The sequence below is a fragment of the Streptomyces flaveolus genome (genome assembly GCF_014648815.1).
GTDB classification, from domain to species: domain Bacteria; phylum Actinomycetota; class Actinomycetes; order Streptomycetales; family Streptomycetaceae; genus Streptomyces; species Streptomyces flaveolus.
The window spans coordinates 1-230686 of record NZ_BMRV01000010.1 but is presented as its reverse complement, the minus strand read 5'-3'; the positions used below and the strand labels follow the sequence as shown (position 1 = coordinate 230686).

General features: G+C 73.2%; 168 protein-coding genes and 3 pseudogenes (1 of these 171 cut by a window edge). 106 read left to right on the top strand and 65 right to left on the bottom strand.

All coding sequences use genetic code 11. The features are described 5' to 3' along the window. The 8 genes from IEZ05_RS23265 to IEZ05_RS23235 all read right to left on the bottom strand — a co-directional run. Window positions 1-666: the 5' portion of a phosphoadenylyl-sulfate reductase gene (locus tag IEZ05_RS23265; RefSeq protein ID WP_189232156.1), read on the bottom strand. The gene continues 45 nt to the left of window position 1, outside the view; 666 of the gene's 711 nt are visible here — the first part of the coding sequence; its start codon is at window positions 664-666; its stop codon lies beyond the left edge, outside the window. After that, window positions 663-842, bottom strand: coding sequence for a hypothetical protein (locus IEZ05_RS23260; RefSeq protein WP_189232155.1), 180 nt, complete (start codon window positions 840-842; stop codon window positions 663-665). The genes IEZ05_RS23265 and IEZ05_RS23260 overlap by 4 nt, the downstream gene beginning before the upstream one ends. Beyond that, complete coding sequence (gene sirA / locus IEZ05_RS23255) at window positions 839-2536, bottom strand: sulfite reductase SirA (RefSeq protein ID WP_189232154.1); 1698 nt, start codon at window positions 2534-2536, stop codon at window positions 839-841. Before sirA ends, IEZ05_RS23260 begins: the two co-directional genes overlap by 4 nt. A 127-nt stretch (window positions 2537-2663) precedes the next feature. Next, complete coding sequence (locus IEZ05_RS37105) at window positions 2664-2747, bottom strand: putative leader peptide (RefSeq protein ID WP_343234115.1); 84 nt, start codon at window positions 2745-2747, stop codon at window positions 2664-2666. Between the two features lie 127 nt (window positions 2748-2874). Beyond that, window positions 2875-3447 (bottom strand): GNAT family N-acetyltransferase, encoded by a 573-nt coding sequence (locus IEZ05_RS23250; RefSeq protein ID WP_189232153.1) that lies wholly within the window; start codon window positions 3445-3447, stop codon window positions 2875-2877. A 94-nt stretch (window positions 3448-3541) separates the two neighbouring features. After that, entirely contained in the window at window positions 3542-4840 is a 1299-nt protein-coding gene (locus tag IEZ05_RS23245; RefSeq protein ID WP_189232152.1) for a hypothetical protein, read from the bottom strand. Window positions 4841-5014: 174 nt separating this feature from the next. Further along, window positions 5015-6334, bottom strand: coding sequence for a GAF domain-containing protein (locus IEZ05_RS23240; RefSeq protein ID WP_189232151.1), 1320 nt, complete (start codon window positions 6332-6334; stop codon window positions 5015-5017). Window positions 6335-6654: 320 nt separating this feature from the next. Then, entirely contained in the window at window positions 6655-8289 is a 1635-nt protein-coding gene (locus IEZ05_RS23235) for an acyl-CoA dehydrogenase family protein (protein ID WP_189232150.1), read from the bottom strand. A gap of 99 nt (window positions 8290-8388) precedes the next feature. Between IEZ05_RS23235 and IEZ05_RS23230 the strand changes: the two genes are divergently transcribed. Both IEZ05_RS23230 and IEZ05_RS23225 read left to right on the top strand, forming a co-directional pair. After that, window positions 8389-9522, top strand: coding sequence for a YihY/virulence factor BrkB family protein (locus tag IEZ05_RS23230; RefSeq protein WP_189232149.1), 1134 nt, complete (start codon window positions 8389-8391; stop codon window positions 9520-9522). Window positions 9523-9796: 274 nt separating this feature from the next. Then, window positions 9797-10486, top strand: coding sequence for a helix-turn-helix transcriptional regulator (locus tag IEZ05_RS23225; protein WP_189232148.1), 690 nt, complete (start codon window positions 9797-9799; stop codon window positions 10484-10486). Here IEZ05_RS23225 and IEZ05_RS23220 read toward each other — a convergent pair. Further along, entirely contained in the window at window positions 10466-10870 is a 405-nt protein-coding gene (locus tag IEZ05_RS23220) for a VOC family protein (RefSeq protein ID WP_189232147.1), read from the bottom strand. The genes IEZ05_RS23225 and IEZ05_RS23220 overlap by 21 nt on opposite strands. Window positions 10871-10999: 129 nt before the next feature. On the opposite strand from IEZ05_RS23220, the gene IEZ05_RS23215 reads away from it, so the two are divergent. The 5 genes from IEZ05_RS23215 (at window position 11000) to IEZ05_RS23195 (ending at window position 16277) form a co-directional block, all read left to right on the top strand. Continuing rightward, window positions 11000-11326 (top strand): hypothetical protein, encoded by a 327-nt coding sequence (locus IEZ05_RS23215; protein WP_189232146.1) that lies wholly within the window; start codon window positions 11000-11002, stop codon window positions 11324-11326. Between the two features lie 82 nt (window positions 11327-11408). Next, entirely contained in the window at window positions 11409-12059 is a 651-nt protein-coding gene (locus IEZ05_RS23210; protein ID WP_189232145.1) for a hypothetical protein, read from the top strand. A 108-nt stretch (window positions 12060-12167) separates the two neighbouring features. After that, window positions 12168-12587 (top strand): YciI family protein, encoded by a 420-nt coding sequence (locus IEZ05_RS23205; protein WP_189232144.1) that lies wholly within the window; start codon window positions 12168-12170, stop codon window positions 12585-12587. Beyond that, window positions 12584-13723 carry an RNA polymerase sigma factor gene (locus IEZ05_RS23200; protein ID WP_189232143.1) on the top strand — a complete coding sequence of 380 codons (1140 nt, stop codon included), beginning with the start codon at window positions 12584-12586 and terminating at the stop codon, window positions 13721-13723. The genes IEZ05_RS23205 and IEZ05_RS23200 overlap by 4 nt, the downstream gene beginning before the upstream one ends. Before the next feature lie 1348 nt (window positions 13724-15071). Continuing rightward, window positions 15072-16277 (top strand): S8 family serine peptidase, encoded by a 1206-nt coding sequence (locus tag IEZ05_RS23195; RefSeq protein ID WP_189232142.1) that lies wholly within the window; start codon window positions 15072-15074, stop codon window positions 16275-16277. A 70-nt stretch (window positions 16278-16347) separates the two neighbouring features. Here IEZ05_RS23195 and eccCa read toward each other — a convergent pair whose 3' ends face one another. Continuing rightward, entirely contained in the window at window positions 16348-20241 is a 3894-nt protein-coding gene (gene eccCa, locus IEZ05_RS23190) for a type VII secretion protein EccCa (protein WP_189232141.1), read from the bottom strand. 370 nt (window positions 20242-20611) lie between these two features. Here eccCa and eccD point away from each other — a divergent pair, with 370 nt between their 5' ends. The 9 genes from eccD to IEZ05_RS23145 all read left to right on the top strand — a co-directional run bounded on the left by eccD (window position 20612) and on the right by IEZ05_RS23145 (window position 71290). Beyond that, window positions 20612-22009, top strand: coding sequence for a type VII secretion integral membrane protein EccD (gene eccD, locus IEZ05_RS23185; RefSeq protein ID WP_189232140.1), 1398 nt, complete (start codon window positions 20612-20614; stop codon window positions 22007-22009). Between the two features lie 53 nt (window positions 22010-22062). Beyond that, on the top strand, window positions 22063-23520 hold the full coding sequence (eccB, locus tag IEZ05_RS23180) for a type VII secretion protein EccB (RefSeq protein ID WP_189232139.1): 1458 nt from the start codon (window positions 22063-22065) through the stop codon (window positions 23518-23520). A gap of 108 nt (window positions 23521-23628) precedes the next feature. Beyond that, window positions 23629-23964 (top strand): hypothetical protein, encoded by a 336-nt coding sequence (locus tag IEZ05_RS23175; RefSeq protein ID WP_189232138.1) that lies wholly within the window; start codon window positions 23629-23631, stop codon window positions 23962-23964. 61 nt (window positions 23965-24025) lie between these two features. Further along, the gene (locus IEZ05_RS23170; RefSeq protein ID WP_189232137.1) at window positions 24026-24340 is read left to right on the top strand and encodes a WXG100 family type VII secretion target; all 315 of its coding nucleotides are present in this window, start codon (window positions 24026-24028) and stop codon (window positions 24338-24340) included. A 22-nt stretch (window positions 24341-24362) separates the two neighbouring features. Further along, entirely contained in the window at window positions 24363-24821 is a 459-nt protein-coding gene (locus IEZ05_RS23165) for a type VII secretion system-associated protein (protein ID WP_189232136.1), read from the top strand. 105 nt (window positions 24822-24926) lie between these two features. Then, on the top strand, window positions 24927-27998 hold the full coding sequence (locus tag IEZ05_RS23160; protein WP_189232135.1) for an AAWKG family protein: 3072 nt from the start codon (window positions 24927-24929) through the stop codon (window positions 27996-27998). Further along, window positions 27995-28450, top strand: a complete 456-nt coding sequence (locus tag IEZ05_RS23155) for a YbaB/EbfC family nucleoid-associated protein (protein ID WP_189232134.1) — start codon at window positions 27995-27997, stop codon at window positions 28448-28450. The genes IEZ05_RS23160 and IEZ05_RS23155 overlap by 4 nt, the downstream gene beginning before the upstream one ends. Before the next feature lie 179 nt (window positions 28451-28629). Further along, the gene (locus tag IEZ05_RS23150) at window positions 28630-28965 is read left to right on the top strand and encodes a hypothetical protein (RefSeq protein ID WP_189232133.1); all 336 of its coding nucleotides are present in this window, start codon (window positions 28630-28632) and stop codon (window positions 28963-28965) included. A gap of 106 nt (window positions 28966-29071) precedes the next feature. Further along, window positions 29072-71290: a scabin-related ADP-ribosyltransferase gene (locus IEZ05_RS23145; RefSeq protein WP_189232132.1), complete on the top strand. Its 42219-nt coding sequence runs from the start codon at window positions 29072-29074 to the stop codon at window positions 71288-71290. Between the two features lie 72 nt (window positions 71291-71362). On the opposite strand, the gene IEZ05_RS23140 is transcribed toward IEZ05_RS23145, so the two are convergent. Next, a complete protein-coding gene (locus IEZ05_RS23140; RefSeq protein ID WP_229869821.1) occupies window positions 71363-72169 on the bottom strand; it encodes a type VII secretion system-associated protein in 807 nt (268 codons plus the stop codon). Between the two features lie 221 nt (window positions 72170-72390). On the opposite strand from IEZ05_RS23140, the gene IEZ05_RS23135 reads away from it, so the two are divergent. The 3 genes from IEZ05_RS23135 to IEZ05_RS23125 all read left to right on the top strand — a co-directional run bounded on the left by IEZ05_RS23135 (window position 72391) and on the right by IEZ05_RS23125 (window position 81745). Continuing rightward, entirely contained in the window at window positions 72391-75756 is a 3366-nt protein-coding gene (locus tag IEZ05_RS23135) for a right-handed parallel beta-helix repeat-containing protein (RefSeq protein ID WP_189232131.1), read from the top strand. Then, complete coding sequence (locus IEZ05_RS23130; RefSeq protein WP_189232130.1) at window positions 75753-78611, top strand: hypothetical protein; 2859 nt, start codon at window positions 75753-75755, stop codon at window positions 78609-78611. The genes IEZ05_RS23135 and IEZ05_RS23130 overlap by 4 nt, the downstream gene beginning before the upstream one ends. A gap of 239 nt (window positions 78612-78850) precedes the next feature. After that, window positions 78851-81745: a helix-turn-helix transcriptional regulator gene (locus IEZ05_RS23125; RefSeq protein WP_189232129.1), complete on the top strand. Its 2895-nt coding sequence runs from the start codon at window positions 78851-78853 to the stop codon at window positions 81743-81745. Window positions 81746-81768: 23 nt separating this feature from the next. Here IEZ05_RS23125 and mmuM read toward each other — a convergent pair whose 3' ends face one another. Together mmuM and IEZ05_RS23115 are read right to left on the bottom strand one after the other, a co-directional pair. Further along, entirely contained in the window at window positions 81769-82668 is a 900-nt protein-coding gene (gene mmuM / locus IEZ05_RS23120) for a homocysteine S-methyltransferase (protein ID WP_189232128.1), read from the bottom strand. A 242-nt stretch (window positions 82669-82910) separates the two neighbouring features. Continuing rightward, window positions 82911-83447, bottom strand: coding sequence for a hypothetical protein (locus IEZ05_RS23115; RefSeq protein ID WP_229869820.1), 537 nt, complete (start codon window positions 83445-83447; stop codon window positions 82911-82913). A gap of 117 nt (window positions 83448-83564) precedes the next feature. Between IEZ05_RS23115 and IEZ05_RS23110 the strand changes: the two genes are divergently transcribed. The 3 genes from IEZ05_RS23110 to IEZ05_RS23100 are packed head-to-tail and all read left to right on the top strand — an operon-like array spanning window position 83565 to window position 85617. Next, window positions 83565-84035, top strand: coding sequence for a hypothetical protein (locus IEZ05_RS23110; RefSeq protein WP_189232126.1), 471 nt, complete (start codon window positions 83565-83567; stop codon window positions 84033-84035). Further along, window positions 84032-84778, top strand: a complete 747-nt coding sequence (locus IEZ05_RS23105; protein ID WP_189232125.1) for an isocitrate lyase/PEP mutase family protein — start codon at window positions 84032-84034, stop codon at window positions 84776-84778. The genes IEZ05_RS23110 and IEZ05_RS23105 overlap by 4 nt, the downstream gene beginning before the upstream one ends. Before the next feature lie 35 nt (window positions 84779-84813). Next, on the top strand, window positions 84814-85617 hold the full coding sequence (locus tag IEZ05_RS23100; RefSeq protein WP_189232124.1) for an SAM-dependent methyltransferase: 804 nt from the start codon (window positions 84814-84816) through the stop codon (window positions 85615-85617). Between the two features lie 18 nt (window positions 85618-85635). Here IEZ05_RS23100 and IEZ05_RS23095 read toward each other — a convergent pair whose 3' ends face one another. Continuing rightward, a complete protein-coding gene (locus tag IEZ05_RS23095; protein ID WP_189232123.1) occupies window positions 85636-86208 on the bottom strand; it encodes a TetR/AcrR family transcriptional regulator in 573 nt (190 codons plus the stop codon). Window positions 86209-86378: 170 nt separating this feature from the next. Here IEZ05_RS23095 and IEZ05_RS23090 point away from each other — a divergent pair, with 170 nt between their 5' ends. Then, window positions 86379-86828 carry a nitroreductase/quinone reductase family protein gene (locus IEZ05_RS23090; protein WP_229869819.1) on the top strand — a complete coding sequence of 150 codons (450 nt, stop codon included), beginning with the start codon at window positions 86379-86381 and terminating at the stop codon, window positions 86826-86828. Between the two features lie 15 nt (window positions 86829-86843). Here the strand turns inward: IEZ05_RS23090 and IEZ05_RS23085 are convergent, their stop codons facing one another. Further along, window positions 86844-88097, bottom strand: coding sequence for an FAD-binding protein (locus IEZ05_RS23085; protein WP_189232122.1), 1254 nt, complete (start codon window positions 88095-88097; stop codon window positions 86844-86846). A 278-nt stretch (window positions 88098-88375) separates the two neighbouring features. On the opposite strand from IEZ05_RS23085, the gene IEZ05_RS23080 reads away from it, so the two are divergent. The 5 genes from IEZ05_RS23080 to IEZ05_RS23060 all read left to right on the top strand — a co-directional run bounded on the left by IEZ05_RS23080 (window position 88376) and on the right by IEZ05_RS23060 (window position 94767). Next, entirely contained in the window at window positions 88376-89695 is a 1320-nt protein-coding gene (locus IEZ05_RS23080; protein WP_189232121.1) for a radical SAM protein, read from the top strand. Between the two features lie 213 nt (window positions 89696-89908). Continuing rightward, window positions 89909-91423, top strand: coding sequence for a cellulose-binding domain-containing protein (locus tag IEZ05_RS23075; RefSeq protein ID WP_189232120.1), 1515 nt, complete (start codon window positions 89909-89911; stop codon window positions 91421-91423). Window positions 91424-91672: 249 nt separating this feature from the next. Further along, window positions 91673-92773: a ribosome small subunit-dependent GTPase A gene (rsgA, locus tag IEZ05_RS23070; RefSeq protein ID WP_189232119.1), complete on the top strand. Its 1101-nt coding sequence runs from the start codon at window positions 91673-91675 to the stop codon at window positions 92771-92773. 84 nt (window positions 92774-92857) lie between these two features. After that, window positions 92858-94264 carry a bifunctional transcriptional activator/DNA repair enzyme AdaA gene (locus IEZ05_RS23065; protein ID WP_189232232.1) on the top strand — a complete coding sequence of 469 codons (1407 nt, stop codon included), beginning with the start codon at window positions 92858-92860 and terminating at the stop codon, window positions 94262-94264. Continuing rightward, complete coding sequence (locus tag IEZ05_RS23060) at window positions 94261-94767, top strand: methylated-DNA--[protein]-cysteine S-methyltransferase (RefSeq protein WP_189232118.1); 507 nt, start codon at window positions 94261-94263, stop codon at window positions 94765-94767. The genes IEZ05_RS23065 and IEZ05_RS23060 overlap by 4 nt, the downstream gene beginning before the upstream one ends. Here IEZ05_RS23060 and IEZ05_RS23055 read toward each other — a convergent pair. Both IEZ05_RS23055 and IEZ05_RS23050 read right to left on the bottom strand, forming a co-directional pair. Beyond that, the gene (locus IEZ05_RS23055; protein WP_189232117.1) at window positions 94764-95246 is read right to left on the bottom strand and encodes a DUF456 domain-containing protein; all 483 of its coding nucleotides are present in this window, start codon (window positions 95244-95246) and stop codon (window positions 94764-94766) included. The genes IEZ05_RS23060 and IEZ05_RS23055 overlap by 4 nt on opposite strands. A gap of 79 nt (window positions 95247-95325) precedes the next feature. Beyond that, complete coding sequence (locus IEZ05_RS23050; protein WP_189232231.1) at window positions 95326-96309, bottom strand: helix-turn-helix transcriptional regulator; 984 nt, start codon at window positions 96307-96309, stop codon at window positions 95326-95328. A 286-nt stretch (window positions 96310-96595) separates the two neighbouring features. Between IEZ05_RS23050 and IEZ05_RS23045 the strand changes: the two are divergent. The 3 genes and pseudogenes from IEZ05_RS23045 to IEZ05_RS23035 form a co-directional block, all read left to right on the top strand. Beyond that, window positions 96596-98434, top strand: a pseudogene (locus tag IEZ05_RS23045) (protein phosphatase 2C domain-containing protein); the annotation flags it as partial. A gap of 141 nt (window positions 98435-98575) precedes the next feature. After that, entirely contained in the window at window positions 98576-100318 is a 1743-nt protein-coding gene (locus tag IEZ05_RS23040; protein ID WP_189232115.1) for a pyruvate dehydrogenase, read from the top strand. Between the two features lie 175 nt (window positions 100319-100493). After that, a complete protein-coding gene (locus IEZ05_RS23035; RefSeq protein WP_189232114.1) occupies window positions 100494-100892 on the top strand; it encodes an ATP-binding protein in 399 nt (132 codons plus the stop codon). A 71-nt stretch (window positions 100893-100963) separates the two neighbouring features. On the opposite strand, the gene IEZ05_RS23030 is transcribed toward IEZ05_RS23035, so the two are convergent. Continuing rightward, a complete protein-coding gene (locus IEZ05_RS23030) occupies window positions 100964-102016 on the bottom strand; it encodes a DUF2637 domain-containing protein (RefSeq protein WP_189232113.1) in 1053 nt (350 codons plus the stop codon). A gap of 304 nt (window positions 102017-102320) precedes the next feature. Continuing rightward, window positions 102321-103166 carry a (2Fe-2S)-binding protein gene (locus IEZ05_RS23025; RefSeq protein ID WP_189232112.1) on the bottom strand — a complete coding sequence of 282 codons (846 nt, stop codon included), beginning with the start codon at window positions 103164-103166 and terminating at the stop codon, window positions 102321-102323. 169 nt (window positions 103167-103335) lie between these two features. On the opposite strand from IEZ05_RS23025, the gene IEZ05_RS23020 reads away from it, so the two are divergent. Beyond that, window positions 103336-104151 carry a GntR family transcriptional regulator gene (locus IEZ05_RS23020; protein WP_189232111.1) on the top strand — a complete coding sequence of 272 codons (816 nt, stop codon included), beginning with the start codon at window positions 103336-103338 and terminating at the stop codon, window positions 104149-104151. A 35-nt stretch (window positions 104152-104186) separates the two neighbouring features. Here the strand turns inward: IEZ05_RS23020 and secD are convergent, their stop codons facing one another. The 4 genes from secD to IEZ05_RS23000 all read right to left on the bottom strand — a co-directional run bounded on the left by secD (window position 104187) and on the right by IEZ05_RS23000 (window position 109307). Then, complete coding sequence (gene secD / locus IEZ05_RS23015) at window positions 104187-106553, bottom strand: protein translocase subunit SecD (RefSeq protein ID WP_189232110.1); 2367 nt, start codon at window positions 106551-106553, stop codon at window positions 104187-104189. A gap of 76 nt (window positions 106554-106629) precedes the next feature. Continuing rightward, window positions 106630-107031 carry a hypothetical protein gene (locus IEZ05_RS23010; RefSeq protein WP_189232109.1) on the bottom strand — a complete coding sequence of 134 codons (402 nt, stop codon included), beginning with the start codon at window positions 107029-107031 and terminating at the stop codon, window positions 106630-106632. A gap of 579 nt (window positions 107032-107610) precedes the next feature. Next, a complete protein-coding gene (locus IEZ05_RS23005) occupies window positions 107611-108345 on the bottom strand; it encodes a response regulator (RefSeq protein ID WP_189232108.1) in 735 nt (244 codons plus the stop codon). 2 nt (window positions 108346-108347) lie between these two features. Then, window positions 108348-109307, bottom strand: coding sequence for a HAMP domain-containing sensor histidine kinase (locus IEZ05_RS23000; RefSeq protein WP_189232107.1), 960 nt, complete (start codon window positions 109305-109307; stop codon window positions 108348-108350). Between the two features lie 331 nt (window positions 109308-109638). Between IEZ05_RS23000 and IEZ05_RS22995 the strand changes: the two genes are divergently transcribed. The 4 genes from IEZ05_RS22995 to IEZ05_RS22980 all read left to right on the top strand — a co-directional run bounded on the left by IEZ05_RS22995 (window position 109639) and on the right by IEZ05_RS22980 (window position 111969). Then, the gene (locus tag IEZ05_RS22995; RefSeq protein WP_189232106.1) at window positions 109639-109962 is read left to right on the top strand and encodes a TraR/DksA C4-type zinc finger protein; all 324 of its coding nucleotides are present in this window, start codon (window positions 109639-109641) and stop codon (window positions 109960-109962) included. 44 nt (window positions 109963-110006) lie between these two features. Then, the gene (locus IEZ05_RS22990; RefSeq protein ID WP_189232105.1) at window positions 110007-110375 is read left to right on the top strand and encodes a TraR/DksA family transcriptional regulator; all 369 of its coding nucleotides are present in this window, start codon (window positions 110007-110009) and stop codon (window positions 110373-110375) included. Next, window positions 110372-111208 carry a rod shape-determining protein gene (locus IEZ05_RS22985; protein WP_189232104.1) on the top strand — a complete coding sequence of 279 codons (837 nt, stop codon included), beginning with the start codon at window positions 110372-110374 and terminating at the stop codon, window positions 111206-111208. The genes IEZ05_RS22990 and IEZ05_RS22985 overlap by 4 nt, the downstream gene beginning before the upstream one ends. 125 nt (window positions 111209-111333) lie before the next feature. After that, window positions 111334-111969, top strand: a complete 636-nt coding sequence (locus tag IEZ05_RS22980; RefSeq protein WP_189232103.1) for an Rv1733c family protein — start codon at window positions 111334-111336, stop codon at window positions 111967-111969. 36 nt (window positions 111970-112005) lie between these two features. Here the strand turns inward: IEZ05_RS22980 and IEZ05_RS22975 are convergent, their stop codons facing one another. Beyond that, window positions 112006-112779 carry a hypothetical protein gene (locus tag IEZ05_RS22975; protein ID WP_229869818.1) on the bottom strand — a complete coding sequence of 258 codons (774 nt, stop codon included), beginning with the start codon at window positions 112777-112779 and terminating at the stop codon, window positions 112006-112008. 166 nt (window positions 112780-112945) lie between these two features. Continuing rightward, on the bottom strand, window positions 112946-114616 hold the full coding sequence (locus tag IEZ05_RS22970; RefSeq protein ID WP_189232101.1) for a PucR family transcriptional regulator: 1671 nt from the start codon (window positions 114614-114616) through the stop codon (window positions 112946-112948). Between the two features lie 365 nt (window positions 114617-114981). Between IEZ05_RS22970 and IEZ05_RS22965 the strand changes: the two genes are divergently transcribed. The 5 genes from IEZ05_RS22965 (at window position 114982) to IEZ05_RS22945 (ending at window position 121739) form a co-directional block, all read left to right on the top strand. Further along, the gene (locus IEZ05_RS22965; RefSeq protein WP_189232100.1) at window positions 114982-115872 is read left to right on the top strand and encodes an FAD binding domain-containing protein; all 891 of its coding nucleotides are present in this window, start codon (window positions 114982-114984) and stop codon (window positions 115870-115872) included. After that, complete coding sequence (locus tag IEZ05_RS22960; protein WP_189232099.1) at window positions 115872-116459, top strand: (2Fe-2S)-binding protein; 588 nt, start codon at window positions 115872-115874, stop codon at window positions 116457-116459. Before IEZ05_RS22965 ends, IEZ05_RS22960 begins: the two co-directional genes overlap by 1 nt. Before the next feature lie 2 nt (window positions 116460-116461). Continuing rightward, entirely contained in the window at window positions 116462-118846 is a 2385-nt protein-coding gene (locus tag IEZ05_RS22955; protein WP_189232098.1) for a xanthine dehydrogenase family protein molybdopterin-binding subunit, read from the top strand. Window positions 118847-119048: 202 nt separating this feature from the next. Then, window positions 119049-120506, top strand: a complete 1458-nt coding sequence (locus IEZ05_RS22950) for an NCS2 family permease (RefSeq protein WP_189232097.1) — start codon at window positions 119049-119051, stop codon at window positions 120504-120506. Window positions 120507-120557: 51 nt separating this feature from the next. Then, on the top strand, window positions 120558-121739 hold the full coding sequence (locus IEZ05_RS22945; RefSeq protein ID WP_189232096.1) for an XdhC family protein: 1182 nt from the start codon (window positions 120558-120560) through the stop codon (window positions 121737-121739). Here the strand turns inward: IEZ05_RS22945 and IEZ05_RS22940 are convergent. Together IEZ05_RS22940 and IEZ05_RS22935 are read right to left on the bottom strand one after the other, a co-directional pair. After that, on the bottom strand, window positions 121726-122166 hold the full coding sequence (locus IEZ05_RS22940) for an SRPBCC family protein (protein ID WP_189232095.1): 441 nt from the start codon (window positions 122164-122166) through the stop codon (window positions 121726-121728). The genes IEZ05_RS22945 and IEZ05_RS22940 overlap by 14 nt on opposite strands. A 61-nt stretch (window positions 122167-122227) precedes the next feature. Further along, complete coding sequence (locus tag IEZ05_RS22935) at window positions 122228-123016, bottom strand: polysaccharide deacetylase family protein (protein WP_229869817.1); 789 nt, start codon at window positions 123014-123016, stop codon at window positions 122228-122230. A 144-nt stretch (window positions 123017-123160) separates the two neighbouring features. Between IEZ05_RS22935 and IEZ05_RS22930 the strand changes: the two genes are divergently transcribed. The 12 genes and pseudogenes from IEZ05_RS22930 (at window position 123161) to IEZ05_RS22875 (ending at window position 136017) form a co-directional block, all read left to right on the top strand. Then, window positions 123161-124123 carry a UDP-glucuronic acid decarboxylase family protein gene (locus IEZ05_RS22930; RefSeq protein WP_189232229.1) on the top strand — a complete coding sequence of 321 codons (963 nt, stop codon included), beginning with the start codon at window positions 123161-123163 and terminating at the stop codon, window positions 124121-124123. Window positions 124124-124276: 153 nt separating this feature from the next. Then, the gene (locus IEZ05_RS22925) at window positions 124277-125917 is read left to right on the top strand and encodes a carbamoyltransferase family protein (protein WP_189232094.1); all 1641 of its coding nucleotides are present in this window, start codon (window positions 124277-124279) and stop codon (window positions 125915-125917) included. Further along, window positions 125914-126933 carry a glycosyltransferase gene (locus IEZ05_RS22920; RefSeq protein WP_229869816.1) on the top strand — a complete coding sequence of 340 codons (1020 nt, stop codon included), beginning with the start codon at window positions 125914-125916 and terminating at the stop codon, window positions 126931-126933. The genes IEZ05_RS22925 and IEZ05_RS22920 overlap by 4 nt, the downstream gene beginning before the upstream one ends. Further along, window positions 126930-127505: pseudogene (locus IEZ05_RS22915) on the top strand (D-glycero-alpha-D-manno-heptose-1,7-bisphosphate 7-phosphatase); the annotation flags it as partial. The gene IEZ05_RS22920 and the pseudogene IEZ05_RS22915, both read left to right, overlap by 4 nt. Window positions 127506-127822: 317 nt before the next feature. Beyond that, window positions 127823-128812 carry a glycosyltransferase family 9 protein gene (locus tag IEZ05_RS22910; protein ID WP_189232093.1) on the top strand — a complete coding sequence of 330 codons (990 nt, stop codon included), beginning with the start codon at window positions 127823-127825 and terminating at the stop codon, window positions 128810-128812. Continuing rightward, a complete protein-coding gene (locus IEZ05_RS22905; RefSeq protein ID WP_189232092.1) occupies window positions 128809-129759 on the top strand; it encodes a glycosyltransferase in 951 nt (316 codons plus the stop codon). Before IEZ05_RS22910 ends, IEZ05_RS22905 begins: the two co-directional genes overlap by 4 nt. Continuing rightward, complete coding sequence (locus tag IEZ05_RS22900) at window positions 129756-130973, top strand: glycosyltransferase (RefSeq protein ID WP_189232091.1); 1218 nt, start codon at window positions 129756-129758, stop codon at window positions 130971-130973. Before IEZ05_RS22905 ends, IEZ05_RS22900 begins: the two co-directional genes overlap by 4 nt. Further along, the gene (locus tag IEZ05_RS22895) at window positions 130973-131572 is read left to right on the top strand and encodes a D-sedoheptulose-7-phosphate isomerase (protein WP_189232090.1); all 600 of its coding nucleotides are present in this window, start codon (window positions 130973-130975) and stop codon (window positions 131570-131572) included. Before IEZ05_RS22900 ends, IEZ05_RS22895 begins: the two co-directional genes overlap by 1 nt. An 8-nt stretch (window positions 131573-131580) precedes the next feature. After that, a complete protein-coding gene (gene rfaE2, locus IEZ05_RS22890; protein WP_189232089.1) occupies window positions 131581-132951 on the top strand; it encodes a D-glycero-beta-D-manno-heptose 1-phosphate adenylyltransferase in 1371 nt (456 codons plus the stop codon). A 188-nt stretch (window positions 132952-133139) separates the two neighbouring features. Next, the gene (locus IEZ05_RS22885) at window positions 133140-134177 is read left to right on the top strand and encodes a glycosyltransferase family 9 protein (RefSeq protein ID WP_373298832.1); all 1038 of its coding nucleotides are present in this window, start codon (window positions 133140-133142) and stop codon (window positions 134175-134177) included. Continuing rightward, complete coding sequence (locus IEZ05_RS22880) at window positions 134174-135124, top strand: glycosyltransferase family 2 protein (protein WP_189232087.1); 951 nt, start codon at window positions 134174-134176, stop codon at window positions 135122-135124. The genes IEZ05_RS22885 and IEZ05_RS22880 overlap by 4 nt, the downstream gene beginning before the upstream one ends. Next, a complete protein-coding gene (locus tag IEZ05_RS22875; RefSeq protein ID WP_189232086.1) occupies window positions 135121-136017 on the top strand; it encodes a glycosyltransferase family 2 protein in 897 nt (298 codons plus the stop codon). Before IEZ05_RS22880 ends, IEZ05_RS22875 begins: the two co-directional genes overlap by 4 nt. A gap of 78 nt (window positions 136018-136095) precedes the next feature. Here IEZ05_RS22875 and IEZ05_RS22870 read toward each other — a convergent pair whose 3' ends face one another. The 4 genes from IEZ05_RS22870 to IEZ05_RS22855 form a co-directional block, all read right to left on the bottom strand. Next, window positions 136096-136404: a DUF3040 domain-containing protein gene (locus IEZ05_RS22870; RefSeq protein WP_189232085.1), complete on the bottom strand. Its 309-nt coding sequence runs from the start codon at window positions 136402-136404 to the stop codon at window positions 136096-136098. 56 nt (window positions 136405-136460) lie between these two features. Further along, entirely contained in the window at window positions 136461-137408 is a 948-nt protein-coding gene (locus tag IEZ05_RS22865) for a polysaccharide pyruvyl transferase family protein (RefSeq protein WP_229869815.1), read from the bottom strand. 54 nt (window positions 137409-137462) lie between these two features. After that, entirely contained in the window at window positions 137463-138191 is a 729-nt protein-coding gene (locus IEZ05_RS22860) for an MgtC/SapB family protein (protein ID WP_189232084.1), read from the bottom strand. Between the two features lie 75 nt (window positions 138192-138266). Further along, window positions 138267-138461: a hypothetical protein gene (locus tag IEZ05_RS22855; RefSeq protein ID WP_189232083.1), complete on the bottom strand. Its 195-nt coding sequence runs from the start codon at window positions 138459-138461 to the stop codon at window positions 138267-138269. Between the two features lie 42 nt (window positions 138462-138503). Here IEZ05_RS22855 and IEZ05_RS22850 point away from each other — a divergent pair, with 42 nt between their 5' ends. Beyond that, window positions 138504-139610: a winged helix DNA-binding domain-containing protein gene (locus IEZ05_RS22850; protein ID WP_189232082.1), complete on the top strand. Its 1107-nt coding sequence runs from the start codon at window positions 138504-138506 to the stop codon at window positions 139608-139610. Window positions 139611-139734: 124 nt separating this feature from the next. Here IEZ05_RS22850 and IEZ05_RS22845 read toward each other — a convergent pair whose 3' ends face one another. Next, the gene (locus IEZ05_RS22845) at window positions 139735-140523 is read right to left on the bottom strand and encodes a S1 family peptidase (protein ID WP_189232081.1); all 789 of its coding nucleotides are present in this window, start codon (window positions 140521-140523) and stop codon (window positions 139735-139737) included. Window positions 140524-140841: 318 nt separating this feature from the next. On the opposite strand from IEZ05_RS22845, the gene IEZ05_RS22840 reads away from it, so the two are divergent. Then, the gene (locus IEZ05_RS22840; RefSeq protein ID WP_189232080.1) at window positions 140842-141678 is read left to right on the top strand and encodes an alpha/beta fold hydrolase; all 837 of its coding nucleotides are present in this window, start codon (window positions 140842-140844) and stop codon (window positions 141676-141678) included. Window positions 141679-141920: 242 nt separating this feature from the next. Here the strand turns inward: IEZ05_RS22840 and IEZ05_RS22835 are convergent, their stop codons facing one another. Both IEZ05_RS22835 and IEZ05_RS22830 read right to left on the bottom strand, forming a co-directional pair. Next, complete coding sequence (locus tag IEZ05_RS22835) at window positions 141921-144731, bottom strand: helix-turn-helix transcriptional regulator (protein ID WP_189232079.1); 2811 nt, start codon at window positions 144729-144731, stop codon at window positions 141921-141923. A 375-nt stretch (window positions 144732-145106) separates the two neighbouring features. Then, window positions 145107-145943: a helix-turn-helix transcriptional regulator gene (locus IEZ05_RS22830; RefSeq protein ID WP_189232078.1), complete on the bottom strand. Its 837-nt coding sequence runs from the start codon at window positions 145941-145943 to the stop codon at window positions 145107-145109. 123 nt (window positions 145944-146066) lie between these two features. On the opposite strand from IEZ05_RS22830, the gene IEZ05_RS22825 reads away from it, so the two are divergent. Further along, on the top strand, window positions 146067-147740 hold the full coding sequence (locus IEZ05_RS22825) for an AMP-binding protein (RefSeq protein WP_189232077.1): 1674 nt from the start codon (window positions 146067-146069) through the stop codon (window positions 147738-147740). Further along, a complete protein-coding gene (locus IEZ05_RS22820; RefSeq protein WP_189232076.1) occupies window positions 147737-149344 on the top strand; it encodes an AMP-binding protein in 1608 nt (535 codons plus the stop codon). The genes IEZ05_RS22825 and IEZ05_RS22820 overlap by 4 nt, the downstream gene beginning before the upstream one ends. Window positions 149345-149362: 18 nt before the next feature. On the opposite strand, the gene IEZ05_RS22815 is transcribed toward IEZ05_RS22820, so the two are convergent. Then, complete coding sequence (locus tag IEZ05_RS22815; protein WP_189232075.1) at window positions 149363-150049, bottom strand: hypothetical protein; 687 nt, start codon at window positions 150047-150049, stop codon at window positions 149363-149365. A 185-nt stretch (window positions 150050-150234) separates the two neighbouring features. Here IEZ05_RS22815 and gcl point away from each other — a divergent pair, with 185 nt between their 5' ends. After that, a complete protein-coding gene (gcl, locus tag IEZ05_RS22810) occupies window positions 150235-152019 on the top strand; it encodes a glyoxylate carboligase (protein WP_189232074.1) in 1785 nt (594 codons plus the stop codon). A 94-nt stretch (window positions 152020-152113) separates the two neighbouring features. On the opposite strand, the gene IEZ05_RS22805 is transcribed toward gcl, so the two are convergent. The 5 genes from IEZ05_RS22805 to IEZ05_RS22785 form a co-directional block, all read right to left on the bottom strand. Next, on the bottom strand, window positions 152114-152755 hold the full coding sequence (locus IEZ05_RS22805; protein ID WP_189232073.1) for a TIGR04222 domain-containing membrane protein: 642 nt from the start codon (window positions 152753-152755) through the stop codon (window positions 152114-152116). Window positions 152756-152856: 101 nt separating this feature from the next. Then, window positions 152857-153102: a hypothetical protein gene (locus IEZ05_RS22800; RefSeq protein ID WP_189232072.1), complete on the bottom strand. Its 246-nt coding sequence runs from the start codon at window positions 153100-153102 to the stop codon at window positions 152857-152859. 562 nt (window positions 153103-153664) lie between these two features. Continuing rightward, window positions 153665-155128 (bottom strand): catalase, encoded by a 1464-nt coding sequence (locus IEZ05_RS22795; protein ID WP_189232071.1) that lies wholly within the window; start codon window positions 155126-155128, stop codon window positions 153665-153667. Between the two features lie 175 nt (window positions 155129-155303). After that, the gene (locus tag IEZ05_RS22790; RefSeq protein ID WP_189232070.1) at window positions 155304-156194 is read right to left on the bottom strand and encodes a 2-hydroxy-3-oxopropionate reductase; all 891 of its coding nucleotides are present in this window, start codon (window positions 156192-156194) and stop codon (window positions 155304-155306) included. A 32-nt stretch (window positions 156195-156226) separates the two neighbouring features. After that, window positions 156227-157066 (bottom strand): TIM barrel protein, encoded by an 840-nt coding sequence (locus IEZ05_RS22785; RefSeq protein ID WP_189232069.1) that lies wholly within the window; start codon window positions 157064-157066, stop codon window positions 156227-156229. 139 nt (window positions 157067-157205) lie between these two features. Here IEZ05_RS22785 and IEZ05_RS22780 point away from each other — a divergent pair, with 139 nt between their 5' ends. The 8 genes from IEZ05_RS22780 to IEZ05_RS22745 all read left to right on the top strand — a co-directional run bounded on the left by IEZ05_RS22780 (window position 157206) and on the right by IEZ05_RS22745 (window position 164423). After that, window positions 157206-157457: a hypothetical protein gene (locus tag IEZ05_RS22780; RefSeq protein WP_189232068.1), complete on the top strand. Its 252-nt coding sequence runs from the start codon at window positions 157206-157208 to the stop codon at window positions 157455-157457. After that, window positions 157454-157822 (top strand): helix-turn-helix domain-containing protein, encoded by a 369-nt coding sequence (locus IEZ05_RS22775; RefSeq protein WP_189232067.1) that lies wholly within the window; start codon window positions 157454-157456, stop codon window positions 157820-157822. The genes IEZ05_RS22780 and IEZ05_RS22775 overlap by 4 nt, the downstream gene beginning before the upstream one ends. 149 nt (window positions 157823-157971) lie before the next feature. After that, complete coding sequence (gene uraD, locus IEZ05_RS22770; protein ID WP_189232066.1) at window positions 157972-158478, top strand: 2-oxo-4-hydroxy-4-carboxy-5-ureidoimidazoline decarboxylase; 507 nt, start codon at window positions 157972-157974, stop codon at window positions 158476-158478. 43 nt (window positions 158479-158521) lie between these two features. Further along, a complete protein-coding gene (uraH, locus tag IEZ05_RS22765; RefSeq protein ID WP_189232065.1) occupies window positions 158522-158923 on the top strand; it encodes a hydroxyisourate hydrolase in 402 nt (133 codons plus the stop codon). A gap of 7 nt (window positions 158924-158930) precedes the next feature. Further along, the gene (gene pucL, locus IEZ05_RS22760) at window positions 158931-159866 is read left to right on the top strand and encodes a factor-independent urate hydroxylase (protein WP_189232064.1); all 936 of its coding nucleotides are present in this window, start codon (window positions 158931-158933) and stop codon (window positions 159864-159866) included. A gap of 64 nt (window positions 159867-159930) precedes the next feature. Then, entirely contained in the window at window positions 159931-161343 is a 1413-nt protein-coding gene (locus tag IEZ05_RS22755) for a nucleobase:cation symporter-2 family protein (protein ID WP_189232063.1), read from the top strand. 67 nt (window positions 161344-161410) lie between these two features. Next, window positions 161411-162799 carry an 8-oxoguanine deaminase gene (locus tag IEZ05_RS22750; protein ID WP_189232062.1) on the top strand — a complete coding sequence of 463 codons (1389 nt, stop codon included), beginning with the start codon at window positions 161411-161413 and terminating at the stop codon, window positions 162797-162799. A 235-nt stretch (window positions 162800-163034) separates the two neighbouring features. Then, window positions 163035-164423 (top strand): nucleobase:cation symporter-2 family protein, encoded by a 1389-nt coding sequence (locus IEZ05_RS22745; protein ID WP_189232061.1) that lies wholly within the window; start codon window positions 163035-163037, stop codon window positions 164421-164423. A 126-nt stretch (window positions 164424-164549) separates the two neighbouring features. Here the strand turns inward: IEZ05_RS22745 and IEZ05_RS22740 are convergent, their stop codons facing one another. The 5 genes from IEZ05_RS22740 to IEZ05_RS22720 all read right to left on the bottom strand — a co-directional run bounded on the left by IEZ05_RS22740 (window position 164550) and on the right by IEZ05_RS22720 (window position 168363). Next, entirely contained in the window at window positions 164550-164972 is a 423-nt protein-coding gene (locus IEZ05_RS22740; protein WP_189232060.1) for an acyl-CoA thioesterase, read from the bottom strand. A gap of 52 nt (window positions 164973-165024) precedes the next feature. Continuing rightward, window positions 165025-165672, bottom strand: a complete 648-nt coding sequence (locus IEZ05_RS22735) for a hypothetical protein (RefSeq protein ID WP_189232059.1) — start codon at window positions 165670-165672, stop codon at window positions 165025-165027. Window positions 165673-165720: 48 nt separating this feature from the next. Then, entirely contained in the window at window positions 165721-166320 is a 600-nt protein-coding gene (locus IEZ05_RS22730; RefSeq protein ID WP_189232058.1) for a histidine phosphatase family protein, read from the bottom strand. 59 nt (window positions 166321-166379) lie between these two features. Continuing rightward, window positions 166380-167057: a maltokinase N-terminal cap-like domain-containing protein gene (locus IEZ05_RS22725; protein WP_189232057.1), complete on the bottom strand. Its 678-nt coding sequence runs from the start codon at window positions 167055-167057 to the stop codon at window positions 166380-166382. 97 nt (window positions 167058-167154) lie between these two features. Continuing rightward, a complete protein-coding gene (locus IEZ05_RS22720; protein ID WP_189232056.1) occupies window positions 167155-168363 on the bottom strand; it encodes a pyridoxal phosphate-dependent aminotransferase in 1209 nt (402 codons plus the stop codon). A gap of 87 nt (window positions 168364-168450) precedes the next feature. Between IEZ05_RS22720 and IEZ05_RS22715 the strand changes: the two genes are divergently transcribed. Next, complete coding sequence (locus IEZ05_RS22715; RefSeq protein ID WP_189232055.1) at window positions 168451-169089, top strand: winged helix-turn-helix transcriptional regulator; 639 nt, start codon at window positions 168451-168453, stop codon at window positions 169087-169089. A gap of 42 nt (window positions 169090-169131) precedes the next feature. Here IEZ05_RS22715 and IEZ05_RS22710 read toward each other — a convergent pair whose 3' ends face one another. The 3 genes from IEZ05_RS22710 to IEZ05_RS22700 form a co-directional block, all read right to left on the bottom strand. Further along, on the bottom strand, window positions 169132-169932 hold the full coding sequence (locus IEZ05_RS22710; RefSeq protein ID WP_189232054.1) for a hypothetical protein: 801 nt from the start codon (window positions 169930-169932) through the stop codon (window positions 169132-169134). Next, complete coding sequence (locus IEZ05_RS22705) at window positions 169932-171206, bottom strand: vWA domain-containing protein (protein ID WP_189232053.1); 1275 nt, start codon at window positions 171204-171206, stop codon at window positions 169932-169934. The genes IEZ05_RS22710 and IEZ05_RS22705 overlap by 1 nt, the downstream gene beginning before the upstream one ends. Before the next feature lie 62 nt (window positions 171207-171268). After that, entirely contained in the window at window positions 171269-172768 is a 1500-nt protein-coding gene (locus tag IEZ05_RS22700; protein ID WP_189232052.1) for an IucA/IucC family protein, read from the bottom strand. 116 nt (window positions 172769-172884) lie between these two features. On the opposite strand from IEZ05_RS22700, the gene IEZ05_RS22695 reads away from it, so the two are divergent. The 4 genes from IEZ05_RS22695 to IEZ05_RS22680 all read left to right on the top strand — a co-directional run bounded on the left by IEZ05_RS22695 (window position 172885) and on the right by IEZ05_RS22680 (window position 177633). Next, the gene (locus IEZ05_RS22695) at window positions 172885-174423 is read left to right on the top strand and encodes an IucA/IucC family protein (RefSeq protein ID WP_189232051.1); all 1539 of its coding nucleotides are present in this window, start codon (window positions 172885-172887) and stop codon (window positions 174421-174423) included. 489 nt (window positions 174424-174912) lie between these two features. Further along, complete coding sequence (locus tag IEZ05_RS22690) at window positions 174913-176298, top strand: phenylacetate--CoA ligase family protein (RefSeq protein WP_189232050.1); 1386 nt, start codon at window positions 174913-174915, stop codon at window positions 176296-176298. After that, complete coding sequence (locus IEZ05_RS22685) at window positions 176295-177200, top strand: hypothetical protein (RefSeq protein ID WP_189232049.1); 906 nt, start codon at window positions 176295-176297, stop codon at window positions 177198-177200. Before IEZ05_RS22690 ends, IEZ05_RS22685 begins: the two co-directional genes overlap by 4 nt. Before the next feature lie 7 nt (window positions 177201-177207). Next, window positions 177208-177633: a YunG family protein gene (locus IEZ05_RS22680; RefSeq protein ID WP_189232048.1), complete on the top strand. Its 426-nt coding sequence runs from the start codon at window positions 177208-177210 to the stop codon at window positions 177631-177633. Here the strand turns inward: IEZ05_RS22680 and IEZ05_RS22675 are convergent. Further along, on the bottom strand, window positions 177600-179093 hold the full coding sequence (locus tag IEZ05_RS22675; RefSeq protein WP_189232047.1) for an extracellular catalytic domain type 1 short-chain-length polyhydroxyalkanoate depolymerase: 1494 nt from the start codon (window positions 179091-179093) through the stop codon (window positions 177600-177602). The two genes, IEZ05_RS22680 and IEZ05_RS22675, sit on opposite strands and share 34 nt — an antisense overlap. 221 nt (window positions 179094-179314) lie before the next feature. Here IEZ05_RS22675 and IEZ05_RS22670 point away from each other — a divergent pair, with 221 nt between their 5' ends. After that, entirely contained in the window at window positions 179315-180229 is a 915-nt protein-coding gene (locus IEZ05_RS22670) for a HipA family kinase (protein ID WP_189232046.1), read from the top strand. A 75-nt stretch (window positions 180230-180304) separates the two neighbouring features. Here the strand turns inward: IEZ05_RS22670 and aceB are convergent, their stop codons facing one another. Beyond that, complete coding sequence (aceB, locus tag IEZ05_RS22665; protein WP_189232045.1) at window positions 180305-181927, bottom strand: malate synthase A; 1623 nt, start codon at window positions 181925-181927, stop codon at window positions 180305-180307. A 185-nt stretch (window positions 181928-182112) separates the two neighbouring features. Then, window positions 182113-182712, bottom strand: coding sequence for a nucleotidyltransferase family protein (locus IEZ05_RS22660; RefSeq protein ID WP_189232044.1), 600 nt, complete (start codon window positions 182710-182712; stop codon window positions 182113-182115). Window positions 182713-182911: 199 nt separating this feature from the next. On the opposite strand from IEZ05_RS22660, the gene IEZ05_RS22655 reads away from it, so the two are divergent. Continuing rightward, window positions 182912-183226 carry a DUF5955 family protein gene (locus IEZ05_RS22655; RefSeq protein ID WP_189232043.1) on the top strand — a complete coding sequence of 105 codons (315 nt, stop codon included), beginning with the start codon at window positions 182912-182914 and terminating at the stop codon, window positions 183224-183226. 66 nt (window positions 183227-183292) lie between these two features. Here IEZ05_RS22655 and allR read toward each other — a convergent pair whose 3' ends face one another. After that, a complete protein-coding gene (allR, locus tag IEZ05_RS22650) occupies window positions 183293-184096 on the bottom strand; it encodes an allantoin degradation transcriptional regulator AllR (protein WP_189232042.1) in 804 nt (267 codons plus the stop codon). 303 nt (window positions 184097-184399) lie between these two features. On the opposite strand from allR, the gene allB reads away from it, so the two are divergent. Both allB and alc read left to right on the top strand, forming a co-directional pair. Next, complete coding sequence (allB, locus tag IEZ05_RS22645) at window positions 184400-185740, top strand: allantoinase AllB (RefSeq protein ID WP_189232041.1); 1341 nt, start codon at window positions 184400-184402, stop codon at window positions 185738-185740. Window positions 185741-185800: 60 nt separating this feature from the next. Next, a complete protein-coding gene (gene alc, locus IEZ05_RS22640; RefSeq protein WP_189232040.1) occupies window positions 185801-186931 on the top strand; it encodes an allantoicase in 1131 nt (376 codons plus the stop codon). 125 nt (window positions 186932-187056) lie between these two features. Here alc and IEZ05_RS22635 read toward each other — a convergent pair whose 3' ends face one another. Further along, window positions 187057-187821 (bottom strand): SDR family oxidoreductase, encoded by a 765-nt coding sequence (locus tag IEZ05_RS22635; protein WP_189232039.1) that lies wholly within the window; start codon window positions 187819-187821, stop codon window positions 187057-187059. 176 nt (window positions 187822-187997) lie between these two features. Between IEZ05_RS22635 and IEZ05_RS22630 the strand changes: the two genes are divergently transcribed. Further along, window positions 187998-188393, top strand: a complete 396-nt coding sequence (locus tag IEZ05_RS22630) for a ribonuclease domain-containing protein (protein ID WP_189232038.1) — start codon at window positions 187998-188000, stop codon at window positions 188391-188393. A gap of 44 nt (window positions 188394-188437) precedes the next feature. Here IEZ05_RS22630 and IEZ05_RS22625 read toward each other — a convergent pair whose 3' ends face one another. Further along, complete coding sequence (locus IEZ05_RS22625) at window positions 188438-188638, bottom strand: hypothetical protein (protein WP_189232037.1); 201 nt, start codon at window positions 188636-188638, stop codon at window positions 188438-188440. Window positions 188639-188817: 179 nt separating this feature from the next. Here IEZ05_RS22625 and IEZ05_RS22620 point away from each other — a divergent pair, with 179 nt between their 5' ends. Next, entirely contained in the window at window positions 188818-190068 is a 1251-nt protein-coding gene (locus IEZ05_RS22620) for a sensor histidine kinase (RefSeq protein ID WP_189232036.1), read from the top strand. Between the two features lie 106 nt (window positions 190069-190174). After that, the gene (locus IEZ05_RS22615; protein WP_189232035.1) at window positions 190175-190843 is read left to right on the top strand and encodes a response regulator transcription factor; all 669 of its coding nucleotides are present in this window, start codon (window positions 190175-190177) and stop codon (window positions 190841-190843) included. A 64-nt stretch (window positions 190844-190907) separates the two neighbouring features. Here the strand turns inward: IEZ05_RS22615 and IEZ05_RS22610 are convergent, their stop codons facing one another. After that, window positions 190908-191927: a Gfo/Idh/MocA family protein gene (locus tag IEZ05_RS22610; protein WP_189232034.1), complete on the bottom strand. Its 1020-nt coding sequence runs from the start codon at window positions 191925-191927 to the stop codon at window positions 190908-190910. A gap of 129 nt (window positions 191928-192056) precedes the next feature. Here IEZ05_RS22610 and IEZ05_RS22605 point away from each other — a divergent pair, with 129 nt between their 5' ends. From IEZ05_RS22605 to IEZ05_RS22570, 8 genes are all read left to right on the top strand, one after another. Beyond that, on the top strand, window positions 192057-192794 hold the full coding sequence (locus tag IEZ05_RS22605; RefSeq protein ID WP_189232226.1) for a GntR family transcriptional regulator: 738 nt from the start codon (window positions 192057-192059) through the stop codon (window positions 192792-192794). Window positions 192795-192966: 172 nt separating this feature from the next. Then, window positions 192967-193971 carry a sugar ABC transporter substrate-binding protein gene (locus IEZ05_RS22600; RefSeq protein WP_189232033.1) on the top strand — a complete coding sequence of 335 codons (1005 nt, stop codon included), beginning with the start codon at window positions 192967-192969 and terminating at the stop codon, window positions 193969-193971. Then, window positions 193968-195008, top strand: a complete 1041-nt coding sequence (locus IEZ05_RS22595; protein ID WP_189232032.1) for an ABC transporter permease — start codon at window positions 193968-193970, stop codon at window positions 195006-195008. The genes IEZ05_RS22600 and IEZ05_RS22595 overlap by 4 nt, the downstream gene beginning before the upstream one ends. Then, entirely contained in the window at window positions 195005-195796 is a 792-nt protein-coding gene (locus IEZ05_RS22590; protein WP_189232031.1) for an ATP-binding cassette domain-containing protein, read from the top strand. Before IEZ05_RS22595 ends, IEZ05_RS22590 begins: the two co-directional genes overlap by 4 nt. A 116-nt stretch (window positions 195797-195912) precedes the next feature. Continuing rightward, entirely contained in the window at window positions 195913-197061 is a 1149-nt protein-coding gene (locus IEZ05_RS22585) for an ROK family glucokinase (protein WP_189232030.1), read from the top strand. Continuing rightward, complete coding sequence (locus IEZ05_RS22580; RefSeq protein WP_373298839.1) at window positions 197052-197639, top strand: sugar kinase; 588 nt, start codon at window positions 197052-197054, stop codon at window positions 197637-197639. Before IEZ05_RS22585 ends, IEZ05_RS22580 begins: the two co-directional genes overlap by 10 nt. Window positions 197640-197719: 80 nt before the next feature. Further along, window positions 197720-200635, top strand: a complete 2916-nt coding sequence (locus IEZ05_RS22575) for a DEAD/DEAH box helicase (RefSeq protein ID WP_189232028.1) — start codon at window positions 197720-197722, stop codon at window positions 200633-200635. After that, a complete protein-coding gene (locus IEZ05_RS22570; protein ID WP_189232027.1) occupies window positions 200632-203124 on the top strand; it encodes an SWIM zinc finger family protein in 2493 nt (830 codons plus the stop codon). Before IEZ05_RS22575 ends, IEZ05_RS22570 begins: the two co-directional genes overlap by 4 nt. A 748-nt stretch (window positions 203125-203872) precedes the next feature. Here IEZ05_RS22570 and IEZ05_RS22565 read toward each other — a convergent pair. The 3 genes from IEZ05_RS22565 to IEZ05_RS22555 all read right to left on the bottom strand — a co-directional run bounded on the left by IEZ05_RS22565 (window position 203873) and on the right by IEZ05_RS22555 (window position 205174). Beyond that, the gene (locus IEZ05_RS22565; protein WP_229869814.1) at window positions 203873-204376 is read right to left on the bottom strand and encodes a DUF6098 family protein; all 504 of its coding nucleotides are present in this window, start codon (window positions 204374-204376) and stop codon (window positions 203873-203875) included. A 27-nt stretch (window positions 204377-204403) separates the two neighbouring features. Next, entirely contained in the window at window positions 204404-204631 is a 228-nt protein-coding gene (locus IEZ05_RS22560; RefSeq protein ID WP_189232026.1) for a DUF5133 domain-containing protein, read from the bottom strand. 126 nt (window positions 204632-204757) lie between these two features. Further along, on the bottom strand, window positions 204758-205174 hold the full coding sequence (locus IEZ05_RS22555; protein WP_189232025.1) for a CBS domain-containing protein: 417 nt from the start codon (window positions 205172-205174) through the stop codon (window positions 204758-204760). Between the two features lie 291 nt (window positions 205175-205465). Here IEZ05_RS22555 and IEZ05_RS22550 point away from each other — a divergent pair, with 291 nt between their 5' ends. Beyond that, window positions 205466-205810, top strand: coding sequence for an ANTAR domain-containing protein (locus IEZ05_RS22550; protein ID WP_189232024.1), 345 nt, complete (start codon window positions 205466-205468; stop codon window positions 205808-205810). A 35-nt stretch (window positions 205811-205845) separates the two neighbouring features. Here IEZ05_RS22550 and IEZ05_RS22545 read toward each other — a convergent pair whose 3' ends face one another. Beyond that, complete coding sequence (locus IEZ05_RS22545; protein ID WP_189232023.1) at window positions 205846-206331, bottom strand: ATP-binding protein; 486 nt, start codon at window positions 206329-206331, stop codon at window positions 205846-205848. 224 nt (window positions 206332-206555) lie between these two features. Between IEZ05_RS22545 and IEZ05_RS22540 the strand changes: the two genes are divergently transcribed. Beyond that, complete coding sequence (locus tag IEZ05_RS22540; protein ID WP_189232022.1) at window positions 206556-206945, top strand: STAS domain-containing protein; 390 nt, start codon at window positions 206556-206558, stop codon at window positions 206943-206945. Between the two features lie 61 nt (window positions 206946-207006). Here IEZ05_RS22540 and IEZ05_RS22535 read toward each other — a convergent pair whose 3' ends face one another. Further along, a complete protein-coding gene (locus IEZ05_RS22535) occupies window positions 207007-207879 on the bottom strand; it encodes an EamA family transporter (RefSeq protein ID WP_229869812.1) in 873 nt (290 codons plus the stop codon). 112 nt (window positions 207880-207991) lie between these two features. On the opposite strand from IEZ05_RS22535, the gene IEZ05_RS22530 reads away from it, so the two are divergent. Beyond that, the gene (locus IEZ05_RS22530; RefSeq protein ID WP_189232021.1) at window positions 207992-208903 is read left to right on the top strand and encodes a LysR family transcriptional regulator; all 912 of its coding nucleotides are present in this window, start codon (window positions 207992-207994) and stop codon (window positions 208901-208903) included. 336 nt (window positions 208904-209239) lie between these two features. Here the strand turns inward: IEZ05_RS22530 and IEZ05_RS22525 are convergent, their stop codons facing one another. Further along, the gene (locus IEZ05_RS22525) at window positions 209240-210514 is read right to left on the bottom strand and encodes a cytochrome P450 (RefSeq protein ID WP_189232020.1); all 1275 of its coding nucleotides are present in this window, start codon (window positions 210512-210514) and stop codon (window positions 209240-209242) included. Window positions 210515-210865: 351 nt separating this feature from the next. On the opposite strand from IEZ05_RS22525, the gene IEZ05_RS22520 reads away from it, so the two are divergent. The 7 genes and pseudogenes from IEZ05_RS22520 (at window position 210866) to IEZ05_RS22500 (ending at window position 215219) form a co-directional block, all read left to right on the top strand. Beyond that, the gene (locus tag IEZ05_RS22520) at window positions 210866-211069 is read left to right on the top strand and encodes a cold-shock protein (RefSeq protein ID WP_189232019.1); all 204 of its coding nucleotides are present in this window, start codon (window positions 210866-210868) and stop codon (window positions 211067-211069) included. Between the two features lie 566 nt (window positions 211070-211635). Further along, window positions 211636-211917, top strand: a complete 282-nt coding sequence (locus IEZ05_RS36835; RefSeq protein WP_268255217.1) for a hypothetical protein — start codon at window positions 211636-211638, stop codon at window positions 211915-211917. Continuing rightward, window positions 211914-212303, top strand: a complete 390-nt coding sequence (locus tag IEZ05_RS36830; RefSeq protein ID WP_268255216.1) for a site-specific integrase — start codon at window positions 211914-211916, stop codon at window positions 212301-212303. The genes IEZ05_RS36835 and IEZ05_RS36830 overlap by 4 nt, the downstream gene beginning before the upstream one ends. A gap of 391 nt (window positions 212304-212694) precedes the next feature. Then, entirely contained in the window at window positions 212695-213693 is a 999-nt protein-coding gene (locus IEZ05_RS36960; protein ID WP_373298838.1) for a PAS domain-containing protein, read from the top strand. Then, window positions 213597-214564: pseudogene (locus IEZ05_RS36955) on the top strand (SpoIIE family protein phosphatase); the annotation flags it as partial. The gene IEZ05_RS36960 and the pseudogene IEZ05_RS36955, both read left to right, overlap by 97 nt. Window positions 214565-214650: 86 nt before the next feature. After that, the gene (locus IEZ05_RS22505; RefSeq protein ID WP_189232018.1) at window positions 214651-214839 is read left to right on the top strand and encodes a hypothetical protein; all 189 of its coding nucleotides are present in this window, start codon (window positions 214651-214653) and stop codon (window positions 214837-214839) included. 53 nt (window positions 214840-214892) lie between these two features. Beyond that, window positions 214893-215219 (top strand): plasmid stabilization protein, encoded by a 327-nt coding sequence (locus IEZ05_RS22500; protein WP_189232017.1) that lies wholly within the window; start codon window positions 214893-214895, stop codon window positions 215217-215219. Window positions 215220-215444: 225 nt separating this feature from the next. On the opposite strand, the gene IEZ05_RS22495 is transcribed toward IEZ05_RS22500, so the two are convergent. Continuing rightward, window positions 215445-216632, bottom strand: a complete 1188-nt coding sequence (locus IEZ05_RS22495; RefSeq protein ID WP_189232224.1) for an amidohydrolase — start codon at window positions 216630-216632, stop codon at window positions 215445-215447. 204 nt (window positions 216633-216836) lie between these two features. Here IEZ05_RS22495 and IEZ05_RS22490 point away from each other — a divergent pair, with 204 nt between their 5' ends. The 3 genes from IEZ05_RS22490 (at window position 216837) to IEZ05_RS22480 (ending at window position 221610) form a co-directional block, all read left to right on the top strand. Next, entirely contained in the window at window positions 216837-218300 is a 1464-nt protein-coding gene (locus tag IEZ05_RS22490; RefSeq protein ID WP_189232016.1) for an aminotransferase class I/II-fold pyridoxal phosphate-dependent enzyme, read from the top strand. Window positions 218301-218626: 326 nt separating this feature from the next. Next, entirely contained in the window at window positions 218627-221122 is a 2496-nt protein-coding gene (locus IEZ05_RS22485) for a molybdopterin oxidoreductase family protein (protein ID WP_189232015.1), read from the top strand. After that, window positions 221119-221610: a hypothetical protein gene (locus IEZ05_RS22480; protein WP_189232014.1), complete on the top strand. Its 492-nt coding sequence runs from the start codon at window positions 221119-221121 to the stop codon at window positions 221608-221610. The genes IEZ05_RS22485 and IEZ05_RS22480 overlap by 4 nt, the downstream gene beginning before the upstream one ends. A 250-nt stretch (window positions 221611-221860) precedes the next feature. Here IEZ05_RS22480 and IEZ05_RS22475 read toward each other — a convergent pair whose 3' ends face one another. Continuing rightward, window positions 221861-222271, bottom strand: a complete 411-nt coding sequence (locus IEZ05_RS22475; RefSeq protein WP_189232013.1) for a four-helix bundle copper-binding protein — start codon at window positions 222269-222271, stop codon at window positions 221861-221863. A 37-nt stretch (window positions 222272-222308) separates the two neighbouring features. After that, the gene (locus IEZ05_RS22470) at window positions 222309-222725 is read right to left on the bottom strand and encodes a CBS domain-containing protein (RefSeq protein WP_189232012.1); all 417 of its coding nucleotides are present in this window, start codon (window positions 222723-222725) and stop codon (window positions 222309-222311) included. Window positions 222726-222931: 206 nt separating this feature from the next. On the opposite strand from IEZ05_RS22470, the gene IEZ05_RS22465 reads away from it, so the two are divergent. Further along, window positions 222932-223738, top strand: coding sequence for an SDR family NAD(P)-dependent oxidoreductase (locus IEZ05_RS22465; RefSeq protein WP_189232011.1), 807 nt, complete (start codon window positions 222932-222934; stop codon window positions 223736-223738). Between the two features lie 190 nt (window positions 223739-223928). Here IEZ05_RS22465 and IEZ05_RS22460 read toward each other — a convergent pair whose 3' ends face one another. Continuing rightward, on the bottom strand, window positions 223929-225209 hold the full coding sequence (locus IEZ05_RS22460) for a cytochrome P450 (RefSeq protein WP_189232010.1): 1281 nt from the start codon (window positions 225207-225209) through the stop codon (window positions 223929-223931). Window positions 225210-225703: 494 nt separating this feature from the next. On the opposite strand from IEZ05_RS22460, the gene IEZ05_RS37100 reads away from it, so the two are divergent. From IEZ05_RS37100 to IEZ05_RS22435, 6 genes are all read left to right on the top strand, one after another. Further along, window positions 225704-226000 (top strand): Arm DNA-binding domain-containing protein, encoded by a 297-nt coding sequence (locus IEZ05_RS37100; protein ID WP_373298837.1) that lies wholly within the window; start codon window positions 225704-225706, stop codon window positions 225998-226000. Beyond that, on the top strand, window positions 225982-226986 hold the full coding sequence (locus IEZ05_RS22455; RefSeq protein WP_229869811.1) for a tyrosine-type recombinase/integrase: 1005 nt from the start codon (window positions 225982-225984) through the stop codon (window positions 226984-226986). Before IEZ05_RS37100 ends, IEZ05_RS22455 begins: the two co-directional genes overlap by 19 nt. Further along, window positions 226965-228455 carry a bifunctional 3-oxoadipate enol-lactonase/4-carboxymuconolactone decarboxylase PcaDC gene (pcaDC, locus tag IEZ05_RS22450; RefSeq protein ID WP_457852745.1) on the top strand — a complete coding sequence of 497 codons (1491 nt, stop codon included), beginning with the start codon at window positions 226965-226967 and terminating at the stop codon, window positions 228453-228455. The genes IEZ05_RS22455 and pcaDC overlap by 22 nt, the downstream gene beginning before the upstream one ends. 50 nt (window positions 228456-228505) lie before the next feature. Next, complete coding sequence (locus tag IEZ05_RS22445) at window positions 228506-229141, top strand: MBL fold metallo-hydrolase (RefSeq protein ID WP_189232008.1); 636 nt, start codon at window positions 228506-228508, stop codon at window positions 229139-229141. A gap of 69 nt (window positions 229142-229210) precedes the next feature. After that, window positions 229211-229990 carry an exodeoxyribonuclease III gene (locus IEZ05_RS22440; RefSeq protein WP_189232007.1) on the top strand — a complete coding sequence of 260 codons (780 nt, stop codon included), beginning with the start codon at window positions 229211-229213 and terminating at the stop codon, window positions 229988-229990. Between the two features lie 84 nt (window positions 229991-230074). Beyond that, window positions 230075-230482 carry a DUF6278 family protein gene (locus tag IEZ05_RS22435; protein ID WP_189232006.1) on the top strand — a complete coding sequence of 136 codons (408 nt, stop codon included), beginning with the start codon at window positions 230075-230077 and terminating at the stop codon, window positions 230480-230482. Window positions 230483-230686 lie beyond the last annotated feature (204 nt).

Sequence of the window (230686 nt, the reverse complement as noted above, 5' to 3'; positions counted from 1 at the left end):
GCCGGCACGCGCGTCCTCGCCCTCCAGCACACGGCGGGTGCAGGGCGCACAGCCCACGGAGGCATAGCCGTCCATCAGCAACGGGTTGGTGAGGACTCCGTGCTCGGCGACGTACGTTTGCACATCTTCCTGTGACCACTTCGCGATGGGGGAGATCTTCACCTTCCGGCGCTTCTCGTCCCAACCGACCACGGGGGTGTTCGCCCGGGTCTCGGACTCGTCGCGGCGCAGGCCGGTCGCCCAGGCCTGGTAGCCCTTCAGGCCCTCCTCCAGCGGCTTGACCTTGCGCAGCGCGCAGCACAGGTCGGGGTCGCGGTCGTGCAGCCTCGGGCCGTACTCGGCGTCCTGCTCGGCGACCGTCTGCCGCGGGGTGAGCGTGATGACGTTCACGTCCATCACGGCCTCCACCGCGTCCCGGGTGCCGATGGTCTCCGGGAAGTGGTAGCCGGTGTCGAGGAACACCACGTCCACGCCGGGCAGGGCGCGGGAGGCGAGGTGGGCGACGACCGCGTCCTCCATGGACGAGGTCACGCAGAAGCGGTTGCCGAAGGTCTCCGCGGCCCACTGGAGGATCTCCAGTGCCGAGGCGTCCTCCAGCTCGCGGCCCGCCCGCTCGGCCAGCGCCTTCAGCTCGTCGGTCGTCCGCTCTTCCTGAGTGGCCGTCATATCGGTTCCCCTCCCGTGGAGTTGGGCTGAAGTCCGCGGGCGATCAGCCCGAGGAACTTCAGCTGGAATGCGCGGTTGCACGCCGCGCATTCCCAGGCGCCGTGACCTTCTTCGCTCGGGCGCAGGTCCTCGTCGCCGCAGTAGGGGCAGTAGAAGGGCGCGGCGCGCTCGCTCACGACAGCGCCTCCTCCGAGGCGCGGGCCGCCCAGGTGGCGAACCGCTCGCCGTCCTCGCGCTCGGCCTGGTAGCGCGTCAGCACGCGCTCCACGTAGTCCGGCAGCTCCTCCGCCGTCACCTTGAGGCCGCGCACCTTGCGGCCGAAGCCGGCCTCCAGGCCGAGCGCCCCGCCGAGGTGCACCTGGTAGCCCTCGACCTGCTCGCCCCGCTCGTTCAGGACCAGCTGGCCCTTGAGACCGATGTCCGCGGTCTGGATGCGGGCGCAGGCGTTCGGGCAGCCGTTGAGGTTGATGGTGATCGGCTCGTCGAACTCCGGCAGTCGGCGCTCCAGCTCGTCGATGAGCGAGGCGCCGCGCGCCTTGGTCTCGACGATGGCGAGCTTGCAGAACTCGATGCCGGTGCACGCCATGGTGCCGCGCCGGAACGAGGAGGGCCTGGCGCTGAGGTCCAGCGCCTCCAGGGACTCCACCAGGGAGTCGACCTGACCCTGCTCGACGTCGAGGATGATCATCTTCTGCTCGACGGTGGTGCGGACCCGGGCCGAGCCGTGCGCCTCCGCGAGGTCGGCGACCTTCGTCAGGGTGGTGCCGTCGACGCGGCCGACGCGCGGGGCGAAGCCGACGTAGTAGCGGCCGTCCTTCTGCCGGTGCACGCCGACGTGGTCGCGCCAGCGGCTCGCCGGCTCGGCGGGCGCCGGACCGTCGGTCAGCTTGCGCTTCAGGTACTCGTCCTCCAGCACCTGGCGGAACTTCTCCGCGCCCCAGTCGGCGACCAGGAACTTCAGCCGGGCGCGGTTGCGCAGGCGCCGGTAGCCGTAGTCGCGGAAGATCGAGATGACGCCCTCGTAGACGTCCGGCACGTCCTCGATCGGCACCCAGGCGTTCAGGCGCACACCCAGCTTGGGGTTGGTGGACAGGCCGCCGCCGACCCACAGGTCGAAGCCCGGCCCGTGCTCGGGGTGGTCGACGCCGACGAACGCCACGTCGTTGATCTCGTGCACGACGTCCTGCACCGGCGAGCCGGAGATCGCGGTCTTGAACTTGCGCGGCAGGTTCGAGTACGCCGGGTTGTTCAGGACCCGGCGCTTCATCTCCTCCAGCGCGGGCGTGCCGTCGATGATCTCGTCCTCGGCGATGCCCGCGACCGGGGAGCCGATCATCACGCGGGGCGTGTCGCCGCAGGCGGTGACGGTGGACAGGCCGACGCCCTCCAGCCGGTTCCAGATCTCGGGCACGTCCTCGATCCGGATCCAGTGGTACTGGACGTTCTGCCGGTCGGTGATGTCGGCCGTGCCGCGCGCGAACTCCTGCGAGATCTCACCGATGACGCGCAGCTGCGCGGTGGTCAGCGCGCCGCCGTCGATGCGCACGCGCAGCATGAAGTAGCTGTCGTCCAGCTCCTCGGGCTCCAGGATCGCGGTCTTGCCGCCGTCGATGCCCTGCCGGCGCTGGGTGTACAGACCCCACCAGCGCATGCGTCCGCGCAGGTCGCCGGGGTCGATGGAGTCGAATCCCCGCTTGGAGTAGATCGTCTCAATACGTGTCCGTACGTTGAGACCGTCGTCGTCCTTCTTGGTCTGCTCGTTGCCGTTGAGCGGGGTGAAATGACCCATAGCCCACTGACCCTCGCCACGGTGACGGCTCACCTTGCGGCGGGGAGTCGTGGCAGCAGGCTTCGGCGGGGTGGCGGCCATGGTTGACACGTCCTTCGGGACAGGCGGAATGCGGCTCTGACCTGCGCGCGCGGGCGCATGGGCATACGTGCGCGTCGTTGCGCGGGAGGAGGCGAATGCGAGAAATCCGGTGCTGCTGGAGGGGCTCTCAGCGCATCGGACAGATGGCGCTGGACATGCGGCCGAGGTCGACGTGCCGCCGACTCACCAAGGCAATTCCAGTTCCGGACATGACGGAAGCGTGGCACGGCGATCTGGACAGAGTCCAGCTTCGTCCAAAATGCGGACGCCCCTGTCTCGTCGGGTGAGACAGGGGTGTCGTGGGTCACAGGGACCGAAAACGGACGCTTCGGAGCAGGTCAGGACGGGAAGGCCCCGGGCCACGGACCCGGAGTCTTCACCTCCGGTTCCTCCTCGACCTTGGTGTCGAAGAGGCGGAAGCCGCGGCGCTGGTAGTTGTCCATCGCGAAGTCGCCGTCCTTGCTGCACGTGTGCAGCCACACCCGCTTGGTCGTGGCCAGCCCCGGCCAGCGGTCCGCGACGTCCCAGGCGCGGGCGGTCCCGTACGACAGCAGGTGCCCGCCGATGCGCCGGCCGCGGAAGGCCGGAATCAGGCCGAAGTACTCGATCTCCACGACACCGTCGTCCCCGGGCGTCAGCTCCACGTATCCGGCGGGGGTGCCCCGGTCGTAGGCCACCCAGGTCTCCACGCCGGGCCGCCCGAGGTGCTCCTGCCACCGCGCGTAACTCCAGCCCAGCCGGTCCGTCCAGCGGATGTCGCCGCCGACGGAGGCGTACAGGAAGCGGCTGAACTCGGGCGAGGGCACCTCGGAGCGGACGATCCGTACGTCCCCCTCCGGGGCGGCGGCCGGCAGCAGATCGGTCGGCGCGGTCTGCTCCAGGGACCAGGTGGTCACGGCGATGTTGGTCATGCCGGTCAGGGAATCATCCGGTCGCGAGATCTGTCGATCCCGGTTCCGCGCCCGCGCCCTCTGCCGGGGGCCCGCCGCCGCGGAACCGCCGGCGTCAGCCGAGCGCCTCGTCCACCGAGGTCAGCGGCAGCGCGAAGAGCATGCTGCCCGACTGGGACCAGAGCTCACCGGTCCCCGCCCAGTACGACAGGGAGCCCGGCGGCCCGCTCCAGCACTGGCGCGACCGGTCGGCACCGCACTCCGTGGCCCGCGCGCCCTCCGCGTCCTGCCGCCACAGCGTGCCGCGTCCGTCCTGGTCGCCGGCCGGCCTGGCCAGGTACCAGTCGTATCGTCCGGCCCCGGCCGGGCGGTGCGCCAGCACGCCCCGGACCTCGGAAGCGCCGGTCTCGTACCCGTCCCGCGCGTCCACGTGCCCGGCGGAGTCGGTGGCGGGCAGCCCGGCGTGGTCCGGGTCCGTGCCGAGCGCGTAGCGCCACAGGCGGGTGGGCCGGTCGGCCCCGGCGGGTACGTACTCGCTCGCCACCAGGCCGGCGGGGACCGTGCCGCGGTCCAGGGAGAGCGCGGCGGGCCGCGCGGCGTCCGGCGTGTCGGCGAGGCGGTAGGAGGCGACGGCGGGCAGCACGTACCGGTGGCCGTACGCCGCCCAGCCGCCGGGCACCCGGCCGACCGCGTCGGCGTCGGCGGTGGCGCGCTGGACGCGGTCCACGTCGTACACGTACAGCGCGTTGCGGTCCCCGGCGCCGGTGGTGACCAGCAGCTTGTCCTGGTACCAGACCATGCCGGAGACGGGGGAGGCGAGTGCCCGGTAGTCGCGTCCGCCGTCCACCGGGACGGCGAGCAGCGCCGAGGTGTAGCCGAGACGGCCGGGATCGTCGGCGTTCACGAACGAGACCCGGGCGAGTCCGCCCTGGGGCGTGCCGTCGTCGCGGCTCCAGGCGGACAGCACGACCCGGTGGGAGCCCCACAGTCCGTCCTCGTCGGCGTCCCCCGAGGTGGTGACCGCCCCCGGCCGCCAGCCCCGCGTGTCCTCGGCGTCCCAGCAGTAGGCGCGCGTGGCCGCGGGGGAGACCGGCAGCGCCTCGCGCTCCCCGGCCGTGCAGTCGGCGGCGTCGCGCAGGGTGTGGTCGGCGGAGCCGAGGACGGCGTCGACGCCCACCGGCTCGCCCATCGCGGCGGAGAGCCGGTCGAGCCAGGGCGCGGGCACCCGGTGCTCCGTCAGCCGCAGCGCGTCGGTCGCGGCGAGCGGCTTCAGTTCGCCGGGGTCGCCGGCGACCGTGGCCTGCGAGGCGCTGATCATCGTGGCGGCGCCGGTCAGCGCGAGGGCGGCCCCGGTCAGGGCCGCGCGCAACGCCCTGCCTCGACTGCGCCGGCGGTGTCTGCCGCGCTGCTTCATAGAACCTCCACGGGCCCCGATCCAACTGCGCCCGTCGTTCCGTGCGTTGACCGAGGAGCAGAGGGGGCGGTCCGTGGAGGATGCTACGGCAGGCGGAGGGGCCCGCGGAGCCGGACGCTGCAAATATGCGGTAACGAACCCCCTTTCGGGGGCCGTCCGTGGACCGGCCGCCGCTCAGGACGACGCTGCCCGGACCGGTGGCGGCGTCCGGCCCGGGCCCTGCTCCCGGCGCTCCGTCACCGCCGGCGCGGTCGAGTCGGGCAGCAGGTCGCGGGGGTCGTCCGGGAGGACCACCTCGACCTCGGCGTCGTCGCGGAACCGGTACGGCCGGTGTCGCAGATAGGCCCCGAGGTACCGCCGGACCCGGGACATCTCGGCGCGCACCGTCACCGTGCGCGCCGGGTCGCCGAAGACGTCCTCCGCCAGCTCCGCGGCGCTGCGGCCGGTGCGCTGGACGGCCAGCAGATACAGCAACTCGGCGTGCCGCGGGCTCAGTTCCCGCTCCCAGGGCCCCGCCCCGTCCAGCACCCGGACCGACCAGCGGCGCGGCTGCCCGAGGTCGAGGACGATCCGGGGGGCGCCGTGCGGCACCGGCTCCGCGGCGACCCGCACCAGCCAGCCCTCGGCCAGCGGCTCCACGACGCACGCCCCGAGCGCCGGAAGCCACCTCGGGCCCGTCGCCGGGGAACCGGGCAGCACCACCCGCTCCGCGTACGGCATCCCCGTCACCGCGGCCGTCCAGCCGTCCCGGTCCACCACCAGCGCCCGCCCGTCGAGCCGGGCCAGCACCGGCGCCGCCACCGCCCGCAGCCGCTCCAGCGACTGCGTGTGCAGTTCGCGCAGCCGGGCCTCGGCGAGCTTGGCCACCGAGTCGACCCAGGCGAGCGTGGCCGGATGCATCGTCTCCAGCGGCCCGCTCACGTCGACCACACCGAGCAGCCGGCCGCTGCGCGGATCGGTGATGGGCGCCCCGGCGCAGGTCCAGGTCGCCTGGGACCGCACGAAGTGCTCGGAGGCGAAGACCTGTACCGGCCGCCGGGTGACCGCCGGCGTGCCCACGCCGTTGGTGCCGACGACGTCCTCCCGCCAGTCCGCGCCGAGTTCGAAGCCGAGCCCGTCGGCCTTCCGCAGCACCGGCCTGCTGCCCTCCCGCCACAGCACCCGGCCCTCGTCGTCGGCGACCACCATGATGTGGTGGGCGACGTCCGCGACCGACAGCAGCCCCTCCCGCAGCACCGGCAGCACGTGCCGCAGCGGCGAGGCCTCCCGCCGCCGCTGCACCTCCTCCCGGGGCAGCAGCCCGGCGCGGAAGTCGTGGTCCGGGTCGACGCCGCTGCGCAGCATCCGCTCCCAGGACTGCTCGATGACCGGACGCGGCGCCGCCGGAGCGCGCCCGCCCGAGAGTCTGGCGGAGCGGACCTCGCTGAGCATCCGCGCCGCACGGGCCGTGTCGACGGCGGCGAACTGCGTCACGTCCCTCGGCGAGAGCGCCACTGGTCCTCGTCCTCCCGGAAGCAGGGCCGGCACGGGCGCCCGGGCGGCCGTGCCGGCGGCGAGCCCGTGATCGTCCCGGATGTTCGTCTCAATACTGACCGCTTCCCCATGGCGGACGGACACAGTCCGCACACAGTCGGCAGCAAGTTGCAACCCCTTGCAACCCTGGTGGACGGCCGTGCCGGTGTCCGAAACTTGTGCCACGCCGTCCCGAGCGGCGTACGCGGCCTGAACGGGCTCGTGTGGCGGGGGTGGTGCCGTGTCGGCGCAGCACCACCCCCGTGCCGCCCTCCGTGCGGCGGCAGGACCGCCGGACCGGATCAGGCCACCGGACGGGCCCGCTCCACGACCGACGCCAGATCCAGGGTCGGCGGCAGCGTGCCGAAGGCCGCACCCCCGTCGCCGCCCAGCCGCGAGGCGCAGAACGCGTCGGCCACCTCGGGCGGCGCGTACCGCACCAGCAGCGACCCCTGGAGCACCAGCGCCAGCCGTTCCACCAGCCGCCGTGCCCGCCCCTCGGCGGACTCCAGATCGGCGAGTTCCGTCAGCAGGCCCCGGATCGCCGCGTCCAGACGGTGATCGGCGCCCCGGGCGAGGCCCACCTCCGTCAGATACGCGTCCAGGGCCAGCGGCTCCCGCCCGAGCGCCCGCAGCACGTCCAGCGCCTGGACGTTGCCGGCGCCCTCCCAGATCGAGTTCAGCGGCGACTCGCGCACCAGCCGGGGCAGCCCGGACTCCTCGACGTACCCGTTGCCGCCCAGGCACTCGGCGGCCTCCACCGCCACCGGCGCACAGCGCTTGGTCACCCAGTACTTCGCCGCCGGCACCGCCAGCCTGAGCAGCGCCGTCTCCCGCTCGCCCCCGTCGTCGTACGCCGCCGCCAGCCGCAGCGCGAGCGTGGTGGCCGCCTCCGACTCGATCGCGAGGTCGGCCAGGACGTTGCGCATCAGCGGCTTGTCGATCAGCTTCCCGCCGAACGCCTCCCGGTGGGCGCAGTGGTGCACCGCCTGCGCGACGGCCTGCCGCATCAGTCCCGCCGAGCCCAGCACGCAGTCCAGCCGGGTCGCCGCCACCATGCCGATGATGGTGCGCACCCCGCGCCCCTCCTCGCCGACCCGGCGCGCCCAGGTCCCGGCGAACTCGACCTCGGCGGAGGCGTTGGACCGGTTGCCCAGCTTGTCCTTCAGCCGCTGGATCAGGAACACGTTGCGGGTGCCGTCCGCCAGCACGCGCGGCACCAGGAAGCAGGTGAGTCCGCCCGGGGCCTGCGCCAGCACCAGGAAGCCGTCGGACATGGGCGCCGAGCAGAACCACTTGTGCCCGGTCAGCTCGTACGTCCCGTCCTGAGCCAGCGGCCGCGCGGAGGTCGTGCCCGCCCGGACGTCGCTGCCGCCCTGCTTCTCCGTCATGCCCATCCCGAACAGCACGCCGGCCTTGAGGTGCGCCGGCCGCAGCTCACGGTCGTACACCCGCGAGGTCAGCCGCGGCTCCCACTCGGCGGCGAGGTCGGGGTCGGCGCGCAGGGCGGGTACCGCCGCGTGGGTCATCGACAGCGGACAGCCGTTGCCCGCCTCGGCCTGCGTCCACAGGAGGAACCCTGCGGCCCGCCGCACATGCCCGCCCGGCCGGGTCCAGGCCGCGGTGAGGCCGGCCGAGACGCCCTTGCCCAGCAGCCGGTGCCAGGCCGGGTGGAAGTCGACCTCGTCGACGCGGTGGCCGTAGCGGTCGTGCGTGCGCAGGACCGGCGGGTTCTCGTTCGCCTGCGCGCCCCACTCCAGCACCTGGGCGGAGCCGCAGCCGCGCCCGAGACCGGACAGTTCGCCCAGCGCCTCCTCGCGCAGCTCCGGTGCCAGATGCCGTTCGACCGCCGCCACGAGGGCCCGGTCGGTGGTGAAGACGTCGTAGCCGGCCAGCGGCGGGGCCTGGTTCGTCACGGTGTGGGTGCTGCCTGCCATGACGGCGAACCTACCGCGCCCGGGGACGGGGCGGGCTCCGCCGGCCTCCACGGCAGTCCGCGGATGAGTGCGGGCCCCCGCGGCGGATACCTTTAGGGCGTGCAGCCAGCAAGTGAATCTTCCGAACGGCCCTCGGGCCGGCTCCACCGTGCCCGGGTTCTCTACCGGAACGTCTCCAAACGCAGGACCGCCTGGCTGCTGCTCAAGGACACCGTCAACTCGTGCATGGAGTACCGCATCCTCGGGCTCGCCGCCGAGGCCGCGTTCTTCACGCTGCTGTCGGTGCCGCCGCTGCTGCTGAGCCTCCTCGGGCTGCTCGGCTACGTCGACTCCTGGATCGGCGCCGACACCACCGAGAGCCTGCGCACCAACATCCTGGACGCCTCGCGCGCGGTGCTCTCCGAGAAGGGCGTCAAGCAGATCACCGAGCCGATCCTGGACGACGTGATGAAGGGCGGCCGGCCCGACGTCATCTCCATCGGCTTCCTGTTCGCCCTGTGGTCCGGCTCCCGCGCGGTCAACGTCTTCATCGACACCATCACCGTGATGTACGGCCTCGACGGTGTCCGGGGGATCGTCAAGACCCGCCTGATGGCCTTCCTGCTGTTCATCGTGGCCCTGCTGATCGGGTCGATCGCGCTGCCGCTGATGGTGGCCGGACCGGACGCCGTGGTGCGGGTCGTGCCCTGGTCGACGACCGTCGTGCAGGTCCTGTACTGGCCGGTCGTGATCATCCTGTCGGTGGCCTTCCTGACCACGCTGTACCACGTGTCGGTGCCCGTGCGCTCCCCGTGGATCGAGGACGTGCCCGGCGCGCTGGTCGCCCTCGCGATGTGGGTGCTGGGCAGCTTCCTGCTGCGGATCTACCTCACCAGTACCGTCGAGGGCCCCACCATCTACGGCTCGCTCGCCGCGCCCGTGGCCGTGCTGCTGTGGATCGGTGTGTCCGCGTTCGCCGTGCTCGTCGGGGCGGCGGTCAACGCGGCCATCGACCGGGTCTGGCCGGCCGCCGCCACGGCCGCGGCCCGCGAGGCCAACGAGCGGCTGCGGCAGGCGCAGGTCGCCGAGTACGTGGCCCGGGCCGCCGCGAGCGGCGAGGCGGACCCCGACATGCCGTCCGAGTTCCCGGAACGCTGGTCCCGCTTCCTGCCGCCGGAGGACGTCACGGCCCGCCTGCGCACCCACGCGAAGCACACGCCTCCCACGGACCACAACAAGCCGGAGGCTTCGTAGCGGGACCGGTCCTCCGAGGGAAGGAGCCCCGGACGGGGCCGGGGCTCCTTCCCTCGCCGTCGCGGCCTCCCGGGCGAACGCCCCCGACGTCCCCGGCGCGCCATCTGCTGGACGCCGTCCGAGAGCTGGGTCAGCAGCCGGAGCCGCAAGCGCTCCGCGGCCGGCGCCGCCCCCACCAGCGCGCCAGGCCGGCTGGGGCACCGCGTTCGCCCCTGTCCACCGCCTTCGAGCGGGTGTACGGCGCCGGCCCGCAGAGCGGCGTAGCCTGGCGGGCGTGTACGCGGAACGTGCCTCCCGGCTGCCCGGCGCGGTGGTGTGGACCAACACGCCGACCGGCCCCGGCCCCGGACGTGTCCTGCCCGACGGCTGCATGGACCTGCTGTGGCACGACGGCCGACTGCTGGTCGCCGGCCCCGACACCCGCGCCCACGCCACCGACGGCGCGCCGGGCCGCTGGGCGGGCGTCCGCTTCTACCCCGGCACCGCCCCCGCCCTCCTCGGAGTCCCCGCGCACGAACTGCGGGACCGGCGCGTCGACCTCGCCGACCTCTGGCCGGCCACCGAGGCGCGGCGCCTGACCGCGCGGGTGAACGCGGCCTCCGACCCGGCGCGGGGCCTAGAGGAGGCGGCGCTGTCCCGGGCGGCCGGCAGCGGGCCCCCCGACCCGCTGCTGCGCCGGATCGTGGCCGCCCTCGACGCGGGCCGCCCGGTCGCCGCCACCGCCGACGAACTCGGCATCGGCGCACGCCGGCTGTACCGCCGCTCGCTGGCCGCCTTCGGCTACGGCCCCAAGACCCTGGCCCGCGTACTGCGGCTGCAACGCGCCCTCGCCCTGGCCCGGGGCGGCACGCCCCTCGCGGAGACGGCCGCCCGGGCCGGGTACGCGGACCAGGCACATCTGGCGCGGGACGTGCGGGAGCTGGCGGGTGTACCCCCGGTCGAGCTACTGGGACGCCGCGGGTAGCGCGGCGAACAGGTCGACGCCGTTGCCGTCCGGGTCGTGCACGACGGCGTACCGCTGCCCCCAGAAGGCGTCCCAGGGCCCCAGCTCACCGTGGTACCCGGCGCCGGTCAGCTCCTCGTACAGCGCGTCCACCTCCTCGGGCGCGTCGCACAGCAGCGCGAGCGACGCCCGCCCGCCGCCGGCCGGGGGCTGCCACCCGGTGTGGAAGGAGCGGACGGTCTCCTCGGTGTCGAGCAGCAGCCGGATCCCGCCCGGCAGTCCGGCCTCGGCGTGCGGCTGCTTCTCGGCACCCTCGGGGAAGGCGAAACCGAGCCGGCGGTAGAAGGTCACGGATGCGGCCATGTCGGAGACGACCAGGCCGATGGCGTTGAATCGTGCGGTCATGACGCCACCGTAGGCAGGACGGCGAGGGCCCGTCTTGAAGGAATCGGACACCGCGGCCGCCGGGCGAAGCAGCTCAGAAAGGCCTCAAGTTCCTTGATCCGCAAGATGGCTGGCGCCGACCATGGGGTCATGCTGGGACGCGGAAAGCAGGAATTCGACGTGCTGGTCCTGCGGGACTCGGACGTGATCGCCGCCGGCCTGCGCGAGGCGCTCGCCGAGGCGGCCCCGGAGCAACGGCCCGGGCTGGAGCGCGCCGCCGCCCTGGTGGAACGCGCGGCCGCCGTCCCCGACGCCGCCCTGCGCGCCCGCTGGGTCCACCAGCGCCTCGCCGCCGCCGGGTACGAGGGCCCGGCCGACTCCGTGCGGGCCGTCAAGGTCCTGCGTGAGTCGGCACCCGGCCTCAGCCTGCTGTCGGCCGTCCGGCTGTCCAAGGACGCGGCGGCGCACCGTCCCTGATCCGGACGCCGGGGTGCGCGGGCCTGGCCGCGGTGACCGGATGACGAGCCGCCGGGGAACGCCTGTGCGGCAGGATGGGCGCATGAACCGTCGCGCGCGCGTCCTGCCGCTGTTACTGCTGCCCCCGCTGCTGCTCACCGCCTGCGGTACGCAGAGGGCGGCCGACGGCCCGGTCGCCGCCGCGGCTCCCACCGAGGCCGCCCCGGCCGGGGCCGAGGAGCTCGAGAACCGGGCGCAGGCGCTGGGCATCGCCCCCGACCTGGTCTACGTCACCAGGGCGCCCGGTCTCACCCTGGCCCAGCAGTCCGTCGGCGTGCTCGGCGACGACGGCTTCTCCGCCACCTACCTGACCGGCTCGGGCGCCCTGGTCCGCCTCTCCGTCGAGCGGGGATCGATGACCGAGGACACCTGCCCGGGCCGGCCGGTCGGCGACAGCACCGGCGGACGGGCCACGTGCGAGCGCGACGCGGACGCCTGGTACCGCACCGGCGGCGGACAGCACGAGTACGCCCTGCCGAAGAACGGGCACGTGGTCCGGCTGTCCGCCGAGGCGGACGCCGTACCGCGCGAGGTCCTGAGCGAGGCCGCCGAAGCCGTCCACCGGCCCGACAATGCCGAGGCCGCGGCCACCCTGCCCTCGCCCCGGCCCGCCGCCGGCACCCCCGTGGAGCGCGGCGACCTGCCCCCGGTGGGCGACGGGGCACCCGACAACAGCGTGGACGTGGGCGGCTGAACACGGGCCGGAAAAAACTTCCGGCGCCGATGTCGAGAACCCGCGTCCGGCTCCGTCCCCGGGGTGAACGCGACCACAATGGGCCGCACAGCACCGAGGAGAGACACCATGGCCAAGTACCTGATGCTCAAGCACTACCGGGGCGCCCCGGCCGCGGTCAACAACGTCCCCATGGACCAGTGGACGCCACAGGAGATCTCCGCCCACATCCAGTACATGAACGACTTCGCGGCCCGGCTGGAGAAGACCGGCGAGTTCGTCGACGGGCAGGCGCTCGCCCCCGAGGGATCGTGGGTCCGCTACGACGGTGAGGGGCGCCCGCCGGTCACCGACGGCCCGTTCGCCGAGACCAAGGACCTCATCGCCGGCTGGATGGTGATCGACGTCGACAGCCACGAGCGCGCCGTCGAGCTGGCCGGGGAGCTGTCGGCAGCGCCCGGGGCCGGCGGGAAGCCGATCCACGAGTGGCTCGAACTGCGCCCCTTCCTGGCGGCGCCGCCCACCGTCCCGGAATGCCCTCACGGATGAACGAGGCACTCCTGCGGAGCCTCACACCGAGCGTCCTCGCCGTCCTCGTCCGCCGCGGAGCCGACTTCGCGGCGGCCGAGGACGCCGTGCAGGACGCGCTGGTCGAGGCGATCCGCGTCTGGCCGTCCGACCCTCCGCGGGACGCGAAGGGTTGGCTGGTCACCGTGGCCTGGCGCCGGTTCCTCGACGCGACCCGTTCGGACGCCGCCCGCCGCCGGCGCGAGGACCTCCTCGACGAGGAGCCGGCGCCGGGGCCGGCGCCCGCGGTGGACGACACCCTCCAGCTCTACTTCCTGTGCGCCCACCCGTCGCTGACGCCGGCGTCCGCGGTCGCGCTCACCCTGCGCGCCGTCGGCGGGCTGACCACCCGCCAGATCGCCCGGGCCTACCTGGTGCCCGAGGCGACCATGGCGCAGCGCATCAGCCGGGCCAAGCGCACCGTCTCCGGGGTGCGGTTCGACCGGCCCGGCGACGTCGCCACCGTGCTGCGCGTCCTCTATCTGGTCTTCAACGAGGGCTACTCCGGCGACGTGGACCTCGCCGCCGAGGCCATCCGGCTCACCCGGCAGCTCGCCGCCTCGATCGACCACCCGGAGGTGGCGGGGCTGCTCGCCCTCATGCTGCTCCACCACGCCCGGCGCGCCACCCGGACCGCGCCCGACGGCAGCCTGGTGGCGCTGGCGGAGCAGGACCGGTCCCGGTGGGACACCGCGGCCATCGCCGAGGGCGTCGAGATCCTCCAGGCGGCCCTCGCCCGCGACCGCCTCGGCGAGTTCCAGGCGCAGGCCGCCATCGCGGCGCTCCACGCCGACGCGCCCACCGCCGAGGAGACCGACTGGGTGCAGATCGTCGAGTGGTACGACGAGCTCGAGCGCCTGACGGACAGCCCGGTCGTCCGGCTCAACCGCGCGGTGGCCGTCGGCGAGGCCGACGGACCGCGGGCCGGCCTGGCGGCCCTCGCGGCGCTGGACGACTCACTGCCCCGGCACACCGCGGTGGCGGCGTACCTCCACGAGCGCGACGGCGACCCGGTGACGGCGGCACGGCTGTACGCCGAGGCGGCCCACAAGGCCCCCAACCTCGCCGAGCGCGACTACCTGACCCGCCGGGCCGCCCGCCTCAACACCGGCCGGTGACGCTCGGCGGCGGCTCCTCGCACACGGTGACGGCATGTACGCGGAACGCGCGTCCCGGCTGGCCGGCGCGACGACAGGGACCAACAACCCGGCGCAATCCGCCCCGGGCCGGGTCCTTCCCGACGGCTGCGGACCCGCTCCGGCACGACGGCCGCCTCCTCGTCGCCGACTCCGACAGCCGCGCCCGCCTCACCGAGGCCGGCTCGGGACCGTGGGCCGGCATCCGCTTCTTCCCCGGCACGGCCCCGACCCTGCTTCGGGGGTGACGGTCGCCGTACACCGGCACGCGACTTCGGAACACCCCCTCCATGTATGCCTCCGTGTGGAGCAGCCCCGGCAACACTTATTTCTCGTACGACGAGACTCCCGCGGGGCCCGGCACCGTTCGCCTACCCCATCGATGCACGGGCGTCGAGAATTTCTGTCAGCCTTGGGGAGAAGACGCTTCGGTGTGTATCCCCGTGGCTCCCCGGCAACCCGTACGCTTCCGATGCGTACGAGCGTGGGACGATCGCTGGAGAGCCGTTTCCAAAAGGGCGCGCTCTTCCATGGTGAGGGAGTTCCTCACTTTCTCGTTCTTGTACCAGCCGTTCAAGAGAGCGTGCGAACCCCCCAGCCCCAGGGAGTAGGACCACATGCTCTCGCCCGTACGCGTGTCGGACCAGCTTGCGGCCCATCTCAGCAGGTGGGCGACCTTCTGTTGATGGCTGTAGCGTGGAGGGTTCATCGTGTAAATCCCTTGGCTCAACTCTGTGTCCCGCGCAGCGGTGGCCGTGGAATACCGAATTGTGCATCCGGTTGGCCACGTGCACGCCGATGTGACACTTCTTCGCTGAAAAGCGGGAGTCGGGTTCTGTGTGTTCGCGATGTGCTCGCGTTTCCGGTCGTGTTCGCGCGGTCGATCTGCGAGGAGTCACCGGTGACTTCCCTCGGGGATTCGACATCGACTCCCCGAATGCCAAACGCTCGCCGCGCCGTCCCTTCGCGCCAGCAGAATAGGCATGTGGTGCAGGTCCGAGACAGACGGGTCCGAGCGTCCTCTGCCCTGACGGGCAACGTCGTTGCCTCCGGGGGCAACGCGTGACGGAGGCCGGTGCTGATTGTCGGCGGTCCGAGGGGTATTCCGTAATCCCCGCAGGTGCGCCGACGACGGCGATTTAGCCTTCCGGCGGAATGGTGACGGGTGTCGGGGGCGGATGACGTAGATCCGGCACTGCGAGATTTCAGTCGGGTGATCAGTCAAACCGGGTGGCGACGGCCTTGACCGTCTCCTGGCGATCCTCGAAGCATGGACGTCCGGGTCGAAGGCTGTCCCGTGATTCCTGGCGGGTGCGCATGAAAGGGAGTTATGAGGCACATCAGGAGAGCACCGAGGTCACGCGACGTCCCGAAGCGCACGGTCGCCCTGGCGGTGCTCCCGGTGGTGGCCGTGCTCGGCTGCCCGGCTGTCGCCGTCGCGGACAGCGTCCCCCCGACCGGGCCCGCCCTCTCGCTGCCGGTGGTGGTGCCCACGCTCGACGAGGGCGCGCCCTGCCGGCCGGCGTCGGACCGGGAGGCCAGGACGCCGCCCTGGACACAGGAGATGCTCGGCCTCTCCAGCGCGTGGCAGTTGTCCCGCGGGGCGGGGGTGCTGGTCGGCGTGGTGGACACCGGAGTCGGCGAGAGCGTTCCCGCGCTGGCCGGCCGGGTCTCCGCGGTGGGCGATGCCGGAAAGGACTGTGTCGGCCACGGCAGCTTCGTGGCGGGCCTCGCCGCGGCCGCGCCCCAGCCCGACACCGGCTTCACCGGCGTGGCGCCGCAGGCGGGGATCCTGGCGGTCCGGGGTACCGACGTACGGGGAGCCGCCACCCCCGACAGCGTGGCCCGCGGCATCCGGGAGGCCGTGGACGGCGGAGCCTCGGTCGTCACGGTCTCCCTGGCGCTCACCACGAACTCCGAGGCGCTGTCCGCAGCCGTCCGCCACGCGCGGAGCCGCGACGTGCTGGTGCTGGCAGCGGCGGCGCCGGACCGTACGCCGGACGGCGCCGGTTCGTCCTCCGGACCCTCGGCCTACTGGCCGGCCGCGGAAGAGGGTGTGCTGTCGGTGGCCGCGTTCGGCTCGGCCGGTGGCGAAGGGCCGGTTCCGGTCCCGCAGGCCGACCTGGCGGCCCCGGGGGTGGGGGTGGTCAGCGTGGGGCCGAGCGGGAGGGGGGCCTTCACGGGCAGCGGGAGTTCGTTCGCGGCCGGGGTCGTGGCGGGCACGGCGGCGCTGGTGCGCGGTTACCGGCCCGAACTCACGGCGGACCAGGTCGCGCGGAGACTGGTGGCGACGGCGTACCCGGCCCAGGTGCCGCGGGTCGATCCGTACGCCGCGGTGTCCGGTACGGTGCCGGACGCCCTGCCCCGGACGCGGACCGTCGCCGATCCGGCCGTCGTCCCGGCTACCCCGTCGGACGGTGGCGCCGTCGTCCGTGGCCGCTGGGCAGCCGTGGGCAGCGCGCTGCTCGTCTTCGTCCTGCTGGTGGGCGCGTGGGTCGTACCGCGGGGCCGGGCCAGGGGCTGGCGGGCCGGCTGAGCCCGGTCGGTGGGCGGCGCCGGGGCCGCCCGCCCTTCCGCCGACGGCCGTCCGTCCCGGCTCTCCCGGGTCAGCCGGCTTCCGGCACCTCCACCAGCGCGGTCTGGATGAGCGTCGTCTTGCGGCGCGCGATCCGCATGGCCCGGCCCGGCGGCAGCAGCTTCGGCCTGACGTTGTCGAGGAACGCGCCTTCGGACGGCGGGCAGGACAGCATCAGCGCCGTGCTGTTGACCTCCAGGATCCGGCGTACCAACGGCTCCGCGGTACCACGCATGGCGTGGGACGACGCGCGGGCGACCACGAAGTGCATGCCGACCTCGTAGCCGAGCGGCATGTGCGGCAGCAGCGGGTCGAACGGATTCTCCATGCCCCCGGAGACCATCTCGTGGTCGTCCACGAGGATGAACAGCCGTGGCCCCGACCACCAGTCGGCCAGCCGCATCCGGGACGGAGGCATGTCCTCCGGGGGCAGCCGCTCGGCGAACGCGTGCGCCGCACCGGCCACCAGCTCCCGCAACGCGTTGACCGAGACGGCGTGGCCCAGCCGGTACTCCTCCGGCACCGCCTCGACCAGGGTGCGCCGGTAGTCCACCACCAGGATGCGGGCCTCGTCGGGCGTGAAGCGCTCCACGATGGACTTGGCGATCAGCCGCAACAGGTTGGTCTTGCCGCTTTCGGTGTCGCCGAACGCGACGAGATGCGGACTCTCCATGAAGTCGTGCCAGATCGTCTGGAGTTCGTTCTCCTCCAGGCCCAGCGGCAGCCGGGTCCCGGCCGGCGAGGGCAGCGCGGACGCGTGCAGCAGGGTGGGCAGCATCCGTACCGCCGGCGCCCCGGGGCGGCCGCCCCAGCCCTCGGTGACGGCCGCGACCATGCCCTCCACACCGGCGGCCAGGTCGTCCGCGGACTCCACTCCGTCGATCCGGGGCAGCGCCGCCAGGTAGTGCAGCTTGGTCTGCGCGGTGAGCCCGCGACCGGGCGCGTCCCGGGGCACCGTATGGGCCTTGCGGATGTCGACGTCGGAGTCCGAGGGGTCGCCCATCCGCAACTCCAGCCGGGTGCCGGCCTGGTCCCGGACGGCCGCCGACAGCTCCATCCAGCGAGCGGTGGTGGTGATCAGGTGGATGCCGAAGTTCAGCCCGCGCTGGGCGAGCTTGTTGACCTCGTCGACCAGGTTGTCGAAGTCCTGGCGCACCGTGGCCCAGCCGTCGACGACCAGGAAGACGTCACCGAACGGCTCGTCCTGGAACTCCCCGGCGGCACGTCGCCGCCGGTAGGTGGCCATGGTGTCGATGCCCTGCTCCAGGAAGAAGCGCTCACGCCGGGAGAGCAGCGAGGCCACCTCGCTCACGGTGCGGCCCACCCGGTCCTCGTCCAACCGCCCGGTGACACCGCCCACATGGGGCAGCCCGGCAATGCTGGACAGCGTGCCACCACCGAAGTCCAGGCAGTAGAACTGCACTTCACGCGGGGTGTGGGTGAGCGCCAGGGAGGTGATCAGCGTACGGACCAGGGTGCTCTTGCCGCTCTGCGGTCCACCGGCGACCGCGACATGGCCGCCCGCGCCGGAGAGGTCCACCCACAGCAGGTCCCGCAGCTGTTCGAAGGGACGGTCGACGATGCCCACCGGCACGGTCAGCCGGCCGGCCTCCCCGGCGACGAGTCCGCGCTCCGGGTCCGGCTCCAGCGGGGGCAGCAACTGGTCCAGGCTGGACGGCAGATCGAGCGGGGGCAGCCACACCTGGTGCGCGGGGGGCCCGGAGTCCCGTAGCCTGTTCACCGCCAGGGCCATCAGCGTCTCCTGGGACTCCTCCTCCCGGACCTGATCGGGCTCCGACGTCTGCCGGGGCACGACCCAGCCCGTCCCCCAGGGGATGATCTGGCTCGCGGTCTGCGCGGCCGAAGCGGCCCGGCTGCGGTGCCGGTACGCCCCTGAGACGTACGCGGCCCGGAACCGGGTCAGCTCCTCGACGCCGCTCTTGAGGTAACCGTTGCCGGGCTCGGGCGGCAGCTGGTACGCGTCCGGGACGCCCAGGACCCCTCGGCTCTCCATCGCGGAGAAGGTCCGCAGCCCGATCCGGTACGACAGATGGCTCTCCAACTGGTGCACCCGGCCCTCGTCGAGGCGCTGGGACGCCAGCAGCAGATGGACCCCCAGGCTTCGGCCGAGTCGGCCGATCATGACGAACAGATCCATGAAGTCCCGGTGTGTGGCCAGGAGTTCGCTGAACTCGTCGACGACCACGACGAGGCTGGGCAGCGGCTCCAGCGGCGACCCGGCGGCGCGCGCACGCTCGTACTCCAGCGCCGAGACGAAGTTGCCGGCCTGCCGCAGCAGTTCCTGGCGCCGCATCAGCTCGCCGTGCAGCGCGTCCTGCATGCGGTCGACCAGGGAGGCCTGGTCGGCCAGGTTGGTGATCACGGCCGAGACGTGGGGGAGATGCTCCAGACCGAGGAAGGTCGCACCGCCCTTGAAGTCCACCAGCACGAAGTTCAGCCGGTCCGAGGGATGCGTCAGTGCCAGGGAGAGCACCAGCGTCCGCAGCAGTTCGCTCTTGCCGGAGCCGGTGGCGCCGATCAGCATCCCGTGCGGGCCCATGCCTCCCTGGGCCGACTCCTTGAGGTCCAGTTCCACCGGCGCCCCGCTGGCCGCCAGGCCGATCGGCACCCGCAGATGCTGGTTCGCGCCGCGTCGCCGCCACAGCGCGGGGGGTTCGTACCGGTGCAGGTCGTTGATCCCCAACAGGCCGGTGAGCTGGATGTCGGTGGCCAGCGGCTCGGCCGAATCCCCTCCGACCGTGCTGCGGAACGGTGAGAGCACCCGCGCCAACGCCATGGCCGCCGAGGGGCCGAGCCGGTCCGCGCGCCCGAGCGGGGTCGACTGCTCACGTCGATTGCGGTCGGTGCGGATCAGCTCCACGTCGCCGTTCTCCACCTGGAGCCGCAGCGTGGTGCGCCCGGGACGCCATCGCAACGCCCCGGAGAGGTCGACGACCAGGGCGTTGCGGTACCCGGTGCCTTCGAAGCGGTGACCGGAGGGCACGGTGCCGCCGTCCACCAGCACGACGACCAACGGCTCCTCTCGGCCGGGTGCGGCCGTCGGGTCGAAGGCCGGCCGTTCGGTGAACTCGTTCCCGATGACGTCCTCCAGCTCGCCCAGCGCGCCGGCGACCATCCTGGCCGGTCCGGCGCCGTCGTTGGACTGCGGATGGAGGCAGTGCGGCAGCCACTTGGCCCAGTCCCAGTCGCGCTGGGCCTCCTCGGACAGGCACAGCGCGATCCACAGGTCGTCCGGGCTGTGCAGCGTGGCGAGCTGGCCCACCACGGCTCGCGCCAGCTCCCGCACCTGCGTCTCGTCGCCGCGGACCAGCACCCGTGACCAGGCCCGCAGATAGACGGCGATGGGCTGGTCGGGGACGGTGGTATAGGCCCGGATGAAGCTGCGCAGAGCGTGCGCCGACAACGGTTCGAGATCCTCCACCGGGCGGGTGGAAACCGGCGCGAGCCGCAGTCCCAGATTCTGTTCACCGACGGCGATCCGCACCTCGCCGAAGTCCTCGTCGGTGGTGCGCCGCTCCCACAGCCGGCTGGTGCGCACCAGAGACGAAAGCGCGGCCGGGTGCGGGTGCCGCCAGGTCAGCGCCTCGCGCTGGGCCTCCACCGCCCGACGGATACGCCGTCGCACCTGCGAGAGGTACCGCAGATAGTCACGCCGCTGGCCGTTCATCTCCGTCTTGCGGTCACCACGCCGCTGCATCACCTGCCCGACAAGCATCATCACGGCGGAGCCGCCCATGGTGCCCATGGCGACGTAGGTCAACACCCCGCCGCCCGGCCGCAGGAACATCAGCATCATCGACATGGACATCATGGCCATCGGCATGAAGGTCCAGACGGCGGCCGCGTTGGGGGTCGCCTCCGCCATCGCGGGCGGTTCCTGGAGGCTGATCTCTCCCTCGGGCATGTCCGGACCTCGCCGGCGGGCCGGACGGCGGAAGAGCACCACACTCAACGGACGGTCTCCTAGCGGTGGGACTGCGGGCACCGGTGCCAGGGCGGTGCGCCTCGACTCCCCAGCATGGGTGCGCGCAGGGCCGACCTGCTGGATTCCGCGCGAAGATACGTCATTTCTACGAAAGGGCGGACGGGCTGCGGCAACTAGGGTGGCAGCCGTCCCCGGTTCTCCGTTCCTGCTTACCTCTTCCCCCTTCCCCCCTCCCCTTTCCTCCCGTTCCCCTTCCGCTTTCCGGCTTTCCCTGTCTGTCTCTTTTCCGTTCTCGTCGCCGTTCCCCCTTTCCGTTCCCCGTCCCCACTTCCGAGAGGCCCATCCGCTGATGACCGAGGGCGCGTTGGCGGGACTGTGCCGCCTGACCGTCAGGCTGCAGGACCGCGCCATAGACCTGGCGGTGCCGGTGGACATCCCCGTCGCGGACCTGCTGCCCGCGGTGCTCCAGTTCGCCGGCACCGAGGTCGAGGAGGCCGGCATCGAGCACGGGGGCTGGGTGCTGCAGCAGCTCGGCCGTCCACCGCTCGACGAGGAAGCCACCCTGGGCTCCGTCGAACTCCGCGACGGCGAGATCCTGTATCTGCGGCCCCGCGCCGAAGCCATGCCCGAAGCGCACTTCGACGACCTCATCGACGGCATCGCCACCGCCATGGACCGGCAGCGCGGGCAGTGGACGGAGCAGGCCACCCGGCGCCTGCTGCGCGGAATGACCGGCGCTCTGCTCGGCGCCGTCCTCGTCGCGCTCCTGCTGCCCGGCTGGGCGGCCACCGAACGCACCCTCGCGGCCGTGGCCTGTGCCGTCCTGCTCTACGCGGCGGCCGCCGCGGCGAGCCGTGCACTGGGCGACTCCGCGTCCGCCGCGCTCCTCGGCTGCTCGGCCGTGCCTTTCCTGGCGCTCGCCGGCTGGACGGTGCCGGGCGGGCCCACCAGCGGGCCGCTCGCGCTGGAGGCCTACGGATTCCGGCTGCTCTCGGCCGGTGCCGTGGCCACCGGCGCCGCCGTCCTGGCGCTCGTCCTCGTCGGCACCTTCCCGGAACTGTTCGCCGCCACCGCACTCTGCTGTGCCTTCGCGGCGGTGGCCGGTGCGTCGGCCGCCGGTTACGAGCTGCCGATGGCGCACGTCGCCGCGGTCATCTCCCTCCTCGCCGTCACCGTGGGCGCCTTCGTCCCGGTCATCGCCTTCCGGGCGGCGGGCATGCAGATGCGGCCGCTGCCCACCAACCCGCAGCAGTTGCAGGAGGGCATCGAGCCGTATCCCAGTGAGGAGATCACCACCCGGTCGGCCACCGCCTCGTCCTGGATGACCGCCCTCTACACCGCGGTCGGCGCGGTCTGCACGGTCAGCCTCGCCCTGTTGGCCCGTGAGGCGGGCCTCGCCGGGACGATCAACGGCGCGGTCCTCGCCCTGCTGCTGCTGTTGCACGGCAGGAACCTGGGCAGCACCCCGCAGCGACTGGCCGTCCTGCTGCCGGGCGTCTGCGGGGCGGTCCTGCTCGTGCTCGGCTGGGCCACCGCACAGCCGGGGGCCCGGGTCACCGTGTTCGTCGCGCTGGTCGTGGCGACCGCGGTGCTCGCCCTCGCCATCTGGCTGGTTCCCGGCCGGCGGATGGTGCCCTACTGGGGCCGCGCGGCGGAACTGCTGCACTCGATGGCGGCGATCGCCCTGCTGCCGCTGGTGCTGTGGACCCTGGGGGTCTACTCCAGGCTGCGGAACATGACCGGCTGAGCGGCAGGCCGACCGGACCCGCGTACACCGAAGACCGAGGATCGGAACGAACCGTGCAGTCCAAGCGCGACCAGGTCCAGGCACACATGTTCCTGATGAACCGGCTGACCTCCGGTCTGCTCCGGGCCAACCCCGACGGCCCGGAGAGCCCCGGAGGCCGCACTCACCGGGGGTTGTTCTACGGCCTGCTGGGCGGCCTGGTGGCATGCCTGGTGGCCGCACTCTGGGGGGTGGTGTCACCGGGCACGAAGACCTCCTGGAAGGAGGACGGAACCCTGGTCCTGGAGAAGGACACCGGGAACCGCTACCTCTACGTCGAGGGCCGGCTGCGCCCGGTGCAGAACTACGCGTCGGCCCGGCTGCTGCTCGGCGCCGACCTCAAGACGGCCTCCGTCTCCAGCAAGTCCACCGAACGCACCCCGCACGGCGCACCGGTGGGGATACCCGGCGCCCCCGACGACCTGCCGGACTCGGGGCAGCTCGCCGACGACGCCTGGCAGGTCTGCTCCGACCTGCGGGTCCAGGTGTCCGGGCAGACGTCGGTGAGCACGCAACTGGCGGTCGGGTCGGTCATGAAGGGAAAGCCGCTGCGGGACTCGCAGGCGCTGCTCATCGAGACACCGGCCCACACCCGCTATCTGGTGTGGCGCGGAACCCGGCTCCGCCTCGACCCGGACAGCGGGGCAGCCGCATCCCTCGGATACGGCTCCGTCCGGGCCCGCCCGGTGTCCGAGGCGTTTGTCGACGCACTGCCCGCCGGCCCGGACCTGGAAGCCCCCACGGTCGACGGTCGCGGCGAGCCCGGTCCCGACCTGGCGGGCAGGCCGACTCGCATCGGGCAACTGTTCACCCTCCGGCCCCCGGGCTCCGAACCCCAGTACCACGTGCTGCTCAAACAGGGTCTGGTCCGGCTGGGCGCCACCGAGACCGCGCTGGTGCTCGGCGACCCCCGTACCCGCGACCAGGCGTACGCCGGCAAGGACCCGCGGCCGCGCCCGCTGACCGGGGACGAAGCCCGCGGCCACCTCGCCACCGGTACGGCCTCCTCCGGGCTGCCGGACGTCCCGCCGCACGCCGTCGACGTACCGGTCGGGTCACAGGCGTGCGTCCAGGTGAAGCCGAGCGACGGCAAGGACCTGAAGGTGAGCGTGGCCGTGGTGTCGGGGGATCTTCCCGCGCAGGACGTGGCGCAACCCCCGGCGGAGCACGTCGCCGATGCGTGCCTGCCCGCGGACGTCATCGCCGTACGGCCCGGGAAGGGCGCTCTGATCCGCGCGCTGAGCAGCGCCGGAACCCAGATGGGCGACACCACTTACCTGGTGACCGACACGGGTGTGAAGTACCCCCTCGCCTCGGAAGAAGCCCTGGAGAGCCTCGGCTACACGGTCGCCGACGAACGCGGCCTTCCCGCGGTCGTGCTCGCCCTGCTGCCGACGGGGCCCGTACTCGACCCCGAGGCGGCAGCCGGGGCAGCGGCCGTCACCGTCCCGGACCTCTGCGGCGACGGCTGAGGAGGCGGGCGGCAGTGAAAGACCGTCACCTGACGTATGGATCGGCGCGCTGAAAAAAAGAATCGTTGGCATCAGGAACCGCGCGTGCAATGGACAAGGAGAAGAAAGATGGCAGGCAAGCTGAGGGGCGATTTCCTCCAGGACGCCAGGGTCCAGCAGGGCATGGCGGACGCGGCGGCCGAGATCAAGCGCATCGAGAACCAGGGCGCGCAGACCGCGGAGCACCTGGCCGCGTCCTACAAGGGCGCCGACGGTGCGGCGTACCACCAGCTCGTCCAGGGCTGGCTGGGCTACGTCAACAGGGTCGTCACCGGCATGAACACGATGGTGGACACCTCCAAGGCCGCCAGCAAGACCACCGCCGGCCTTCAGGAGGGCGCGGTCGACCTCATCCGTTCCACGAACGCCTCGCGCGCGTACGGCGCGCTCACCCCCAACTCCTGAGCCACAGCATCGGCCGCAACGACCCGCCCACCGCATCCCGCCCGTAACCAAGGAGGCACCCATGCCCGCCGACGGCCTCGTCTATGTCGACTACGCCGGTACCAGCGACGTCGCCGACACCCTGATCGCCTACAGCAAGGCGATCAACGGAGTGCTGGAGCAGCTGGAGAACAACGTCAAGAGCTGGCTGCCCTCGTCCGAGGGTGAGGCGGTGATCGCCTTCAGCAAGAAGGTCGACGAGTGGCAGAACCACGTCATCCAGGCGGTCGACTACGTCGTTCACGACGCCAAGCTGCTCGCCGAGATCACCTCGGGCTGGAACACCACGGACGGCAAGCTCAGCAGTCAGTGGCAGAACACCAGCCCGATCGGCTGAGCCCGCACCCACAGGAGGGGACATGCCGACCGAGGCCCAACTGACCACACTCGACTCCGCGGCGCTCCGGAAGTTCATCGAGGGTCCGCTGACCGAGTTCATCAACGACCTGGTCAAGGTGAGGAGCGACGACGGCAACACGCTCGCCGTACGCTCGGTCGCCCACGGCTACACCCAGCCCGACACCTTCTACCTGACCAAGCCCCTGGCGCTCGGGTACATGGGTGCGGACGACACGGTGCACGGCAACACCTTCAACAGCAAGACGCTGTCCTTCGCGGAGGCGTTGGACGGCATCCTGCAGGCGCAGAGCGACAGTGTGCTCCCGCACATCAAGGACGGCCTGCAGAAGGTGATCACGGAGTTCATGAAGCAGCAGGGCGGAAACCTGGAGTCCATCAAGGCGAGCGACTTCCTGGAGTACGTGAAGGTCGAGAGCGCGACCACCATCGACCCGACCAAGATCCCCGCGACCACCTGACGTCACTCACCGGACGCTCCGCGGTCGTGGACCGCGGAGCGACCGGCGCCGGGCCGGCCGGCAGTACCCGAAGCAGCACTTCACGAAGCATGGAGCCGACGCACGATGGCCGATGACGACTGGGGTCGTACCGTACGGATCCTGACGGGATACGAAGTGCCCGACCGGGCCACGCTCTTCGACGAACTGAAGGGCAGCGACGGCAAGACGCCGCTCCTCAACGTCACGATCGAGAACGTCGGGCTGAACGTCTCGCTCCGCGACCTCGGGCAGGTCGGCGCGGGAGCCGACGGACACGGGTTCGTGCTTCCGTACTACACGCCCCAGGGCAGCGGCCTCAACCTGCACAAGATCTCGATCGACTTCCTGTGGAACCCGGGCGAACGGCCGTCCCAGGGGCCGGGCAACCCCCTGGACAACTTCATCTTCGGCTCGCAGGTCATGCTGGAAGCGCTGGCCGGCCCGCCCTTCTCCACGCAGAAACTGGGATTCGGCGGCCTGTCCGTACCCGACAACGGGGCGGTCGTCCTCAAGACCTTCTCGGACATCGCCGCCGCCTTCGACCGGTCCGCGGAGTTCTTCGCGCAGCACGAAGCCGTCCTCAAGCAATGGCTCGACAGCTTCGGGAAGGACGACTCGCACTGGAAGGGGAACGCGGCCGGCGCCTTCCACGACCTCCTGGCCACGCTGCACCGGAACTACGGTGACTACAAGGAACAGTTGGTCCCGCCCGGGTTCTCGCCCAAGAACTTCGCGCTCCACCCGGTCCTCGGCAAGGGAGCCTCCGGAACCAAGCAGGGCGACACGCTCGTCGGAGCGGCCAACGACATCCACCAGGCCGCCTGGGAGCTGAGTCAGGCGTGGCACCAGTGGGCCGCCGACCCGGACTCCAACGCCATGGCCATCGCGGCGCGGCTGATCAGTGATGTCGCCCAGTGGGTCCAGGATTCCAACCTGTCCAAGACAGGGCTGCACAACCAGCCGTCGGGCGGCATGTGGAGCGGGCCCAGCGTGCCTCCGACCACGGTGGTGGCCATGCCCGGTTTCACGGCGGGCCATCCCACCTGGGGCGACCTGTCGAGCATCGACGCCTGGGCGAACCTCGGCAACCACGCAGTCTGGCGGTGGAATCAGAAGGTCCAGTCGCTGCTGGGAGACCCGGCGCGCACCCAGGTCAGCAACGTCAACAACGCCCTCATCCAGGCGTCCGAGGTGGTCGGCCAGGGGTTCAAGACCCTGAACACCACGTCGATCAGCACCTACCAGGGCAGCCAGAGCGGGACCGGCGGCCTGGACGACATCACCAAGAACCTCAACGATACCCTGGGCGACTTCTCGAAGAACCTGAACGAGGGCCTGGGCAGTGTGTCGGACAACCTCGGTGAGGGGCTCGGCAGCTTCTCGGACAATCTGAACGACAGCCTGGGCAGCATGTCCAACAACGTCGGTACCGGGCTCGGCGACTTCGCCAACAACCTCAACGAGACCCTCGGGAACGCCTCCGAGAACGTCGGCACGGGTCTGGGGAGTTTCTCGAACAACCTGAACGAGAGCCTCGGCGGTGTCTCCGACAGCCTCGGCACTGCCACCGACAACCTCGGTACCGGCATCGGCGACTTCTCGAACAACCTGAACGAGAGCCTCGGCGGTGTCTCCGACAGCCTAGGCAGCGTCACGGACAACCTCGGCACCGCCACCGACAACCTCGGCACCGGGATCGGCGACTTCTCGAACAACCTGAACGAGAGCCTCGGCGGTGTCTCCGACAGCCTCGGCACCGGGCTCGGGGACTTCTCCAACAACCTGAACGACAGTCTCGGCAACGTCTCCGACAACCTCGGCAGCGTCACGGACAACCTGGGCCAGGGCCTCGGTTCCCTCACCGACAACCTGGGCACCGGCCCGGGGAGCGTGGACGGCCTGACGGCCAACCCCGGGGACCCGACGGGCACCGGCCTCGGCATCGGCACGCCCCTCGTGCCGAACCTGCCGAACTACGCCTCCGGCACCGGACTCGGCACGGGCACCACCACCGTGCAGAACCCGGACGGCAGCACCACGACCACCTACCCGGACGGCCTGGTCACCACCACCGCCCCGGACGGGACCGTGTCGGTGCGCACCCCCGACGGGTCGACGATCGCCCTGAACCCCGGCGGGACCCCGACGCAACTGCCCGACGGAACCACCGTCAGCCTGGGGGCCGACGGTTCCCTGGTGACGCAGAACCCCGACGGCTCGACGGTCACGCACAGGCCCGACGGCTCCCTGATCACCCAGAACGCCGACGGCTCGGTGGTCACCACCAACCCCGACGGCTCGCAGTCCTTCGCCTCGCCCAACGGATCCGTCACCACCATCGGCACCGACGGCTCCGAGACCGTCGTCTCGCCCGACGGCACCGTCACCTACACCAGCCCGGACGGCGTCACCACGATCACCGCGCCGGACGGCAGCGTCACGACGTTCGGACCCGACGGCACCGCCACCACCGTCCACCCCAACGGCGTCACCACCACGCTCGGCAGCGACGGCGTCACGACCGCCACCGGGCCGAACGGCGAGACGATCACCGCCAACCCGGTTCCGGTCCTCAGCCAGGGCGACATCGGCGGATCGGTGCTCGACACGATGAACTCCCTCGGGACGATCGGGTCGAACCCGGGCGCCGGCACCACCCAGGCCGTCCAGACCCCCGCCTACGAGGAGGCCGGCTACGACACCTCCACCGACTTCCCGTCATACGGGTCCGACGGCGGACTGGGCCTCGACGACGGTTACGGCGGCTCCTACGGGGCCGGTCAGTCCGCCACCGGGGCCGGGATGCCCATGGGCCTGGGCGGGCTCGGTGGTCTCGGCGGCATGGGCGGCGTCAACGGAGCCCTCGGCGCGGACCGCATGCGTGACGCCATGGGCGATCCGGGCGCCACCACGACCGCCCGGCCCACCCAGGCGGCGACCGGTCACAGCGGCACCGGCGGCACACCGTACATGCCGCCGCCCTCCGGTCAGGGCGGCCAGAACACGGAGAGCAAGGACCGTGAGCGCGCCAACTGGATGGCCGAGGAAGAGGACGTCTGGGGCACCGAGGACACCGGCAACCCCGCCGTCATCGGCCGGCAGGAGCAGGTGGAGAACACGCAGCGCAACCAGTTCATGAGTGGGGAACAGAGATGACATCGATGGAGGACCGGGTGGCCCAGGCATGGGCGGACCTGGAGAAGGCCCAGACCGCGGCGGCCGAGGCGCAGGAGAAGCTGACCCGGTCGTCGGCCACCGCCACCTCCCGCGACCGCACCGTGGAGGCCACGGTCGGCGCACAGGGACAGCTGAGCGGGATACGTTTCCTGGACAACCGCTTCCAGTCCATGGCGGGGCCCCAGTTGGCGGCCTCCATCCTCGAAGCCGCCGAGAAGGCACGGGCCGACATGGCGGCCCGCGTGATGGACGTGTTCACGCCGCTGACCGAGCTGTCGGCGGGGTACTCCGACGTCCCCGGGGCGGCCACCGACTGGGAGGCGATCTTCGGCCAGGTGCTGGGCGGGGTCACCGGCAGCCGGCCCGCGACCGCCGACGACCAGCGCCTGCGCGACGAGATCGACGAGGACGACGAGCGGCCCGCCGGCTGAGGGCCGAAGACTACGTATCCGGTCCGTTCGTGGAACCACGCGTTCCCGTCATCTGACGTATGGCTCAGTCACCTGCCGGGCTTGATCCTTGAGATCCGGTGGGCCGACCTCCGGCGGCCACCACCCGCGTCGGCGGGCGTTCGTGTCACCACCCCACCTCGTCGAAAGGACGGTCCACCATGGCGAGCGGCAAGTTCACCTCCTCCACCGGCAATCTCGACACCGCGAGCAAAGTGATGGACACCATCACGAGCATGTGGAAGCGGACGAGCACGCAGCTCACCAGTGCGCTCGCCCGGTACGACGCGTGGCCCGGCACGCCCGGGGACCCCCTGGCCGACCAGATCCTCCCCGACTGGGACAGGACCACGGCAAGCGTCATCAAGGTCAGCAAGCAGTTGGGTGACGGCCTCACGTCGGTCGCTGACGGCATCAACGGGACGAGCGACGCGATCAAGAAGCAGCAGGGCATCACCGTGGACGAGATCAAGAGCGCCGGCTCCGGCCGCCATTAGTCGGTCTCGCGAGCACGGAGTCGAGAGTTGAGAGCTGATGCCTGAGCATGCCGGGGCCGAGCCGGGGGTGGGGGGCCTTCACGTCAGTAAAGAGATCTCCAACCTCATGTTCTTGCTGACGGGTTCGGAGTTTCCCACCGGGCAGGAGCGCACGGCGTTGGCGGCGTCGCGGGCGTTGGCGGGTGTGGCCGACAGCGTCGACGAACTGGTCGCGTACATCAATCGCGCGGTGCGGGACACGGCACCGAACTTCCCGGAGCGGGTGCGGGAACAGTTCGTGCGGTCGATGTCGGTGTTCACGGGGACGGGCGGCGGCGCCCAGCGGTATCTGGTCGAGTTCAGCGGCCAGTTGCGGGGGGTGGGCAAGGGGGTCCAGTCGACTGCTTCGGACATTCTGGAAACAAAGTGGGAGCTGATCGCCGAGCTGGTGCGGCTGCTGATCGAGCTGGCGATCCTGGCGGCCCTGGAGGTGTTCTTCCCGGGGTTCGCGGCGGCGAAGGCGGCGCTGCTGGCGCAGTCGCGGCTGCGGATTCTGGCGCGTCTGCTGCAACTGGTGCAGCGCGGGCGTGCGTTGTCGCTGTTGATGGCGGCCTTCCACGAGAGTGTGGATGAGGCGTTCCAGTCGTTGATGGTGCGGCTGGCCATGATGAAGTTCGCGCCGGCGGGGCTGCGGCCCGGGGGCGTGGACTGGAGCCGGATCGGTGAGTCGGCGCTGGTCGGCGGTTTGATGGGTGGCCTGTTCAAGCCGATCAACAGTGCGCTGGATCAGGGCAGGCGGTTCCTGCCGGGCGGGCTCGACGGGGTGTCTAAGGGGCTGGACAAGGGCCCGTCGGGGCTGCCCGGGTACCAGCCGGGGACGACGGGCGGTGTGAGTTCGCCCGGTTCGGCAGGTGGTGTGAGTGCGCCCGGTGGTGCCGGTGGTGTAGGCGCGCCGGGGACGGTGGGTGGTGCCGGGGGAGTGCCGGGCAGGGGTACGGCTGCGGCGCATCACACGTACGACTTCTTCAACGATGCGACGTCGGAGGGTCTGGCGGAGTCGTTGGCGGAGTCGGCGGCGGGGGTGCTGCTGGGGCGTGGTTTCAGTTTCAGCTGGGGTACGGCGTTGGGCGCCGGTATCAGTGCGATGTCGGAGCAGGTGCTGTTCGGTGGGGTGTCGCTCGCGGCGAACGCGTACCACCAGTGGAAGGGCACGACACCGACACTGACCTCCACGACCAACGGGCCGGGCGACCTGTTCGACCCGACGGCCACGTCCACGGGCACGGGCACGGGCGACGGTGTGAGCGGCGACGTCGGCGGCACTCAGGGTGGCATCGGTGCCGGACCCGGGTCCGGGACGGGTGTCACGGTGGCGGGGACGCCGGCGGGCGGCACCGGAACCGGAAGCGGCCGTATATCGACCACGAGTGCCCCCGTGACCGGTGACGGTACGGGGACGCCGGCGCCGCGGCTCGTGACCGAACCGGGCGCCTCGCCCGTGACGGACCCGTCGCGACCGGACCTGACCGGACCGGCGGACCTGACCGGACCGGTGGACCAGCCGAGGACCACGGACGGGTCCGGACCGACGGGCCAACTCGTGACGGAGAGTCTTCCCGGGGCAGGGGAGTCGTCGGCGCCTGTCGTCGGCGTGGGTCCGGCCGTCGGCGTGGGTCCGGCAACCGGCACGGTGCCGGGCGGCGCGACGGGCGACAGCCGCGTACGGGAGGCCGGTGGACCGCAGTCGGGCGATCCGCGGACCGCGACGGGCGAGCGGGAGGAAGCCCTCCGCGAGGAGATCACGACCCTGCCGGAGGGTCCGCCTGCACAGGCGCCCCCGGGCACGGGCGTGTCCGGCGTCCCGCCGCTGGGTACGGCGGCGACCCCCGCCGGGACGGCCGCGGCCCGTACGGCGGACTGGGTGCGGCAGGTGCTCGCGGCGGACGCGCCGACGACGGGTGCCGACCCCATGGCACAGGACCCCGCGCAGGCGTCCGTCGCGGAGACGGCCGGCGCCACCGCTGTCCCGGACGGCGTCCCGGCGGAGGAGGGAAGCGGTTCGCCGCTCGCTCCGGTGCTGTCCGTCCTCGGTCTGCAGCCCGGACAGGTGTCCTCGGCCGGCAACGGACTGCTGGGGGCCCTGCTCGGCACGGGACAGGACGCCGGCGTCCAAGGCGGAGCGGCGACGCCCCTGCCCGCGCAGGCGCAGGCGCCGGGGGTGCAGCGGCCGGAGCAGCTCGGGCAGCGGTTGGCTGACGCGCTGGCCGCCGAGCTGGACGGGCCCGCCGCGGAGGGGCGTCCGCTGTGGGACGCCGTGGACGAGCGTGCCCAGGCCGCTTGGACCCAGGGTCTGGTGGGCGGCGGGGTGCCGGCCCCGGCGCCGGGCGTATGGGGCGACGAGCAGCGCCGCGCCGTGGTCGGCGCGCTGCGCGAACCCCAGGCGGCAGCCCAGACGGCCGGCGCTGGCGCAACGGCGTCGGGAGACGGCACCTCCCGGCAGTCGGTACGGCAGCTGTCGTCCGACGCCCGCGACACGGCCACCGTGTCCGGTACCTCCTGGCAGGAGACCGCCAACGGCGCGACGCCCGGCGACGAGACGGGTTCCGAGACCGCGTCCGAGACCGGTACGAGCGGAGTCGACGACGACGCGTCCTCGGTGTCGAGCTATGTGAGCGACGACCTGTGGGACACCCGGAGCATCGCCACCGAGACCTCGGCGACGACCGAGAACGACGACTTCGCGGTGGCCGGGGCCGGCGGTGTGCCGGGCCGGGCCGCCGAGCGGACGCCGACGTTCTGGAACGACCTCAAGGCGGAGACCGACAGCACGCTGCGTGACCTCGGCGTCCAGCGCACCGTCGATGTCAAGGAAGTGCGGGAACGGTACCTCGCGCTGCCGCCCGAGGACCTCGCGCTCTCCCGCAACATGGGTGAGCTGGCCTTCCGGATCGCCGCGCAGATCGCCGTGCCCGGGGGGAGGCTCGGGCTGCCGGGCGGGGCGACGACCCTTGCCGACGACGTGCGGGAGACAGCCAACGTCCTGGCGGCGTCCGCGGCCGAGTTCCTGAGCCGGGACATCCCCGGCAAGGGCAAGAAGCGGGACAGGGCAAGGGAGGACCTGGAGGCCGCACTCGAACAGCATGTGCGCACGGAGTCCGACCTCGCGGAGGCGGTGACCGCGTTCGGCCCCTGGACCGACTACGTTCCCGGTTCCGAAGCGCCGGAGTCGGACACCAGCCGTGAGCGGTACGAGGCGGCCAGAGAAGCGGTCGAGCGGGCTCAGTTGCGTCACGAGCTCGCGGACCTCAGGCTGCAGACCGCGCTGGAGAGCGCGGAGCGGGAATGGGAGCTGGAGCGGCAGCGGACCGCTTCCGCGGTGGCGGACGTCTCCGAGGAATCCGGCGACGACTTGGCGGACGTGACCGCCGCCGCGCCGGGAACCTCCCATGCTGATCAGGCCGCAGCGGCCGTCCCGAAGGCCGGACGGTCCTCGGAGCCGGAGCCGGAGCCGGAGCCGGAGCCGGAGCCGGAGCCGGAGCCGGAGCCGCAGCCGCAGCCGCAGGCCGAACCGGAGCCGGTATCGGAGGAGCCGTCCGGCCCCGAGACCGAGTTGGTGGTGTCGGCGACCCCGTCGGCCCCGTCGACCGATGCGGAACCGGCCGCCGCGGCGCCCGTGTGGCGTGAGGTCGGCACGGGAGGCCGCGAAGGCAGGCCCTACCGCGTCCAGGCGCCGGGCGGCCTCATCGAGGTCGGGTCCGGCGACACGCGGCTGGCCCCGGACGGGTGGGTCGCGTACGGCAGCGACCTCCTCCACCTGGACAGCGGCATGGTGCTGGACGGCTCCGACGGCCGGCTGGTCCCGGTCCCGTCGGAGTTCCTGGAGTACCTGGCGGAGTTCTCCGCCGCACCGGCGCTGACGCTGAGCGTCGACGACCAGGGTCTGCTGTTCACGGGCGAGGGGAAGGGTGCCTCCCCCGTCAGGGTGGCGGTGGCGACCCAGGAGACCGCCGCCCCCGGCCCGGAGACCGCCGCCCCCGCCCCGCAGACCGCCGTACCCACCGACGCCGACGCCCAGGCGGACACCGGTGCAGGGACCGGCGTCGACGTCACGGAGGACGGCGCCCCGGCGCGGCGTCCGGACGTCACCGGCGAACAGGTCTCCGCCTGGGCCCGGAGCTGGGGCGTCCCCGAGCGGCGGGTCGACCTCGCACTGCGCCACCCCTGGTTCCGGCCGGCCGACCTGGACGCGCTCGCGCACACGCTCGCCCTTCCCGTGCGGGACCGCGCCCGGCTCCTCGACCTGACCGAGGAGATCGGACGCGTCCCGTCGGACATGCCCGCCCTGGCGGCGGAACTCGGCATGCACGATCCCGGAGACTTCTACCGGGTCGCCCTGGACCTGCGCACCGATCCCCGTCATCTGGCGACACTGTTCGGCGACCGCCTGCGGCAGCTCGGCCGTGGCATGGCCGAGGACGCCGGCCTTCTCGTCACCTCGGTCCGCCACACGCTGCGGACCACCTACCCCGAGGCCACCCATCCGCGCGAGCGGTCCTGGCTGCTCGGCGTGGCGGCCCACCACGGCATCCCGTGGCGCGCCTTCACCGACGGCGGCGTCCTCGGGTACCTGCACGACCACCGGCAGGCGCTCGGCCCGAACTCGGTGCCGTACGACTCACGGCCGGTGGCGGAGCTGCTGGAACGCGCACGCTGGGAACTCCCGCCGGTGTCCGCCGAGACCCTCGGACACACGCCCCGCGAGCTGGCCGAGCTGGCCCCCCGGCTGGGTACGTCCAAGCACAAGCTCACCGAGGCGGCCGGGTACTGGTGGTTCCGGCCCGAGGATGCGCTGCGGCTGCGCCGTTCGCTGGGCGTGTCCAGCGGCGACCGGCTGCTGGAACTGGTCAAGGCGAGCCGTCGCGTCCCCACGGACATCGAGGAACTCGCCCGGCAGCTGGGGGTCCCGGAGCCCAAGGACCTCTACCAGGTCGCACGCGACCTGAGGGCCGACCCCCGCGACCTGGTGACCCTGCTCGGCGACCGCCTGAGCGGGCTCGGCCGGCCCGCCGGGGACGGTCACACCGCGACCCCCGCCCTGCTGGCGACCGAGATCCGTGGCCTGCTGCGGGCCACGTACCCCGGCACGGCGGAGGATCCGCAGGCGACCGCCTGGCTGCTCAGGGTCGCCACGCACCACGGCGTGCCGTGGACCGACTTCGCGCACGGCGGAGTTCTCGCGCACCTGAACGAGCACCGCGAGATCGCCGTGCCCGGCACGACACCGTACGACTCCGAACTGGTCGGTGAACTGGTCCGGAACGCCCCCCGTCAGCTGGCTCCCGGACGCGTTCTCACCGCGCGGGAACTCGGCGGCTGGGCCACGCTGCTCGGCTCACCCGAGGCATGGGTCCGCCACATGGCCAGGCAGCCCTGGTTCGGCCTCGGCGCGGCGGCCCGCCTGCGGGGCCTGCTGGGTGTGCGCGACGGCAGCCGGCTCCTCCGGCTCGCCGACCGGATCGGGCGCGTCCCGATGGACATCCCGTACCTCGCGCGGCTGGTGGGGATGCGCGACCCCAAGGACCTGTACCGGCTGGCGCATCAGCTCGACGCCGACCCCCGCGACCTCGCCCGGCTGTTCCCCGACCGCCTGGCGGCACTCGGCCGCACCGCGGAGCAACGGCCGGACGCCCTGGCGGCAGAGGTCCGCCAGGCGCTGTCCAGCGGTTACCCGGAGGCCGGACAGGCGCCCGGCGGTTACGGCTGGCTGCTGCGGGTGGCGGCCCACCACGACGTGCCCTGGTCCGTCTTCACCAGCGTGGTCCTGCCGTCCCTGCGCGAGGCCCGCGACACGGTCGGCCCCGGCCGCGCCCGGCCCGACTCGCCGCAGGTGGCACTGCTGGTGCAGCCGCCCGCCTACTCCGACGTCACCGGGACGCCGGCCGCGCCGCAGGGGGGCACCGAGCTCCCGGTCATGTCCGACGCGCCCGCCGCACCCGCGACCGACGACGGCGGCTCGTCCCCGGAGGAACTGCCTGGCTACGTCGAGCCCGTTCGCCTCGCCCGCCGGGAGATCCGCGACTGGGCCAGGAGGTGGCAGGCGCCCGCGGGCTGGATAAGGCGCCTCGGCCGGTACAGCTGGTTCCGGCCGGAGGCCGTCGAGCAACTCCGTATGTCCCTGGGCCTCCAGGACGCCAGGCCGCTGTTGGGTCTGTCCGCCGTGATCGGACGTGTCCCGACCGAGATCCCGGCGATGGCACGCGAAGCCGGCATGCGGGATCCCCGAGACCTCTTCCATGTGGCCGCGGAGCTCTGGGTGGACCCACGGGACCTGATGACGCTCTTCCGGGACCGGCTGACAGGGCTCGGAGACGGCGCCGACGGCCAGCGGGAGGAACAGCGCGCTCAGTTGGTGACCCAGCTGCGCGACGCGCTGGGGGGCTGGGTCGCTCACGACAGGGAACCGGCCTGGCTTTACGCCATCGCGGCCGCGCACGGCGTGTCCGGAGCCGACATCCTCAACAGCCGTTTCGTCACCTTCATGCGGCACCGGAGGAACCTGCCGCTGCTGACCCCGGTCAACGCCGAACCCGTCGTCGAAGCCGTGGACGACTGGTGGCAGTCGGGTGAGCGTTCCGGCAGGACCCGGCGCGTGCCCGAGGCGGCGTGGGAGGCCAAAGCCCGTGGAGCCGCCGGTTCCACGACGATGGCCGCAGCCGACGCCGGGCCGGCCACGGCTCCCGTCACCTCCGCGAACACCCCGGCCGTCGCCGGCGCGGCCGGCCCGCGCCCGGTGGCCGACCCCGACCGCCCGGTGGCCGACCCCGAACGCCCGGTGCAGCAGCCGGACGAGCTGCGGCAGTGGATCGAGGCGCGCTTCGGTGCCGGCCGGCAGGAAGAGGCCCGGCCCCCCGCCGTGCCGTCGGCCGACGCCGGCACCGGACCGAGCCCGGAGGCCGAGCAGATGCTCCGGGTCCTCCAGCGGGAGCTGCCCGTGGGGTGGGACGGGCTGGTCCTCAGGGCGAGCGGGCTGCTGCGGCCCTTCCTCGGACCGCGGCCCATGACCGGCGGGGAGGACGAGGAGAGCCCGCAGGCCGGGGCGCTGCGGCGCGAGGCGCTGGTGCGGATCGCCTCGGCCCTGCACGTCGCGCCGGACCGGACGACGGAACTGCTGACCGAGGCGGGAGCCGGCCGGGACACGGGCCCCGTGCTGCCCCCTGGCGGCGCCCCGCCGCAGACCCGTACGGCCGCACCCCGGTTCGGCCGCGCCCAGGCCGTGGAGCTCGCGCGCGCCGCGGTGGGCGCGGACGCGGCCGCCGCGACCGCAGCGGGCCGGTTCGTCCGCAATCAGACGGCCGAGAACATGGCGGCGAACGACCTCGCCACCTGGTTCATGGAGCTGGTGACGCGGACCCGGGTGCCGAGCCCGTTCGAGCCGTCCGCCGGGCTGGTCAGAATGTTCGCCGCCATCCGCGTGGACCAGCGCAGGGCCGTCCAGCCGGACGTACTGCCGTATCTGCACGAGCGGCCCGACCTGGTGGCCGCGACCGTCGGCAACCCGCGTCTGCGGGCGGGGATGGTCACCCGCCCCGGACTGGCGGCCCTGCTGAGCGCGCACCCGAACCTCGCCAGGGAACTGGCGACCGTCGAGACGGACCCCCTGCTCGCCGATCACGCGGCGACCCTGGTGAAGTACCCGGAGACGGCCGCCGCGCTGGAGAACGACGCCGCGCTGCGGCGGCAGGCCGTCAGCGCCCTGGGTCTGGTCGACGTCCTCGGCGGAGACCTCACGCTCCTGCGCGCGGTCGGGAACAACCTGTGGCTGGAACTGGCCCTGACCGAGCTTCCGCAGCTGGCCGAGGTGGTACGGACGGCGGATGCCCCCCTGGCGGTCATCAGGGAGCTGACCCACCACGTCAACCTGCTCATGGCGATCCGCGCGAGCCGGCTGTACCCGGACGCCACCCCCGACGCCGCCCTGCTGAGCAGGGTGCTGGGGGACGCCGGCCTGATGCGGGCGATGAGCCGCCACCCCCAGCGGCTGGACACAGTCTTCCGGGTGCCGGGCCTCCTCGCGGCGGCCCTTGAGGACCCCGGTCTGCTGGCGGTGCTGGACGGTGATCCGGAGCTGGCGGACGTGCTGCCGGAGAGCCCGGAGCTGGCGCGCCGGCTCGCAAAGGCGCCGGACCTGCTGCGGGCCGCCTTCGGCAATCCCGCCCTGGCCGAGGCGCTGTCGTACGCCCCCCACCGGTTCGACGCCGGGCTCCCCGAGGGCGAACTGCGGGAACTGCTGCGGACCGCGGCTCCCCTGCCGCAGCCGGCACGGCGCGAACCGGGCGCACAGGCACGGCCCCTGCAGAAGCTGCTCGCCGATCCCCGAGTGCAGGCCGCGCTCCAGGGGCACAACGAGCTCGCCACGGAGCTGATGAAGGCCCCCGCCCTCGTCGGCGTCCTCCTGGCACACCCCGGCCTGCTGCACCGGCCGCACGAGTACCGCAGGCTGCTGGCGCCCGGCAACGCCGGCCTCCGCGCCCAGCTGGTCACCTCCGGCTCACCGCTGCTGGACGAAGGCGTCCTGCGGGCCGTGCTGCGCGCCCCCGCCCTCCCTGACACGATCGCCGAGGCCTTCGGCAGCGCCACCGTCGTGGCCGGTCCGGAGGACCCGCGGCGGCGGTACGGCACGATGATGGCCAAGCATGCCGCCGTACGCGAAATGGCTTACGCCGACAGCGGCTTCCGTGAGCTGCTGATCGCCCTCCCCACCTTGATCGACCGGATCGACGCGATCGTCGGCTTCGGCGACGCCCTGCGCCGCGAGGGGCGCCTGCCGGCGCTGGTCAACCGGGACCCGTTCGCCGTTCAGTTCCTCGACGAGAGCCCCGACGCCCTGCCGGCTCTGCTCGCGAACGATTCGGCACTGCTGGAGCTGGCACTGGTGGCCCGCCACGTGCCGGGCGCCCTGCGGCAGTTCCCCGATCACCTCGCCGACGTGACGCGGCACCCGCGCGTGCTGCGCGCCCTGGCCGCGCACCCGAACGACGTGGCCCTGGCCCCGCATTGGACGGTGCTGTTCGGGGACTCGGCGCTCCTGGAAGCCCTGGACAGCGAAGCGGGACTGACCCTGATCGGCGCGCTGGCGGCCGAGCCCGACCTGCTGACGGACGTACTCGGCCGGAACGGGGTCGTCGAGGAACTGAAGCGGCCGGCCGGGCTCGACCGGTACGCCGCGCTCAGCGGCACGCCCGAAGCACTCGCCGAGGCGGTGCGGCGTGAGGCGCCCAGCATCACCAGGAGCGGCATCCCCGTTCCGGCCGGGCTGGCCACTCTCGCCATGGCGGTCACCGCCCAGCCGGACGGTGTCGCCTCCGGGCAGGTCGACGAAGTGCTCGCGCGAGGCGGTCTGGACGCCTATCGCGATGCGGCCGGGGACGCCCTGCGGGCGCTGAGGGAGCGCCCCGAACTGAGGGAGGCCATCGGCCGCGAGTTCGGCGTCGTCCTGGCGATGCTGTCGAACCGCGAGATGACGCCGACCCTGCTGAAGCGGCCCGAGCTGATCGACTACCTGGCCGACCACACCACCGGCGCGCTGAAGGCGGTCTACGACCGTCCCCACTTCACCCGCGGCCTGCGCGAGAACGGCAGGCTCTACCTGCGGTTCATCAGCGAGCCATTCTTCGTCCGGTCCCTGGCCAGCCCCGCCGCCGACCCCTTCGCCGAAGCGCTCGGCCGGAACCGGGAGTTCATCCGCGTCCACGAACTGGGCCGGCCCCTGCCCGGGGCGCTGGGCGGCGACGGCGTCTTCGTCGTCTCGGCCAGCGAGGCCCTCTCCGCGGCCGTGGTGGACGACAAAGAGGTGGAGACCGGACTCGCCCGGAGCCCCGGACTGGTCAGCAAGCTCTTCGACCTGTTCGCCGACGAGGAGAACGGGGTGGTCACCGGCGACCGGTGGGAGAAGGCGGAGGCGGTGGCACGGCTGGTGGTGTCCAGCCCGGTGCTGCTGGGGGCACTCGCCGAGAATCCGGACCGGCTGGACGGGCTCGTCGGCTGGCCGGACGTCGTCCGGGTCCTGGCCGAGAACACCCAGACACTGAAGACCGTGAAGGACGCGGGCGACCTGCTGGACAACGAACGACTCGTCGCCCGTTTCCATCTGCGCCCCGAGCAGGCGGCGACCGTGCTGCGGACCCCGGGGCTCCTCCCCGTGGCGGGCAGGACACCCCGGCTGGTCGATGCGATGGCGGTGTCGGAGCATCTGGTGGGTCTGCTGCGACGCGACCCCGGCGTGCGCTCGCTGCTGCTGGACCAGCCCAGACTGATCGAGGACCTGGTGGCCGGCCCGGAACTGGCGCAGGCCCTCAGCGGTCTGCCGGGACTGGTGAAGGCCATGAGCGGCCGCCCGGCCGTCGCGGAACTGCTGCGGAAGGACCCCGGTCTGCTGGCGGTGGTCCGCGCCCGACGCGCGCTCGTCACCGACCTGGCCGAGGACACTCCGCTGTGGCGTGCCCTGACGGCGTCACCCGCGCTGGTCGACGTGGTGTCGCAGTCCGCCCGGGTGCTGCGGCACCTGCGCCGGCGCCCGGCGCTGGTCGAGGCACTGGCCTCCGGCTCACCCGCGCCCGCCGTCTCGGCGGCCCGACTCCGGGCGCTGCTGTCGGACGACGAGCTGACCGCCCTGCTGGACGGCCGGCCCCGGCTGGCGGAACTCGTGCTCTCCTCGTCGGAGCTGGCGGACCGGGCGACCGAGGACACCGGCTTCGTCGAGCGGATCCGGGGCCTGGCCCGCGACCGGGACGGCTTCGCGGCCCTCCTGCGAGAGCCGGGCACGCTGCTGGCGGAGCTGGACCGGCCGCGCCCGGACGCGCGGCCGGACCGGGCGGCGCCCGAACGCGAGGCCCGCGCCCACCGGGCCGACGCCCCGGCGGACTCCCGCCCCCGACGGACCACCGCGACCGCCCGTCCGGAGCGGGCGGCCACCGTGCCCGCGGCGCTCCGGCCGCTGGAACAGGGCGGACACGGTGAGGTGCTGGCCGCGCTGACCCGCGACAGCGAGGTCGTGAACCTGCTGGACGAGGCGGGTCTGCTGCGCCGGGTGGTGGCGTCGCCGGAGCTGGCGGCGCTGGTGGCGGGCTTCCCGGACCTGGCGGAGGAGTGGCAGTCGGCGCCGGGCCAAATGGAGGAGTTCCGGTTCGGCACGTTCCTGGAACGCGGCGGACCGAGCGGGAACTTCGAGCGGGACTTCGCGGCGTACGCGGACCATCTCGGATCCCTGGACGTGTCCCTGCACGGCGAGACCCGCGCATGGGTGCGCGCGGCCGTGGAACCGGTGTGGCGGACGGCCGAGTCGGCGCACCGCGAGGAGGTGGCCGCACAGCGGCGCGAACGGGAGGAGCGGCTGGACCGCTTCCGCGCGCACCTGCCGGGCACGTGGAAGCACAGCGGGAACATCCACTACGGCAACGGTCTGCGGGAGGCGTCGTTCACGGCGGCGCGGCACCGGGTGCTGGAGTCCCTGGCGTGGGGGAAAGCCGGCCCGCAGGAGCGGACGTTCGGTGTCAACCAGGCACTCCACGCCCATCTGGACAGCGGAAGCGGCGGCGCGTCCTTCGCCTACGTGCTGGCCGCGGACGGCCAGGTCGACCTGCTGGTCTACGGCCGCAGCACCTCCCGGTCGGACAACGACTACCGGTGGGGCGGCAACGGCAGTACCTACGTCGCCGGCCCGCTGCGCCTGGAGGCGGCCGAGGACGCCCCGCAGCTCCTCGCCTCCCAGCAACTGGTCCGGCAGCTGGAGAGCGACAGGACGGACGGCACGGCCACCGGCCCGGCCAAGCGCTCGAAGAAGGCGAAGGCGAAGGGCAAGGGGAAGGAGAAGGCCAAGGCGGCCGACAAGGCCGACGAAAGCCGGCCGGGCGTACCCGGCGAGCAGGGCGACACCGTCCCCGTACAGCAGCCGGACGAACTGGCCGGCTGGCTCCAGACCACGTTCGGCACCGGAACCCGGCCGGGGACGGCCCGTACGGACCTCGACCGGGACGGCCTCACCCCGCACGCCGCGGAGTTGCTCGCCGCGCTGAAGCGCGAGCTGCCCGGGGACTGGCGCGGGCTGATCGAGGAGGCGAGCGGCCTGCTGTGGCCGTTCGTCACCGGCCGGGCGACGGCCGGGGGGACCGGCGAGGCCGGCCGTGCGGGCCGTGCGGTGATCGTGGGGGACGACGACGCCGACCGTGGCGCCCGTGCGGCGCAGTACGAGGCCCAGGTGAGGATCGCCTCCGCCCTCCACGTCGACCCGCAGCGGACGAGGAAGCTGCTGGGCGACGCGAGCAGCGCCCTGGGCAGCGAGACGGCACGGCCCGGCGGCGCCCCCCGTGGCGGCCGTACGCAGTCGCATGCGGGCCCCGGGCCGTTGAGCGTCGTCGAGGTACGTCAGCTCGCCCGCGCCGCGGTCGACGCCGAGGTGGCGGAACTGAGCGCCGCCGGGAAGTACACACGCAACGCGGGCGTCGAGTCCCAGTCGGTCACCCAGCTGGCCTCCTGGTTCGGCGAGGCGGTGCGGCGGGCCCGGGCCCGCCGCACGTTCGAGCCCACCGCCGAGATGGCCAGGCTGTTCCTCGGCCTCGACGCGAGCCTGCGGGACGACGTCGAGCCCGACGTGCTGCTGTACCTGTCCGAACAGCCGGATCTGCTGCTGTTCCTGAGCGAGTCCCCCCGTCTGCGGACCGCCGTCCTCACCGAGCCCGGCTTCGCCCAGTTCCTGAACGCACACCCGAACCTGAGGCAGGAGCTGGCGGCCACCGACACCAACGCGCCACTCCACGAACACGCCTCGCAGCTCCTGCGGCACCGGGACGTCGCCGCCGCGATGGAGTCCGACGGCACTCTGCGCACCCGCGTCACGAAGCGGATCACCCTGATCGGAGCTCTCGACGGCAAGCTCCCGCTGATCCGGGGCATCGGGTCCGTGTGGCAGGTGACCGCCGCGGTGAGCGAGGTGCCGCAGCTGGCCGAGGCCCTGCGGACGTCCACCGCCCCCATGGCCGCGGTCCGGGTGCTCACGGACAACGCCAACCTCGTCATGGCGATCCGCAGGAACCCGCGGGCCCTTCCGGACGCCGCGCGGGTGCGGAGACTGCTGGAGGACACCGAGCTGGTCCGGGCGATGCACCGGTATCCGCAGCAACTGGTCACCGTGTTCCGGATACCGGAGCTGCTGGCCGCCGCGCAGGCGGACCCGGCGGTGCTCGGCGTGCTGGACGGTGACCCGGAACTGTCGGACGTACTGCCGGACAGCCCGGAGCTGGCGCGACGGCTGGCACGGTCGCCGGACCTGCTGCGGGCGGCCTACGCCAACCCGCGGCTGGCACGAGCGCTGTCGTACGCGCCGCGGCGCTTCGACGCCCACCTGGACGACGAGGCCGCACTGCGGGAACTCCTGCGCGACGCGGACGCGGAGGTGCCGGAGCGGCAGGACCCGGGGCCGCGGGCGAGGCCGGTGCGGCGGCTGCTGGCCGATCCGAAGATCCGGGCCGCGGTCGCCGGCGACACCGAGCTCGGCCGGGCACTGCTCGACCCGGACCTGGTCGCCGTGCTGCTGGACCACCCGGACCTGCTCGAAGCCCCGCACGAGTACCGCAGACTGCTGGGACCCGCCCACGCCGCGCTGCGCGCCCAGCTCAGGCCGGGCTCCCTGCTGCTGACCGAGGGCCTGCTGCGCACTCTGCTGCGCGCCCCGGACTCGCACGGCTCCCTCACCGAGTGGTTCTCCGTGGCCGGCACCGCCGCGGCGAGCGCGGACGACAGGCGGCGCGTCTACGCCGAGGCGCTGGAGCGCAACCCGGCGATGCGGGCCGCCGTCCGGGCCGATGCGGCCTTCCGTGAGCAACTCGTGCTGATGACCTCCTTCATGGGGGAACTCGAAGCCGTCGAAGGGCTGCCGCAGGCCCTGCGCACCGAAGGACGCCTGCACACGTTCCTGGAACGGGACTCCTTCGCCGTCGGGTTGCTCAGCCCGCCCGTGACGGCTCTGCCCGCGCTGCTGCGCGACGACTCGGCGCTGCTGCGACTGGCCCTGGCGAGCGAGAACGTGAGCGGGGCACTGCTGGAGAACCCGGAACTCATCGGCCACGCCACCGGCCACCCCCGGCTCCTGCACGCCCTGGCCGCCCACGAGAACAGGGTGACGCCGGCACCGCACTGGGCGAGGCTCTTCGCCGACCGGGCGGCACTCGCCGCCCTGGACAGCCCCGACGGCCTGGCACTGGTGAAGGTGCTGGCCTCCCACGCCGAGCTGCTGACGGACGCGCTCGCGCGGGACACGTTCCTCGACTCCCTCAAGGACACCGACCAGCTGCGCCGGCACCTGGAGCTCAGCCGGACGTCGGCGAAGGAGTTCGCCAAGGCGGTACGCGCCACGGGTGAGATCAGCATCACCAGGCACGGGATACCGGTGCCGGCCGGACCGGCCCGCCTCGCCGGTCTCGTCCTCGCATCACCGGACCAGGTCCCGGACTTCCTCGACCAGGTGCCGCCCGAGGAGCGTGAGCACTATCGCGAGGCCGCCCGGCAGACGCAGCACGCCCTCGACCAGCTTCCGAACCTCCGCACCGCCGTCCGCCGTGAGTTCGGCATCATCCTGGCGATGCTGCAGAACCCCGAGCTGCCTTCGACACTGCTGAAGCGGCCGGGCCTCGTCGAGCATCTCGCCGACCCCACCCGCGGCACCCTGCAGGCGCTCCACAAGCGTCCCCATCTCACCGCCGCCCTGCGCGACAACGGCAGGCTCTACCTGCACTTCCTCAACGAGCGCGCGCTGGTGAACGCCCTGGCCAGCCCGACGTACGACATGCTGGCCGACGACCTGGCCAGGAACCCCGAGTACGTCCGGACCTACGCACTCATCCTTCCGGGCACCCTGGCCGCCCCCTCGGGCCTCAACGTCATCCGGGCCAGCGCGGCCGTCAGCGCGGCCGTGGTGGACGACCCGGAGGTGGTCACGCTTCTCGCCGGCAGCCCCGGCCTGACGCAGAAGCTCTACGACCTGTTCTACGTCGGTGAGAAAGGCCTGATGGCCGAGGGCCCGGCGTGGGAGGCGGCCGAGTCCACCGCACGGGCCCTGGTCACGCACAAGGCGGTACTGCGGGCGCTGGCCGACCGTCCCGAGCTGATCGACGCGTTGGCGGCCTCGCCGGCGCTGTCCCGCGCGCTGGCTCAGAACCCGCGCGTGCCGCAGGGCCCGGGCGAGGCGGCCGAGCTGCTGGCGAACCAGGCCCTGCTGGACGCCCTGAACACCTCGCCGGAACAGGCCGCGGTACTCGTGGGGGACGCAGGCCTCCTGTCGCTGGCGATGCGGACGCCCGCCCTGGTCGAGGCGATGGCCGGGTCCGCGCCACTCGCCGCACTGCTGGGACGCGACGACGTGCGGGCGCTGCTCGCGGCGCAGCCCGAGGTGGCCGGGGACCTGGTGCGGACACCGGACCTGGCGAAGGCCCTCGGCGCTCTGCCGGGCCTGGCAGGGGCCCTGCGCGACCACCCCGCCGTGGCCGGGCGGCTGCGGGCCAACCCGGAGCTGCTCGCCCTGCTGCGGGCGCGGCGTCCGCTGGTGTCCGACCTCGCGGCGGACACCCCCCTGTGGCGGGCGCTCACCCGGGTCCCGGCGCTCTCCGAGGCGTTGGCCCAGTCGGGGCGGGTGCTGCGCCAGCTCCGCCGGCGCCGGACGCTGGCCGGCGTACTGGCGTCGGACACGGTGTCGGTGGAGATCTCCGGCGGGCAGCTGCAGGCGGTGCTCTCCGACGACCAGGTGGTGTCGGTGCTGGACGGCCGGCCCGCGCTGGCCGCACTGGTCCTCGGTTCACCGGAACTGGCCCAGCGCGTGCTGGAGACCCCTGATCTGGCCGACGGGGTGCGGGCGCTGGTCCGAGGCGACCGGCTGGGGGCGGTGCTCGCCGCCGGCCCGGGGGCACTGCTGGCCGAGCTGGAGCGGATGCGCTCGGTGCTGCCGGCGGCAGGGGCGGCAGAGCGCGCCACGGCGGGCGCAACCCGCGCGGAGCGGACCGTCCCCGGCAGCGGCTCGCCGGCCGCGGTCGCCCCGGGGACCGACGGCCCGGACCTGAAGGCGTGGGTGCGCCGGGTGCCGGGGCTCAGGGCGTTGGAGCGTCCGCATCCGGAGGTGCTGGCGGCGCTGGTGCGGGACGAGGAGGTCGTGGGCCTGCTGGACGAGGCGGGTCTGGTGGGCCGGGTGGTGGCGTCGCCGGAGCTGGCGGCGCTGGTGGCGGCTTATCCGGACCTGGCGGAGGAGTGGCAGTCGGCGCCGGGCCAAATGGAGGAGTTCCGGTTCGGCACGTTCCTGGCCCGTGGGGGACTGAGCTGGGACCTGGAGCGGGACTTCGCGGCGTACGTGGACCGTCTGGGCGGGCTGGACGTGTCGTTGCACGGGGATGCGCGCGGGTGGGTGCGGGGAGCGGTGGAGCCGGCGTGGCGGGCCGCGGAGGCGGCGCACCGCAGGTCGCAGGAGGCGGAGCGGGAGGCGCGTGAGGAGCGGTTGTCGGCGTTCCGGGCGCATCTGCCGGACACGTGGAAGCCCAGCGGGGTCGTCCATTACGGCAACGGTCTGCGGGAGGAGTCGTTCACGGCGGCCCAGCAGCGTGTGCTGGCCGGTCTCGCCGGGGGTGCCGTCGAGCCCCGGGAGCGGGTCTACGGCGTGAACCAGGCGCTGCACGCCCATCTGGACGGGGGCAGTGGCGGGGTGTCGTTCGCCTATGTGCTGGGCGGGGACGGCCGGGTCGACCTGCTGGTCTACGGGCTGAGCACCTCCCGGCCGGGCAATGGCTACCGGTGGCACGGCAACGGCGGTGCCCCCGCCGCTGGTGCGCTTCCTCTGGAGGCGGCCGAGGACGCCCCCCAGCTCACCGCCTCCCAGGAACGCGTCGCCGAGCTCGACCGCCGCCGGGCGCGGAGTACGGCCTCGGGCTCGGGCCGGACCACCGACGCCGGCCCGAAGCCGAAGCCGAAGTCCACGCGGAAGGGCGGCGGCCCAGCCCGGCAGGGCTCGGGCGTGCGCGGGGCGCCACCCGGTCCGGGGCAGACCGTACCGGGCCAGTCCGTACCGGGCCCGTCCGCGCTCACCGTGGACCAGGTGCGCTCGTCCCTCATCCGGTCCTGGCCGAACGTGGCGGGACGGGACTTCACCGGCCGCTGGGACACCCCCACGCTGTCGGCCCCGCCACGGACGTACCGGCTGCTGGAGGAGAGCGGCGGTCCGGCCGCCCCGGCCCCGGTCGGCGACCCCGGCACGGTGCCGTGGCCGTCCGCGCCCGCGCCGTACGTGGTGCACGCGGAGCTCGCTCCCGGCACTCGGGACCGCGTCCACGTTCTCGACGCGGCATCCGGTGAGGCGCGGCAGCTGACGTTCGCCGAGTTCGCCGCCGTGGTGGCCTCGGACCCGCAGTTGTGGGGGCAGGACGCCGCCGCCCCGGTGCTCGTGCTGGTGCCGGGCGCGCTCTTCCGTGACCTGGGGCTGCTGCGCGCGGTGCGCGACGCGGTGGGCCGGCAGGTGTGGGGACACACCGGGCGCGCCGTCCTTTTCTCCGACGGACCCCAGGGACGACTCGGTCTCGGCGTGCTCCGCGACGTCGTCCGGATCACCGGCCAGTGGATCACCCTGCCGCGCGACTCCGGACGGGCGGCACCGGTGCCGCCGGGCCGGACCGTCGCGGTGGACGGGGAAACGTTCGACGACGCCGACGTGCTGCTGAGGCCGTTCGCGGACGCCGACGGCCGGATGGCCGGGCACTGGTCGGTGCGACAGCAGACGTTCACGATCGGTCGTGAGGGGCGGCTCGGCGTCGTGGCGTCCGCCACGGAGTCCGCGCACACCGTCCTGCTTCCCGATGACAGGGGAATGGTCAGGGGCAGCGAGCCGGCCGTCTGGTCGGGGCTCGGCCCGTACCTGCTGGTCGGGCACGGCCAGCCCGGGGCGGTCAGGCTGCAGGTCGCCGACGGCCGTGAAGTCGTCTTCTCCGGAGACCAGGTGGGCGCCCTGCTGCGTCGGCGCAGGTCGTTCGTGGAACTGTTCCCCAACCGCCCGGTCGTCGCCCTGAACTGCTGGGCGGCCACCCCGGAGCCCCGTCAGGGCGTCACCTTCATCCAGGACCTGGCGCACGTCTCGTCGCGCATGGTCTTCGGCGCGACCAGTCGGGTCCTGCTCAGCAGCACGACCCCGTCCCATCCGGTCGGCCTGGTCGCCAATCCGGACGGGACCTGGGGCACCTGGCGGGTCGCCCTGCCCAACGCCCAGGCGGCGGCCCAGCTCGACGGGCTTGCCGCGAGCACGGGGCTGCTGGGGCCTGAGCGGCCGGTGACCTCGGACCACCGCATGCTCATGCTCCGGATCATGCGGGTGACCCGGGACCTGCAGACTCCCGGAGCGGCCGTCCAGCCTACGGTCCAGAGCGTCGCCGCCCTGGCCCGCCTGCACCGGGACGCCGCCTCCAGGGCGGGGGCCCAGGCCCCGGCGGCCTTCAGCAAGAGCTTCGTGGAACGCACGGTCCGGGCGGCCCATGGCTGGGGCGCCGAACGGGCGGTGACCCACGAGGACATCGTCCACCTGCTCGACAGGGTCGTCGCCGAGCGGCCGGCCACCCTGGAGGCGCTGGTCGGGTTCCTGCGGGCCGCTCCGCCGGCACCGGAGGACAGGCCGTTCCAGGGCGCCGCCCTCGGACCGGACGCCCTCGACTCCGGCCTGGTGCGACCGCCGGTCCCGGTCGCACCGACCGCTCCCGTCGCCTTCGTGGACGCCCTGCTGGGAAGTCAGCCGGCGGAGTTGCTGGAAACCCTGGAGTACCTGCCGGCGGGACAGCGGCGCTGGCTGGCCCGGGACGCCCGCTTCGTCGAAGGGCTCACCTCCGCCCTCACCGATGGCCGCCTCACGCGGTCGGACTTCGCCCGGGTCGCGGCACGGCTGCTGGTGGTCGTCCCGGACGGCGTCGCCCGGCCCGCCTCCGCGAGACGTGAGGCGTACGCCCTGGTGACCAGGGTGATGCGGGACGAGGACGTGGCCGCGACGCTGCTCACGGGCGGCGCGGCGGTCATGGTGCTGCCCGCGGACACGCCGTTGACCGCGCTCAGCGGCTTCCAGGGCTCCGGCAGCGGGTTCGACGAGCTCGGCCGCCGCTACGCGCAGTTGCGCGGGGCCACCAACGGGCAGCTCATCGCGGCCGTCCCCGAGGAGAACCTCCTCGGCGAGGTCACCACGGTGGCCGGCGCCGCGCCGCACATGGCCGACGGCTACTCCAGCGTCACCCACGAGCTGGCCCACCTCGTCCACGACGCGCTGCCGGAGGCGGACCGCACCCTGATCGACGAGGTGTGGCGGGCCAAGCGCGCCCTGGGCGGCGACGAACCGTGGCCCGACGGCATACGGCGCGACCGGTCCGGCCGGGAGGTGGACAACTACGCCTCGACCAGCCCCGACGAGTACTTCGCCCAGGTGACCAACACCTGGCTGGGAACCAACACCGGCACGGACGAGGCCACCGGCCGCCCCCGGGAGAACGGGGCCGCCTACGTGCACGGCAACCCCCGGGACCGGAAACTGCTGACCCTGCTGCGCCGGCTCTACGGCGAGAATCCCGGCGCGACGCACGACGCCCCGGCCAACCCGGTGGCGGCGACCGCCGCCGACAACGCCGTCTACGAGGCGTTCGGCGACGCCATGGAACTCACCGGGCAGGGGGAACGGCAGGTCTCCGGCCCGCCGGCCGGTACGGCACCCCTGCCGACGGCGGCGGGGGACACCACCGGCGGACTGCGCGGGGCGCCGCCGGTGAACGCGCCGCGCCGGGCCTACACCGACCCCGACGGCCTGCGCGCCTTCCTGGCGCACCACGCCGTCCCAGCGACCGGAGTGGCCTTCGACGAGAAGTCGAAGACTCCCGGCGAGGGACAGCAGCGCCACCTGAGGGCCTACGCGCAGCGCCTGGCCCACGAGTTGCGGGCCTGGCGGGAGCAGGGCGACGGAACGCTCCCCACGGTCGTCGTCACCGGCCACGGCAACGGGCGCAACGCGCAGGCGACGGGCCTTCAGCGCGCTCAGGCGGTCGCCGACGTGCTGGCCACGGCCCTTCCGCGGGAGGTCCGCGGCAGTGACGGTCCGCGCTTCCGGGTGGAGTCGGCGGCACGGGAACTCCCGGCGCGGGGACTGCTCGCCGGGAGCGAGGCGGAACGGCGCCGGTCCGCGGTGGTGCGGCTGGAACGTCCGGCGATCGTCTCGGCCGAGCCGGAGGAGGAAGCACCGGACACCGGCGCCTCGGACGTCGTGGAGTGGTTCGCGCGGCGGAACGTCGGGATCGAGGGGAGTGCCGGACATCTGGCGGCCCTGTCGAGTCCCGGGCAGCGGACCTACAGCCACCGGCCGGATCCCGCCTCGGCCGCCACACCGGTCGTCCCGGTGGACCTCGGCCGACTGCGCTCGGGCGGTGCGGGGCCGATCCGGTACCGGACGGACCGCAGCCTGCTGTTCCGGTGGGAGCGCAACCGCGGTTGGAGCACGTACCAGGACGTCTTCCGCGACGGACTCGCCCCGAGGAGCACGGACGTCCCGACGCTCGACGAGTACAAGAGCGCCAACACGCCCTCCGTCTGGGTCAGTACGACGCGTTCGGCGACCGCACAGTACCCCGAATGGGGCATGGACCTGCGCTACCTGATCGACGCGCCCGGTGGCGTGGACGTCCAGGCGACGCTGCCGGACTCCCCGCTCGCCGCGCTTGAGGAGGAGGTCGCCTTCCCGGGAGGCATCCGGCCCGAGTTCATCGTGGGTGTGGAGGTCGCCGAGGGCGTGGAGATGGACCCCGGCACCGGGGTCTACGCGTCCGAGGTGTACTTCGTCCCGAACCCCTTCTACGACCCTTCCGCGGCGGACCGGACGGGCACCGGACTGCGCGGCGCGCCGCCCGCACCGGGGGAGCTGCCCCGGACCGCCGGTGTGCCGTCGCTCGGGCAGGTGCGGTCGTCCGCCCTCACCTTCGGGGCGGAGCCGGTGGGCCGTGACTTCACGGACCAGTGGCAGGCGCCGCGGGTGGCCGAGATGCCGCCGGTCTACCGGATGCTGACGTGGACCGGCAACGAGGACGAGTACCACCCGGACGGAGCGCCGCTCGCTCTGCCGGCACTGCGCCGGGCGCCGTACCTGGTGCACGCGGATCTGGCGCCCGGCTCGGCGGACCGGATCAGGGTGCTCTCCCGTGAGTCGGGTGACGAACGACAGCTGACCTTCGGCCAGTTCGCCGAGCTGCTGGCCTCCGACCCGAATCTGACGCGGTTGGACCCGGACATACCGGTACTCGTGCTCGTGCCCGAGGGGCTGTCCGCGAACCTGAGTCTGCTGCGTGCGGTGCGGGACGCGCTGGGCCGCAGCGTCTGGGGGCACACCGGGCGCGCGATGCTGTACCAGGACGGGACGGACGGTCCGGTGCGCATCGGGGTGCCGGTCGAACGGGGCCGGATGACCGGCCAGTGGTTGACCCTGACCAGGGGTGTCGAGGAACCGGTGCCGGTGCCGGGGCCGATCACCTCCGTGGACGGCGAGGAATTCGCCCCGGAACAGCTGGTGCTACGGGCGCTCGCGGACGAGGAGGGCGGCTTCGCCGGGTACTGGTCCCTGCTGGAGGAGCAGTTCGCCGCCCGCTTCGAGGCCAACGTGCGGCCAGCCCTGCGGACCGAGGTGTTCGAACATGTGCCGATGCCCCTGGAGGGCGGTCTGGCCACGGGTGTCAGCAGCGTGCCCTGGGCGAGTCATGGCGCTCAGCTCTACACTCTGGTCGCCCACGGCCTGCCGGGTGTGGTCGGCCTGCACACCACGGACGGCCGGACGGTCCGGTTCTCCGGGGAACAGACAGGACGTCTGCTGCGACGACGTCGGTCTTTCATCGGCTCCCGCATGCAGTCCGCCGTCGAACGTCCTGTCGTCGGCCTCGTCTGCTTCGCTGCTGCGCCTCCGGAGGGCCCGGGCGAGACGGCCACCTTCATCCAGGACCTGGCGAACGTCTTGGACCAAGCGGTGTTCGGTGCGAACGCCAATGTCTTCGTCGCGGACGAGGCCCCGTGGCTCGGCGTGGGAGACGACCCGACGACCGGGGAGCACCGCACCTGGAAGCTCGCCCTACCCGAACCGCACGGTCCGGAACTGGACCAACTCGTCCATGCCAGCGGGCTGCTGCCCGCCCGGCAGCCCGTCTCGGCCGACGACCGCCGGAGCATGATCCAGGTGCTGCGCACGGACACCGACCTGCACGGCCTGTCGGCGAGGGACCCGCAGCGGCTGCGCCACCTGGCCCGCCTCGCGCGCCTGAACCGCGACGTCTCCCGGAGCCTCGGACGCTCCAGGCCGTTCGACGCCGCTCTGATCGAGGACCTGGTACGGCTCACAGGCGGTCGCCCTCGGCAGACCGACGCGGAGTTCCGCGCCCTGTTCGAGGCCCTGTACGCGGGGGACCGGGCGGCGCCGGCGTCCGTGCCCGCCGCCAGGTCCGCCGCGCCCAACCTCGGACGGCGGACCGGCGGGCAGCCGGACGCCGCCATCGCGGTGACGACGGGCGAGGCGGCGGCCGACCCCCCGGCCGTCCGGCCCGAGGACGCGGACGAGCTGCTGATCACCCTGCCCGGCATGACGGAACGCGCGCGGGCCGCACTGCTGATGACCCTCCCGTACGCGCAGCGGCGCTGGCTGGCCGCCCAGCGGTCTCTGGTGCTGGACCTCCGGGCGAAACTGTCGCCGCAGGAGTTCTCGCTGACCGCGGCACGGCTGATGGTCGACGTCCCGGCGGACGTCTCCCGCCCCGCCTCCGCACGTCAGGCAGCCGAACGGCAGCTGGCCCGGATGCTCCAGGACCCGGCCACCACCGTCCGGCTGCTGACCGGTGGCGCCCGGGTACTGGTGCTGCCGAAGGACGCACGGCTGACCGACACCTCGGCGTTCCGGCACTTCCCGCACGGGCCCGGCGAGCCGCACTCCGTCGACTGGAGCGAGATCCGGGGCGCCCACGAGGGCATGACCGCCGGGATCGGGGAGGAGAACCTGCTCGGTGAGCGGACCTCCGTCGGGCCCGAGGAGCACTACGCCGACGGCTACTCGTCGTTCACCCACGAGGTGGCGCATCTCCTGCACCACAACCTCGAGGAGAGCGACCGGCGGCTCATCACCCGGACCTACCAGGACCTCCTCGCCGAGGACGCCGAGGAGTCGGTCAGGGGCGTGCCCGTCGAACTCATGGTGCCGAGGTGGCCGGACGGCGTCCGGTACGCCCGGCGCCCCGGCTCCGAGGAAGGCGCCGATGTTCCGCAGAACTACTCCTCCCTCGACGAGCGGGAGTTCTTCGCCCAGCTGGCCAACTCCTATCTGGACACCAACCACGGCGACGACCCCCGGACGGGCGGGCCGCGCAACAACGGCCCCGCGTGGGTGCGGGAGAACGTCCCCGCGCTGGTTCCGCTCCTGGAACGGCTGTTCGGGGCGGCGCCCGCCGGACCGCGGGACGGCCGGGCGAACCCGGTGGCGGCGGTCCGGGCCGAGGACGCCATGTACAGCGGTCTCCGGGAGTTCCTGGTGGGGGTGGACGAGGCTCCCGCCGAGGCCGTGACGGTGGGCTCAGCGCGGGAACTGGCCGAGGCCGTCGAGCGGACCGTGCCGGGCTTCCTGGGACGCGAGGGCCTGTCGTCGGACCAGGCGGTGCGGAGCTGGCTCGCCAAGGAGGCCACGGCGGAGGACGTTCCCGAGGATGTGGAGGCGTTCTCCCCGGACACGGTGGTCTCCCTCTGGGAACTCAAGGCCGCAGGTGTGGCGCTGACCGCCAGCCTGCAGGCCCGGGCGACCCTGAGCGGCGGGCTCCCGGTGTCGTCCCTGACGCCCCTGGACCGGACGCGACTGGCGCTGTACTCAGGCGGTGAGTGGTCCCCCGACCTGGGACGGACGGCGGTCGCCGTGGCGACCAGGCTGCTGCGCCGCCCGGCCCTCGTACCCGCCGGCCCGGACACCGGTACGGCCCGGACGGCGCCGGCCCGGACCGTGCCCGCCGGGACCGGGCAGGCCCGGACGACGGCACCGCAGTCCCGCGACGCCGGTGCGACCGCCGACGGCCAGGGGTCCGGTCCCGCCGTACGGCTCGACCACGGCCGGTGGGCCCCCGCCGCGGCCCGGCCCGTGGCGCCCGTGGTGAGCACCGCCGGCGACGGGGAACCCCCGCTCGCCGGGCCGCGTGACGGCGGGGCGCGACCGCAGACCCCGGTCCAGGACCCCGCGGCCCCCGGCCCGGACAGCACTCCGCGTCCGCAGGACCCCGCCCGGCCCGAGGACGACGTGCGCCCCGGCGACGGTGACGTCCCGCCCCGCGACGGTGACGCGAGGCCCGGCGGCGGTGCGCCCAAGGGGGACGACAGCCCTGGTGACGGCCCCGGTGACGACGGCCCCGGCGACAGCGGCCCGGGCGGCGGCCGTGGCGACGGCGGCCCGGGCGACGGCGGCCCGGGCGACGGGGGAGCGGTGTCGTCACCGCCCGCTCCCGCGGCCGAACCACTGAACAAGGACCAGCGTCAGGACCTGGCCGACCAGGAGCTGGTCTTCGCCCCGCCCGCCTACGCGACGGACGCGGGCTTCCGGCAGGGCATCGGCGCCGAGAGCATGGAGCTGGTCAACCCGGACGTGCTGCGGATGCTGCGCATCCAGGTCGCCGACATGCTGCCGGACCGTCTGCGGGCACAGGCCGCACGGGCGCTCGACGAGCACCTGTCACCCGTGCGGCTGCCGCACAGCCTCCGCCAGGCGGCCGGGGACGCACTCGTCCTCCAGGTCGGCCGGGGCGGCGAGGCGTTCGAGCTGACGATCGGCCTCCGGCTCGGCGACTGGATCCAGGTGACCAACCCGCGCGGCGAACTGCTCCTGGACGAGGAGGACTTCGCGCACCTGCAGCGGCGGCCCGGCGTGTCGCGGGAGGTCAGGCCGCAACTCATCACGGACCGCCGTGCGACGACCGTGTCGGTGCGGTCCACCATGAACACGGTGGACCAGGAAGCCACCCTCTCCCAGGGACTGTCCGTCGTCGGAGGACTGCTCAGCTCCATCGGCAACGCCGTCCGCGGGGTGTGGTCGGGGCACGCCACGACCAGCACCACCACGGCCGGGGTGACGGCTCTCAGTTCCCGGGGCAGCAAGGGCACGTCCTATCGTGGGGTCGACTTCCTCACGGACGTGGGCCTCGCGGTCACCGTCCGACGCCCGGGAGCGAAGACCCAGCGGCGGCACGACGTGGTCGAGCACGCCCTTCTCGTCCGGTACAGCCGGGAGGTGACGAGATCGCTGCCGCGTTCCGAGGTCGGCACGTCCCATGCCACCTCCCAGGCGTGGGCCGGTCGGACGGGCGGACACGAGGCCTCCACGGCCGCGCTGCTGGCCGATCTGCCGGGGGACGTCATCGCCCTGGGCAGCGACTACGAACCCGACGACGAGGACTCCGGGTCCCGGGTCGGGGGCACCGGCCCCGCCAGCCGGTCCTCCGAGAGCGGCGAAGTCACGGTTCGCAGTGGCACCGAGGCCGGGAACAGCGAGGACGGCGAGGACCAGCCGTGGAGCCCGGACGACCTCCCTGTGGTCCCCGACCTGTCGCCCTGGGCGGTGACGATCCCCCGCCTGTCCCGGATCGAGGTGCTGTCCGGGGCGGGTGCGGTGCGCCGGGCCGTCTTCGAAGCGGTCGACCCCGCGCTGACGAGGCCGGGTTCGGAGTCCGCCGCCGAGCTGACCGCCTTCACCTCCGTCCAGAGCCTCCTCACCGGCCTGCACGACGCGGCCGGCGGCGCCTTCCAGTCACCGGTGGTCTTCGACGGCGGCACGCGCGACAGAGTCACCCTCCGCGCGGTGTTCGCCGACCCTGAGGTCGTCGTGGCGAGCGACCACTTCTCCCACATGGAGGTGGAGGACGCGTACGTCGCCTTCACGGGCACGGCGACCACCGGCCGGGACCGGCTGGATTTCGGCGACACCATCAGCGGCGCGCTGAACATCGGCGACTCCGCCCAGGTCAGGGCCGGCCTGACGGTCTCCGGAAACCGTACGGTGGGCTACACCCGGCCCGGTCAGAGCGTGGGCGCGGGGCTGGGGCAGAAGGTCAACCTCACCCATGAGGAGACCTCGCTGGTCCGGCTCGCCGGCCAGGTGACGGTCGAGTCGGCCCGGGGCAAGCGGTCGGCAGCGGCCGTGACGGTACAGCTGCGGGTGCTCACCGCGGACCTGCCGTTGCTGGGCGTCGCGCAGGCGCACGACGCACACGGCAACGGTCACGACCACGACAGCGAACGGCTGGCCCGGACGGCCGAGCGGCACCTGACCATTCCCGAGGTCTTCACCGACTGGCTGCCCGTGACGTTCTGGGTCGGTGACCTGGACGCCCCCGGACTGAACGACGTGCTGGACGACGCCCTGCGGCTGGTGCGCGCCAACTTCGACGGCTATCTGCCGCCCGTCTCGCTGCCGGTGGCCGCCGACATCGCCGACGCGAGTGACGACGAAGCCATGCGGCCGACCACCAAGGACGGTCTGGAGCAGTTCGGCAACCACACCAAACTCGTCGGCGCCCTGGGCCCGGAGGGCGTCCCCCAACTGCTGCACGCCATGGTCAACGGCGGTCACACCGTGGTGCTGACCAAGAGCACCCCGCGCGGGCCCGAGCAGGTCCTGGTGACCGTGCACGCGACCTTCGACCCCGCCGACTTCCGTTACCGGCGGAGCCTGCAGGGCGAGATGGAGACCTTCCAGCAGGCGTTCAACGACCTGACCGTGACGACGGACCGGTCGACCGTGGTGGGCCTGGGCGGTGACTTCTCCGCCGGGACCCGGCAGCCGCTGGGCGGCCTCTCCGGCCTCTGGGGCAACGTCACCGGCGGCCTCAACGCGACCCGCAGCTCCGTGGAACACAGCGGAGTCCTGGCGCGGCGCACCACCGGTCTCGTCCAGGAGTGGCTCGCCGAGTTCACCGGGTCCGTCACCTTCCGGGTGAGCGTGCGGCAGGACCTGCGCCCGGGCGCGGCGGCCCCCGGAGCGCAGGAGGATCCCGACACCGGGGCGGACACCGACGTGCTCCGGATGCCCGGAAGCTATCCGCTCCGTGACCTCACCGGCACCCTGCCGGTCTCCGTACCCGTACCCGTACCCGTACCCGAATCCGAATCCGGCGCGCAGCCACGCGTGCTGGACAGCGAACCCGTGACGGTGACGACCCGTCTGATAGCGCCCGAGGACCTCCTCCAGGAACGGGTCGGGGACGGCCGCACGGAGTGGGTGCCCAACGTCGAGACCGTCCAGGAACCCTCCGGCGGCGTGCGCAGGGCGGTCCGGGAGGCGATCGGCGGTGATCTGACCTGGCGGCCGGAGCCGGACGCCTGGGTGCCCCACGAGTCCCTGCACACCGTCGCGGTCGGCAGGGCGCTGTCGGCCGTCGAGGAGGCGCTGGCCGAACTCGGCGTCACCAGGCTGGACCCGACCGACCACGCCGCGCTGCGCGCCCTGCTGCACGGACTTCCGGCGCGGCTGCGCGACTTCCACGGCGCCCATCACCCCCTGTGGGAGCCGGCGAACTCGCTGGGACGCACCTGGTGGGGCGGCACCCAGCGGGTGTCGGTGAGCCTGCGGGCCACGATCGAGGAAGCGGCCTTCATCGGCGCCAGCGGCAACTCCTTCGTCTTCGGCGTCTCGGGCGAGACGGCCCGGGTGGGCCGGAGCACCACGGCGAGCAACCGCCAGCTGGCCGGAGGGGTCGGGACAGAGGCGATGTTCCGGGCGGGCAGCCGTGACTCCGTACGCCTCACCCCCGGCCTGCGCCTCGGCCGGGACACCCCGGCCACCCACTCCACCGAGCGCAGCGGCCGGGCCGACTCCATCGCCATCGCCGTGACCGACCACGTGCTGGCCCGGACCTCGGTCCGGCTGGACTTCCAGGTCACCCGGTGGACGGACACCCCGCTGCCGGTGACGGCGGAGAACGCCCTGCACACCGGCAGACACGCCCAGCGGAGCGTGTCACGGCAGCTGACCGTACCGGGAATCCTGCTCACGGCGGCCGACGAGGCGGTCCGGCTCGGGCTGCTGCCGCCGGACCATCCGCAGGCGTCCGCCGCACCCGGGCAGGAGGATGCCGAGTCCGAGCGGATCTACCCTCCGTCGAGCGTGCTGCGCAACGACGGCCTGGACCTGGCCTTCGCGCGCCAGGTCCCCGATCTGGGCCGGTTCGTGCGCGAGGAGGTCGCCCCCGTACTGGAGAGGGAGTTCGGCCGCTCGTACGCCGAGGCGGCCGCGGGTCCGCTGCGCCTGCTGTCGTCGCCGACCGGGACCGCGGCCCTGCTGCGGGCCCTGCTGACCGGCGTGACGATCGCGGTGCCGCACCGGACGCCGGTCGCCACCTCGATGATGGAGATCACCTTCCGAGCGAGTCTGGGGGAGCCGAGCCCGGCGGGCCCGACCGCGGCCCGTTTCTACGCCGACCGGGCGAACGTCCTGATCGAGACCGCGCACCGGGCGCTGCAGTCGGTGTCCACGCGGTCCGCACAGATCACCGGCACCCACACGGTCGCGACCACCTCGCCGTTCAACCTCAACCGTGACGCGATCACCACCGGCACCCTCGCGGGGACCACCACCGACCGGACCCGGCAGTCCCGCCGCGACGAGCACTGGGAAGTGGCTGTCCTGCGGCACAAGGGAATACCGCTCCTGCAGAGCGACCACGACCTGAACGTCGAGGTCACGGTGAAGCTCTCGTCGGCGCTGACGAGCGGACTCCCCGGTGCCGCGTCGCTGCTCGGACCCGTCGCCCCGGCGGCCGGGCCGGTCATGGGCCGCTCCCGCCGGCTGACCATCGGCCCCGAGGCGCTGCCGGGCCTCCGGCTGGCCTACCCCGGGGAGATCGCCGAGGCGGCGCCCACCTCCCCGGTCGAGCGCTCCTCCACGACGGAACACGCTCCCACGACGAAGCCGTTCGGTGTGCGCTTCGCCCCCGGCCTCCTGCGGGACGCGGTGCTCGGCAGCCTCGGCGACCTGCGCGGCCTGCGCGAGGCGGCCGAGTCCCTCTTCACGGGGCGGCACCCACTGGACGGCGTCTCCCCGGCGGCCAACTCCTGGCAGGGCGGGCTCTTCGCGGTCCGGAGCAGGATCGAGACGGTCTTCAGCGACGCCTACCTGAGCCAGTGGATCTGGCAGGCCCTCCAGGACGGCGTCGAACACCAGCTGACGATCCCCGGCGCCGCCTTCGACGTCACCGGCACGCTCAGGGTGACCGCCCACGCGACCGGTTTCCACCACTCCGACGTGGTCCTCGACTCCAGGGTCCGCAGAAGGATCCACCGCTCGGCGACCAAGGCGTGGGGCGACCGGGACGCCGCACGCGCCGTGCGGGCCACCGCGTCCGCCCGCATCACCCAGCAACTGGACGCGCCGACGGCCGGAACGCCGACGGCCGGAACGCACAACGTCTTCGAGGGCCTGGGCCTGGTCGGCCAGACCCAGGGCCGGCGGGGCGCCGAAACGTCGGGCGACCGGCTGATGGCGGAGAGCGGGGAGAAGGCGAGCGGCCTGGAGTTCGCCCGGCTGCACGCCGACGAGATCCAGTGGCACCTGGAGTGGCACGCGGAGAACGTCCTGCCGGTGGAGCACGGCACCCTGCCCGGACGGCTCCTCGACTTCATGCGCAGGCCGGTCCGGGACGTTGTGCACACCGTCACCGGCGAGGCGATGACCCTCTACGTGCCGCTCGACAAGCGGCAGCAGTTCCTCGATCTGCACCTGGCCGACGGGACGGACCGGTCGGAAGCGGACAGCGGCCGGCGGGCGTCGGCGGACGCCGAACTCCCGGACTCCGGGCCCGTCCCGCCCCGCACCCCGAGCCCGGCACGGCCGGCGACCGTGAGCGAGGCGACCGCTCCGGCGGCGGAGGCCGCCCGCGACGCGTCCGTCCCCGGCCCCCCGGCGGGCCCCGGCCCCCGCAGCGCCGCCCCGCACGCGATCCGTCTGCGCAGGCTCCGGCGGAACGGCCCGGACACCGCCGCCGGCGCCCCGGCGTCCGGCCCCGTCGCCCCCGACGCCGTACCGGGCACCCTCGCCGGCCCCTCCGAGCCGCTCGCACGCACCGGGGAGTCCGGGCAGACGGGGGAGACCGGACAGGCAGGGGACGTCCCCTCGGCCCCCGCCCCGCAGCACCCCTGGTACCTCGACCGCGGGGCCCTCGGCGAGATGACCGTGCACCGCGCCCCGCGGCAGGCCGACGTACCGGAGGAGCCGCTGCACGCGATCGCCGGCGCCGTGCCGGTACCGGAGCTCCGGGACGACATCCGTGCCGCCGTCCGCGCGATGCTGGGGACCACCGATCCGAAGGAGTGGAAGGAACTCCTCCTCAAGGGCCGGCTGCTGGTCAGCCGGGACAGGCTGGTGTGGATCCGGCCCGCCCTGCGCCAGGTGCGCCCCGAACCGGCGGCCGGGGAGCCGGAGCGGCCGGTGCGCGCGTACGAGGTCGGCTTCGCGTCGACCAAGGCGGGCGGCGCGTCGGAGCGGAGCCGCGGCGGGGGCTGGGACTCGAAGCTCTTCAGCGCCTTCAACCTCGCTTCCGCGGCGGCGTCCGCGGTCGTGCCCGGCTTGCCGTTCTTCGGGGGCGCGGTGTCGAGGACGAGCACCGCCGAATGGGGCCGCAACGTCATCAGCGGACGCAAGCTGTTCGTGGACGGCTCCAGCCGCTTCGACGCGGACCTGGGCTTCCGGGTGTACGTGGACGGCTTCGAGCACTCCTCGGCGGTGACCGTGCCCGTGGCCCTGGGCGTCTCCGTGCCCACCGCGTACACCGCGAGCCGTACCCTGCCGCCCGAGCCGCCGGCCCCGTCCCCGGTGGAGGACGGCGGGTCCGCCCGCCGGACCGCCCCGCCCCGGCCGATCCTCAACGCGCTCGACCCCGGCCCCGTGATCGCCGAACTCCAGCGGGAACTGCTGGCGGCCGGGCTGGACGCCGCGGCGGTCGCCGACGTCGTGCGCAGGACCCAGGTCCAGGTCAACGAGCAGAGCGCGCGCAACCGCACGCACTGGTGGATGACCACCGGTGACGTCGGCACCCGGATCACCGCGGCCGCCGCGACGGTACGGCGGGGGCCCGTCGCGCTCCGCGCCGCCCGCGCCGCGATGGACAGGGCGCTGCGGACCGGCGCGCAGGACGCCGGTCTGTCGCCGTCCCACGTCGAGGAGGTCGGCGGCCTGCTCCAGACGGCCGTCGAACGGGTCCACGCCACCCACGGGTTCCCCGGCGTCCAGGGTCTGCGCGACCGGGTGGGCCCCACTCTGCGAGCCGCCCTGGAGGGCCGTGGCCTGGCCCCGGAGACGGCCGGCCGGATCACCGACGCGGTCTGGGCCGCGGGCACGGCGGCGGCCGGCCGGCGGCCGGCCGCCCTCCCCCCATCGTTCTCCGGTCACCCCACGGTGCGGCTGAGCATCGCCTCCGCGCGGCTGGTCGGCGTCACGGCGGGCGTGAAGGTCCGCGACGACCTCGGCTCCGGCCGGTCCGCGGCGATCTCCCGGGACGTGGCGAGCTCGGCCGTCTACGGCATCGGCTTCAACATGTTCGGCCTCACCGACGGCTTCAGCAACGACTTCACCGACAGCGAGGCCACCGGGCTCGCGGTCGGGCAGAGCGGCCCGTCCTCCCGGAGCGGCAAGGGCGTCGCGCCCTTCCTCGGCCTGTCGTACCACCCGTCACGGTCCACCGGCATGTCGCTGGCGACGCAGGCGGTCAACCACTACGTGCTCAACGAGCAGGGGGACCACGCCCGCTACGACGTGTCGATGGAGCTGGAAGTCGACTTCGCCTCCACCAGCCACCCGGCGCTCGGGACCGTGCGGGGCCGCGTCGTCGGAGAGGTCGGCGTGCCCATGGGCGCCGACGGGCGGGGCGCCCGGCAGTTCGAGCAGTCGGTGGGCGTGGTCGTCCGGCGGGAGCAGCCGCTCGTACCGGTGCGCGAGCAGCCGAACGTCATGCGACTGCTCCGCCTCGCCGGCCTCCCGTCGCGGCCTCCCGAGGCCGCGCCCGCCCCCCGGCCGGCGGAACTGGACGAGCCGCTGCCGCCCCAGCCCGGCGAACCGCCGCACCTCGCCGCCCGCCGGGGTCCAGGCTTCGCCGTCCTGCTGTCGCTGCCCGGGGCCGAACAGGTCGTGGACCACTTCGGCACGCGGTTGCGGGCCCTCGCGGCGCGGCCGGGGACCGGACGCGTCGACTGGTCGTCGGTCGACCGGGAACTGAGCGTCTTCTTCGGCGTGCCGGCGCTCTCCACCGACCTGGCGCAGCTGATGCACGGCTACAGCCACGAGGTGACCCTGGGCGGCCGGAAGGTCCGGCTGGCCGTCCGCGCGCACCTGCGGGAACGGCTGGACAACCGCGAAGCGGCCGGCTCCATGACCCTGAACGCGCGGACGACGACCGGGCAGACCTTCACCAGTCACCGGGGCGTCCGCTGGACGGGGGAGGCGTCCCTGGGCGGCGGCGCCCGGGTGTCCCTGGGCGGTGTCATGCGGCTCCAGGCCGGCGGCATCCGCCTGCACGGCAGCCGTGGTCGCGGCGCCACCCAGAAGCTCACCGGCAACAACAAGCACTACAACCGCATGGAGACTTCCGGCCCCATCGACCGCAGCCTCTACCGGGTGATCTGGCAGGCCGGGATCGACGACACGACTGCCTACTTCGGCGAGGACGGGAGCACCACCGCCGAGATCGCGCTCTCCCGCGAGCACGTGCCCGCGGCGCCGGTGACCGCGGACGAGGTCGCCGCGATGCGCGACGGCACCGTCACCAGGGGGCCCCGGCCCGAGGACGGCTCGCCCCGGCTCGCCCTCCACCAGGCCGGAACCGCCGGCATGTACCCGGCGTTCGCCGCGATGCCGCAGCTGACCCGGCTGGTCGCGGAGCTCTACGCCGAGGTGAACCGTCTGCCGCGGGACTGGGCCGCGAACCCGGCGAACTGGCCGGCCGACCTGCTGGACCTGACCAGCCCGCGCTCCCTCGACGCCCACTTCGCGGAACTCGTCGGCGACGAGGGCTGGAAGGTGCTGCTGACCACCCGCCAGGGCCGGAAGCAGGAGGTACGGCTGCGCCTGCGGGTGCCCGAGCCCCGACGCCTCCCCGAGGCCGCCGACCGCGTGGAGATCGAGCACTACCTCCAGGCGAAGACCGCCGCCGGGGCCGAGCTGTCCCGGGAGTCGGGCGTCGGGGTCTCGGGCGGCGTGGGCCCGCAGGCGCGGCTCGGGGACGACCACGGCGGCGGGACGACCGGCAGGATCACCGCTCTCGCGGAGGCGGAGTTCGGCCGTTCCTGGTCCACCGGGCAGGGCACGGATTTCGGCAGCGTGGAGATCAGCCGGTCCACCTACGACGGCGCCTGGCGCATCCTGCTCGACGCCGACGTCGAGGCGGTCGCGGTGTCCTGGCGGGGCGGGGACCGCCGGCAGGCCGCGGGCTCCACGACCGCCGTCGGCGCCCTCGACCTGCTCCTCGCGCGGCGCAGGGCGGAGGACCTGGGACTGCTGCCGGCACCCCCGGACGAGGACCTGACTCCCCGCGCCTACCTGGACTCCGGCCTGCTCGCCACGGCCGCGCACCCCGAGGTGCTCAGGGCGGACGGCGTCCTGCCGAGCGTCCTCGACCGGCTGCGCCGGCGCGGGGTCCTGCGCGGCGGCGACGACGATCCGCACCGCGATCTGCTGAGGCGGCAGTTGCGGGCCTTCCTGTCGTCGGAGAACCTGCAGACCGAGTTCACCGGCCTGGTGGGCGGCAAGGACCGGTGGCGGGTGTTCCCGCTGGCGCGCTTCGGCGGCGGCACTGACTACCTGGTGGTCCGGGTCACCGTCAGCGAGGTGGAGCCCGCGCACAGCCACCGCCGGCGGCCCGAGGTCAGGCTCACCCTGCGCGGGGAGGGCGTGAGCGGCGACAGCACCGAGCAGTCCGTGTCGGCCCACGGCGGCGGCGGCGCGATCGTCCGGGCCCGGGTGGGCACCGGCGGTGCCTACGGCGGTCTGGGCATGGGCGCCTCGTACCGCACCGGCCGCAAGGAGACGCAGGAGAACAGCCGGACCGTCCTCGACATCCACCGGGGCTCCACCCGGGACTCCTCCGTGGAGTTCGAGCACCAGGTCCGGTTCCGGGTCGAGCTGGGCCAGACCTCGGAACTGCCCGAGTTCCTCGCGGCCGCCTCCCGGGGCCTGCGACGGACCGTCATGGGTGTGGGGTCGCTGCTCGGACGCGAGGCCGGGGCCGCACGGCTGTGGTACGGGAAGAAGCGGTGGGACTGGTACGACGACGGCTCGGCGCAGCAGGTCTGGGGCGCCGTCCGCCTGCTGGTGCCGGCCCACCTGACCACCGAGGCGTCCGCCGCCCTGGTGTCCCCGGTCGCCGCCCCGTCCCTCGGCGACGGACCGAGGTGGGACTCCGGGAACACCGCCGTCGCGCCGCTGCCCAAGGAGTTCCTCGACCAGTTCCACCCGTGGGACGTCCCGGCCGCCGCCGCCGTCCAGCGGTGGGCGAAGCTCGCCGCCCTCCCCTCCCGTACCGCACCGGACCTCGGCCGGGACCGGGTCTGGGAGGTGCCCGGCATCGACTTCACCACCCCGGAGGGGCAGAGCTACGAACTGCGCACCTCGGGCAACGTGCTGCGGCCCAGGATCGACCAGCTGCTGAACGGCACCTACCGCGTCCCGGTGGGCGACCGCGAGGTCACGGTCCGCTTCGTCCTCACCGGGGCCCGCGTCCTGGCGAAGGGCGCCGCCTTCAAGGCACGGCGCTACCAGCAGCACGACGACGCCCCCAAGAGGGCGGCCGGGCGCTTCGGCGGCTGGGAGTTCGAGTTCGGCCCGGAGGCCGGCGGCAGCACCGGCGAGCACCACGAGGACCACCTGGTGGAGCGGTTCCACGGGGAGTTCGAGACCGGCACGGGTGAGGAGCGCAGCGGCGAGATCAGCCAGGTCGACGAGAAGAACCAGGAGGCCAGCCGCAAGTTCGACTACTACAGCCTCGGCCTCGACGTGATCGTCCAGGGACCCGTCCGCACCCTGCGGGTGTCGGTGCCGGACGGTCTGGTCGGCATGCTGCCCGTCGACGCCGACGGGAACCTGGCCGGCGGACTGACGGACCTGCTGCCGGACCTGTTCGGCCCGGCGGCGGCCGAGGTGGCCGGGGAGGCCGGGGAGGCGGTCGGGGAGACCGGCGCGGCAGTGCCGGCCGAGGCTTCGGCCGCCGGGGCCGCCGAACCGGCCGAGGGACCCCCGGTCGAGTCCCTCATGCAGCGATCGCGGACGGTGTGGCACGAGGACCGCCGGCTCGCCGTCGCCCTGCCCGGCGTCACCGCCGCCGAACTGGGCATCGGCCCGGCCGCGATGGAGCGGCTGCCGGATCTCCTCCCGCCCGCGGCGGTCGTGGTCCTCGGGGCGCACGACGGCGACGGCCGGCTGACGGTGGACGGCCTGCCGGTGCGCACGGACGCGCTCGCCGCGCTGCTGAACGCCACCGTGCCGGGACTCTCCCCGTTGCTGATCGGCGCGGGCGCGGACCGCCACGCCGCGGAGCTCGCCGCGGCCCTCGGCACGCCCGTCCTCGCCAGCGCCCGCGGCCTGGCGCTGGACCCGGCCGCCGGCACGCTCGGCGAGGTCGCCCCGCCCGCAGCAGTCGACGCTCGGGAATCCGGCTTCCGGCTCTTCGACGCCGAACACCCGGACGGCGTGCCGGCCTTCGCCACCCGGAGCACCGACCCGTGGGAGGAGCCCGCGCGGAGCGGGCAGACCACGGACACGGCGGCGTCGGCCGCGGAGACCGTGGACACGGACGCGGCACCGTCCGGGGGGGCCAGCGACACGGCGACGCCGCCCGCGCCGGGAACGGAGACGTCCGAGCCGCGGCCGGCGGACCGGCCCGCCGCACTCGGACCGGTGTACGTCTCCCCGTGGGGAGAGCCCGTCGAAGTGGACCCTGCGGCCCGCACCATCGGCATCCCCCGGGCCGGTCTGCCGCACCTGCCCGAGGTGATCCGGACCCTGCGCCGGCTGGCGGAGGAGGCCGGTCACAGCGTGCCGCAGGCGCTGTGGGACGCCCTGCCGCAGCGCCTGCTGAGCAACTACCGCTACATGGTGCCGCCGACAGCGGACGCGGTGGACGGACTGATGGTCCCGCTCGGCGGCGTGGAGGCGCTGATCACCCTCGATCCCCAGGACCCGCGCGGGGTCCGTGAACCGGCCGGCCTGTACGACGGCCGTACGGCGCGCACGGCCGTCGACGGGACGCCCGGGACCGGGCCCGCGAACACGCCCGGCCGGGTCACCGAGCCGGGTGCCGGCCGCGGGACCCCGGGGCGCGGGAGCCGCCCCGGCGACCGTACGGTGCTGGAGACCATTCCCGAGGAGGGGCCGCTGGAGCTGGTGCCCGACGAGCCGGCCGACGGACGGTTCCGCGCCAACGAGGCCGTCAACTCCTCCTACCTGACGGGTGCGTTCGTCCGCTCCCACTCGGGCCCGACCGGCGCGACCCGGGGCGCGCTGACGATGTCGTACGGCATCGGCGTCGCCCCCGGGGTGTTCCAGGTGCTCCGCGCCGGACTCGGCGTCTCCGGAACGGCCAACGCCTCCCGGCGGTCGACCAACTGGGTCGGCGACGCCGAGGGCGGCCATGTGCTGTCGGCCAAGAGCGACTCCCGGATGATCGCCTACCGGGCCCGCTGGACGGTGCGCCTGCGCACCGCAGCGGACCGGGACTGGACCGATATCGAAGCCACCCGGGTGGAGACCGCGGACGACCGTCGGCTGCTGCTCTACCTGCCCGAGCACTACCTGGAGCAGGCTCCGCGGCAGGTCACCGCCGTCGGTACCGGCGGACTCGAACACCGGCTGCCCGCCATGTACCACGCGTCCGGTCTCACCGGCCTGCCCGTCCTGTTCGACCGGATCAGCGCGGCCGTGCGCGCCCAGGGGCTCGCGCTCCCGGTCGGCGGCGTGACCCGCCAGGAACTGCTCCAGAAACTGTGGAACCTCGAATCACACCTGGACGCGGCCCTCGACCCGGAGCGGGGCTACCCGTTCACGCTGCACGACGAGTACGGCAGACCGGCGGCGACCGTCCGCGTGCACACCAGGCGGCGCCCGGGGGCCGTCCGCGTGGGCACCACCAGCGACAAGGCCCCCATCGAGAACGTCCGTACGGCGATCGACGGCACCGGCGGCAGCCACACCCTCAGCAACTCCACCACGGTGAGTCTGCCGGTGGAACTCAACCTGGTCCCGACGCCGTTCCAGGACCCGGCACTGGGCCTCGGCATCAGCGGCAGCCTCGCACTGACCTGGTCCAACTCGGACACCGTCAGCGCCGGCCGGACCGGTCTGTGGGTCGTGGTGCCGCGCCACGTCGGTCCCACCAACGCGTACCTGCTGGAGTTCACCCACAGCGCCGTCTCGGCGGTCCGCGGCCACGAACCGGTCGGCACGCCCGAGGTGCCGGGCGAGGGCGTCGTACGGGTGCCGCAGCGCGAGGCCCTCCGGCACGGCCTGCCGGTGGACGAGGAAGCGCTGAGCGCCACCCCGGTCACGGCCGCCGACCGCGCGGCGGGCCGCGTACCGGAGCCGGCCGAGCGCACGGTGACCGTCCACGAGGGCCCGACCGGCCGCCTCGTGCGCTACGCGGCGGACCTGCTCCCGGGCACGGGGCGCCGGCCCGGCGACCCCGCGCACCTGGACGCCCCCGCCTTCGTCCGCGAGGGACGCGGCATCGGCATGGGTGTGGTCGAGGTCCGTGAGGAGACGGGGCGGCGGCTGTACGGGCAGACGGCGCGGGAACTGCGCCGGCTCGGCTTCCTGCCGCCCGACGCCACCGTGCCGCTCACCGGCGGCGGCCACTGGTGGGCGAACGCGCACGTCCGGGACGTCCAGGTGAAGAATGACGAGGCGCTCAGGAAGTTCTTCTCCTCACGCGGTCTCGACTCCTGGCACGACTCGCTGCACCAGGAACCCGGTATGCGGCTCGTCCTGGACCTTCCCCGGGGCGCCCTGGGGATCGACGCCGACCACGACGCCGTGCTGATCACCCTCCGGGCCCAGCCGTCCGAGGGCCTCGCGCCGCGTTTCGAGGGCACCACCGAGGACATGGCCGCGGTCAACCTCTCCATGGGCATGGACACCGCCGGCATGTCCAGCGGCGTCGCCCGCAAGCTGACGCTCGGCCTGAACTTCAAGGCGCGCCTGCACCAGCTCAAGGGCGCGTCGACCGGCGTGGAGGCCAGTGTCTCGGCCGGACGCAGCGACGGGGTGTCCTTCCTCGTGAACCACCCCGAACTGCTGGAACTCACCGGGCTGCTGCGGCGGTTCACCCTGTTCAGCGACTACACCGTCACCCTGGAACTGCAGCACAGCGGAGCCGCCGGGCGCGTCAGGCCGGGGGCCCGGGACCCGCAGCCGATCCGGCTGCTGCGCCAGGAAGCCATCGCCTACCTCCCTCCCATCGACGAACCGCCGGCACCCCCCGTCCCGTGGACGCGGCCCACCCCGGCCTCGGTCCTCGACCGCGCGGTGATCTTCCACGTGGACGCCTCCGGGCTGCACGGCGCGGCGGCGCGCGCGATGGGCGAGCTGGTCTCCGGGCCGCAGAGCGGGGCGGTGCAGGAACTGGCCTCCTTCACCGGCACCATGCAGATACGGTCGCACCTGAAGGCCGTCATGGGCCGCCGGTACACGACCGACCAGTTCTTCACCAGCGGCTTCTTCCGGGACTCCCACGGTGCGGTGGACATCAGCGGACAGATGGGGCCGTCGTCCTTCGCGGGCGTCACCCAGGACCCCTTCGTGCTGGGCGCCATCACGCTCTGGATGAGCCAGACCAACAGCAGCGCCAGCACCTCGCGCGGCATCAGGGCGGTACCGGCCGACCTGTCCGTCGGCGGCGCCACGCCGGACGGCGACGGCTCGCTCCAGGGCGGGGCCGACGCCTCCTGGAGCCGGCAGTGGAACCGGTCGGCCAGTTCGGGGCGGACCGGCGCCAAGGAGGAGATCAAGCTCAGCTTCACCCGGGCGTACCTCTTCCGCACCTCGGTGGACTACGAGGTGACCGGCCGCCTGGAGAAGCACGCCAAGCTCGTGCCGGACTCGTACGCCTCGCACAACGAGCGGGTAGCGGGCCGCACCATGCTCTACCTGCTCGCCGAACCCGAGGCGCTGGAGCAGTACGCCGCGGGCCACGTCCCGGTCGCCGACGAGCAGCTCGTCGACGTACTGAACCGCTGGTACGCCGGGCAGGTGCGGCTCAGCGGGGACACGGTCGCGGGCGTGCTGGCCCGCTGGGCCGGCCAGGTGCCGGACCCGCACGGCCCGAGGCCCCTCACCGCGGCGGACCAGGCGGCGGCGGACGCCCTGGACGAACTGACCGTGTCCCGCCCGGAGCTGGCCGCGCTGCTGGCACGCCTGCACGACAACGGCGCCCTGCCCGTGGCGGACCGGCAGATCCGCGCGGACTTCGGCGCCCGCTTCGGCCTGGAGCTGCGGGACCCCGAGGGCGGACTCTTCCCCGGCACCGGGCTTCCCGAATACCTGACCCGCCGCGACCCCGGCGGTCGCTTCCTGGGACACAGCGGCATCCACTCGGTCACGTTCGAACGGGGCTACGGGTCGGTCTACGACATCGTGCGGGAGCAGGTCGACCGGACCGCGCCGGGACTGCTGGCCGCGCAGAGCGATATGTGGACCGGGGACGGGCGGAGGATCGGGCGTGTCCAGGGTTCGGTGAACGCCCTGCAGGCGATGCTGACCGACCCCTCCTGGGAGGACCTGCTGTCCCCCAACGGCCAGACGGTCTACCTGGTCAACCCGATCGGCTGGCTGCTCGCCGACATCGTCAGGATCAACCTGAGGGCCACCCTGGACTCCGAACCGGAGGTGTTCGGCTTCCGGCCCCGCGCCGGTCTGGAGGTGTACGGCCACGGCTATGTGAGCACGGGCACCGGCACCTCCCGGGACACCGCCCTGGGGGTGAGCGCCGGCAAGTTCGGCGGGGGCGGGCCGAACAGCTCGGCCAGTGGCAGCCTCGCCGTGGGGGAGGCCCGCCACCAGGGTGTCAGCCAGGCCGGGACGGCCACCACCGAGCAGACCGTCTACAGCTGGAACGGGCTCTACCTGCTCCGTGCCGACCACACCGTCACCGTCGAGGTCACCCGGCTCGACATGGCGGGACGACCGCTGAACAACCTGCTGGCGGGCTGGTACCGCAACCTCGATCCCACCCGGTCCGCCCCCGCCGTCAACAGCGTCCGGGGCCGCATGGAGCTGCAGGTGCCGCGCGGCCTGGCCGAGTTCCGTCCGTCGAACGGCCGGAAGCCGGCCCACGACCCGCGACCGCTGCCCGCGCTGCCCGGTGACGCCTACATCACCGGCGCCCTGCTCGACGACGGACTGCCGGCCGCCCTCGAACTCATGACCAGGATGTTCGGCCCCCGGGCGGACGGGGCCCGGACCCGGACCAACGCCGGCATCCACCAGGTGATGAACCGTCAGCAGATCGTCGGCCATCTCGCCGAGGCGTCGGCGGGCCGGCGCTACCTGCTCACCGACATGCTGTTCGTACCGGGCGACCCGTCCCGGCACGCCAAGCTCTGGCTGACCGGAGACCTGTTCGACCTGGAGGTCGTCGGTCCGGTCGAGGGCACCGGAGCCGGCCGCTACACCAAGCACCAGAGCGGCACGACATCGAGCTCCGGCACCGACCACTGGCGCCCCACCGTGAGTACGGGTGTCTCCGGCTCGGGCACCCTTCACGTCCCCGACCCGGCGCAGTCGGCGCCGGGCCAGTCGCTCCCGCCGTCCACCGGCGGAGGCGACACGGGGGCGTCGCGGACCACCGGCAGCGGCACGGCGGACGCGGGCACCGAGAACTACCGGCGCGAGCAGCACATCAAGCAGCAGGGCCGGGTCTTCCTGATCGTGCTGCACGGCCGCTACCGGCTGGAGGCCGAACTCGTCGAGGAGGGCCCGCTGGGAGCGGGCTCCAGAACGCGGCTGCTGCGCAGCGACGCCTTCAGCGGCGATGTCTACGCGGAGCTCTACGAGCCGGAGGTCGAGGAACTCCTGGCCAGGCAGGCCGCGCAGCCCCTGCCGCGGGCCACGGAGGCGGACGCGGAGGCGGCCGGGGCGAAGCTGGCACGGGCGCCCCGGTACGACCTGGCCGACATCGTGGTGGCGGTGGCCGGCGACCCCGGGATCACCGCCGAGCGGCTGCACCAGTCGGTGGCCCGGCGGATCCGGTCCGCGTCCTGGGCCGCGGCCGCACAGGCGGCGGGGGCCAGGTCCCGTACGCCGTTCCGTCCGGCCCGGCCCCGGACGGACGGCTCGTTCGACGCGGTGGTGCTCACCCTGGACCGGGCCCGCCTGGCCGACCTGCCGCACCGGGCCGTGCTGAGGTGGGCGGTCGACACGCTGCGGGTGGACCTGGACGCGGCGCGGACCGCCGCCCCGGACCACCCGGCGCCAGAGGCCCTGGAGCGATACCGGCGAATGCTGGACGACGGCCGGGTCCCCCGGGAGTCCGGCCGCCCGCGGGATCAGTTCGTCGCCGACGTGGTCCGTGAGGTCGACGAGGCCCGACGGGGGCTGACCGGGGAGGGGGCGGCGCCGGCCCGCTTCCCGGACGCCGTCCCGGCCTCGGTGGAGGCCGTCGACCGCCTGGTCCAGGGCATCGCACACGAACTGGACGTCCCGGTCCGCGCCGAGATCCTCGAACCGGACGGCTCGGTCTCCCACCTCCGGCCGCTGCCCTCCGGGCGGGTCGAGCACGTCCGCGTGGTCGCCGTGACCGAGGGCGGCCCGGTGCCGTTCGAGGTGTTCGAGCACATCGAGGGCGATTCCGGCGCCGCCGACCCGGAGACCGCGGTGGTACCCACCTGGGCCTACGAAGAGGCCGCCACCCCGTACCTGTTGGCATCGCGCCCGGCGGCGGACGGCGGGCCGGCCGAATTCGACGAGACCGCCCTCGCCTCCCTGCTGGCGGACGGCTCCGCCCTCGCCGGCATCGGACGCGACAGCTCACTGGTGCTGCTGTCCGGCACGGCGGGTGAGGGCGACGGGGAACTGGCCCAGCGCATGGCCGACCTCACGGGCCGGCGGGTCTGGGCGTCCTCGCGGCCGGTGGGCCTCGACAGCGCCCGGGACGGTACGCCCCGGATCACCTACACGGACCGCCCGGACGCCCCCGGCGACGGCGATGACTGGGCGGTGCGGGAGCCGCGCCGCCCGGACCAGCGGCCGCGCGGGAGCGGGCCGCGCCACGGGGACGGGTGACGGGGCCCGGTTCCGGCCGGGTCCCCGGAGAAACGGGCCGCGCCGGGGGGAACGGCGGACGGCCCGCTCCGGTCAGGCCGAGGCGGTCGGACCCTCGTCCACGCCGGTGACGTCCTGCCTGCTCTCCGCCATAGCGGAGAGCAGGAACTCCGTCTCGACGAGCGCGGGGACCGGTCCGCCGGGGTTGAGGTACAGCTGGTGCCCCTCCGGAAGTCGCTCCAGCAGTCGGTCGACGGACAGCACCTCGGACGCCATCCGGCCGGCCGCGCTCAGGTGGGGCTGCGCGGTGTACACCGGAACGACCGGTGCGCCCTCCGGGGTCGCCGCGGTCACCGGGCTCCCGTCGGGGTGGACCAGCACGGCGACCTCGGCCGTGGCGAGCGCCCGGGCGAGATCCTCGCCCGGCCCGTACCGGGTGGCCGCGAGCTGCATCGCGGAGTCGACCGGATCGGTCGGCTCGGGCCAGCCGAGCATCACGGGGGAAGGGCGATACTCCGGGTTGTCGCGCCAGCCGACGATCTCGCCGTCCGCGTCGGACCGCCACTGCCCCATCACCGCCCAGTGCGGGGGCGTGTCCGGCCCGGACCAGCCCGGGTCGACCAGACCGAGCCAGTGGTCGGGAACCAGCCGGCCCGCCTCCCGGACGTTGTCCGGCGGCTCGGGCAGCTCGCCGTCGAACTCGTCTCCGTCGGTGCCCGCCCCGCCCGGAGCGCTCACGGCCGAGGCATCCTCCGCGGTCGATCCGGGCAGCGGTTCCCCGGGCGGCTGTTCCCCGGAGAGGGGCTCGGTGGCGGCGACCACGCCGGGCAAGGCCATGAAGACGTCGTCGGACGTTTCCGTCTGCACATGTCCGGATATTTCCGCGGCAGGTTCTTCCACGAGTTCTTCCCTATGCCGGTGAGCGGTTTCCGGCGGGACAGTAACCCGCCCGTAGGGCACACGACCTCGGCTAAGTAATCCATATGCGTCACGGCGCCCGGAAAATCAGTCACCTTTCAGTAGCCGCGCATATGGGCTCGGCGGACGGCACTGGTGATGATGTTGATCCGATGCCGCCCGCGTGGACGTCCGCGGGCGGCTCAGGCTAGGGAGGTCGGTTCGTGACGCGCCAGGTACTCACCGTTGACCAGAACGGGTCCGGTGGCTTCGCGTCGATCGGCGAGGCGCTGACGCGGGCCCGCTCGGGCGCGGTCATCAGCGTGCGTCCCGGCCGCTACGCCGAGAGCCTGGTCATCGGCACCCGGGTCACCCTGGTCGCGGACGGACCGCGCGGGAGCGTCGAGATCTGCCCGCGCCGCGACAGCGCCCTGACCCTGGCGGCCGACGGGGTGAGCCTGACCGACCTGCTGCTGCGCGGCGGCGAGAGCGACGTGCCCGTGGTGTTCGCCGCGCGCGGCCAGGTGGCGATGGACGGCTGCGAGGTGGTGGGCGGCGGCTGGGCCGCGGTGCTCAGCAGGGCCGGAGGATCGCTCGCCCTGCGACGCTGCCGGATCACCAACTCCGCGGGCGCGGGCGTGGTCGAGACCTCCTCGGTCGGCAGCGTCGTCGAGGACTGCGTCATCGAGCACCTGGGCACCTCGGCCCTCGTGGTCGGGGAGAACGGGCGGCTGACGGTCCGCAACTCCCGGCTGCGCGACGCGCGGGGCAACGGCCTGCTGGCCAACGGCGAGGCGCGCGGGGTGATGGAGGACTGCGAGATCTCCTCCACCGACAAGCCGGCGATCGCCCTGGAGGGCGCGAGCTCCTTCCAGGTGTCCCGCACCGAGGTGCACGGGGTCACCGTCGGCGCCTACGTGACCAGCAGTTCGCGGACGGTGCTGGAGGACGTCCGGGTCGGCGACAGCACCGGGCACGGCATCGTCGTGACCGGCGGCGCCGACCCGGCGCTGCGGCGCTGCTCCACCGACAGCACCCGGGGCAGCGGACTGCTGGTGCTGGGCCGTTCCCGGGGCACCTACGAGGACTGCACCTTCACCTCCGCCGCCCAGGCCGGCATCCGGGTCACCGAGTCCAGTTCCCCCGTGCTCACCGGCGTCCAGGTCCGGGACGCTCGGACGGTCGGGGTGCAGTTGACGGACGAGTCGGCCGCCGAGTTCGACCGCCTCGAAGTGGCGGACGCCAAGGGCGTGGCCGTCTCCATCCGCCTGGGTGCCAATCCCCTGCTGCGGCGGCTGCGGGTGGTGCGCAGCGGCGGCCACGGAGTCGAGGTCGCCGAGGACGGCCGCGGGCGGCTGGAGAACTGCGAGATCGACTCCGCCGGTGCGTCGGCGCTGCGGATCGAGGGGCACGGGAACCCGTTCGTGGGCGACTCCGCCCTGACCGGCGCCACCCGCGCGGGCGTGTCGGTGGGCGCCCGGGGACAGGGCTCCCTGCGGGACTGCACCGTCACCGGCAGCGGGACGGAGGGCATCTCGGTGGAGGACGGGGGCGACCTCTCCCTGGCTCGCGTCGAGGTGCGCGACTCCGGAGCCCACGGCATGCTCATCGCGGCCGGCGCCCGCGCCTCGCTCAACGGCTGCGAGTTCACCGGCAGCACCGGCGACGGCATCCGGATCGACACCGAGGAGCAGGTGACCGTCACCCATTGCTCGGTCCGGGACAACCGCGGAGCCGGCCTGCGGCACTCCCGCCCCGGCCCCCGGCTCGCCGTCGAGGCGCTGACCAGCAACGGGAACCGGGCCGCGGACACTTGGCAGGGCGCACCGCCGCCGGAGCCGGGCAGCTACGGCGCCACGGCCACGGACAAGGCGGCGACCGGCGCCGACGGCCGTCCGGCGGAACCGCAGGGCCCGCTGGCCGAACTCCAGGCACTGGTCGGACTCGACGGGGTCAAGAACCAGGTGACCACCCTGGTCAACCTCAACCAACTGGCCCAGCGGCGCGCCCGTCTCGGCATGCCCGCCCCTCCGATGAGCCGCCACCTGGTGTTCGCCGGCCCACCGGGAACGGGCAAGACCACGGTCGCGCGGCTGTACGGCAGCATCCTCGCCGAGCTCGGCTCACTGCGGTCGGGACACATCGTGGAGGTGGCGCGAGCGGACCTGGTGGCCCAGATCATCGGCGGCACGGCCATCAAGACCTCGGAGGTCTTCGAACGGGCGCTGGGCGGCGTGCTGTTCATCGACGAGGCGTACACGCTGCTGTCGGACAGCAAGGGATCCGGGGCCGACTTCGGACAGGAGGCCATCGACACCCTGGTCAAGCTCATGGAGGACCACCGCGACGACGTCGTCGTGATCGTGGCGGGCTACTCCAAGGAGATGGAGGGTTTCCTCTCCGCCAACCCCGGGCTCGCCTCCCGCTTCACCCGCACCATCGAGTTCGTCAACTACACGGTGGACGAACTCGTCACCATCGTCGAGACGATGTGCGCCGCGCACCGCTACGAGCTGGACCCGCTCACCCGCGAAGCGCTGGCGCTGCACTTCACCGCGATCCCGAGGGACGCCACCTTCGGCAACGGACGGGCCGCCCGGCGGGTGTTCGAGGAGATGGTCGACCGGCAGGCGTTCCGGCTCTCCACCCAGCAGGAGGTCGGCGAGTCCGACCTCACGCTGCTGCTGCCCGAGGACGTCGGCGAGGCCGAGGCCGCGAAGGTGCGCGGCGGCGCGGAGGAGAACGCCCCCGAGGACTCCGACGTCCTGGCCCAGCTGAACGGCATGGTCGGGCTGGCGGCTGTCAAGCACGAGGTCAACGGGCTGGTCAGCCTGCTCACCGCCACCCGTCAGCGCCAGGCCCTCGGCCTGCCCACCCCGAGCATCAGCCACCACGTGGTCTTCGCCGGCCCGCCCGGAACCGGCAAGACCACGGTGGCCCGCCTCTACGCCGACCTGCTGCGCTCCTTCGGCGTGCTGCCCAGGGGCCAGCTCGTCGAGGTGTCCCGGGCCGATCTCGTCGGCCGGTACATCGGGCACACCGCGCAGCTCACCGCCGAGGCCTTCGAACGGGCCCGCGGCGGTGTCCTGTTCATCGACGAGGCCTACGCCCTCACCCCCGAGAACTCACCGTCCGATTTCGGGCGGGAGGCCGTGGACACCCTGCTGAAGCTGATGGAGGACCACCGTGACGAGGTGGTGGTCATCGCCGCCGGCTACACCCACGAGATGCGGCGCTTCCTGGACTCCAACCCGGGCCTGGCCTCCCGCTTCTCCCGTCACATCCCCTTCTCCGACTACACCACCGACGAACTGGTCACCATCGTCCGGCGGAACGCCGAGAACGTCGGGTACTTCTGCACGCCGGAAACCCTGGAAGCGCTGCGCGGATACCTCGACGCACTGCCGCGCGACCGGTCCTTCGGCAACGCCCGACTGGCCCGCCAGCTCGTCGAGACGATGGTGACCCGTCAGGCCGGCCGGCTGCAGAGCGTCGTCGACCCCGGACTGGACGCGCTCACCCGGCTGCTCCCCGAGGACCTGCCGTTCGCCCCGGCACCGAGGGACCTCGGTCCGGTGGTGGCTGAGTGATCGGACGCGGGGGCCGCTTCCGGGGGCAGCGCGCGGGCCGCGCCTCGGCCCGCGACGTGTCGGTGACCCCCGATCCGGCCACCGACGACGGCAACGTCTTCCTCTTCCACCAGGACCCCGGGACGGCCGACCGCCTGGTCGAGGAGGCCCGCACCCTGAGGAACACCTCCTCCACCGAACTGACCCTGCTGGTCGGCGCGGTGCCGGAGACCTCGAAGCCTCTCTGGGAGCGGTTCGCGACGGTGCTCGGCGACGGCCGCCGGACGGGAATCCAACGGGTGCTGCTGGTGATGGCGGGTGCGGCACTCGAGCGGGGCGGCCGGCCCGCCGTCGCGGCCAGGATGCGCGACGAGTGGGAGATCGAGGTCGTCGCACCGGCGGGCCGGCCGCTGATGGTGCCCGGCGGACACCTGTTCGCCACCGAGGAACCCGACACGTCCGACGGCCCCGACGGGCTGGGCGGGCCCGCCTCCTGGTGGCGCTTCGCGCCGGGGGCCAAGCCGAGGCCGCTGGGCCCGCGCTACCCGGTGCCGCGCTGGCAGAACGCGCTGAACAGGCTGGACGCCGACCTCGCCCGAGGCCATCTGCTGGAGGAGATCCCGGCCGGGCTGCTGATCAGGAACGCGGGCGCCTCTTCCGCCGACGCGCAGGGCATCCGCCACTCGGTGCCGGTGGACGCCGACCGGCCCTGCGTCCTGGTGGGCACGCCCGGTGCGCCGGACGTCTCCGCCGAGGCACTCGCCACCGTCCTCGCCGCCCTGCCCGCTCCGGTCCGGCAGACCGTACGGCTCGTCCCGGGCGCCGGGGACGACCTGCTGCCCACGGCCCGGGCGACCGCCGACCTGCTCGGCGCCGCGACCGAGGTCACCACGGGGCTGCCCGTGCTGATGGAGGGAGACACCCCCGACGGTCAGGACCAGGTCGTGGTCATGGCTTCCGACGGCAACCCGGCCTGGCGACCCTACGTGGGGTCGGTGGTGTGCCCCCCGAACGACGGCGCGGGACCCCCCGGCCCCCGGCTCGGCCGGTGGCGGAGCCCGGTCGCCGGGCTGGAGCGGGAGACCGACGAAGGCGTACTGCGGTTCGAGGAGGGGTGGCGTCTCGCGGTCACCCGGGCCGGACTCTGGCTCGGTCCGGCGGGCTTCCCCCGGCCCCCGTTCTGGGAACGGCCCGTCCACGCCGACGTCGTCGCGATCGACCTCGACCTGCCCGGCCGGCACCTGGACGAGGCCGTGCGGTCCGCCCTCGACCGGCTGCTCGGCGCCCTGGAGAGCGCCAGCCGCCGCCGCGCCGAGATTCACGTACGCGGAGAGGTCGACGCCGAGGGCCTGAGCACACTGCGCCGGCTGGCCGTCCGTCACGGCGTCGCGGTGGTCACGCGGTCCGCGGACACCGCCCGGCCGGGAACCGAGGCCGGCGAGCTGTCCGTCGCCCCGGCAGGCCCGGAAGCCGCGGCGGCGCCGCCTGTCGCCCCGGCGCTGTGGGAGTATCAGCCCGGCCCGCTGCCGCACCGTTCTTCTGGGGATGCCGTGCCGTCGGCCGGAAGTGCGCAGGTCCCCGAGGAGCCCGCTCCGGGGCGCGAAACCCCCGCTGCCACCGTGGAGCGGCCGACGGCCCCCGCCCGGACACCGGGGTACGCGCTGGAGAGCGCCGGAGAGCCCGCCCTGGCACCGGCCGACGGCCCTTCCGCCGGGGACCGTCTCCTCGGTGCGCTCCCCGACCCGGCCGTCCCGGAACCCGGTGGCTCTTCCCCGGTCGCGGCGTCGGCGCCTGTCTCGGTTCCGGTCCCGGCGACCAGGGGAGCGGGGCCGTTCGCACCGCCGTCGCCGTCGCCGGAAGCGGAGTCCAGGTCGGCCGCACCGTCTCGGGTGCCCGCTGCCGTGACGAGTCCGCCCGCGGGCCCGCGGTCCGGAACCGACCCCGCGCCGGCCTCGCCCCCCGCCCCCGTACCCGGCGAGCGCACGGGGCCGCGCCAGGACGGCCCGGCCGCCGATCCCGGACCGCCCGTCCCCACGGCCCCGGCACCCGACACGGGCCACGGACGGCGGACAGCGGTCCCGTCCCCGCTGGGCTTCCCCGTCGCACCGACGTACCGGAGCACCCCGGCCGACCGCGAGGCCCTGCGCCGGCTCGTCGGGGCCCAGTGGGACCAGCACTCGGCCGCCCTGACCCGCGCCCTCTCCCGGCTCCCCGCGCTGCGGGTGCAGGCGCAGAAGGAGGACGCCAGGGCGGACCTGATCGCCGTACGCGCCTATCTCACCGTCGAGGACGGGCCGTTGAGCGACCAGTGGATCGAGCAGGGCTTCGCGGCCGGGGACCGCAGCGTTCTGCCCTCCGTCGCCTGCGCGGCGTCCGGGCTGCGGCGGCTGCCCTCGCACCGGGGCCCGGCGATCCGCAGCGCGGGACCCGACGGCCGGGCGGTCGACGGCCTGGAGCCCGGCCACGAGCTGTGCCGGGCCGGTCCGCTGAGCGCCCTGGTGCTGGACGGCGCGGCCCCCTCCGCGGCGACCGACCGCTACCTCATCTGGTCGGTGGTCGGCAGGCGCGTGCGTCCCTTGCTGGAGCAGCCCACGGAGCCGGACCACTCGGAGGAGATCATGTTCGGCCCCGCTACCCGGTTCCGAGTGCTGGGCGTGGAGGACGCGGGCGAGTCCCGGCTCGTACTGCTGCGGGAACTCGGACCGAACACACCTCCGGGCCGTCCGGGACGGGCTCCCGACAGCCAGGACGAGGCGATCGCCCTCCGTCTCCGCGAAGCCGCCCGAACCCTCGAGAGCGTCAGCCGCGTCGGCACGGAGTGGCCCCGACGCTGCACCGGCGCCCTGCTCCCGATGAACGGGGACGACCGCGCCTGATCGTCGCCGTGACCGCCATGTCGGGTATTCACCGTGTACTTGTGTGCACAGTGGGCCCTGACGTGGGGTGGTGCCTTCCGCGCAGCCGTCAAGCTGAGGATCCGAGGGCGTCGTCACCCCTGTGGGGGACGGGCGCTCGCGGGTCGTACCGATGGAGCGGTGAGGCTGGACCGGTCGACCGTGACGTCGTCGAGTCAGCTTTGGAGGGCGGTGCCGTGCGGAAACTCTCAGCCGTTGCGATGAAGCCCACGCACGAGAGATTCGTCGTGCGGGACGGACGGACCACGGAACCGGAGTTCCGCTGGCCGTTCGTCTCCGGCGAACCCGCCGAGGACGAGCGGGGCGGTGTGCCGCCGGCCGGCGAGCGACACCGGTGCGCGCTGTTCGGCCGTGACATCGAACTCGCCGCGCTCGACGGCCTGCTGGACGCCCTCCTCGTGGGCGGGGCCAGGCCGGTGCTTCTGCGCGGTCAATGCGGGGTGGGCAAGACCTCGCTTCTGGACGAGACCGCGACCCGGGCGAGGACGAAGGGCATCCGGGTGCTGCACGCCACGGGGGCGCAGTCGGAGGTGGGCCTTGCCTTCTCCGGCCTCCACCAACTGGTGCACGGCCTCCGCGACCTCTGCCTCAGCCTGCCGGCCGCCCAGCGGGACGCCCTCGACCGGGCGCTCGGCTTCACCCACGGCGCCCCGCCCGACCGGTTCACCGTCTCGGCGGCGACCCTGGCACTGCTCGGCCAGGTGGCGGAGAGCGGTCCGGTGCTGCTGATCGTGGACGACGCCCAGTGGATGGACCGGGCGAGCGTCGAGGTGCTCGAGTTCGTCGCACGCCGCCTCGGCCACCAGCGGATCGGCGTGCTGGCCGCGGTGCGCGCCGGCGAGGACAGCTTCCTGGACAGCGGCGGAAGTCCGGAAACCCTGGTGGAGCCGCTCGATGCCGCGGCAGCGGCTGCACTGCTGGAGGCCCGCCACCCCGGGCTGGCCCCGGCCACGCGGCAGCGGCTGCTGTCGGAAGCCGCCGGCAATCCGCTGGCGCTGCTGGAGCTTCCGGCACTCCTCAGCGAGGACCAGCTGTCCGGCCGCGCGGAACTGCCCTCCTGGCTGCCCCTGAACGAACGGCTGGTGGCCCTGTTCGCCGCCCGGGTCGAGGACCTTCCCGACGAGACCAAGGACCTCCTGCTCCTCGCCGCCTTCGAGAGCACCGGCAATGTGCGTACCATCTGGTCCGCCGCCCAGGGCGGGTGGGCAGACATCGACGCCGCCCTGGTGCCCGGGGAACGCGCGGGTCTCGTCAGCGTCGACGCACACGGTGGCCGACTGGTCTTCCGCCACCCCCTGGTCCGGTCCGCGATCGTCCAAGCGGTCCCTCCCGACCAACGCCGAGCCGCGCACCGGGCCCTGGCGGAGGCGCTCGACGCCGACCCCGAGCTGCAGGTCCGACACCTGATCGCGGCCTCCCTGGGCCCGAACGAGGGAACGGCACTCGCTCTGGAGAGCGCGGCCGAGCACGCGTCCCGGCACGACGCCCCGGTGATCGCCATGACCGCGCTGCGACACGCCGCGGAACTGAGCGTCAAGGCCGAGGACCGCTCCCGTCGGCTTGCCCGGGCGGCCCTGCTCGCCGCCCGGGCCGGCCGGGCGGAGGACGCCGCGGAGATGCTGGAGTCCGCACACCGGGAGGGCGCGAACCCCGAGGACGCGGCACGTGCCACGCTGGCGCACGCCTATCGCACCATCGAGCACGACGGCGACATGAGGGCCACGCACCAGGTGCTCGCCCGGGCGCTGGACGAGCTGACCGACTGGGAGCAGCGGGAGCCCGGCCGCCGCCCGGCCGACGACCTCGCCGACGAACTCCTGCAACTCCTCGTGCTGACGGCCGCGCACAGCGGCAGCGCCGAATTGTGGGAGCCGCTGGCCGCCCGGATGTCCGGGGCGTCGGACTTCACCAGGTGGTGCTTCGACGCCCTGGGTGACCCGGCACACAACGCCCACACCCTCCGACGGCGCTTCGACGACATCTCGGACGCGCTCGTCCGGGACTCCGACTGCCTGCGCCTGCTGCAGTTGTCGCTCGTCGCCGCGGACCTCGGCATCCCCTCGGGACACCGGATCGTGGAGCGCCGCACGCCCGACCGTTCGCGTGACGGCGGCACGCTCACCGGATGGGCCACCGAGACGGCCCTCAGGGGTGTGGAAGCCTTCCACGCCGGCCGGTGGGACGCGGTGGAGTCGACGGTCCAGGAGGCGCTGGCCTGGTCCCAGGAGCTGGGTCTGCGGATGTGCGCGGTCCGGATGAAGAGCCTGCTGGCCCTGGTCCACGGCGCCCGGGGAGAGACGGAGAGCCTGGAGCCGATCGCCGAGGAGCTGAGGGGCCGGGTGGCTTCCCAGGGCCTGGGAAGGGCTCAGCGACTGCTCTGGCACGCGCGGGGCTTGGCGGCACTGGCGCACGGGGACCACGACCGTGCCTTCTCCCATCTCGTCCGCATCACTCCGGCGGGCGCCTTCCGGCCCTACGCCCCGCAGGCGGTGACCTCCGTGATGGATCTGGTCGAGGCGGCCGTGGGGTCGGGCAGGACGAAGGAGGCCCGCGCGCACGTGGCGGCGGCCCGGGAAGCGCGTCTGGCCGAGATCTCCCCCGCGAACGCCCTGCTGGTCGCCGGCTCCGAGGCCCTGGCCGCTCCGGCCGAGACGGCCGGGCCGGTCTTCGAAGCGGCCCTGTCGCTGCCCGAGGCGGAACAACGACCGTTCGAACGCGCCCGCCTGCAGCTGGCGTACGGGCGGGTGCTGCGCTCGCACGGCAGCACCGACCTGGCCAAGGAGCACCTGAGTGCCGCGCAGGAGACGCTGGAGTGGCTCGGCGCGCGGCCGTGGGCCGAGCGCGCTCGCGCCGAGCTGGAGGCCGCGGGCGTCGCGTCCGACTCCGCGGAGGAGGCCGGACCGGTGGGCCTGACCGCCCAGGAGCTGCAGATAGCGAGGCTCGCGGCGACCGGCCTGAGCAACAAGCAGATCGCCTCGCAGCTGTTCCTCTCGCACCGCACGGTGAGCACGCACCTGTACAACCTGTTTCCCAAGCTCAAGATCACGTCACGGGCCGCGCTGCGGGACGCCCTGAGGCAGGCCGGACTCAATTGAGCAACCGCCGGGTGTGCCCGGCCTCACAGGTTCCGCGCGATGCTCCCCACCGCCTCCGGTCCCACCCGGCAGCACCCCCCGATCAGACGCGCCCCGGTGTCCCGCCACGCCCGTACGCGGTCCGGTGTGAAGGTGGAGCGGCCGGTCCAGCCGCGGGCGGCGGCGTCCCAGGACTCGCCGCTGTTGGGGTAGACGACGACGGGCTTGCCGGTGACCCGGGCGGCCGTCCCGGCCGCGCCCGCCACGTCCTGCGGGGCACAGCAGTTCACGCCCACCGCGACCACCTCCTCCGCGTCCGCCACCAGCGCGAACGCCTCCTCCAGCGGCTGCCCGGCGCGGGTGCGGTCGCCGTCGACGGTGTACGACAGCCAGACCGGCACGCCCAGTCCGCGCACCGCCCGCAGCAGCGCCGCGGCCTCGTCGGCGTCGGGGACGGTCTCCAGCGCGAGGACGTCCGGCCGGGCGGCGGCCAGCACCTCCAGGCGGGGCCGGTGGAAGCGCTCCAGCTCCGCGACCGAGAGGCCGTAGCGGCCCCGGTACTCGGAGCCGTCCGCGAGCATCGCCCCGTACGGTCCGGCGGAGGCCGCCACCCACAGCCGGCGGTCCGTGCGCGCGCGGCGGGCCGCCTCCCGGGCCAGCTCCACGCTCAGGGACATGAGCTCGGCGGCGCGTCGGCGGTCCGCCCCGCGCCGGGCGAAGCCCTCGAAGGTGGCCTGGTAGCTCGCGGTGATCGCCACGTCCGCGCCCGCCGCGAAGTAGGCGAGGTGCGCCCGGGTGATCGCCTCGGGGTCCTCGGCGAGCAACCGGGCCGACCACAGGTCGTCGCTCAGGTCGTGGCCCGCCGACTCCAGCTGGTTGGACATGCCGCCGTCGAGCACGAGGGGGCGGCCGGAGCCGAGGACGTCGGCGAAGTCGCTGGTCATGGCACGAGGTTAGCCAGCCCGGGGGGCACCCGCCGGGAGCGTGGTCCGTCCGGGAGGTCCTGGGCGTCCTGGCGGTGTACGCCGTCACCGGCAACCCGTCGACGCGGTGAAGGAGAAGGAGAAGGAGAAGGAGGCGCTCACGAAGGTCCGCGGCGTCACGGCGGCGGTGCTGGGGTACGCATGGGTGGTCCGGCGCACCGGGCACCGGTCCCGAGGTGACGCGCGGGCTCGTGGCTCGCGGCTCAGCCCTGCAGGCGGCGGCGCATCTGCGTCAGGCGGCGGTCGTAGTGGACGTGCCACCAGACCATCCACGCCATGGAGGCGACCGCGGCCGCCAGCATCCAGCCGCCCGCGACCACCGCACCGGAGGCGAACCACAGGGCCGCGGTGCCGAAGAAGATCACGGCGAGGAGGGGGAGCGCCCACCAGCGGTGGCGCCGCAGCCGCTGCCGCCGGGAGTCGACCAGCGCCGCCATGGCCCGACGTTGCCCGGGCTCCTCGGGCGGCGGCCCGCCCTTGAGGATCTGCCGTTCCATGGCGGGCACGTCGTCCGGATCGGTACCGGTGGCGCGGGCGTCGTGGCGCCGGCGCCGGCGTACCAGCCACACGACGTAGCAGCTCATCAGCGTGGCGCTCACGAGAGCCGGCAGCCACCCCGAGAATCCGTTGAAGGCCATGCGGGTCACGACACCGATGGCCAGGACCATCAGACCGATCACCCATAACTTGTCCTGCCACCGCCGCGCGGGGCGGCCGTCCTGTCGCTCGGTGCTTGCCATGTCCACCTTCCGGCCGGTCGAGGAAGCCGATGACTCCGGGTGACCGTCCGGGTACCCGCCCGAAGGCCCGGGACACTTCGGCGGGGACCGAAGCAACGGGACCGTAGCGTCGGGGACATGAGCGACCCGAACACCGTCACCGCGACCGTCACGCCCGCCGACGCCGTCACCGGCATGGTCGACCACGTCCTCGCCCTGGCCGCCACCTGGACCGGCTGGGACGGGGAACCGGCCCACGTCGACGACCGGATCTACACCCCGCACAAGGCCGTCCGGCGCGTCGCCGACCACCTGATCGACCATCTCGCCGAGCTGGAGGCGCGGCTGGCGGGGGAGCGGCCGCAGCCCGACCACTGGCACGCCTCCGTGATCACGACGGACGCGGACCGCGCGCCGTTCACCCGGGAGGACCTCGAAGAGGCCCGCAGCCGCCTCATCCGGCTCGCCCGGATCTGGGCCAACCGCCTCGACGCGCTCACCGGCGAACAGCTCGACCACTCGCCCGGCGAGGGCTGGAGCTTCCGCGAACTCGCCCTGCACGTCGCGGAGTCCGCGTACTACGCCGACGCCGTGGGGGACCTGTCGTGACCGCCTTCGCCGATCTGCACCGCGAGGGCGATCCGCTGCTGCTGCCGTGCGCCTGGGACCACGCCTCCGCGCTCCTCCTCGCCGGCCTGGGCTGCGCGGCGATCGGCACGACCAGCCTGGGTGTCGCGGCGGCGGGCGGGCTGCCCGACGGGGCGGCGGCGACCCGGGAGGAGACGCTCCGGCTGGCCCTCGCCCTGGGCTCGGAGCCGTTCCTCCTCTCCGTCGACGTGGAGGGCGGCTTCAGCGACGATCCCGACGAGGTCGCGGAGTTCGCACGGCAGTTGGCGGCCGTCGGCGCCGTCGGCATCAACCTGGAGGACGGCCTCGGCCCCGTCGACCGGCACGCGGCGAAGATCGCCGCGGTGAGGTCGGCGGCCCCCGGCCTCTTCGTCAACGCCCGTACCGACACGTACTGGCTCGGCGACGGCGAGGGGACCTCACGGCGCCTCGACGCCTACCGGGAGGCGGGCGCCCACGGCGTCTTCGTGCCCGGTGTGAGCGACCCGCGCACGATCGCCGCCCTGGTCCGGGACCTCGACGTCCCCCTCAACGTCCTCTACACCCCGGCGGGCCCGGCCCTGCCGCACCTCACCGACCTCGGCGTACGCCGGGTGAGTCTGGGCTCGCTGCTGTACCGGCGCGCGCTGGGCGCCGCCCTGGAGGCCGTGGCCGACATCCGGGCCGGGCGGGCTCCCGGCGGAACGGTGCCGAGCTACGACGACGTGCGAAAGCTGGGTAGTTGACCCCCGGGAGCGTCGCTCTGTGTGAAGCTGTCCCCATGGATCACCCGCGTGATGAAGTCAGGGCCAGGCTGCAGACCGATCGCCCGCACTCCGCCCGTGTCTGGAACTACTTGCTGGGCGGCAAGGACAACTACCCCGTCGACAGCCAGGTCGGCGACGTCATCCTGTCGACGTTCCCGGAGTTCGCGGCCGTCGCACGCCTGCAACGCAAGTTCCTGGCGCGCGCCGTGCGCTTCCTGGCCGAGGAGGCCGGCATCCGCCAGTTTCTCGACATCGGCACCGGCCTGCCCACCGCGGACAACACGCACGAACTGGCCCAGCGCATCGCGCCGGAGAGCCGCATCGTCTACGTCGACAACGACCCCCTCGTCCTGACGCACGCCGAGGCGCTGCTCACCAGCACCGAGGAGGGCGCCTGCGCCTACATCGACGCCGACGTGCGCGACCCCGACCGGATCCTCGCCGAGGCCGCCAAGACCCTGGACTTCGACCGGCCGGTCGCCCTGACCATGCTGGGCATCATGGGCCAGGTCGCCGACGACGACCGGCCCGCGGAGCTGGTCGCCCGGCTGGTGTCGGCACTGCCGCCGGGCAGCTACCTCGCCCTGAGCGACGGCACGAACAGCAACCCCGCCCTCAACACGGCCGTCGAGACCTACAACGCGCAGTCGGCCAACACCTACCACCTCCGGTCCCCGCAGGAGATCGCCGCCTACTTCACCGGGCTCGACCTCGTCGAACCCGGCGTGGTGGCGTCCGCCGCCTGGCGCCCGGACGCCACCGCCTCCCCGGAGCCCACGGCCGAGGTCGCCGTCTGCGGGGTCGCGCGCAAGGCCTGAGCGGACGGCGGGCGCGGGTCAGCCGGCGGCCGGCCAGTGCTCCAGCGCGACGTGCAGCGCGTCCACGGCCCTGTCCCACGACGCCTGGACGTCCCGCGGGGCACCGAAGGCCCCGGCGGCCTCCAGGGCGCAGTAGCCGTGGAAGGTGCTGCGCAGCAGGCGTACGGCATCGGTGAGGTCGGGCTCGCCGAGGCCGTACGCGCGCAGCATCCCGTAGGTGATCTCCGCGGTGCGGCGCAGCGCGGGGGAGTCGGCGGCGAGCGACTGGTCGACACGGATCTGGGTCGCGGCGTACCGGCCGGGATGGCTCAGTGCGTACGCCCGGTAGGCGCCCGCGAAGGCGGCCAGCGCCTCCTTGCCGGCCCGCCCGGCGACCGCCGCCGCGATCTCCTCGATCAGCTCGCCGCCCGCCAGCAGCGCCATCCGCACGCGCAGGTCGTGCAGGCCGCGGACGTGCGTGTACAGGCTCGCGTCCTTCACCCCCAGGCGCCGGGCCAGCGCGGAGACGGTGACGCTCTCGAACCCCGCCTCGTCGGCGAGGTCGGCGGCGGCCGCGACGACGCGCTCGGTCGTGAGGCCGGCTCGGGGCATGGGTCCACCTCTCCGGCGGGTGCGCTCGCATCGCGGAATGTTCCGCCCGCATCCTAGGACAGGCGCAGGTCCGCGCCCCCGGGGTCGCCCGTCCGCACGGACCGGCCCCGCGCACGGCCCGTGCGCCGGACGCCCTGCGAAGGCGCGGCGGGTGTGGCAGATTGACCGCCATGGACCCGTCGACGATGAGCACCGAGCAGCGCAACGAGCTCAACCGCCAGGTCGCCGAGCAGTTCCGCGCGCAGCGGGGCAGCGGGAAGATCGGCGAGATGATGCACGCCGACCGGATGCTCCTGCTCACCCACACCGGGGCCCGCAGCGGCACGCGGCGCACCACCCCGATGGGCTTCTGGCGGCTCGACGGCGACCGCGTGATGGTCGTCGCGTCCAACATGGGGGCGCCCCGGCACCCGGACTGGTTCCACAACATCGTGGCCCACCCCGACGTCACCGTCGAACTCGGCCCGGACACCTACCCGGCCGTCGCCACCGTCCTGGACGCGTCCGAACACGACCGGCTGTGGCCGCTGCTGCTCGAACAGGCGCCGTTCTTCGCCCAGCACCAGGAGCGGACCGACCGCGTCATCCCGCTGGTGGAGCTGCGCCGCACGACGGACTGACCGCCCGCGCGCACCTCAGCCGGCCAGCACCCCGCGCACGAACGCGTTGGTGAACTTGCCCTGCGGATCCAGCGACCTCACCAGCGCCCCGAAGTCACCGAGCCGCGGATAGCGCTCGCGCAGCACCGCCGCCGGGGTGGTGAACACCTTCCCCCAGTGCGGACGCGCGTCGAAGGCGTCCAGCGCCTCCTCCAGCCGTCGCACCACCGGCAGCACCGCTGCGGTGTCCTCGACCCAGGTGAAGTGCGCCGCCACCGTGTCCCGCCCGTACGCCGGGCCCAGCCACTGCTCGTCGGCGGCGACCGTGCGCACCTCGCAGGTCTGCAGCACCGGTGCGACGGTCTCCCGGATCGCGTCCAGCGCGCGCAGCGCGTCGAGGGCGTGCTCGCGCGGCATCAGGTACTCCGACTGGAGCTCGGCGCCACTGCTGGGCACGAACTCGGCACGGAAGTGCGGCAGCCGCTCGTGCCACGGCCCCGGCACCCCGAACTGCTCGGTGCAGTTGACGGCCGGCATGCCCGGCACCGGATGCATCTTCTCGGCGGCCGGTGCGGCGTACGGGAAGTCGGGCAGCGGCCGGTCGGTGCGCCGCTTGAGCCACACCTGGCGGAAGCCGGGCTCCCGCCAGTCGGTGAACAGGCTCACGCTGTAGGCCGCCGACATCACCGCCTCGAACGTCGCCGTGTCCAGTCCGGCCAGCGGCAGCTCGGTGAAGACGTGCTGCTCGACCTCGTAGGCCGGCTCCAGGTCGAGGGTGAGGGCGGTCACGACACCGAGGGCGCCGAGGGAGGTGACCGCGCCGCCGAACCGCTCCTCGCCCCGCGTGACGGTCACCGTCGAACCGTCGGCGGTGACCAGCTCCACCTCGCGCACGACGGACGCCAGCGAACCGTTGCCCACCCCGGAGCCGTGCGTGCCGGTCGCCACCGACCCGGCGACCGAGATGTGCGGCAGCGACGCCATGTTCGGCAGCGCCAGCCCCCGCGCGTGCACCAGCCGGGCCAGCTCCGCGTACCGGACACCGCCGCCCACCCGCACCGTACGGGCCGCCGTGTCCACGTCCACCTCGGGCGGCAGCGACGCCAGCGACAGCAGGACGCCCTCGGTGCCCGGCTCGGCGATCTCGTTGAAGGAGTGCCCGCTGCCCAGCACCCGCACCCGGGAGCTGTCCGCCACCAGCGACCGCAGCGCCGCCGTCGAGTGCGGCCGGAGCAGTTCCTTGGCCGTGTAGGTGATGTTCCCGGCCCAGTTGGTCACGGTGTCGGTCATGCCGTTGAACCTACCTTCCCGTGACACGGCGGTGTACGGGGGCGACGAGCGGTGGCTCCGCCCGCACGGCTCGGTGACGGGGCGCAACGCCACCGTCACCCGTGCGGACGGACCGGTGCCGGCTCACCGAGCACATCACGGCACCCCGCCCCCGGGCTGCCGCCGGGCGCCCGGCCGCCGGCACACATCGCGCGCCGGAAGGGGACCCGGCACGGATGATGCCGGGGCGGGGGCATACCGTGAGGAGTCGTACGTCCGAACCGGGAGGAGACACGTCGATGGACAGCCGTACCGCGCTGGTCGAGGATCTGATGGAGCGGTTCCCGCACGTGCCGCGCGAGGCCGTCTTCAAGGAGGACCTCCTGCGCGGCGGCGTGGCCTTCGACCCCTCCGCGCTGAGTGACAACGAGGATGGTGAGGTCAAGCCGAAGTCCTACTTCATCTTCTCCTTCGACCACGGCACCCTGCCAGAACTGGGCGAGGCCGCGCTGCGCCGCCCGCCGGAGGAGATCATCCTCACCGGCGGCCCCTACGACCTGCGCCGCACCGTCGTCTCGGTGCGCGTGAACCCGTCCTCGCCCTACCGCGTCGCCGCCGACGAGCACAACCAGCTCGGCCTCTACCTCGACGGCAAGCGGATCTCGGACGTCGGCGTGCCGCCGATGCCCGAGTACTACCGCCACACCCTCTCCAACGGGAAGTCGGTCATGGAGGTGGCCCCGACCATCCAGTGGGGCTACCTGATCTACCTGACCGTCTTCCGGGTCTGCCAGTACTTCGGCGCCAAGGAGGAGTGCCAGTACTGCGACATCAACCACAACTGGCGCCAGCACAAGGCGGCCGGCCGTCCCTACACGGGCGTGAAGGACGTCGAGGAGGTGCTGGAGGCCCTGGAGATCATCGACCGGTACGACACGGCGAAGGCCTCCACCGCCTACACCCTCACCGGCGGCGCCATCACCAAGACGGTCTCCGGCCGGGACGAGGCCGACTTCTACGGCCACTACGCCAAGGCCATCGAGGAGCGCTTCCCCGGACGCTGGATCGGCAAGGTCGTCGCCCAGGCCCTGCCCAAGCCCGACGTCCAGCGCTTCAAGGACTACGGCGTGCAGATCTACCACCCCAACTTCGAGGTGTGGGACGAGTACCTGTTCAAGATGTACTGCCCCGGCAAGGAGCGCTACGTCGGCCGCGACGAGTGGCACAAGCGCATCCTGGACTCCGCCGACGTCTTCGGCGCGCGCAACGTCATCCCGAACTTCGTCGCGGGCGTCGAGATGGCCGAGCCGTTCGGCTTCAAGACGGTCGACGAGGCCATCGCGTCCACCACCGAGGGCCTGCGCTTCTTCATGTCGCACGGCATCACGCCCCGCTTCACCACCTGGTGCCCCGAGCCCACCACCCCGCTCGGCAAGGCCAACCCGCAGGGCGCGCCGCTGGAGTACCACATCCGGCTGCTCCAGGCCTACCGGCAGACGATGGAGGACTTCGGCCTGGCCTCGCCCCCCGGCTACGGCCCGCCCGGGGCCGGCAACGCGGTCTTCTCCGTCAGCTCCTTCATGGACAGCCTGCCGGCGGACGAGCGCGTCGAGGCGTGAGCCGGCACCAGACGAGGTGAGACGTTCCGGCCCGGGCCCCCGTACGACTCCCGAGGGGCCGGGCCGCGGTCCGCGCGCCGGACCCGCGCGCTGTGAACACGGCGCTTGTCAGGTGTGCCGCAGGCATGCGAAGCTCTGCGCCTGCCGTGAGGCCCGTCCCCAACTCCGTCGTCAGTAACGCGAGTTGGCCTCGCCCGTGGATGCAGGAGTCCGATGCCCGACCTGCCGATCCCCCAGGACGCCGCCGAGGCCGCCCTGTTCGCCGAGTGCTGGGACACGGTGCTCTCCTACGCCGACCTGTGCACGGCCGGATCCGAGGCGGCCGGCCGGCTGGCCACCGAGGCGTTCACCCAGGGCATGCGCGAGGTCCGCGCCGCCGACGCCGCCACGGCCCCCGGCACCGCCCGCCGCCCCTCCCGGCTGCCCCGCGTCCCGCTACTCCTGACAGCCGTACGCACCACCGCGGCGGCCTGGGCGGACGACGGGCGCGGACACGAACTCGACCCCGACCTGCGGCTGTGGCTGGGCTCCCGGCAGGCCGCCCGGTACAGCGGGCCGCCGTCGCGGCGCCCCCTCGCACTGCGCGGCCTGAAGGACATGCAGGCCGCGGACGCCGAACTGCTGTGGCTGGCCGACGTGGAGGCGCTGCCGCTGCCCGTGGTGGCCCGTCGGATCGGCCTCGACCCGGCCTCCGCCTCCGCCGAACTCGCCCAGGCGCGCGACCTGTTCCGCGACCGCTGCCGGCGCGGCCACCTCGACGCGCCCCTGGACCCGGAGTGCCGCGGCTACGCCCGGATGCTGGACGCCGTGACCCGGCAGCCCGCCGCCGGCATGCCCGACGACCTCTCCCGCCACCTCGCGACCTGCGCCGACTGCGCCGGGGCCGCCGCCTGTCTGCGCCCGCACGGCACCGGACTGCCCGCGGCCCTCGCCGCCGGGGTGATCGGCTGGGGCGGCCTCGCCTACCTGGAGCGCCGCCGCCGGGCCGCCGAGGCACGTCTCGGCGCCGGACACCCCGGACCGGACGGCGACGACCGCGCCGACGGGCCAGGGGACGGCTCGCCCAGGGCCCGCGCCGTCCGCGGCGGCCTCCTCGCCACGGCCGTCCTGGTGTCCCTGCTGGCGCTCGGCGTCTCCCTGATGCCCGCCGACCGCTCCCCGGACACCGCGGCACGCGCCGAACGCGCCGACGGCCGGCCGGTGGCCGACCCCCGCCCGTCACCGCCGTACACGACCGGGGCGCCGCCGTCGGACACGCCACGGCCCTCCACCGACCCCACGGTGAGCACACCGGGCGCGGACCCCGGGAGCGACGGGCCGAAGAAGCCCGACCCGGAACCCCAGGGGACGTCCACCCCCACCTCCCGCGCCGCCGACGGCCCCTCCCCGTCGGCCCCCGGAACGGCCGCGCCCGCCGCCTGCCGCGTCCACTACGACCTCGTCCACCAGTGGCCCGACGGCTTCCAGGCCACCGTCACCGTCACCACCACCGCCGCCCTCGACTCCTGGCACGTCGCCTGGACCTTCCCCGACGGCCAGCGGGTCGGCCAGATGTGGGACGCGACCTACGGCCAGAACGGCTCCCGGGTGACCGCCGGCGCCGCCGACTACAACGCGGCCGTCCCCGCGAACGGCCGCCTCGCCTTCGGCTTCCTCGCCTCCTGGCGCGGCAGGAACTCCCCGCCGGACGACTTCACGCTCAACGGCCTGGACTGCGCGCGGACCTGACGCCGGCGGGCCGGAAAAAAACCCGTTGACGGGCCACGGTGCCGACCGGCTACTGTGGCGGCACGTCGCGCGGAGACCGCCGCGGGACGAGGAAGCAGACGTGAGGAGGTGTCGACCGATGGCTGTCATTGCGACGGGCGCTGCCCGCATCCCGCACACCATCACGTCCACCTCCGTGGCCGCCGGCTGACCTCACCCTTTCCGTCGCGCATCGCGCGGCAGCCGGGGCCGCCCTGTGAAGGGTCACCCTTGACTTCCCTCTCCGCTTCCTCCGCTCACTCCGCCCTGACCCCCTACGGCTGGGACGAGAACTGGGCCGACGCGTTCGCCCCCTACGACGCCGAAGGGCTGCTGCCCGGCCGCGTGGTCCGGGTCGACCGCGGTCAGTGCGACGTCGTCACCGCCGACGGCGTGCTGCGCGCCGACACCGCGTTCGTCACCCCGCACGACCCGCTGCGCGTCGTCTGCACCGGTGACTGGGTTGCGGTCGAACCCGACGGCAACCCGCGCTACGTCCGCACGTATCTGCCGCGCCGTACCGCCTTCGTGCGCTCCACCTCCTCCAAGCGGTCCGAGGGGCAGATCCTCGCGGCCAACGTCGACCACGCCGTCGTCGCCGTGTCGCTGGCCGCCGAGCTCGACCTCGCTCGGATCGAACGGTTCCTGGCGCTCGCCTGGGAGTCCGGCGCACAGCCCGTGGTCGTCCTCACCAAGGCCGACCTGGTGACCGACCCGGCCACCCTGGCCCACCTCGTGCAGGACGTGGAGACCGCCGCGCCCGGCGTGCCGGTCCTGTCCGTCAGCGCCGCGCACGGCGAGGGACTCGACGTCCTCGCCGCCGTCGTCTCCGGCGGCACGACGGTGCTGCTCGGACAGTCCGGCGCGGGCAAGTCCACCCTCGCCAACGCACTGCTCGGCGAGGACGTCATGGACGTCCAGGCCATCCGGGACGTCGACGGCAAGGGCCGCCACACCACCACCACCCGCAACCTCCTCGCCCTGCCCGGCGGGGGAGTGCTGATCGACACCCCGGGGCTGCGGGGCGTCGGGCTGTGGGACGCCGGCAACGGCGTCGGACAGGTCTTCGCCGAGATCGAGGAGCTGGCGCAGCGGTGCCGGTTCCACGACTGCGCCCACGAGAGCGAGCCGGGCTGCGCCGTCCTCGCCGCCATGGACAGCGGCGAGCTGCCCGTGCGGCGGCTGGAGAGCTACCGCAAGCTGATGCGGGAGAACCAGCGCATCGTCGCCAAGACCGACGCCCGGCTGCGCGCCGAGATCCGGAAGGAGTGGAAGCGCCGGGGCGCCATCGGGAAGGCGGCGATGGAGGCCAAGCGCGGCCGGGTGCGGTAACCGCCACCCCTCAGCGCGATGTCCGATTTCCGCCAGCCCGGTCCGCCGGCCTGGCGGAGACTGGACAGCGTGACCGAGAACGTGATGGAGACCGCCGAGCACGAGGACAGCAGGTACGAGGCCGTCCGCAGCCGGGACGCCCGGTTCGACGGGGCGTTCTTCTTCGCCGTCGAGACCACCGGCATCTACTGCCGGCCCAGCTGCCCGGCGGTCACGCCGAAGCGGCACAACGTGCGCTTCTTCGCGACGGCCGCCGCCGCGCAGGGTTCCGGTTTCCGGGCCTGCCGGCGGTGCCGCCCGGACGCGGTGCCGGGCTCGGCCGACTGGAACGTGCGCGCCGACGTCGTCGGCCGGGCCATGCGGCTCATCGGCGACGGCGTCGTCGACCGCGAGGGCGTCGCCGGACTCGCCGGCCGGCTCGGCTACAGCGCCCGCCAGGTGCAGCGCCAGCTCACCGCCGAGCTCGGCGCCGGGCCCGTGGCCCTCGCCCGGGCCCAGCGGGCGCACACCGCACGCGTCCTGCTCCAGACCACCGGCCTGCCGGTCACCGAGATCGCCTTCGCGTCCGGGTTCGCCAGCGTTCGGCAGTTCAACGACACGATCAAGGCCGTGTACGCGGCCACCCCGAGCGCCGTCCGCGCCGCCGCCCCGGCCCGCGACCGGACCTCCCGGCGAGCGGCCACCCCGTCCGCCGGCATCCCCCTGCGGCTCGCCCACCGCGGCCCCTACCGCGCCGGACCCGTCTTCGACCTGCTCCAGCGGGAGGCGGTCGCCGGCATCGAGGAGGTGAGCGGCCCGCCCGGCCGCCGCGTCTACCGGCGCACCCTGCGCCTGCCGTACGGCACCGGGATCGTCGCCGTCGAGGAACGGCCGGGCCGGCCGAGGACCGGCAGCGGCGGCTGGCTCGACGCCCGCCTGCACCTCACCGACCTGCGCGACCTCACCACCTCCGTGCAGCGGCTGCGGCGCCTGTTCGACCTCGACGCCGACCCGTACGCCGTCGACGAGCGGCTCGGCGCCGACCCTCGGCTCGCCCCGCTGGTCGCCGCCCGCCCAGGGCTGCGCTCACCGGGCACCGCCGACCCCGACGAGCTGGCCGTACGCGCCCTCGTGGGCCGGGCGGAGGCCGAGCGGCTCGTCCAGCGGTACGGCAAGGCACTCGACGCGCCCTGCGGCACCCTGACCCACCTCTTCCCCGAACCGGCCGTTCTGGCCGGGGCCGAGCCGCACGGCACCGCCGGTGCCCTCGCCGCCGCCCTCGCCGACGGCGCCGTACGCCTGGACCCGGGCGCCGACCGGGACGACGCCGAGCGCGCGCTGCTCGCCCTGCCCGGTCTGGACGCCGACACGGCGGCCGTCATCCGCACCCGTGCCCTCGGCGACCCCGACGTCGCCCCGCCCGGCCCCGCCGTGCCCGACACCTGGCGCCCCTGGCGCTCGTACGCTTTGAACCACCTGCGCGCAGCAGGAGAGTGGGAGCAGCACCGATGACCGTCACGACCACCGCCTCCGTCACGTACTGGAGCGAGCTCGACAGCCCCGTCGGCACGCTCCTCCTCACCGCCGGCCCGGACGGGGCGCTCACCTCCCTGTCCGTGCCCGGGCAGAAGGGCGGCCGCAGCGTCCAGGACGGCTGGCGGCACGACACCGGACCGTTCCGGGAGGCCGAGGCGCAGCTCGCCGCCTACTTCGCCGGGGAGCTGTCGGAGTTCCGGCTGCCGCTGCGCGCCGAGGGCACCGCCTTCCGGGAGCGGGTGTGGGCCGCCCTGGACGCCGTGCCCTACGGGGCGACCACGACGTACGGCGAGATCGCCGCGCGCATCGGTGTCTCCCGCCCGGCGGTGCGCGCCGTCGGCGGCGCGATCGGCGCCAACCCGCTGCTGATCCTGCGCCCCTGCCACCGCGTGATCGGCTCCGACGGCTCCCTGACCGGCTACGCGGGCGGCCTGGAACGCAAGACGCGGCTGCTCACCCTGGAGGGCGTCCGGCTCTAGCCGGCCAGCACCGCCCCGAGCCACGCCGCGGTCACCAGCAGGCAGGCGAACAGTTCCGTCAGCACGCTCCCGCCGCCCGAGCGCATCGCGGTGCGCAGGGCCGCCACCGCCTCGCCGTGCCGGCCGAGACGCAGCCGTTCGGCCAGGTAGATGCCGCCCATGAAGCCCGGGATCGCCCCGACCACCGGGATCAGCACGAAGCCGAGGAACGCCCCGGCGCCCGCGTACGCCGCCATGCGGTGGGTGACCTCGTCCGAGCGCGGCCACCGGGGCGGCAGCGCCCAGCGCACCGCCCTGGACACGAGCAGCACGACCGTCGAACCCACCAGGACGAACCACGAGACGGGCTGCGGATCCTTCAGCGACCACCACGCCACCCCGGCCCACACCAGCCACGACCCCGGCATGCCCGGCAGCAGCACGCCGCACAGCCCGAGCAGGATGACCAGGCCGGACAGCAGGAGGTCCCACGCTCCCATCTGTCCAGGGTGCAGGAGGTCCGCGCGGTCCGCAGAACTCCGCGGGGACCGCGCTGCACCGGGGCCGCGACCGGGCCCGTCAGCCGGCCCGGGACACCCAGCCGCGCTCGTACGTGTGCCAGCCCAGCTGCAGCCGGGTCGTCACCCCGGTCAGCTCCATCAGCCGCTTGACCCGGCGCTGCACCGTCCGCAGACCCAGGTCGAGCTGCTTGGCGACGCTCGCGTCCGTCAGGCCGGCCAGCAGCAGGGAGAGTATTTCCAGATCGGTGCCGTCGGGCCCGTCCGGCCCCTGCTCCGTCACACCCGACGCGCCGAGCCGCAGCGGCAGCGCATCCCGCCACACCGCGTCGAACAGGCCCGACAACAGCTCCAGCAGCCCGCTGGCGTGCACGACCAGCGCGGCCGGTTCCGCGGAGTGCGCGGTGAGCGGCACCAGGGCGAGCGCACGGTCGGCGATCACCAGCTTGGTCGGCACCCGGTCCACCACCCGCACCTGCTCGTCACGGCCCAGCGCGGCGGTCAGCTCGGTGATGCCGGTCGGCAGGTCCAGCACCGACCGCTCGACCACCACCCGGTAGCGGACCCCGCGTTCGGCGGCCTGCTCCTCCGCGTCGTTCTCCATGCCGGTGACGGCGACCGGGTTGCCGGTGACCAGCGCGCACACCTCCTCGGCGGCGCCCAGCTGGAGCTGCAGGAAGCGGCGCGCCACCGCCGCCGCGCCGATCACCACCTCCACCAGGTCGTGCACCGCCGGTTCGCCCGCCGCCGCCCGGTACTCCTCGGCCAGCAGCGCCGCCGCCAGCTCCGCCTTCTCCAGCTCGTGCCGCTGCTGGGTGAGCAGCGCGCCCAGCGCCACGCCCGGCGGCGCGGCGACCCAGCGGCCGGGCCGGGCCGACGACTGGGCCGCCAGACCGTTCTGTTCCAGCCGCCGCAGCGCACGCTCCGTGTCCTGCTCGCCGAGCGCCAGCCTCCGCGCCAGATCGGGCACGTCGGCCGCCCCCACGGACACCAGCGCCCGGTAGGCCGACTCGTGCGTGTCCTCCAGCCCCAGCACTCCCAGCATCAGGCGCCGTCCCTCCCCGAAGATCGCCAGCATTCCGCGGCGCCCGCGCGTGGCGGAAAACAGCCACGGCACAAACCCGCCTCGGAACATCATCGCCGTAGCGCCGGTCACTCTGCCAAGGTGGCGTCGCCGGGCGGTCCTCCCGTGGGGGGTGGGGCCGCCCGGCCACCCCACTCGCCACACCGTTCGACTCCGTCACCCGACACGCCGTCCGGTTGCCCGACGGCCCGGCGGATTTTCCGGATGCCCCGTTTTCAACCGGCCCCCGCGGTGGACAATCAGGAACATGAGCCAGCAGGGGGGAAGGCCCACCGGTCCCGAGGACGACTGGTGGGGGCAGCTGTACGACGACACCACCGGCGACACCGGCCCCACGGCCGCGCCCGATTCCCTGGACGACCGGTTCGCGTCGGCGGCGGGGACGGTGGGCGGCCCGGACGAAGCCCCGGACGGCAAGTCCCCACCCGACGAGCGGCCCCCCTGGTGGGCGACGCCCGAGCCGTCGGTCTTCCCGGAACGACGTGGCCACCGCGAGCAACGGGGCGTCCCCGGCCCGCGCACCGGCGACGTGCCCCGGCCGGGCGGGGCGGACGGCGGCGGGACGGCGCCCCCGCCGGTCGAGCGACCCCGCTCCGCGGGAACGCCGCAAGACCCGCCGGACGCGGAGATCCGGCCCGACGGCGGGGCGGACGCGCAGACCCCGTGGGACGCGCGGAAGCCGCGAGCGCCACGGCGCCCACCAGGACCGTGGGAGGCGCAGGAGCAACCGGAGAGCCCACCGGACGTGCAGGGTCCGTGGGACGCGAAGGACCCGCGGGACGGGCAGGGCCGGCGGGACGGGCAGGGCCCGCTGACGGCGCAGGGCTCACCGGGCCCGCGGGACGCGCAGAACCCGAACGACGTACCGGCCTCGCCGGACGGGCAGGTCCCCGGACGATCCGGGACGCGTTTGCCGCGTGCCCCCTGGGAGCCGCCGTCCGGTGCGCCCACCGGGCCGGTGACCTTCCCGCCCGCCGGGACCGGGCAGCGGACCCGCACGGCCCCGTCCGCCCGGCCGATACCCCCCGATCCGGCCCCACCCACGCCCCCGCCCTCCGCTCCGCCTCCGTCCCCACCTCCGCCGCCGCCCCCACCTCCGGCTGTCGCCTCCGCCCTGCCGCCCCCTCCACCACCGTTCCTCCCCTCGCTGCCGCCGCAGCCGCAACCGCAGTCACCGCCGCCCCGCGACGACGTAGACGACGGCCCCCGGCCCGTCGCCGACGCGTCCGCTCCCGCCCGTGACTACGTCGGTTCGGGACCACCCACCTACGACGCCGAGCCCACCGCCCTGCCGCCCGCCGACCCCGACGCGCTGGACGGTCTGGTCGCGGACACCGTGCTGGAGGGCGCCCGGTACGGGGCCTGCACGCTCCGCGCCGTCTCCCTGCGGGGCGACTCCGCGCGCTACCGGGGCGACCCCCGCCGCGACGCCCTGCTCGTCGCCCGGTTCGGCGCGGGGGACCAGGCCCTGGTCCTGGTGGCGATGGCGACCGGCGCCCGCGGGACGGCCGGGACGCACCGCGCCGCCGCCCAGGTCTGCCGGTGGATCGGCCGCGCCGTGGGCCGCAGCCACGCCCGGCTCGCCGAGGACCTGCACGCCGCCCGCCGCGGCGACCTCAAATCCGGCCTGCACCGTCTCACCGACCGCAGCCTCGGCCGGCTCCGGGCCGAGGCCGCCGAACAGGGCCTCGCCCCGCACGAGTACACGGCCACCCTGCGCTGCCTGCTCCTGCCCGCCGCCCCCGAGTGCCGCACCCGTGTGTTCTTCGGCGTCGGCGCGGGCGGACTGTTCCGGCTCCGGGACGGCGCCTGGCAGGACATCGAACCGCGCTCCGGCGACGTCACCGGAGAGCCCGTTGTCGGCTTCGGCTCACCGCCGAGCGAGACGCCCGAGGGCGACCGGCTCACCATGGACCTGGGCATCACCACCCCGCCCGGCCCGTACGCCGGACCGCCCGACGAGCCGTCCCACGAACCGTTCCGCTTCCGCGCCTCCGTAGCCCGCCCGGGTGACGTGCTGCTGATGTGCAGCGCGGGCCTGGCCGAGCCGCTGCTCGGCGAGCGCGAGCTGGGCGAACTCCTCGCGCGGCGATGGGCCGACGCCGGGCCGCCCGGCCTCGCCGGGTTCCTCGCCGACAGCGGCGTCCGGGTCAAGGGCTACGCCGACGACCGTACGGCTGCCGCCGTTTGGGAGGCGTGACGCCGCGCCCTGTGCCTCCATGGACCCATGGCCAAACAGAACGTCGCGGAACAGTTCGTCGACATCCTCACCCGTGCCGGAGTGAAACGCCTCTACGGAGTCGTGGGCGACAGCCTCAACCCGATCGTGGACGCGGTGCGCCGCCACTCCGGCATCGACTGGGTGCACGTGCGGCACGAGGAGACCGCCGCCTTCGCCGCCGGCGCGGAGGCCCAGATCACCGGGAAGCTGACCGCCTGCGCCGGCTCCTGCGGCCCCGGCAACCTCCACCTCATCAACGGGCTGTACGACGCCCACCGCTCCATGGCCCCGGTCCTCGCCCTCGCCTCGCAGATCCCGTCCAGCGAGATCGGCCTCGGCTACTTCCAGGAGACCCACCCCGAACAGCTGTTCCGCGAGTGCAGCCACTACTGCGAGCTGATCTCCAGTCCCCAGCAGATGCCCCGGCTGCTCAACACCGCCGTCCAGCACGCGATCGGCCGCTCCGGCGTCAGCGTGGTCTCCCTGCCCGGCGACATCGCCGGACAGCCCGCCCCGGAGAAGGCCGCCGAGACCGCCCTGGTCACCTCCCGGCCGACCGTCCGCCCCGGCGACGAGGAGATCGACCGGCTGGTGCGGCTGATCGACGACGCCGACAAGGTCACCCTGTTCTGCGGCAGCGGCACGGCCGGCGCGCACGCCGAGGTCATGGAGTTCGCCGGGAAGATCAAGTCGCCGGTGGGCCACGCGCTGCGCGGCAAGGAGTGGATCCAGTACGACAACCCCTACGACGTCGGCATGAGCGGACTGCTCGGCTACGGCGCCGCCTACGAGGCCACCCACGAGTGCGACCTGCTGATCCTGCTCGGCACCGACTTCCCGTACAACGCCTTCCTGCCCGACGACGTGCGGATCGCCCAGATCGACGTCCGGCCCGAGAACCTCGGCCGGCGGTCCAAGCTGGACCTCGCGGTGTGGGGCGACGCGAGGGAGACCCTGCGCTGCCTGATCCCCCGGGTGAAGGAGAAGAAGAGCCGCCGCTTCCTCGACCGGATGCTGAAGAAGCACGCGGACGCGCTGGAGGGCGTCGTCAAGGCGTACACCCGCAAGGTCGACAAGCACGTGCCGATCCATCCCGAGTACGTCGCCGCCGTGCTGGACGAAGTCGCCGACGACGACGCGGTGTTCACCGTCGACACCGGCATGTGCAACGTCTGGGCGGCCCGCTACATCACGCCCAACGGCCGTCGCCGCATCATCGGTTCCTTCTCGCACGGCTCGATGGCCAACGCGCTGCCTATGGCCATCGGCGCCCAGCTCCCCGACCGGCGCCGGCAGGTCGTCTCGATGTCCGGCGACGGCGGGTTCACCATGCTGATGGGCGACTTCCTCACCCTCGTCCAGCAGGACCTGCCGGTGAAGGTCGTCCTGTTCAACAACTCCTCCCTCGGCATGGTCGAGCTGGAGATGCTGGTGGCGGGCCTGCCCTCGCACGGCGTGGCCAACCGCAACCCCGACTTCGCCGCCGTCGCCGAGGCCTGCGGTGCCTTCGGGGTGCGGGTGGAGAAGCCGAAGGAGCTGGCCGGGGCGCTGAAGGCGGCCTTCAAGCACAAGGGGCCGGCCCTGGTCGACGTCGTCACCGACCCCAACGCCCTGTCCATCCCGCCGAAGATCAGCGCCGACATGGTCACCGGCTTCGCCCTGTCCGCCTCGAAGATCGTCCTGGACGGCGGGGTGGGCCGGATGCTCCAGATGGCCCGGTCGAACCTGCGCAACGTGCCGCGGCCGTAGCCGCGGCGCCGCCCCCGTGCCGGGGCGGAATTCGGCCGGTTCGACCGCCCGTGTGGCCGAACGGGCGTTGGTTGACCATTCGACATGACTGCCCGGGGTCCTATCGGGCAAGGATTCCCCCGTGAACGTGTTCGAGGAGTAGAAGGGAACCGACATCGGCACGCGGACGGGGGACATGGAGAGGCAGGCGGTGCCACAGCTTCGGCGCAGACTGGGCCGGGCGGATCTGCGGGCGGTGCCCGAGGCCCGCCGGGCGCTGCGCGAGCTGCTGCGGCACTGGGGCAAACCGGAACGGTCGGAGATCGCGGAACTGCTCACCAGCGAGCTCGTCACCAACGCGCTCGTCCACACCGACGACGACGCCGAGCTGACCGCCACGGTCTCGGAGCGCGGGCTGCGGGTGGAGGTACGGGACCGCGTCGCCCGGCTGCCCCGGCAGCGCGCCCCGGAACCGGACGAGAGCACCCACGGCAGGGGCCTGGTCCTGGTGCAGTCCCTGGCGGACGCCTGGGGCGTGCGGTCGCACGACGTGGGCAAGTCGGTCTGGTTCGAGCTGGGTGCCGGGGCCGCGTGAACGCCGAAGGGGCGTGACACGCGGGTCACGCCCCTTCGGCGGTGCGGGCGGGCCGTTCCCGCCGTGCCGTCCTAGCCGAACTGCTGCTCCAGGTCCTTGAGCTTGCGCTCCAGGGAGTCCAGGCGCGGCAGGGCCTGGGTGTCGTCCTCCGCGGTGAGGTCGACGGTGCGCTGGTCAGCTCCGCTGCGCACGGGCTGCAGTGAGGGAAGCTGGCGTACGGGCAGCTGCTCCGGGGTGGATATGGCAGGCTCCGCGGCGGCCCGGTCCGAACCGCGCTCCACCTGCTGCACGTCCACCTCGACCTGCCGGCCGCCGCGGCCGGGGAAGCCCCGGCCGCCGTGACCCCGGCTGATCGCCTTCAACTGGGCCCGCTCCAGGCGCTCCTGCTCGCGACGGCGCTGGCGGGTCTCCTCCTTCTGGCGCTTGTCGTCGCGCACCTCCTCGACCGCCTCGTCGAGGCTGCGCACACCCTCCAGGAGCATCAGCGACCAGGCGCGGTAGGTCTCCCGGGGGGCCCGCAGCCAGCGGACCATGCGGATCTGCGGCAGCGGACGCGGCACCAGGCCCTGCTCGCGCAGTGCGGCCCGGCGGGTCTGCTTCAGGGCCCGGTCGAACAGCACCGCGGCCGACAGGGACATGCCCGCGAAGAAGTGCGGGGCGCCCGCGTGGCCGATGCCCCGGGGTGCGTGCACCCAGTTGAACCAGGCGGCCGCGAACGCGAACGTCCACACGAGTATCCGGGAACCGAGCGCCGCGTCACCGTGGCTGGCCTCACGCACCGCGAGCACGGAGCAGAACATCGCGGCCCCGTCGAGCCCGAACGGGACCAGGTATTGCCAGCCGTCGCTCAGGCCGAGGTTCTGCTCGCCGAAGCCGACCAGTCCGTGGAACGAGAGGGCCGCGGCGACCGCGGCACAGCAGAAGAGCAGCACGTAGGAGAAGGTGCCGTAGAGGGCTTCCTTGCGCCTGCGGCGCTCCTCGGCACGCTCCCACGAGTCGTCCGCGCCCGCGTCCTTCCCCGAGGATCGCTTTCCGCGCGCGAGCACCGCCACCGCCGCCAGCATGCCCAGGAGCAGTACGGCGCCCGGAAGCAGCCAGTTCAGCGATATGTCGGTCAATCTCATCTGGGGGTCCCTTGCCTTGGGATAGGGCGTAACGCCCGCCATGGTGGCCCAAACCCGGCAGCCCTCAGGGGGTTTCGGGGCAAGAGGCCGCCAAGGGAGTGAGGGGGGTGCCCGGGGACGGCGATCTGCTCGAACTGCCGCATGAGGGACGGGAGTTGAGTTCGAATAAGAATACCCGTACGGGTGGTTCCGCGGAAAGTTCCCGCGACACGTGGGGAATGTGTGAAACAGCGTGCGGGCGTCGCGTGATCCCGTCCCGGATGATCTTAGCGGGCGCCGCCGGGCGGACGAACCGGCGGGTGGCTCAACCGGCGGTGGCGAGCAGCTTGTTGACGCGGTCCGCGTCGCAGGTGCGTGGGCAGGTGGCGCACGTGTCCTCGGGACGCAGCGTGTAGAACATGCAGCAGCTCGCCCGGTCCCGGGTGTGCAGCGGCTCGCCGTCCGGCCCGGTCAGCTCCCGGAACGCCGCCTTGCCGACGTACGGCCTGGTCGCCCCCGGCAGCAGCAGCTCCAGCTCCTGCCGCGCCCGCTCCTGCTCGCCGAACAGATGGGCGACGTACCACAGCCCCTCCACGACCTCGTCCGTCGCCATGCCCCACAGGGCCCGTCCGCGCCGGCGCATGCGCGGCCCGAACCCCGCCAGCACCGGTTCCAGGTGCTCGGCGACCGCGGCCCGCACCTCGGCCCGCAGCGCCTCCTCGTCGGCGACCACCCGGGCGCCGGGCAGCGCGGCGGCGGGATCGCCGGGCAGGCAGGCGAAGCCGGCGGGCCGCGCGGCCATGCGGCCCAGCGGCAGTCCCGCGGCGGTGCGGTCGTAGGCGACGTGCGCGGCCGGGTAGCGGGGCACCTTGCGGTGCAGGAACCACGGCACCGTGATCAGCAGGCAGGCCGGCCAGGCGTACCGGTGCAGACCGAAGCTCGCGATCACGTCGGGCCGGGCCCGCTGCCCGTAGTCCCGCACCACCTGGGCGTCGTCCCAGGCGAGGAAGGCCTCCAGCTCCGCCCCGCCGGCCGCGAGCGAGGAGGCGGCGACCCAGCCGCCCCCGCCGGGCAGCTCCTCCCCGGCGCCCGGCACGGTGACGCCCAGTCCCGGCAGGACCTCGGACAGACGCGCGTAGGAGTCCGCGACGGCCGGGTGGGAGACAGGCATGCGGGACCACCGATCCACATCAGGGCAACGGATTGCTTGAGGTAAGCCTTACCTTACCCAAGATCCTCGATGGGGGAACAGACGGGTCGAGCGCTTATCGTGCTTGACGGACCGGACACCAACCCGCCGTAATGACCCCAAGTACCGATACGTCCTGGAGGAGGACCCCGTGAAGCAGAGCACGCAGGGCTCCGCCGGGACGGACGGCCCGCGCCCGGGCGCAGCCGAGCGGATCCGGGTACCGGCCCAGCCCGGTGCCGCGGACCGGGACCGCACCCGGGACCGGGACGGTGCGCCCGACCCGTCCGGGACCGCGCGCGGCGAGCACACGCACGGCGAACTCCCGCTCGGCGGTCCCCGCGCCCTCGTGCAGCGCTCCTCCGTGCGCGGGCAGGTCCTCGACGCCCTGCGCACCGCGCTGGTCGCCGGCGAGCTGCGCCCCGGCGAGGTCTACTCGGCGCCCGTGCTCGGCGAACGCTTCGGAGTCTCCGCCACCCCCGTGCGCGAGGCGATGCAGCAGCTCGCCCTGGAGGGCGCCGTCGAGGTCGTCCCCAACCGCGGCTTCCGCGTCGTCGAGCGGGGCGCCCGGGAACTGGCCGAGCTCGCGGAGGTCCGGGCCCTGATCGAGGTGCCGGTGCTGCTGCGGCTGGCCCGCACGGTGCCCGCCGAGCGCTGGGCCCGGCTGCGCCCCGTCGCCGAGGCCACCGTCCGGGCCGCGTCCTCCGGCTGCCCGGTGACCTACGCGGAGGCCGACCGTGTCTTCCACCGCGAGGTGCTCGCACTCGCCGGCAACGACCAGCTCGTCCGGATCGCCGGCGACCTGCACCGCCGCGCGCAGTGGCCGCCGGCCGGCGTCCCCGCGACGCGGGGACGGGCCGGCCTGATCGCCGACGCGCACGAGCACACGGCCCTGCTGGACGCGCTGATCGCCGGCGACCAGGACGTGGTGCGGGCCCTGGTGGCGGAGCACTACGCCGCCGGCTGACGGGCCGGGGCCACCCCGCGTCCTTCCGGGGCCCGCTACGGGACCTCCTGCGACACCTCCCTGGACGCGCGCTCCGGCGACCGCTGCCGCGCCGCCGGTTTCCCGCCCGTGCGGCGCGAGGCGCGCCGCCCGGCGTCGCGGCCGTGCAGCTCGACGGCGAGCGGGGCGGCGGTGAACACCGACGAGTAGGTGCCGACCACCACACCGATCAGCAGGGCGACGGCGAAGTCGGTGAGCGAGTCCTGGGCGAGCACCGCCAGCGAGGCGAGGATCAGCACCGCGCCCATGCCGGTGTTGACCGTGCGCGGCAGCGTCTGCAGGATCGCCCGGTTGGTGAGCCGGTCGAACGGCGTTGCGCGGTCCTTCCCGAGCAGCTCCCGGATCCGGTCGAACAGGACCACCGAGTCGTTGACCGAGTAGCCGATGACGGTCAGCAGCGCCGCCAGGAACACCCCGTCGATGGGCTTGCCGAGCCAGGCGAACACCCCGACCAGGATGATCACGTCGTGCGCCAGCGCCCCCACGGCCGCGGTGCCGAACAGCCACCGGAAGCGGGCGGCCAGGTACAGCAGCTGGGCGCCGAGGGCCAGGCCGAGGGCGATGAGGGCGTCCCGGCGCAGCTCCTCGCCCAGGCTGGGGCCGATCAGCTCGTCGCGGAGCTTCTCCGTCTCGCCGCCGAGCTCGCCGACGGTCCGGGTGACGGTGTCCGCCTCCGCGTCGGTCAGCTGCTCGGTGCGCACCGTGAGGCCGTGGTCGCCGGAGGACTGCACGACCGCGCGCGGGAAGCCCGCGTCGGCGAGCGCGGTGCGGGCCCGGTCGGGGTCGACCTCGGTCGCCGTGGAGTACTCGATGAGCCGTCCGCCGGTGAACTCGATGCCGAAGTCGAGGCCGCGGGCCACGATGCCCGAGCCGGCCAGCACCAGGACGATGCCGGAGGCGGCCAGCCAGCGGCGCGGCCGGCGCATCAGGAAGGGGTCGCGGCGCAGCAGGGCGTCGCGGACCGGGCCGGTGGTGGAGATGCCGGTGATCCGCGGGCGGCGGAAGACCGAAGGGCGGCTCGCGGCGAACTCGGCGAGCACCCGGGTGATCACCAGGGCGCTGACCATGGAGGCGAGGACACCGATGCCCAGGGTGACGCCGAAGCCCTTCACCGGGCCGGAGGCCAGGAAGAACAGCAGTGCGGCGGCGATCAGCGTGGTGATGTTGGAGTCGGCGATCGCGCTGAAGGCGCTGCGGAAACCGGTCGTCAGCGCCGAACGCGTACTGGGCCGGGTGCGCAGGGCCTGTTCCTCCCGCGCCCGTTCGAACACCAGGACGTTGGCGTCCACCGCCATGCCGATCGCCAGGACGAAACCGGCCAGGCCCGGCAGGGTCAGCGTCGCGCCGACCGCGGCCAGGGCGGCGTAGGAGATGACGCCGTAGCAGAGCAGGGCGACGGTGGCGAGGGCGCCCATCAGCCGGTAGACGACGATGATGAACAGCGCGGTCAGCGCGGTGCCGATGACGGCGGCCCAGGCGCCGGCCGAGATGGCCTCGTCGCCCAGGGTGGCGCCGATGGTGCGCTGCTCCACGGTCTCCACCGGCACGGGCAGGGCGCCGCCCTTGACGAGCAGGGCCAGTTCGCGGGCCTCGGCGTCGTCGAAGGAGCCGGTGATCTGTGTCGAGCCGCCGGAGATGCCGGCCTTGCAGGCCACCGAGGGGTCGACCTGCGGCGAGGAGATGATCTTGTCGTCGAGCACGATGGCGACCCGGCGCTGCGGGTCCCCGGCCGGGTGACAGGCGGCCTCGCCGGTCACCCGGGCCCACTGGTCGCTGCCCTTGTCCTTGAAGTCCACGGTGACGTGCCAGCCGGCGCCGTTCTGCTGGTCGAACCGGGCATCGGCGCCCTTGACGTCCTGACCGGTCAGGGCGGCCGCCGCCAGCCGCAGCGACTGGCCGGACTCGTCCGGCAGGACGCGCTCCTTCGACGCGTCGGCCGGCTGCCCGGCCGGGGCGGCCGGTGTCTCGGCGGTGCCGAGCACCGGGTGGACGGTGAGCTGCGCGGTGCGGCCCAGCACGTCGGCCGCCTCCTTCGGGTCCTGCACCCCCGGGAGCTCGACGACGACGCGGTTCTCGCCCGAGCGGACGATGGTCGGCTCGGCGACGCCCAGCGCGTCGATCCGGCCGCGCAGCACCTCCACGGTGCGGTCGGTGGCCTCGCGGCCGGCCTTGGTGGTGGACGTGGATCTGGTCTCCAGCACGATCTGGGTGCCGCCGCGCAGGTCGAGTCCGAGGCGGACCGGCAGGGTGACGGTGATGGCCACCGCGGCGGCCATCACGGCCAGGGCGACCAGCGCGCGCAGACGCAGCGCCCGGGACTGCGAGCGGGAACGGGATCGGGGACGGGTACGTGAACGTTTCACACGGGCCTCCGGCAGGCACGCCGCGGCGGCGGCCTGCGCGGCCGCGGCGGAAGAGGAAAAGGGAGAGGACGGATCGTCAGGTGCCGGGAGGCGCGGGAGGCGCCCGTCCGCGGTCGTGGCCCGTGCGGCCGGGGGAGACGGACGGGGAGCCGGGCGGCGTCGGGGTCCGCCGTTCGTGGGCGGCCGGGGCGACACCGGTCCGGTGCGCGGTGACGGCGAGGTGGTCCGGTGCCGAGGGGCGTTCGCCGAGGTGGTCGTGGCGGGGCCTGGCCTGGGTGGCGCAGGTGCTCGGGCAGCCGTCGTCGGCGTGGAACCCGCTGTCCGGGCGGGGGAGGGCCGTGACCGAGTGGCCCGGGAGCGGCCCCCCGGGCGCCACGCGCGCGCCGGGCGCGGGCCACGCCGGGACCAGGGCCAGCAGGACGGCCAGCAGCACGGTGAGCGCCGCCGCGAGCCGTCCACCGCCGGCGCGGGGGCTCACCGGGAGGGCCCGCCGGGCGGACAGGCCGGGGGAGGCGACGCGGGGCCCGCGGGGACCGTCCGCGCGCAGCTTCTTCCCGCGGACCGGTCGTGGGGCAGGCAGGGGCGCCGCTCCTCCGGCTCGGGGTGCGGGCTGACCGGGGGTGTCGGGCTTGCGGTGGGGGTCCTTCCGGCGGGCCTGTGGTGCCCCTCCGGCTCGGGGTGCGGGCTGACCGGGGGTGTGCAGGTGGGGCCTGCGGTGGGGGGCCGCGTGTGGGTCCTTCGCCTGGGCCGGTCGGGGGGCGGCCTGTGGTGCCCCTCCGGCTCGGGGTGCGGGCTGACCGGGGGTGTGCAGGTGGGGGCTCCGGTCGCGGTCCACGCGCGGGTCCTTCCCACGAGCGGCGGGCCGGCGGGGCGTTCCGCCGGCTTCGGGTGCCGAGGGCGCGGGGACGGGCACGCCGGGCTCCGTGGCACCGGAAGCGTCCGGGTGCCGGGCCCAGGGCGCGGGGCGCATGCGCCGTCCCCTTTCGTGGTGAGGTGGGCCCGGAGCTCCGGCCGGGGAGTGGGCGACCAGAGCCCCGGGCGGTCCGGGGGAGGGGGGTCAGGGTTCGATGAGGCCGGCGCGGATGGCGTACCGGGTCAGCTCCAGCCGGTCGCGCAGGCCAAGCTTCTGCAACAGGTTCGCCCGGTGCCGCTGGACGGTCTTGATGCTGATGAAGAGGATCTCGGCGATCTCCTTCGACGAATGGCCCTCGGCGACGAGCTTGAGGACCTCCTCCTCGCGGGGGGTCAGGATGTGGTCGGCGGTCTCCTCGCCGTGCCGGACCCGGTCGAGGTAGTTGCGGATCAGGGCGGTGACCGCGCCGGGGTAGAGGAACGGCTCGTCGCGCATCGCGGCCCGGCAGGCGGCGACCAGATCCCGGTCGGCGACTGACTTCAGCACGTATCCGCAGGCCCCCGACTTCAGCGCCTGGAACAGGTACTGCTCGTTGTCGTGCATCGTCAGCATCAGGATGCGCAGCCCCGGTTTCAGCGCCGACAGCTCCCGGGCCGCCTGCAGACCGGTCAGCCGGGGCATCGCGATGTCCAGCACGGCGAGGTCCACGGCACGGGCGCGGGCCATGTCGATGGCCTCGGCGCCGTCCCCGGCCTCGGCGACCACTTCGAGGTCCGGCTCCCGGTCGAGGATGAGGCGCACACCGCGGCGTACCAGCGCGTGGTCGTCGGCGAGCAGGATGCGGATCCGGGACGGGTCGCGCGCGGGCGGTCCGGACGCGGCCGGTACGGACGCCGTCGCCTCGGCGGCGGACGGGGCGGGCAGGGACGGGTCGGACATGGTCAGGGCTGCTTCCTGGATGCGGGTACGGGTGCGGCGAGCCGGATGCGGGTGCCGGCCCCGGGCGCCGAGGTGATGTCGAGGGCGGCCCCGATCAGCAGGGCCCGTTCGCGCATGCCGCGGATCCCCGCGCCCTCGCACGCCGCCTCGATGCCGCGGCCGTCGTCGGTGATCGTGAGCACCACCGCGTCGTCGGCCCGGCCGAGGCTCACCTCCAGGCGCTCGGCGTCCGCGTGGCGGGCGGCGTTGGTCAGGCTCTCCTGCGCGACGCGGTAGAGGACCAGCTCCGTCTCGTGGTCCAGGGCGGGCAGGTCGGCCTCGAAGCGGCGGGTGACCCGCAGCCCGGTGTGGGTGGCGAAGTCGTGCGTGAGCGAGGTCAGCGCGCTGATCAGGCCGAGGTCGTCCAGGACCCCGGGCCGCAGCCGCCGCACCAGGCGGCGGACCTCGTCCAGGCTCTCCCGGGTGATCTCCTGCGCCTGGTGCAGCTCGTCGCGCAGCGGCTGGTCGGCGTCGTCCGCCGCGCGCCCCAGCACGAGCAGGATCGCGGTCATGCTCTGCCCGACCTCGTCGTGCAGCTCCTGCGCGATACGGCGCCGCTCCGCCTCCTGGGCGAGCAGGACGCGGGCGCTGCTGGTGGCGCGCTCGTGCTCCAGGCGGTCGAGCATGGCGTTGAAGGTGCGGATCAGCTCGGGGACCTCACCGCCGCCGGACACCGGGAGCCGCTGGCCGGGGCGCAGCAGGTCGACCGTGGTCATCAGCTTCGTGAGCCGGTCCAGCGGCGACAGGCCCCAGCGCAGCAGGGCGCCGTTGGCGACCAGCATGACGGCCATGCCGCCGACCAGCACGACGGCCTCGGTCAGCAGGACCGGTACGGAGACGGTCACCGGAGCCCACAGCAGCAGTGCCGTGGCGAAGCCCAGCACCACCGCGTTGAGCCCGAAGATCCGCCAGAACAGGGACACCGGGGGTACGCCTCCTTCTGCGACGCGGCAAGCCTCTACCTTCGGTCATCGCGCACCCCGGTCGGAGCTGCGGCCCTTGGTCACGACCGAGCCTGTGCCCAGCCTGCCCCTTCCGCCCCGCCGGGTCGATGGGGTCCGACCCCCATTTCCCGGGTGCGCCACACCCATACGGCCGCAGCCGGACACCGGGGAGTGGATGCTCCGCCCCCGGGCAAATGGGGCCTGCGCCCGATGGGAAACCGCCTCCGGCCCGGCCAGGGTTGAGGGTGACCAGGACTTCGTCGTGCCGTACTCCCGACGACCTGCCGTACTCCCGAGAGAAGGACTCATCGTGTCGCTCGACGCCTCCCGCATCGAACCCCGCCCCGAGCGGCTGACCGCCCACGAGGCCCGCCAGCGCCTCGAGCACGCGCGCAACACCCGCATGACCCAGCTCCAGGCCCTCCGCGAGAGCAGCCAGGACGACCAGCTGATGTCCGCGCAGAAGACGGCCATCGAACGGGTGCTCAAGGAGATCGAGGAGGCCTTCGCGCGCGTCGAGAACGGCAGCTACGGCACCTGCCTCGGCTGCGGCAAGCCCGTCCCGGGCGAGCGTCTGGAGATCCTTCCCTACACGCGGTACTGCGTCGCCTGCCAGCGCCGCGCCGCCGCCTGAGCACCGCCGTCCGGCATACGTCTCCCGCCCTGCCGAGGGGTGAAGTGGTGAATCAACAGATCATCGACGGCGGCACACGTCTGTCGCCCGAGGACCTCGCCGTGCTCCGTGACGACCTCCTCGAGCAGCGGGCGTTCCGCGAGGAGCAGCTGCGGCAGATCACGACCGTCCCGACCCGCGCCGACGACCGGCTCCGGCGGCGCTCCGTCGCGCAGACCGAGGTCCGGGTCCAGCTCGCGGCCTCCGCGCGCATGGTCCTCGCCGACGTGGAGGCGGCGCTCGACCGCATGGCCGAGGGCCGCTACGGCTCCTGCCACCTGTGCCGGCGCCCCATCGCCCGCGAGCGTCTGGCGATCGTGCCGCAGGCCCGCTACTGCGCCCGCTGCCAGCAGGTGCGGGAGGCCGGACGATGACCGCGGTCCGGCGCCCCCGTGCCGCCCTGTCCCGGCACCGGCCGTGGCCCCTGTGCCGGCAGTGCAGCGGCGTCGCCCTCGACATGGGCAGCGCCCGCACCCGTGCCTGGGTCGCCGGGCGGGGCATGATCCTCGACGTGCCGACGGTCACCTTCCCCGGCGCCGGCGCGGTGTATCCCATCCAGCGCGGCTCCATCGTCGACACCGAGGGCACGGCCCGGATGCTCGACCGGCTGCTCGGTCCCCGCCTGCCCCGCTTCACCCGCCCGCTGGTCGTGGTGACCGCGCCCGTCCTCGACGGGTTCGCCTACCGCACCGAGGCCCGTACGGCGGTGGAGGTGCTGCGTCCGCGCAGCGTGCTGACCGTCCCCAGCGCGCGGGCCGTCGCCCTGGCGGCCGGAGCGGACCTGTCCCGGCCGCTGCTGGTGGTGGACCTCGGCGCCCATCTCACCGAGGTGGTGCTGCTGGTGGACGGCGCCGTCTTCGACGCGCGCCGCACCGCGCTGGGCACGGACGACCTGGACGCCGCCACCCCGGCGACCCGGATCGCGGAGGCGGTGGCCGACATGGTGACGTCGATGCTGCGCCAGGACCGTACCTCCCTGACCGTCGACGCCCTGGGCAGGGGACCGCTGCTGGCCGGCGGGGGCGCCCTGCGTCCCGAGATCACCTGCCGTCTCACCGCCACGCTGCACGCGCCCCTGCGGGCCGTGCCGGCGCCGCACACCGCCGCCGTCCGCGGGGCCGCGCGGCTCCTGGAGGCCGCCCACGCCCACCCGTCGACCACGGACCCCGGCCCGGACACGGACCCACCGGACCGGTGCCCCCACTGACCACGGCCGCGGCCCCACCCCCGGAGCCGGCCGCGGCGGCGACGCCCCCGTCCCCCGCCGCCGCGGCCGGCACCGGCACCCACGGCCCCTCTCCGGCTGCCCCGGACCCTGGAAGGAGGCACACCGTGGCCGGCGACATACCGCGAGCGCAGCCACCACCGGCACCCGCGCCCCGCCAGTACCCGTACGTCCTGCTGTGGCGGTGGCGCCGCAACCCGTTGCGGCGCCGTACCGACCGCATGCAGGCGTGGATCGTCCTCGGACTGCTGCTCGCCGCGCCGGCGGCGGCCCTGGCGGCGATGTTCACGGCCGGCGACGCGGCGTACCGGCACTACCGCGACACCGCCGCGCACCAGGAACGCACTCGGGACCACGTCCCCGCGGTCCTCGTCCACGACGCCCCGCGCCACCCGGAACCCGGGTCGGACGAGGCACGCAGGACCCGCTACCCGGCCGAGGTCCGCTTCACCGCGCCGGACGGCGGGACGAGAACCGGGAAGGCCGACGTCGAACCCGGGCTGCCCGCGGACAGCACCGTCCTGGTCTGGGTGGACAGGGCGGGTGGGATCACCGACCCGCCGCTGGACGCCGGGCAGATCCGCAGCCGCACCATGGGCTGGGCGATCCTCGCCTTCCTGGGCGTCACCCTCACCGGTCTCGCGGCGCACGGTATCACCGGCCTGCTGCTGCACCGGCGCAACCTCACCGAGTGGGACAGGGCATGGGCGGCCACGTCACCACGCTGGAGCAGGTCTCCCTGAGGCCCACCGACCGGCCCGGGCCGGCACACCCCGCCGTCAGGCCGTCGCCGCCCCCGCCGCCGGTGGGGTCAGCTGGCGGGCCAGCCAGGTCGGTACGCCACCGAGCAGGCGCAGCAGTCGTCGCGCCTCCTCCCGCAGCCGGGAGGCCTCCGGTTCCGACTCCGCGTCCGCGAGCGACACCAGCGCCGGGGCCGTACCGACGAGGTACCCCAGCTCCTCGCGGATGCGGAGCGACTCGGCGAAGCCGTGCCGCGCGTCCGCCAACTCGCCCTCCCTGAGCGCGAGTCCGGCCAGATGGCGCCAGGTGGACGACTGGAGCAGCGGATCGTCCTGCGCGGTCGCCCCGGCATGCGCCCGCCGGTACGCCGCGCGGGCGGCCTGCGGCGAGCGGGTCAGGTTCTCCGCGACCAGCCCGCGCCGGAAGTCCAGCAGCGCCCGCCCCCGTGCCCCCGGCGCGATCAGGGCCGCCGCCCGGCCCAGCGCGGCCCGCGCCTCGTCGGCCCGGTCGCGCACCCCGTGCACGGTGGCGGCGTAGGCGAGCTGACCGCGTTCACAGGCGGCGGCCCCGCGCTCGTCGTCGGTGTGGGCCAGCGCCTCGGCGGTGCGCAGCGCGTCCTCCGCCTCCGCCCAGCCCTGCTCGGTGTACAGGCACCGCTCCACCAGCAGCGCCGCCCGCTGCAGCGCGGTGGCCGCGGTGACCGGCTGCAACAGCGCCACCGCGTCGGCCCAGCAGGCGCGCGAGCGCAGCCGCCACACCGCGGTCTGGAGCGGATCGTCACCCTCGGTCGTTCCCCAACCAGAACCAGCCATGGCGGAATGCGCCACGTCGCCCTCCCCAAGCACGCCATCGAGCCGTCGAGTGGTGGCCGCATCTCAGCACGAATCGAGGCGCCCGGCCAAGAGGGTGGGTGAAAGATTTCACAAAGTGGTGGGAGTTTCGGCTGGCCGAGGTTTGGGGCGCCTCGGACCCCGCGTCTCAGCTCATCCGCAGTGCCAGGAAGAAATCGAGCTTGTCCTCGAGGCGCGACAGGTCACGTCCCGTCAACTGCTCGATCCGCCCGACGCGGTAGCGCAGCGTGTTGACGTGCAGGTGGAGCCGGGTCGCGCAGCGCGTCCAGGAGCCGTCGCAGTCGAGGAAGGCCTCCAGCGTCGGGATGAGCTCGGCGCGGTGGCGGCGGTCGTAGTCCCGCAGCGGGTCCAGCAGCCGGGCCGTGAAGGCGCGGCGCACGTCGTCCGGGACGAAGGGGAGCAGCAGCACGTGCGAGGCCAGTTCCTGGTGGCCGGCCGCGCACACCCGGCCGGGCCGGGCCGCGGCGACCCGCCGCGCGTGCCGGGCCTCCTCCAGCGCCCCGCGCAGGCCCTCCGCCGAGTGCACGGCCGCGCTGACGCCGAGCGTGAGCCGCCCGTCGCCGTCCAGTCCGGCGGACAGCGGGTCCCGCACGGTCGTCAGCAGCGCGTCGGCGAGGATCCCGGCCTCGGAGCCGTCGTGCTCGCTGGAGACCGCCGGCAGCGGCACCAGCGCGATGGCCTCCTCGCCCGTGTGCGCCACGGCGATGCGGTCGGAGGGCTCGGGGCCCGCCGCCAGCGGGTCGACGAGGATCTCCTCCAGGAGCCGCTGGGCGACCGGCCCGTCCTCGACCTCGCCGTCCTCCCACTCGACGCGGGCCACGACGACCTGCCAGTGCGGAGCCGCGCCGAGCCCCGGCAGCAGCACCGGCGCCGCGACCCGCAGCCGGGCCGCGATCTCGGCGGGCGCCGCGCCCGTCTGCACCAGTTCCAGCACCTCCTGTGCGAGCCGTCGCCGCACCGTGCGCGCCGCGTCCCGCCGGTCCCGCTCGACCGCTATCAGCTGGGTGACGCCGTACAGCAGGTCCAGTCGCTCCTCGGCCCACTCGCCGGCGTCCGCCTCCACGACCAGCAGCCAGTCGGACAGCACGCTCTCGCGCACGTCCCGCGGAACCTGCGGCGTACGTCCGCTGCGCACCGGGAAGAGGCTGTACGCCGTCCCGCCCACCGTCACCCGGTGCGGTGCCCGGCGGCCCGCCCGGGTCGCGGCCAGGTGCTCCGCCGCCAGCTTCGCGCTCGTCTCGGCGGGCAGCGCCGGACCCGAGTCCTTGGGGACCGCGACCGGCCGCCCGGTCGGGGACAGCACCCAGGCCCGCAGGTCGAGGTCGGAACCGAGCAGGTCGAGGACGACATCGGGGCCGCCGCCCGCCGGCCCGGAGGTCATCATCCGCCGGTGCCGGTCCACCACGGCCGCCAGGTCCCCGGCCCGCTCGCCGGACACCTGGCGCACCACGTGCTCGGTGATGGTCGCGAACGCCACTGACTCGTTCACCGCGAACAGCGGCAGCCGGTGCCGCGCGCACGCCACCACCAGGTCCTCCGGCACGCTTCCGAGCTCGGCCTCGCCGGCGGCCAGGGCCGCCACCCCGGCCTGCACCAGGATCCGGACGAACGGTTCGGAGTCGGCGGTGTCCCGGCGCCAGGCCAGGCCGGTGAGGACCAGCTCCCCGCCGGAGAGATAGCGGCTGGGGTCCCGCAGGTCGGTGGTCATCACGCCCCGCACGGAGCGGTCCAGCTCGTCCTCGCCGCCGAGCAGCTTGAGGCCCAGCGCGTCGGTGTCCAGCAGTGCGCGCAGCCGCATTCTCGTCGCCGCCGTTCTTTCGTCTCGAAATGTTCGCTTGATCGTGGTGGGTCCGGGTCAAGGGACCGGTCGGCGGGCCGGCGAGCGCCGCTCGCCCGCTTCCGAGCTGTGTTCCAGGTCACGCGGCTGTTTCGCCCGTTTCCAGAGGAAGACGAGGAGGTTACTGAGGGCCTCCGTTCATACGAATCTACAAGATGCCCGCCGTGGCCAGCCAACTCCTTCATGGTTTCTGCGACTGACCCAGGTGGAGCACCGGGCGGTGTACTGAGCCCACTCCACGTGAACAGCACATGAACGAACCGGGCCCGTCGCTCACGGATTGGCTCAAACCCGTACGCCCCACAAGACGATGAAGAGAGCCGGTCATGGACTTCCTTCGCCCCGCCAGTTGGGAGGAGGCGCTCGCCGCGAAGGCCGAGCACCCCACCGCTGTGCCGCTTGCGGGTGGCACCGACGTGATGGTCGAGATCAACTTCGACCACCGCCGGCCCGAGTACCTCATGGACCTGAACCGCATCGGCGATCTGACCGAGTGGGAGGTCCAGGAGGATTCCGTACGGCTCGGTGCCTCCGTGCCCTATACGAAGATCATGGAGAACCTGAGCACCGAGCTGCCGGGTCTCGCCCTCGCCTCGCACACGGTCGCCTCCCCGCAGATCCGTAACCGCGGCGGCGTGGGCGGGAACCTCGGCACCGCATCCCCGGCCGGCGACGCACACCCGGCACTGCTCGCCGCCGGCGCCGAGGTCGAGGTCGAGTCGGTGCGCGGCGCCCGCCGCATCCCGATCGACGCCTTCTACACCGGCGTGAAGCGCAACGCGCTGGAGCCCGACGAGCTGATCCGCGCCGTGCACATCAAGAAGGCCGACGGCCCGCAGCAGTTCTCCAAGGTCGGCACCCGCAACGCCATGGTCATCGCCGTCTGCGCGTTCGGCCTGGCCCTGCACCCCGACACCCGCACGGTCCGCACCGGCATCGGCTCGGCCGCGCCCACCCCCGTGCGGGCGGCGGCCGCCGAGGACTTCCTGAACGCGGCGCTCGAAGAGGGCGGCTTCTGGGGCAACGGAAAGATCATCACGCCGTCGGTCGTCAAGCAGTTCGCGGACCTGTGCGCCGCCGCCTGCAATCCGATCGACGACGTACGGGGCACCGCGAGCTACCGCCGCCACGCGGTCGGCGTCATGGCCCGCCGGACCCTCACCTGGACCTGGGAGGCGTACCGCGGCGCCCACCGCACCACGGAGGGAGCTGCGTAATGCGCGTCAACTTCACTGTCAACGGACGTCCGCAGGAGGCCGACGACGTGTGGGAGGGCGAGTCCCTGCTCTACGTGCTGCGCGAGCGGCTCGGCCTGCCCGGCTCCAAGAACGCCTGCGAGCAGGGCGAGTGCGGCTCCTGCACGGTCCGCCTGGACGGCGTGCCGGTGTGCGCCTGCCTGGTCGCGGCCGGTCAGGCCGAGGGCCGTGACGTCGTCACCGTCGAGGGGCTGGCGGACTTCGCCCAGCAGCGCGCCGGGGGCGGCGCCTGCGGCAACGGCGGCGACCGGGGCACCACGCTCGACGAGGCCAAGCGGTGGCGGGCCCAGGGCACCGACTCGGGGACCGGCGAGGGCACGGAACTGGCCCCGATCCAGCAGGCCTTCATCGACGCCGGCGCCGTCCAGTGCGGGTTCTGCACGCCGGGTCTGCTGGTCGCCGCCGACGAGATGCTGGAGCGCAACCCGGACCCGACCGACGCGGACATCCGCGAGGCGCTGTCGGGCAACCTGTGCCGCTGCACGGGCTACGAGAAGATCATGGACGCGGTCCGCCTGGCGGCCGCCCGCCAGTCCGAGGGGGTGTGAGCATGGCTGCCGACGGCGCACCCACCAAGATCACCCAGGGTTCTCGGACCAAGGGCGGCATCGGCGAGTCCACGCTCCGCCCGGACGGCGTCCTCAAGGTCACCGGCGAGTTCGCGTACTCCTCCGACATGTGGCACGAGGACATGCTCTGGGGCCAGATCCTGCGCTCCACGGTCGCGCACGCCGAGATCGTCTCCATCGACACCAGCGAGGCCCTCGCCCAGGCCGGCGTCCACGCGGTCATGACGTACGACGACCTGCCGACCGACGTGCGCCACTACGGTCTGGAGATCCGGGACACCCCGGTCCTCGCCCACGGCAAGGTGCGCCACCACGGCGAGCCGGTGGCGATCGTCGCCGCCGACCACCCGGAGACCGCGCGCCGCGCCGCCGCCAAGATCAAGGTCGAGTACCGGGAACTGCCCGTCATCACCGACGAGGCCTCCGCGACCGCCCCCGACGCGGTCCTCGTCCACGAGAACCGCGACGACCACCACATCGGCCACGTCCCGCACCCGAACATCCTGCACCGCCAGCCGATCGTCCGCGGCGACGCCGACGAGGCCGCCCGGCGGGCCGACGTGATCGTCACGGGCGACTACTGGTTCGGCATGCAGGACCAGGCATTCCTCGGCCCGGAGTCCGGCCTCGCGGTACCGGCCGAGGACGGCGGCGTCGACCTGTACGTCGCCACCCAGTGGCTGCACTCCGACCTGCGCCAGATCGCCCCGGTCCTCGGCCTGCCCGAGAAGAAGGTGCGCATGACGCTGTCCGGCGTCGGCGGCGCGTTCGGCGGGCGCGAGGACCTGTCGATGCAGATCCACGCCTGCCTGCTGGCGATGCGCACCGGCAAGCCGGTCAAGATCGTCTACAACCGCTTCGAGTCCTTCTTCGGGCACGTCCACCGCCACCCGGCCCGGCTGCACTACGAGCACGGCGCCACCAGGGACGGCAAGCTCACGCACATGAAGTGCCGGATCGTCCTGGACGGCGGCGCCTACGCCTCCGCCTCCCCGGCCGTCGTCGGCAACGCCTCCTCGCTGTCCGCCGGCCCGTACGTGATCGACGACGTCGACATCGAGGCCCTCGCCCTCTACACCAACAACCCGCCCTGCGGCGCCATGCGCGGCTTCGGCGCCGTCCAGGCCTGCTTCGCCTACGAGGCGCAGATGGACAAGGTGGCCGCGGAACTCGGCATGGACCCGGTGGAGTTCCGCCGGATCAACGCCATGGAGCAGGGCACGCTCATGCCCACCGGCCAGCCGGTCGACTCCCCGGCGCCCGTCGCCGAACTCCTGCGCCGCGTCAAGGCGATGCCCATGCCGCCGGAGCGCCAGTGGGAGTCCAGCGAGGGCGCCGACGTGCGCCAGCTGCCCGGCGGCCTGTCCAACACCACGCACGGCGAGGGCGTCGTACGAGGCGTCGGCTACGCGGTCGGCATCAAGAACGTCGGCTTCTCCGAGGGCTTCGACGACTACTCCACCGCCAAGGTCCGCATGGAGGTCGTCGGCGGTCAGCCCGTCGCCACCGTGCACACGGCGATGGCGGAGGTCGGCCAGGGCGGCATCACCGTCCACGCGCAGATCGCCCGCACCGAGCTCGGCGTCACCCAGGTCACCATCCGCCCCGCCGACACCCAGGTGGGCTCGGCCGGCTCCACCTCGGCCTCCCGGCAGACGTACGTCACCGGCGGCGCCGTGAAGAACGCCTGCGAGCTGGTCCGTGAGAAGGTCCTGGACATCGGCCGCCGCAGGTTCGGCTCGTCCCACCCGGCCTGGGCCACCGCCGAGCTGCTCCTGGAGGGCGGCAAGGTCGTCACCGACGGCGGCGAGGTCCTCGCCGACCTCGTGGACGTCCTGGAGGGCGAGGCCGTCGAGGTCGAGGAGGAGTGGCGGCACCGGCCGACCGAACCCTTCGACCTGCGCACCGGCCAGGGCAACGGCCACGTCCAGTACTCCTTCGCCGCGCACCGCGCCGTCGTCGAGGTCGACACCGAGCTAGGCCTGGTCAAGGTCATCGAACTGGCCTGCGCCCAGGACGTCGGCAAGGCGCTCAACCCGCTCTCCGTCATCGGCCAGATCCAGGGCGGCACCGTCCAGGGCCTGGGCATCGCGGTGATGGAGGAGATCGTCGTCGACCCCAGGACGGCCAAGGTCAGGAACCCGTCCTTCACGGACTACCTGCTCCCCACGATCCTCGACACGCCGACCATCCCCGTCGACGTGCTCGAACTCGCCGACGACCACGCCCCGTACGGGCTGCGCGGCGTCGGCGAGGCACCCACCCTGTCGTCCACACCGGCGGTCCTCGCGGCCATCCGGAACGCGACCGGGCTGGCGCTGGACCGCACGCCGGTACGACCGGAACACCTCACCGGCACGGCGTGACAAGACCCTCCGGGCGGCGCACGGAACGTCACACACTCCGCGCCGCCCGGAGCACACCCAGGGTCCCGCTCGCTCACGGGCCCCGAAGCACCACCACCCATGCGTTCGTCTCGGGCCGTCCCCCGGGTCGTGCACGTCCCAAATCCCGCAGCCGCCCCAGCGGTTGACACGGGTGCCCCTCTGAACCTTGGGAGACGACCCCATGACCCAGCAGTCAGTCGAGCCCAAGACCACAGCCGAGGACGCGGGCGCGGGCACCCGCGTCCCCGCCGGCCGGTCCTGGCTCGACCGCTACTTCCACATAACCCACCGTGGCTCCACGGTGGCGCGTGAGGTGCGCGGCGGCATCACCACCTTCATGGCGATGGCGTACATCGTCCTGCTCAACCCCATCCTGCTCGGCGGCGAGGACGTCGCGGGCAACACCCTGAGTCAGAAGGCCCTGATCACCGCGACGGCGCTCGCCGCGGCGGTCACCACGCTCCTGATGGGCTTCGTCGGCAAGGTGCCGCTCGCCCTGGCCGCCGGCCTCTCGGTGTCCGGAGTGATCGCCGGACAGGTCGTTCCCCAGATGACCTGGGGACAGGCCATGGCCATGTGCGTGATGTACGGCGTGGTCATCATGCTGCTCGTGGTCACCGGGCTCCGCGAGATGATCATGAACGCCATCCCGCTCGCCCTCAAGCACGGCATCACCATGGGCATCGGCCTGTTCATCGCGATCATCGGCCTGGTGAAGGGCGGTTTCGTCCACCCGGGCAAGGCCACCCCGCTCACCCTCGGCCCCGCCGGCGAACTCGCCGGCTGGCCGGTCCTGCTCTTCGCCGGCACCCTGCTGCTGATCTTCATGCTCCAGGCGCGCAACACCCCCGGCGCCATCCTGATCGGCATCGTCACCGGAACCGTCGTCGCCGCCGTACTGAACGCCACCGGGGTCATCGACCCCAAGCAGTGGGCGAACGGCGCTCCGGAACTGCACGGCAGCGCGGTCTCCATGCCCGACTTCTCGCTCTTCGGCCACCTGGAGTTCGGCGGCTGGGGCGACGTCGGCGCGATGACCGTCGGCATGATCGTCTTCACGCTGGTGCTGGCCGGGTTCTTCGACGCGATGGCCACCATCATCGGCGTCGGCACCGAGGCCAAGCTCGCCGACGACAAGGGCCGGATGCCGGGTCTGTCGAAGGCGCTGTTCATCGACGGCGCCGGCGGCGCCATCGGCGGCGTGGCGGGCGGCTCCGGCCAGACCGTCTTCGTCGAGTCCGCGACCGGCGTCGGGGAAGGCGCCCGCACCGGACTCGCCTCGGTCGTCACCGGTGCGTTCTTCGCGGCGTGCCTCTTCTTCACCCCGATCACGGCGCTCGTGCCGCAGGAGGTCGCCTCGGCCGCGCTGGTCGTCATCGGCGCGATGATGATGATGAACGCCCGGCACGTGGACTGGGCCGACCGGGCCACGGCGATCCCCGTCTTCCTGACCGTCGTCCTGATGCCGTTCACGTACACCATCACCACCGGTGTCGCCGCGGGCGTCATCTCCTACGTCGCCATCAAGGTCGCGCAGGGCAGGGCACGGGAGATCGGCGCGTTCATGTGGGCACTGACGGTGATCTTCGTCGTGTACTTCGCCCTCAACCCCATCGAGAGCTGGATGGGCGTGCACTAGCCGCTCCCCGGGGGAACCCCTTCCATATCACCGCGGGCAAGGAGACCGACCATGCTGGACATCGCCGAAGAGCTGCACCGGTGGGTCGAGCAGGGACGCGATGTCGCCGTGGCCACCGTCGTGGCCGTCGGCGGCAGCGCCCCCCGTCCGCCCGGCGCCGCCCTCGCGGTGGACGCCGGGGGCACGGTGATCGGCTCCGTCTCCGGCGGCTGCGTGGAGGGGGCCGTGTACGAGCTGTGCCGGCAGTCGCTGGAGGACGGCCGAGCCGTCCTGGAGCGCTTCGGCTACAGCGACGAGGACGCCTTCGCCGTGGGCCTGACCTGCGGCGGAGTCATCGACATCCTCGTCACGCCGGTACGGGCGGACGACCCCGCCCGCCCGGCCGTCGCCGACGCTCTCGCCGCCGCCGCGCGGGGGGAGGCGATGGCGCTGGCGCGGATCGTGAGCGGCCCGGCGGAACTGCTGGGCCGCGCCCTGGCCGTCCGCCCGGACGGCTCCCGCACCGGCGGCTTCGGCACGCACCCCGCACTGGACCGCACGGTGGCCGCCGAGGCGGGCGCCTTCCTGGACGCCGGCCGTACGGGCACGCTGGAGATCGGAGAGCAGGGCTCGCGGTGCGGAGCACCGCTGACGCTGCTGGTCGAGACCTCCGTCCCGGCCCCCCGCATGATCGTCTTCGGGGCGATCGACTTCGCCTCCGCACTGGCCCGCGTCGGCAAGTTCCTCGGCTACCACGTGACGGTCTGCGACGCGCGCCCCGTCTTCGCGACGCGGGCCCGTTTCCCGGACGCCGACGAGGTCGTCGTCGAGTGGCCCCACGCGTACCTGGAGCGCACGGACGTCGACGCCCGCACGGTGCTGTGCGTGCTGACCCACGAAACCAAGTTCGACGTACCGCTCCTCGAACTCGCCCTGCGCCTGCCCGTCGCGTACGTCGGGGCGATGGGCTCCCGCCGCACCCACCTGGACCGCAACGAGCGCCTGCGGGAGGCCGGCGTCACGGACCGGGAGCTGGCCCGGCTCAGGTCCCCCATCGGCCTGGACCTCGGCGCCCGTACGCCCGAGGAGACGGCCCTGTCGATCGCGGCGGAGATCGTCGCCGCCCGGCGCGGCGGCAGCGGCGCCTCGCTGACCGGCGCGCACACCCCGATCCACCACGAGGACGCCCCGCTCCCGGCCGGACGGACCGGCGCCCCCGGCGTGAGCGGCACGCACCCCGTCACGGCTGTCTGAGCAGCCGGTTCACCGCCCGTCCGAACACGTACCGCCCCGACCGGCCCAGCACGCCGTCGAACAGGGACGGCAGCAGGCGGACGCCCAGCTCCTCGCGCCAGACGACGCGCGCCCGGCCGCCGGGGCCCGGCCGGACCTCGATCTCCGCCCAGCCCCTGACCAGCCGGCCCCGCTTCTCCAGCCGGCACCGGCCGGGTGCGCCGTCCCGCGGAGGCTGCCAGACGGTCACCTCCATCGTGTCGTCGACGGCGAACGGGCCGAGCCCCGAGCGGGCGACGACCACCGTGCCCACCCCGGTGGGCGGGGGAGTGGGCACGCTGACCCGGGTCAGCGGCACCGCGTCGCCGTGACGGTGCCATGCGGTGAGCCTGCGCCATGCCTCGTCCGGGGCGAGCGGGGCGGTGCGTTCGAGCGAGAAGATGACCACGCCACGATCGTAGGCAGCGGGAGCCGTCCACCGCTGCGCCCGTCCAGGCCCCGGACACGGCTCAGCGGTAGACCTTGCCCGGCTCGGCCTTCCCGGGCGCGAGCAGCTGCGGCACCGTCACGAACACGTAGCCCCGCTTCTTGAGCGCGTCGATGATCCCGGGCACGGCGGGCACGGTGCCGTCGTAGATGTCGTGCAGCAGGATGATGCCGTCCCGGGACGACTGGTCCAGGACCCGCTCGGTGATCAGGTCGGAGTCGTCCGTCGTGTAGTCCTTGGCGGTCACGCTCCACAGCACCTCCGCCAGCCCCAGCTCGCGGCAGATGTCGTGCACCGTGTCGTCCGTGCGGCCCTGCGGCGGGCGCATCAGGGTGGGGCGCTGCCCGGTCAGGCGCTCTATCTCCTCGTTGGGGCGCTCCAGCTCCTCGCGTATCTCGTCCGGTTCGGCGTCCGTGAGGATCTTGTGCGTCCAGGTGTGGCTGGCCACCTCGTGTCCCTCGGCGGCCATGCGCCTGACCAGGTCCGGATACGTGTCGATGTGGCGCTTGCCGAGCAGGAAGAAGGTCGCCGGGACCTGCTTCTCCTTGAGTATGTCGAGCAGCCGGGCGGAGTTCTCGCTCGGCCCGGCGTCGAAGGTCAGGGCGATGCACTTGGCCCTGCGGCAGTCGACGGTGCCGAACCCGGCCGCCCGTGCCTGGGCTCCGGCCGCGCCCCGGACGGAGCTGGGCGAGGTCGTCTCGAGCTTGGTGCAGCCGCTCAGCGCCAGTGTCAGCGAGGCGGCCGCCGCGAGAATCGCGGCCCCGCGCAACCTGGTCCCCGTTTTCGTCATCTTGCTGGTCAGCGAAGGCATGCGAGGACTATACACAGCGAGTATATACGCAGTTTATAGTGTTTTCTCGCCTGTTTGTTCGAGGTAGTGGGCGCTTTGTCCGGGTTACTCAGCCGACACGTACGTGTCGGCGAGAGTGAGGAGAGACCCGTGAGCGAGAGTCCCGTGAGTGGACGCGCCTGGCGCCGGGCCCTGGTGACCGGCGGCGCCGGGTTCGTGGGATCCCACCTGTGCGGCCGGCTGCTGGACGCCGGCACCGACGTCGTCTGCCTCGACAACCTGGCCACCGGCTCCCGGAGCAACGTGGCCGAGCTGGAACGGCACCGCGGCTTCCGGTTCGTCCGGGCCGACGCGACCGACCCGGCGGCCCTGCGCGGCCTGCCCGGCCGCTTCGACCTCGTCCTGCACTTCGCCTGCCCGGCCTCGCCCGCCGACTACCTCCGGCTGCCCCTGGAGACCCTCGACGTCGGCAGCACCGGCACCCGCAACGCCCTGGAGCGGGCCCACGCCGACGGCGCCCGCTTCCTGCTCGCCTCCACCTCCGAGGTCTACGGCGACCCGCTCGAGCACCCGCAGCGCGAGAGCTACTGGGGCAACGTCAATCCGATCGGCCCGCGCAGCGTCTACGACGAGTCCAAGCGCTTCGCCGAGGCCCTGGTCACCGCCCATCGCCAGGTCCACGGCACGGACACCGCCATCGTCCGCATCTTCAACACGTACGGGCCCCGCATGCGCACCGGCGACGGCCGTGCCGTGCCGACCTTCATCGCGCAGGCCCTGGACGGCATGCCCCTCACCGTCGCCGGGGACGGCGGTCAGACCCGCTCCCTGTGCTACGTCGACGACACCGTCGCCGGCGTCCTCGCCCTGGCCGCCTCCGGTGAGAGCGGCCCGATGAACATCGGCGGCGCCGACGAGATCACCGTGCTGGAGCTGGCCCGGCGCATCGTGGAGCTGACCGGCTCCGGCTCCCGCATCCGGTTCGTCGAACGCCCGGTCGACGACCCCTGCCGGCGCAAGCCCGACACCACGCTGGCCCGGGAGCGGCTCGGCTGGCGGCCGCGGGTCGGCTGGAGCGAGGGGCTGGAGCGGACCATCGGCTGGTTCGCCCACGCCGTCGCCGCGTAGGACCCGGTGGAGCGGCCGTCCGGGCATCGTCACGATGCGTGAGATGTCCGCTCTTTTCCGGAATTGAGTTGTCTCCAAGTGTTTGAGGCAGCTGTCCCGCGGCACCCGCGAGGCCAGACAGACCCAGCAGTCCCCCGGGACGGAGCACACCCCATGCGCATCCTTGGTATCAACGCCCTGTTCCACGACCCGGCCGCCGCACTCGTCGTCGACGGCCGGACCGTTGCGGCCGCCGAGGAAGAGCGTTTCAGCCGGCGCAAGCACGGCAAGCGCCCGGTGCCCTTCTCCGCGTGGGAGGTACCGGAGCTGTCGGCGCGGTGGTGCCTGGAGCACGCCGGGATCCGGCCCGAGGAGCTGGACGCCGTCGCGTACTCCTTCGACCCCCGGCTCGCCCGGCCCGCCCGCGACATGGGCCTGGACGACCCCTGGGACCCGCTGCGCCTCGAATACGCCCGCCGGGCCCCCGAGTTCCTCGCCGACGCGCTGCCCGGGCTCGACCCCGACCAGGTCGTCTTCGTCCCGCACCACGTGGCGCACGCCGCCTCCGCCGGACCGGCCTCACCGCACCCCGACAACGACGTCCTCGTCCTCGACGGGCGCGGCGAGTCCGCCTCCCACCTGGCCGGCCGCTACCGCGACGGCAAGCTCGACACCCTCGCCACCCAGGCGCTGCCGCACTCGCTGGGCCTGGTCTACGAGGAACTGACCGAGCACCTCGGCTTCCTGCGCAGCAGCGACGAGTACAAGGTGATGGCCCTCGCCTCCTACGGCACACCCCGCCACCTGGACCGGCTGCGCGAGCACATCCACGCCACCGGCGACGGCGGCTTCCGCGCCCACGGCGTCGACTGGGCGGCCCTCGCCCCGGCCCGCGCCAAGGGCGAGGACTGGACCGGGGACCACGCGGACCTGGCCGCCAGTACCCAGGCGGTGCTGGAGGAACTGCTCCTCGAACTCGTCCACTGGCTGCACCGCGAGGCCGGGGGCGACGCCCTCACCATGGCGGGCGGCGTCGCCCTGAACTGCGTCGCCAACTCCAAGATCGCCGCGCGCGGCCCGTACCGGCACGTGTGGGTGCAGCCCGCCGCCGGCGACGCCGGCACGGCCCTCGGCGGCGCCCTGCACGTCGCCGCCGCCCGGGAGGGCGCCGCACCCGAGCCGATGCCCGGCGCCGGCCTCGGCCGCGGCTGGAGCGACGACGAGATCCGCGCCTGGCTGGAGACGGCCGCGATCCCCTACGAGGAACCCGACGACATCGCCGAGACCGTCGCCGAGGAACTCGCCCGGGACGGCATCGTGGCCTGGTTCCAGGGCCGCAGCGAGTTCGGGCCGCGCGCCCTCGGCCACCGCTCCCTGATGGCCCACCCGGGCCGCGCGGAGAACCTGGAGCGGCTCAACCACGTCAAGGGCCGCGAGGAGTTCCGTCCCGTGGCGCCGATGGTGCTGGCCGACCGCGCCGCCGACATCTTCACCGGGCCCCTCCCGAGCCCGTACATGCTCTTCGTGCACGACGTCGCCCCCGCCTGGCGCGACCGCATCCCGGCCGTCGTCCACGTCGACGGCACCGCCCGCATCCAGACCGTCGAGGAGCGCCGCGAACCGCTCGTCGCACGCATGCTGAACGCCTTCGAGAAGCGCACCGGGCTGCCCGTCGTCGTCAACACCAGCCTCAACACCGCCGGACGGCCCATGGTCGACGACCCGCGCGACGCGCTGGAGTGCTTCGGCTCCGCGCCCGTGGACCTGCTGGCCATCGGCTCGTTCGCGGTGCGCCGGGGGAGGGCGTTCGCATGACCGGCGCCCCCATGACCGGCTACGCCGTCGTCGTCCCCACGCTCGCCCGCGACACGCTGGCCGACTGCCTGGCCGCGCTGGCCGCGGCACACGGGCCGCGCCCCGACGAGATCGTCCTCGTCGACGACCGGCCCGCACCCGACGCCGACCCGGCGGCACTGGACCACGCGCTGAGCGTCCTCGGCGACCTGCGCGAACGCACGGTGGTACTGCGCAGCGGAGGCCGCGGGCCCGCCGCCGCCCGCAACACCGGCATCCGCGCGGTCACCTCGCCGTGGACCGCGTTCCTCGACGACGACGTCCAGGTAGGCCCGCACTGGTGCGACCAGCTGGTCCAGGACCTCGCCGAGGCCGCCCCCGACACCGGCGCGGTCCAGGGCGTCATCGCCGTACCCCTGCCCGGCGAACGCCGCCCCACCGACTGGGAACGCGGCACGGCGGGCCTCGCCCGGGCCCGCTGGATCACCGCCGACATGGCGTACCGCACCGACGTGCTCAAGCAGGTCCGCGGCTTCGACGAGCGCTTCCCGCGCGCCTTCCGCGAGGACGCCGACCTCGCGCTGCGCGTCCTCGACGCCGGCTGGCGCATCCAGCGGGGCCGCCGCACCACCCGCCACCCCGTACGCCCCGCCTCCCGCTGGGTGTCCCTGAAACAGCAGCGCGGCAACGCCGACGACGCCCTGATGCGGCGCCTGCACGGCCCCGACTGGTGGTCCAAGGCGGTGGCCCCCCGGGGCCGCATCCGCCGCCACGCCGCGATCACCGCCGCCGGCGCCGCCGCCCTCGCCCTCGCGGCCGCCGGCCGTCCCCGGGCCGCCGCGCTCGCCGGGCTCGGCTGGGTCGCCGGCACCGCCGAGTTCGCCTGGGCCCGCATCGCCCCCGGACCGCGCACCCGCCACGAGGTGACGACCATGCTGGTCACCAGCGCCCTCATCCCGCCCGCCGCGACCTGGCACCGGCTGACCGGACTGTGGCGGCACCGCGGCGCCCGCGCCTGGCAGGAGGTGGCCGCATGAGCCCCGTCGAGGCGGTGCTCTTCGACCGCGACGGCACCCTCGTCCACGACGTCCCCTACAACGGGGACCCCGGACGGGTCCGGCCCGTCGACGGCGCCCGCGAGGCGGTCGCGCTGCTGCGCGAACACGGCATCCGCGTCGGCGTCGTCACCAACCAGTCCGGCATCGCGCGCGGCCTGATCAGCGACATCGACGTCCGCCGCCTCAACCGGCGCGTCGACGAGCTGATCGGCCCCTTCGACGTCTGGGCGATCTGCCCGCACGGCCCCGACGACGGCTGCCACTGCCGCAAGCCGCGGCCCGGCCTGGTGCTGTGGGCGGCCGGACGCGTCCGCGCCGCCCCCGCCGACTGCGTCGTCATCGGCGACATCGGCGCCGACGTCGAGGCGGCGCGACGGGCGGGCGCCCACGGCATCCTCGTCCCGAACGAACGGACCCGCCCCGAGGAGACGGCCGCCGCGGACCATGTCGCCCCCGACCTCCTGACCGCCGTACGCGCGCTCCTCACCGGCCCGCCGAAAGGCAGGGTCCTGGTGAACGAGCGGCCCGTCCGGGCGGCGTTCGGCACGGGCGGCGGCGACGGCACCACGGGAACCACCGTGCCGGCTCCGGCCGGCCCCACGGCAGCCGGCCGGTCCGCCTCCGACGATGCCCCACGGGCGTCCGCCGGACCCGCGGCCCGCCGCGACCGGACCCCGCCGGACCGGGACGCGCCCCCGCCGGAGCGGGACCGGGCCGGCGCCCGCCGCGGCGGGGACAGCACCGGCCCGCGGCCGGACGGACCCGGCACCGGCCGCGGCCGACCGGCCGCCGGCACCGGTGAGGGGACCCCCGGCGACGGCACCGCCGCGCCGAGCCCCGTCCGCGTCGACACCCGTGGGAGGCCCCGATGAAGGCCCTGGTCACCCGGCTCGACAGCTTCGGCGACGTGCTGCTCGCCGGACCCGCCGTGCGTGCCGTCGCCGCCCGCGCCGACCACGTCACCCTGCTGTGCGGACCGCGCGGCGCACCCGCCGCCCGGCTGCTGCCCGGCGTGGACGAGGTCCTGGTGTGGGACGCGCCGTGGGGCGGTTTCCGGCCGCCCGACGTCCGACGGGAGGACATCGACGCCCTGGTGGAGCGGATCGACGCCGACACGGCGCTGGTCCTCACCTCCTTCCACCAGTCCCCGCTGCCCACCGCCCTGGTGCTGCGCCTGGCCGGCGTCCGGTACATCGCCGCGGACAGCGTGGACTACCCCGGCTCCCTGCTCGACCTGCGCCACCGGCGCGCCCCGCACGCCCACGAGGCCGAGGCCGCCCTCGACCTCGCCGAGGCGGCCGGGTTCCCGCGGACCGACGACGGGCGGCTCCGGGTGCACCCGCCGCCCCGCACCGACGACCTCACCGGACCCGGCCCGTACGTCGTCCTGCACCCCGGCGCCAGCGTCCCCGCCCGCGCCTGGAGCCCCGAGCGCAGCGCCGAGGCCGTACGCGAACTGGCCGCCGCCGGACACCGCGTGCTGGTCACCGGCGGCCCCGACGAGCGCGACCTCACCGCGTACGTCGCGGGCGCCCACGGCACCGACCTCGGCGGCCGCACCGAGGCCCCGGAACTGTCCGGCGTCCTCGCGGGCGCCTCGGCCGTCGTCACCGGCAACACCGCGCCCGCCCACCTCGCCGCCGCCGTCGGCACCCCCGTCGTGTCCCTGTTCGCCCCGGTCGTACCGGCCGAGCGCTGGCGGCCGTACGGCGTCCCGTACGTCCTGCTCGGCGACCAGGACGCGCCCTGCGCCGACAGCAGGGCCCGGGACTGTCCCGTCCCGGGCCACCCCTGCCTGAACAGCGTCACCGCCACCGACGTGGCCGCCGCCGTCGAGAAACTCCTGGGGGAGGCATGAGGATCCTCATCTGGCACGTGCACGGGTCGTGGACCACGGCCTTCGTGCAGGGCCCGCACACCTACCTCGTCCCCGTCACCCCGGACCGCGGACCCGACGGCCTCGGCCGCGCCCGCACCTGGGACTGGCCCGAGTCGGTGATCGAGGTCCCGCCGGAGAAGCTGCGGGAGGAGGACATCGACCTGGTGATCCTCCAGCGTCCCCACGAACTCGCCCTGGTCGACCAGTGGCTCGGCCGCCGCCCGCCCCTGGTCTACCTCGAGCACAACGCCCCCGACGGCGACGTGCCCGACACCCGCCACCCCGCCGCCGGCATCCCCGGCGTCACCCTCGTCCACGTCACCCACTTCAACCGGCTGATGTGGGACTCCGGACCGGCCCACGCCACCGTCATCGAGCACGGCATCATCGACCCGGGACACCGCTGGACCGGCGAGCTGGACCGGGCGGCCGTCGTCGTCAACGAGCCCGTCCGGCGCGGCCGCACGACCGGCACCGACCTGCTGCCCGAGTTCGCCCGCGCCGCCCCGCTCGACGTGTTCGGCATGCGCACCGAGGGACTCGCCGGACACCTCGGCGTCGACCCCGGGCGCTGCCGCACCCAGGACGTCGTCCAGAGCGACCTGCACACCGAGCTCGCCCGCCGGCGCGTCTACGTCCACCCCGTCCGCTGGACCTCCCTCGGACTGTCCCTGCTGGAGGCCATGCACCTGGGCATGCCCGTGGTCGCGCTCGCCACCACGGAGGTGACCGAGGCCGTGCCCCCGGGCGCCGGGGTCGTCTCCAACCGCATCGACGTACTGACCGACGCCGTACGCGACTTCCTCGCCGACCCGCTGCACGCGCGGACGGTCGGCGACGGCGCCCGTGCGGCGGCCCTGTCCCGTTACGGGCTGTCCCGCTTCCTGGACGACTGGGAGCGGCTGCTGAAGGAGGTGACCCGATGAGGATCGCCATGGTGTCCGAGCACGCGAGTCCGCTCGCCGCGCTCGGCGGCGTCGACGCCGGTGGACAGAACGTCTACGTGGCCCGTCTCACCGAGGAGTTGGCCCGGCGCGGCCACGACGTCACGGTCTACACCCGCCGTGACTCGCTGGACCTGCCCGACCGGGTGCCGCTGCCCGGCGGCGGCACGGTCGAGCACGTGCCGGCCGGACCGGCCGAGGTCGTCCCCAAGGACGCCCTGTTCCCGCACATGCCGACGTTCGGCGCGTACCTGGCGCGCGCGTGGAGCCGCGAGCGGCCCGACGTGGTCCACGCCCACTTCTGGATGTCCGGCATGGCGTCCCAGATCGGCGCCGGACCGCACGGCATCCCCTGCGTGCAGACCTTCCACGCCCTCGGCACCGTCAAGCGGCGCCACCAGGGCACGCGGGACACCAGCCCGTACGAGCGCATCGGCATCGAGCGGCAGATCGGCCGCACCTGCGAACGGGTGCTGGCCACCTGCACCGACGAGGTCGTCGAACTCGGCGACATGGGCGTACCGCCCCGGCAGGTGTCCGTCGTGCCCTGCGGCGTCGACGCCGGGCAGTTCCGCCCCGGCGCCGCCTCCGGCCGCACCCCTGCCCGGCGGCAGCGGCACCGGCTGCTGGCCTGCGGCCGGCTGGTGCCCCGCAAGGGCTACGACCAGGCGATCCAGGCACTCGTCGACGTCCCCGACACCGAACTCCTCATCGCGGGCGGCCCGCCGTCCGACGCCGTGGACGCCGATCCCGAGGCACGGCGCCTGACCGCGCTCGCCCGCCGCGTCGGCGTCGCCGACCGGGTCCGGCTGCTCGGCGCGGTCGACCCGCGCGACATGCCCGCCCTGCTCGGCAGCGCGGACCTGGTGCTGTGCACCCCGGTCTACGAGCCGTTCGGCATCGTCCCGCTGGAGGCCATGGCCTGCGGCGTGCCCGTCCTCGCCACCGACGTCGGCGGCCACCGCGACTCCGTCGCCGACGGGGTCACGGGCCGCCTCGTCGCCCCGCAGGACCCGGACGCGATCGCCGAGGCCGCCTGCGAACTCCTCGCGGACGAGGAACTGCGGCGCCGGTACGGGGCGGCCGGTCGCGAACGCGTCCTCAAGCACTACACGTGGCGGCGCGTCGCCGACGGCGCGGAACAGGTGTACCGCCTGACCCTCGCCGACCACGCCCTGTCGAAGGAGGTGGCGTGATGACCGTGCACCCGCCCGTCGTCGGACACTGCGACGAACTCCAGGAGGCGCTGCGGGCGTTCCGCGCCTCCGCGCACGTCACCGAACGCTGGGGCGAGCGGCTCGCCGGCGTCCTGTCCGGCGGCGGCAGGCTGCTGGCCGCGGGCAACGGCGGCAGCGCCGCCCAGGCCCAGCACCTGACCGCCGAACTCGTCGGCCGCTACCGCGACGACCGGCCGCCGTTCTCCGCGATCGCCCTGCACGCCGACACCTCCAGCACCACCGCGATCGCCAACGACTACGGCGTCGACGAGGTGTTCGCCCGCCAGGTGCGCGCCCACGGCCGCGACGGCGACGTCCTGATGCTGCTGTCCACGTCCGGCGCCAGCGCCAACCTGCTCTCCGCCGCCGACGCGGCCCGCGCGGCCGGCGTCCGGGTGTGGGCCCTCACCGGCTGCGCCCCGAACCCGCTCATGGCGGGCAGCGACGAGTCCCTGTGCGTGGACGCCCCCTCCACGGCGACCGTCCAGGAGATCCACCTGGTCGCCGTGCACATGATCTGCGCGGCCTTCGACGCCGCCCTGGAACGGGGCGTGCCCGGCAAGAGGACGCGGAGGTGACGCGGCGCATGGCTGACAGGACCCCGCTGGTGGTGGTCGGCGACGCCCTGCTGGACCGCGACCTGACCGGCTCCGCCGACCGGCTCGCCCCCGACGCGCCCGTACCGGTCGTCTCCGGGTGCGCCGAACGGGTACGGCCGGGCGGCGCCGCGCTCGCCGCCTACCTCGCCGCCCGCGACGGCCGCGAGGTCACGCTGATCGCGGGCGTCGGCGACGACCCGGCGAGCCGGGTGCTGCGCGAACTGCTGGAGCCGTGGCTGACGTTGGTCGCCCTGCCGCTGACCGGCACGCTGCCCGAGAAGACCCGTGTCCTCGCCCAGGACCGGCCCGTCGTCCGCCTCGACCGTGGCGGCGGCCGGGCCCGCGAGGCCACGGACGAGGCCCGTACCGCGCTGCGCTCCGCGCGGGCCGTGCTGGTCTCCGACTACGGCCGCGGCGCGGCGGACGCCCTGCGGGACGTACTGGCCGCCCGCCCGCCCCTGGTCTGGGACCCGCACCCGCGCGGGGGCGCTCCGGTGCCCGGCACCCGGCTGGTGACACCCGCGGAGAAGGAGGCGCACGGCTTCGCACCCCAGGACGGCGATGCCGGCGGCGGCCTGCGCGCCGCCGCACACCACGCCGCCGCGCTCGTCCGCGACTGGCGGGTGGCCGCGGTGACGGTGACCCTCGGGGCGCGGGGCGCCCTGCTGTCGTACGGCGAGCACCCCCTGCTCGTTCCCGCGCCCGCCTCCCACCACGGGGACTCCTGCGGCGCCGGCGACCGGTTCGCCGCGACCGCCGCCGGGCTGCTCGCCGACGGCGCGCTGGTGGGAGAGGCCGTCGAGGGCGCGGTGACCTCCGCGACGGCGTTCGTCGCCGCGGGCGGCGCGGGCGCCCTGCCCCCGGCCGGCTCCGGCCCGGAGACGGACCCGCGGGGCGACACCGACGACCCGCACGCCCTGGCCGCCCGCGTCCGCGCCCAGCACGGCACCGTCGTCGCCGCGGGCGGCTGCTTCGACCTGCTGCACGCCGGGCACGTCGGCCTCCTCCAGGCCGCGCGGCGGCTCGGCGACTGCCTGGTGGTGTGCGTCAACTCCGACGCGTCGGTGCGGCGCCGCAAGGGCGACGGCCGCCCCGTCAACCCCCTCGCCGACCGCGTCCGCGTCCTGCGCGCCCTCGCCTGCGTCGACGCGGTCGCCGTGTTCGACGAGGACACCCCGGAACGCCTCCTGGGCGACCTGCGGCCCGACGTCTGGGTCAAGGGCGGCGACTACGCGGGCGCCGACCTCCCCGAGGCCGCCCTGCTCCAGGAATGGGGCGGCCAGGCGGTCCTGCTGCCGTACCTCGACGGCCGCTCCTCCACGGCCCTGATGGCCCGGGCGGCGGAGGGCGTCCGATGAACAGCCCCACGGCTCGGCCCTCCGCCGGAGGCCCGGTGACGGGCGATCCGGTGCATCCGCCGTCCGCCGGTGAGCCGACGGCACGTCCGTCAGGGGGCCACGGTCCGGCGGTACGGGCCGAAGCCCGCGGTGGCCCGTCCGGGCCGGCCGGCGGGGGTGGGATGCGTCCGCCGTCGGGCGGGGGCCCGGTGACGGGCGATCCGGTGCATCCGCCGTCCGCCGACGCGGCGTACGCGCCGCCCGCCGTCTCCGCGTCCGCCGCCCCCGGAGGGCTGCCGCGGGTTCTCGTGCTGCGTGCCCTCGGGCTCGGGGACCTTCTCGCCGGTGTCCCCGCGCTGCGCGCCCTGCGTCGGGCGTACCCCGGGCACGAGCTGGTGCTGGCCACCCCCGCCGAGCTGGCGCCCGTCGTCGCGGCGACCGGTGCCGTGGACCGGGTGCTGCCCGCCGCCGAGCCCGGCCGGGCCGTGCCGCGCACCCTGGACTGGACCGGCCCGCCCCCGGACGTCGCCGTCGACCTGCACGGCAACGGACCGCCCAGTCACCGGCTGCTGATGCGCCTGCGCCCGCGGCGACTGCTGGCGTTCGCCCACCCGGAGACCCCCGAGGTCGTCGGCCCGCCCTGGTACGCGGACGAGCACGAACGCGACCGCTGGTGCCGGCTCCTGACGGCCTACGGCATCGAGGCCGACCCCACCGACCTGCGCCTGCCCCGCCCGGGCACCCCCTCCCCGGCGCCCGGCGCGATCGTCCTGCACCCCGGCGCCGGCGCCCCCTCCCGCTGCTGGCCCGTCGAGCGGTACGCCGCCGTCGCCGACGCCCTGCGGGCCCGCGGCCGGCGGGTCGTGGTCACCGGGGGAGCGGACGAGGGCGACCTCGTGGCCCGCCTCGCGAAACTCGCCGACCTGCCCGACGCGGACGTGTTCGCCGGCGGTCTGCCCCACGACCGGCTCTCCGCCCTGGTGGCCGGCGCCCGCGCCGTGGTCAGCGGCGACACCGGCATCGCCCACCTCGCCGTCGCCCACGCCGTCCCTTCCGTCACCCTCTTCGGCCCCGTCCCGCCCAGCCGCTGGGGCCCGCCGGACCACCCCCGCCACCGCGCCCTGTGGCACCCCGGGCCGGACGGCGACCCGCACGGCCACGAGACCGACCCCGCGCTGCTGCGGATCGGCACCGACGACGTCCTCGCGGCGCTCGACGCCCTGGACGCCCTGAGCGAGGCACCATGAACCACGGCACCCCCCACGGCACCGGCCACGCGTCGGACGACGGCACGACGACCACCCGCGAACGACCGCACACCGACCCCGCGAGCCACGCCCCCGTCGGCATCGTCATCGCCACCCGCAACCGCTCCACGAGCCTCGCCGTGACCCTGCGTCACCTGCTCGCGCTGCCCGAGCGCCCCGAGGTCCTCGTCGCCGACAACGCCTCCACCGACGACACCCGCGCGATGCTCGCCCGCGACTTCCCCCGGGTCCGCGTCCTCGCGCTGCCCTTCAACCGCGGCGCCCTGGCCCGCACCCACGGCGTCCGCGCGCTCGACACGCCGTACGTGGCGTTCAGCGACGACGACTCCTGGTGGGCGCCCGGCGCGCTCGCCACGGCGGCCCGCCTGTTCGACGATCACCCACGGCTCGGCCTGCTCTCCGCCCGCACCCTCGTCGGCCCCGCCGAGGACCCCGACCCGCTCAACGACGTGCTCGCCGGCTCCCCCCTCGGCCGCGCCACCGACCTGCCCGGCACCCAGGTGCTCGGCTTCCTCGGCTGCGCCGCCGTCGCCCGCCGCGAGGCCTATCTCGACGCCGGCGGCTACCACCCCCTGCTGTTCTTCGGCGCCGAGGAGACGCTCCTCGCCTACGACCTGGCCGCCCGCGGCTGGGGCGTCACGCACTGCCCCGAGGTGGTCGCCCACCACCACCCGGACCCCGGCCCGCGCACCGACCGCCCGGCCGTCGTCCGGCGCAACGAACTCCTCACCGCCTGGCTGCGCCGCCCCCTGCCGCACGCCCTCGCCCGCACCCGCGCCCTCGCCGCCGACGCCCGCCGCGACCCGCACGCCCGCCGCGCCCTGCGGGAGACGCTCACCCGCCTGCCCTCCGCGCTGCGCGCCCGCAGGCCCCTGCCCCCGCACGTGGAACGGGGCGCCCGCCTCCTGGAGGAAGCGACCTCATGACGGACCCCCGCACGACCGTCGTCGTCATCACCCACAACCGGTGCCCCGAACTCCTGCGCACCCTGGACCGTCTCGCCGAACTGCCGGAGAAGCCGCCGGTGATCGTCACCGACAACGCCTCCACCGACGGCACGGCCGCCGCCGTCGCCCGCCACCACCCGGACGTACGGCTGCTGCGGCCCGGCCGCAACCTCGGCGCCGTGGGACGGAACCTGGCGGTCCGCCAGGTCCGCACGCCGTACGTGGCCTTCTGCGACGACGACTCCTGGTGGGCGCCGGGCTCGTTGTCCGGGGCCGCCGACCTGCTCGACCGGTACCCCGCGGTCGGCACCGTCACCGCCCGCATCGTCGTGGAACCGGACGGCACCGAGGACCCGATCGTCAGGGAACTGCGCGATTCGCCCGTGCCCCGCCCGGACTGGCTCCCGGGCCCCGCGCTCGGCTCGTTCCTGGCCGCCGCGACCGTCCTGCGCACCGACGCCTTCCGGGCCGCGGGCGGCTTCCATCCCCGGCTGTGGCTCGGCGGCGAGGAGGAGCTCCTCGCCGCCGACCTCGCCGCCGACGGCTGGTGGCTGACGTACGACGACGACCTGACGATCCACCACCAGCCCTCGGAGGTACGCGACCCGACGCTCCGCCGGGCGCACGGCATCCGCAACACCCTGTGGTTCACCTGGCTGCGCCGCCCGGCCGGCTACGCCCTGCGTCGCACCCTGCACCTGGCCCGGACCGTCCCGCGCGACACCGCGTCCCTGCGGGCCTTCGCCGAGGCGACGGCCGCCCTGCCGTGGGTCCTGCGGGAACGCCGGGTGCTGCCCGCCGAGGTGGAGGCGCGCCTGCGCGCCCTGGAGCCGGCCCAGCGCGCGTCGACGGCGCGCAGCTACACGGGCTGAGGAACCGCACGCACCCGGCCTCCCGCCGAGGGGACAGGAGGCCGGGTGCGTGTGCGGCGCCGCACGGGGCAGGGGCCGTCAGCCCCGCGACCACCGGCACAGCGAGCGGAACGCCGCGAACAGCGTGAGTGGCCAGACGACGGCGAACGCCCAGATCACGGCGGGTTCGGAGGTGACGATGCCGGTCACCATCAGGGTGACGGAGAGCGCGAGCAGCAGAGCGACCGTCAGGGTGCGCGGACGGTAGGACGCCAGACGCGTGAGATCGGGACCGCGGCGCAGCCGCAGGGTGCGCAGGCGGCGGTCGAGCCGGCGGTCGCGGCGCAGCGCCCGTTCCACCTCGTCGAGTATGCGCTGTTCGTGATCGGGGAGGCGGTCGATGGTCATGGTGTCTCCTCCAGGGCACGGACCGACCACCACCGGGTGCCCGTCCGCACGCCGAGTCAACCGGCCGGCCGCAGACCCAGCGCCGCCACGAGACCGTCGGCGCCGTCCGTTCGCGCGTCCGCCCGGAACCCGGCGCCGATCCGCCGCGCGGCCTCCCGCCCGTCGGTCAGACACCACCGCCACCAGCGGTCCAGCACGCCGGTATCCAGGTGCTCGGCGGCCACCAGCGCGGGCCAGCCGCAGGCGCGGGCCTGCGCCGTCACCTTCGCGCCGCCCTCGACCGGGTCCACGGCCAGCGCGGGCGTCCCGGCCCGCAGCGCCAGCACCAGCCCGTGCAGCCGGTCGGTGACGACGAGGTCCAGCCGGGACAGCACGGCCTCCAGCTGGGCCGGCGTGCCGCACAGCCGCCAGTCGTGCGCGTCCAGCCGGGTCTCCAGCTCCAGGCGCGCACAGTCCCGGCCGGCCAGCCAGTGCGTCACCTCGGCGGCGACCTGGTCGTGCCGCCGCTGGGCCCCGTACTCGTGCTGCCCGTGCGTGAGCACCACCCCGACGACGGGACGGGCGGGCAGCGCGGGGGCGCGGGCCGCGAGGTCCAGGGTCGGCTCGGTGCCGGCGGCGTCCCGGGCGAGGACGCGGTCGAAGCCGGTGACGGCCGGGGAGCCTGGATCCACGACGGAGACGCCGACCGCGATCCGCACGCAGTGCGCGAACCGCCGGTGCAACTCCTCGACCTGGGGCCCGTGCGCAGGCCCGCACACGAACACCAGATGCGACCAGTCCGCCGGGTCCACGTCCGCGAAGTGCAGCGCGTCCGCCCGGAACCCGGGGCTCCACACGACGTCGTGGGCGAGTCCCGCGCCCCGCAGTTCCTCCTCGACCCGGCGCAGCGCCAGCACGTCCCCGGCGGTCGCCTCCCCGTCCAGGAAGCTGAACCACCCGGTCACCAGCACCCGGGCCCGTCCGGCCCGGCCGTCGCGTTCGTCGGATCCCTGTAGTCCCTGCACAGTGGCCCCGGGTGCCCGCCCGGCCGGAGGGAAACCGCCGTGTCCCCCGTTCGGCTACTCCTCCTCGGCGGTGGCGTTCATGTCGGCGTCGAGCACGCCCTCGGCGTGGAACAGGTCGGAGGTCAGCCGCACCGCGTCCCCGGTGCCCTCCAGCCGCAGCAGGACCCGGGCCGCCGGATCCGTACGGCCCGGCAGCCGGTCGGCGGTCACCCGCAGGATGCGGAACCCGCGCCGCGTGCACGTCTCCATCAGCTGCGGCAGCAGCGCCCGGCCGGTGAGATAGGTCAGCCGGATCTCCACCGTGGTGGCCGTCTCCTTCGCGATGCGGGAGGCCAGGGCCGGATAGCCGCGCACCACCACGAAGTGCAGCGCGGTGGTCGCCAGGGCCAGGATCGGCAGCCCTCCGCCACAGGCCATGCCGACCGCGCAGGTCAGCCAGATGGTCGCCGCGGTCGTCAGTCCCCGCACCGCGTCCCGTCGTACGAAGATCAGACCGCCGCCGATGAAGCCGATCCCGGAGACGATCTGGGACGCCACCCGGGACGGGTCGAGGGAGACGCCGTCCATGCCCAGCACGCCGGTGAAACCGTGCTGGGAGACCTCCATCATCAGCGCGCTGGCCACGCCGACCAGGGTGTGGGTGCGCAGCCCGGCGCTCTTCTGCTGGGCCTCGCGCTCCCAGCCGATCAGGCTGGACAGCACCAGGGCGAGCCCCAGCTCGGCCAGCTGACGCAGTCCCTGCCCGTTGCCCGCGTCCCACAGCGACACCGCCAGCTCGCGCATCCGCGGCCTCCCTCGCGATCACGTCGTTCTCCCACCGTGCCGGTGACCGTGACGGTCGTGCGGTCATCACCTCCGTCAGGTGTGGACGATCCCGACCTTCTGCACGATCCTCTCGTACGACGGGCAGTCCAGCTCTTCGAGCACCCGGCGGACCCGCTGCCCGGCGGACCGCGCGACGGGCGGCCACAGGTCCCGGTCCGTGGCGGGGCGGCCGGTGACGAGCGTGCGGCCCTCGATCCCCCTGGGAGCGGGCAGGGTGCGCGAGCTCATCGCGGACGGAGGCTGACCGCAAGCGGCGCTACCGTTCACGGCATGACGTCCAAGGCACCCTCGACGGCCCCCGTGCTCGGCATCCGCGCGCTCAACCGCGCGACGCTCGCCCGGCAGTTGCTGCTGCACCGCGCGCCGATGTCGGCCGAGGACGCGGTCGCGCACCTCGTCGGACTCCAGGCCCAGAACGTGAAGCCCCCGTACTACGCGCTCGCCGCCCGGCTCGACGGCTTCGGCCCCGAGGACCTGTCCGCGCCGATGGCCGAACGCCGGGTCGCCCGCATCGTCACCCTGCGCTCGACCATCCACACCCACACCGCCGACGACTGCCTCACCCTGCGCCCGCTGGTGCAGGCCGCCCGGGACCGGGAGCTGGGGACCTTCCGCAAGGGGCTGGTGGGGGTGGACCTGGACCGGCTCGCCGTCGTCGCCCGCGAGCTGGTGGAGGCCGAGCCGCGCACCATGAAGCAGTTGCGTGAGGCGCTGCTCGCCGAGTGGCCCGACGCCGACCCGCAGGCCCTCTCCGTCGCCGCGCGCTGCCGCCTCCCGCTCGTCCAGGTGACCCCGCGCGGACTGTGGGGCCGCAGCGGCCAGGTCACGCTCACCACCGCCGAGCACTGGCTCGGACGCCCCGCGCAACCGGTGCCGGCGCCGGACGACACCGTGCTGCGCTATCTGGCCGCCTTCGGCCCGGCGTCCGTGAAGGACATGCAGGTCTGGGCCGGTCTGACCCGGCTGCGCGACGCCTTCGAACGGCTCCGCCCCCGGCTCGTCACCTTCCGGGGACCGGACGGCACCGAGCTGTTCGACCTGCCCGACGCGCCGCGCCCCGACGCCGACACCCCGGCCCCGCCGCGCTTCCTCCCCGAGTTCGACAACCTGCTCCTCTCCCACGCCGACCGCACCCGTGTGGTCCCGCCGGCGCACAAGGGCCGCACCTGGCGGGGGAACCTGGCGTACCGCGTCCTTCTCGTCGACGGCTTCGTGGCCGGACTGTGGAAGCTCGAGGACGGCGCTCTCGTCGTCGAGCCGTTCGACCGGCTCACCGGGGCGCAGCGGGCCGCGGTCGTGGCCGAGGGCGAGGGGATGCTGGCGACGCTGCACCCGGGGGAGCCGTACGACATCCGGTTCGGGACCGTGCGCGGCTGACCGGCGCCGCCCCTCCGGTGGGGCGATGGGCATGGAGAGGGGGCGCTGCGGGCCGCTCGTGGTGGCTCGCAACGCCCCCCGGTCTTGCACCTGAGGGGTACTCAGGAGTCCTGCTGGGGCGGGGCTACGAGGTGACCTGCGCGGTCACCAGGTCCGAGAAGGTGGTCAGCCGGGAGTAGACCCCCGGGTAACCGGCTCGGGCGCAGCCCTCGCCCCAGGAAGTGATCCCTGCCAGGACGCCCCCTATGAGAAGGGGCCCGCCGCTGTCGCCCTGGCAGGTGTCCACGCCACCGGAGGTGTATCCGGCGCACACCATGTCGCTCGCGACGAAGTCGGAGCCGTAGGAGGTACGGCAACCGGTGTCGGACACGACCGGCACGGTCGCGGTCCGCAGCTGGTTGGAGGAACTGCCGTTCTCCCGGGTCGTGCCCCAGCCGAGTACGCGGGCCTCGGAGCCGGCCGCGTAGACGGAGGTGTCCGACGAGGAGACGTACTTGACGGGTGTGTACGGCATCGACGTCGAGAGGGTCAGCACGGCCACGTCGTCGCCGTTGGAGGCGTCGGTGTAGCCCGGGTGCACCCAGATCCGGCTGACCCTGCTGACCGTGCCGTTGGTGCCGTTGAGGTAGGTGCGCCCGCCGACGACGCGCACGCTGCGCGTGGTCTCGCCGGCCATGCAGTGGGCGGCCGTGACCACCTTGGTGGGGGAGACGAGGGTGCCGCCGCAGAACTGGTTCTGCGAGGCGTCGGTGATCTGCATGACGAACGGGTAGGCGCCGGCCGTGGTGGTCGTACCGCCGACGATCGGCTGGGGTGCGGCGTCCGCGGTGGGGGCGGCCAGCAGTGCGGCCGCGGCGGCGGCAGCGGTGGCCAGGGCGGCGGTGACCGGTCTGGCGCGGGTGAGCCCGGACATGAGTCTCCTCGGGATTGCCGGTGGGGGGTCGCACGGGCGTGGGGGGAGCACGGGGGTCTCGGGACAGACCCCCGTATGCCCGGGCGAGCGGCACGCCCTCACGCTAGAACCGGGGGCGTCGGCGGCCCAATGAGGGAAGCCCCTAAGGGAGTCGGGCAGGGATAACCCTCGGTCGCCCCCCGGCAAACCCCGCTGCCGGATGTCCGGACCCGGCCGCCTCTCGGACGCGGCGGCGGGCCGCGCGGTTCCCTTGACAGGTGTGGCTAACGGCATTAGCTTCTAGCTAACAGCGTTAGCCCATCGGAGCCGGGGGATGTCATGACCGAGTACCTTGCCGTGGACGGCGGCACGATCGCTTACGACGTGGCCGGGACCGGCCCCCTGATCGTCCTCGCCCACGGCATGGGCGACAGCCGCGCCGCCTACCGTGCGGTGATCCCCGCGCTGGTGGCGGCGGGCCATCGGGTCGCCGCCGTCGATCTGCGCGGCTGCGGCGAGTCCAGCGTCGACTGGCCGGCCTGGAGCCGCACCGACATCGCCGGCGATCTGCTGGCCGTGGTCCGGCACCTGGGCGGCCCCGCGGTCATCGTCGGCCACTCGGTCTCCGGCGGCGCCGCCACCATCGCCGCCGCACACGAGCCCTCGCTGGTCACCGCGGTCGTCGAGCTGGCGCCGTTCACCCGCAAGCAGTCGCTCCGCCTCGGCGACCTTCGGGTGAGGCGCTTCAGGCGGGGCGTGCTGCGGCTGCTCGGCGCGGGCGCGTTCGGCAGCCTGCCGATCTGGCGCTCGTACCTCGACGTGGCCTACCCCGGCGTCAAGCCGGCCGACTGGGCCGAGCGGCTCGGGCGCATCGACGCCCTGCTGCGCGAGCCCGGCCGGATGAAGGCCATGCAGAACATGGGCCGCAGCGCCCCGGTCGACGCCGGTGCACGGCTCGCGGACGTCCGGTGCCCGATCCTGATCGTCATGGGCACCCTCGACCCCGACTGGGCCGACCCGCACGCCGAGGGTTCCGCGATCGTCGACGCCCTGCCGGCCGGCCTCGGCCGCCTCGAGATGATCGAGGGCGCCGGGCACTACCCGCACGACCAGTTCCCCGACCGGGTGGCGGAGCTGACCCTCGCCTTCCTCCACTCGGACGCCGCCCGCGCCTAGACGGGCCGGCCCCGGCGCTCGGTGCCGTCCTCTCCGACGGGGCGCGTGCGGCCCGTCCGACGACCGGTCTGCCGGTCGGCCCCCGCCGCGTACCGCCCGCGCCCAGGCCGGGCCTCGCCCCCTGGAGGGCCGTGCCGGCGGTCGGTGCCGCCCTCGCTCACGGGGCGCGTGCGGTCCGCCCGACCGCCGCTCCGCCGGCCGCGCCGGCATCCGGTCGCCCCACCTCCGCCGGTTCGTCGGCGCTAGGTCTTGCGGCCCGCCGCCAGTCGGACGATGTCGACGCGCGACCGGATGCCGAGCTTGCGGTAGACCCGGGTCAGCGTCGCCTCGACCGTCTTGACGCTGACGAACAGCCGGGCGGCGATCTCCCGGTTGGTGGCGCCCTCCATGACGAGCGACGCCACCTGACGCTCCATCGCGGCAAGACCCGCCAGGCAGTCCGGAGCCGCGGCGAGCCGCACGGGGGCCGGTTCGGCCGCGACCGCCCGTGCCGCGACGGCCGCCTCCACCTGCCGCAGCCAGGGCAGCGCCCGGCAGCGCCGGAAGAGCCGGGCCGCCTCGTCGTACGACACCGGCCCCGGCCGGTCCGCCCGCAGCTCCGCCAGCGCGAACGCCGCCCGCGCCTCCTCCAGACCGAAGCCGAGGTCGGCGAGCCGGTCCCGCGCCGACACCAACCGGCTGACGGCGGACCGGTGTTCGCCCCGCGCCGCCCGCAGCCGCGCCTCCGCCCGGTCCAGCACGGCCAGCACGCTCCCGCGACCCAGCCGCAGCGCGTGCGCGCGCGTGACCTCGATGACCTCCTGCGCCTCGGCCGGCTGTCCGGTCCGCACCAGCGCCTCCGCGAGGTCGCCCTGCCACCGGCCGCGCGCCGGGTCGGTGATGCCCGCGCCGGCCTCCAGCTCCCGTACCCGGCGCAGCGCGTCCACGGCCGCACCGGCGTCGCCCGCCACCAGGTGGGCGTGGCCGAGCGCGGCCAGCGCGCGCGAGAGGTACACGGCGTCGCCGTCCTCCTCGGCCCGCCGCACCGCCTCCCGCGCCAGCGCCAGCGCACGTTCCACGTCCCCGCCCGCGGCCTCGGCGAGCGCCGCCTGCATCGCCCCCGCGCCCTCGCCGATGCCCGCGTCCCGCGCCAGCGTCAGGCTCTCCCGGGCCAATTCGAGGGCCCGGCCGCAGTGCCCGGCGTGCAGTTCGGTCTCGGAGAGGAAGCGCAGGTAGTGCACCTCGCTCTCGGCCATGCCGCGCCGCCGCACCTCGCGCAGCAGCGCGGTGACGGTGGTCCGCGCCTCGGCCAGCCGGTCGCTCATCACCAGCCAGCGGAACCGGGACGAGCCCGCACCGTTGTGATGGCACGCCACCCGCGGGTCCTGCGGCTCCTGCCGCGCCCGCTCGATCGTCACGGGGGCGTCCGGGTGACCCATCAGCGTCTCGGCCTGGGCCTGGAACGCGAGCGCGAGCAGCTCGGTGCTCCGGTCCCCGGCCCGCGCCGCCAGCCGGGCCGCGTGCGCCGCCTCCTCCCGGCCCTGCGCGAAGTCGCCCTGCACCACCAGACCGCGCCAGGCCAGCTGGTAGTGGACCAGGGCCAGCAGCCGGGGATCGTCGCCCGCGTCGGCCAGGGCCTGCGGGAACACGGCGTCGACGTCGCCGATGGCCTGCCCGGCCGCCTCGATGACCACCATCCAGGCCCGTACGCGCTCGCCCGGCGCGGTGGCCCGGGTCAGTACCTCGCGGGCGACGTCCCGGGCGAGGTCCACCTCGCCCGCGGTGATCGCGTCCTCGGCCGCCTGGAGGCGGTGCCCGTCCGGCCCCGGTGCGTTGTCCGCCGGGGTGTGCCGGGCGGCCAGCAGCCCCAGCGAGGCCGCCACCGACGGCGCACCGCGGTCCCGGGCCAGCGCGGCGGCCTCCGCGAGCCGCGCCGCCACCTCCGGGTCGGTGCCGGTGGTGGCCAGGGCCAGGTGTCGGGCGCGCTCGATCGGGTCGGACGCCGCCGTGGACAGCGCGGCGTGCGCGGCCCGCCGTTCCGGTGCCGGCGCCTCGGCGTACAGCGCGGCCGAGATCAGCGGATGCGCGAACCGTACGGCCGGACCCTCCGGGTCGGTCGCCAGCAGGCCCAGCTCGGCCGCCTGGGCGGTCTCGGCCTCGGCGTTGACCCGGCCCGCCGCGTGCAGCAGGGCCGGGGTGGGGCGGGCACCCGCGCTGGCCACCAGCAGGGTGCGGCGGGCCTCCTCCGACAGCATCTCCAGGCGGCTGAGCACCAGCGCGCGCAGCGAGGTCGGCACCGGCAGCGGCTCGCCCGGCCGGGGCGGGGTGGGGCTCTCGGCCAGGGCGCGGCCCAGCTCCAGCGCGAACAGCGGGTTGCCGCCGCTGGTGCGGTGGATGTCGCGGACCGTGGAACGGGGCAGGCCGGAGAAGCCGCGCTGGTCGAGCAGCGCCGACACCTGGGCGCGGGTCAGCGGATCGAGGCGTACCGCCCGGGTGTCCGGCGGGGAGGCGCGCAGATGGCGGTCGTACTCCTGGCCGTCGGTCCGCACCGCGCACAGCAGCCGCACGGGGGTGTCGCCGAGGCGGCGGGCGGCGAAGCCGAGCAGCTCGGTGCTGGCGGGATCCAGCCATTGCAGGTCGTCGGCGACGACGAGGACGGGGCCCTCGGCGGCGAGGGCCCGCAGCGCGGACAGCACGGCGAGGCGCAGCGCGAGCCCGTCGCGCTGGAGTGTGGACTCGCCGCGGCCGGTGAGCGCCGACTCCAGCGCGGTGCGCTGCGCGGCGGGCAGGGCGCCGGACACGTCGTCCAGTACGGGGCCGAGGAGGTCGGCGAGGGCCAGGAAGGGGAGATGGGATTCGGACTCCGTGGCCGAGCAGCGCAACACGGTGCGTGCGGTGCGGGCATATTCGGTGGCCAGTGTCCGCAGGACGGTCGACTTTCCAATTCCGGCGGGGCCGTGCAGGAGCACACTGCCCCCTCGGTCGAGCTGCTCACGGGCCGCGCCGAACGGTGCCTCCCGCCCGATGACCAGGTCGGAGCGGCGCCCGGCAGGCTCCGTGAAGTCCCGTCGCACGGTGACCGCTCCCCTCCGCGTGTCGTGTCCCGGCCAATATTAGGCATCGGGGCAATGAATTACGGGAGAGCGAGGAGGTGAGGGAAATAACAAGGCGGTGAACACAGAATACAAAACCTTCGGAATGCCCACGGCCGCCCCCCGACCACGCCCCGCGCCGGCACCCCCAGGGGCGTGGGGAACTGCGCGACCGGCCACGGCGACGCCGCACCCGCACGGCCGCGTCGACCCTCGCCCACGGCCCCCCGGGCACGCCGCTCCAAGCGCCCGCACCGGCACCCCCAGGGGCGCGGGGAACTGCGCGACCGGCCACGGCGAACCCGCACCCGCACGACCCCCGCACCCACCCGAAATCGTCACGCAACCGCCGGACGGCTACGGCAGCCACCCCGCCCGCCGCGCCGCGACGACCGCCTCGCCCCGCGTGCGAGCACCCAGCTTCCGCATGGCCGACCGCAGATACCCCTTCACCGTCTCCGAACCCACCCCCAGCCGCTCCGCGGCCACCGCGTTCGTCGCCCCGGCGGCGACACACGCCAGCACGTCCACTTCACGCGGAGCGAGCCGCACCCCGCCGACGGCGGAGCCGCCCGCGGCCAGCATCCCGCACGCGCGCAGCAGCTCGTCCCGCAGCGCCGGGTCCGCGATCCTCGGCGCCAGCGCCCGCAGCGCCGCATGCGCCTCCCGTACCTGCTCCCACGCCGCGGAGCCCGCCGGATCGCGCGTCGGCTCCGGCCGGGCCGCGGCCAGCAGCTCGCCCGCCTCGTCCCGCAGCAGCAGCGCCTGCTCCACGTCCCGCGCCGCCTCCACGGCCGCGCTCAGCGTCCGGTCGCCCAGCGGCTGGGCCGCGCGCAGGGCGCCGTACAGCACGCCGCGCACCCGGCGCCGTACCACCACCGGCACGGCCACGACCGAGCGCAGGCCCTCGGCGGCGACGGGGAGGTCGTACTCGTGACTGATCTGCCGGGAGACGGAGTAGTCCGTCACCGCGCACGGCCGCGACAGCGCCACCGCCTTGCCGCCCAGACCGTTGCCGGAGGTCACCGCGAGGGCGCTGAGCGCGGCCGTCGCGGTGCCGCTGAGCTCACTGATGCGCACCTGCCGCCGGCCGGACTCCACCAGCCCGCCGAAGGCGACCGGCAGCCCGGTGACGCGCCGCAGCCGCACCAGCGCACTGCGGATCTCCCCCACGTCAGCCGCGTCCACCGCCACTGCGCTCACTCCTTCGCGGCCCGTTCCTCGCGCACACCCCCGTTCGGGGGTAGTGAGACCTGCATCACGGATTACACGATGGCAGAGAGCCGCCCGGCAATGGTCCGGCACCGAGGAGGACAGATGACGACGGCGACCGAGCTGTTCCGCAGCGCACGCGATTTCCTGCTGGAACACCGTGAGGACTACGCCACCGCCTACGAGGGCTTCACCTGGCCCCGCCCCGAGAACTTCAACTGGGCGCTGGACTGGTTCGACGTCATCGCCGAGGGCAACGAGCGCACGGCGCTGCACATCGTGGAGGAGGACGGCTCCGAGGTCCGGGTCTCGTTCGCGGAGATGTCCGCCCGGTCCGACCGCGTCGCGAACTGGCTGCGCGGGCGCGGCGTCCGCGCCGAGGACCGCATCCTCGTCATGCTCGGCAACCAGGTCGAGCTGTGGGAGACCGCCCTGGCGGCGATGAAGCTGCGCGCCGTGGTCATCCCGGCCACCACCCTGCTGGGCCCGGCCGACCTGCGCGACCGCGTCGACCGCGGCCGGGTGCGGCACGTGATCGCCCGGGCCGAGGACGCCGCCAAGTTCGACGACGTGCCCGGCGACTACACGCGCGTCGCGGTCGGTGGCACCACGGCCGCCGGCTGGCAGCCGTACGAGGAGGCCTCCGCGGCCGAGGCCGGCTTCGCCCCGGACGGCCCCACCGCCGCCGACGACCCGCTGATGCTGTACTTCACCTCGGGCACCACCGCCCGCCCCAAGCTGGTCGAGCACACCCACGTGTCGTACCCCGTCGGGCACCTGGCGACCATGTACTGGATCGGCCTGAGGCCGGGGGACGTGCACCTGAACATCTCCTCGCCCGGCTGGGCCAAGCACGCCTGGTCCAACCTGTTCGCGCCGTGGAACGCGGAGGCGACCGTCTTCCTGTACAACTACACGCGCTTCGACGCGCCCCGCCTGATGGCCGAGATGGACAGGGCCGGGGTGACCACCTTCTGCGCCCCGCCGACCGTGTGGCGGATGCTCATCCAGGCCGACCTGACCCGCCTCGCCACCCCGCCGCGCGAGGTCGTCGCCGCCGGGGAGCCGCTGAACCCGGAGGTCATCGAGCAGGTCCGGCGGGCCTGGGGCGTGACCATCCGGGACGGCTTCGGCCAGACCGAGACGGCCGTGCAGGTGTCCAACAGCCCGGGACAGGTGCTGAAGACGGGTTCCATGGGCCGCCCCAGCCCCGGCTACCGCGTCGAACTCCTCGACCCGGTCACCGGTGCCCCCGGCGCCGACGAGGGCGAGATCGCGCTCGACCTGTCCGAGCGCCCCGTCGGCCTGATGACGGGCTACCACGGCGACCCGGACCGCACCGCCGAGGCCATGGCCGGCGGCTACTACCGCACCGGCGACATCGGCGCCCGGGACGCCGACGGGTACCTCACCTATGTGGGCAGGGCCGACGACGTGTTCAAGGCCAGCGACTACAAGATCAGCCCCTTCGAGCTGGAGAGCGCCCTGCTGGAACACGAGGCGGTCGCCGAGGCGGCGGTCGTCCCGGCCCCCGACGAGCTGCGGCTCGCGGTGCCCAAGGCGTACGTCGTCCTGGCGGCGGGCTGGGAGCCGGGCCCGGACACCGCGAAGGTCCTCTTCGAGCACTCCCGCGAGGTCCTCGCCCCGTACAAGCGCATCCGCCGCCTGGAGTTCGGCGAGCTGCCCAAGACCGTGTCCGGCAAGATCCGCCGCATCGAGCTGCGCGAGGCCACGGCGGCCGGCTCGCAGGACGAGTACCGCGAGGAGGACTTCCGGTGACCGAGCTCTCCTACGCCCACGGCACCAGCGAGACGCCCCTCCTCGGCGACACCATCGGCGCCAACCTCGCCCGGGCGGTCGCCGCCCACCCCGACCGCGAGGCCCTGGTCGACGTCCCGTCCGGACGGCGCTGGACGTACGCCGAGTTCGGCGCCGCCGTCGACGAGGTGGCGCGCGGACTGCTGGCGAAGGGCGTCACCAAGGGCGACCGGGTCGGCATCTGGGCGGTCAACTGCCCCGAGTGGGTCCTCGTCCAGTACGCCACCGCCCGCATCGGCGTCATCATGGTGAACGTCAACCCGGCCTACCGCGCGCACGAGCTGGAGTACGTGCTCAAGCAGTCCGGCATCAGCGTGCTCATCGCGTCCCTCGCCCACAAGAGCAGCGACTACCGGGCGATCGTGGACCAGGTCCGCGGCAGGTGTCCCGCGCTGCGGGAGACCGTCTACATCGGCGACCCGTCCTGGGACGCGCTGACCGCGGGCGCCGCCTCCGTGCCGCCGGAGCGGATCGACCGGATCGCCGCCGAGCTGAGCTGCGACGACCCGGTCAACATCCAGTACACCTCCGGCACGACCGGCTTCCCCAAGGGCGCCACCCTCTCCCACCACAACATCCTCAACAACGGCTACTGGGTGGGCCGTACGGTCGGCTACACGGAGCAGGACCGGGTGTGTCTGCCCGTCCCCTTCTACCACTGCTTCGGCATGGTCATGGGCAATCTGGGCGCCACCTCCCACGCCGCCTGCATCGTCATCCCCGCCCCGTCCTTCGAGCCGGCGGCGACACTGGAGGCGGTGCGGCAGGAGCGGTGCACCTCGCTGTACGGCGTCCCCACCATGTTCATCGCGGAGCTGAACCACCCGGATTTCGCCTCGTACGACCTCTCCTCTCTGCGGACCGGCATCATGGCGGGCTCGCCCTGTCCGGTGGAGGTGATGAAACGGGTGGTCGCCGAGATGCACATGGAGGAGGTCTCCATCTGCTACGGCATGACCGAGACCTCCCCGGTCTCCCTGCAGACCCGCATGGACGACGACCTGGAACACCGCACCGGCACCGTGGGCCGGGTGCTGCCGCACATCGAGGTGAAGGTCGTCGACCCGGTGACCGGCGTGACCGTGCCCCGCGGCGAGGCCGGTGAGCTGCGCACCCGCGGCTACAGCGTGATGCTCGGCTACTGGGACGAGCCGGAGAAGACCGCCGAGGCGATCGACCAGGGGCGCTGGATGCACACCGGGGACCTCGCGATGATGCGCGAGGACGGCTACGTGGAGATCGTCGGCCGCATCAAGGACATGATCATCCGGGGCGGCGAGAACATCTACCCGCGCGAGGTCGAGGAGTTCCTCTACGGCCACCCCAAGATCGCGGACGTCCAGGTCGTCGGCGTGCCCCACGAGCGCTACGGCGAGGAGGTCCTCGCCTGCGTGATCCCGCGCGACGCGGCCGACCCGCTGACCCTCGAGGAACTGCGCGCCTACTGCGAAGGTCAGCTGGCCCACTACAAGGTGCCCAGCCGGGTGCAGAACCTGGACGCCTTCCCGATGACCGTCTCCGGGAAGGTACGCAAGATCGAGCTGCGGGAGACCTACGGCAACTAGGCCCCGTAGGAGCGAAGTTCAGCCGGCCGTGGCGTCCAGCGCCACGGCCGGCGCGTTGACGGGGCGGGCCGCGCCCGAGGGGTCGAGGACGAACAGCGGGACCTCCAGCAGCCCGGCACGGGCGCGGGCGTCGTCGGTGTACCCGGCGAGGGAGAAGTAGAGGCCCTGCGCGGACTCCGCCATGGCCGTCAGCCACAGGCACTCCACGTCCCGCGCCGACGCCGGGCCCACCGTCGGGTCCACCTGGGCCACGATGCCCGGCGCGGCCAGCCCGATGCCGGCCGTGGGCCGCTGGTCGGCGCGGCGCACGTCCCGGTGCCCGAGCCCGCGCAGATACAGGACGGCGGCGGTGACCGCGTCGCGGGCCGTGCGGATCGGGACGGCCCGGTGGGCCGGGACCCGCGAGCCGGGAGGCCGGCCCGTGCGGCCCGCGGCCGTCCGGTCCACCGGCACGCACAGCACCGTCCCGCACGCACAGCCCAGCTCCGGGCGCGGCCACTGGCTCTCGGTCCCGCAGGCCGAGCAGCGCACCCCGATCCACTCCTCGTCCCAGGCCCGCTGGGTGACCACCGTGGGGGTCCCGCGGGGATCCAGCGGCGGGGCGACGGGCGTGCCGCAGACGCACGGGTACGACGGTGCCGTGTAGCGGTGCCGGCGCCCGCAGGCGGCGCAGCACACCGAGATGGTCTCGGACATGACCCCCATCGTCCTCCGGACACCCCCGTCCTGTCCGTGTCTTGGCCGCCCCGGTCTCTTGACGGCCCCCAGCCACCCACTTACATTACTTCCAGATCGTAGAAACCAAATTTCGCTATACGGAAAAGCTACGGAATTGCTCACCGCGGGGCGCGCCGGGAGTGCGAATCCGACAGCCGAAGCAGGAGTACTCGATGGCTCGTATGACCGCTGCCCGAGCGGCAGTTGAGATCCTCAAGCGCGAGGGCGTCACCGACGCGTTCGGTGTGCCGGGCGCGGCGATCAACCCCTTCTACGCGGCGCTCAAGGCCTCCGGCGGTGTCAATCACACCCTCGCCCGTCACGTCGAGGGCGCTTCGCACATGGCCGAGGGGTACACCCGGACCCACGCCGGCAACATCGGCGTCTGCATCGGCACCTCCGGACCGGCCGGCACCGACATGATCACCGGTCTGTACTCGGCGATCGGCGACTCGATCCCGATCCTGTGCATCACCGGCCAGGCGCCGACCGCGGTGATCCACAAGGAGGACTTCCAGGCCGTCGACATCGCCTCCATCGCCAAGCCCGTGACGAAGATGGCGGTCACCGTTCTGGAGGCCGCGCAGGTCCCCGGCGTCTTCCAGCAGGCGTTCCACCTGATGCGCTCCGGCCGGCCCGGCCCGGTCCTGATCGACCTGCCGATCGACGTCCAGATGACGGAGATCGAGTTCGACCCCGAGACGTACGAGCCGCTCCCGGTCTACAAGCCGGCCGCGTCCCGCGCCCAGATCGAGAAGGCGATCGGCATGCTCAACGCCGCCGAGCGCCCGCTGATCGTGGCCGGCGGCGGTGTCATCAACGCCGACGCCGCCGACCTCCTCGTGGAGTTCGCCGAGCTGACCGGCACCCCGGTCGTGCCGACCCTGATGGGCTGGGGCCTGCTGCCCGACGACCACGAGCTGAACGCCGGCATGGTCGGCCTGCAGACCTCGCACCGCTACGGCAACGCGACGTTCCTGGAGTCGGACTTCGTCCTCGGCATCGGCAACCGCTGGGCCAACCGCCACACCGGCAAGCTGGACGTCTACACGGCGGGCCGGAAGTTCGTCCACGTCGACGTCGAGCCCACCCAGATCGGCAAGATCTTCGCCCCGGACTACGGCATCGCCTCCGACGCCAAGGCCGCGCTGGAGCTGTTCGTCGAGGTCGCCAAGGAGCTGAAGGCGGCCGGGAAGCTGCCCGACCGCTCCGCGTGGGCCGCCTCGGCCCAGGAGCGCAAGGCCACGCTCCAGCGCCGTACGCACTTCGACGACATCCCGATCAAGCCGCAGCGCGTCTACGAGGAGATGAACAAGGCCTTCGGCCCGGAGACCCGGTACGTCTCCACCATCGGTCTCTCCCAGATCGCCGGCGCCCAGATGCTCCACGTCTACCGGCCGCGGCACTGGATCAACTGCGGCCAGGCCGGCCCGCTCGGCTGGACCGTCCCGGCCGCGCTCGGCGTCGCCAAGGCCGACCCCGAGGGGCAGGTCGTGGCGCTCTCCGGCGACTACGACTTCCAGTTCATGATCGAGGAACTGGCCGTCGGCGCGCAGCACAAGATCCCGTACGTGCACGTCCTGGTCAACAACTCCTACCTGGGCCTGATCCGTCAGGCGCAGCGAGGGTTCGACATGGACTTCCAGGTCAAGCTGGAGTTCGAGAACATCAACTCGCCCGAGCTGGGCGTCTACGGCGTCGACCACGTCAAGGTCGCCGAGGGCCTGGGCTGCAAGGCGATCCGGGTGACCGACCCGAACGAGCTGGGCGCGGCGCTGGAGCAGGCCAAGAAGCTGGCCGCCGAGTTCCAGGTCCCGGTCGTCGTCGAGGCGATCCTGGAGCGCGTCACCAACATCTCCATGTCGGGCACCAACGACATCAGCAACGTCGTGGAGTTCGAGGAGGTCGCCACCGAGCCCGGACACGCCCCGACGGCGATCCGGACGCTCAAGGTCTGACCCGTACGACCCGGAGGACCCGCACGACCCGTGCGGCCTCGGCGAGGGCGGCCCGTCACCTGGACGGGCCGCCCTCGCGCATGTCCGGGACCGCTCAGTCCGCGCCGCCCCCGCCCCCGCCGAAGCCGCCCGAGTGGTCCCCGTGGCCCCCGCCCCAGTCGCCCGAGACGGAGTCCTCGTACTCGTCGCGCCACCTCAGGAATCTGCCCCGGCCCAGGGAGAAGCGCACTCCCTCGGCCGGGGCGCCCGGGTTCATGAGCCCGGCCCGGAGCGCGAAGCGCGGCAGGAGCAGGCGCAGGGCGGCATCGCCGTGCAGGGCGACGGCGAGCAGCGTGTCCTCGTCCGACAGCCCGTGCCTGGCCGCCGGCAGCGGGTACCGGTCCCGCCAGAACGCCACGCGGCGGCGGGCGCCGCGGGTCGGCCCCAGCCGGGGATAGCGCAGCAGCCCCTCCTCCGCGAGCGGGATGCGCGTCAGGGCCAGCGCCAGGCGCACGTCGGGGTGCCGGACCAGCTCGCGTGCGGTGAGCGGCTCGCGCAGGCAGTCCAGGACCGTCCCCTCGAACGGCCCCAGCCCCTCCGGCTCCGGCCCCGTCGCGCACAGCGTCCTGCGCGGGCCGGTCTCGACGGCGCCCCGCAGGTGCAGGGCGACCACGGCGACCGTGACGGCGGCTCGCGGCCCGCCGCCCAGCAGCGCGATCTCGTGCGGCTCCCATCCGATGTCCGTGCCACTGTCCATGGCCTCACCCCCCGTGTGTCCGGGGATGTGCCCGGCGCGGGGGGTGGTTCAAGCGTGCGGCCGCGTTCTCGGAGGAAGACGTGAGGAAAACCCACGCGCGTTCAGTTCCCGTGGGGCTCGTGATGCTCGTGCAGCCCCGGCCACTCGTCCGGGCCGCCGCCCTGCCACTCGACGAGGTCGCTGGTGGCGACGTCGGTCACGTACAGGTCGGCCAGCCGCAGGATCTCGGCGACGTCGTCGAGGTGCGAGGCGACCCCGAGCGTCTCCTCGCCCGAGGTGACCCGGCGGGAGCCGTCCAGCGCCGCGGGACGGACCACGATGTGGGGATGCTCCGGTGGATGTGCCATGACTCCAGACTGCTGCGCCCGGCAGACACCCGCACCCCGGCCCGCACGGGACGCGCGGAAGCACCGGACGCGTGGCAGCGCCGGGCACGGAGCAGCACCGGACAGGCAGACGTGCCGGGCGCGAATCGCCCCCGGCACGGAAACGCACCGGGCACAGAGAAGCGCCGGATGCGGGACCGTCCGCATCCGGCGCCTCTCGGCCCGGTGAGGGTTTTGGGGTGGGGAGGGATTTCCGGGTGGTTCCCGTCCGACGGCGCGAGGCTGGGCGCGACAGGTCGTTCGCGCCGCCGGACGGAGTTCAGGGGCCTGACGGCTCGGAACGCCGTACAGGCGAGTGGCTGGGACCGCGGCGGTTCACGACGGGACCGGGCGACTTCTCCCCTCAGGTCGTAGGAGGAGCCCCGGGCCCTTCACCACCGCACTGGCTCGCAGGCCGCCGCGGTCCTCGCCCTGCCCGCGCCGGCATCGGGCGGCCACCCCTCATCCGGGCCGTTCCGATGCCTGCGCGGGCCGCGCACACGGTCTTGACCTCCCCGTCAAGTCCCGTGGGCGAGCTGGTGGATCAGTCCTCGCGCAGGGCGCGGACCGCCTCCTCCACGCGCTTGCCGTACTCCGTGTCGGCGGCGTGGAAGTGCGCGAGGTTCTTCTGGATCACGTCCTCGCGGGAGACCTGGGACAGGCCGCCGGCGATGTTGGCGACCAGGCGCTTCTTCTCGTCCTCGGACATCAGGCGGTACAGCTCACCGGCCTGGAAGAAGTCGTCGTCCTTGGTGTGCAGCGGCGCCTCGTGGGTGCCGGTGTGGCCGGACACCGCCAGCGGGGCGGCCAGCGGGCGGCCGGTCTCGACGGGGCCGTCGTACGAGTTCGGCTCGTAGTTCTTGGCGGCACGGCCCTGCGAGTTGGACGCCATGAACCCGTCCCGGCCGTAGTTGTTCGCACCGCCGGGCACCGCCTTCGGCGCGTTCACCGCGAGCTGGGTGTGGTTGACGCCCAGGCGGTAGCGGTGCGCGTCCGCGTAGGCGAACAGGCGGCCCTGGAGCATCTTGTCGGGGGAGGGGCCGATGCCCGGAACGAAGTTGTTCGGGGAGAACGCGGCCTGCTCGACCTCGGCGAAGACGTTGTCCGGGTTGCGGTCCAGCACCAGCCGGCCCACGCGGCGCAGCGGGTAGTCGCTGTGCGGCCACACCTTGGTCACGTCGAACGGGTTGAAGCGGTAGTTCGCCGCCTCGGCCGCCGGCATGAGCTGCACGTGCAGCGTCCAGGACGGGTGCACGCCCCGCTCGATCGCCTGCACCAGGTCCGTCTGGTGCGAGGTCGGGTCCTGGCCCGCGATCTGCGCGGCCTGGTCGGCGGTCAGGCAGCGGATGCCCTGGTCGGTCTTGAAGTGGTACTTGACGAAGAAGGACTCGCCCTTGGCGTTCGTCCACTGGTAGGTGTGCGAGCCGAAGCCGTCCATGTGGCGGTACGACGCCGGGATGCCGCGGTCGCCCATCAGCCACGTCACCTGGTGCGTGGCCTCGGGGGAGTGCGCCCAGAAGTCCCAGACGTTGTCCGGCTCCTGACGGCCCGTGAACGGGTCGCGCTTCTGCGAGTGGATGAAGTCGGGGAACTTGATCGGGTCCTTGATGAAGAACACCGGGGTGTTGTTGCCGACGAGGTCGTAGTTGCCCTCTTCGGTGTAGAACTTCACCGCGAAGCCGCGCGGGTCGCGGACCGCGTCCGCGCCGCCCAGCGAGTCGGCCACGGTGGAGAAGCGCAGGAAGACCTCGGTGCGCTTGCCGACGGTGTTCAGGAAGTCGGCGTGCGTGTAGTCGGTGACGTCGTCGGTCACCTCGAAGTGGCCGTAGGCGCCGGAGCCGCGGGCGTGCACCACGCGCTCCGGGATGCGCTCGCGGTTGAAGCGGGCGAGCTTCTCCAGCAGGTGCTGGTCCTGGATCAGGAGCGGGCCGCCGATGCCGGCGGAGGCGGAGTTCTGGTTGTCGGCGACCGGGGCGCCGGACTCTGTCGTGAGCACGCGCTGCGACATCGGGGACCTTCCGTGCGAGGGGTCAGCGGAAAACTGTTTCCGCTTCGTGGAGCCTAAGTTTGGGGTGCTGAGCACGTCAACAGTTTGTTGAAGTGGGTTCCGGGCGGCGCCGCCGCTCGGGCGCGACAGGACAGGTGTCAGCGGCGGCGCCGCCCGGAGGTCTCGGGGCGGTGCGTCAGACCTGGGCGCCGGAGAGGCGCTCCACGGCCCGCAGCAGGGCCGAGTGGTCCAGGCCGCCGTCGCCCTGGGCGCGCAGGGACGCGACCAGCTGGGCGACCACGGCGCCGACCGGCAGGGCGGCACCGACGTTGCGGGCGGCGTCGGTGACGATGCCCATGTCCTTGTGGTGCAGGTCGATGCGGAAGCCCGGCTTGAAGTCGCGGTTGAGGAAGTTGTCCTTCTTCCGCGTCAGCACGGTCGAGCCGGCCAGGCCGCCGTTGAGGACGTCGAGGGCGGCCTTCAGGTCCACGCCCGACTTCTCCAGGAAGACCACGGCCTCGGCGCACGCCTGGATGTTCACGGCGACGATCAGCTGGTTGGCGGCCTTCACGGTCTGGCCCGAGCCGTGCGGACCGCACAGCACGATGGTCTTGCCGAGGGCCTCCAGGATCGGCTTGGCCTCGTCGAAGTCGGCCTGCTCACCGCCGACCATGATGGACAGGACGGCCTCGATCGCGCCGGCCTCGCCGCCGGAGACGGGGGCGTCCAGGACGCGGATGCCCTTGTCCTTGGCGGCCTTCGCGAGGTCCACGGAGGTCTGCGGGGTGATCGAGGACATGTCGATCAGCAGCGCGCCGGACTTCGCGTTCTCCAGGATGCCGTCGGGACCGTAGGCGATGGCCTCGACCTGCGGCGACGCGGGCACCATGGTGACGACGACGTCGGCGTCGCGCACGGCCTCGGCGATCGAGCCGGCCGAGGTGCCGCCGGCGGCGGCCAGGCGGTCCAGCTTCTCCTGCTCCAGCGTGAAGCCCGTGACCTGGTAACCCGCCTTGATCAGGTTCTCGGACATGGGGGAGCCCATGATGCCGAGGCCGATCCAGGCGATCTTGGGGAGGTTGCTCATGATGGGTGCCTCTCGAAAAAAATCAGGGGGTGTCAGCGGGCGGCGCGGGCTTCGCGGGGCAGCCAGTCGAAGGCCTCCGCGCTCGGGCGGTCGCCGGGCTTGTACTCCAGGCCGACCCAGCCCTCGTAACCGGCCTTCGCCAGCCGGTCGAGCAGCTCCTCCAGGGGGAGCGAACCCGTGCCCGGGGCGCCGCGGCCGGGGTTGTCGGCGATCTGCACGTGGCCGGTCTTCGCGGCGTACGCGTCGATCACCTGCGGGAGGTCCTCGCCGTTCATGGACAGGTGGTAGAGGTCCATGAGGAACTTGGCGTTGCCCAGTCCCGTGGCCTCGTTGACCTTGTCGACGACCTCGATCGCGGCCGGCGCCGACACCAGCGGGTACAGCGGCGACTCGGGCTTGTTGAGCGCCTCGATCAGCAGGACCGCGCCGATCCGGTCGGCCGCCCGGGCGGCGAGGACCAGGTTCTCCAGCGCGAGCCGGTCCTGCTCGGCCGGGTCCACGCCCTCGACGCGGTTGCCGTACAGGGCGTTGAGCGCCGTGCAGCCCAGCGACTTCGCGAAGTCGGCGGCCACGTCGATGTTGGCGCGGAAGCGGTCCGACTCCTCGCCGGGGACGGACAGGGCGCCGCGGTCGGGGCCCGGCAGCTGTCCGGCGTAGAAGTTCAGCCCGGTGAGCTGGACGCCCGCGTCCTCGATGGCCTTCTTCAGGGCGTCGAGGGCGGACGGCTCGGGGGTGGGGGAGTCGATCCAGGGCCACCACAGCTCGACCGCGGTGAAGCCGGCCGCGGCGGCGGCCGCGGGGCGCTCCAGGAGCGGGAGTTCCGTGAAGAGGATCGACAGGTTGACGTTGAAGCGCTGGTCTGCGAATCCCATCGGGTGCCGCGCTCCCTTCCGTGTGTCGTGTTTCCGTAATACGGAAGTTCGTTTCTGCGTAATGGAAGATTGCCGTCAGGGTTCGGAGCTTGTCAAGAGGGGGCGGCGGAAATCGGGCATTGCGCGTTAGGTTGACCCGGTGCGATTGAGAGTGGAGTTCACGACCGAACCCTTCGACCTCGACGAGGCGCCGGCCCACGCGGTCGTCGCCCGGGAGGTCGTCGAGGCCGCGGAGCTGGACGAGGTCGACGTCGGCCCGTTCGGCAACACCGCCGCGGGCGGCGCCGACGCGGTGCTCACCGCCGTGGACGCGCTGCTGCGCCGTTCCCTGGAGGCCGGCGCCACCCGGATCTCGCTCCAGGTCAACGTGGTCGAGGAGGGTGAGCGGTGACCGGCCCCGGTGAGGAGCCCTTCATCGCGGCCGTGAAGCCCCTGATCGACGCCATCGGCGGCGAGATGCTCCCGCCGGACGAGGCGGGCCAGGACGACGTCGTGCTCGCCTGGGAGGGCGCCGACGTCGTCGCCGTGCGCCTGCCCCAGCTCGCCGACTCCCTGGACCACATCCTCGCCGCCATGGAACGCCGGCAGGGCAGGCCGCTGGCCGAACTGGACCGCAGGGCCAAGCAGGAGGTCGTGCGTACCCTGGAGGCGCGCGGCGCCTTCTCCGTGCGGCACGGCGTGGAGACCGTCGCGAGTGCCCTGGGTGTCAGCCGCTTCACCGTGTACAACTACCTCAACCGCGAGAAGGACTCCTGACCTGCGCGGGAGCCCCGCACGACAAGCCGCCGTCCCGTAACCGGGCGGCGGCTTTTGTTACCCCGAATTTTCAACAAAGTGTTGACGCGTTGTTTCCGAGGGCGTTAGCTATCGGCACGCCCGTTCAGCACAAGGCCACGGAGGCTCCCGTGACGTCCACTTCCGCGTCGGGCCTGGCCCGTTTCAACGCTCTCGAGGAGACCGCGGCGTTCGCGGAACTCCACGAGGCGTGTGCCTCCACGGCGTGGGCCCGGCAACTGATCACCGCCCGCCCCTTCGCCACCCCCGAGGACCTCTGTGCCGCGTCCGACGCCGCCATGGCCGAGCTGACCGCGGCGGACCTCGAGGAGGCGATGGCCGGGCACCCGCCCATCGGCCGCCCCAAGCCCGGCGACCCCACCTCCTCCCGCGAGCAGGCGGGGATGGCCGGGGCCTCCGCGGAACTCAAGGCGGAGATGCTCGAACTGAACCTGGCCTACCAGGAGAAGTTCGGCCACGTGTTCCTCATCTGCGCCACCGGCCGGACCGGCGAGCAGATGCGGGACGCGGTCAAGGAGCGGATCGGCAACTCGCCCGAACAGGAACGGGAGATCGTCCGCACCGAACTGGGGAAGATCAACCGTATCCGGCTGGCCCGGCTGCTCGACGCCGCCTGACCCGAGCCGACCGACGTCGCTGCACACCGCAAGAGGACATCGCATGAGCACCGATACCACCGCTTCCGTGTCCACGCACATCCTGGACACCAGCGTCGGCCGCCCCGCCGAGGGCGTCGCCGTCCACCTCTCCGCCCGCGGCGGACCCGAGGCGGACTGGCAGACGCTCGGCGGCTCCGCGACCGACGCGGACGGGCGGTGCAAGGACCTGCCGGCACTGCCGGAGGGCACCACCCACGTACGGCTCGACTTCGACACCGAGACGTACTTCGCCAAGAAACAAGCCGCGGCCCAGCAGGACGCCCCCGCGCTCCGGGACAGCGAGAACGGCCGGCCGGTGTTCTTCCCCGAGGTCACCATCACCTTCGCGGTGGTGCCCGGTGAGCACTACCACGTTCCGCTGCTGCTCAACCCGTTCGGCTACTCCGTTTACCGAGGGAGCTGACCGACACATGACCCGTTTCGTCCTGGGACAGAACCAGTACGGCAAGGCAGAGAACCGCGTTGTCAAGATCACGCGTGACGGCGACACGCACCACATCAAGGACCTGAACGTCTCCGTCGCCCTCTCCGGCGACATGGAGGAGGTCCACCGCAGCGGTTCGAACGCGAACGTCCTGCCCACCGACACCACCAAGAACACGGTGTACGCCTTCGCCAAGGAGCACGGGATCGAAAGCGCCGAGGACTTCGGCGTCAAGCTCGCCCGCCACTTCGTGGACAACACCGAGTCCATCTCCCGGGCCCGGATCCGCGTCGAGGAGTACGGCTGGGAGCGGATCGAGACCTCGCAGTCCGGCGCCCGCTTCGTCGGCTCGGACGAGATCGCCCACTCCTTCGTCCGCAAGGGCCAGGAGACCCGCGTCGCGCAGATCACCTACGACGGCCACGGCATCCAGGTGCTCTCCGGGTTCAAGGACCTCACCGTCCTGAACACGACGAACTCCGAGTTCTGGGGCTACCTGAAGGACAAGTACACCACCCTCAAGGAGGACTACGACCGTATCCTCGCCACCACCGTCTCCACCTGGTGGCGGCACAACTGGGACGGCATCGACTCGCACGCCCCGGACTGGGACCGGTCGTACAACGGAGTGCGCAAGCACGCGCTCCAGGCGTTCGCCGAGACCTACTCGTACTCGCTCCAGCAGACCCTCTTCGAGATGGGTGTGCGGGTGCTGAACTCGCGCGACGAGGTCGAGGAGATCCGCTTCTCCATGCCCAACAAGCACCACTTCCGCTCGGACCTGTCGCCCTTCGGGATCGACAACGAGGCCAAGGACGGCGCCGTGTACTACGCCGCCGACCGCCCCTACGGCCTGATCGAGGCCACCATCCTGCGCGACGGCGCCGAGCAACTCATCCCGGTCGACATGACCAACCTCTGACGCGGGAAGCGCGCCCCCGGCCGGGCATCCGGACCCGGGGGCGCGCCACACCGGAGGGAACAACATGGCACTGCCTGCGAAAGGGCCCGCCACAGGCCCGAGTTCCACCCCGCCGGAGCACATCGAGGACGCCGTCACGTCCGTGCACCCGGTGGACGAGAAGCTCCACCCCTCGCGGCTCGTCCCCGCCGCGCTCCAGCACATCGCCGCCATGTACGCGGGCGTTGTCACTCCTCCGCTCATCATCGGCCAGGCCTGCGGACTCGACCTCGAGTCCCGCACCCGGCTCATCGCCGCCTCGCTGCTCATCGCCGGCGTGGCGACCCTGCTGCAGACCCTCGGCGTCAAGGGCTTCGTCGGCAACCGGCTGCCCTTCGTCAACGCGGCCTCCTCGGCCGGCATCGCCCCGATCCTGGCCATCGCCGAGACCAACTCCAAGGGCGACCAACTCCCCGCGATCTACGGTGCGGTGATGGTCGCGGGCGTCTTCTGCCTGGCCGTCGGCCCCTTCTTCGGACGGCTGCTCAGATTCTTCCCGCCGCTGGTCACCGGCGTGGTCATCACCCTGATCGGCGTCACGCTGATGCCCGTCCCGGTGGGCTGGGCCCAGGGCGGTGACAAGACCGCCGCCGACTTCGGCGCCATGAGCAACCTCGCGCTCGCCGCCTTCACCCTCGGCGTCATCCTCGTGATGCAGCGCTTCGGGAGGGGCTTCTTCAAGCAGGTCGCCCTGCTCTTCGGCCTGCTGATCGGCACCCTGGCCGCCATCCCCTTCGGCATGGCCGACTTCAGCGCCCTCAAGACCGCCCCGGTCGCCGCGCTGCCGACGCCCTTCGCCTTCGGCGCCCCCGAGTTCCAGCCCGCGGCCATCCTGTCGCTGTGCATCGTGATGCTGGTCCTGATGACCGAGTCCAGCGCCGGGATGCTGGCCCTGGGCGAGATCTGCGACCGCCGCGCCGACGCCAAGGTCATCACCCGCGGCCTGCGCACCGACGGCCTCGCCACCCTGATCGGCCCCGTCTTCGGCGGCTTCCCCACCTCCGCCTTCGCGCAGAACGTCGGCGTCGTCTCCCTGACCCGGGTCCGCAGCCGCTACGTCGTCGCCGTCGCCGGCGCCACCCTGCTGGTCCTCGGCGCCTTCCCGGTCCTCGGCGCGGTCGTCTCCCTGGTCCCCATGCCGGTCCTCGGCGGCGCGGGCATCGTCCTCTTCGGCTCGATCGCCGTCAGCGGCATCCGCACGCTGTCCGAGGCCGGACTGGACGACAGCTCGAACATCATCCTGGTCGCCGTGGCGCTCGGCGCGGGCATCATCCCGCTGGCCGCGCCGACCTTCTACGCCGACTTCCCGGCCTGGGCGCAGACCGTGCTCGGCTCGGGCATCAGCGCCGGCGCGATCGTCGCGGTCGCCCTCAACCTGTTCTTCCACCACCTCGGCACCCGGAGCGGCAGTACGGTTCCGGCACTCAAATCCTCCTAGGGTCCTGCCGTGCCCCCCTCGTGGGTACACCCCGCCCACGAGCCGCACCGAAAGACAAGGAAGCAGCATGGCAGCAGCATCGCCGGCCGAGCGTACGGTCATCGAGAACTGCGCGATCGCGACCGTGGACGCGGGCGACACCGAGTACGCCTCCGGTCACGTGGTGATCGCCGGCAACCGGATCGAGTCCGTGGGTGCGGGAGGGGCACCCGAGGGCCTGGAGAACGTGGTCCGCCGGATCGACGCGACCGGCCACCTGGCCACGCCCGGCCTGGTCAACACCCACCACCACTTCTACCAGTGGATCACCCGGGGCCTGGCCACCGACCACAACCTGTTCGACTGGCTGGTCGCGCTGTACCCGACCTGGGCGCGCATCGACGAGCCGATGGCGTACGCGGCGGCCCAGGGCTCACTCGCGATGATGGCCCGCGGCGGCGTCACCACCGCCATGGACCACCACTACGTCTTCCCGCGGGGCTCCGGCGACCTGTCCGGCGCGATCATCCGCGCCGCCCGCGAGACGGGCGTCCGCTTCACCCTCGCCCGCGGCTCCATGGACCGCGGCGAGTCGGACGGCGGGCTGCCGCCGGACTTCGCGGTGGAGAGCCTGGACGGCGCGCTCGCCGCCACCGCGGCCACCGTCGAGGAGCACCACGACGCCTCCTTCGACGCGATGACCCAGGTCGCCGTCGCCCCCTGCTCCCCCTTCTCCGTCTCCACCGAACTGATGCGCCAGGGCGCCGAGTTGGCCCGGCGGCTGGGAGTGCGGCTGCACACCCACGGTTCGGAGACCGTGGAGGAGGAGAAGTTCTGCCACGAACTGTTCGGCATGGGCCCGACCGACTACTTCGAGTCGACGGGCTGGCTCGGCGAGGACGTGTGGATGGCGCACTGCGTCCACATGAACGACTCCGACATCGCCGCTTTCGCCCGCACGGGAACCGGCGTCGCGCACTGCCCGTCCTCCAACGCGCGCCTCGCCGCCGGCATCGCCCGCGTCCCCGACATGCTCGCCGCCGGCGTCCCGGTCGGCCTCGGCGTCGACGGCACCGCCTCCAACGAGTCGGGCGAACTCCACACCGAACTGCGCAACGCCCTGCTCATCAACCGCCTCGGCGCCCACCGCGAGGCCGCGCTGAACGCCCGCAAGGCGCTGCGGCTGGGCACCTACGGCGGTGCCCAGGTCCTCGGCCGCGCCGCCGAGACCGGCTCCCTGGAGGCGGGCAAGCTCGCCGACCTGGTGCTGTGGCGGATGGACACCCTCGCCCACTCCTCGATCGCCGACCCGGTGACCGCCCTGGTCTTCGGCGCCGCCGCCCCGGTCACGGCGTCGTTCGTGAACGGCCGCCGGATCGTCGAGGACGGCAGGCTGCTCACGGTCGACGAGGACGCCATCGCCCGCTCCACGCGGGACGAGGCACAGCGGCTGGCACGGATCGCCGCGCAGGGCTGAACACCGTACGACCGAACACCACATGATCTCCGGCTGGAGGGACGGCTCCCGCCGGTAGCCGTGGACCCGAGCGGGGTCCACGGTGACCGACTCCGGGGCGTGCGCCCCTGCGCGCACGCCCCGGAGCGGTCTCCCGTTTCCCCGAACGGTCCGTCCCGGTCCCGCACGACCACCTGTTCCACCTCCTTGACACCCACGTCAGAGCCGACGTGCAACCGACCGGAGGAACGCCGCCGTGGCCGACCACCCTGTTGACGAGAAACTCCCACCGCTCAAGATGGCGACGACCGGCCTGCAGCACGTGGCCGCCATGTACGCCGGAGTCGTAGCCCCGCCCCTGATCGTCGGCGCGGCCATCGGCCTGAGCGCCACCGAGCTCACCTTCCTCACCGGCGCCTGCCTGTTCACCGCGGGCCTCGCCACCTTCCTCCAGACCCTCGGTATCTGGAAGATCGGAGCCCGCCTCCCCTTCGTCAACGGCGTCACCTTCGCCGGTGTCGCCCCCATGACCGCGATCGTCGCCTCCACCGAGGACAAGTCCGACGCCCTGCCGATCATCTTCGGCGCCGTCATCGTCGCCGGACTCCTCGGATTCTTCGCGGCCCCCATCTTCTGCAAGGCGATCCGCTTCTTCCCGCCGGTCGTCACCGGCACGGTGATCACCCTCATCGGCATATCCCTGCTCCCGGTCGCCTTCGGCTGGGCACAGGGCCCCAGTCCCACGGCCGACGACTACGGCTCGTCGACCAACCTGGGCCTGGCGGCGATCACGCTCGTCGTCGTCCTGCTCCTGCGTCGCTTCACCCGGGGCTTCGTGAAGCAGATCGCGGTGCTGCTCGGCCTGGTCGCGGGCACGCTCATCGCGATCCCGTTCGGCGTCACGGACTTCGGGCCGGTCGCCGACGCGAACGTCGTCGGCTTCCCGACGCCGTTCCACTTCGGCGCCCCGCAGTTCCAGGTCGCCGCGATCCTGTCCATGTGCGTGGTGATGGTGGTCTCGATGACCGAGTCCACCGCCGACATGCTCGCCCTGGGCGAGATCGTGGACCGCCCGGCCGACGAGAAGACCATCGCGGCCGGCCTGCGCGCCGACACCCTCGGTTCGGCACTCAGCCCGGTCTTCAACGGCTTCATGTGCAGCGCGTTCGCCCAGAACATCGGCCTCGTCGCGATGACGAAGATCCGCAGCCGCTTCGTCGTGGCCGCGGGCGGCGGCTTCCTGGTCCTGATGGGCCTGTGTCCGATGGCCGCCTCGCTGATCGCCGTCGTTCCCCGCCCGGTGCTGGGCGGCGCCGGCGTCGTCCTGTTCGGCTCGGTCGCGGCGAGCGGCATCCAGACCCTGGTCCGGGCGAGCCTGGACAAGGACAACAACGTCCTGATCGTGGCGGTCTCCCTGGCCGTCGGCATCATCCCGATCGCGGCGCCGGAGTTCTACCACGCGTTCCCGGAGAACGCGAAGATCATCCTGGACTCGGGCATCTCGACGGGCTGTGTGGCCGCCGTCCTGCTCAACCTGGTCTTCAACCACATCGGCGGCAAGGGCCGGGACGCGGAGGACGTGACCCATCCGATGGAGGCGGGGGAGGAGATCAGCGAAACGTCCCGCACCGCCGTCGCACCGTGACGACGGCACCGGGGACACCCGGGGCATTACGCGGGCCGGCGCCTCCAGGAGGGGGCGCCGGCCCGTACGTCCTCCCCCCGGGCGGACCGGGAGAGGGGCCGGGGCACTCGGGCGGGGGCGTCCGCTCTACAGCCCGAACAGGGCCGGCTCCGCCGCCAGTTCCTTGAACCGCTGCCGCGGATCCGCCACCAGCCTGCGTTCGCGCAGGTCCATGAGCCCGCCGACCGCCTCGATCTCGGCCGCCACGGTGCCGTCGGCCTTGCGGACGGTCTGCAGGATCCGGAACGTCTTCCCCTCGCCCCACTCGAAGGCGCACGTCACCTCGACCTCGTCCCCGGCGAGCAGCTCGCGCCGGAAGCGGATCGTCGTCTCCAGCGCCACGGGCCCGACTGACCGGGCCACCAGGTCGGCCTGCCGGATGCCGGCCGCCTGGAGCAGCGACCAACGGGCGTGCTCGGCGTAGTTGAGGTACACGGCCTGGTTCAGATGTCCCTGCGTATCGGTCTCGTACCCGCGGACGGTCACCGGAACGGAAAACGGCTCGCTCACCACAACTGCCTCTCCTCGTGGACGTACTGACCGACCGATCCTGACACGGGCGTCACACCTTCCGTGGAGAGGCCAGCAGATAGCGGGCCCGGGTGCGCGGCTCGGTGTGCTCCCCGACCTGCCAGCCCGCCGCCTCCAGCGTCACCGCGCAGGCGCGCAGCGCCGTGCCGTCGGCCCCGTGCACGGCGACGGCCTCCGGCTGCGGCGTGGCGCGCACCCGGTACCCGTCGTCGCCGGCCGGACCGGCGGGGCGGTGCCCGGCGGCCTCCAGCGCGAGCGCGGCGGCCCGCACGAGATGCGTCCGCTCCCACCCGCACGGCAGGTCCACGGCCCCGTCGGGCCGCGTCATCCGGCGCAACTCCAGCAGGCCCTCCCAGGCCCCGCGCACCTCGCGCAGCCGCGCCGGCCCGGCATCGCCCGGCCCGACCTCCTCACCGCCCACCCGCGCGGCGAACACGCCGTCGGCGATGGCGGGCGCGGCGGGCTCCGGCGCCGGGGCCGTCTCCGGCCCGGCGGGAGCCTCCCGTATCCGGTGCCCGGCCGGTGTCAGGAAGCAGTCGTGCGGAGGCCGCGGATGCCGGAAGGCGAGCCCCCGCTTCACCAGCGCCGCGAGCTGCGCCTGCGTCCCCCGCAACCGTCCGGTGACGGGATCGGCGGCGTCGATGACACGCCGCTGAGCGGCGGTCGGCGGTGGTGTCACGGCGTCCCCCTCCCTCACCGGTCCCGCACGGGCCGGCACCTTCGAAGACTACGACGGGGGTCTGACATTCCAGGCGGCGATCACCGGCCGCCCGTGCTCCGTGCCCAGTCGGCACAGCGTCCCCGTCCCCAGCTGGAACAACGCCCCGTGCGACGGCGGCAGCCCCAGGTGCCGCGCGGTGAGCACCCGCAGGAAGTGCCCGTGGGCCACCAGCACCACGCACCCCTCGGTGTCGGCGAACGCCGCCTCCACCCTGGCCAGCACCCGGTCGGCCCGCTCACCCACCTGCTCCGGCGACTCCCCGGGGTGCTCCGGCGGCCCGGGCGCGACGCCGTCCGTGAACAGGAACCAGTCCGGCCGGGTCCGCTGGATCTCGACCGTCGTGATCCCCTCGTACCCGCCGTAGTCCCACTCGTGCAGGTCCGGATCGACGCGTACCCCGTGCAGCCCGATCAGCTCGGCCGTCTCCCGCGCCCGCTGGAACGGGCTCACGAACGCGGCCCCGATCCGGTGCGACCGGATCAACGGCACGAGACCGCGCGCCTGCTCCCGCCCGTTCTCGGTCAGCGGGACGTCCGTGAGCCCGGTGTGCCGCCCGGACCGCGACCACTCGGTCTCACCGTGCCGGACCAGAAAAAGATCACCCATACCCCCAGGTTACGGGCCGCTCCCGTCACCGGCGTGGGGTGGCCGCCGCGGACGCCGGGCTACGCCCGGCCGCCGGAGCGGAAGACGGCGAACACGCCCCGGACGCGGGTGCCGTCCGGAGCCTGCCAGGAGCCGGTGATGTGGCCGACGGCCCCCGGCGCAGCGGGGGACGGGCCGTCCGGGGCGGGCCGCAGGACCCGGTGCAGACGGAGGACCGCGCCGCCGGGTGCGGACAGCCCGGTTCCCTCCTCGTCGTCGGTCACGGGAAAGTCCGAGAAGTCCGTGAACTCCGGGAAGAGGGAGCCCTCACCGTCGCGGGCGACGACGACGTCCCGGTCGGGGGCGTCGCTGATGCTCTGGGCCTGGGCCTGCGCCCGCCCTTCCGCGAGGGCCAGCAACTGGGCGGCCAGGACGGGGTCGTGGCAGCCGTCGTAGACCCAGCGCTTCCCCAGTACGCCGTGCTCCGTGGTGCCGACGAGCGCGTGCCCGGCCCCGTCGAGCGGAGCACCGCGATAGGCGAGCGGCACGAAATAGGCGGCCGGGGCGGCTCCGGAGGCGTCGGTGACGACCATGAACTCGATGCCCACCTCGCCGTCCGGGTCGTCCAGCCGGAAGCCGCCGGCCCTGGTCAGCTCCGGTGCGTCCGGGCCGCCGCGGTACCACGGGCGGGAGGGCAGCCAGGAGGCGAGCAGTTCGACTTTGGTCGGCTTGAGCGTTGTCTGATGGATGACGGCCACGCCGCGCGGTCCCTTCGGTCGGGTCGATGCGAGCCCTCACCCCATCACACCCACGGGTCGCTGCGGGAGCGGTTTCCCGCCGCGGGGCGGCCCGCCGTTACTGCCGGTACCCGCTCAGGAACCGCCCGATCCGGCCGATCGCCGCCTCCAGGTCGTCCGCGTACGGCAGGGTCAGGATGCGGAAGTGGTCGGGGGAGGGCCAGTTGAAGCCCGTGCCCTGGACCACCTGGATCTTCTCGCGCAGCAGCAGGTCCAGGACGAACTTCTCGTCGTCGTGGATCCGGTGCACCTTCGGGTCGATGCGCGGGAAGGCGTACAGCGCGCCCTTGGGCTTCACGCACGAGACGCCGGGGATCTCGTTCAGCTTCTCCCAGGCCACGTCGCGCTGTTCGCGCAGCCGTCCGCCCGGGGCGGTCAGCTCGCGGATGGACTGACGGCCGCCGAGCGCGGCCTGGATGGCGTACTGGGCGGGCGCGTTGGCGCACAGGCGCATGGAGGCCAGCATGGTCAGGCCCTCCAGGTAGTCGCGCGCGTGCTGCCGCGGTCCCGTCACCACCAGCCAGCCGGAGCGGAAGCCCGCCACCCGGTACGTCTTGGACAGGCCGCAGAAGGTGAGGACCACCAGGTCGGGGGCGAGGGCGGCGGCCGAGTGGTGGACGGCGTCGTCGTACAGGATCTGGTCGTAGATCTCGTCGGCGAAGACCATCAGGCCGTGGCGGCGGGCGAGGCCGAGGATGCCCTCGACGATCTCCTTCGGGTAGACGGCGCCGGTCGGGTTGTTCGGGTTGATGATGACGACCGCCTTGGTGCGGTCGGTGATCTTCGACTCCATGTCGGCCAGGTCCGGGTACCACTCGGCCTGCTCGTCGCACAGGTAGTGGACCGCCTTGCCGCCGGCGAGGGTCGTCACCGCCGTCCACAGGGGGAAGTCGGGGGCGGGGATCAGGACCTCGTCGCCGTCCTCCAGCAGGGCCTGTACGGCCATGGAGACCAGTTCGGAGACGCCGTTGCCGAGGAACACGTCGTCCACGCCGACCTCCAGGCCGAGGGCCTGGTAGCGCTGGGCGACGGCCCGGCGGGCGGAGAGGACGCCGCGCGAGTCCGTGTAGCCGTGCGCCTGCGGCAGCATCCGGATCATGTCCTGGAGGATCTCCTCCGGCGCCTCGAAGCCGAACGAGGCCGGGTTGCCGGTGTTGAGGCGCAGCACGCTGTGCCCCGCCTTCTCCAGCGCGTCGGCGTGCTCGATCACCGGGCCGCGGATCTCGTAGCAGACCTCGCTGAGCTTGTTCGACTGCCGGAACTCCATGCGCCGATTCCCCTCCGGTATCTGGTGTTGCTTGGTTTTACCAAGTGGGAGCTTGGAAAGTCCAACAACTTGTCTACACTGCGTCGCATGTCACCTCGCCGAAGCTACGACCAGTACTGTTCCGCCGCCCGCGCGCTCGACGCCGTCGGCGACCGCTGGACCCTGCTGATCGTCCGGGAGCTCCTCGCCGGTCCGCGGCGCTACACCGACCTGCACGCCGACCTGCCCGGCGTCAGCACGGACGTACTCGCCTCGCGGCTGAAGGACATGGAGCGCGACGGGCTGACGACCCGGCGCCGGCTGCCGCCGCCCGGAGCGGCGTACGTCTACGAACTCACCGCGCGGGGGCGGGAGTTGCTGCCGGTTCTGGAGGCGCTCGGGGAGTGGGGCGCCGGCGAGCTGGGGGAGCGCCGGCCCACGGACGCGGTGCGGGCGCACTGGTTCGCACTGCCCCTGCTGCGGGCCCTGCGGACGGCGCGCGCCGCGGAGGGGCTCGTCGAAGTCAGGCTGGAGGAAGGCGACTTCCACCTGTACGCCGGCGCGGACGAGGGCCCGGTGTACGGCGACGGACCCGCGCCGGGGGAGCCCGACGCCCGGCTGACGCTGGACGCCGGGACGTGCGAGGCCTTCAGTCGCGGGGAGCTGGATCTGCGGGACGCGGTGCGCGACGGGCGCGTCGAGGTGACCGGCGAGGGCACGGCGGCCAAGGCGCTCCGGGAGGGGTGAAACGGCAGGAGGCCCGCCAAGGGCGGGCCTCCTGACCGGCACTCAGGCGCCCGGCGGCACCCGCGACGGACGTCCGGAACCGCGCGTCAGCCCGTACCCGCCGATGCCCGCCAGCGCGGCCAGCACGGCGCCGATCCCGGTCCACACCCATCGGTCGGACCACCAGCCCGAGGACCAGCCGTCCTCGGGTTCGATCGCGGACAGCACCGCGCCGCGCTCCGAGTCGTCGTCCTGCCCGGACGTCATCGCGACGCCCGGCACCAGCGGCTCGGCCAGCGACCCGTCCACGGCGGCCGCTCCGCCCATGTCCTTGGAGTCGACCCGCACCTCGGCGCCGACCGGCACGCCGAGGTCGGACGTCGGCAGGTTCACCACCGTCAGCCGGACGTAGTACGTGCCCGGCAGCGGGTCGTTGGCCCACGGCTCGGACCAGGCGCGGACCGTGCGCAGCACGCACGTCAGCTCCACGGAGGGCGTGCCCTCGGCCGCCGTGCGCGTCTGCGCGCCCCACTGGCAGGCCTGGCGGCGGCGCAGACCGTCGTACACGTCGATCCGCCAGGTCTGGGCGGCGTGCGTCCCGGGCAGCTCGACCGTGGCCTTCACGGTCGGCCGCTGTTCGGCGTCCGCCGGGAACGACCAGTACAGGTAGTCGCCCGCGGAGCCGCTCGCCGTGGCCGGCTGACCCTGCTCGATCTCCGTCGCCGTACGGAACGACGTGCCCGCCGTGTTCGGCGCACCGCCGTCGTCGGACGGGCTCGCGGAGGGCGAGGAGTCGGCCGCCGCGGGCGCGGCGGCGAGACCGACCAGCAGCAGCGCGGTACTCAGCACTCGGGTGATACGCATCAGTGGGTCCTCCAGACCGCGAACCGCCAGCGCGACAGCCAGCCCCACAGCAGACCGGCGAGGAAACCGACCAGCACCAGCACACCCAGCAGCCACCAGCCGCGCCCGAGGCCGAAGGCGGCCACGTCGTCGGCCTGGCTCGGGCCGTCCACGACGTCGACCGTCAGCTCCAGCGGCAGACCGGGTGTGGTCTTGACGCCGGGCGCGACGGAGAAGGAGTTGGTGACCTGGAGGCACACGGTCTCCGCGGCCGGCTTGTCCGTGTCCGCGTCGTCGATCTCCGGCTTCGGGTAGCGCAGACCGGTCGAGACCACGTCCGTACGGCCGTTGTCCGCCGCCTCGCCGCGCACGATCTCCCGGCCGTGCACCGTGACCGCCCGCAGCAGCACGCCGTAGGACGGATTCACGGCCCGGTCGGCGGACACGCTCACGGAGGCGCGCAGCTCCTCGCCGGGCAGCACGTCCACCCGGTACCAGCGCTGCTTCCCGAACTCCTCGCGGTCGGTGTACAGCCCCGACTTCAGCGCCGGCGCCTTCGCGCACGCGTCCGCGCCCTCGACGGCGACCGGCGTCACCACCGGGTCGGCCGCGCGGTCCACCAGCTGGTTCACCTTGTCGGTGAGCTCGTCGGTGTGCTCCACCGAGGTGTAGGTGCCGCCGGTCGCCTCGGCGATGCAGCTGAGCTGCCGGCGCATCTTGGCGTTGGGGACCAGGCCGAGGGTGTCGATGGTCAGCCCGATGCCCTTGGCGGCGATCTCGCGGGCCACCTCGCAGGGATCGAGCGGGGCGCAGGTGTCCTCGCCGTCGCTGATCAGCACGATCCGCTTGGACCCGTTGCCGCCGTCGAGGTCGTCGGCCGCCTTGAGCAGCGCGGGTCCGATCGGCGTCCAGCCGGTGGGCGACAGGGTGGCCACCGCCGTCTTGGCCTCGGTGCGGTCCAGCGGGCCGACCGGATAGAGCTGCGCGGTGTCCTTGCAGCCCGTCCTGCGGTCGTCGCCCGGGTAGTCGGCGCCCAGCGTCCGGATGCCCAGCTGCACCTCCTCGGGCGTCGCGTCGAGCACCTCGTTGAACGCCTGCTTCGCCGCGGCCATCCGCGTGCCGCCGTCGATGTCCCGGGTGCGCATCGAACCGCTGACGTCGAGCACGAGGTCGACCTTCGGCGCGTCCTCGCCCGTGGGTTCACCGGCGGCCGCACCGGCCGGCAGGGCGATCCCGGCCGTCAGTGCGGCGAGCAGGGCGCACACGCCCGCCGCCAGCCGTTTTCTTATGATCATCGGCGGATCCTATGGAGCGGGACTGCCGTGCTCCAAAACGAGACCGCGCGGACGCCGCAACGTCACCCCGGGGACAGGGGATTGGGCAGCTCCGCCCACAAATCCCCGCCGTCGCCCGGCGACATGCGCATCAGCGTCAGCGCCTTCACCGGCAGCCGTTCCTCGCGCAGCGCCACCAGGTCCGGCGTGCACGGAAGTTCGCCGAGGGCCGGCTCCAGGGCCGCGCCGAGCGCCGCACCCGATCCCGCCAGCCCGGCGAGGGCACCGGCGACCAGCGAGCCGAACAGCTTGCGGCGCAGGGCCGTCGGGTCGTCGGTGAGCATGCGCGTGGGCAGGCCCGGGAGCGGGATGCCGTGCCGCGTGAGGCGGGCCGGGCTGACGCGGATGTCGGCCAGGTCGCGGTAGACCAGGCGCAGCGGCTCGCCCGACGCCGACAGCACCACGAGCAGGTTCTGGCCGTGCGCCTCCAGCGCCACGCCCAGCTCGAGCAGACCCAGCCCGACGGTGAGGCACAGGCGCGCGAGACCGGCGACCCACGCAGGGGACCGGGGCAGCCCGGTGGTCGCCAGCGCCGCCACCGGGACGACGTGCTCGCCGGGCCCCGCGTACGCCCGGGGCGGCTCGCGCAGCACGGCGGCCAGGTCGGGGGAGTGCGCGGTCGCCGCGCCCAGGGTGCGGGTGACGTGCAGCAGCCCGTCCGTGCGCGCCGCCAGGACCTGGCCGAACGCCGACAGGGTGTCCGACGCGGCGACCGAGGCGACGGAGATGTCCCGCACCGAGGAGGTCAGCCGCGCGCTCAGCGCCGTCTTCACCTGCGGGCCGCCGGGCACGGCGAGCGTGCGCAGGGACATCAGCGGATGCGCGGGAAGCGTCGCGTCGCACGGCCGCTTCAGCACATGTGCCGCCTGCCAGGGATGCACCGGGAGCAGCAACCGCCCCCCGTCCCGGAACTCCGTCGGCCACGCCCCCGTCACCAGGCACCCGGCCGCCGGGACGGGCAGCAGCCCCAGCTCCACGACCGGCCCGTGCTCGGGGCCGTAGGCGAGCTGCTCGGCCACCGAGAAACCGGGCCGGGAACGGCAGTTGGGGTGGAACGGATGACCATCGACGACGCGCTGCTCCCAACCCCAGTCGCTCCCCGGCCACTCGTCCGGGTGATTCTCCCGGCCCGCGCGCGACAGGGCCACGGACGCGACACTGTGCCCCAGCTCGGCGGCGAAACCCGCGGAGTGCGGCACGGCGAGGTCCGTCACCAGTCGCGCGGGATCGTCGTACGGCGTCCCGTCGAGCCGTACGGCGGTGACGTACGCGTCGGTGCGGTACGGGTCCGCGGCCGGGCCGTGCAGCCGCCGGCCGTCCCCGAGGCGCAGGACGAGTCCGTCCCGTACGGACTCCCGGCCGGTGATCCACGGCAGCGGTTCGTACGCGAGCGCCCGCCACAGCCGGGTCAGCACGGCCGCGCGGGCGCCGGGCAGCCCGGCCGTGTACCGGGAGACGAGACCGGGCCGGACGGCGGCCAGTTCGTCGGCGACCTCGGCCTCGGCGGTGGCGGGACGGTGCACGGGCGGACTCCTCGGGTACGGGTCGGGTACGGGGGCGGGCCGGCGGGACGTCACGACGATGGGACCACGGCAGACATACTGATCGTCCCCGCCCTCTGACAGACCGTAGGGAACGAGTGGAACGCGTGGATCTCCTGCCCCCGTCCTCCGGCGCCGGCGCCGCATCCCCGGACGACGTCGCGGAACGCGCCGACGCCCTCGCGGCCGCGCCGCTGCTGAACTGCCTGCTGCGGGAGGTGGCCGAACCGTGTGCGGCCCCCGGTGACCGCCCGGTGTACCGGCTGCCCGGCGGCCGGCTGCTCCGGGTCCGCGGCGGTCGGCGCCCCGCCGAGCCGGAGGTGGGCGGGGCGGACGGCTGGCACCGCGTCGGCCACGCCGAACTGGTGAAACTCGTCGCCGAGGAACTGCGCCGCCACACCGGTGTGCCCAACCACGAACTGCCCGCCGAGATGACCGACAGCCGGGACGCGGTCGCCGCCCTGCTGACGGCACGCGCGGCGGCGACCGAGCCCGGTGACCCGTACCTGCGCTCGGAGCAGTCCCTTCTCACCGGCCACACCCACCACCCCGCCCCCAAGGCGCGCGGCGGCGGACCGCACGCCGACTGGCTTCCCTACGCGCCGGAGGCGCACGCCCGATTCCCGCTGACGCTCCTCGCCGTGCGGGCCGACACGGTCGTCGAGGAGGGCGACACCGCCGCCCTGGACGCCCTCGGCGAGGCCCCGCCCGGCTACCGGCTGCTGCCCGCCCACCCCTGGCAGCTCGACCTGACGGCGCCGGCCCTCGCCCCGGCCTTCGCCGACGGACGCCTGATCCGGCTGGGCGCGACCGGGTTCCCGGTGTGGCCGACGGCGGCGGTCCGCACGGTGTACGCGCCCGAGTACCTCCCGGGACACGACCTGTTCCTGAAGTTCAGCCTCGACGTGCGCATCACCAACGACATCCGCCGCCTGTGGCGCCACGACCTGCTGAGACTGCGCCGCACCGACACGGCGGTCACGGAGGCGTTCGAGTCGATCGGCCCCCCGGCGGTCTGGCTCGCCGACCGCGGCTACCGCACCGCCGACTTCGCCTTCGAGGAACTCGCCGTCGTCGTCCGCGACGGACTGCGCGCCGGCCTGCTGCCCGGCGCGTCCCCGCTGCTCGCCGCGGCCCTGGTGGAGGGCTTCCCCGGCAGCCCCCTGGCGGCCGCGCCGGACCCGGCGGCCTGGTGGGAGGCGTACCTCGACGCGGTCGTCCCGCCCGCCCTGACGGCCTTCGCCGACGACGGCGTGGTCCTGGAGGCGCACCTGCAGAACACGCTGGTCGCGGTGGACGCGGACGGCATCCCGGTGCAGGCCCTCTTCCGGGACGCAGAGGGCGTCAAGCTCCTCCCGGACACGCCCCGCGCTGCCGGCTGGGAACGACTGGTGTACTGCCTGGTCGTCAACCACCTGCTGGAGATCGCCGGCGCCCTCGCCGAGCATCACCCGGGCTTCGACCCGCGGCCCGCCCTCCGCACCGCCCTGGCCCGTCACGACCTGCCCGAGATCCCGGCCCTGCTCACCGCGCCCGCCCTGCCCGCCAAGACCAACCTCCTGCTCCGCTGGACCGGCGCGGACGGCGCCGCGGCACGGTACCGGCCGCTGCCGAACCCGCTGTACGAGGTGAGGTGACGCCGGTCCCGCATCGGTCCGGTGCCTCCGGTTCGTCACCGCCCCGCCGGAGCAGGCGGCTCCGTGCGTCAGGCCCCGCCTGCTCCACTCACCGGTATGCGCGGCCACGGGAGGCCCACCGTCCGGATTCCGGATCCCGCGGTGGCGTGAACTCGCCGCAAAATAAGGCCGATTGAAGGTTTGGAGGCGGAAGTTCGATCGCGTGATCGATCCTTGACAGCAGTACTTGCGCCACTTGAGTATCAGGGTGCTCTCGCTGACCGGTGAGGGCGCAGTTCTGAACGATGCAAGGGGGTTTCGTATGTCCGCGATCGTTTCCACGCTCAAGCACACGAAGTACGTCATGGGTTCCATGGCTGCGGTGCTGTTCTCGAACTGCCCCAGCTGACGTGACGACGGGGTGGGCGGCCAGGCCGCCCACCCCGGCACGGTGAGGACCGGGACCGGCGGGGGAGGACCATGTTCGACGCGGGGACAAGGCAGTTCCGGATGGCACTGGCCATGGTGCTCGGCCGTCCGATCAACGTCCGTTCCGCCGAGAGGCTCGTCGACGACGCGCTGGCGACGATCGCCGAGTTCGGCTCGCCGGGCGAGGACGTCGAGCAGTTGCTGCGCGGCGCCGCGGCGGACCCGCAGATGCGCACCGACCTCACGAACAAGGCGCTGCGGCGCACGGCCAGGCGCCTCGCGGCCAAGTCGGCGTTCTACAAGGAGCACTTCGCCGCAGCAGGCGCCGACCCGGCCGCGCTGACCGTCGAGAACGTCACCGCCGTGCCCGTCACCACCAAGGCCGATCTGGTCGCACGGCCCCGCGACTTCCTGTGCGGCGAGCCCTTCCTCGCCTCCCGGACCACCGGGACGACGGGCAGGCCCACCGAGGTCTGGTACTCCCGCTACGAGGAACGTCTGTGGCCCGCGCTGGTCGCCCTCTCCCAGGTGCTGCGCGGCACCGTCCGCACCACCGACCTGGTCCAGTTCAACATCAGTTCCCGGGCGACCGGTACGGCCTACGCGGAGATGCAGGTCGCCCGACTGGCAGGCGCCGCGATCCGCATGGTCGGCCTGGTCCCGCCCGCCGAGACCCTGGACCTCATGGCGGGAACCGGCCCCTCGGCGCCGACGCTGATGGTCACCTACCCGAGCTATTTGGGACAGTTGACGCGCCTGGCCCGCGAACGCGGGCTCGGCCCCGCCGACTTCCGGCTGCGTCGCGTCAACGTCGGCAGTGAGGTGCTCTCGCCGGCGCTCGCCGAGGCCGCCGAGAAGACCTTCGGCGCCCCCGTCCACGACGGCTACGGCATGACCGAGGTGACACCGGTCGCCGGCGCGATCTGCCGGCAACGGCACCTGCACATCGACGCCGGTATCGGCCTCGTGGAGGTGTGCGACCTCGACACCGGGGCGCCGGCCGAGCCCGGGGCCCTCGGCACGATCGTCGCCACCCCCTTCTTCCCGTACCGGGAGTGCATGCCGGTCTTCCGCTACGACACCCGGGACCTGGTGCGGCGGCTGCCCGGCACACCGCTCGCGTGCGAGATGGCGAACGTCCCGGCGACCTCGCACATCCTCGGAAAGGCGGACCACGTGCTGCGCACCCAGGACGGCCCGGTGACCCCGCGCGAGATCATGGAGGTCCTCGACGCGCTGCCCGGCGCCTGCTGGCCGGTGCGCCACCGTGCCGACGTGGTGGACGGCCGGCTGCACGTGGAGGTGGCCGCCTCGTCCGTTCCGGAGACGGGCGACATCGCGCGTCACTTCGCCGAGTCCGGCCTCGACGCCCGCGTCGACGTCGTACCGGGGGACGGGCACGAGCTGCGGCGCTACCGCTGCGACCTGGTCGAGAACAGCTTCTCCTCCGCCGGGCGGACCGCATGACCGCCGCACAGAGCGCGTTCTTCGTCCTCGTCACCCTCGCCGTCGCCCTGGGCGTCTCGCTGGCCTCGGTCGCCTGCTTCCGGCGGTTCAGCCTGCCCAGACCGGCCGTCGGCGTGTTCAACGGCAACGACATGGTCATCATGATGGGCTTCGTCGTCGTCCTGCCCTTCCTGTACCTGTCCCTCCCGGGCTGGCTGCTGCCGCCCGTGCTCGGGCTGACCCTGGCCGGGGGCCTCGCCGTGGGCTACGGGACGGTCGTCCGCCGGGGAGCGCTGCGCTGGGCGCTCATCGTCGCCCTGCTGGCCGCGGACTGGCTCTTCGCCCGCAGCGCCGAGGACGACCCGACCCACGCCACGCCGTACTGGGTGGTCAACAGCCTGGTCATCATGCTGATGGCGATCGGCGCCGCCAACCTCAACGCACAGGGCGGCCTCAAGCTGCGGCACGTCTCCCGGTTCGCGCTGGCGCTCGCCGTGTACGACCTGTTCTTCGCCACCGTCGTCCCCCTCACCCAGAAGCTGTTCGACGCGGTGCAGGGCTACGCCTTCGCCCCCTCGGCCGGGCTGCGCGTCGGGGAGTTCGGCGCCGTCGTGGGCATGGGCGACCTCCTGGTGTACGCGCTGTTCACCACCGTGGCCTACAAGTCGTACGGACGGCCGGGGCTGACCCTGGCCCTCGGTCTGGTCGCCGTGTTCGGCGCGCTCGTGCCGACGCTGACACCCGTCACCGTCGAGGCGCTCACCGGACACCTGCCGCAGCTCGTGCCCGCGCAGATCTTCTTCGGCCCGGCCGCGTTCTGCGGGTACCTCGTACTGCGGCGCAGGGGGCCGGAGAGGCGCATGGCCGATGTCCGGCCACCCGCGGCCCCGGTCACCGCGGAACCGTCACCGGTCGGAAGCTGACCGGCCCATGACCACGATCACCCTGTCCGACGTCGAGAAGGCGCTGCGGTCCGGCTGGGGCGCCGACACGTGCGCCCCCGAGGACGTGAGCAGCCGGCACCCGGACAATCCCGCGCGCGGCCAGTGCGGGGTGACCGCCCTGGTCGTGAACGACCTCCTCGGCGGCGACCTGGTGTGCGCAGAGGTGCGGGTCGACGGGCAGGTCACCGACTACCACTGGTGGAACCGGTTCGGTGACCTGGAGATCGACCTGACCAGGGAGCAGTTCGGTCCGCGCGAGACGGTCGGGCCCGGCACGGCCGTGGCACGGCCGCCGGGTCCCCCCGGTCGCTGCCGCGAGCAGTACCTCCTGCTGCGGCGCCGTGTCTTCGAGCACCTCGGACTTGCCCTCGGCGGGGGTCAGGCCGAGCAGCCGGAGTCCGCGAGGACGTAGTAGCCGGGCGCGGTCTGCTTCAGGGTGTGCGTGGTGAACGTGTTCCACAGCCCCATGGGCTGGTCGGAGCCGTTGGCATAGGTGTATCCCCCGCTCTGGTGGGCTCGCCCGGCGGCCGTGTGGTCGTAGTTGCTCGCCGTGTGGCACGAGGGCGTGTATCCGGTGGTGGTCGCGGTCACCGCTGTGGACACCGCACTCGTCGCGCCCGCGGCGTCCACCGCCGCCACCGTGTAGCGGTAGGCCGTACCGGTGGCCAGGCCGGTGTCGGTGTAGCCGGTCGACGTGGTGGTGCCCACCTTCGTCCCGCCACGGTGGACGGCGTAGGCCTTCGCGCCGGCCACCGCGTCCCAGCCCAGGGTGACCGTGGTGTCCGAGACCGCGGTGACCGCGAGCCCGGTGGGCGCGGGCAGGGTGCCCGTGTCCGGGGCCTCGCCGTCGAGGCCCCAGAAGTGCGCGGTGTGGTAGCTGGAGCAGATGGTGTCGAGGTAGTAGGTACCGGTGGTGCCGCACTGCTCGGGGCCGCTGCCCGGGTCGACGGCGAGTCCGTGCGCCATGCCGGAGACGGAGTAGACCTCGACGGCGGGGCGCCCGGAGGGGTCGTCGTAGACACTCAGGGTGGTGCCCCCGCCGAGGCTCTCGGTGCGGGAGGGCGTCTGGCCGATGCCCCACACGTCGGTCCACTGGTCGCGCAGTTCGCCGGCGTTGGCGGGGCGGACGGTGGTGTCGGCGGTGCCGTGCCAGATCGCGACCCGGGGCCAGGAGGCCGTGCCGGCGGGAGCGGCGGAGCGCACCAGGTCACCCCATTGAGCAGGCGTCCTGTCCGGCGGGCTGTACATGCAGGTGTACGCGGCGGACACGCTGTTCGCGCAGTGCGCGGGCAGGCCGGAGCCGACGGCGCTGCCCGCGAACACGTCGGGGTAGGCGGCGAGCATGTTCGCGGTCATGCCGCCGCCTGCGGACAGACCGGTGATGTACACGCGCCGGCTGTCACTGCCGTACAGCGAGACGGCCTTGTCGACCATCTGCCTGATCGACAACGCCTCGCCCCGGCCGCGTGTGCTGTCGCCCGGCTCGAACCAGTTGAAGCACGCGTTGGCGTTGTTGCCGCTGCTCGTCTGGGGGAGGACCAGCGCGAAACCGTAGCGGTCGGCGAACTTCGGCCACCCGGAGTTCGCGTAGTAGTCGTTCGCGCTCTGCGTGCAGCCGTGCAGGGCGACCACCAGGGGGGCGCCGGCCGGCAGTGCGTCGGGTGCGTAGGCGTACATGGACAGGTTGCCGGGGTTGGTGCCGAAGCCGGTGACCTGGGTCAGACCCGCGGCGGCGGACGCGTGCGGGCTGATGGCGAGCAGACCGGCCGTGAGGGCCAGGGCGGCCCCGGCCGCGACGGCGATCCGGCGGCGGACGCCTTGCACGAAACGGCGGCCCTTCGTGGAGCGGGACGGAGGATGCGACTGACCCATGACGACTGCCTCCCGAGAGGTGAACCCGTCGCGCACCGCCGCCGGCTGCGGACGGGACGCGATGTGGCGTGCATCATGCGGGCGCGCTCGCCGGCGGTGACATGGGCGGGACAGCCAGGCTTGCCGCAGCCCCTGTGTGACGGGCGTCCATGGCCCGGTGCACGTCCTGCCGTGTATGGCGCGCCTCGCCGCTCGTCACCCTCGGTCACTATGCTCGCTGCATGATGAGACAGGTCACCGCCACCCGCTACGTCGAGCCCCTGCACCACGGCGGCTCCGTCCCCGGCGTCGTCGAGGCCGATGACCTGGGCACCTATGTCGTGAAGTTCACCGGCTCCGCGCAGGGGCGCAAGGCGCTGGTCGCCGAGGTGATCGTCGGCCGGCTGGCGCGGGAGCTGGGGCTGCGCGTGCCCGAGCTGGTCGTGGTCCACTTCGATCCGTCGATCGCCGCGGGGGAACCGCACCAGGAGGTGCGGGACCTGCTGAACGCCAGCGCCGGGCTCAACCTCGGCATGGACTACCTGCCGGGCGCCGCCGACTTCACGCCCGAGGTCGCGAAGACGTTCCCCGTGGACCCGGTGGAGGCCGGGCGCATCGTCTGGCTGGACGCCCTCACCGTGAACGTCGACCGCACGGTGCACAGCTCCAACCTCATGGTGTGGCCCACCTTCGGCGCCGTGCCCCCGCGCCTGTGGCTCATCGACCACGGCGCGGCCCTGGTCTTCCACCACCGCTGGGACACCTCCGCACCGGAGAAGGCGTACGACTTCCGCCACCACGCACTCGGCCACAGCACGCCGGACGTCCGGGCCGCCGACGCCGAGCTCGCGCCGAAGGTGACCGACGAGCTGCTGCGCGCCGTCGTCGCCGAGGTGCCGGACACCTGGCTGGCGGGGGAGCCCGGCTTCGCGGGCCCCGACGAGCTGCGGGCGGCGTACGCGGACTACCTCTCCGCGCGGGTGAAGGCGTCCGCGCAGTGGCTGCCGACCGACTTCCCCAGCCGGGAGGAGCTGGCCGCCGAGGAGGCGCGGCGCGCGGCGCGCACCAGGCAGGGCCGCCCCGCCTGGCTCAAGCAGGTCCCCGACCTGCACGGCAAGCCGCCCGCGGAACAGGACTGGTCCGTACACCTGGAATGACGCCGGCACAGGGCCGTGCCCCCGGTGCTGTGCGGTACCGGGGGCACGGACCTGCGCTGGGCGGCGGGCCGGGCGTCAGCCCTTGAGCTGCTCGTACGCCGGCAGCGTCAGGAAGTCGGCGTAGTCCTCGTCCAGGGAGACCGTCAGCAGCAGGTCGTGCGCCTGCTGCCAGTTGCCGGCCGCGAAGGCCTCGTCGCCGATCTCGGCGCGGATGTTCGCCAGTTCCTCGGCGGCGACCTTGCGGGCCAGCTCGGCGGTGACCTGCTCGCCGTTGTCGAGGACGACCTCCGCGTTGATCCACTGCCAGATCTGCGAGCGGGAGATCTCGGCGGTGGCCGCGTCCTCCATCAGGTTGAAGATGGCCACCGCGCCCAGGCCGCGCAGCCACGCCTCGATGTAGCGGATGCCGACCTGCACGGCGTTGACCAGGCCCGCGTACGTCGGCTTGGCGTCCAGGGAGTCGATGGCGATCAGGTCGGCCGCCTTGACGTCGACGTCCTCGCGCAGCCGGTCCTTCTGGTTCGGCCGGTCGCCGAGGACCTTGTCGAAGGACTCCATGGCGATCGGCACCAGGTCGGGGTGGGCGACCCAGGAGCCGTCGAAGCCGTCGCCGGCCTCGCGGTCCTTGTCGGCGCGGACCTTCTCGAAGGCCACCTTGTTGACCTCGGCGTCCCGGCGCGAGGGGATGAACGCCGCCATGCCGCCGATCGCGTGCGCGCCGCGCTTGTGGCAGGTGCGCACGAGGAGTTCGGTGTACGCCCGCATGAACGGGGCGGTCATCGTGACCGCGTTGCGGTCCGGGAGCACGAACTTCTCGCCGCCGTCACGGAAGTTCTTGACGATGGAGAACAGGTAGTCCCAGCGGCCGGCGTTCAGCCCGGAGGCGTGGTCGCGCAGCTCGTAGAGGATCTCCTCCATCTCGTACGCGGCCGTGATCGTCTCGATCAGGACGGTGGCGCGGACGGTGCCCTGCGGGATGCCGACGTAGTCCTGCGCGAAGACGAAGATCTCGTTCCAGAGGCGGGCCTCCAGGTGGGACTCCGTCTTCGGGAGGTAGAAGTACGGGCCCTTGCCGAGGTCCAGCAGGCGCTGGGCGTTGTGGAAGAAGTACAGGCCGAAGTCGACCAGGGCGCCGGGGACCGGGCGGCCGTCGACCTGGAGGTGGCGCTCGTCGAGGTGCCAGCCGCGCGGGCGCATGACGACCGTCGCGAGCTCCTCGTCCGGGCGCAGGGCGTACGACTTGCCGGTGCGCTCGTCGGTGAAGTCGATGGTGCGGGTGTAGGCGGCGGTCAGGTTGAGCTGGCCGAGGACGACGTTCTCCCAGGTCGGGGCGGAGGCGTCCTCGAAGTCCGCGAGCCAGACCTTCGCGCCCGAGTTGAGGGCGTTGATGGTCATCTTGCGGTCGGTCGGGCCGGTGATCTCGACGCGGCGGTCGTTCAGCGCGGCCGGAGCGGGGGCCACCTTCCAGGAGTCGTCCGCGCGGATCGCGGCGGTCTCCGGGAGGAAGTCGAGCGTGGAGGTGCGGGCGATCTCGGCGCGGCGCTCCGCACGGCGGGCGAGGAGCTCGTCACGCCGGGGCGTGAACCGCCGGTGCAGCTCGGCCACGAAGGCGAGCGCCGCATCGGTGAGGACCTCCTCCTGCCGGGGCAGGGGCTCGGCGTCGACGATGGCCAGCGTGGACGGCGCTGGTGCGGACATGAGCTGTCACTTCCTTCAGCGGTGGCACCGGGTGCCAGAGGGCGCGTATAGGGGCATAACGCACTCGCTGTGCGGTCGAGTGCTTCTGGTCAGTGGATAGTAGTTTCCTCATCGTGGAACTTCAATGGTTTGTTGATGTCGAGATTCTCTGAGTCGAGGGACAGTGGCTCCCAGTGCCATGCCCTTCACTCAAGGTGGCGCAGGTCGGCCAAGGTGTCGATGTCGTACGGCCGTGCCACGTCCCCGCACTCGACGAGGGCGATCTCCGCCTCGTGTTCCCTCAGATAGGCGCGTGCCCCCCGGTCGCCGGTCGCAGTCGCCCCGACGCCCGCCCAGTGGGCCGCCCCGAGCAGGACGGGATGGCCGCGCCCGCCCGCGTACGCAGCCGACACGAGCGACGTCGGGTCCCGGTACCCGGCACGCACCCGCGCCATCGCCTCCGCGCCGATGCCGGGCTGGTCCACCAGCGAGACCAGCGCCGCCCGCGCCCCCGTGCCGGACAGCGAGGCGAGCCCGGCCCGCAGCGAGGTGCCCATGCCCCGCTGCCACTCGGGGTTGTCCACCAGGACACACCCCTCCAGCGCCGCCCGCGCGCGCACGTCCTCGGCCCGCGCCCCCAGGACGACGTGCACGCGGGCGCAGCCGGCCGCGCGCAACACCTCGACCGCGTGTTCGACGAGCAGGTGTCCGCGATGCTCGAGCAGTGCCTTGGGCCGGCCACCGAGCCGCCGGCCGCCTCCCGCGGCGAGCAGCAGCCCCGCCACCTGGTCTTCGTTGTCCGCCATGGGTCCTGCATACCTGACCGCGTGTCAAACCCTCCGGCGCACAACCGGTTTCACGGGACTGAATTTCGGTCCTCGCGGTGGCGCGTCCGGCACCGGGTGGCGTTTACTGGCCCGCGTCCCCGGCGCCCGACCACCGCCCGGGGGCGCTCGGCACGTTCACCACGTAGGGGCGCACAACGGGGTGCGAGGGGGAGGGGCTGTGTTGCGGAGCTTGGGGCAGAGGCAAGTGGCCGTCGGCGACGAGGACGTGAGAGTGGCGGAACTGCGGACCGCGGTGTCCCGGCTGCGCCGCCAGCTCGCCCTGCTGCCCGCGGACTTCCCGGACCGGGCGATCGCCGAGGACGAACTGGCCGACCTGGCCGCGATGGCGGACCACAGCGTCCCGGAGGTGCCGAGGCTGCGCCGTTCCCTGCTGCTGATAGCCGGTGCGATCGGCTCCGTCAGCGCGCTGTCGCGAGGGCTGGCGGACGTCCGGCACGCCGTCGAGCTGTTCGGGGATCCGCCGCGGCGGTGAGGCGCCGGCGCCCGACGAGGGCAGCCCCCGGCGGTGCCGCCGGGGGCTGAACGTCCGCCACGCGGCTCAGGCGGCCGGGTTGCCGTTCGAGGCCTGCAGTGTTTCCGAGAGCTCGGCCGCCACCTGCTGGAGCAGGGGCACCATCCGGTCGGTCGCGGTTTCCGTGACGCGGCCCGCCGGGCCCGAGATGGAGATGGCCGCGGCGGTGGGGGAGTTCGGCACGGAGACGGCCAGGCAGCGCACCCCGATCTCCTGCTCGTTGTCGTCGATCGCGTATCCCTGGCGCCGCACGTCCTCCAGTGCCGCGATGAACCCGTCCGGCGTGGTGATCGTCTTCTCCGTCGCGGCCGGCATGCCGGTGCGGTGCAGCAGCGCCCGCACCTCCTCCGCCGGGAAGTCGGCGAGCAGTGCCTTGCCGACGCCCGTCGAGTGCGGCAGGACGCGCCGGCCGACCTCGGTGAACATGCGCATCGAGTGCTTGGACGGCACCTGCGCGACGTAGACGATCTCGTCGCCGTCGAGCAGCGCCATGTTCGCCGTCTCCCCGGTCTCCTCGACCAGCCGGGCCAGGTGCGGGCGCGCCCAGGTGCCCAGCAGGCGGGCCGCGGACTCGCCGAGCCGGATCAGGCGCGGGCCGAGCGCGTAGCGCCGGTTGGGCTGCTGGCGCACGTATCCGCAGGCCACCAGCGTGCGCATCAGGCGGTGGATGGTGGGCAGCGGCAGTCCGCTGCTCGCGGAGAGCTCGCTGAGGCCGACCTCGCCGCCCGCGTCCGCCATCCGTTCGAGCAGGTCGAAGGCGCGTTCCAGGGACTGGACGCCACCTGTGGCGGACCTGGCGGAGTCGGTGGTGCTGGCGCTGGACGTCGGCACGGCACGTTCCTTTCGGGGCTGGCGGGAGGGCAGAAGCCTACCCGGCGGCCGGTTGACTCCCCGCTTGTACGTAGCTACGTTCTGTCTGTCGGAATTCTAATTCCGCTTTGTGGAAACGTCCAGAGCGGGGTCGTCGAGCATGCCCAGGCAAAGGGTGCCTCTTGACGGCGCGGAACGGGAAGTGAAGACTCCTTCAACAGAACGTTGAAGTCCGTTACGTGGCGAGAGATCCCGTTTCCCGGATGTGAACCGGCGGGCCGGCGGTGGACCGCCGGCGGAACGACTGCAGAGAGAGGGGTTCGGGTGTCCCAGGCTGAACTGGTGCTGCGCTCGACGCGCGTCATCACTCCCGAGGGCATACGCGCCGCGTCCGTCGCGGTGAGCGGCGGCACGATCACGGACGTACTGCCGTACGACGCGCCCGTACCGGAGGGTGCCCGCCTGGAGGACGTCGGCGACCACGTCGTCCTGCCCGGCCTGGTCGACACCCACGTGCACGTCAACGACCCCGGGCGCACCGAGTGGGAGGGCTTCTGGACCGCCACCCGCGCCGCGGCGGCCGGTGGCATCACCACCCTCGTCGACATGCCGCTCAACTCCCTCCCGCCGACCACCACGGTCGACCACCTGCGCGTCAAGCAGCAGGTCGCCGCCGACAAGGCGCACATCGACGTCGGCTTCTGGGGTGGCGCCCTGCCCGACAACGTCAAGGACCTGCGCCCGCTGCACGAGGCCGGCGTCTTCGGCTTCAAGGCGTTCCTGTCGCCGTCGGGCGTGGACGAGTTCCCGCACCTCGACCACGAACAGCTCGCCCGGTCCCTCGCCGAGATCGCCGCCTTCGACGGCCTGCTGATCGTGCACGCCGAGGACCCGCACCACCTGGCCGCCGCCCCGCAGCAGGGCGGCCCCAAGTACGCCGACTTCCTCGCCAGCCGTCCGCGCGACGCCGAGGACACCGCCATCGCCGCGCTCATCGCGCAGGCGAAGCGGTTCAACGCGCGGGTGCACGTGCTCCACCTGTCCTCCAGCGACGCCCTGCCGCTGATCGCCGAGGCCCGGGCCGAGGGCGTCCGCCTCACCGTGGAGACCTGCCCGCACTACCTCACCCTCACCGCCGAGGAGGTCCCGGACGGCGCGAGCGAGTTCAAGTGCTGCCCGCCCATCCGCGAGGCGGCCAACCAGGACCTGCTGTGGCAGGCACTGGCGGACGGCACCATCGACTGCGTGGTCACCGACCACTCACCCTCCACCGCAGACCTGAAGACCGACGACTTCGCCACCGCCTGGGGCGGCATCGCCGGTCTCCAGCTGAGCCTGGCGGCCATGTGGACCGCGGCCCGCGAGCGCGGCCACGGCCTGGAGGACCTCGTCCGCTGGATGTCGGCGAACACGTCCCGCCTCGTCGGACTGGAGGCCCGCAAGGGCGCCATCGCACCGGGCCACGACGCCGACTTCGCCGTCCTCGCCCCCGACGAGACCTTCACCGTCGACCCGGCCGGCCTCCAGCACCGCAACCGCGTCACCGCGTACGCGGGCAAGACCCTGTACGGCGTCGTGAAGTCCACCTGGCTGCGCGGAGAGCGCATCGTGGCGGACGGCGCGTTCACCGACCCGAAGGGACAGCTCCTCTCCCGGACCCCGTGACACACGTCCGGACCTGCCCCACACACACTCGAACGACCCCGAAAGGAACACCTGATCACCGTGACGGCCCAGCAGAACACCTCGTTGGCCAGCTTCACCGGCGATGCGAACCCCTACGGAGGCGGTGACCCGTACGCGGACTACCGCACGGCCGACCTCCCGTTCACCCAGTACGCCAACCTCGCCGACCGGCGACTGGGCGCCGGTGTCGTCGCCGCCAACGACGAGTTCTTCGCCCAGCGCGAGAACCTGCTGGTGCCCGAGCGCGCCGAGTTCGACCCCGAGCACTTCGGGCACAAGGGCAAGGTCATGGACGGCTGGGAGACCCGCCGCCGCCGCGGTGCCTCGGCCGAGCATCCCTGGCCCACCGAGGACGACCACGACTGGGCGCTGATCCGCCTCGGCGCGCCCGGCGTGATCCGTGGCATCGTCGTCGACACGGCCCACTTCCGCGGCAACTACCCGCAGGCGGTCTCCGTCGAGGGCGCCTCGGTCGCGGGCTCCCCGTCGCCGGAGGAACTCCTCGCGGACGACGTGAAGTGGACGACCCTCGTCCCGCGCACGGCGGTCGGCGGCCACGCGGCCAACGGCTTCGCCGTCTCCGCCGAGCAGTGCTTCACCCACCTGCGCCTCAAGCAGCACCCCGACGGCGGCATCGCCCGCCTGCGCGTGTACGGCGAGGTCGTCCCGGACCCGGCGTGGCTCGCCGCGCTCGGCACCTTCGACGTGGTCGCGCTGGAGAACGGCGGCCAGGTGGAGGACGCCTCCAACCTCTTCTACTCGCCGGCCACCAACACCATCCAGCCGGGCCGCTCCCGCAAGATGGACGACGGCTGGGAGACCCGCCGCCGCCGTGACCAGGGCAACGACTGGATCAGCTACCGGCTGGTGGACCGCTCCCAGATCCGCGCGATCGAGATCGACACGGCGTACCTGAAGGGCAACTCGGCGGGCTGGGCGTCGGTGTCGGTGAAGGACGGCGAGAGCGGCGAGTGGCGCGAGGTGCTGCCCCGGACCCGGATGCAGCCCGACACCAACCACCGCTTCGTCCTGCCCGAGCCGGCCGTCGGCACCCACGCGCGCGTGGACATCTTCCCCGACGGCGGCATCTCCCGCCTGCGCCTGTTCGGCTCCCTGACGGAGGACGGCGCGGCCCACCTGGCCGCCCGCCACCAGGAACTGGGCGGCTGACGCACGGACCGGCCGCCCCCGGCAACGGGAACGGCCGGTCCCCACCTACCCGCGGGGCGCACCGGCAGGACAGCACCGGCGCGCCCCGCGCGGATGCCCGGGGGCGGTGCCCGCGTCGCGTGCCGCTACGCCGCGTGGCCGCCGTCCACCGCGAACTCCGCCCCGGTGACGTACGCGGCGGCCGCCAGGTAGGCCACCGTGGACGCCACCTCGTCCGCCGTGCCGAAACGGCCCAGTGCCGTCATGGCCGCCTGCCCCTGCGCGTAGGGCCCGTCCGCCGGGTTCATGTCCGTGTCGATCGGGCCCGGGTGGACGATGTTCGCCGTGATCCCGCGCGGACCCAGCTCCCTCGCCAGGGCCTTGGTCAGCCCGATCAGCGCCGACTTGCTCATCGCGTACAGCGTGCCGCCGGGACCCGGCACCCGCTGGGTCATGCAGGTGCCGATGGTGATGATCCGCCCGCCCTCGGTCATGTGCGACGCGGCGGCCTGGGAGGCCAGGAAGACACCACGGACGTTCACGGCCAGCAGCCGGTCCACGTCGGCGAGGGACATGCTCTCCATCGGACCCAGCAGCCCGAGGCCCACGTTGTTGACCAGCACGTCGACGCCGCCCCCGAGCGCCTGCGCCGCCCGCTCGACCGCGCCCGCCGCCTCCTGGGCGTCGGCGGAGTCCGCCCGCAGGGCCACCGCCCGGCGTCCCAGTGCCCGGGCGGCCCGTACGACGTCCTCGGCCGCGTCCTTGCCGTTCACATAGGTGAGGGCGACGTCCGCGCCCTCCCGCGCCAGGCGCAGCACGGTGGCCGCGCCGATGCCGCGGCTGCCGCCGGTCACGAGGGCCGTCCGGCCGGTCAGAGAAGAGGGGGCGAGTGGGTTCGTGTTCGTGTTCATGGGTCCATCCCAGCGGTCCGCTCCCGCGGGCGCTGGCGGCGAACGGACGTCGACCTGACCCGCGGGCCGGCGCCGCCGACGGCGATGTGAACGCGCGGAAAACACATATGACGTACCGGGAAACTCCACGGACTTGTCATTGACATGCCATGGTCTACGCGCGTCATCATGACGTCATGCGATTCCCCCCACGCGCCGCCCGGATCGGCGCCGCAGCCGCAGTCCTGTCCGCCCTCCTCGTGGGCGGCTCCGTCTCCGCCACCACCGCCGGCGCCGCCACCACCGCGGTCGGCGACATCTGCTACAGCGACCTGCCCTCCCAGGCACACGACACGCTCGACCTGATCGAGCAGGGCGGGCCCTACCCCTACGACCAGGACGGGACCGTCTTCCAGAACCGGGAGGGCGTCCTGCCCAGCCGGTCCACCGGCTACTACCACGAGTACACGGTGATCACCCCGGGCTCCGACACCCGCGGAGCGCGCCGCATCGTCACCGGCGAGCAGGCTCAGGAGGACTACTACACGGCCGACCACTACGCGTCGTTCGACCTCGTCGACCACGGCTGCTGAGGGCGGCGCACGGCCGGACTCCGCGCTCACCCCGGACTCCACGCTCACCCCGGCCCGCGGCTCTCGGCGGCGGCGAACAGGGCGAACGCCAGCACGATCAGGGCGACGCTCGCGTAGATCTCGTACCCGTCGAGGAAACCGATCCGCTGCACGAAACCCCAGTCCCACCCGGTGAATTCGTGCATCAGACCGGCCACGCCCTGTACCAGGGCGAGGAATCCGACGATCCCCAGAAACTCCTTCATGCCCCCGACTCTCGCCCCGCGGACCCCCCACCCACATCGGCCGCGGGGCGAGGCACGTCCGACCGAAGTCGTCGTTCCCGGGCGCCCGGTACGCCGAAAGTCGGCGGCCCGGCGACTTCGGTCGACGATCCGGCGCGAGCGGCGGTGACGGCGGCCCGCGCTGCGTAGATTTGCCGACCGTGAGCGATGACAGGCCGGTGCGGACCGCCCCGGTGACCCTGGGACGGCGCTGGCTGCTGCCGTCGGCGCTGATCGACCAGCTCGACCCGGACGCGGACCGCTCGGGCCGGCGGCCCCGACGGACCGCACGCGACTGGCTGGTCGACTTCGCCTGCTTCCTGCTCGCCGTCCTGATCGGCCTGTTGGCCGCGGACACGCTGGACCGGGAACCCGGACTCCCGTACGCCTGGGAGGTGTCCGACCAGTTGATCGGCGCCCTGTCGTGCGCTGCCGTATGGCTCCGACGCCGATGGCCGGTGGGGCTCGCGGTGGCACTGGTGCCCGTCGGATTCGTCTCGGTCACCTCGGGCGGTGCCGCGCTGGTCTCCCTCTTCACTGTGGCCGTCCACCGCCCCTTCCGCTACACGGCCTGGTTGACCGGCGTCAACATGCTGCTGCAACCCCTCTTCTACTGGCTGCGCCCGGACCCTGCCCTGCCCTACCTCGGTGCGGTCCTCCTGGGCGTCCTGCTGGCGGCCACGGTGGCCGGCTGGGGCATGCTCGCCCGGTCCAAGCGCCAGCTCCTGCTCAGCCTGCGGGACCGGGCCAGGCGCGCGGAGACGGAGGCGCGGCTGCGGGCCGAGCAGGCGCAGCGGCTGGCCCGGGAGGCCATCGCCCGGGAGATGCACGACGTCCTCGCCCACCGGCTGACGCTGCTCAGCGTGCACGCGGGTGCCCTGGAGTTCCGGCCCGACGCGTCCCGCGAGGAAGTGGCGCGGGCGGCCGGCGTCATCCGCGAGAGCGCCCACGAGGCGCTGCAGGACCTGCGGGAGATCATCGGCGTGCTGCGGGCCGGCGACTCCGACGACGGGGGCCGGCCGCAGCCGACGCTCGCGGCACTGGACGCCCTGGTCGCCGAGTCCCGGCAGGCCGGCATGGAGGTGGCCTTCGTCCGTCACGTCACCGACCCCGCCACCGTCCCCGCCTCGGTGGGCCGCACCGCCTACCGCATCGTCCAGGAGGCCCTGACCAACGCCCGCAAACACGCCCCCGGCACCGAGGTCACCCTCTCCGTCACCGGGGCACCGGGCGACGGACTCGCCCTGTCCGTGCGCAACGCCCCGCCCGACGGAGAGGCGCCCCACGTTCCCGGCTCCGGACAGGGCCTGATCGGGCTGACCGAGCGTGCGACGCTGGCGGGCGGCACGCTGGAGCACGGCCCCACGGGCGACGGCGGCTTCGAGGTACGGGCGGCGCTGCCGTGGGGGTGACCTCCAGGACACCGCCCCGGCGTCCTGACACATCGTCACCTGCCGGTCGTCATCAGGGCCGTCGACCGGGTGTGGTCTCCCCCGGCAACCGTGATTACGTGAGGTCATGACTGCGATCAGACTGCTCCTCGTCGACGACGACCCGCTGGTGCGGGCCGGGCTGTCCTTCATGCTGGGCGGCGCCGGCGACGTGGAGATCGTCGGCGAGGCCGCCGACGGCGACGAGGTCGAGGCACTAGTCGACCGCACCCGCCCGGACGTGGTCCTCATGGACATCCGGATGCCGGGGGTGGACGGTCTGACGGCCACCGAACGGCTGCGGGGCCGCGCGGACCCCCCGCAGGTCGTGGTGCTCACCACGTTCCACGCCGACGAGCAGGTGCTGCGGGCCCTGCGCGCGGGCGCCGCCGGATTCGTCCTCAAGGACACCCCGCCCGCGCAGATCCTCGACGCGGTGCGCAGGGTCGCCGCCGGTGATCCGGTCCTGTCGCCCGCCGTGACCCGGCGGCTGATGGAGCACGCGGCCGGCACCGCCGCCGACACCCGGCGCACACGCGCGCGTGCCCGCATCGCCGCGCTGAACGACCGCGAACGCGAGGTCGCCGTCGCCGTGGGGCGGGGCCTGGCCAACGCCGCAGTCGCGGCGGAGCTCTACCTGAGCGTCGCCACCGTCAAGGCCCACGTCTCCCGCATCCTGGCCAAGCTGGACCTCGACAACCGCGTGCAGATCGCGCTGCTGGCGTACGACGCGGGACTCCTGGACGACGCGCCCTAGCCGGCGGACGCACGCGCCGCCGGTGCGGGGAGGCTCGGTACGACGCGTCGCCGCCCCCGGCCGCTCAGAGCGCCGCCCGCTCCGCGCCCGGCACCTCCGCCGGACGCACCGCCCTGCGCTCCCGCCGGGAGATCTCGCACGCCTCGGCGATCGTCAGGGCCCGCAGCGCCTCGCGACCGTCGCACGGGTTGGCCCGCTCGCCGCGCACCACCTCCACGAACGCGGCCAGCTCCGCCTCGTAGGCGGGCCCGAAACGCTCCACGAAGCCCGACCAGGGCTTGTCCGCGGCCGGCGGCCCGGTCGGCTCGGTGGACGCGATGGGCGTACGGTCGTCCAGCCCGACGACGATCTGATCGAGTTCGCCGGCCAGCTCCATGCGCACGTCGTACCCCGCGCCGTTCAGCCGCGTCGCCGTCACCGTGGCCAGCGTGCCGTCGTCCAGCGTCAGCAGCGCCGCGCCCGTGTCCACGTCGCCCGCCCCGCGGAACACCGGCGGCCCGGCGTCGGACCCGGCGGCGTACACGTCGACGACCTCCCGGCCGGTCACCCAGCGCAGGACGTCGAAGTCGTGGATCAGCGTGTCCCGGTAGAGCCCGCCGGACTGCGACAGGTACGCGGCGGGCGGCGGCGCCTGGTCGCTCGTCACCGCCCGGACGGTGTGCAACCGGCCCAGCCGCCCGGACCGTACCGCCTCCCGCGCCCCCGTGTACCCCGCGTCGAAACGGCGCTGGAACCCCATCTGCAGAACCGTTCCCGCCGTCTCCACCTCGGCGATCGCCTGGAGCGTGCCGGCCATGTCGAGCGCGATCGGCTTCTCGCAGAACACCGGCAGTCCCGAGCGTGCTGCCCGACCGATCAGTTCGGCGTGGGCCGACGTCGCCGTCGTGATCACCACGGCGTCCACGCCCCATCGGAAGATCTCGTCCACCCCGGGCGCCGCGGTCTCGCCCAGTCGCTGGGCCAGGGCCTGCGCCCGGGCCAGATCCGCGTCCGTGAGGATCAGGGACCCGACGTCGCGATGGCGGCTGAGCGTGTTGGCGTGGACCGTGCCGATACGGCCCGTACCGATGACCCCGATGCGCATGGAATCAAAGTGGGCTCACAGCCCGGACGCTGTCAATGTGTATGTCCGGACAACCGAACTACACGACTTCCCGTCATCAGCGCACGGAGCTACGCTCGGCCCGTGCCGAAACCAGAAGTGGACCCGACCGTGGCGCTGGACCTCAGCGTGGATCGCAGCAGCCCCGTGCCGCTGTACTTCCAGCTGTCGCAGCAGCTGGAGGCGGCGATCGAGCACGGAGCGCTGACCCCGGGGAGCCTGCTGGGAAACGAGATCGAGCTCGCCGCGCGGCTCGGCCTGTCCCGCCCCACCGTCCGCCAGGCCATCCAGTCCCTGGTCGACAAGGGCCTGCTCGTGCGCCGCCGGGGAGTCGGCACACAGGTGGTGCACAGCCAGGTCAAGCGCCCGCTGGAGCTCAGCAGCCTCTACGACGACCTGGAGGCTGCGGGGCAGCGCCCGGCCACGAAGCTCCTGGTGAACACGGTCGTCCCGGCGACGGCCGAGGTCGCCGCCGCGCTCGGCGTGGCCGAGGGCGGCGACGTGCACCGGGTGGAGCGGCTGCGTCTCGCGCACGGGGAGCCGATGGCGTACCTGTGCAACCACCTGCCGCCCGGTCTCCTCGACCTGGACACCGGGCAGCTCGAGGCCACCGGCCTCTACCGGCTCATGCGCGCCGCCGGGATCACCCTGCACAGTGCCCGCCAGTCCATCGGTGCCCGCGCCGCCACCGCCGCCGAGGCCGAGCGGCTCGGCGAGGAGGAGGGCGCGCCGCTGCTCACCATGCGGCGCACGACGTTCGACGACACGGGACGCGCGGTCGAACTGGGCACGCACACCTACCGGCCGTCCCGCTACTCCTTCGAGTTCCAGCTGCTCGTACGGTCCTGACCCGCACCGGCCGGCGGGCCGATCCGCCGTGCGCGTGGGTCTCCATGTCCGGACAATGTGACCGACCGGCGCTCCCCGGCACTGCATGACCGATGCCCGTGTCGGACAATGGGGCGTTTGGGATTTCAGAGCCCAGCGGGACAGCACGGCACAGCAAGAAGGGCACGGCCTCGTGGCACGGTTTCGGACCTGGGTAGGCATCGCACTGGCGGGGGCACTGTCGGTGTCCCTGGCCGGCTGCAGCAGCACCGGCGGCAAGCGCGCCGAGGACGCCCGCAAGGCTGCGGCGGCCCAGGGGAAGGCGGCGGTGAACACCCCCCGCTGGACCTTCGCGATGATCACCCACTCGGGTGACGGCGACACCTTCTGGGACATCGTCCAGAGCGGCGCCGACCAGGCCGCCGAGAAGGACAACATCAACTTCGTCTACTCCCACGACGACGAGGCGCAGCAGCAGGCGCAGCTCGTGGACGCGGCCGTCGACAAGAAGGTCGACGGGATCATCGTCACGCTCGCCAAGCCCGACGCGATGAAGGCCGCCGTCGCCCGCGCCGAGAAGGCGGGCATCCCGGTGATCACCGTGAACTCCGGCTCGCAGGAGTCGAAAGAATTCGGCGCGCTCACCCACATCGGGCAGGACGAGACGATCGCCGGTGAGGCCGTCGGCGAGGAGCTGAACGAGCGGGGCCGCAAGCGGGCCCTCTGCGTCCTGCACGAACAGGGCAACGTCGGTCACGAGCAGCGCTGCGACGGCGTCGAGAAGACCTTCGACGGCAAGGTCGAGCGGCTCTACGTCAACGGCACGAGCATGCCGGACGTGCAGTCCGCCCTCGAGGCCAAGCTCCAGACCGACAAGGCCGTCGACGCCGTGGTTACGCTGGGCGCCCCGTACGCCGACACGGCCGTACAGGCGAAGGAGGGCGCGGGCAGCAAGGCGGAGATCGACACCTTCGACCTCAACGCCAAGGTGGCCGCGGGCCTCGAGGAGGGCACGCTCGGCTTCGCCGTCGACCAGCAGCCCTACCTCCAGGGCTACGAGGCGGTCGACCTGCTGTGGCTGTACAAGTACAACGCCGACGTCCTCGGCGGCGGCCGGCCCGTGCTCACCGGACCGCAGATCATCACCAAGGACGACGCCGCGGCCCTGGCCGACTACACGGAGCGGGGCACCCGATGAGCGCCACGCAGGTGAAGGACGCCGACGAAAGGCTTCTGCAGACCTCCGCGCTGCGGAAGCTGCTGGGCCGCCCCGAGCTCGGGTCCGTCGTCGGCGCGATCGCGGTCTTCGTCTTCTTCGCGTTCTTCGCCGACAGCTTCCTGCGCGCCACCAGCCTCAGCACGGTGCTCTACGCCGCCTCCACGATCGGCATCATGGCCGTCCCCGTGGCGCTGCTGATGATCGGCGGCGAGTTCGACCTGTCGGCGGGCGTCATGGTCACCTCGTCGGCCCTGGTGTCGTCGATGTTCAGCTACCAGATGACCGCCAACGTGTGGGTCGGCGTAGGCGTCTCCCTGCTGGTCACCCTGGCGATCGGCGCCTTCAACGGCTTCATGCTCACCCGCACGAAGCTGCCCAGCTTCATCATCACGCTGGGCACCTTCCTGATGCTGACCGGCATGAACCTGGGCTTCACCAAGCTGATCGACGGCACCGTCTCCACCAAGTCGATCGACGACATGGAGGGCTTCCCGTCCGCCCGCGACGTCTTCGCGTCCACGATCACCGTCGGCGGCGTCGGCTTCAAGATCACCATCCTGTGGTGGCTCGCCCTGGTCGCCGTCGCCAGCTGGATCCTCCTGCGCACCCGCGCCGGCAACTGGATCTTCGCGGTCGGCGGCAACAAGGACGCCGCCCGCGCGGTCGGCGTCCCGGTCACCCGGACCAGGATCGGCCTCTACATGGGCGTGGCCTTCGGTGCCTGGATCTCCGGCCAGCACCTGCTCTTCTCGTACGACGTCGTCCAGTCCGGCGAGGGCGTCGGCAACGAGCTGATCTACATCATCGCGGCCGTCATCGGCGGCTGCCTGATCACCGGCGGCTACGGCAGCGCCGTCGGCTCGGCGGTCGGCGCCCTCATCTTCGGCATGACCAGCAAGGGCATCGTCTTCGCCGAGTGGAACCCCGACTGGTTCAAGTTCTTCCTCGGAGCGATGCTGCTCCTCGCGACCCTGCTCAACGCCTGGGTCCGCAAGCGCGCGGAGGCCACCAAGTGACACAGACCGAAAGCCGGGCGCCGCTCGTCGAGCTGTCCGACGTCAGCAAGCGGTACGGCAACGTCCGCGCCCTCGAAGGAGTGTCGCTGGCCGTCCACGCCGGCGAGATCACCTGCGTGCTGGGCGACAACGGCGCCGGCAAGTCGACCCTGATCAAGATCATCGCGGGCCTGCACCAGCACGACGGCGGCACGCTCGCCCTCGACGGGGAGGAGACGCGCCTCTCCTCCCCGCGCGAGGCCCTGGACCGCGGCATCGCCACCGTCTACCAGGACCTGGCCGTCGTCCCGCTCATGCCGGTCTGGCGCAACTTCTTCCTCGGCTCCGAGCCGCGCAAGGGCGCCGGCCCCTTCAAGCGCATGGACGTCGACCACATGCGCCGCACCACCCACGCGGAACTCCTGCGCATGGGGATCGACCTGCGCGACGTCGACCAGCCCATCGGCACCCTCTCGGGCGGCGAACGCCAGTGCGTGGCCATCGCCCGCGCGGTGCACTTCGGCGCGAAGGTCCTGGTGCTCGACGAGCCGACGGCGGCGCTCGGCGTGAAGCAGTCGGGCGTGGTCCTGAAGTACGTGGCGGCGGCCCGCGACCGGGGCCTCGGTGTTGTCCTCATCACCCACAACCCGCACCACGCGTACCTGGTGGGCGACAGATTCGTCCTGCTCAAGCGCGGCACGATGGTGGGCAACTACACACGTGACGAAGTCACCCTGGACGAGCTGACCCAGCAGATGGCGGGCGGAACGGAGCTGGACGATCTGCGCCACGAACTGCAGCGCCGTTGAGGGGGCGCGGGGAACCGCGCGACCAGCCACGACGTACCGGCACCCGACGACGTACCGCTCCACCCGCCCCCGTCGCATTCGGCACCCGGCGTGAGCGTGCGGCACAATCGCACCCGATGAGCACCTACCGCGACTTCACCGCCCCCATCGGCTCCCGCCGCGCCCCGGTCCTGCGCACCGTGGGCACGAGGGAACGCCGCTCGCACCTCACGGCACCCCGCGTGCCGACGGTCGGCATCGACATCGGCGGCACGAAGGTCATGGCGGGCGTCGTCGACGCGGACGGCAACATCCTGGAGAAGCTCCGCACGGAGACCCCGGACAAGTCCAAGAGCCCCAAGGTCGTCGAGGACACCATCGTCGAGCTGGTCCTGGACCTGTCCGACCGGCACGACGTGCACGCCGTGGGCATCGGCGCGGCCGGCTGGGTCGACGCCGACCGCAACCGGGTGCTGTTCGCCCCCCATCTGTCCTGGCGCAACGAGCCGCTGCGCGACCGCATCGCCGGCCGCCTCGCGGTCCCCGTGCTGGTGGACAACGACGCCAACACCGCCGCCTGGGCCGAGTGGCGCTTCGGCGCCGGCCGCGGCGAGGACCACCTCGTCATGATCACGCTCGGCACCGGCATCGGCGGCGCGATCCTGGAGGACGGCCAGGTCAAGCGGGGCAAGTACGGCGTCGCCGGAGAGTTCGGCCACATGCAGGTCGTGCCCGGCGGCCATCGCTGCCCGTGCGGCAACCGCGGCTGCTGGGAGCAGTACAGCTCGGGGAACGCGCTGGTCAGGGAGGCCCGCGAGCTGGCGGCCGCCGACTCGCCGGTGGCGTACGGGATCATCGAGCACGTCAAGGGCAGCATCGGCGACATCACCGGCCCGATGATCACCGAGCTGGCCCGCGAGGGCGACGCCATGTGCGTCGAGCTGCTCCAGGACATCGGCCAGTGGCTCGGCGTCGGCATCGCCAACCTCGCCGCCGCCCTCGACCCGTCCTGCTTCGTGATCGGCGGTGGCGTGAGCGCGGCCGACGACCTGCTGATCGGCCCCGCGCGCGACGCGTTCAAGCGCCAGCTCACCGGCCGCGGCTACCGCCCCGAGGCCCGCATCGTCCGCGCCCAGCTCGGTCCCGAGGCCGGCATGGTGGGAGCCGCCGACCTGGCCCGCCTGGTCGCCCGCCGGTTCCGGCGCGCCAAGCGGCGCCGGGTGGAGCGCTACGAGCGCTACGAGCGGTACGCGGAGGCCCGCCGCACGTCCGGGGAATCCCTGTGACGGACCCCCGCCCGGACGGGGCCGGCGCCCCGGAGGAACCCGCGCGCCCGGCCGAGGACCGGCGGCACATGATCCGCCGACGGGCGCTCACCCTGCTCATCATCGTGCTGCTCATCGGGGTCCCGGCCGGTTACCTGGTGATCTCCGCCAACCAGAGCCGCGACAGCGGCAAGGTCAAGGAGGCCAAGTACTCGGCGACCGGCCTGACCGAGGGCTGGCCGTCCAAGCTCCAGCGCCGCCTGTACGAGGTCCCCGTCCCGGTCCCCTCCGAAGAGGTGGCCTACTACGAGACGAACAACTGGAAGACCAGCCGCCTCTACGTCCAGTTCGAGACCACCGGTGCCGGCCTGGACGCCTTCCTGGCGGGGCTGGGCGTCACCAGGGACGACCTGCAGCGCGACAAGCCGGCCATCGGCGACCGCGACCAGCACATCACCGGCTGGAACTTCGACCGGCCCGGCCCGTGGTGGGGCCTCGTCCACCAGCAGGCGGACCCGGCTCCCACTCAGGACGTCCTCGTCAACCTGTCCGATCCGGACCGTCCGATGGTGTACGTGGTCTCGCGGACGGTTCCCTGACCGCCGGAGCCGATTGTCAGACCCCGCCCGTAGAGTCGAAGACAGGTGATCCGAGACGCGGGCGGGAGGTGACAGAACGTATGAGCGACACGACCGGCACGGTCGCCACGGCCGAGCGGCCGGAGCAGGGGGCCGTCCCCTCCGTGCCCGCCCGGCTCGCCGCCGTCTTCCTGCCCGCGCCCCTCCCGCGCGACGGACGGATCGCCTTCTGGGACCCCGAGGGCGGTCCCGTCACCGGCGCCGCGCCCGAGGACGGGGCCCTGCCCGCCGAGGCTCCGGCCACCGGTGCCGCCGAGGGCGTGCCCGAGCCCACGGAGCTCACCGTCGTCCGCCGGCACGGCACCGCGGCGCGCCGCGGCACCACGCCCGCGCTGTCGCTCCCGCTGACCGAGGCCCTGCCCCTGCTGGTGCGCGCCCGGCACGACCCGGCCGCCCACCCGGCCACCGCCTGCTGGGGTGCCGCCGCCCTGCACGCCCTGCGGCTCACCGCGCGCGGCCGCCTGCTGCCCGGCCTGACGGCGACCGGGCACGACGCCTGGCGGGCCGGCCCGCTCGACCCCGACGACGTCGCGCACCTGCGTGCGGTGGCCGCCGCGCTGCCCCCCGAGGGCCACGCGGTCCCGCTGGACGGCCCCGGCCCCCTCCGGCTGCCGGCTCCCGAGGCACTGATGCGCTCCTTCCTGGACGCGGTGGCCGACACCCTGCCCCGCACTCCCGCCGCACCCCACGCCTCGGGCCGCCCCTTCGCCGCACGCGCCGCCCAGCGCCTGCCCGACGCCCACGACTGGGCCGCGGAGGTCGCCGCCGGCATGGACGCGGGCGTACGGATCTCCCTGCGCCTGGACCTCTCGGCGTACGACCTGTTCGACGGCGACCCGAGCGGCGGTGCGCGGGGCGCCGGGGCGGCGGTCGTCCAGGTGCACAGCCTCGCCGACCCCACCCTCGTGGCCGACGCGGCGGACCTGTGGTCGGGCGCGGCCGACGCGTCGTTCGGCCCCCGCGCGCGCGTGGACGCCGCCCTCGCGGTGCGGCGCGCGGCGCGGGTCTGGCCACCGCTCGACCGGCTCACCGAGCAGGACGTGCCCGACGTCCTGAGCCTGTCCGAGGACGAGGTCACCGACCTGCTGGGCGTGGCGGCCGGCCGGCTCGCCGCCGCCGGGGTCGCCGTGCACTGGCCCCGCGACCTCGCCCACGACCTCTCCGCGACCGCGGTGGTCCGGCCCGCGCCCGGTTCGGCGACCGACGGCACGGGCTTCTTCGAGAGCGAGGACCTCCTCCAGTTCCGCTGGCAGCTGGCGATCGGCGGCGACCCGCTCACCGAGGCCGAGATGGACACCCTCGCCGAGGCCCACCGCCCGGTCGTCCGGCTGCGCGACCGGTGGGTGCTGGTCGACCCGGCCCTCGCCCGCCGGGCCCGCCGGCGCGACCTCGGCCTGCTCGACCCGGTCGACGCCCTGTCCGTCGCCCTCACCGGCACCGCCGAGGCCGACGGCGAGACGGTCGAGGTGGTACCGGCCGGCGCGCTCGCCACCCTCCGGGACCGGCTGACGGCGGGCACCGGTCCCGCCGAGCCCCCGCCCGGCCTGCACGCCACGCTGCGCGACTACCAGCTCCGCGGCCTGGCCTGGCTGGACCTCATGACCTCGCTGGGCCTCGGCGGCTGCCTCGCCGACGACATGGGCCTCGGCAAGACGGTCACCCTCATCGCCCTGCACCTGAAAAGGGCCCGCACCGAGCCGACCCTGGTGGTCTGCCCGGCCTCCCTGCTGGGCAACTGGCAGCGGGAGATCACCCGGTTCGCGCCCGGCGTCCCCGTCCGCCGCTTCCACGGCCCCGACCGCACCCTGGAGGACCTGAAGGACGGCTTCGTCCTCACCACGTACGGCACGATGCGGTCGGCCGCTGCGACACTGGCCGAGCAGCCCTGGGGCATGGTCGTCGCCGACGAGGCGCAGCACGTCAAGAACCCGTACTCGGCCACCGCGAAGGCGCTGCGCACGATCCCGTCCCCCGCACGCGTGGCGCTCACCGGCACCCCGGTCGAGAACAACCTGTCCGAGCTGTGGGCGCTGCTCGACTGGACGACCCCCGGTCTCCTCGGCCCGCTCAAGTCCTTCCGTGCCCGGCACGCGCGCGCGGTGGAGAACGGCGAGGACGAGGAGGCGGTGCAGCGCCTCGCCCGCCTGGTCCGCCCCTTCCTGCTGCGCCGCAAGAAGTCCGACCCCGGTATCGTCCCCGAACTGCCGCCGAAGACCGAGACGGACCACCCGGTGCCGCTCACCCGTGAACAGGCCGCACTGTACGAGGCGGTGGTGCGCGAGTCGATGCTCGCCATCGAGACCGCGGGCGGCATGGCCCGGCGGGGTCTGGTGCTCAAGCTGCTGACCTCGCTCAAGCAGATCTGCGACCACCCGGCGCTGTTCCTGAAGGAGGAGCACCCGCCGGGCGGCGCCGACCGGCTCACCGCCCGCTCCGGCAAGCTCGCCCTGCTGGACGAACTGCTGGACACGGTGCTCGCGGAGGACGGCTCGGTGCTCGTCTTCACCCAGTACGTCGGCATGGCCCGCCTGATCACCTCCCACCTGTCCGCCCACGCGGTCCCGGTCGAACTCCTGCACGGCGGTACGCCGGTGCCCGAGCGTGAGCGCATGGTGGACCGCTTCCAGAGCGGGGCGACCCCCGTGCTCGTCCTGTCCCTCAAGGCCGCGGGCACCGGCCTCAACCTGACCCGCGCGGGCCACGTCGTGCACTTCGACCGCTGGTGGAACCCGGCCGTCGAGGAGCAGGCCACCGACCGTGCCTACCGCATCGGCCAGACCCAGCCGGTGCAGGTCCACCGGCTCATCACCGAGGGCACGGTCGAGGACCGTATCGCCGAGATGCTCGAGTCCAAGCGGGCGCTGGCCGACGCGGTCCTCGGCGGAGGCGAGTCGGCCCTGACCGAGCTGACGGACCGTGAGCTGTCCGACCTGGTGTCCCTGCGGAGGCCGTCATGACCCCCCGTCCCGCCGACGAGGCCCGCCGGGCCCTGCGCGCGGCACGCGAGCGCGGGGAGGCGACACCGGTCGACGCGGACACCGACGCCGGAGCGGACCCCGACGTCCGTGCCGGAGCGGACCCCGACGTCCGTGCCGGGGCGGACTCTGACGTCCTTGCCGGGACGGGCCCTCACGCTCGTGCCGGGGCGGACCTGGACACCCGTGCCGGCGCGAATGCCGCGGACCGCGAGCCGGCGCGGGAGCAGGACGCGGCCCGGGACCAGGGCCTCGCCGACGCCCAGGCCCGGTCCCAGGACCAGACCCCCGCCCGGGACCGGAGCGAGCACGCCGGGCCACGTCCCGGGGACATCGCACGCGCGGCGCTGCGCAGCGCGCGGATCGCACGGCACGCGGGCATCGACGGCGCAGCGGGGGAGGGGGAGGCCCCTCGGGACACGGCGGACCGGTCCCGCGCCGTACAGGGCGGCCCCGTTGGGCCGGGCGGCGTGACAGCGGACCCTTCGCCGGGCTCCTCCGGTACTCCAGGCACTCCCGGCACCCCGGCAGAGGAAGCGGACCGGCCCGGCGAAGCGGCGGGGACCGCTCACCAGGCCGTACCTGACGGAGCCGCAGCCGCCTGCCCCGCGGACCACCCCGACGACGCGCCGAACCCTGCCAACGGCCCGGCAACCGCTCCGGGCGAAGCGACCGCCTCCGCCCCGGCCCAGCCCCCCACCGGCGCGGCCCCCGCGTCCGTCCCCGACGCCACGGCCGGGGAGGACAGCCGGCCGGCGGATGTGGCGCGCGAGGCGTTGCGGGCGGCCCGTCGGCAGGCGAGGGCGAACGCCGCGGCCAAGGGCGCGGCGGGCGTACGACGCCCTGCCCGCCCGGCCCCTCGTCCGCGCGGGACCGGCGGTTCCTCCAGCGGCGAGGCCCGCGCCCGCCTCGTACGGGACTTCGCCGCGGACGCGTTCCGTCTGCCCCCCGAAGCGGACCCCGCCGAGGAGGCCCAGCCGCTCGACGAGCCCACCGGTGCGACAGCCGCCAAGAGCCCCCAGGGCGCGGTGACTTCACCCGCGGAGCCCGCCCCGGCCCCGGAACCCACCCTGACGTCGTCGCCCGGGCCACCCCCGCCACCACGGCAGGCAGCGCCTCACCGGGGGGCGCGAGACCGGACTCCGTACCCCGTGCCGCACGGCCAGGACCCCTCCCCGCCCCCGGCGACCCCGCGAGCCCCCCGCTCCATGGCCGCCCCCGACCGCGACGGCGATCTCCGTCGCACCTTCCCCGCCTTCCCGCCCCGGACGGCGTCCGACGGCGGCTTCGCCGAGACCTGGTGGGGGAACGCGTGGGTGACCGCGCTGGAGGAGGGCGCGCTCGACCCCAAGCGGCTGGCACGCGGCCGCGGTTACGCCGAGCAGGGACACGTCGACGCCATCACCGTGACGCCCGGACTCGTCCTCGCCTACGTGCAGGGCAGCCGCCCGAGGCCGTACCGGGTACAGGTACGGCTGCGCACCCTCGGCGACGCCGACTGGGAGCGGTTCCTGGACACCGCCGCCGAGCGGCCGGGGCACATCGCCGCCCTGCTCGACAAGGAACTGCCCCCTTCCCTCGCCGACTGCGGCGTCCCGCTGCTCCCCGGCCCCGGCGACCTCGCCCCGCAGTGCAGCTGCCCCGACTCCGGTCACCCCTGCAAGCACGCCGCCGCCCTCTGCTACCGGACGGCGCGGCTGCTCGACGCCGACCCCTTCGTCCTGCTCCTGCTGCGCGGCAGGGGCGAACGCGAGCTGCTCGACGCCCTGTCCCGGCTCAGCGCCGCCCGCGCGGCCCGCGCCGCCCAGGACAAGGGCCCGGCGCCCCTCCCCGGCGTCCGGGCCACCGAGGCACTGGCCGCGCGGTCGCTGCCGCCCCTCCCTGCGCCGCTGCCCGCGCCCCCGCACCCCGAACAGCCCCCTGCCTACCCGGCGGCACCGGGCGGCCCGGACCCCTTCGCGCTGGACCAGCTGGCCACCGACGCCGCCGCCCGCGCCCACGCCCTGCTCACCACGGGCCGCGACCCGGTCGGCGGACTGACGCTGTGGCAGGACGCCGTCCGCCACGCCGCCGCACGCCCCGGCTCCGGCCTCACCGCCGGCACCCGGGCGCTGTACTCGTCCCTGGCCCGGGCCGCCGGCCGCAGCACGTCCGAGCTGGCGCGCGCGGTGGCCGCCTGGCGTCAGGGCGACCTCGACGGCCTCACCGTCCTGGAGGAGCCCTGGGATCCGCCGGCCGGCCGTTTCGACCGCGCCCGCCCCCTGCTGCTCGCCGCCGACCTGCCCGCCTTCCGCCCCTGGCGCAACCACCTCACCCACCCCTCGGGGCACCTCCAACTCCGCCTCGGCCGCACCGGTCTGTGGTACGCCTACGAGTCCGAGCCCGGCCGCGACGACTGGTGGCCCCGTGGCACCCCCGACCTCGACCCGGTCGGCGCCCTGACGGGGCTGGGCGGCGTCGGCGACCTCTGACCCGACCCGGCGTCGCGCCACCCGCACCCCGCCGGCCACGCTCCGCGGGACCTTCGCACTACCGCCACAACGTGGAGTGCTGTGTGCCTGCCCGGACCCAGCTAGGTACGAAAGCGCGGAATATGAGAACCTCGGCCGAGTGAGCGACACGACGACGAGCACCCTGCAATACCGCTTCGACGGGCCGGAAAACGCCCCAGTCCTGATCCTGGGTCCCTCACTCGGCACGACCTGGCACAGGTTGTAGAGACCGTCCAGGGATGTCTACAGCAGTACAGCGCGGGCAGGAAATTGCAGGTCAGAGCGTCTTGGTCCGAGACGGTCTGCCCAGTTGGTGATTGCGGTGTGACACGAGGGTGATATGGCGAGGCCCCACCGGGGTCCGTCCTGACGGGATCTCTGCGCGGACCGTGAGACGGAGAAGCCGCACCGGAGCACTCCGGTGCGGCTTCTCCGTGAGAGAGGACGCGCTGATGCACAGGATGTCGTCGGCGGCCCGTGCAGTCCGAATGGACGTGACTTTCCCGGGTGCCTGATTCGCGATCGCACGTGCTCGTCGGTCCGTGTGAGGGTGCGCGCCCCACAAGACGGTGTACGCCTTCGCCACCCGGCGCCACGCCCGCGTCCTGGCCGCACGGTCGGATCCCGGCCCGGATCAGCGTCACCCGGCGGTCGGCACCGGCCGACAGACGGACGTCGGCCCCGTTCCTAAGCGTCCAGGCCCGGAGGCGGCGGCGCCGCCAGAGAGTCACGTGCGGTCGTCCCACTCTGACGACCGCGCTGAGGATGGCGAGAACCGTTCAGAAGGCTCGTCCCGGTCGAGCGGGCCCCATTGTCCGGGCTGTTCGGTGACGATGCGGCAGGCGTCCGTGATCACCTGGTCGGCGATCCAGCCGAGCGGTTCGATCTCCGTCACCAGCGGTTCGTTGTCCGGCCCGCGGGCCGTCTCCGAGCCGTGCAGGACCCAGGGTCGGGTGCGAGCGTCCTTGACGTGCGGCAGGTGGCAGTAGTCGTACAGTCGCCGGGCCACCCAGACCCGCACGGGCCGCTCACCCCACCAGTCCTCAAGGTCCATCGGGCTGGCCGACAGGCCCGGCAGCTTGATCCCGGTCAGATCATCCGTACTGCTCGTCTTCGGCAGGTCGCGTTGCGGCCCGCGAGACCAGCGCACGTAAAGACCGCGGCGGCGGGTTACGAGCCGGGCGAGCTCATCAAGGCTGCTGAACGTCGGCAGGTCGACGGTCTTCGTCATGGTGAGGTGGGGCGGTGCCGCAGGTAGTCAGGCGGTCAGAACGGAGTCGTCTTCGGTACGAGCTCCGGGCAGCCGGTGGCGGGCGGCGACGAGGGCGGCGTCGATGTCGCGGGTGCCGGTCGACACGCACAGCGTGTAAGCGACGTCTTCCATACGCCGTCGCGCCTCCTCGGTGCCGTCCTCGGCGTGCAGGGCGCGCAGCGTCTCGTACTGCTCGATGAGGTTCTTCAGCACGACGGGGTGTGCCAAGAGCATCGGTAGCCTCCCTTGTCACCATTGCTCACGTGGGTCATACAGCGATCCGTATGCCCCGGGCCTCCGTCGCCAATCAGGTGTGTTCCCGCACTCGGCGACCACGAGGTCTGGGGGCCCGTGTCGAGCTCAGTCGGTGGACAGGGCCTGGAGCAGGTCGCCGACCTTGGGGTCGGGCAGGGAGCGGGCGACGTCGGCCTGAGCGACCATGCCGACCAGGTCGTGCCCGTCGATCACCGGCAGGCGGCGCACCTTGTGTTCCGTCATGGTGCGCAGGATCTCCTCCACGTCGTCGTCGGCGCCGATGGTCACGGCCTCGCCCTGGGCCAGGTCGCCGGCGGGGCAGGTCGAGGGGTCCTTGCCCGCGCCCAGAACCTTCACGACGACGTCCCGGTCGGTCAGTACGCCCTTGAGTTTGTTGTCCGTGCCGCAGATCGGCAGGGCGCCGACGCCGAGATCCTTCATCTTGCGGGCCGCGTCGAGCACCGTTTCCTCGGCGCCGATGCACTCGGCTCCGCCCGTCATGATGTCCCGTGCCTTCGTCATCAGATTTCACTCCCTGTGGTCGGCCGGCCGTCCCTGATCACCGGGTCAGCGAACGGTCGCGTTCGGTGGCTGTGGGCGCGGGTTCCCCGCAGTCACCCGCCGTAACGCTCGCGGCGGCCCTGACCTCACCGCACTGGCAGCGGCACGCCAGCCCAGCAGAGCGGGGCCCGCCTGCCATCGACGCCGGGCTGCGTGGTCACGGCTTGTGATGTGATCCGGTCGGCTGGATGCTGGTACGGAACGGGGGCAGGCGTAAGATGCCACTGCCCGCTGCACACACCGGTGAGCGCCATGACCTCTTCCACGCATCCCAGCCCTGAGTCGCTGCTGACAACGACCGATGAGCTGGTGAAGGAACTGCAGCGCGTGCGGGCGGAGAACAGACAGCTCAAGCAGGCCCTCTCCTCCCACGCGCTGGTCGACCAGGCCATCGGCGTCCTGACCGCCTTGGGCCAGATCAGCCCCAGTGACGGGTTCACGGTCCTACGGGAAATCTCCCAGCACACCAACGTCAGACTCTCCGTCGTGGCTGAGCACCTCCTCAAGCACGCGCAGGGCGCGGCGCTGCCTGACCTTCTGCTCGGAGAACTGCACGCGGCCCTGGCCCGCCACGCCGGACCACCCGCTGCTCCCTGACTGCGTGCGGCCGACTGGTCCCGTACGGGGCAGCGTCAGGCGGCAGCGCATCCGAGGCCGGGCGCGTCCAGGAGGGCGACGCCGACGCTGATGCGTTTGCCGACCGGCTCGCGTTGCGCCTCGAAACTCCGGGCGACGGCCATGACGATCTCCAGACCGTGTTGTCCCACCCGGCCGGCATCTGCGGCACGGGCAACCGGCAGCACCGGATCGGAGTCCCACACCGAGACCTCCACCGACTCCTCCGTAAGGCGTAGGGTCATCCGTATCGGGCCCGGTGCGTACTTGCGGGCGTTGGTGACCAGCTCGCTGACCACCAACTGCGTGAGATCCGTGGCCCGCTGCGACACCGGCACATCGTGCTCGGCCTGCGCCTGGACAAGGAAGGCCGCGGCCTGGTGACGGGCTTGGGCGATGCATGGTCCGTCGCCGGTCAGCGACACAGTGAAGTGTGCCGGCCGACCACCCAGCGCCGTTTCGACCTGCTCCGTCGAATCCGGTCCCACCTCGGCTGCCCTCATGTTGCCCCCCGTTCACATAGCTCGGCCTCTACGCGGGTTGCTGCCAGCCATGCCACACGAGTCCTGTAACCCTCGCCACGCTGCGAAGCGGCCTCTGTCACGCCGGGTGACGCCACGGCAGGGCCTGGGTGTGCCAGGATCACTGGCATGGCGGAGGGAAAGCCGGCGGGCATCGAACGCGCCGAACAGACTGGCCGGTTGTCGGTCGGTGGCTACGGCCACCGATGGCATCCGCGTCGTGTCGCCCCCGGATCGTGATCGACATGCGCCAGGTCACCTTCATGGACTCCTGCGGCATCAACATCTTCATCGCCACTCACCGTACGGCCAGCGAGGCCGGCGGCTGGCTGCGTCTCGCCGCACCCGGCGAGGCGGTGAAACGCACGCTGAGCCTCGTTGGTGTCGACGCCGTGATCGACTGTCAGTACGGCTGCTCCTCTGTACTGCTCACTGTTGAGGGCAGCCTGCTCGACCACCTGAGCACGACCCTCCAGGAGTACCAGGACGGTGTCGTCCGACGGAGCGGCAAGCAGCTCCCTGACCAGGACCTCGCCGATCCTCATACGCTCTCCCTTGCTGGTGCCGTCTGCAGACCGCGCGTCCCGGGCCCATGAGCACGGCCCGGGACGCGGCTGCTTCAGACCTACTTGCCCATGGCCTTGCGCACGGTGTCCTTTAGTGCGGTCCATGAGAGCGGCGATCGGTCCGAGGACCATCTTCTTCGCCCTGCCCCCGCGTGTGCGGAGCGGTCTCGCCACGCTTCTTCTCCCGTCGGACCACCGTCCCGGCGCTCGCCGTGCCCACACATGCCAGGGCCGCCCATTGCGCCAACCCCAGGTGCTCGTCGAGAACCAACACTCCTGCGAGACCCGCACTCGCCGGCTCAAGACTGGCCAGCACGCCCACCGTTCTCGTCGGCAGTCGCCGCAGCGCTGCCAACTCCAGCGAGTACGGAAGCACCGCCGAGAGCACCGCCACTACAATCCCGGCCAGCAGCACTTGGGGGGCAAGCAGGTGCGTCCCTTGCTCCACTGCCCCCAGCGGCACTGTCAGCACCGCCGCCCAGGCCAACGCCAGGGCCAGCGAGTCTCCACCCGTGCTCCTGGCCGCTGCTGTCTTGCTCAGCAGCAGGTAGACGGCCATAGAGATCCCTGAGGCTAAGGCGAGAAGCACGCCGCCGAGCGGGAAGTGGGCACCGTGCGGGGCGTAAATGAGCCACACGCCGCCTCCGGCCAGGACGGCGCAGCCCGCGTCGCGGGGGCGGTGCGAGGTGAGCAGCGCGAGGGTGATCGGCCCAAGGAGTTGCAGTGCGCTGGCCAGTCCCAGAGGCAGGAGGGTCAATGCGGGATAGACCAAGTTCATCCCCGCGATGGCCGTGCCGAAGCCGAGTACCAGTCCCGTGTCCGTACGGCTGCGCGGCAGCGAAGGGCGGTACAGAAGCAGCAGGATCACTGCGGCCAGTCCGAGGCGCAGAGCCACGACTCCCGGAGCGCCGACAGTACCGGAAAGTTGTTTACCGATGGCCTGCCCGAACTGGATGCTCAGCACGCTCCCCAGCATCAGAGCGGGAGCGGGAGGTTTCGTCATGGTTCCAGGCTTGGCGCTGCAATCATCCGCGTCCAGCAGATGTTTGTGGATAAAACCGTTTAGGCTGGCCTACATGATTGACCATCGGCTGCACGTTCTACGAACACTGGCCGAGCACGGAACAGTGACCGCCACCGCGGCCGCCCTGCACCTGACCCCCTCAGCCGTCTCCCAGCAGCTACGACTGCTGGCCCGTGATCTCCAGGTGGAACTGCTACGACCAGAGGGACGGCGGGTGCGGCTCACACCGGCCGCAAACATCGTGCTCCGGCACGCCGACATCCTGCGGATGCAGTGGGAGGCGGCCCAGGCGGAACTCGCTCAACAGAGCGTGGCTCTCCGCGGCACGCTGCGCCTGTGTGGGGTGTCCTCCGCGCTGGCCGCACTCGCGGCCCCAGCCGTCGCCGAACTGCGCAAGACCCACCCCATGGTGGAGCTACTGATCAACGAGGAAGAGAGCGCTGAGTGCTACCGGCAGTTGCTCGCTGACGAGGCGGACGTGGCCCTGGTGCTACCCGGCCCGGACGCGCCACCCGTCACCGACGCCCGCTTCGAACAGGCACCGTTGACGACCGACCGCCAGGACCTCTTGGTCGCCGAAGGCCACCAGCTCGCCCGGCCCGAAGGAATCCGACTGACGGAAGCGGCCGATCAAGCCTGGATCGTGAAGAAACACAAGAACGACACCTACCCGCTGGTGTTAGCGGCGTGTGCAGCCGCTGGCTTCACTCCCCGCATCGTCCACCAGGTCAAAGAGTGGTACGCAGTCTCCGCACTCGTCGCGGAAGGGCTCGGCGTCTGCCTCATGCCAAGGATCGTGCCACTGCCCCAGCACGCAGTTACCCGGGTCCCCCTGGTGGGTGAACCGGTCCCCGTGCGGCAGTTGTTGACTGCCGTCCGACGCGGCAGCACTGGCCATCCCCTCGTCAAGGCCGGACTGGCAGCGCTGCGCACCACCGCCTCGACGCGCTCCGTTGGCAGCTGACAGCACGTAGTAGAAGGGCACGGCGCAGCGACGACGTGGTTCGGGCCAGTCGGCTGTGGCGCGGCTGATTTGCGAAACAAGCCGATTCCAAAACTTCGGAGCGCAGTGGCAAAGACACCTCGCCACCACGTCCATGCGCGTCTGAGCCCCCCGGAAGACCAGTGCGCAAGCCTCCACGAGTGCCCGGACCCCACGGTCGCATCCGTCGGCGGATGTAGCCGGGATGCGGGGTAGAAGGAACGAGGTGCGTCGGCTGAGCACTGGACGGCAGCCGAGCGCCGTACGAGCCGGAACGTCCCTCGTGGAGCGGGCCGGTCGGCAGTCGAACGCCAGCCGTCAGCCCACCGGCCGCGGTGCGCCGTGGACCGGTGCCGGAACACGAACGGATTCGATGACGAACCCGCTGCGTACGAGGCTCGGCAGGCGGTTCAAGGGAATGCGCAGGTCCTGTTCGGGCACCTCATACTCCAGCCGTGCCAATCGTGGCCCGAGGGCCCCAAGCAGAGCGATCGTGATGTCCTCCCCGGGGCAGCGGTGGCCGGCGGTGCGGTTGCCGCCGCCCTGCGGGACCAGTTCGTCGCGTTGGGGCGGCCGGTCGAGAAAGCGGTCGGGGTGGAAGGCATACGGCTCGTCCCACAGGTCGGGGTCATGGTTCTGCCCGTACAGGTCGAGCAGGATGAGCGCACCGGACGGGATCGACTCTCCCCGCCACTCCAGGTCGGTGACGGCCCGGCCGCCGAGGAAGGGGGCGAAGGGGTAGAAGCGCCTAAGTTCGTGTGCGAACGCCACGGCGTACGCGGGGTCGTCCTCGCGCAGCCGCTCCCGGACGTCGGGCCTGGCACGCAGGGCGTGACCGGCGTAGGCGACGAACCAGCACACCGCCACAGTGGGACGGATGACGTTGAGGAGTTCCACCGCGGCGGTGTGCGGGGCGAGGAGCCCGCCGTCGGCGTCCCGGTGGCGGACCACCACGTCCAGCACCGACCCGACCGGTGCGGTGACCTTCCCTTCCCGCACGTCCTCGACCAGGCGTCCCAGCCACGCCTCGCACCGGGCCCGTGCACGGCGAGCCCGCCAATGGCGCGGTCCCGGCGTGGCGAAGCCGTCGACCATGGCGACCAGGTCCCGGGCGACGGACCACGCGTCGCCCAGGGGGACCCCGGCCCACTGGCAGACACCTCGGGTGAGTATCCGGCTCGCCTCATCGAACAGCACGACCGACGGACGGCCGGGCCACGACTGCACAACCGCGTCCCACGCCGCAGCGACGTGTTCCACCAGGCCGGTGACCGCCTCAGGGCCGGTGAGCAGCGACAGGAACATCCCCTTGCGTACCCGGTGGTCCTGCCCGTCCAGGGTGTGCACGGCTCCATGACCGAACAGTGTGCTCAGCACCGGCCCGGGAAGCGCCGTCCCGCGCTCCACATGGCGCTCGTCGTAGAAGAACCGCACCGCTTCGGGGCCGTGCAGGGCGACGGCGTGCTGCCCCATCAGCCGGGCCCGCACCAAAGGGCCGGCAGTTCGGCGCCGGCGGTCCGGCAGCCACGCGTATCCTTTGGCGAGGACGGCGAGCGAGCTGTCGACGATCGGGGCACGAGGATTCCGATTCATGGGTCCGTGGGTCCCCGCCACCGCCCACCGGAAACGCGGCCCGCTTACGGTCACTCGGACCGGGGGTGCCCTGTGACTTATGTGTTCCGCTGCCACCGTGAGCGGGCCTCCCGCGCCGACTACCAGTGATCCGGGGTGGGTAGTCGCGGCACAGGCCGCGATCACCGCTGGCAGACGTCAGTCGCCGCTGAGGCGACCTCTGTGCGAGCGGAGCGTCGGGTGGTGGTGTCGTCAGCCGGATGGGCCAGGCTGCTCGGGGTAAAACGGATGTGGCTCCTGCTGCCGGGAGCCGGAGCATGCCCGGATTACGGGCTGTTCCCGGGCATCAACGATGAACGAAGGATCGACAGTATGGCCAGCGGTACCGTCAAGTGGTTCAACTCCGACAAGGGCTTCGGCTTCATCGAACAGGACGGTGGAGGCCCGGACGTCTTCGCGCACTACTCCGAGATCCAGGGCGGCGGGTACCGCGAGCTGACGGAGGGCGAGCACGTGACGTTCGAGATCGGGCAGGGGCAGAAGGGCCCGCAGGCACAAAACATCGTCCGGGGCTGACCGGACGCCGCGGTGTCAGTGCGTGGATCACTCGTATGGAAGCGTGACGCAGCGGGCGCAGGAGGCGTTCTTCAGTGTGTCACTGCATGGTTCTGCTCGCCCCACGACGGAACGCGTGCGGACAGACGGCCCCGACTCCGCGCCCGGTCTCGGGGCCGTCGTGTTCTTCGTTGGGCCGGGCGGGTCTCTGGCGACACCCATGCGGGCCAAGGGCGTACATACGGCGCGTCCCAGCTGCGCGGGGTACCTGCTGGTGGGCACCGTCGTCCCGGACCCGTCCGCCGGGCGCCCACCACGAGGAGGATTCCGATGGCCCAGCAGGTCCATGCGGTGATGACTGCCGGTCCGCTGACGGTCGCTCCAACTCGCCGGCGCACCAGGTGCCCGTCCGGATGAGGGACGAACACAGGGGCGCCGTCTTGGTCGTCGCATCGGTCGGCTGCGCGGCGTCACCGAGCGGGATCTAGCGGTGTGGGTCCTGGCCGATGGCGGTGAGGTGCCGGGCCGGACCGTGAGTGAGGCGTGAAGCAGCGAGCTGAACCGGTGGCTCCCGAGGATGATGGGTTTTGGCCACGGCCGTACGTCTGCTCGACCTCGGCTTCTTCCGCATCGGCAACGACCGTTACACCGAACTGAACAACAGTTACGGCCTCACCACACTGCTGCGCGAGCACTCCCGCTGCCAGGCAGGTGCGGTCCTGTTCACCTACACGGGAAAGCACGGCAAGGAGATCGTCCAGACCGTCGCGGACCCCGCCGCCTGCCGCAGCTCACCGCACTTCTGCGACGCCGGCGCGGTGGTGATCGGCTCCTGGCCTACTGGGAGCAGCGCTCCTGGCACACCGTGACCGGCGAGGACGTCAACGCGTATCTCAAGAAACTGGCCGGTGTCGAGGTCACCGCCAGGGACTTCCGCACCTGGCACGCCACCGTCATGGCCGCCGTCGCACTGGCCGTCTCCCAACCCGTCGCCCGCAGCGAGAGCGCCCGGCGCCGGGCCGTCGCCCGGGCAGCGCGCGAGGTGGCTGGCTATCTCGGCAACACACCCGCGGTCTGCCGCGCCTCCTACATCAATCCACGGGTGATCGAGCTGTACGAGGAGGACGTGACGGTCGTCGGCGCGCTGCCTCAGCTGGGTGACGAGGGCGCTTACGGCGTCCCCGCCACCCAGGGTTCCGTGGAACGGGCGGTGCTGCGCATGCTCCGCAACGAACACCCGTTTCGAAGGCAGTGAGCAGTCTTGTTGTGCTCGAGAACGGATTTCAGTCCCGTAGGACGAGAAGGGCGGCGACCGGCCGCGCGAGACGGCGTGCCGATCGCCTCCCAAGGGCGTAGCGTCCTCTTAGGGCCCGCATGCTGGAGGTGTATTCGTGACCAGCGCAGGTGATCCAGTCGCCGACGGTGAGCTGGACGCCGTTTTCGCGGACACGGCGCGCCGGACCGGCGCGTCGATCGGTGCCCTGTATCTGCTCGCGCCTGATGAGAAGTTCTTGCGGCTGGACGTGCTGTGCGGGGCCCCGGCCGAGTTCGCCGCCCCCTGGTCGAAAGTTGCGGTGGCCGCTCCCGCACCGGTGGCCGTCGCGTTCCGCGAGGAACATCTGGTGTGGGTGGGCAGTCAGGAGGAGATGGTCCGCACCTACCCGCGCACGTCGGTCGTGCTTCCCTACCCGTTGGTCCTGGCCGCCGCGCCGGTCACCGGCACCCGCAGGTGGGGCGCGTTGCTGCTGATGTGGCCGGCCACCCGTCCGCCGTACATGACCGGGCGGGAGCGTGGTCACAACACGGCCAGCTGCCGGCGTCTGGCCCGGCTGCTGGAGGAGGCCGCCGAGCGTGGCAGGCTCCCGTCCGGCGACGAGCTGCTTCGCGTCGTTCCTCTCGCCCCAGAGGACCGGTCCGACAGCCGGGCGATGGCCGCCGCCGACTTCGCGGAGCGCCTGCCCGGCGGGAGCTGCGCGCTGAACCTCGAGGGGCAGGTCACCTACGTCAGCACCGGCGCCTGTGACCTGCTGGACTGCGAAGCCGGCCGGCTGCTTGGCACGGTGCCGTGGCAGTCCCTGCGCTGGCTCGACGACCCTACCTACGAGGACCGCTACCGTGCCGCGGTGCTCAGCCGCGAGCCCGTCTCCTTCACCGCCTGTCGTCCCCCGGCTCACTGGCTGGAGTTCCACCTCTACCCGGACGCCAGCGGAATCAGCATCCGTATTGTCCCCAGCGGTGCACAGCCCCCGCCCGAACCGGCGTCGAGCCACTCCGCGCGTCCGGCTACTCCGGCCCGCGCGGGCAGGCTCTACCAGCTCACCCACCTGGCCGCCGGACTGACCGAGGTCGTCGGAGTACAGGATGTCGTCGCCCTGGTCGCCGAACAGGTCATGCCCGCCTTCGGCGCCCGGGGCCTTCCTGTCCACAGCGGAGGCCGGCCGGCTGCGGATCACCGGATACCGCGGCTACGACCCCCAGATCATCGAGCGCCTCGACGGTCTGTCCGTCGATACCGACTTCACCCCGGCCGGGCGCGCCCTCAGCAGCGGAGTCCCCGCGTTCTTCCGATCCTGAGGAGATGCGCCGGCTGTACCCCGCGGCCCCTCAGGTCAGCGGAAAACAGGCATGGGCCTTCCTTCCCCTGATCATTTCCGGTCGGCCCGTCGGCTGCTGCATCCTGTCCTACGACCACCCCCGCGCGTTCCCGGCCGAGGAACGCGCCGTCATGACCTCACTCGCCGGTCTCATCGCCCAGGCGCTCGACCGTGCCCGCCTCTACGACACCAAGCGCGAACTTGCACACGGCCTCCAGCAGGCGCTGCTTCCTCGCGCCCTTCCCGAGATCGCCGGTCTGCGCGTCGCCGCCCGCTACCTCCCCGCGACCCGGGGCATGGCCATCGGCGGTGACTTCTACGACCTGATCCGGCTTGGCGACACCGCCGCCGCGGCCGTCATCGGCGACGTTCAAGGGCACAACGTCGCCGCCGCAGCCGTGATGGGCCAGGTCCGCACCGGCATCTACGCCCACGCGACCGTCGGCACGTGCCCCGACCAGATCCTCGCCAGAACCAACCGGCTCCTCGCCGACCTTGCCCCCGACCTCTTCACCAGCTGCCTCTACGCCCGCCTCGACTTTGCCTGCCGACGCGTGACGCTGGCCAGCGCCGGCCATCCGCCACCCCTACTGCGCTTGGCCGACGGCGACACCGGTCCCGCCGACGTCTCGCCCGGCCCCCTTCTGGGAATCGACCCTGAGGCCGTTTTCCCCTGACCGAGATCACCCTCACCCCGGGCTCGATGCTGGTCTTCTACACCGACGGCCTCATCGAGAAACCGGGGATCGATCTCGACGTCGCCATCGCCGGTCTCGCGCACCATTTCGCCCAGGCCGACGAAGGGGACCTCGACCTGCTCATCGACCACCTGCTCAACAAAGCCGGCACGGATGGGCAACGTGCCGACGACATCGCTCTCCTGGTCCTTCACCGCGACGCGGTGCACCACGACGCGGGTTGACCGCACGACGGCCGCATGCTTCGGGTGGCTCCTCAGGGGAACCCGTCGCTCAGAGTAAATTTCCGGAACGAGACAGGTGTTCACACATGTCCAATCCACAGCAGCCAGAACAGCGACGCAGTCAGAAGGGCGGCGGCACGCCCCAGCAGAGCGGCGAGAACAAGGCCCGCGAGATGGAGGCGAAGGGCCGCAGCGCCCACGGCACGGACAAGGGCGACAAGGGCGGCGGAGAAGGCGGCGGAGTGCCGCCGGACCAGCAGACCGAGCACCCGTAACCCTCCCGGCGACCTGTCGCAGTCACCGATCCACCCGAGAAGGGAGATGCGCAATGCCGGCCGGATCGAGCTCCAAGCGTGAGCGCCAGTACGAACACATCAAGGAGGGCGTCGAGGACCGCGGGGCATCGTCGAAGCGCGCCAAGGAGATCGCCGCACGGACGGTCAACAAGGAGCGGGCCAGGTCGGGCGAGTCGAAGAGCGCCAGCAAGACCTCGACGCGCGACCCCAAGTCGGCATCCCAGCGCGGCGGGCAGCGCTCACACAGCGGCGCGCAGGGCCCCACCAAGGACCAGTTGTACGAAGAGGCCAAGAAGCGCGGTATCCAGGGCCGCTCCTCGATGAGTAAGAAGCAGTTGGAGAACGCCCTGGGCCGCTGACCCGCGGTTCCACGCTGTCGACTGGAAGACGGACGGGGCCTGACTGCGTGCGCGGCCTGCCCTACGTGATGGTGCAGCAGGCTTCTGCCGTCGAAACGTTCGCGCAGCACACCCGGCAACCAGGTGTAACTCTGACGGGAGTCAGCGCGGAACGGTCGATATGTGGGGGCAGGTAAGGAAGGGGTCGGCGAGGGACTCGGTGAAGACGGCTGTGGCGGACATGGCTCAGCGTCCCGCCTCGCGGTGCAGTCTCCACGCCTTCTCGCGCAGGTCGGCGTCGAGGAGCAGGTCTACGGCCGTGCAGGCCAGCGCACCGGTTACGGCTACGAGCACGTCGCGGGCCCGCGGAGAGGCGGCTGCCGTGGCGAACTCGGGGGTGTGGTCGGATCCATCGTTCATGATGGCGACGAAGGGATGGATGGCGGGCACGCGTGTACTGACGTTGCCGATGTCCGACGATCCCAGGTAGACGCCCGGCTCGGGCGGGGTGAGTTCGATCCCTGCCCCGGACAGGTGTCCGGCGAACGTCTCGGACAGCGGGCCGCTGTCACGGAAGTGCTCGTAGCGGAGCGTGGCCCGTTCCACCTCGGCCCGGGTGCCCGTGGCGTGGGCGACGCCCTCGGCGGCGGTGCGCAATTGCCCGGTCAGATCCTCCAACTCCTCGTTCGTCGCCGCCCGCAGGCCGAACAGGCCCTCCGCGTACTCCGGGACGATGTTGGTTGCCCTGCCCCCGTCGGTGACGATTCCCTGGATGTGGGAGGCCGCCGGCAGACGCTTGCCCAGGGCGGTCAGCACGTTGAACAGCTCGACCAGCGCCAGGAGAGCGTCGACGCCCTCGGTCGGGTTGCCGGTGGGGTGCGCGGCGCGGCCGTGGAAGGCCACCCGGTATTGCACCTGGGCGGTCAGCGGGGCCCGCGTCCAGTCGTACACGCCGGGGTGGAACATCAGCGCGGCGTCGACGTCGTCGAACACGCCGGCCTCCACCTCCAGGGCCTTTCCGCCCCCGCCCTCCTCGGCCGGCGTTCCGACTGCCATGACGCGTCCGTCTGAGGCGTCCAGCACCGCGTTCAGTGCGAGTGCCGCGCCCAGACCGGCGGCTGCGATGAGGTTGTGCCCGCAGGCGTGGCCGAGTCCCGGCAGGGCGTCGTACTCCAGCAGCAGTGCCACGGCGGGGCGGCCGTGGCCCGAGCGGGCGGTGAACGCGGTGGACATCCCGGCCGTCCCGCGCTCGACCTCGAAACCGGCCCTATCCAGCGCGTCCGTCAGCAGCGCCGCGGCCCGGTGCTCGGAGAAGGCGTGCTCGGGGTGGGCGTGCAGCTCGAGGGCTGTCTCCCACAACTGGTCTGCCCGTTCCGCCACCTCCGCGCGCAGCCTGTCGTGGACGTCGGCATGCACATCGCCGCCGGACGGCATACGGGTCACCTGGCCTCCTCGGATCAAGGTGCGGTCGTCGGTCTTCGCGCCCTGCACCACCGGGTGCCGTCAACCGGGCGTCGTAACACCTCCGGGTTTCGATCCGGGACATCGGTGCAACACGTCCGGTGCGCGCTCGGACGACGCAGAGCGAAGTCGCCGTGCCGGAAACGGCCGGGCGGAGGACGACCGCTGGGAGGAACGATGGATCACTCGCGGGTACCCGTGCTGGAGGCGCTCGAGGAGTTCCGGCGTCGTGGGGACGTGGTCTTCGGCCCGCCGGGGCACAAGCAGGGCCGAGGCGTGGACCCGCGGGTGGCAGACATCGTCGGGCTCGACGTGTTCCGGTCGGACGTATTGTCCCTCAACGGACTGGACGACCGCCGCCAGTCCCAGGGCGTGCTCGGCCAGGCCCAGGAACTGATGGCCGACGCGGTAGGGGCCGAACACGCGTTCTTCTCCACCTGTGGCAGCTCCCTGTCGGTCAAGACCGCCATGCTGGCCGTGGCCGGTCCCGGCGAGAAGCTCCTGCTGTCCCGCAACGCGCACAAGTCGGTGATCGCGGCCGTCGTCGTCAACGGTGTGGAGCCGATCTGGGTGCATCCGAAGTTCGATGCCGAACGGCACCTGGCGCACCCGCCGGAGCCCGAGGACGTCCGGCGCCGCCTTCAGGAGCACCCGGACGCCAAGGGAATGCTGCTGATCACTCCCACCGACTGGGGCACCTGTGCGGACGTGGCGGGCGTGGCCCGGGTCTGCCACGAGTTCGACGTCCCGCTGATCGTCGACGAGGCGTGGGGGGCCCACCTTCCGTTCCATCCCGAACTGCCGGCCTGGGGCATGGACGCCGAGGCCGACCTGGTGGTCACCAGCGTCCACAAGATGGGCGGGGCCATCGAGCAGAGCTCCGTCTTCCACCTCCAGTACGACCGGGTGTCACCGGAGGCCCTCAAGCAGCGGGAGGACCTGCTGGGCACCACCAGCGCCTCCTCCCTGGTCTACGCGACTCTCGACGGCTGGCGCCGTCAGATGGTCGAACACGGACACGACCTCCTGGACGCCGCGCTGCACCGTGCGGAGCGCATGCGGTCGGCCGTCGGTGATCTGCCCGGTCTACGGCCCATGGGCGGAGAGGTCGTCGAGGAGGGGTTCGCCGCCGCGTTCGACCCGCTGAAGATGGTGATCGACGTACGGGAGCTGGGCATCAGCGGCATGCAGGCGGCCGAGTGGCTGCGGGCGAACCGGCATGTGGACATTGGCGGCTCCGACACCTGCCGGATCAGCGCGTCCATCACGCATGCCGACGACGACGAGACCGAGAAGGTCCTGCTGGACGCCCTGCGCGCGCTCGTCGAGGGCGCCGGCTCCATCGAGAAGCAGCCGCCGGTGCACCTGCCCGAGCCCTCGGCCCTGGAACTGGAGCAGGCGATGCTGCCGCGGGAGGCGTTCTTCGCCCCGGTGGAGCACGTGCCCGCCGAGCGCGCGGCGGGACGGATCGCCGCGGAGACGATCAGCCCGTACCCGCCGGGGGTGCCCGTCGTCGCTCCCGGTGAAGTCATCACCGACGAGGTGTTGGACTACCTGCGCAGCGGTGTCGAGCACGGGGTCCTGATCCCGGACGCGGCCGACCCTTCGGTCAGGACGCTCCGTGTGGTGGCGCGGGACTGACGACGGTTGACCGAAGACGTTCCCGGACGATCGGGCCCGAGGTTACTCGTTCGCCGTTCCCTGGTCCCGGGTGCCGCCGACCGCGTCGGCACCGGCCTGTCACCGGAGCGAGCGACGACGCAGCCCGGTATGGCGACACTCGACATTCTCCGCCGGCAAGTGATGGGAAGACCGCCCTGCGATCGCCCCGGTCGGCGACTGTCGCCCCTCCGGTTGCAGTCGAGGGGAATGTCGAGAGCCCTGCGCGCGGCGTTACACACGAATGGTGCCGGGTACCGATGATGCGGCTGGAGGGCCGGCGCCGGATGCAATGGAGGAGCTGGGGCATGGACGTTTCGGTGGACCGCATCGCGCAACCGTGGGGCAGTCGCACTCCGTACGGGCGGCACGAGGCGTGGCCGGTACGGGTGGACACGCACCTCGCGGAGGGCGTCGCACCGGGCGACGTGCAGCGCTGGGTGCGGGCCGCCTCGATCCTGCACTCCGATGGTGACGCGATGGACATCGCGGTCATGGACGGCCGCATGGTGGGAGTCCGGGGCCGCGCGCAGGACCGGGTCAACCACGGCCGTCTCGGGCCGAAGGACCTCTTCGGCTGGCAGGCCAACGCCTCCGCGGACCGGCTGCGTCGGCCCCTCGTCCGCCAGGACGGCCGTCTGGTCGAGACCGACTGGGCGACCGCGATGGAGCGGATCGTTTCCCGGTCTCAGGAACTCCTGGACGACAAGGGCCCGAGCTCGATCGGTTTCTACACGTCCGGCCAGCTGTTCCTTGAGGAGTACTACACACTGGCGGTGCTGGCCCGGGCTGGAATCGGGACGAATCACCTGGACGGCAACACCAGGCTGTGCACCTCGACGGCCGCGGAGGCGCTCAAGGAGTCCTTCGGCTGCGACGGCCAGCCCGGCAACTACGACGACATCGACCACGCGGACGTCATCGCCCTCTTCGGACACAATCTGGCCGAGACCCAGCCGGTGCAGTGGATGCGCATCCTCGACCGGCTCGACGGAGACGACCCGCCCCGCCTGATCTGTGTGGACCCCCGGCCGACTCAGGTGGCACGCAGGGCCGTCGTGCACCTGGCCCCGCGCATCGGGACGAACGTGGCGCTGCTCAACGCGCTGCTGCACGAGATCATCCGCACCGGTCGGGTCGACCACGACTACGTCGCAGCTCGCACCGTCGGCTTCGAGGAGCTGGAAGCCCGGGTTGAGGAATGCACACCCGCGTGGGCCGCCGAGATCTGTGACGTGCCGGCCGCGCGCATCGAGGAGGCGGCGGAGATCCTCGGTTCGGCCGACCGTCTGCTGTCGACGGTGCTGCAGGGCGTCTACCAGTCCCACCAGGCCACCGCCGCCGCCGTGCAGATCAACAACATCCACCTGCTCCTCGGCATGCTCGGCCGGCCGGGAGCGGGCATCCTGCAGATGAACGGGCAGCCCACAGCCCAGAACACCCGGGAGTGCGGCGCCAACGGTGACCTGCCGGGCTTCAGGAACTGGCAGAACGACCAGCACGTGGCGGACCTGGCGAAGGTGTGGAACGTCGTACCGAAGCAGATCCCGCACTACGCGCCGCCCACCCACGCGATGCAGATGTTCCGCTACGCCGAGCAAGGCTCGATCCGCATGCTGTGGATCAGTGGCACCAACCCCGCCGTCTCCCTGCCGGAACTGTCCCGCATCCGATCGATCCTGTCTCAAGAACGGCTGTTCGTCGTGGTGCAGGACCTGTTCCTGACCGAGACCGCCCAACTGGCCGACGTGGTGCTGCCCGCCGCGACGTGGGGCGAGAAGACCGGCACATTCACCAACGCCGACCGCACCGTGCACCTGTCCGAGAAGGCCGTCGACCCACCGGGTGAGGCCAAACCGGACCTGGACATCTTCCTCGACTACGCCGCCCGCATGGACTTCCGCGACAAGGACGGCGGTCCGCTGGTCCACTGGCACGACCCGGAGTCGGCCTTCGAGGCGTGGAAGCGGTGCAGCGCGGGCCGGCCATGTGACTACACCGGTCTCACCTACGGCAAGCTGCGCGGTCCTTCCGGCATCCAGTGGCCGTGCAACGAGCACGCCCCGCAGGGGACGGAACGCCTGTACACCGACGGCATCAGCTGGGCGCACCCCGACGTGTGCGAGAACTACGGCAAGGATCTCGTCACCGGTGCCTCGGACAGCGTGGTGGAGTACCGCTCCCTCAACCCGGACGGCAAGGCCATGGTCAAGGCGGCCGCCTATCTGCCGCTCCACGAGATGCCCGACGAGGAGCACCCGTTCCAGCTGACCACCGGCCGGACGCTGTACCACTTCCACACCCGCACCAAGACCGGGCGCGCCCCACAGCTGAACACCGCCGCCCCCGACGTCTGGGTGGAGGTGTCGGCGGCCGACGCGGCCGAGCGGGATCTGCACGAGGGCGACCTGGTGGACGTCTCCACGCCGCGCGGCACTCTGCGGGGACGGGTCCGTGTCACGGACATCCGCCCGGGACTGCTGTTCGTGCCGTTCCACTACGGCTACTGGGACACCCCGGCCGGCCACGGTCCGGACGAGAACACACCCGGCCGCGCCGCCAACGAGACGACCATCACCGACTGGGATCCGGCCTCCAAGCAGCCGCTGTTCAAGACCGCCGCTGCGGCCCTCACCCTCGTCGCACGCGGCGACGGCCGGACCGCCCCCGCGCCCACCACCACCGCGTCCGCGCCGTCAGCGACCGGCAAGGCCGGCGTCCCCCCGACGCAGGGCGGACCCACCGCGCAAGTCACGCAGTCCGCCGAGGCCACGTGGCACGGCCGTGAGGAGGGCACCCGGTGAACGGCGTTACCATGGTCCTGCGCGCGCTGCACCACGGCGAGAAGCACCTCGCCGAACACCTGACCACGGTGGCGGAGCGCCACCGCACCGAGCACGAGATCCACCACGTCGCCACCGATCTGGCCCTCTGGTCCCGTGAACACGTCCAACGACTGGCCGACACGGGCCGCCACTACGGCCTGACCCTCGACGAATCTCCCGACGTATCCGACCCAGGCGTCCTGACGATGCTCCGGGAGAAGGCGGCGGAGGCCGTGGGACGCCGACCCGAGCCCGGTCTGCTCCTGCTGCGCGACCTGCGTGACCTGCACGTGGGAGCCACCGAAAACTCCCTGTACTGGGAAATGCTCGCCCAGGCCGCCCAAGCCACCCGGGACGACCGGATCCTCACCCTCACCGCGCACTGCCACCCGCAGACCCTGCGGCAGATGCGCTGGACCAACACCATGATCAAGAACCTTGGCCCGCAGATTCTGACCAGCCTCTAGCGCCGGTCGGGACACCGACGTCGACTCCATCCCGGTGGGTCAGCACGCCGGTGGGCTTCCGGCATTCCGCCCCGACGGCCCGGAAGGCGGCCGTCTTCTCGTGCCGGGCTTGGAACAACCTTGATTCGTTGTGCGTGCGTCCCCAGGCAGCAACGGTCCGGCTATGCGGGAAACGTCGACCCCGTGGGGCCCGGCTCGGCCGCGCGGGCGTCAGCCGAGCCGCGCGGGCGTCAGCCGAGCCGCGCGGGCGTCAGCCGAGGGAGGCAAGCAGGTCGTTGCACGCCTCCTCGCAGCGGCGGCACGCCTCGGCGCAGACGCGGCAGTGCTCGTGCCGCTCGGCGTGGCTCGCGCACTCGTCACCGCAGGCTTTGCAGACGGTGGCGCACGCCGTGAGGACGGCCCGGGTAACGTTGGCGTCGTAACCCGTGTGGCGGGAGAGGACGGCGGCCGTCGCGGCGCAGACGTCGGCGCAGTCGGCGTCGGTCCTGATGCACGTGGTCAGTTCGGCGACCATCTCCTCCGACAGGCAGGCGTCCGCGCACGCCGTGCACGCCTGAGCGCAGGCGACGCACTCCTCGATGCAGTGGGCGAGCTTGTCACGATCCACACCGCCCAGGGCGGCGGGGTAAGCGGCGAGCATGTCCCGGACAGCAGCGTTCATGCGAGTCTCCAGTAGGGGGCTCGGGGCGGGGGCGAGGTCAGTCGGTGGACAGGGCCTGCAGCAGATCACCGACCTGGGGGTCGGGCAGGGAACGGGCGACATCGGCCTGGGCGACCATGCCGACCAGGTCGTGCCCGTCGATCACCGGCAGGCGGCGCACCTTGTGCGCGGACATGGTGCGCAGGATCTCCTGCACGTCGTCGTCGGCTCCGATGGTGACGGCCTCACCTTGGGCCAGTTCCCCGGCCGGACAGGTGGCCGGGTCCTTGCCGGCACCCAGGACCTTCACCACGATGTCCCGGTCGGTCAGGACACCCTTCAGCTTGTTGTCGGTGCCGCAGATCGGCAGGGCGCCGACCCCGAGGTCCTTCATCTTGCGGGCCGCGTCCAGCACCGTCTCTTCGGCACCGACGCATTCGGCTCCGCCGGTCATGATGTCTCGCGCCTTGGTCATGGACTCCCCTTCTTCGGCGTGCCGCCTCCCGCACGGGGGCCGAGGGGCGGCGGTTGAACTGATGCGACATGTGTTCCCGAGTGCCAGGGCTGGTAACGGGCTCTTTCCTGCTCTTCCGCTCACCGCGTGCGTGCGCAGCCTGCGCGTGACGGTCCTGCGACTTCCCCCCAAGGCGTGGCACGAGGCGCGGCGGTTACCCGTCTGTCATGACTGACACACGGCCACTCGCCCTGATCACCGGCGCGTCCAGCGGAATCGGCCACGAACTGGCCCGGCAGTTCACGCACCACGGCTACGACTTGGTGGTGAACGCCGAGGACGAAGCGCTGGAGTCCGCCGCCCAGGACCTGCGGGAGTCGGGAGCGGAGGTCAGCGCGGTGCGCGCCGATCTCCGGACCGGCGAGGGACGCTTCCGCCTCCTTGACGCGCTCGACGGACTGACCGTCGACGTCGCCGTCCTCAACGCCGGGGTGGGCCGGGGCGGCGCCTTCGTGGACACCGATCTCGCCGACGACCAAGAGGTCATCGACCTCAATGTCACCGCGACCGTGCGGCTGGCCAAGCCGCTCCTGCGGGCCATGGTGGCGCGAGGAGCGGGCCGGCTCGCTTTCACCTCGTCCGTCGCCTCGACGATGCCCGGTTCCTTCCAGCCCGTGTACAACGCGTCCAAGTCGTTCGTGCAGTCCTTCGCCCAGGCACTGGCGGAGGAGGTGAAGGACACCGGTGTGACGGTGACTGCCTTTATGCCGGGACCGACGGATACGGCCTTCTTCGACCGGGCGGGCATGGCGGACGACACGCGGATCGGCACCATGAAGAAGGACGATCCGGCACAAGTGGCCGAGCAGGCGTTCGAAGCGATCGTGACGGGCGAGGGAAAGGCCGTGACCGGGTCGTTGAAGACCAAGGCACAGGAGCTGGCGGGGAAGGTATTGCCTGACGGGGTCAAGGCGGCGGCCCACCGGCGACTGGCGGAACCGGGAACCGGCAAGGCCCCCGAGCAGCCCTCCTGAGGGGCGGACGGGCGTCGCCGCGCCCGTCCGAGGTATCTGTTCGGCGGCGCCGAGTCCCCGGTATCCGTTGCCTGACGGGAGGGCCCCACCCTCTGACGGGCGCGGAGGGCGGGGCCGACAGTACACAGCGCTCGGACCGGCGTACCACAGGCCGGTCCGAGGAGAAGCCGCTGGCGGGCAGCTCGCCCGCTCAACGGTGCGCAGCGCACACGGGCGTCGGCGTGCGCTCACTCGTCGTCCGCACGTTCCGTACGGCGAAGCCGCTGCGCACTCGCGCCGGGATACGCCGCAGGGAAATCCTCAGGTCCTGGTCGGGGACGGCGTAGTCGAGATCGGAAAGACGAAGCGCGAGAGCTTCGAGCAGTCCGATGGTCAGCCCTTCCCCGGGGCAACGGTGACCGGTGCGTGACTCGCCGCCGCCCTGCGGGACCAGTTCGTCCCGCTCGACAGCGTGCCCGAGGAACCGCTCGGGGCGGAAGACGAACGGGTCGCCCCACAGCTTCTCGTCGTGGTTCTGGCCGAAGACGTCGAGCAGCACCATCCCACCGGCCGGCAGCGACACCCCCCGCCAGGCCAGATCGCGGACGGCCAGGCCGCCGAGGAACGGCACGAACGGATAGAAACGACGCACCTCGTGCACGAACGCGGCGGCGTAGGCGGGGCCGCCGCCGCGCAGCCGCTCACGCTGGCCGGGCTGCAGATGCAGCGCGTGCGCCGTGTTGGCGACGAACCAGCAGACCGCGACGGTGGGACGCAGGACATTCAGCAGCTCGACCGCGGCCGTGTGCGGGTGGAGCAGTTCGCCATCTGCCTCCCGGTGCTCGCACACGGCGGCGAGCACCGATCCGTCAGGGGCCGCTGCCTCGCCGCCGCGCACGTCCGCGACCAGCTGGGTGAAGCGCTGCTCCTGGCGGCTGCGGGCACGGCGCGCTCGCCAGTGCCGTGGCCCGGCGGTGGCGAAGCCGTCGACCATGGCGACCAGGTCGCGGGCAAGGTCCTTCGTCTCTTCGGTGTCCTCGTCGAATGGAACGCCCGCCCAGCGGCACACGCCGCGGGTGAGCACCACGCTCGCCGCGTCGAACAGCACGGTCTGCTCCGCCCCGCCCCACTCCCGGACCGCATCGTCCCACGCGGCCGTCACGTGGTCGACGAGACCGGCGATACGGTCAGGGTGCAGCAGCGGCAGGAAGAACTCCTTGCGGGCGCGGTGCGCATCGCCGTCGAGCGTGTGGACGGCGTCATGACCGAACAAGGTGCTCAGCACAGGCCCCGGCAGGGCGCCGCCGCGACGTGCGTTCTCCTCGTCGTAGAAGAACCGCACCGCTTCCGGTCCGCGCACGACGAGCGCCAGCTTGCCGAGCACCCGGGTACGGGCCACGCCGTCGGAGCGTTCCCCCAGGACACCGGGCAACCAGGAGTAGCCCTGGATGAGAGCCGGCAGGGAACGGTCGGTCAAGGGCGCGGTGGGCATCGGGTGCCCCCGCCCGTGGCCGGGACACGTGGTGGTCGATACAGGAAAGCCGGACAGTGAGGCGCCGGAGGCGTGGGCCGGCCGATCCCCCTGCGTGGACTGAAGCGCGGTCTGTGCGTGCGCGCCGGTGACACCGTCACCGCTGATCGGTATGCCAACGCCCTCGCGCTGGGGGGCGGGCGTGGAAGCATCGGCGGACCAGATCGCGGACCCTCCCTCTATGGGCAGGACAAGGCGTCGGCCTCGAGCATCAGCATGTCAAGGTTGGGTTGAAACTCCGCGTCGCCCACCGGGGAGCCGTCCTCCATCTTCCAACTGGACACCGGTCTCCCTGGAGGGTCCGTACCCGCACAGCATCGATGGGATGGCCACTCTCATCGGGGTCCTGAGGCGCGGTCCTGGTTGGCGACGAGCGAAACATAGACCGTGATCGCCGGTTGGCCAAACCGGCGATCACGGCAATCCTTGGAGGGGCTCGTCAGCCCCCGGGCTTGGTGTTCGACATCAACACAGAAGGCTGCGCTGGGGCTCCCACACTCCAAGGAAAGCGAGTAGTCCTGTCTTATCCGATCAAGAAGCTTGCCCCCAATGCCAAGGGGAAGGTTCGGTACCGGTTCGTGGTCGATGCGGGCCCCGATCCGGTCACGGGGAAGCGTAAGCAGGTGACCCGTACGTTCGGGACGCTGAGGGAGGCGAAGGCGGAGTACGCGAGCATCGTGCATCGTCGCTACGAGGCAGCGCGCGCACCGCTCAGTCAGGTCACGGTGGACGAGTGGCTTGGCTGTCCATGAAGGCGGAGGATCTGGAAGAGAGCACTTCCTACAGCTACACCATGACCCTGGCCCGGGTCCGCGGAAGGCTCGGGCACATCCGTCTTCCGGACCTCACCGAGGAACATGTGGCGGCATGGATGCGATGGGCGCTCCAGGAGGGGCGTGGGCGGGGAGGGAGGCCGGGCACCGGCCTGGGGGCGACCTCGGTCGAGATGTCGCTGGCCCGGTTGAAGGAAGCGCTCGACCGGGCGGTGACACGGGGCCTGGTCGAGGTGAACGTCGCTCGTGAGGTGACCGTTCCCCGTAAGGCACGCAAGGCAGAACGCAGGGCCAGCGCGGCAGTGCTGCCGTGGAGCGTCGCGGAAGTACGCGCCTTCGTTCGTGCGATCGCAGGTGACCGTCTGCAGGCACCCTTCCTCCTGGCTCTGATGGGTCTTCGGCCGGCGGAGATCTGTGGCATGCGCTGGGCGGACGTCGACCTGGACGGAGCCACCGTGTCCATCACCAACACCCGGACGGTCATGGGGAACGACATCGTGGTAGAGAAGGACACCAAGTCACCCGCGGGTGAGCGGCAACTTCCGCTGCCGGCTCCGGTAACGGCTGCCTTGACCGCGTTCCGGGCTGCTCAGGCAGACGAGAAGACGGTGGCCGGGCACGGGTACGAAAACAGCGGTTACGTTCTCGTAGACGCTCGGGGCAGAGCGCTCAACGGACGCCAACTGCGTGAGCGGGCCTACAAGGTCATGGACCGCAGCGGGCTGCGCCGGGTCCGTCTGTACGACGCCCGTGCGAGCTGCCTGACGTACCTGGCAAACCAAGGGGTCTCGGACCATCTCCTCGCCCGGTGGGCCGGCCACGCCGACGCTCGGACCACGAAGCGCTGGTACGTGAAGCCGGATGTGGAGGACCTGCGGCCGGCGGCGGACACGTGGGGAGGTCTGGCGAGTGGCTCCGCCCCCGTTCACGAAGAGAATGTGAGATGTGGGAGCGTGAACGGGTGAGTGAGAAGAACGTCGACATCCTGCAATACCGCTTTGACGGGCCGGAACAGGCCCCGGTCCTGGTCATGGGGCCGTCCCTAGGTGCTACATGGCACATGTGGGACCGGCAGGTCCCCGAGCTGGCGCAGCAGTGGCGGGTGTTCCGTTTCGACCTGCCCGGACACGGGGGCGCCCCGGCCCACGCGGCGGGCTCCGTCGCCGACCTCACCGCGCGTCTGCTGGCCACGCTCGACGGACTCGGCGTGCACCGCTTCGGCTACGCGGGCTGTGCGCTCGGCGGCGCCGTCGGCATCGAGCTGGCCCTGCGCCACCCCGAGCGTCTGGCCTCCCTGGCGCTGATCGCCGCGTCGCCGCGCTTCGGCACGGCCGACGAGTTCCGCCAGCGCGGCGTCATCGTCCGGACGAACGGCCTTGACCCCATCGCCCGCAGCGCGCCCGAGAGATGGTTCACCGGAGGCTTCGCCGCGGCGCAGCCCGCGATCACCGAATGGGCCGTGCAGATGGTGCGGACCACCGACCCCGGCTGCTACATCTCCGCCTGCGAGGCGCTCGCCGCCTTCGACGTGCGCGGCGAACTCGGGCACGTCGGCGTGCCGACCCTGGTCCTCGTCGGCTCCGACGACCAGGTCACCGGCCCCGCCGAGGCCCGCACCCTGGTCGCCGGCATCCCCGACGCCCGCCTCGCCGTGGTCCCCGGCGCCTCCCACCTGGTCCCGGTCGAGCAGCCCGCGGCCGTCACCGACCTGCTGGTCCGGCACTTCAACACCGCCTGGCAGACCGCCCACGACGCGTCCACGGGCCAGATCCCGGTCCCGCCCGCCGTTCACTCCGCCGTCCACGCCGCTCCCGCCACTCCCGCCGCACCCGCCGTGCACGCCGGCCCCGCCGGCTCCGCGGCCCCCGTCCAGCCGGCCCTGGCCGCCGCGCCGGCACCCGCACCGGCGGCCCCCGCACCGGCGCAGGCCGCCCCCGTGCCACCGCAGGCCCTCGGCGTGCCGCCGCAGGCCGCGCCCGTGCCGCCGAGGACCGGGCCCGTCGCCGAGATCGCCCCGGCCGTCGTACCGCCGCATGCGCACGCGCAGGGGCGGCCCGACCCGTACGACGCGGGACTCAAGGTCCGCCGCGAGGTGCTCGGCGACGCGCACGTCGACCGGCAGCTGGCGCAGGCGGACGACTTCTCGGGGGACTTCCAGGAGTTGCTCACCCGCTACGCCTGGGGCGAGATCTGGGACCGGCCGGGACTGGACCGCCGCACCCGCAGCTGTGTCACCCTCACCGCCCTGGTCGCGGGCGGCCACCTGGACGAGCTCGCCTTCCACGTCCGGGCCGCCCTGCGCAACGGCCTCACCCCGGACGAGATCAAGGAAGTGCTGCTCCAGGCCGCCGTCTACTGCGGCGTACCGGCGGCGAACAGCGCCTTCCGGGTGGCGCAGCGGGTCGTCCGGGAGGAGACCACGCCGCCGGAGTGAGCGCGCGGGGCCGTTCGCGCGACCGTGCGGTGCGGCGGCAGGATGGGGTCATGAGGTTCACCAAGAAGTCGCACTCCTGCGTCCGCCTCGAGAAGGACGGACGGACGCTCGTCCTCGACCCCGGCGGATTCAGCGAGGAGGACGCCGCCCTCGGCGCGGACGCCATCCTCGTCACCCACGAGCACCCCGACCACTTCGACGAGCCGCGACTGCGCGCCGCGATGGAGAGCAACCCGGCCGCCGCGATCTGGACACTGAGGTCCGTCGCAGAGAAGATCTCGGCGGCGTTCCCGGGCCGCGTGCACACCGTCGGCCACGGCGACACCTTCACCGCCGCCGGCTTCGACGTCCAGGTCCACGGCGAGCTGCACGCGGTGATCCACCCGGACATCCCGCGCGTCACCAACATCGGGTTCCTCGTCGACGGCGGCACGGTCTTCCACCCCGGCGACGCCCTCACGGTCCCCGACCACCCGGTCGAGACGCTGATGCTGCCCGTCATGGCCCCCTGGAGCAAGATCTCCGAGGTCATCGACTACGTCCGCGAGGTGAAGCCGCAGCGCGCCTACGACATCCACGACGCCCTCCTCACCGACCTCGCCCGTCCCGTGTACGACCGCCAGATCGGGCAGCTGGGCGGCTCCGAGCACCTGCGGCTGACCCCGGGGGAGTCCGTCCGGGTGTGAGCGGCCGGCCGCCCCGCGGCCGTACCGGGCGGGACCCGGTTGTCAGACCCGCCCGGTAGGTTGGGGGACATGCGCATCGCCACCTGGAACGTGAACTCGATCACCGCCCGCCTGCCGAGGCTGCTCGCCTGGCTGGAGAGCAGCGGCACCGACGTGCTGTGCCTCCAGGAGGCCAAGGTCGCCGAGGAACAGTTCCCGTTCGACGAGCTGCGTGAGAAGGGCTACGAGGCCGCCGTGCACGCCACCGGCCGGTGGAACGGCGTGGCGGTGCTCTCCCGCGTCGGCCTGGCGGACGTCGTCAAGGGCCTGCCCGGCGACCCGGGCTACGAGGGTGTGCAGGAGCCCCGCGCCATCTCGGCGACCTGCGGCCCGGTCCGCGTCTGGTCGGTGTACGTGCCCAACGGCCGCGAGGTCGAGCACGCCCACTACGCCTACAAGCTCCAGTGGTTCGAGGCACTGCGCGCGGCCGTCGCGGGCGACGCGACCGGCAGCCGGCCGTTCGCCGTCATGGGCGACTACAACGTGGCACCGACCGACGACGACGTCTACGACCGCGCCGCCTTCGAGGGCTCCACCCACGTCACCGCCGCCGAGCGCGCCGCTCTCGCCTCCTTGCAGCAGGCCGGGCTGTCCGACGTGGTGCCGCGCCCCCTGAAGTACGACCACCCCTTCACCTACTGGGACTACCGTCAGCTCTGCTTCCCCAAGAACCGCGGCATGCGCATCGACCTGGTCTACGGCAACGAGCCGTTCGCCAAGGCCGTCACCGACGCCTACGTCGACCGCGAGGAGCGCAAGGGCAAGGGCGCCTCGGACCACGCGCCGGTCGTGGTCGACCTGGACGTGTAGGGCCCTCCGCGTCCCGTACGCCCGGCGGCGCCTGCTCCGCGTGCCCTGTGGTGCGCACGGCGGTACGAATGTCAGTCTGGGGGGATGAACATCCCCTTCCTGGGCAAGCGGCGCGAGCCCGACCGGGTCCACGACCCGGAGGGCATCGCCGAGCTGCTCGCCGACTGTGATCTGCTCCGCTCGCAGGCGTCGCAGGAGGGGATCGGACTCGACGACTCCGAGGCTTCGTTGGCGCGGCTCGACCAGATGCTGCCGCGCTGGCGCGCCGACGAGGAGATCATGGTCTGGCTCGGCAACGACGCGGGTCTCTACCTGGGGACCGTGATCGTGCGCACGGTGCCCGGTGCCGCCTGGGTCATCCGGGCCGACGGCCAGCCGGTCGTCCGGCTCGGCTCGGGCCGCGAGTTCGACGTGGTGGCGTCCGGCTGCGCCTGGGCCGCGGACGGCGTCCCCGAACTGTCACAGCTGTACGCCGAGGTCTCGGAGCCTTGACGCAGGGGGCCGGACCGGCGTCACGGACGGACCCGCGGGGGCCGGGAACTCACCCGGAAGATCACAGCATGCGCACCCATGTTCGGGGTATACGCCCTCTCGTCGGCCGATAAGGGACAGTGACAGGGCCGACCGACAGGGAGGGCACATCATGGCGACCACGATCGCGCGGGCTACCGAGCACCACCTCACCGGCGTGCCGGA

Bases quoted from the DNA above. Each gene is read 5' to 3' on its own strand.
- IEZ05_RS22505 (WP_189232018.1), top strand. From the start codon at position 214,651: ATGTCCAATCCACAGCAGCCAGAACAGCGACGCAGTCAGAAGGGCGGC.
- IEZ05_RS22545 (WP_189232023.1), bottom strand. From the start codon at position 206,331: ATGAGGGCAGCCGAGGTGGGACCGGATTCGACGGAGCAGGTCGAAACG.
- IEZ05_RS22955 (WP_189232098.1), top strand. From the start codon at position 116,462: ATGGCTGCCGACGGCGCACCCACCAAGATCACCCAGGGTTCTCGGACC.
- IEZ05_RS23165 (WP_189232136.1), top strand. From the start codon at position 24,363: ATGCCGACCGAGGCCCAACTGACCACACTCGACTCCGCGGCGCTCCGG.
- IEZ05_RS22625 (WP_189232037.1), bottom strand. From the start codon at position 188,638: ATGAAGGAGTTTCTGGGGATCGTCGGATTCCTCGCCCTGGTACAGGGC.
- IEZ05_RS23155 (WP_189232134.1), top strand. From the start codon at position 27,995: ATGACATCGATGGAGGACCGGGTGGCCCAGGCATGGGCGGACCTGGAG.
- aceB (WP_189232045.1), bottom strand. From the start codon at position 181,927: ATGTCCGCACCAGCGCCGTCCACGCTGGCCATCGTCGACGCCGAGCCC.
- IEZ05_RS22615 (WP_189232035.1), top strand. From the start codon at position 190,175: ATGACTGCGATCAGACTGCTCCTCGTCGACGACGACCCGCTGGTGCGG.
- IEZ05_RS22445 (WP_189232008.1), top strand. From the start codon at position 228,506: ATGAGGTTCACCAAGAAGTCGCACTCCTGCGTCCGCCTCGAGAAGGAC.
- IEZ05_RS23160 (WP_189232135.1), top strand. From the start codon at position 24,927: ATGGCCGATGACGACTGGGGTCGTACCGTACGGATCCTGACGGGATAC.
- IEZ05_RS22880 (WP_189232087.1), top strand. From the start codon at position 134,174: ATGAACCACGGCACCCCCCACGGCACCGGCCACGCGTCGGACGACGGC.
- IEZ05_RS22635 (WP_189232039.1), bottom strand. From the start codon at position 187,821: ATGAACACGAACACGAACCCACTCGCCCCCTCTTCTCTGACCGGCCGG.
- IEZ05_RS22825 (WP_189232077.1), top strand. From the start codon at position 146,067: ATGACGACGGCGACCGAGCTGTTCCGCAGCGCACGCGATTTCCTGCTG.
- IEZ05_RS22805 (WP_189232073.1), bottom strand. From the start codon at position 152,755: ATGGACAGTGGCACGGACATCGGATGGGAGCCGCACGAGATCGCGCTG.
- IEZ05_RS22750 (WP_189232062.1), top strand. From the start codon at position 161,411: ATGGCAGCAGCATCGCCGGCCGAGCGTACGGTCATCGAGAACTGCGCG.
- IEZ05_RS22705 (WP_189232053.1), bottom strand. From the start codon at position 171,206: ATGATCATAAGAAAACGGCTGGCGGCGGGCGTGTGCGCCCTGCTCGCC.
- IEZ05_RS22675 (WP_189232047.1), bottom strand. From the start codon at position 179,093: ATGGGTCAGTCGCATCCTCCGTCCCGCTCCACGAAGGGCCGCCGTTTC.
- IEZ05_RS23080 (WP_189232121.1), top strand. From the start codon at position 88,376: ATGGACAGCCGTACCGCGCTGGTCGAGGATCTGATGGAGCGGTTCCCG.
- IEZ05_RS22585 (WP_189232030.1), top strand. From the start codon at position 195,913: ATGAGCACCTACCGCGACTTCACCGCCCCCATCGGCTCCCGCCGCGCC.
- IEZ05_RS22500 (WP_189232017.1), top strand. From the start codon at position 214,893: ATGCCGGCCGGATCGAGCTCCAAGCGTGAGCGCCAGTACGAACACATC.
- IEZ05_RS23175 (WP_189232138.1), top strand. From the start codon at position 23,629: ATGGCAGGCAAGCTGAGGGGCGATTTCCTCCAGGACGCCAGGGTCCAG.
- IEZ05_RS23030 (WP_189232113.1), bottom strand. From the start codon at position 102,016: ATGAGATTGACCGACATATCGCTGAACTGGCTGCTTCCGGGCGCCGTA.
- IEZ05_RS23245 (WP_189232152.1), bottom strand. From the start codon at position 4,840: ATGAAGCAGCGCGGCAGACACCGCCGGCGCAGTCGAGGCAGGGCGTTG.
- rfaE2 (WP_189232089.1), top strand. From the start codon at position 131,581: ATGGCTGACAGGACCCCGCTGGTGGTGGTCGGCGACGCCCTGCTGGAC.
- IEZ05_RS22530 (WP_189232021.1), top strand. From the start codon at position 207,992: ATGATTGACCATCGGCTGCACGTTCTACGAACACTGGCCGAGCACGGA.
- IEZ05_RS22945 (WP_189232096.1), top strand. From the start codon at position 120,558: ATGCTGGACATCGCCGAAGAGCTGCACCGGTGGGTCGAGCAGGGACGC.
- IEZ05_RS22960 (WP_189232099.1), top strand. From the start codon at position 115,872: ATGCGCGTCAACTTCACTGTCAACGGACGTCCGCAGGAGGCCGACGAC.
- IEZ05_RS22950 (WP_189232097.1), top strand. From the start codon at position 119,049: ATGACCCAGCAGTCAGTCGAGCCCAAGACCACAGCCGAGGACGCGGGC.
- IEZ05_RS22755 (WP_189232063.1), top strand. From the start codon at position 159,931: ATGGCACTGCCTGCGAAAGGGCCCGCCACAGGCCCGAGTTCCACCCCG.
- IEZ05_RS22670 (WP_189232046.1), top strand. From the start codon at position 179,315: ATGATGAGACAGGTCACCGCCACCCGCTACGTCGAGCCCCTGCACCAC.
- IEZ05_RS22555 (WP_189232025.1), bottom strand. From the start codon at position 205,174: ATGACGAAGGCACGGGACATCATGACGGGCGGAGCCGAGTGCATCGGC.
- IEZ05_RS23035 (WP_189232114.1), top strand. From the start codon at position 100,494: ATGGAGAGGCAGGCGGTGCCACAGCTTCGGCGCAGACTGGGCCGGGCG.
- IEZ05_RS23170 (WP_189232137.1), top strand. From the start codon at position 24,026: ATGCCCGCCGACGGCCTCGTCTATGTCGACTACGCCGGTACCAGCGAC.
- pcaDC (WP_457852745.1), top strand. From the start codon at position 226,965: ATGTGGGAGCGTGAACGGGTGAGTGAGAAGAACGTCGACATCCTGCAA.
- IEZ05_RS22575 (WP_189232028.1), top strand. From the start codon at position 197,720: ATGAGCGACACGACCGGCACGGTCGCCACGGCCGAGCGGCCGGAGCAG.
- IEZ05_RS23055 (WP_189232117.1), bottom strand. From the start codon at position 95,246: ATGGGAGCGTGGGACCTCCTGCTGTCCGGCCTGGTCATCCTGCTCGGG.
- IEZ05_RS23200 (WP_189232143.1), top strand. From the start codon at position 12,584: ATGAACGAGGCACTCCTGCGGAGCCTCACACCGAGCGTCCTCGCCGTC.
- IEZ05_RS22520 (WP_189232019.1), top strand. From the start codon at position 210,866: ATGGCCAGCGGTACCGTCAAGTGGTTCAACTCCGACAAGGGCTTCGGC.
- uraH (WP_189232065.1), top strand. From the start codon at position 158,522: ATGAGCACCGATACCACCGCTTCCGTGTCCACGCACATCCTGGACACC.
- IEZ05_RS23235 (WP_189232150.1), bottom strand. From the start codon at position 8,289: ATGGCAGGCAGCACCCACACCGTGACGAACCAGGCCCCGCCGCTGGCC.
- IEZ05_RS22490 (WP_189232016.1), top strand. From the start codon at position 216,837: ATGGATCACTCGCGGGTACCCGTGCTGGAGGCGCTCGAGGAGTTCCGG.
- IEZ05_RS22690 (WP_189232050.1), top strand. From the start codon at position 174,913: ATGGCACTGGCCATGGTGCTCGGCCGTCCGATCAACGTCCGTTCCGCC.
- IEZ05_RS23085 (WP_189232122.1), bottom strand. From the start codon at position 88,097: ATGACCGACACCGTGACCAACTGGGCCGGGAACATCACCTACACGGCC.
- IEZ05_RS23095 (WP_189232123.1), bottom strand. From the start codon at position 86,208: ATGCCCCGAGCCGGCCTCACGACCGAGCGCGTCGTCGCGGCCGCCGCC.
- IEZ05_RS22715 (WP_189232055.1), top strand. From the start codon at position 168,451: ATGTCACCTCGCCGAAGCTACGACCAGTACTGTTCCGCCGCCCGCGCG.
- IEZ05_RS22875 (WP_189232086.1), top strand. From the start codon at position 135,121: ATGACGGACCCCCGCACGACCGTCGTCGTCATCACCCACAACCGGTGC.
- IEZ05_RS22540 (WP_189232022.1), top strand. From the start codon at position 206,556: ATGGCATCCGCGTCGTGTCGCCCCCGGATCGTGATCGACATGCGCCAG.
- IEZ05_RS22560 (WP_189232026.1), bottom strand. From the start codon at position 204,631: ATGCTCTTGGCACACCCCGTCGTGCTGAAGAACCTCATCGAGCAGTAC.
- IEZ05_RS23110 (WP_189232126.1), top strand. From the start codon at position 83,565: ATGAGCGACCCGAACACCGTCACCGCGACCGTCACGCCCGCCGACGCC.
- IEZ05_RS23060 (WP_189232118.1), top strand. From the start codon at position 94,261: ATGACCGTCACGACCACCGCCTCCGTCACGTACTGGAGCGAGCTCGAC.
- IEZ05_RS22840 (WP_189232080.1), top strand. From the start codon at position 140,842: ATGACCGAGTACCTTGCCGTGGACGGCGGCACGATCGCTTACGACGTG.
- pucL (WP_189232064.1), top strand. From the start codon at position 158,931: ATGACCCGTTTCGTCCTGGGACAGAACCAGTACGGCAAGGCAGAGAAC.
- IEZ05_RS23050 (WP_189232231.1), bottom strand. From the start codon at position 96,309: ATGCTGGGAGTGCTGGGGCTGGAGGACACGCACGAGTCGGCCTACCGG.
- IEZ05_RS22465 (WP_189232011.1), top strand. From the start codon at position 222,932: ATGACTGACACACGGCCACTCGCCCTGATCACCGGCGCGTCCAGCGGA.
- mmuM (WP_189232128.1), bottom strand. From the start codon at position 82,668: ATGACCAGCGACTTCGCCGACGTCCTCGGCTCCGGCCGCCCCCTCGTG.
- IEZ05_RS22905 (WP_189232092.1), top strand. From the start codon at position 128,809: ATGAGGATCCTCATCTGGCACGTGCACGGGTCGTGGACCACGGCCTTC.
- eccD (WP_189232140.1), top strand. From the start codon at position 20,612: ATGACCGAGGGCGCGTTGGCGGGACTGTGCCGCCTGACCGTCAGGCTG.
- gcl (WP_189232074.1), top strand. From the start codon at position 150,235: ATGGCTCGTATGACCGCTGCCCGAGCGGCAGTTGAGATCCTCAAGCGC.
- IEZ05_RS22895 (WP_189232090.1), top strand. From the start codon at position 130,973: ATGACCGTGCACCCGCCCGTCGTCGGACACTGCGACGAACTCCAGGAG.
- sirA (WP_189232154.1), bottom strand. From the start codon at position 2,536: ATGGCCGCCACCCCGCCGAAGCCTGCTGCCACGACTCCCCGCCGCAAG.
- IEZ05_RS22920 (WP_229869816.1), top strand. From the start codon at position 125,914: ATGACCGGCGCCCCCATGACCGGCTACGCCGTCGTCGTCCCCACGCTC.
- IEZ05_RS22785 (WP_189232069.1), bottom strand. From the start codon at position 157,066: ATGGGATTCGCAGACCAGCGCTTCAACGTCAACCTGTCGATCCTCTTC.
- IEZ05_RS23075 (WP_189232120.1), top strand. From the start codon at position 89,909: ATGCCCGACCTGCCGATCCCCCAGGACGCCGCCGAGGCCGCCCTGTTC.
- IEZ05_RS22680 (WP_189232048.1), top strand. From the start codon at position 177,208: ATGACCACGATCACCCTGTCCGACGTCGAGAAGGCGCTGCGGTCCGGC.
- IEZ05_RS22845 (WP_189232081.1), bottom strand. From the start codon at position 140,523: ATGTCCGGGCTCACCCGCGCCAGACCGGTCACCGCCGCCCTGGCCACC.
- IEZ05_RS23125 (WP_189232129.1), top strand. From the start codon at position 78,851: ATGAAGCCCACGCACGAGAGATTCGTCGTGCGGGACGGACGGACCACG.
- IEZ05_RS22790 (WP_189232070.1), bottom strand. From the start codon at position 156,194: ATGAGCAACCTCCCCAAGATCGCCTGGATCGGCCTCGGCATCATGGGC.
- IEZ05_RS23090 (WP_229869819.1), top strand. From the start codon at position 86,379: ATGGACCCGTCGACGATGAGCACCGAGCAGCGCAACGAGCTCAACCGC.
- IEZ05_RS23150 (WP_189232133.1), top strand. From the start codon at position 28,630: ATGGCGAGCGGCAAGTTCACCTCCTCCACCGGCAATCTCGACACCGCG.
- IEZ05_RS22720 (WP_189232056.1), bottom strand. From the start codon at position 168,363: ATGGAGTTCCGGCAGTCGAACAAGCTCAGCGAGGTCTGCTACGAGATC.
- IEZ05_RS37105 (WP_343234115.1), bottom strand. From the start codon at position 2,747: ATGTCCGGAACTGGAATTGCCTTGGTGAGTCGGCGGCACGTCGACCTC.
- IEZ05_RS22870 (WP_189232085.1), bottom strand. From the start codon at position 136,404: ATGACCATCGACCGCCTCCCCGATCACGAACAGCGCATACTCGACGAG.
- IEZ05_RS22795 (WP_189232071.1), bottom strand. From the start codon at position 155,128: ATGTCGCAGCGCGTGCTCACGACAGAGTCCGGCGCCCCGGTCGCCGAC.
- IEZ05_RS23215 (WP_189232146.1), top strand. From the start codon at position 11,000: ATGCTGGGACGCGGAAAGCAGGAATTCGACGTGCTGGTCCTGCGGGAC.
- IEZ05_RS22855 (WP_189232083.1), bottom strand. From the start codon at position 138,461: ATGAGCTCGCGCACCCTGCCCGCTCCCAGGGGGATCGAGGGCCGCACG.
- IEZ05_RS22475 (WP_189232013.1), bottom strand. From the start codon at position 222,271: ATGAACGCTGCTGTCCGGGACATGCTCGCCGCTTACCCCGCCGCCCTG.
- IEZ05_RS22565 (WP_229869814.1), bottom strand. From the start codon at position 204,376: ATGACGAAGACCGTCGACCTGCCGACGTTCAGCAGCCTTGATGAGCTC.
- IEZ05_RS22460 (WP_189232010.1), bottom strand. From the start codon at position 225,209: ATGCCCACCGCGCCCTTGACCGACCGTTCCCTGCCGGCTCTCATCCAG.
- IEZ05_RS22570 (WP_189232027.1), top strand. From the start codon at position 200,632: ATGACCCCCCGTCCCGCCGACGAGGCCCGCCGGGCCCTGCGCGCGGCA.
- IEZ05_RS23210 (WP_189232145.1), top strand. From the start codon at position 11,409: ATGAACCGTCGCGCGCGCGTCCTGCCGCTGTTACTGCTGCCCCCGCTG.
- IEZ05_RS22970 (WP_189232101.1), bottom strand. From the start codon at position 114,616: ATGCGGCTGCGCGCACTGCTGGACACCGACGCGCTGGGCCTCAAGCTG.
- IEZ05_RS22935 (WP_229869817.1), bottom strand. From the start codon at position 123,016: ATGCCTTCGCTGACCAGCAAGATGACGAAAACGGGGACCAGGTTGCGC.
- IEZ05_RS22860 (WP_189232084.1), bottom strand. From the start codon at position 138,191: ATGCGCGAGCTGGCGGTGTCGCTGTGGGACGCGGGCAACGGGCAGGGA.
- IEZ05_RS22550 (WP_189232024.1), top strand. From the start codon at position 205,466: ATGACCTCTTCCACGCATCCCAGCCCTGAGTCGCTGCTGACAACGACC.
- IEZ05_RS22985 (WP_189232104.1), top strand. From the start codon at position 110,372: ATGACCGCGGTCCGGCGCCCCCGTGCCGCCCTGTCCCGGCACCGGCCG.
- IEZ05_RS36960 (WP_373298838.1), top strand. From the start codon at position 212,695: ATGGTCCGCACCTACCCGCGCACGTCGGTCGTGCTTCCCTACCCGTTG.
- IEZ05_RS22685 (WP_189232049.1), top strand. From the start codon at position 176,295: ATGACCGCCGCACAGAGCGCGTTCTTCGTCCTCGTCACCCTCGCCGTC.
- eccCa (WP_189232141.1), bottom strand. From the start codon at position 20,241: ATGCCCGAGGGAGAGATCAGCCTCCAGGAACCGCCCGCGATGGCGGAG.
- IEZ05_RS23195 (WP_189232142.1), top strand. From the start codon at position 15,072: ATGAGGCACATCAGGAGAGCACCGAGGTCACGCGACGTCCCGAAGCGC.
- IEZ05_RS22730 (WP_189232058.1), bottom strand. From the start codon at position 166,320: ATGGGTGATCTTTTTCTGGTCCGGCACGGTGAGACCGAGTGGTCGCGG.
- IEZ05_RS22495 (WP_189232224.1), bottom strand. From the start codon at position 216,632: ATGCCGTCCGGCGGCGATGTGCATGCCGACGTCCACGACAGGCTGCGC.
- IEZ05_RS22925 (WP_189232094.1), top strand. From the start codon at position 124,277: ATGCGCATCCTTGGTATCAACGCCCTGTTCCACGACCCGGCCGCCGCA.
- IEZ05_RS22710 (WP_189232054.1), bottom strand. From the start codon at position 169,932: ATGCGTATCACCCGAGTGCTGAGTACCGCGCTGCTGCTGGTCGGTCTC.
- IEZ05_RS23005 (WP_189232108.1), bottom strand. From the start codon at position 108,345: ATGTCCGACCCGTCCCTGCCCGCCCCGTCCGCCGCCGAGGCGACGGCG.
- IEZ05_RS23100 (WP_189232124.1), top strand. From the start codon at position 84,814: ATGGATCACCCGCGTGATGAAGTCAGGGCCAGGCTGCAGACCGATCGC.
- IEZ05_RS22815 (WP_189232075.1), bottom strand. From the start codon at position 150,049: ATGGGGGTCATGTCCGAGACCATCTCGGTGTGCTGCGCCGCCTGCGGG.
- IEZ05_RS23145 (WP_189232132.1), top strand. From the start codon at position 29,072: ATGTTCTTGCTGACGGGTTCGGAGTTTCCCACCGGGCAGGAGCGCACG.
- IEZ05_RS23065 (WP_189232232.1), top strand. From the start codon at position 92,858: ATGGAGACCGCCGAGCACGAGGACAGCAGGTACGAGGCCGTCCGCAGC.
- IEZ05_RS22525 (WP_189232020.1), bottom strand. From the start codon at position 210,514: ATGAATCGGAATCCTCGTGCCCCGATCGTCGACAGCTCGCTCGCCGTC.
- IEZ05_RS23250 (WP_189232153.1), bottom strand. From the start codon at position 3,447: ATGACCAACATCGCCGTGACCACCTGGTCCCTGGAGCAGACCGCGCCG.
- IEZ05_RS22965 (WP_189232100.1), top strand. From the start codon at position 114,982: ATGGACTTCCTTCGCCCCGCCAGTTGGGAGGAGGCGCTCGCCGCGAAG.
- IEZ05_RS22660 (WP_189232044.1), bottom strand. From the start codon at position 182,712: ATGGCGGACAACGAAGACCAGGTGGCGGGGCTGCTGCTCGCCGCGGGA.
- IEZ05_RS22850 (WP_189232082.1), top strand. From the start codon at position 138,504: ATGACGTCCAAGGCACCCTCGACGGCCCCCGTGCTCGGCATCCGCGCG.
- IEZ05_RS22900 (WP_189232091.1), top strand. From the start codon at position 129,756: ATGAGGATCGCCATGGTGTCCGAGCACGCGAGTCCGCTCGCCGCGCTC.
- IEZ05_RS22630 (WP_189232038.1), top strand. From the start codon at position 187,998: ATGCGATTCCCCCCACGCGCCGCCCGGATCGGCGCCGCAGCCGCAGTC.
- IEZ05_RS22435 (WP_189232006.1), top strand. From the start codon at position 230,075: ATGAACATCCCCTTCCTGGGCAAGCGGCGCGAGCCCGACCGGGTCCAC.
- IEZ05_RS23115 (WP_229869820.1), bottom strand. From the start codon at position 83,447: ATGGCAAGCACCGAGCGACAGGACGGCCGCCCCGCGCGGCGGTGGCAG.
- IEZ05_RS22610 (WP_189232034.1), bottom strand. From the start codon at position 191,927: ATGCGCATCGGGGTCATCGGTACGGGCCGTATCGGCACGGTCCACGCC.
- IEZ05_RS22595 (WP_189232032.1), top strand. From the start codon at position 193,968: ATGAGCGCCACGCAGGTGAAGGACGCCGACGAAAGGCTTCTGCAGACC.
- IEZ05_RS23220 (WP_189232147.1), bottom strand. From the start codon at position 10,870: ATGACCGCACGATTCAACGCCATCGGCCTGGTCGTCTCCGACATGGCC.
- IEZ05_RS22485 (WP_189232015.1), top strand. From the start codon at position 218,627: ATGGACGTTTCGGTGGACCGCATCGCGCAACCGTGGGGCAGTCGCACT.
- IEZ05_RS22470 (WP_189232012.1), bottom strand. From the start codon at position 222,725: ATGACCAAGGCGCGAGACATCATGACCGGCGGAGCCGAATGCGTCGGT.
- IEZ05_RS22440 (WP_189232007.1), top strand. From the start codon at position 229,211: ATGCGCATCGCCACCTGGAACGTGAACTCGATCACCGCCCGCCTGCCG.
- IEZ05_RS22975 (WP_229869818.1), bottom strand. From the start codon at position 112,779: ATGGCTGGTTCTGGTTGGGGAACGACCGAGGGTGACGATCCGCTCCAG.
- IEZ05_RS23205 (WP_189232144.1), top strand. From the start codon at position 12,168: ATGGCCAAGTACCTGATGCTCAAGCACTACCGGGGCGCCCCGGCCGCG.
- IEZ05_RS22800 (WP_189232072.1), bottom strand. From the start codon at position 153,102: ATGGCACATCCACCGGAGCATCCCCACATCGTGGTCCGTCCCGCGGCG.
- IEZ05_RS23040 (WP_189232115.1), top strand. From the start codon at position 98,576: ATGGCCAAACAGAACGTCGCGGAACAGTTCGTCGACATCCTCACCCGT.
- IEZ05_RS23025 (WP_189232112.1), bottom strand. From the start codon at position 103,166: ATGCCTGTCTCCCACCCGGCCGTCGCGGACTCCTACGCGCGTCTGTCC.
- IEZ05_RS22910 (WP_189232093.1), top strand. From the start codon at position 127,823: ATGAAGGCCCTGGTCACCCGGCTCGACAGCTTCGGCGACGTGCTGCTC.